Raw genomic sequence first — 227,216 nt, forward strand, 5'->3', positions numbered from 1 at the left:
TCGATGAACTCACTGCCCGGGTGGATCACCGCGCCGCCCCTACCGACACTGACGCCCTGGAGTAGTCCGCGGCACGCAGAGTTAGCACGGATGAACCGGTTCCCGCCGAACCGGTGTGGTCATCATCGCCGTCACCGCCCTGGCCATCGGTGCTTCGCCACAGTCCGTCGCTGATTCCTTCGGCAACGGCTCCTGGGACCTGACGGCGTTCATCTTGCCGCGGCCTGCTGGCCCGCGCCGTTGCCCGCCGCGGTGCTGAAGCTCCGCGTGCGCCACCTCGTAGGCTTTACGGTCCTGCAATTCGTATTCCACCTGCCCGTGGTGCTGCTGCTGGTCTGGCTCCTGGGGATGACGTTCGAGTTTCGTCCCGCCGGTCATTCCGGCAGGACAGTGAGGGCGCCTCTCGGCCTAACGGCGAAGCGCAGCCAGGGCTTCGGCCAGGGGCATGCGCAACGCCGGGCCGTGGCCGGGCAGCACCACTGAGGCGGGGACGCCGTCCAGGCGGCGCGTTGCGTCCAAAACCGTGGCCGGGTCCGAGTGGTACATGTGATGAAGCAACTGCGGGCCCGTCTTTCGGGTCAGCGGATGGCCGCTGACAAAGCAATCTCCGACGGCGATAGCTCCTGCCGCCGGAAGGAAGACTGCGGCGTTTCCCGGCGTGTGCCCCGGTACCAGGATGGCTTCGGGACGGCCGGGCAGGCCGAGGAGCGTCGCCGCGTCCCACGCCCGGGCCTGCGTTGCCGGCTTGGCCGTGAGGGCGCCTGCTTTGATGACGTGGAGCATCCAGCGGAAAACGCGCGGGCGCCATGCGCGGACCATGACCTGGCCGAACGTGACTTGGTGCTTTTCCTTGCCCTGGACGTGGGGCAGTTCTTCGGGGGCACACAGAACAGGTGTCCCGTACGTGGTTGAGAAGTGTGCCGAGGATCCTGTGTGGTCGACATGACCGTGGGTGATCAGCACGGCCCGGGCCTCGGCGGGCTTCAGTCCCAGGTGCCGGATGGATCCTAACACCAGGGGACGATCAGCGGGGTAGCCGCTGTCGATGAGCATAAAGCCCGTCGCGTCGCGGACCACGATCCAGTTCGAGGCTGGTCCCTCGACGAGGAACACGCCAGGTGCCTGCTCCGAAACATGAGAGGAGGGTGGCCAGTCAGCGGCTCTGGGGTGCACGTGACAAGCCTAGCCGCAGGTCCGTTCGCCGGGCTGGGCGCGCTTTGCGTTTTTTACACCAGCGGCCAGGGGTAGCGCATGCCGGTGGGGTCAACCGGCAGCACGCCGTTCAACCCGTGGTCGATGCCCCATACCCGTCCATCGTGCCCGCGCAGCACGTGCCCGCTCTTGCGGTCGGTGTTGTTGGTGATGAAGTCGAACAGGGCAATCCGGAACAGGGCGCCATGCGTCTCCGGCGAGTCCTCATAAAGTGTGAAGTAGTGCTCGCGGTAGTCGCAGGCAACGAACCATTGCAGCGAGCCGATTCCCAGCGGCGGGTCGTCCCGGATCACGGTTGGCGGCACGAAGCCCCACTGGAGGTGATCGCTCAGGAGGTAGGCGAGGCCAGCAGTTCCACCCGGCCTTCGCGGAGCAGCGTCAGTTCCCGCGTCGGCACCTGCGGATCCTGCTCACCACAGGGTCCCTGCCCAGGCTTACGGGGGGATCTGAAATTTTCCTCGATTCACGGCACCCGTGGGGATTACCTTGGAGGGGTGACTGATCGACCCGATATCTTCACTCTTGGCGAACTGCGTGCCGCCGGCCATGTCCAGAAGGACCTGCGCCATGAAATCCGCGACAATTTGCTCGCCGCGCTCGCTGCCGGCCGGGATCCATGGCCGGGGCTGTACGGTTTCAGCCGGACGGTCCTTCCCCAGCTGGAGCGCGCCCTGATTGCCGGCCACGACGTGGTCCTGCTGGGCGAGCGGGGGCAGGGCAAAACCCGGCTCCTGCGCACGCTGGCCGGGCTGCTGGACGAATGGTCCCCGATGATCGAGGACTCGGAACTGAACGAGCACCCGTACGAGCCCATCACGGAGCAGTCCCGGGCCCGCGCCCTCACCGAAGGTGACCGGTTGCGGGTGGCGTGGCGGCACCGCTCGGAGCGGTACGTGGAGAAGCTCGCGACGCCGGACACTTCCGTTGCGGACTTGGTCGGCGACGTGGACCCGATGCGGGTGGCGGAGGGCCGCCGCCTGGGCGACCCGGAGACCATCCACTACGGCCTGGTCCCGCGCTCCAACCGCGGGATCATTGCCATCAACGAGCTGCCGGACCTCGCCGAGCGGATCCAGGTGTCGATGCTGAACGTGATGGAGGAACGCGATATCCAGATCCGCGGCTACGTGCTGAGGCTGCCGCTGGACGTGCTCGTCGTCGCGTCCGCCAACCCGGAGGACTACACCAACCGCGGCCGGATCATCACGCCCCTGAAGGACCGGTTCGGGGCCGAGATCCGGACCCACTACCCGATTGAGCTGGACGACGAAGTGGCGGTCATCCGGCAGGAAGGGCAGCTGGTGGCGGACGTCCCGCCGGTCATCCTCGAGATCCTGGCCCGCTACACCCGTGCGCTCCGGCAGTCCCCGGCGATCAACCAGACCTCTGGCGTATCGGCGCGGTTCGGCATAGCGGGGGCCGAAACCGTGGCCGCAGCAGCCTTGCGCCGTGCCAGCGTACGCGGGGAGGGCGAAGCCGTGGCGCGGATCGTTGACCTGGGCACGGCGGTGGACGTCCTCACGGGCAAGATTGAGTTCGAGTCGGGCGAGGAAGGCCGTGAACAGGCTGTGCTTGACCACCTCCTGCGCACCGCCACCGCCGAAGCCGCGCGGGCGCACTATCAAGGGATCGACCTTGGTCCGCTGGTTGCCGCGTTGGACGGCCACACCACCGTCACCACCGGCGAGCACGTCACGGCGAAGGAGTTCCTCGAAAACCTGCCGTCCCTCAACGGATCGCGACTTTACGACCAGATCAGCGGCCGCCTCGGAGCAACCAACGATGGGCAACGCGCCGCCGCCATCGAACTCGCGTTGGAGGGCCTTTACCTCGCCCGCCGGATCTCCAAGGAATCCGACGACGAGGAAACGATTTACGGCTAGCAACAGCAGCGCGGGCAGCGCAGCTGGAAGCAGCAGGGCGGGCAAAAAACCAGGAGGCGCCGTGGGCATTCACAACCACTCAGCCCGGTACGGCCGGTACATGGGCGGACCTGATCCGCTCGCGCCGCCCGTTGACCTCGCAGAGGCACTGGACGCCGTCGCCGATGACGTGATGGCCGGCTACTCGCCCCGCCACGCGCTGCAGGAGTTCCTGCGGCGCGGCGGCCGGAACCGCGAAGGCCTGGACGATCTCGCCCGCCGCGTCCAGCAGCGCCGCAGGGAACTGCTGGGCCAGCACCGGCTGGACGGCACCCTCAGCGAGGTGAAGCAGCTGCTCGAGACGGCAGTGCTGGAGGAACGCAAGCAGCTCGCCCGGGACGCCATGATGGACAACGACGACCGCGCCTTCCGGGAGATGCAGCTGCAGAACCTGCCGCAGTCCACGGCGGCCGCCGTCAATGAGCTCGCCTCCTACGACTGGCAGTCCAGCACCGCGCGGGAGGCGTACGAGCGGATCAAGGACCTGCTGGGCCGTGAGGTCCTGGACCAGCGGTTCGCCGGGATGAAGCAGGCACTCGAAAACGCGACGGACGAGGACAAGGCAGCCGTGGCCGGGATGCTGCGGGACCTCAACGAGTTGCTGGACAAGCACCGGCGCGGTGAAGACACCGATGCGGACTTCCAGGAGTTCATGGCACGGCACGGCGGCTTTTTTCCAGAGAACCCGCAGTCGGTCGAGGAGCTGATTGACGCCCTCGCCAAACGGGCGGCCGCCGCCCAGCGGCTTCTGCAGTCCATGTCCCCAGAGCAGCGAGATGAGCTGATGCGGCTGTCCGCCCAGGCGTTCGGCTCGCCCGAGCTGATGGGCCAGCTTGATCAGCTCGACTCCAGCCTGCGGGCCCTGCGCCCCGGCGAGGACTGGACCGGCTCTGAACGGTTTGAGGGCCAGGAAGGCCTGGGCCTGGGCGACGGCACCGGCGTGCTCCAGGACATCGCAGAATTGGACGGGCTGGCCGAACAGCTGTCCCAGTCCTACAACGGATCAAACCTCGGCGACCTGGACCTGGATGCCCTCGCCCGCCAGCTGGGGCAGGACGCAGCCGTGACCGCCCGGACGCTCGCTGAGATCGAACGGGCCATGCAGGACGGCGGCTACCTCCGGCGCGGAGCCGACGGGGACCTGCGGTTGTCTCCGCAGGCGATGCGGCGGCTCGGCAAGTCCTTGCTGCGGGACACCGCAAAGCAGGTGTCCGGCCGGCAGGGGAGGCGCGACACCCGGGTGGCCGGAGCCGCCGGAGAGCAGACCGGTTCCAGCCGCCGGTGGGAATTCGGGGACGCCGAGCCGTGGGACGTCACGCGGACCCTGACCAACGCGATCAGCCGCACCGTGGCCGACGGCGGGAACCCCGCCCGCGGACTCAAGCTCACGGCGGCCGACATCGAGGTCAGCGAAACAGAGGCGCGCACGCAGGCCGCCGTCGTCCTGCTCGTCGACGTGTCATTCTCGATGGCCGCCGAGGGGCGGTGGGTGCCGATGAAGCGCACTGCCCTGGCCCTGCACCACCTCGTCTCCACGCGCTTCCGCGGGGACCGGCTGGAACTGATCACGTTCGGCCTCTACGCACAGTCGATGGATATCGGTGAGCTGACAGCACTGCCTGTCCGGCGGGAGCAGGGAACCAACCTGCATCACGGATTGCTGCTGGCTGGCCGTTTCTTCCGCCGGCACCCGTCCATGCAGCCCGTCCTCCTGGTGGTGACCGACGGCGAACCTACCGCGCATCTGCTGCCCGAGGGCGAGCCGTGGTTCTGCTGGCCGTCGGACCCGGAAACCATCCGCATTACCGTCGCCGAGCTGGACCGGCTCCGGCGGGCGGGCACACAGGCGACGTTCTTCCGGCTCGGTGACGACCCAAGCCTCGAGCGGTTCGTCCAGCGCATGGTCCGGCGGGTCGGCGGCAGGGTGATCGCGCCCGACGTCGGGGGGCTCGGGGCCGCCGTCGTCGGGGAGTACCTGCGCGCTCATTTCCGCGGGCGGGCTTTTGGCGACGCCGACTGGGCGTCCTAGGTTAACTGGTCGTCCTAAAGCAATTGACCTGTGGCGTTGGTCAGCAGCGTGCCCTCACGAGGGCGTGTGCGTCGGCAAGGTGAGGATTTCGGCTCCGTCGTTGGTGATGGCGATCGTGTGTTCACTGTGCGCTGTCCGGCAGCCTGTCGCGCTTCGGAGCGTCCACCCGTCGGGATCGGTGATGAGTTCAGCGGTGTCCGCCATGACCCAGGGCTCCAGTGCCAACAGCAGCCCGGGGCGCAGTGTGTACCCGCGGCCGGGCCGTCCTGAGTTCGGGACGTGCGGGTCCTGGTGCATGGTTGATCCGATGCCATGGCCGCCGAACTGGGTGTTGATCGGGTAGCCTGCTTCGCTGAGGACAGTGCCGATGGCATGGGAAATGTCACCGATGCGGGCTCCGGGGCCGGCAGCGGCTATTCCTGCATATAGCGCACGCTCGGTCGCGTTAATCATCGCGATGCTCTCGAGCGGCTTCGAGCCGCCCACGATGAAGCTGATGGCAGAGTCTGCAGCGACTCCGCCTTTAGCGACGGCGAGGTCGAGTGTCAGCAGGTCGCCGTCGGCAAGTGTGTAGTCGTGTGGCAGCCCGTGCAGCACGGCGTCATTGACGCCCGTACAGATGTAGTGACCGAACGGACCACGCCCAAAGGACGGGGCGTAGTCCACGTAACAGGACACTGCACCGGCTTCGACGATCATGGTCTTGGTCCACCGATTGATGTCCAGGAGGTTGGTGCCAACCGTGCTCCGGCTTTTCAGCGCCTGCAAAATGTCGGCGACCAGGGCACCTGCGTCCTTGGCCCTGGCCAGTTCTGCGGAGTTAAGGATCTCGATCATGCGGCGCCTTTCCCACGCACTAACAACTGTCCCGGCCATTATCCTCAATTCCGCGGTTCCTCCGTGGACTGTCAGGGGAGCGGCTCCTCGGCCGGTCCCTTGTCCGGGTGCTCCGTTGACGCGTTGGCCGTGTCCGCAGGGGAGCCTTGGCGCCGGCTGGCCACCAGGAAGGGCACCGCCAGGAGTTGGACCGCACCGGCAATGGCCAGCGACGCGGGATAGCCATACAGGTCCGCGCTTCTGCCGAGCACCGGCTGCACCACTACGCCGCCGCTCGATCCCATCAGCGAATCAAAGCTGAGCACCGTAGCCCGCTCCTTCGAAGGGATCATGTCGTTCACATATGCCTGCCGCACTGGAGTTGCAGCGGAATCGATGACTGCCCATAAAGTCAGCAGTACCAAAGCCACCCAGAACACCCGGGTAAATCCGAGCACCACCAGAAGCACTGCGCTGATACTGCCGCTGAGGATCAAGACGGAAGTGCGCTTGCGGAACAGGCTCCGGACGTAGGGCGCAAGCCAACCACCCACCACCTCTGCGCCCGCCACAATGGCAGCCGCGAGCCCGGCGACGGAATAGGCGCGGGGGTCGCCAAAGAGCTCCAGCAGAAACGGCTGCAGGGCATAAAAAACATAGATCCCGACGCCGGCGCTGAAGGGGGCGGCCAGCATCACGTACCGTACGGGCGGGATTTTCAGGCCGTTCTCGATCGAGGCGGACAGAACCACCCGCGTTGCGTGCAAGGGGTGCGTTGATCGTTCGGGCTTAAAGCCGACGTCGTGCATCAAGCGAAAGGCGACCGCGAACATGGCCAGCAGCACACCCACCCGCACCAGGAACGGCACACCAAGGTCCGTGGCCTGGGCGATCACGCCACCGGCCACCGAGCCGGCCAGCATCGCGACGCCGGCGACCATCTGCCCACGCCCAAACACCGCCTCCAGCCCGCCGTCATACCCCGAGTAGCGCAGTGCATCAACAAGCCAGGCTTCAACCGCGCCGGAGAAGAAGGTGAAACCGAGGCCGAGCAGCACCGACACCACGGCCCACAGCGGGAACGGGGCCGAGAACTGCCACAGCAGGTAGTAGAGGTAAGTGGACCCCGCCAGCGTTACGGTGCCGAGCAGGAACGACACCCGGCGGCCCCAGCCGTCGGCGATGACACCGGTGGGAACCTCGAAAATCACCATCCCCACCGTGAAGAAGGCGTTGGCGGCGAAGGCCTCGAAATTGCTGAGGCCCGCGTCCAGCAGGAACAGCGTATTAACGCCCCAAATGAACGACGCCGCAAGGGTATTGCCCAGCGTCAACGTCAGGTAGATGCGCTGGATCCTTCGGGCCGCGGCATTTATCGGTTCGCTGGCCCGGCCCCTCCATGCAAGGAACACGAGGCCATTCTCGCCCCGGACACGCTCCTTGTGCCAGAGGCGACGCGCCGCTCCCGCCCCCTGGCGGCGACATTCCATGTCAGGATCAGGGTATGCCTGACCGCCTGATGCTGCTGGATACCGCCTCCCTCTACTTCCGTGCCTTTTACGGCCTTCCCGATTCCATCCGCCGCACCGACGGGACGCCCGTCAACGCTGTCCGGGGACTCCTGGACATGATCGCCCGGCTGACGACGGACTACGGGGCCACGCACCTCATCGCGTGCTGGGATGACGACTGGCGGCCGCAATGGCGCGTGGACCTTGTTCCCACCTACAAGACCCACCGCGTGGCGGAGGCCATCACGGACGCCCCCGACATAGAGGTGGTGCCGGACGCCCTTGAGGCGCAGCTTCCCATGATCCGGCGCGTACTCGGCCTGGCTGGAATCGCCGTCGTCGGTGCTTCAGACCACGAGGCCGACGACGTCGTGGGCACCTATGCCAGCCACGCCGACCTCCCTGTGGACGTTGTCACCGGCGACCGCGACCTTTTCCAGGTCTGCGATGACGCCCGCCAGGTGCGGGTGGTTTACACGGCGCGCGGCATGAAAAACTTGGAGGTCATGACCGAAGCCGTGGTGGTGGGGAAGTACAAGGTGCTGCCTCAGCAGTACGCGGATTACGCCACCCTTCGCGGCGACGCGTCGGACGGCCTGCCGGGTGTGGCAGGGATCGGGGAAAAGACAGCAGCATCCTTGCTCCTGAAGTACGGCACCCTCGAAAACCTCCTCGAAGCTGCAGCGGACCCGCATGGCGGCCTGTCGTCCCCCGTCCGGGCCAAGCTGGAAGCCGCCGCCGATTACCTTGTGGCCGCGCCCGCCGTCGTACGCCTTGTGCGGGACCTCGACCTGCCTTCCCTGGCGGAAGCGGGTGCCCAACTGCACCCCGTCACCGGGGAGGCCCGCGCCGAACTCGAAACCCTGGCCACCGAATGGAACCTCGGCGGATCGGTCAGGCGGCTTCTCGACGCTTTGGACCGCACCCAGCCGGGCTGAGCCCTGGCGGCACACAAGCAGTCGCGCGCCCCGGGCCTGCGGCGAAACTGCCCATTTCTTGAGCAAAAGTGACATGTTCGGCCGCATTCCTGCCGATAGGGTGGCTTAAGTGGTTCAAGCAGCCGGGCCGCCCCAATGGGGGATTGGAGTGTCATGGCTGATGGTCCGGACAGGCGCAGCAGCGCCAACGAGGACGCGAAGCAAGACGGTACCGACGACTCAGGCGGTGCGGAGGATGCGGAACAGCAGGCGGATACCCCTGCTGCCGCCCCTGACGAAGAACCCCGCCGTTTGCGCCTCTACGGCTACGACCCCGACCTGTGGCCGGAGCTGGGTTGATGGTTCCTTCCGCACGGGGGGATTCCCGGCCGGCGCCCCCAGCAGACAAGCCAACCACGGCGTGGCTAAGCTTGGTGTGTCCGGACGATCAGCCTGCTGACGAAAGCGCGGTGAGTGCAATGCCGAAGACCGGAAAGAACCACCATGCCCGCAAGGACGAGCTTCCCTCAACCCTGCAGCGCTCGGACCGGAAAGCCCAGGACACGTTCGCCAAAACCTACGATTCCGCCATGGAGTCCTACGACAATGACGAAAGCCGGGCCGCCCGGGCCGCCTTCGCGTCCCTGAAGCACAGCTACGAAAAGGTGGGGGACCACTGGGAGCCCAAGGAGAAGCGCGGGCCTTCCGATGAACGGGCGGAAAAGGGACCCGACGCAGCCGCGCCCACCGCCGGCGGTGTAGACGCAAACGCCTCGAAGAAACACCTGCTGGAGCGTGCCCGCGATCTGGATATCGCCGGCCGCTCAAAAATGGACAAGGACGAACTCGTCAAAGCGCTGCAAAAGGCGAACGGCGCCGCCACCCGCAAGGCACGCGAAAAATAGACAACAACCAGGCAAAGACGCCAGGAGGTTCCGATGTCGGTCAAAGGTACCAAGGACGCAACAGGCACTGCAGGACGGGGCGGACCGGACGGGCGCCCCGGCAGCGGCTCTGCCGGGATGTCGCCGCGGGACCCTGCCATGGTCAGGAATGTGGCACTCGTCGGCCGCTCCGGTGCCGGCAAGACCACCCTCGTGGAGGCACTGCTTGAGGCCAACGGGATGATCACCCGGAAGGGCTCGGTGGTAGATGGCACCACCGTCAGCGATTCCGATCCCGCAGCCATTCACCAGCAACGCTCCGTGGCTTTGTCAGTAGTCCCGCTGCCGGTAGCAGGAATGAAGGTCAACCTCCTCGATACTCCCGGTTACCCTGACTTTATCGGCGAGCTCCGCGCAGGCCTTCGCGCCGCCGATGCCGTCCTTTTTGCTGTCTCCGCCGTTGACGGCGTGGATGCGGGCACCACTGCCATCTGGCAGGAGTGCCAGTATCTGGGAATGCCCCGCGCGGTGGTCATCACCCGGCTCGACCATCCCCGGGCTGATTACGACGGCGTCCTGGCGGCCTGCCGCGCGGCGTTCGGCGACACAGTACTTCCGTTGTACGTCCCGGCCAGGACCGACGGGGACGTCACCGGTCTCCTCGGCCTGCTGTCCGGGACCGTCTTTGAGTATTTGCCGGACACCCCCGGTGCCACGCCACGTCCCGGGGAGCCACGCGAGATCGCGGCAGCGGACGCTGCGCGCGCCGAGCTGATCGAGGGGATCATCGCGGAAAGCGAGGACGAAACGCTGATGGAGCGTTACCTTGGGGGCGAGGACATCGACGCCGGCGTCCTCATTGCAGACCTGGAAACCGCAGTCGCCCGCGGCTCCTTCTTCCCGGCCGTGCCAGCCTCGGCGCTTACCGGGCTGGGCACGGCGGAACTGCTGGAGCTGCTTACCAAGGCGTTTCCCTCGCCGCCGGAGCGCACCCTGCCGCGGGCGACCGACCTCAACGAAGCGCCCGTCCGTGCCCTTGACTGCAACCCGGAGGGGCCGCTCGCTGCCGAAGTGGTCCGCACTACCGTGGACCCCTTCCTGGGCCGCGTCTGCCTGGTTCGGGTGTTCTCCGGAACCCTGCGTGGGGACACCCCGGTACACGTGAGCGGACACGGGTTGGCGGACCGCGGTCACCAGGACCACGACACCGATGAGCGCCTCACACACCTCTACTCGCCGCTCGGAGCCACGCTTCGGCCTGTGCCCTTTTGTATTGCCGGCGACATCGCCGCGGTAGCCAAATTGGGCAGCGCCGAGACCGGAGACACTATCTCGGCCAAGGACCAGCCATTGCTGCTGGCCACCTGGGAGATGCCGGAGCCGCTGATGCCGGTGGCCATCGAAGCCGATTCCCACGGCGACGAGGATGCGCTTGCCCGCAGCCTGGGCAAGGTAGCGGCCGGCGATCCCACACTACGGGTGGAACGGAATGCCGAAACCCACCAGCTGATCCTCTGGTGCATGGGAGAGGCCCACGCCGAAGTGGTGCTGGACCGGCTCAGGGACCAGGGCGTCAAGCTGCACACCGTCGACGTCGTGACGCCGCTGCGGGAAACCTTTTCAACCCGCGCCGCCGGGCACGGGCGCCACGTCAAACAATCCGGCGGCCACGGCCAGTATGCCGTCTGCGACATCGAAGTGGAGCCCCTGCCCCGGGGCACCGGCTTCGAATTCATCGACAAAACAGTGGGCGGAGTGATCCCCGGAACGTACATTTCTTCTGTGGAGAAGGGCGTGCGTGCGCAGATGCAGAAGGGCGTTGCTTCCGGGTTCCCGGTGGTGGACGTGCGCGTGACTGTAGTGGGCGGCAAGGCACACAGCGTCGACTCCTCGGACGCGGCCTTCCAGGCCGCCGGTGCCCTTGCCTTGCGGGAAGCGGCAGCGGCGGGCAAAATCCAGCTGCTCGAGCCTGTCTCGTCGGTGGCGATCAGCGTCCCGGACGAGCACGTGGGGACGGTCATGAGCGACCTTTCGGGGCGCCGCGGCCGGCTGACAGGCACCACCTCCTCCGGCGGGGACCGGACCGAAATCACCGCGGAAGTGCCGGACCAGGAACTCCTGAAGTACGCGGTGGAACTTCGCGCCCTGACAGCGGGCACCGGAACGTTCAGCCGCCAGTACGTCCGGCATGATCCCGTCCCCGGCAACATGGCCGCTGCCGGGGCCGGCAGGTGATCCTGGCGCTCCAGCGTGGTTAGGGCGCGTGCTGCTCCACACTCCTGGGAGTGATGTTGCGGGGAGCGATGGTGAGCGAAGCGACACGCTCCAGCCGCGGGTGGAAGTTGTCACCGCCTTCCACCACACCTTTCTGCCACCAGAGGTTCAGGCCTTGGGGTGTGACTTCCAGGCATGCCAGGTTGTTGTCGAACCAGGGGCCCTTAATGCCTTTCCACCGGAAGGGCGGGTCCGGAACCTTTACGGCGCGCGCCGCCAAAGCACCCAGGGAAGCCGAGAGCCCGTAGGACGAAAGGCCCGTGACAAACCGCATCAGCCGCGGCAGCGGGTTACGGATGGGAGAGCAAACCGTTTGGACAATCCGGCTTCCCGCTGCCCGCTGCACTTCCGAGACGTAGGAAAAATGTACGTCCCCGGACAGGAACATCACCGTGTCCGGAGCGCTCCCGCGTTGGCCGTCGGCCACCTCGGCGGCCATGGCGGCCACACGCTGAAAGCTCGTCTGAAACGCGGCCCAGTGTTCAAGATCCAAAGCCTGGCGCAATTTCTCTGCTGCCTTGGCGGGGAGCGTTCCCCAGATGCCCTCGGCAATGGCTTCGTTCCAGGACTCTACATAATGCAATCCCATGGGCAGGAGGAACGGCAGCGACGTGGCAATGAGCAGGTGGCGGAAACCGCCCCGCATGCAGCCGTCAAGCCAGGCCATTTCCGAGTCGTCCAGCAGCGCTCGCCGGTCAGGAGCGAGATTACGCGCTGCACGTGAGTCCAGCACAATCAGCCTGGTGTCACCAAAGTCCCGGCAGAGGCTCCACCGGTAGGACTCCGGGTTGGCATCGGCACGTTCCATAAGTTGGTCCAGCTCGGCACTTACGTCCAGCTCGTCGCCGCCGGTATGCCGGACCACCCGCTGCCACAGTGCGTCCTCCGCACGCTCCTGCGGGGAAAGGTTCCCCAGGTGCTGGTAGACCCAGTATGAAGCCAGCCCCGAAACTACCCGCTCCTGCCACCACGGGGTGGCCGCCATTTCCTGCTTCCACGTTTGGGAGGAGTTCCAGTCATCCCGGATGTCGTGGTCATCGAAGATCATGGTGCTGGGCAGTGTAGACAACAGCCACCGGTTCGTGGGATCGGACCACGCGAGATTGTAAAGGTGGGCGTACTCCTCGTAGTCCTTAAGTTCCTTCCCTGGCGGCTCGTCGATGTCCCGCCGGGAGCGGATGAACTCCTGCATCTGCTTGCTGGTTGAGTCCGCGTACACCTGGTCACCGAGGAAGGCCACCAGATCGGGCCAGGCCGTGCCGTCGTCGGATGCCATCCGCAGCGCATAGGCGCGCAGGGAGTCCACGCCGTGGCTCCGGTTCCCGGAGGCATCATGCGGGACGCTGGTGCGGCAGGAGCCGAAGGCCAGCCGAAGGGGCCTGCCGGGTGCCAGAGTTGAAATTTTCGACCGCGGAAGGTCGGATTCGGGATCAGGCCACACCTGGGTGCCGTCAACTTCGAGACTGTAGGGGGTGACGGTACCCGGCTCCAGCCCGGTCACCTCCACCAGTGCGTAGTGATGGCCGTGAACACCGAAAGTACGGGCAGCCCAGCGCTTCCCGCCGGCGTTGACCGTGACGTGCGCAGCGCTGCGCGTCTCCACCCAGATGCTCGCCGAGTTTTCATCCACGTACCGCATCATCGGGCCGAGCACCAGGGGCGATGTCATGAATAAGTTGTACCCGCTCCAGGGCGTGGGCGCCATGGTCAGGAGCTGAGGGTGCCCCTGACAATGCTGACACTGGAGTGCGCCGGATTGCCGTCGAGCGGTTCATCGGAGATGTCGACGATGGGGTAGCCGGAGAGATCCAGTCCTGCCGGCACGTCAAAGCGGCCGGACGACGAATTCATGATCCCGAGGCTGACAAGCCGGGAAAGGTCCGGGGCAATGAGCCAGACCTCCTGGTAACCCCGGGCCTCCGCCTTGTCCAGCTCCACGTCAATGGTCCGCGAACCGTCGCTGGTTTCCGTCACGGTGGCTGATCCCGTGGCGGAGAACTGGCCCAGCGGTTCCAGGCGGGCAGCGGCGAGCGGAACCGGGGCCACCGTCTGGTTGACGGCGACAACAACCCCGGCAGTGATCACGACGGCCGCCGCTGCTGCTGCCAGCCACGTGGCCGGCCGCCGGAGCCAGGTTACGTTGCTGCGGGTTTTGACGGGCTCCGGTTCCGCACCGTGCGTTTCCCCGGCCCGGGCGGGGCCAAGCGGGTCCGCCGAAACGGCTTCGGAAAGTCCCAGCGTCCGGTGGATTCCCTCCCACACGTTCACGCCCGGACTCTCCAGGGGGCCGGCATCGGGGGGAGTCCGGAGGGCGTTGACGGCCCGGCGGAGTGCGGCGTACTCGGCTGCGCATTCCTGGCAGGAACGGAGGTGGTCGGTGCTGCCGGCGTCCACCGGCTCGTCCAGTGCGAGAAGGCTCAGGACTTCGGGGTCAAGGTGCTGCATGATCCACCTCCAATCTGTGTCTCAGGTGGCTAAGGCTGCGGCGGATGTGACTCTTGACCGTACCAAGGGGAAGGTCCAGTCGCCGTGAAATCTGGTCATGGGTCAGGTCGTCGTAAAAGGCGAGGCGCATGATGGAGCCCTGGGGTTCGCCGAGCCGGTCAAGCTCCCCGTCCAGCAGTAACCGGTCGGCCAGGACTTCGGCGGACGCGGAGGCTGCTGCCTCCTCGGCCCCGGGCTGAAGTTCAGCGGCCGCGAGCACTTTGCGGTTTTCCCGGGCGGACGCGCTCAAGGCATCGGTGACGGCGTTCCGCGTGATGCCCACAATCCACGCCGGCAGTTCCGCCTTGCGCGGGTCGAACGTTGACCGTGACCTCCAGACGCGGATAAAGACTTCCTGTGTGACGTCATCGGCTGCGCTGCGGTTCCTTAGTGCCCGGAGTGCCAGGGTGTACACCAGGGGAGAGAACCGGCGGTAGGCTTCGGCGAGCGCAGTTTCGTCGCCGGCGGAGAAGGAGTGGTCAAGCTGCGGATTCCAGCCGCCAAGGGCCGACTGCCGGGACGTGGCCCTGCCTTCGCGCTGCTCATCGCCGGAAGGCGCCTGGCCAGAAGGTGCCAAACCGGCCTCCTTCCCCTCCTCGGCGTTGAGTGTCAGGGCTGCGTAGCGGCTCATTCCAGTTCCGCAGTGACAATGACATTGTCACTGTAGTCCTGTTTCCCGTCCAGCCAACGGCCTCCGCAGGTCACGAGCTTGAGCTGGTGCGGCCCGTCACGGCGGAAGAGGGAACCGCCGTCGAACTGGTCCTTGGCCATCAACTCAACGGAGCGCACGCGGTAGTTCAGTGCCGGTGCGCCCTGACGCTCTATCGTGACGCGCGTGCCCGCGGCGAGGCCCTTCAACTGGGAGAGGGGAGCCAGGTCCGAGGTGGTGTCCACATGGCCCGCCACGACGGCTGTCCCTGCCGCTGCACCGGGTGCTGGCCCATGCCGGTACCAGCCGGCCTGGTCGAAGGCCTCGGGAATCTCCATGGCACCGTCCGGAGAGACGCTGACGTCAACGATGTCCATGCTGATGGTGGTGCCCTCGACGGTGAGGAAACGTGGTGCAGGTTCCCGGGGAGCGGCCGGAACGGGGGTGGCCTGGCGGACTGGCACGTCGGGCAGGGCGGCGGGTGCGCCTGAGGGCGCAGATGAAGCTGCAGGGGAGGCGGCGGCCCCGGACGTTGCGGCGGGTGAGGCAGCTCCCGGCGATGGTGGCGCCGGCGTGCCGCAGCCTGACAGCAGGGCCACCGCGGCAAGGACAACGGCGGCTGTGGCCGTGCCTGCCTTGGCGGCCACCCGCCTGGTTGCCGGGTCCGCAAATTCGGGGGAACCTTGGGACGGTTGCTGCGCCGTCGTGCTTCTCATGGGTCAATCTCCTCATTCGAGTCGGCTGGAGCTCCGCGGCCGCTTCGCTCTTTGACACGTGGGGTGGGCGTGGCGAGCCCGGCCGACCGGAGGGAATGCCGGTCGGCCGGGATGTCAGAGCCGGGGGCTGGTCACCCTGGGGGTGCGCTTAGCCCGCCCTGCGCAGGGACACCGAGCGATAAGCCGCCACCGCGCCCAGCAGAAGTGCGATGCCTGCAGCTCCGAAGCCGGCGACAACCATGGCCTGGCCCGCTGCACCCTCGTCAGCGGCACCCGAACGTCCGCCCGGAACAGCTCCCGGGGCTGAGTGCAGGCCCTCGATGGTCTGCACGGCGAGCTGCAGGTTCTGGTCAGTCAGGCTGCCCCAGGCGTACACGATGGTGTGCGTGCCTTCGGCAACCGTCACGTCAGCGGGGCCGATCACGGGCTGGGTAGTTCCGGCCGCTGCCACAGCTGCCGGTACAGTGCCGGGATCCAGGGTCAGCGTCTGCTCGTTCGGATTGGCCAGGTTGGAGATGACGGCGGAACCGGCGGCCAGGACGTCGACGGCGGGAGCGGCGGCGGTATGCCGTACGGTCAGTTTTCCCTTTCCTGGTTCAATCTGCGAGACGTCGTTGGTGAAGAGGTTTGCGGTGGGCTTGCCGGCTGCGTCAAGGTTGGCCACCGCCGTGTAGTTGCCGTTGGCGGCGAGGGTCACGTTGACGGGGCCGATGACGGCAGCCGTTGCGTCTGCTGCATCGGCGGCGGTGATGGCAAGGGCATAGTCTCCGGCCGGAAGTGCCAGCGGGCCGGCGAGGGTGCCCGGAGCGAAGTCGTCCAAGGTCCTTTCACCGTTGACCCAGACGTCCACTGTCAGACCCGGGACGCCATGCAGGACTGACAGGTGGGCGTCTCCCTCCGCGGCCTGGGCCGGGCCGGCGAAAGCCAGTGCTGCCGCGATTGCCACTGCTCCTGATGTGAAAATGCTGGTGCGCATGATTACTCCTTCTACGGCCCGCTGGGCGGGCGGTTTTTGCTTACACCCCTACTACCGGCAGTGAAGGTCATCTGGATGCACATGCATGGAAAGTTTCCAAAAAGATTTTGGCCCGGCTGCGGAAAGGCACACCTGCCCCATTACGGCGGATGTACCGGCATGACCCTCCGTTTCGGTCCGAGTCGGTACATTTCACAGCGGTTGAATACGAGGAGGGGCCGATGGTTTGGTGAGGTAACGATCCAACGAGAGGGCCATCCATGACAGCCACATCAGATCTTGCTCCCCGCCGGCTTCGCGACATTTTCGGAACCTTCGCCACCGGTTTGACGGTGATCACCAGCGCCACCGGGAAGGGGGCGGCGGGGTTTACCTGCCAGTCGTTCGCATCGTTGTCCCTCGAACCTGCACTCGTGACCTTCAGCCCGGCCAGAACGTCCAGCACATGGCCCGCGCTGCGGCAGGCGGGGTCCTTTGCTATCAACGTCCTCCCGGCAGGGCACCAGCATCTCGCGGCGCAGTTCGCCAGATCGGGAACGGAAAAGTTTGCCGGCGTCGCCTACTCAGCCTCGCCGCTGGGCAACCCCGTCCTTGACGATGCCCTTGCCTGGTTCGACTGCGAACTCCATGCGGAGTACGACGGCGGTGACCACACCATAGTGGTGGCCGCCGTGAGGCATTTGAGTGCGAAGCAGGACGCCGGGCCGCTGCTGTTTTTCAAGGGCAAGTATGCCGGGATTGCTCCGGCTGGCCGCCTCCTGGAGGCGGCCAGCTGAGCCTGCGGCCCTGCGGGTGGCGCCGCGGTGCAGCGCCATTCACCAGGGGATCAGTATGAAATGAAGGCCACGAGTTCGCCGACGCGATCCTCAGGGTAGTTGCGGGCGATGTCCGCCTGGCTCACAACCCCCACCAGGTCGTGTCCGTCAATCACGGGCAGCCTGCGCACCTGATGGTCCTGCATGGTCCGGATGGCTTCTTCGATCGAATCGTCAGCGCCGATGGTGACGGGCTTGCCTTCGCCGAATTCGCCGGCCGTAGCCGTACTCGGGTCCCCGCCCGCAGCTACGCATTTAACGACGATGTCACGGTCAGTGAGCATGCCCTTGAGGCGGTTGTCCTCGCCGCAGATCGGCAGTGAGCCTACGTCGAGCTCCTTCATTTTCCGTGCTGCTGCCTCGAGCGTCTCATTCTCGCCCACACACTCCACGCCCCCGGTCATGATCTCCCGCGCTGTAGCCATGATGGTCTCCTTCATCAAAGATGCCGTGCCGTGTCTGCGGCCTGTTCGGATAGCCCTTCGGGGAGTCGCTCGTGGTTCAAAGGACCGAAGAACCAACCGATTGAAAAATGCTAAGCCTGCTGATTATCGGTGTCCATAGCAGTGCAGCGGCAACTCCCGGCGGGATTCGCAGGAGGCGGAGTTCTTGCCAGGCCGCGAGTAGGTAGTAAGCTTGCTGATCAATACTAGTAAGCTTGCTGATTAATTGAGGACAGGAGTAGGGCCATGGGCACAGTCATTGCTGCCGCCTCGGCGCTGGCAATTACCATTGCCGGAGCAGCCGCGGCTCTAAGTGCCCCTTTTGCTGCCGGAAACGGGGGCCAGTATCTTGCGGGCCATGTGCTGCTGGGGCTGGGCCTCGGCCATTCAATCGCCATCCTGCTGCGGATCGCAGCCAGGCGGCTTATGGCCGGCCGTTCCGCGGGCAGAGAGAAAGTGGGCGCCGTACAGGCACCTGCATCCATGGCCACTATCACCGTGCTGCCTGCCAGGCAGCCGGCAATGGCACCGCTGGGGGACAGGCATGCGGCCTGAACGCCAGCCGCTGCATCAGGGCAACGACGGCAGGGCGCGCCCGAAGCGCCTTCGCGCCTGGCGGGCGGCCGCGGCGCTGGTGGCAGTGGCTGGCCTTGCCGCGGCCCTGTTTGCCGCCACGCCACATTTGCTGCCTAAGGATTCGGACGAAGGCACGCTCCGGGGACTGCAAGTGAGGGTGCTGACCATAAGCCAGGCTGCAGCTGAAAATCGGCTGGATGGCGCCCTGGCTGCGCTGGACGCGCTGGAGAAGGATCTGAACGACGCCGCCGGCCAGGGCCAGATCTCGTTGTCCAGATACCGCGGAATTGAGGCAGCCGTGGAGTCGGTCCGTGCGGACATCACCGGCCGGATCGCAGCGGTGTCGGCTGCCGTGGCTCCAACGCCGCGCACCGCTGATACCTCCGCGGCTCCCGAACCCGCCCAGGCGCAGCAGCCAGTCCAGGTTGAACCCCGGCAGCCCGTCGTCGTTCAGGCCCCGGCGCCCGCTCTTGCCCCCGTCCAGGCGGAACCGGTCGTGCCCAAACCTGCGAAGGAAGCCAAGGGCAAGGGAAAAGGGCAGGGAAAGCCCTAGGCGAACTTCCGGGCACAATGGACGGATGACTTTCCCTGGCAGGCAGCAGCCAACCGCCGGCCGACCCTTCGACATGGATGCTATAGGCGCAGGCCTTGCCTTCGCCAACTCGGCGCGCGCGCTGGCGGAAGTCCTCGCCGGCGATGGCAGCGGCGACGGCCCGCGCGCGGCGGTGGTGCAGGCTCCGCCCGGAACCGGTAAAACCACCCTTGTTCCGCCACAGCTCGCGAACCTGCCTGCGCTCGGTACCGGCCGCGTGGTCGTCACCCAGCCGCGCCGGGTCGCTGCCCGTGCGGCCGCGCGCCGGCTCTCGGCCCTGGACGGCAGCCGGTTGGGCAGCCGGGTGGGCTACACAGTGCGCGGAGAGCGGCAGGCCAGTTCCGAAACGCTCGTCGAGTTCGTGACGCCCGGCATCCTGCTGCGCCGCCTGCTGACCGACCCCGGCCTCGACGGGGTGGCAGCGGTGGTTTTGGACGAGGTCCACGAACGCGGGCTTGAGACCGACCTGCTCGTCGGCATGCTCGCCGAAGTGAGGCAGTTGCGCGGGGACCTCACGGTCGTCGCCATGTCCGCAACCCTGGACGCACCCCGGTTCGCTGCATTGCTTGCGACCAGCGACGACGGAACCCCCGCTCCCGTAGTGGACTGTCCCTCGGTGCTCCACCCCCTGAAGACGGAGTGGCGGCCTGCTGCGGGACCGCGCCTGGACGGCAGGGGAGTTACATCCGCCTACCTCGACTACCTTGCCGCGACAGCCGCGGAGGAACTCATGCAGGCGTTAAGCGCAGACAGCTCCATCGATGCCCTGGTCTTCGTCCCCGGCGCGCGGGAGGTCTCCCGCGTGGCGGAGGGGCTTCGCAGCCGGCTGGGGCCGGACGTCGACGTCCTGGAGCTCCATGGCCAGGTGGGCCCGGCTGAACAGGACCGTGCAGTTTCGGGCCGCGTCCCCGGCGGCAGGGCCAGGATCATCGTTTCAACCGATCTTGCTGAGTCCTCCCTTACTGTCCCAGGGGTCCGGCTGGTCATCGATTCCGGCCTGACCCGGGAACCGCGGCGCGACGCCGGCAGGGGCATGAGCGGCCTCGTCACCGTCTCCTGCTCCCGTGCCTCTGCAGACCAGCGCGCCGGGCGCGCAGCCCGGCAGGGTCCAGGGCGGGTGGTCCGCTGCTACGACCAGCAGGCGTTTGGTGCTGCCCCGGCGCATGTAACGCCGGAAATCAAAGTGGCGGATCTGACCGGGGCCGCCCTGCTCCTGTCATCGTGGGGCTCCCCGCGCGGAGAGGGACTTCCGCTGCCCGACCAGCCGCCGCAGCAGGCCATGGACGACGCCATGGAGGTCCTGCGCGAACTTGGCGCCGTGGCAGATGACGGTCAGGCCACCGGCACGGGAAGGCTCCTGGTGACCATTCCGGCTGACCCCCGGCTGGCCCGGGCCCTGCTTGACGGGGCGGCATTCGCGGGTCACGTGCCCGCTGCCGAAGCAGTGGCGCTGGTAGCGGGGGATCACCGCGCTCCCGGGGCTGACCTGACCCGCCTGCTGTCCCGGTTGCGGAACGAAACAGGTCCGGAAGCCCGCCGCTGGGCGGAGGAATCCCGCCGCCTGGCAGCCCTTGCGAAGCAGGCCGCGTTGCCTGCTGCGCCCGAACCGCCTGCGGAGGTTACCGGCTCGGCAGTGGTGGGTGCCGTCGTCGCACTGGCCTTCCCTGACCGGGTGGCACGCAGGGTGGACGGCGACAACCCAAACCGCTACCTTCTGTCCTCGGGGACCCGCGCCGGGCTGCCCGCCGGCAGCCCAATGTCCGGCCAAGAGTGGCTGGCGGTGGCGGAAGTTACCCGCGCCGATGGGAGGGACGCTGCCGGAACGGGCGCGGTTATCCGCTCAGCGGCTCCGCTCGCACCCGAACTGGCTGAGGCTGCCGCGTCGCATCTCCTGGCGGATGCCGTCGAGGCACAATTCACGGCGGGCCGCGTTTCCGCCCGGAGGGTGCGCCGGCTCGGGGCGATCGTCCTGGCGTCCACACCGGTCCGCCCGTCACCCGCCGAGGGACGAGTGGCGGTAGCGGAAGCCATCCACCAAGCAGGCCTTGGCGTCGTTGGCTGGTCGACGGCGGCCGACGCTTTGCGCCGCCGTCTCGCTTTCCTGCACCGCGGGCTGGGTGCGCCCTGGCCGGACGTCTCAGACCATGCGCTGCTGCTGCGGCTGGAGGACTGGCTGGGACCGGAGCTGGAGGCCCTCGCCGGCGGAGCGGCCGCACGCGGCATCGACCTCGGCGACCCGTTGCGCCGGTTGCTGCCCTGGCCCGAGGCCGCCAGGCTCGATGACCTCGTCCCGGAGTGGCTCGAGGTGCCAAGCGGATCGCGGATCCGGATTGAGTACCCTGATGTTGCAGACGACACTGCCCGGCCCGTGGTGGCCGTCAAGCTGCAGGAGTGCTTCGGATGGGCCGAGACGCCGCGGCTGCTCGGCGGCCGGGTACCGGTCCTCTTCCACCTGCTGTCACCGGCCCGGCGTCCGCTTGCGGTCACGGACGATCTGGCATCGTTCTGGTCCGGCCCTTATTCACAGGTCCGGGCCGAAATGCGGGGCCGCTACCCCAAGCATCCCTGGCCCGAGGATCCCTGGACGGCTCCGCCAACCGCACACGTCAAGCGGAGGAAATAGCGGAACAAGGGGAGGACTTCAGCAGCAGGAAAGGCAGCGTGAGATGTCCGATACACAGTTGAAACCTCGCGTCGATGGACTGAAACATCCAGTGGCTAGGCTCGTTTTCACCTGGACGACGTTGTCCACACCTCGACCCTAAGGACGTGCAGATGTTTCTCCTCACCAGCCTCAACCTCTTGCTCGACGGCCGGCGGAATGATGACGGCCGATCCCACAGCGGTGGCGACGGACAGTCCGATTCCTCCCAAGGACAGTTGAGCTCCGCCGCCTGGGAAGGCTGGTGGCAGGACGACGCCGCCTAGCGGCCGTCCAGCAGCCTGATCCTGCCGCTCTCCACCTACGCCGCGGCCGGTCTCAGGAGTGGTCGCGGATAAAGGCAGCCACCGGCGCGGCGAGGGAACCACCCACCTCGCCAGCAGAGCGCTTCAGGCCGGCGACACCAAAAGAGTGGTCGCCACCCTCCATCCACTGAAGAACAGCGTTGGTCCCGACCCGTGACACCACGTCCGTCAGGATCTCCGCTGTGGCGAAAGTATCCCGGCTGCCCTGCAGGAACAACATGGGCGTCGTGAGCCCGTACAGGTGCTGGTCCCGCAGCTTGTCCGGTTTGCCCGGCGGATGCAGGGGATAGCCCAGGTACACCAGCCCGGCGGCTTCCATCCCCTCGGCCACCGCCATGGATGCCATCCGCCCGCCAAAGGACTTGCCTGCTGCCCAGAGCGGGCCGGCATCGTTATGGGCTGTTGCCTGCTCCGCCGCCGCGGCCATGGCAGCACGCCACGTGGCGATGGCAACGGGCGGCCGATCGGGGAATTTCCGGCCTGCTTCCCGGTAGGGAAAGTTGAACCGCAGCGTGGCTGTTCGCAGCGCATTAAGCGCAGCCGTGAACCCGCGGAGGAACGGGTGCTCCATACCGGCACCGGCTCCGTGGGCCACCACCACGGTTGCGGACGGATTATCAGGGCGGGCGTACGCGGCGGTGACACTAACGCCGCCCACGGCGAGGGTCAGGGGCACTTCTGAGACGGGCATGCCTCCATCATGCCGGACCCGGAACCCCAAAATCGGTCCGCGGTCCGTGGCCGGGGTGTACGTTGTCCCCATGGCGAGTGAACAGACCACCATCACAGTTCCAGGCCCCCGCGGCGAGCGCGAGATGCGCATTTCCAGTCCAAGCAGGGTGCTCTGGCCCGATCTGGGAATCACAAAACTCGACCTCGCCCGCTATTTCGCCGACGTAGGCGAGGCGTTTATCAGCGCGAACGGCGACAGGCCGCTGGCGCTGCAGAGGTACAAGGACAACGTTGACGGGGAGATGTTCTTTTCCAAAAACCCGCCCAAAGGGGCCCCCGAGTTCATCCGGACCATGAAGGTGGTCTTTCCGAGCGCGCGTTCCCATCCGATGCTGGTCCTGGACGAGCCCGCCGCCGCCATCTGGGCAGTCCAGATGAACACCATCGTGTTCCATCCCTGGCCCTCGAGGACCGCGAACACCGACAACCCGGACCAGTTGCGCATCGACCTGGATCCGCAGCCGGGCACTGACTTCGATGATGCCGTCCCGGCAGCGCTGGTGCTGAAGGAGGTCCTGGCCGAGGCCGGGCTCACCTGCTTCATCAAGACCTCAGGCAACAGGGGACTGCATGTATACGCGCCCATCGAGCCCACCCGCGAGTTCCTTGATGTGCGGCATGCCGTGATTGCGGCCGCCCGGGAAGTGGAGCGGAGGATGCCGGAGAAAGTCACTACCGCATGGTGGAAGGAAGAACGGGGAAAGAAGATCTTCTTGGACTTCAACCAGGCCAACCGCGACCGCACTATCGCCGGCGCCTACAGCCCCCGGGCGCTGCCCCACGCCTCGGTGTCCTGCCCCATCAGTTGGGATGAGCTGGAGACTGCGGATCCGAAGAACTTCACCGTCCTCACCGTCCCGGACCGGCTCAAAACCGTGGGGGACCCCTGGGCGGGCATGCACAGCAACCCTGGAACCATCGACACCCTTTTGGAGTGGTGGGACCGGGACCTCAAGGACGGCCTCGAGGAGATGCCGTTCCCGCCGGACTACCCCAAGATGCCGGGCGAGCCGCCGCGGGTGCAGCCCAGCCGCGCCCGGAAGCAGGATTAGCGGACCAGCGGCAGGATTAGCGGACTATTCGAAGCGGGACGGGTCACCCGTCCCGCTTCGGACCACCTCGGCCACTCCGCTGGAAAAGTCCACCACCGTGGTGGGCTCGGAGCCACAGTCGCCGGCGTCGATGACGGCATCCACCTGGTGGTCCAGCCGCTCCTTGATTTCCCAGCCCTGGGTCAGCGGGTCCTCCTCATCCGGCATCAGCAGGGTGCTTGATAGCAGCGGCTCGCCGAGCTCGGCCAGCAGCGCCTGCACCACACGGTTGTCCGGGATCCTGACGCCCACAGTTTTTTTCTTGGGGTGCAGCAGGCGCCGCGGAACCTCTTTGGTGGCCGGCAGGATAAAGGTGTAGCTCCCCGGAGTCACGGACTTGATGCTGCGGAAGACGTCGTTTCCAATGTTCACGAACTGCCCCAGTTGGGCGAAATCCCGGCAGACCAGCGTGAAGTGGTGCTTGTCGTCCAGCCGACGGATCGCCCTGATCCGGTCCAGCGCGTCCTTGTTCCCCAACTGTGCCCCCAGCGCATAGCAGGAGTCGGTCGGGTAGGCGATCAGCCCGCCGTCGTGCACTATACGCACTGCCTGGGTAATGGCACGGGGCTGGGGATCCTGCGGATGAACGTCAAAGTATCTGGCCATGCACCCGAGCCTACGTTCCCCGCTCCGCCGCCGCACGCATTGGCGGCCGGGGAGTACCAAAGCAGCCAATGGGGGCAGCTGCCCCTATCACGAGGGCAGTCACTTGGGGCAGGATGTTGTCTGGTTCCATCCCTTTCAGTACAACTCAAGGAGATCCAGCCATGCCCACCACCCTTAACCCGTACCTTGGCTTCCGTGACAACGCCCGCGAAGCCATGAACTTCTACCAGTCGGTTTTCGGCGGTGACCTGGCGCTCAGCACCTTCGGGGAGTTCCAGGCCAGCGAAGACCCGGCGGAAGCGGAAAAAATAATGCATGGCATGCTGACAACCACCCAGGGCCTGGTGCTGATGGGAGCGGACACGCCCAACGGCATGGAGCTCAGCGGAGGGTCGTCCATCTCCATCTCGCTCAGCGGGGATGACGAATCGGAGCTTCGAGGCTATTACGAAAAGCTCAGCGGCAACGGCGGCACCGTCACAGTCCCCATGGAGCAGGCACCATGGGGAGACGTCTTTGGGATGTGCACGGACCGTTTCGGTGTGGCCTGGCTGGTCAACGTCAACAACCCGGAGGCAGCAGGCCAGACAGCCGGCTAACCGCTGCTCGGTGCTTCCTTGAGAAGGGGCGCCACGCAGTGCGACGATGTATGCGTGGAGTCCCTCTTCGAGATCCTTGACGATAAATGGTGGCTCGTTTTCCCCGCATTGGCCTTTGCCGGTCACTGGGCGAACTCGTGGCGCAAGGCCAGTGACCGCCGGCACCAGCGGAAGGTGGAGCTGTACAAGCTCAAGAACCAGGCACGTGAGGTTGAGCATGCCTCTGTCGCGGAGGTGGAGTCACTGATAGCCGCCCATGATGCCACCAACAAGCGCTGGCTGGACTATGAACTTGACGTGGGCAAGCTGATCGACTTCCCGCTCATGACAGACGTCCGGGAACCCCTCACGGTGGCGTTCCTTCGGGCAAAAAGGGAGGCCGATGGACTGCGGCCGGCATCGGCGGCGGACGTAACGTCGCACTCCCGCCTCGAGGCGTACCGCAAGGCCGTCGACGGTTTCAGTGTGGCGCTGGATGTCGCCGAACGCGAAGCCAGGCGCATCAGGGACAGCAAGTTCACCGGGCCCGAGCGGGAACGGCTTGCCACCGCCAGGCAGTTGCTGAAAATCGCGGAAAACCAGGCGGCCACGCCGGCAGAACGCCAGGCAGCCTACAAGCGTGCCCGCCGGGAACTGGACGGCCTCATCGTCCTCCCCGACGTGACGGTGGCGGCCCTCGAGGACAAGATCGCACCCATGCTGGACCGCGGTGCCCGGCCCTCTGACTCCCACCACGGCTGATCATCCGGGAGACGCTGTGGCCGTCCGCACGCTATACCTGGACGTCGACGGCGTTATTTGTCCTTTCGGTCCCGAAGGGCGCAGCGGTTGGGGAACCTTTTGGAGGCGTGCCGACGCAGGGCTGTTGCCGGTGGCGTTCGCGCCTGAACTCGTGAGGGGCTTGAACAGCCTGGCGGCAATGCCGGAGGTGCGGTGCGTCTGGCTCACCAGTTGGGAGGAACTGGCGCCGCGATACCTTTGTCCGGCCATCGGACTGGACGGCGGCCGCTGGCCCTTCCTGACATCCGAAGGTTCCGGAAGCGGACCCGAATGGTGGAAGCTTCGAGCCATCCAGGCCGATGTGGAAGAGACTGGACCGGCCGCCGTTGCCTGGGCGGACGACCAGCTCGCATTCGAGGCGGAGGCCCAGGCCTGGGCGGAGGTCGTGGGCCGGCGTTTGCTCACCGTGTCGCCGAACCCCAGGCGCGGAATCTCGCCCGCCGAGCTGGACGCTGTCGCGGCATTCCTCAGGGCACCGATGTTTTGACCTCCTGCCAAGGGCGCGTACGATCGATAAGGTTTCACGCCGGTTGAGTTAACAGCGCAGGTCATTCCAAGCGAACAGCTGGTGAATTATGCTGTGCAAGGCAGCCGGGGAAAGAAACTGCTGAACGTCGACTCTGCAGATTGGGCAACAGGTGGATATCACCTTCATGGTGGCGCTGGTCATCGCACTGGCACTATTTTTCGACTTCACGAACGGCTTCCATGACACGGCGAATGCTATGGCCACGCCCATCGCAACCGGTGCCATCAAGCCGAAGACAGCGGTGACCCTCGCTGCCATCTTGAACCTGGTGGGTGCCTTCCTGTCCACGGAAGTGGCCAAAACGGTCTCCGGCGGCATCATCCGTGAAGGATCCGACGGTGTACAGATCACCCCGGAGATCATCTTCGCGGGCCTCATGGGAGCAATTCTGTGGAACATGATCACTTGGTTGAAGGGGCTGCCCTCGAGTTCCTCGCACGCCTTATTTGGTGGTCTGATCGGTGCGGCCATCGCCGGCATCGGCTTCAATTCCATCAACCTTGAGGGCCTGCTCCAGAAGGTCATCCTGCCCGCAATCTTCGCGCCGCTGATTGCCGGCATCGTCGCCTACATCTGTACGCGCCTTGCCTACGCTTTGACGTCCCGCCATGACCCTGAAACCGGCAGCAAGCTCACCCAGAAACGCGGCGGCTTCCGTACCGGGCAGATCTTCACCTCCAGCCTGGTGGCACTGGCCCACGGCACCAATGACGCCCAGAAAACAATGGGCATCATCACGCTTGTCCTGATTGCCGCCGGCACCCAGGCGCCGGGATCGGGCCCGCAGTTCTGGGTGATCGCAGCCTGCGCCTTTGCTATTGCCATCGGAACCTACGCCGGCGGCTGGCGAATCATCCGCACCATGGGTTCCGGGCTCACGGAAGTAAAGCCCGCCCAGGGCTTCGCCGCCGAGACCAGCACCGCGTCGGCCATCCTCGCGTCCTCCCACCTCGGTTTTGCGCTCAGCACAACGCAGGTGGCTTCCGGTTCCGTCATTGGCTCCGGCATGGGCCGCAGGGGAACCAGTGTCCGCTGGAGCATGGTGGGCAGGATCGCCTTGGGCTGGCTCTTCACTCTTCCCGCGGCCGGCATAATGGGCGCGCTGACCGCGTTGCTGGTCAAGACCGGCGTAGTGGGCGTCCTGATAGCGGCCATCGCCGGCACGGCAGCGGTTTTGTTTATGTTCTTCTACTCACGTAAGTCGGCCGTGGGCCATCACAACGCCATCGAGGTGGAAGAGGCCGGCCAGACCGTGCGCTTCGCCAAAAAGAAGGCCCTGGCCCGAGCGCGCGCCAAGGCCAAGGCCCGTGAAAAGGGCAGCGCCCAAGCCATCACCAAGGCTGACGCCAGCACCAACGTTGGGGCCAGCACCAGCGCTGACGCCAGCACCAACGTTGGGGCCAGCACCAGCGCTGACGCCAGCACCAACGTTGGGGCCAGCACCAGCGCCGAGGCCAATACCGATGCCGAAGCCAATACGACGAAGGATGCCCAACGATGAAGTGGTTGGAACTGGTGACCGTGGCCGGTGCCACCTTGGCGGCGGCAGTGACAGTGGTGGTTCTCTACTCGCTGGGCGTTCGCCTGACGGCCATTGCCGGCGACGCACAGCAGGCTTCACCCGGCGTGAAACGGTCCCTTGCTTACGTCTGCTTCGGCCTGTGCGGACTCGCCGTGCTCTTCGGCCTGTACCTGATCATTCCGTACTTCTCCAGCTAGCAACACACGCTGGCAGCACCATAGCTTCAGCGGCCAGGCCGTTGGCCAGACCGCGGCGGATCACTAGGCTGGAGCCATGTCACGGATCCAGTACTTCGTAGCCGCGTCCCTTGACGGTTTCATTGCCACGTCTACAGATGATCTTGGCTGGCTCCTGCAGTTCGACGGCTTCGAGGGCGGCAAGGAGAGCTACGAAACGTTCATGGCGGGCGTTGGCTGCATCGTTATGGGCGGCGGGACGTATGCCTGGCTGATGGAGCACGAGCCAGGGAAGTGGCCCTATCCGGACACTCCCTGCTACGTCTTCACGCGGCATGAGTACCAGGCACCTCCCGGGGCGGACCTCACGTTCGTGCGCGGGAGCATCGACGAGTTCATTGCCGACTTCAAGGCTGACGCGGGAGGCAAGAACGTTTGGGTGGTTGGCGGGGGAGACCTCGCCGCCCAGTTCGCCGACGCCGGGCTGCTGGATGAGCTGATCCTCTCCGTCATTCCTGTGGTCCTTGGAGACGGCAAACGGCTGCTCCCGTTGACGGGTCCGACGCCGCCACTCGAGTTGACTGCCTCGCGCGCCATGGGCAGAGGCATAGTCGAGCTGCGGTACGTGTTGAACGGTAGCGCAGACACGAAACCCGGCAACTGAGCCCGCCGAAACCCGATGCTTGAGACGCCCCATCACGTCCCGTGGGTTTTTGGGAGACGCCCCATCACGTCCCGTGGGTTTTTAGGAGACGCCCCATCACGTCCCGTGGGTTTTTGGGAAACGCGTCATCAGGCCCAGCCGTGAAGTTGCGGGAGGTGATGGCGCGTTCCAAAATTTCTGCCGAAGGTGATGGTGCGTCTGACGGTGGCTGTTCCGCACTTCAGCTCTTCGAAGGCGAGGCGTTATCCCTGATCATGTTGGTGATGCGGGCGGTGGACAGCCGTCGTCCCTGTTCATCCGTCATAACGATCTCGTGCGTGGCCAGGGTCCCGCCGAGGTGGATCGCAGTGCAGGTTCCCGTTACCGTGCCCGCCGAGATGGAGCGGTGATGTGCGGCGCTGACCTCGATGCCCACTGCGTGGCGTCCTGGCCCTGCATGCATGCCCGAGGCGAATGATCCGAGTGTTTCGGCCAGCACCACGTGGGCGCCGCCATGCAGGATTCCAGCCACCTGGGTGTTTCCGGCCACTGGCATGATGGCTACCGTCCGCTCGGGGCTCATCTCAAGGAAACGGATCCCCATCTTCACCACCAACGCGCCAATCCCGAATTGACCCAGCCAGGCGTGCAGGTGCTCCGGGACGCCGGCGGCAGTGAGCTCGTCGGCGAAGGGGCCCGGCGTGAAATTGTCCATCATGGCAACTAGGCTGGCACCTGTGAGTGAAACAACCAAACCGGCCCCTTTCCCGTCCAATGTCCTGCAGGAGGACAACGCCCCGCAGGTCTCAACCGTCCTTGAAGACGCTGCTGTTCAGGACACGGTTCCGGCTCAGGCGGGTGGATCGGTTTCGGCGACTGCCGCCCCCGTAGTTCCCATGACTGGCCAGCCGCGGCTGCTGGTGCTGGACGGGCACTCGATGGCATTCCGCGCCTTCTTCGCCCTGCCTGCGGACAAGTTCTCCACCGCGAACGGCCAGCACACCAACGCCATCCACGGCTTCACCTCCATGCTGATTAACCTCATCAAGGAACAGCAGCCCACCCACATCGCCGTGGCTTTCGACGTCTCTGATGAGTCCACCCACCGGAAGACCGAGTACAGCGAATACAAGGGGGGCCGGAACGAAACCCCACGGGAGATGAACAACCAGATCGACCTCATCGGCCAAGTGATGGAAGCCTGGGGCATCAAGACCATCAAGATGCCGGGCTACGAGGCCGATGACATTCTTGCCACCCTTGCCGCAATGGGTGAAAAGGCCGGCTTCGAGGTCCTGCTGGTTTCCGGCGACCGGGACGCATTCCAGCTGATCACGGACAACGTTTTTGTGCTCTACCCGAAGAAGGGTGTCAGCGATATCCCGCGGATGGATGCCGCCGCCATCGAGGCCAAGTATTTCGTCAGCCCCGCACGGTATTCGGACCTCGCCGCGCTGGTGGGGGAGACGGCCGATAATCTCCCGGGAGTGCCGGGCGTAGGCCCCAAAACGGCTGCCAAGTGGATCAACCTCTATGGCGGCCTTGAAGGCGTACTTGAACACGTGGATTCCATTGGTGGCAAGGTGGGTGACGCGCTGCGGGAGAACGTCGAAGCCGTCAAGCGCAACCGCCGGTTGAACCAGCTCCACACGGACCTGGAACTTCCCGTCACGCTGGATGAGCTGTACGAGCCCCGCCCGGACCAGGCAGCCCTCGAGGACCTGTTCGACCAACTCGAATTCAAGGCCATCCGCGGCCGGCTTTTCGCCCTCTACGGCGACGACGACGCTCCCGCCCCGGAGCGTGGAAGCATCGAAACCCCAGACTTCATCACACCCTCCGGTGCTGCTGAGCTCGCCGAATTCCTGGACGCAGGCGCGGGTCAGCGCTCCGCTGTGGCGGTTGACCTGGTACCGGGAAGGATCGGCGAGGATGCTGCCGGGCTGGCCATCGTCCGCGACGGCGCCGCCGCTTACATCGACCTCTCCGCCCAGGACGCCGAGGCGGAAAATGTCCTGGTGTCGTGGTTGCGTGACGCCGAAGCCCCGAAGGTGCTGCATGGGTTCAAGGCTGCACTGAAGGCCCTGACCTCCCGCGGATTGGAGCTTGGGGGCGTGGTGGACGATACGTCCATCTCCGGCTACCTCATCCAGCCGGACCGCCGCACCTACGAACTCGCTGAACTTGCCCAGCACCACCTCAACGTCGGGATCCCCGCCGCCACCGCCAAAGCCGGCCAGCTGGAGCTTTCCTTCGACGGCGACGACGAGGCGGCCGCGGGCGCACTGGTGCAGGCCGCCGCCGTCGTCCTTGCATTGAGCCGCTTCTTCGAGGCGGAGCTGAAGGAGCGCCGCGCCGAGGAGCTGCTGTCCACCCTGGAACTTCCGGTCAGCCGTGTCCTGGCCGACATGGAACTCGCCGGCATCGGGATCGACATGGCCCGGATGGACGAACAGCTCGCGGACCTCGCCCGGGTTATTGACAACGCCCAGGAGCAGGCCTTCGCGGCGATCGGCCACGAGGTCAACCTCGGATCGCCCAAACAGCTGCAGACCGTGCTGTTTGAGGAGCTCCAGCTGCCCAAGACCAAAAAGATCAAGTCCGGCTACACCACCGACGCCGCGTCCCTGAAGAACCTCCTCGACAAAACCGGCCATGAGTTCCTGGTACAGCTGATGGCCCACCGGGAAGCTGCAAAGCTGCGGCAAATGCTGGAGTCACTGAAGAAGTCCGTCGCTGAGGACGGCCGGATCCACACCACTTACGCCCAGAACGTGGCGGCCACGGGCCGCATCTCCTCCAACAACCCCAACCTGCAGAACATCCCCATCCGCAGCGAGGAAGGCCGCCGCGTCCGCGGGATCTTTGTTGTCAGCGACGGCTACGAATGCCTGCTGTCCGCGGACTACTCCCAGATTGAAATGCGGATCATGGCGCACCTGTCCGGCGATGCCGGCCTCATCCAGGCCTACAAGGACGGCGAGGACCTGCACCGGTTTGTGGGCTCCAACATCTTCCACGTGCCCACCGAGGAGGTCACCAGCGCCATGCGCTCCAAGGTGAAGGCCATGTCCTACGGGCTGGCCTACGGCCTGACCTCCTTCGGCCTGTCCAAGCAGCTGGAAATCTCCGTGGACGAGGCCCGCACTCTGATGAAGGACTACTTCGACCGGTTTGGCGCCGTCCGCGACTACCTCCGCGGCGTGGTGGACCAGGCCCGGGTTGACGGCTACACGGCAACCATCGAGGGCCGCCGCAGGTACCTGCCGGACTTGACCAGCACCGACCGGCAGCTCCGGGAAAACGCGGAACGGATCGCCCTCAACAGCCCGATCCAGGGCTCGGCCGCAGACATCATCAAGCGCGCCATGCTCGGCGTCCATGCAGAACTCAAGTCACAGGGCCTGAAGTCGCGGATGCTCCTGCAGGTCCACGACGAACTGGTCCTGGAAGTTGCGGCGGGGGAGCGGGAAGCCGTGGAGAAACTTGTCACCGAACAGATGGGGGCCGCGGCGGACCTCAGCGTTCCGCTGGAGGTCCAGATCGGTGTGGGGCCCAGCTGGTACGACGCCGGGCACTAACGTGTCACTGCTGGCCAGGCGCCGGATTTATTGGTTAGGCTCGGACGGATGGCTGACCTGAGCGGAAACTATGAGATCCGGCGCTTTGGCGCGGTTTCCAGAAACAATGATGGCTATGCGGAAGCGGAGACCTGGGCCAGTGCCGTGGCCTTCGGGTTCCACGAGTCCACGCGCACGCCTGACCATGTGGCAAAGTCCCTCGCCACCTACGAAAGGGACGGCCGGGTCCTGACCGGTGTGTACCAAACGGGCGACGTGGCACCGGGTTCCCTTCCTGCTGAAGTGCCGGTGGCCACGTTCGCCACTTTCCGCAAGAGCCTTAACATCGGTTTCGGCCGCGCCCTTGAGAGTCAACTGGTCACGTCCGTGACAGTACGGACCTCGCACCGCCGCCGCGGGCTGCTGCGCCGGATGATGAGCGAAGACCTGCACCTCGCCAAAGAGGACGGCATCGCGATGGCTGCCCTCACCGCCTCGGAGGGAACCATCTACGGACGCTTCGGTTACGGCGTCGCCAGCTTCGAACGCTCCGTCAAGGTGGACACCACCGCGCGGTTCATTCTGGGGCACCAGCCCACGGGCAGTGTGGAAATTGCCGACCCCAAGGCCCTGCTGCAGCTGGCACCGGAGGTCTTTGAACGCGTCCACGAGCTCACCCCCGGGTCCCTCGGCCGGCAGGACTGGTATCGGCAACTCGCTTCCGGATCACTCGGCCGGGACGGCAAGGAGGACCCCGCCATCAAGGTGGCGCTCCATTACTCGGCGGACGGAGTTGTGGACGGGTATGTCTCCTACAAGTTCCTCGGCTGGGACACGGAACCCTACACCGTGGAAGTGGTGGACCTGATAGCCGCCGGCAACGACGCCTACCTGGAGCTCTGGCAGTTCCTCGGCGCCATCGACCTGGTGGAGCGCGTCTCCTGGGACGAAGCGCCGCTGGATGACCCTTTGACCTGGGCCCTCACGGACCCGCGCTGCATTGACTCCTCCGACAGCCGGGACATGCTGTGGCTCCGTATCCTCGATGCTTCCAAGGCGCTGGGGGCCAGGCACTATCCGGCCGACGGCCGGCTGGTCCTGGAGGTCCATGACTCGCTGGGCCTCACGGCTGGAACCTATGCGTTGCAAGTCCAAAGCGGCCAGGCCGCCGTCGAACGCCTGCCGGAAACCACGGAAGCGGACCTGGTGCTGGATGTTTCAGCCTTGTCCTCGATCTACCTGGGCGCCGTATGCCCCGTGACGCTGACGGCAGCAGGCAGGATTCGGGAAAACACGGCCGGCTCAGCCCTGAAGGCCAGGCAGATGTTCGCCGTTGAGCGGGCAACGCACTGCCTTACCCACTTCTGACTCCAGCCGCTGCTGCTTGCCTGCGTTTCCATGGGCCCCTGACACCCCCGGGCCAGCCGGGTACGCTGAATATGTCGTGAAGCCGACCGCGCACTTTTCTCCACGCCGTCGTTTACCCGATGGCTTGATCTTTGCGTTTGAGGAGGCAGCAATGCCTGATGAAGCGGATGAAAGTGTTATCGGCACACTGCGCGATCTCGAAGACATTGTCCGGGGAGAGGAACACGTGTATGTCCGGTACTCCCGGGGGCATGAGGCAGACGCTGGTTCCGGAAGCACCGACACCGAAAGCGGACTGACGCTACCGGGTCTCTCTGTCAACCCGTTGACACCGGAAGAGTGGTGGAGCAGGCCGCTGAGGGACTGGCTTGCCCGCCAGATTTGCCAGTACCTGCATCTTGGCAAAAGGCAGGACCGGCACGCCTGGATCCTTACCGGGAAGTGCGTGGGCCGGGGACCGGACTGCGAGCCGCTCCTTACCGATATTCACCCGCTTGGCCGCCTCACGAACGGGCTGCTGGAGGAAGCTGAACGGGTTTATGAAGAACGGTTTAACGCCCGGCAGGGTCCCTGACGCGGCTGGCAGGCCATACGTCCGGCGGCCCGAACGCCGCTTTGACCCGCGTTACGCGCAGCGACTAGACTGAACGGGCGTGTGTTACGTGTGCGCAGCTTTGGTTCGCATTTGAGCTCACGCAATCAGGATGACCCGGCAATCCGCCGCGCTCCGCCTCCAGGTCAGTACCCGGAAGTGGTGGTCGCCTGACCAACTAACTATCCACAACGGAGCCCCTACTACATGACCATCACCTCCACCGAGAAGCCCGGTACCCCCGTAGTCGCCATTAACGACATCGGTACCGCTGAGGACTTCCTCGCAGCAGTCGACGCGACCATCAAGTACTTCAACGACGGAGATCTCGTCGAAGGTACCGTCGTCAAGGTCGACCGCGATGAAGTCCTGCTCGACATCGGTTACAAGACCGAAGGTGTCATCCCCTCCCGTGAGCTGTCCATCAAGCACGACGTTGATCCCGGAGACGTCGTCTCCGTTGGCGATCAGGTCGAAGCCCTGGTGCTCACCAAGGAAGACAAAGAAGGCCGCCTGATCCTCTCCAAGAAGCGCGCTCAGTACGAGCGTGCCTGGGGCGACATCGAGAAGGTCAAGGAAGAAGACGGTGTTGTCACCGGTACCGTCATCGAGGTTGTCAAGGGTGGTCTTATCCTCGACATCGGCCTGCGCGGCTTCCTGCCCGCATCCCTCGTCGAGATGCGCCGTGTGCGCGACCTGGCTCCGTACATCGGTCAGCAGATCGAAGCCAAGATCATCGAGCTGGACAAGAACCGCAACAACGTGGTCCTTTCCCGCCGTGCATGGCTCGAGCAGACCCAGTCCGAGGTCCGCTCCACGTTCCTCAACAAGCTGGAAAAGGGCCAGGTCCGTCCCGGCGTCGTTTCCTCCATCGTCAACTTCGGTGCATTCGTGGACCTGGGCGGCGTAGACGGCCTGGTTCACGTTTCCGAGCTGTCCTGGAAGCACATCGACCACCCGTCCGAGGTTGTCGAAGTTGGCCAGGAAGTCACCGTCGAGGTTCTCGAGGTTGACCTGGACCGCGAGCGCGTCTCCCTGTCGCTCAAGGCTACGCAGGAAGATCCGTGGCAGACCTTTGCCCGCACCCACGCCCTCGGCCAGGTTGTTCCGGGTAAGGTCACCAAGCTGGTTCCGTTCGGTGCGTTCGTTCGCGTCGAAGACGGCATCGAAGGCCTGGTCCACATCTCCGAGCTGGCCGTGCGCCACGTGGAACTGGCAGAGCAGGTTGTTTCCGTTGGCGACGAGCTGTTCGTCAAGGTCATCGACATCGACCTCGAGCGCCGCCGCATTTCGCTGTCCCTCAAGCAGGCCAACGAGGGCGTCGACGCCGACAGCACCGAATTCGATCCGGCTCTGTACGGCATGGCCGCAGAGTACGACGAAGAGGGCAACTACAAGTACCCCGAGGGCTTCGATCCCGAGTCCAACGAGTGGCTTGAAGGCTACGAGAACCAGCGCGCCGCCTGGGAGCAGCAGTACGCTGACGCCCAGACCCGTTGGGAAGCCCACAAGAAGCAGGTTGCCCAGCACGCTGCCGACGACGCTGCAGCTGCAACGTCCGGTGAGAGCGATTCCGGCACCACCAGCTACTCCTCGGAGCCGGCTGCTGAGTCCAACGCCGGTGCAGGAACTCTTGCATCCGACGAGGCCCTCGCCGCTCTGCGCGAGAAGCTGACCGGCAACTAATTGCCATCGGCCCGGACTTTCCGGGCCAACCCAACAGACCCCCTGCCCACAAGGCAGGGGGTCTGTTGGGTTAACGCGTGATGGGCCGCGGCTTTATGGGCAGCCAGGCACTTAGAGTACGACGACGGCGCTGACCGTCCCGTCGTCGTCGGGCGTAAGTACGGCGCCGGCTGAGGCGAGGAGACGTTGGGCGCCGACGTTCCCGGTCAGGGTGCGGGCGGTGACGCGGGCGACGCCCGCTTTGCGGGCTTCGCCCAGGACCAGGCGGAATGCGACGGTTCCGATCCCGCGGGACCGAAAGCTCCTGCCCAGCCAAATACCCGTCTCGGCAACAGTTATGCCGTTGGACTCAGCACTAGCGGATCCAGTACCGCCAGACTCGATGCGGCGGAGGCGGATGGACCCGGCCAGGCTGCCATCGGCGAGAATGCCCCACGCCTTCTCCCCGGCATCCCCGTCGAGGCCCTGGGCGGCGGCGTGGTGATAGCTAAAGAACCACGCCGTACGTTCCAGGTTCCATCCCGGGCCGCCCAGTGGAGGAGCGACCTCGTCGGGGGAGGCGTCGCGCTTGGCCAGCGCCAGGAGCTGCTCCAGCACTGATTCATCCACGTCCACGAGGGACACGTCAGGGAAGCGGGACATCCACCCAGTCCGTTCCTTCGGGTTTGAGGGCAGCGCTGCCCGAGGTGAACAGCTGCAGTCGGTCTGCAGCATCTGCGATCGCCCCGGCCTCGTCCGGAACAGCCACGCGCAGAACCGTGTGCTGTTCTCCGTAGCTTGTTTCCGCCATCACGAAACCCGCAGCCCTCAGGTCGTTCTCCAGCCGCCCGGCAGCAGCGTGGGGCACCTCCGCCGAGCAGATCCGCAACCGGCTGCGGCGCACCAGCGGCACAAGTGAAAGCGCCGAGGACACGGACTCCGAGTAAGCGCGCACCAGCCCGCCCGCCCCCAGCAGGATTCCGCCGAAGTAGCGGACGACGACGGCGCTCACGTCGCTGAGGTCAGCCGCCCCGGGTGTCGTTTCCCTTTTGCTCAAGGCCTCGAGCATGGGGACGCCGGCGGTTCCCGAGGGCTCGCCGTCGTCGCTTGAGCGCTGGATGTCCCGATCAGGGCCGAGGATGAACGCCGAGCAGTGGTGCCGGGCGTCGTGGAACTCGCGGCGGAGCCCCGCCACAAGGTCGCGTGCAGCCTCCTCGCTGTCGGCCCGGCGCAGCACCGTGATGAACCTGGAGCGCTTGATCTCGATCTCGTGGCGGAAGTCCGGGCCTGTTGCCAGGGTGGTGTAGCTGGTGGCCTGGCTCGCTTGCTCTTGCACCCGGCCAAGTCTAGTTGTGGTGCGTGGGCCCACGCCGTGAGGGTTCCTTGGGCGAGCGCAGCGAGGGCAGGGTAGCGGTGGGTGGGCCCACGCCGTGAGGGTTCCCTGGGCGAGCGCAGCGAGGGCAGGGTAGCGGTGGGGATTAGTGTGGTGGGGTGCTGAAAATTGGTTTGACGGGCGGTATCGCCTCAGGAAAGTCGGCAGTGGCCTCCCGGCTCAAGGAACGCGGGGCTGTGCTGGTGGACGCAGATGCCCTGGCACGGGAGGCGGTGGAACCCGGTACGGAAGGCCTGCAGCGGATCGTTGCCGGGTTCGGCGACGACGTCCTGGGCGCCGACGGCCGGCTGGACCGGCCCAAACTCGGGGCCCTGGTCTTCGGGGACCCTGAACACCTCGCCGTGTTGAATGGAATCGTCCACCCACTGGTCCGGTCCCGCGCCGCGGCCATTGTGGCGGAAGCCGCGGAGGACGCCGTGGTGGTGCAGGACATCCCGCTGCTGGTGGAGACGGGCCAGGGCAGTGACTTCCACCTGGTCCTGGTGGTGGACGCGCCGGATGAAATGAGGCTGCAGCGGATGCTGGAGCTCCGGGGGATGACCGCTGAGGCCGCCCGCTCCCGGATGGCGGCGCAGGCAACACGGGAGGAACGCCTCGCCGCGGCTGACATCGTCATCGACAACTCGGGCACCCTGGAGCAGTTGGTGGCAGAAGTTGACCGGCTCTGGGATGACCGCCTGGCGCCCTTTGCCCGAAACCTCTCAACAGGAGAAAGGGCGGCCAGAGCCGGGGGACCGGTGCTCGTGCCGGCGCGGCGTGAGTGGGCGGGCGATGCCCAGCGGCTTATGAACCGGATTGTCAAAGCCCTTCCGGCCGGGCAGCAGGAGAGGGTGGCAGTCGACCACATTGGCTCCACGTCAGTTCCGGGGCTGGACGCCAAAGACGTCATCGACCTTCAGCTCACCGTCCCGGACCTCGAAGTTGCCGATTCCCTTGCACCCGTCCTGGCCGCCAGCGGATTTCCCGCCATCCCAGGTATCACCGCCGACAATCCCAAGCCCAGCCACCCCGACCCCGAAGACTGGCGCAAACGCATCCATGCGAACGCGGATCCGGGCCGTCCAGTTAATCTGCATATCAGGGCCACCGGCTCACCGGGTTGGCGCTTCGCCCTCTGCTTCCGCGACTGGCTGCGGGCGGAACCGGCAGCGGTGGTTGAATACTTGGCGCTGAAGCGCAGACTCGCTGCCGCCCACGCAGGGGACACGTCCACCGCGGACTACGCGGCGGCCAAGGAAGAGTGGTTTACGGCCGTGGAAGAACCCCTTGAACGGTGGGTTAAGCAGTCGGGCTGGCAGCCGCCGTCGTCCATGCCCTGACTCGTTGTCGCGGCTGCCTCTCCTGACACAGGCTGGGTGTTCGCCCGTAACGGACTGACCCCCTCAGTGTCGGTGCCCCACTGTAAATTAGAACCATGAGCCTTGCGCAGGAAGTCAACCGTGTTGTAGCGCCCTTCGAGGTCATCAGCGAGTTCAAGCCGGCCGGTGACCAGCCCACAGCCATTGCTGAGCTGACGGAGCGCATCAGGAACGGCGAGAAGGACGTGGTCCTGCTCGGCGCCACCGGTACAGGCAAGAGCGCCACTACGGCATGGCTGATCGAACAGGTCCAGCGGCCCACCTTGGTGATGGTCCAGAACAAGACCCTCGCAGCGCAGTTGGCCAACGAATTCCGCGAGCTGCTGCCCAACAACGCGGTGGAGTATTTCGTCTCGTACTACGACTACTACCAGCCTGAGGCCTACGTAGCGCAGACGGACACGTTCATTGAGAAGGACTCCTCCATCAACGAGGAAGTGGAGAGGCTCCGCCACTCCGCCACCAACGCCCTGCTGACCCGCCGCGACGTCATTGTGGTGGCCACGGTGTCCTGTATCTATGGCCTCGGCACCCCGGAGGAATACATCGCCGGCATGGTGACCCTCCGCAAGGGGGCGGAGATGAACCGCGACGACCTGCTCCGGAAATTCGTCTCCATGCAATACGCGCGCAACGATATGGACTTCCACCGCGGCACCTTCCGGGTCCGCGGCGACACCGTGGAAATCATTCCCATGTACGAGGAACTGGCTATCCGGATCGAGTTTTTCGGGGACGAGATCGAGAACATCCACACGCTGCATCCGCTGACCGGTGAAGTGATCCGGGACGAAGAGGAGATGTACGTCTTCCCGGCCTCGCACTATGTGGCCGGGCCTGAGCGGATGGCCAGGGCAATCAAGCGGATCGAAGACGAACTCGCGGACCGGCTGCACGTCCTGGAAAGCCAGAACAAACTCGTCGAGGCGCAGCGGCTGCGGATGCGCACCACCTACGATCTCGAGATGATGCAGCAGATGGGCTTCTGCAACGGCATCGAGAACTACTCATCGCACATTGACGGCCGGGCCCCGGGGACCGCGCCGCACTGCCTCCTTGACTATTTTCCGGACGACTTCCTGCTGGTGGTGGACGAGTCCCACGTCACCATCCCCCAAATCGGTGCCATGTATGAAGGCGACATGTCCCGCAAACGGAACCTGGTGGACTTCGGCTTCCGCCTGCCGTCCGCCATGGATAATCGCCCGCTCAAGTGGGACGAATTCCTCCAACGCGTAGGCCAAACCGTCTACCTTTCCGCAACCCCGGGCAAATACGAGCTGGGCAAAGCGGACGGCACGGTCCAGCAGATCATCCGGCCCACCGGGCTGATCGACCCTGAGGTGGTGGTCAAGCCCACCAAGGGCCAGATCGATGACCTGCTGGGCGAAATCAAGACGCGCACAGAGAAAAATGAACGGGTCCTGGTCACTACGCTCACCAAGCGGATGGCGGAGGACCTTACTGACTACTTGCTGGGCCATGGCGTGAAGGTGGAGTACCTGCACTCGGACGTGGACACCCTGCGCCGCGTGGAGCTGCTCCGCGAGCTCCGGATGGGTACGTTCGACGTCCTGGTGGGCATCAACCTGCTCCGCGAAGGCCTGGACTTGCCCGAGGTCTCCCTGGTCAGCATTCTGGACGCTGACAAGGAAGGGTTCCTGCGGTCCTCCACGTCGCTGATCCAGACCATCGGCCGCGCCGCCCGCAACGTCTCCGGTCAGGTGCACATGTACGCCGACCGCATCACGGACTCCATGGCGCACGCCATCGACGAAACCAACCGTCGACGCGCCATCCAGGTCGCGTATAACGCGGAAAGGGGCATCGATCCGCAGCCGCTGCGGAAGAAGATCGCCGACATCACGGACCAGTTGGCCAAGGAAGACGCCGACACCCAGGAACTGCTCAGCAACAACCGGCTGGCCAAGGGCGGCAAGCGAAAGTCCGCGGCGAAGGGTGCCGCGCAGGTGCGTTCCGACGGCCTCGCCGCAGCACCGGCGGAGGACCTGGTGGGCCTGATCGAACAGCTGACCGAACAGATGCACGGGGCCGCCGCCGAGCTGCAGTTCGAGGTGGCAGCGCGGATCAGGGACGAGGTCAGTGAACTGAAGAAGGAACTGCGCCAGATGCAGGCGGCCGGTCACGCCTGAGCAGTGTGCCAAGGACACGTGACAGCAGCCGGGAGTGGCAATACTCCCGGCTGCTGTACAGTTAACGTCACGTAGGGGAGTATCCCAAGCGCTACGATCGTCAACACGCAGGGCATAGTTGCCCCGCCGGGCGTAGCGGGCCGCCACATCAGCACCAAGTGCACAGGCAGGCCGGAGAGACTTACACTGCATCTCTGTACCTGCGAAAGGCTGCCCTGTGCTCGAATTACCCGTGTGGTTCGAGGTCGGCTCGTTTGTCGTCCTCGGCCTGATCCTCCTGATCGACCTTCTCCTGGTGGTTCGCCGCCCCCACGAACCCTCCATGAAGGAGGCAGGCCTGTGGGTGGCGTTCTACGTCTCCCTCGCCCTGGTGTTTGCCGGCGCCATGTTCGCCTTCACCGGGCCTGAATACGGCGGGCAGTTCGTCGCCGGCTGGGTGACGGAATACAGCCTCAGCATAGACAACCTGTTTGTCTTCATCATCATCATGGCCAGGTTCTCCGTACCCCGGAAGTACCAGCAGGAAGTGCTGATGGTGGGCATCATCATTGCCCTGATCCTGCGCGGCATCTTCATCCTGCTCGGCGCCATCGTGATCGAGCAGTTCAGCTGGGTGTTCTACATCTTTGGAGCGTTCCTGCTGTGGACTGCTTGGAAGCAGGCACAGGATGAAGGCGAAGACGAGGAAGACCGCGAAAACCCGCTCATCGCGAAGATCCGCAAGGTCATCCCGATGTCGGAGAAGTTCGACGGCGGCAAGCTGCGCACTACCGTGAACGGCAAGAAGGTCTTCACCCCGATGCTGATTGTGTTCATCACCATCGGCCTCACCGACCTGCTCTTTGCAGTGGACTCCATCCCCGCCATCTTCGGACTCACCCAGAGCCCGTTCATCGTGTTCACCGCAAACCTGTTCGCCCTCATGGGCCTGCGCCAGCTGTACTTCCTGCTGGGCGGCCTCATGAACCGCCTCATTTACCTGAAGCACGCACTGTCGTTCATCCTCGCGTTTATCGGTGTCAAGCTGGTCCTGCACGCCATGCACGTGAATGAACTGCCGTTCATCAACGGCGGCCAGCACATCGAATGGGCTCCGGAGATCCCCACGTTCGTTTCCCTGGCCGTGATCGTCGGCACCATCATCATTGCGGTCGTCGCCAGCCTGTTGAGCTCCAAAGCGAAGGAAGCCCACCTGGATGCCCGTCTCGAAGAAGACATCCGCAAGAGCCACAGCGACGTCGACTAGAGCCTCTTCAGTCCCTGCCTGTCCAGCAATCCCGGCCGCGTTCGCGGCCGGGATTGCTGCTTTTAATCACCCCCTATAGCAGCGGGCTGCGGGGGACTATGCTCTCCCCATGGCCCCCACGCTGATGACAGAAGAAGGAGCGCGCCAGGTCCAACGGCGCACCGTGGTGCTGCTCAGCGCGGCTCAGGTTTTCGGCGGAATCGGGACCGGAGCCACGGTCTCCATCGGCTCCATCCTCGCGGTGGAATTGTCAGGATCGAGCGCATGGGCGGGGGCGGTAGCCACGGTCATGACCCTGGGCGCTGCGCTGGCCGCGCTGCCGCTTGCCTCGCTGGCCGACCGCCGGGGCCGCAGGATGGGCCAGGTGGCCGGACTGTCCGCCGCCCTCGCGGGCACCGTACTCATGATTCTGTCCGTGGTGTTCGGAGTCTTCATCCTGTTGGTGCTCGGCGCAGCCGGCATCGGTGTGGGCACGGCGGCAAGCCTCCAGGCACGCTTCGCCGCCGTGGACCTGGCAGACGGTGAACACCGCGGCAGGGCCTTGTCCACCGTCGTCTGGGCAGTGACCGTAGGAGCTGTCGCGGGGCCGAACCTCATCCAGCCCGGCACAGTTGTGGGACAGGCCGTGGGCCTGCCGCCAATTGCCGGGCCGTTCGTGATTTCCGGGGCCGGGCTCCTCATCGCCTGCGCGCTGGTGTTCGCCGGTCTCCGGCCGGACCCGCTCCTGCTTGCCCGCGACCTCGCGTCCACCGCGGCTGTGGTTTCCGGGTCAGGATCGCCGCAGCAGCCGGGACAGCAGCCTCCGCACCCGGGCACGGCCAGGCCGCCGGGATCGCTCAAGCGCGGCCTGCAGGCAATCCGCGCCTCGCGGATGGCACTGCTCGCAGTGGCTGCCGTCGTCGGGGCGCACGCCGTGATGGTGGGCGTTATGTCCATGACGCCTCTTCACCTGCAGCACCTCGTTGAAGGGCCGGCCGCTGCCCACGCCGGGCACACGGCGTCGGGCGATGTCCTGGTAATCATCGGGTTCACCATCTCCCTGCACATCGCGGGCATGTTCGCGCTGTCGCCGGTGATGGGCTGGCTGACGGACAAGGCGGGCAGGACCGAAACCATCATGATCGGTTTCATCCTGCTGATTACCGCTGTCGCAGTGGCCGGGTTCGGCCAGGACTCCACGGCGGCCGTTGCGGTGGGGCTGGTCCTGCTGGGCATGGGCTGGTCTGCGTCCACCATCTCGGGCTCCACGCTGCTGGCCGAAAGCGTGGGCCCGGATTCCCGCGTAGTGGTCCAGGGCGTTTCGGACATGCTGATGGGGATTGCGGGCGCGGTAGGCGGCGCGACATCCGGATTGGTCCTCAGCCAGGCCGGCTACCTGGGACTGAACATGGCGGGCGCCCTGGTGGGAGCGGTTGTCCTCGCGGCGGCCGCGGTCAGAGTCGTGGCGCGCCGCCGGGGGACGCTGGCGCCGTAGGCCAGCCGGCACTGCGGGCCACCTGTGAGCACAGCCCGCCTCGCTCCGATCGTCAGTGGCGGGCGCGTGCCATACCCAGCAGGCGGGTGAAGATCCCCTCGCCGTCGTCGGCGATTCCATCATGATGGAAGTCCGGGGTCTCCCAGACCTGCAGCCCGTGGACAGCCGAGGCCGTCTCCAGGGACAGGTTCCGGTCCACGTAGATATCGTCTGAGTAGACGGCGGCAGCTGCGGGAACAGTATTGACCGCCAGCCGGTGAACGTCGTAGAGCGGTTTCCAGTCCGGCTTTGCCGCCAGCAGCCCTGCCACCTCGCGCAGGGGCTGCAGGGCGGGGTCTTGGTCGAAGTACCACGGGTAGACCATTTCGCCGGTGAGCAGCAGCGGGTCCGCGTCCGGCTCGAACTCCGGATACTCACCCAGCACCCGCCAGGCAGACCAGTCGGTGGCTTCGCCCTGGCCGTAGATTGACTCGTGCATCAGGGCGTACAACGGGTTGGAGCGGCGGGACACGATCGTCTGCATCTGTTCGAGGAAGGAATCCGAAAGCCTGCTTCCCTGGGCCGTCTCCGTGAACGCGTCCTCCAGCAGGTAGTGCAGGCTGTCCACCCTGGTGTTGCCGCCCAGGAAGGCGCCCGCCATCTGAAAGCGTTCCACGGTGAGGGGGCCGCCGTCGGGCAGGAATTCCGGGGTGCTCCGCAGGTGGCGCGCAATCCGGTCCACCGTGGCGCGGTCCTCCGGGTACCAGCCGAAGTATTCCACGTTCCGTGCTGCCACGCGTTTGAAGGTGGCGCGGTATACGTCGTCAGCCGGGCCGGTGAGTGGAGGAAGGCCACCGGTGATAAACGCCTCCCTAAGCCCCTCTGCCGCGAAGGATAAATAGGTGAGCGCGCAGAAGCCGCCATAACTCTGGCCGTAAATGCTCCAGGGCGGGGACCCCAGCGCATCCCTGATCAATTCGGCGTCGGCCACGATTGAATCAGCGCGGAAATGCTCCAGGTAGGCCGCTTGCTCCTGCGCCGTTCCGCGCAGGGGAAGAGTGTTCCGGTCAATCGGCGCGGACAGTCCGGTGCCACGCTGGTCCAGCATCAGGATCCGGAAGTCCTTGGCGGCGGCCTTGCTCCAGCCGCCCAGCGAACCGAACCTGTTGCCGCGGCCGCCCGGACCGCCCTGCAGGAACAGCAGCCAGGGCAGCTTGGCGGCCTCTTCCCTGCTGTGGGAAGCCGACACGTATTCACGGGCAAAGACGGTGATCGTTTCGGCGTCCGGGGAAGGACTGAAGTGGTCCAAAGGCACCGTAAAAAAGTGTTCAGCCGTGCGCATGCCCCGGAATTCATGGCGGGCCCGGACCTCGTGCCGCACCTGGCCGCGTGCGGCGGCCACCTGCAGCTCAGCCATTGGCGGCGGCCGGCACGGCGCTGCCGAACTGTTCGAGGGCATCGCCGGTGAGGCGGAAGGTGGACCAGCCGTCCATGGGCCGGGCCCCCAGGCGACGGTAGAAATTGATGGACGGCTCGTTCCAGTCCAGCACGCTCCACTCCACCCTCGCGTAGCCGTTCTCCACAGCGATGCCGGCAAGGTGCTGCAGCAGGGCCTTGCCGTGTCCTTCGCCCCGCGCTTCGGGGCTGACGTAGAGGTCCTCCAGGTAGATCCCGTGGACACCTTCCCAAGTGGAGTAGTTCAGGAACCACAGGGCAAAGCCACGGACTTCGCCGTTGCCGTTCTCAGCCATGGCCGCGAAGACCCGCGGGTTGCTGCCGAAGAGAACCTGCTCCAGCATTTCCGGGGTGTTCCGGACTGCGTCCGGTTCCTTCTCGTAGTGCGCCAGTTCGTGGATCATGCGGAGGATCGCGGGGACGTCGTGCGGGGTTGCAGGGCGGATTAAGCTCATTGTTCGAGCTTACCGCCGGGACCGCGGCGCTGCAGTCAGCGCACCCCTAAGGCGGCCCACAAAGCATGGCGCCCGCCCAAGCCGGGACACCGCGGCGGTCAAAGCCGGTTCACGTCCGTCACCCGGAGCACTGCGGTTCCGGTTTCATCGGAGGCTTCCAGGTCCACCTCGGCGGAGATGCCCCAGTCATGATTCCGGGCGGGATCGTCAAAGATCTGCCGGACCTTCCAGACGCCGGGTTCCTCGGTGATAATGAGCAGGCCCGGGCCGCGGGCGTCCGGACCGGTGCCTATGTCGTTGTGCTCGTCGAAGTAGTCGTCCAGGACGTCTTCCCAGCGGTCGGCGTCCCAGCCTGCACCGCCGTCCAGTTCGCCCAGGGCCGCAGCGTCCTCGTCCGCGAACAGTTCCACCCGGCGGAACATCTCGTTGCGCACCATCACCCGGAAGGCGCGGATGTTCGACGTTAGCGACGGCGGGGGAGGCGGCGGTGCGTCGTGGGGGGTTGGTGCCGCGCCCGACGTCAACTCCTCCCACTCATCGAGCAGGCTGGAGTCGACCTGGCGGACCAGCTCACCCAGCCACGCAATAAGATCCTCAAGGTCTTCGCGCAGCATGTCCTGCGGCACCGTCTGCCGCAGCGCCTTGAAGGCATCCGCGAGGTACCGCAGCACGATGCCTTCGGAGCGGGCCAGACCGTAGAACTGGACAAACTCGCCGAAGTTCATCGCGCGCTCGTACATATCCCGCACCACGGACTTTGGCGCCAGTTCGAAATCGCCCACCCAGGGTGCCGCCTTGCGGTACACCTCAAACGCTTCGCCCAGGATCTCAGCCAGGGGCTGCGGGTACGTTACTTCCTCCAGCATCGCCATGCGCTGGTCGTACTCGATGCCGTCTGCCTTCATCGCCGCAATCGCCTCGCCGCGGGCTTTTTTCTGCTGGGCAGAGAGTATCTGGCGGGGCTTTTCCAGCGTCGCCTCGATCACGGACACCACGTCGAGGGCGTACGACGGCGACTCCGGGTCAAGGAGCTCCAGCGCAGCCAGCGCGAAGGGCGACAGCGGCTGGTTAAGCGCGAAGTTGGCCTGCAGGTGCACGGTGAGGCGGACGGTGCGGCCGTCCCGCCCCTGCTGTTCGGGCGGGATCCGCTCCACCACCTCGGCGGCCAGCAGTTCGCGGTAGATGCCCAGCGCCTTCTTCATGAGCTGCAACTGCGAGGACCGGGTCTCATGGTTTTCCGTCAGGAGTCGGCGGGCGGCAGCGAAGGGGTCGCCGGGCCTTTCCATCAGGTTCATCAGCATCGCATGGGTCACGGTGAAGCTGGAGTTCAGCGGCTCCGGCACTGATTCGACCAGGCGCTTGAAAGTGGGCTCGCCCCAGGACACAAAACCTTCCGGCGGCTTTTTCTTCACCACCTGGCGCAGCTTCTTTTGGTCGTCGCCGAACTTGGCGGTTGCCTTGGCCATCGCTTTCACGTTCTCGATGACATGTTCGGGGGCCTGGACCACTACTGTGCCGGCGGTGTCGTAGCCTGCACGCCCGGCACGGCCGGCAATCTGGTGGAACTCACGGGAGTTAAGCTGCCGGGTGCGGACGCCGTCGTACTTGCTCAAAGCCGTCAGCAGCACTGTGCGGATGGGCACGTTGATGCCCACCCCCAGGGTGTCGGTGCCGCAGATGACTTTCAGGAGGCCCGCCTGCGCCAGCTGCTCCACCAGCCTGCGGTACTTCGGAAGCATTCCGGCGTGGTGCACCCCGATTCCGTGGCGCACCAGGCGGTTGAGGGTTTTGCCGAAGCCGGCGGCAAAACGGAAGTTGGCGATCAGCTCTGCGATCCTGTCCTTCTCCTCGCGGGTGCAGACGTTGATGCTCATCAGGGTCTGCGCGCGGTCGATCGCCTCGATCTGGCTGAAATGCACCACATACACCGGCACCTGTTTGGTGGAGAGCAACTCCTCCAGCGTCTCGTGCACAGGGGTCTCGTGGTAGTAGTAATGCAGCGGAATGGGCCGCTCCGCCGAGCTCACCGTGGTGGTGGCACGTCCGGTCAGGCCGGTCAGGCCCGCTTCAAATTTGCTGACGTCGCCCAGCGTGGCGGACATCAGGAGGAACTGCGCCTGCGGGAGCTCCAGTAGGGGCACCTGCCAGGCCCAGCCGCGCTGCGGGTCCGAGTAGAAGTGGAACTCGTCCATGACCACAGAGCCGAGCTCCGCTGCTGCCCCTTCACGGAGCGCCGTATTGGCCAGGATCTCGGCAGTGCAGCAGATGATGGGCGCGTCCTGGTTGACTCCGGAATCGCCGGTGATCATTCCCACGTTCTCGGCGCCGAAAATCTCGCAGAGGGCAAAGAATTTTTCTGAAACCAGTGCCTTGATGGGCGCGGTGTAGTAACTGCGCCGGCCCTGCGCCATAGCCTGGAAGTGGGCGGCAATGGCCACCAGGGACTTCCCGGAACCGGTGGGCGTGGCCAGGATGACGTTGGCCCCGGTGGCCAGCTCCATGATCGCTTCGTCCTGGGCGGGGTACAGCTCCAGCCCCCGGCTTTCCGTCCATTCAAGGAACCGGGTGTACAGGGCGTCGGGATCGACGGCGGAAGCGGGCAGGTCCCGGGCGGACAGAAGGGGCAGCTGGTCAACGAGTTTCATTGATTTCCAGCTTAGTGCCCGGATGCGCCCGGATTTCCGCCGCCTTGGGGTTAGGCTTCGCCGTACTGCAGAACCAGAACGTGGAGGCAGATATGAAATGGGATCCGGCAAAGTACGTACAGTTCGGCGATTACCGCGACAGGCCGTTCTTCGACCTGACGGGCAGGGTCCACGCGGAGTCGCCCGGTCAGGTGGTGGATTTGGGCTGCGGGCCGGGAAACCTCACTGCCACCCTCGCAGAGCGGTGGCCTGCGGCCGACGTTGTGGGCCTTGATTCCTCGGCCGAGATGCTCGCCAAAGCCGAGGGTGTGGCTCAGGGAAACCCCTCCCTGCGGTTTCGCCAGACGGACATTGCCCAGTGGATGCCCTCCGCTCAGACCGGGGTGGTGGTGAGCAACGCCGCACTGCAGTGGGTCCCCGGCCACCAGGACATGATGCGCTCCTGGCTGGCTGCCCTCCGCCCCGGCTCGTGGTTTGCGATGCAGGTTCCGGGCAACTTCAATGCCCCGTCCCACGCGCTGATGCGCGGACTGGCAGGCTCCTCCCGGTGGGCGCCCAAACTGCAGGGAGTGCTGCGGGGCGGTGAGTCGGTGGGCGAGCCGGCCGACTACCTTCGGGTACTGCTCGACGCCGGTTTCACGGCAGACGCATGGGAGACCGTTTACCAGCAGGTGCTGCCCGGTCCGGATCCGGTTCTGGAGTGGGTGCGCGGCACGGCCCTGCGGCCCGTGCTGGCGGTTCTGCCCCCGGGTGAAGGCGCCGAGTTCGAGGCCGAATACGCAGCCGCGCTGAGGGAGGCCTACCCGTCGGGCCCGCACGGCACGGTGTTCCCCTTCCGCCGGATCTTCGCGGTGGGGCGCAAGAACGAATAGGAAAAGTCTATTCGTTGGAGGTTCTCTACTGACGCGTATGGAATGTGACAGCAATGGCAAGTGATCTGGCTTACAATTGCGGAGTTGGCCGATGGGGGAGGCCCGCACCGCCGTTGGCGGCTTTCCTGAGCGCAGTGGAGGTATGGTGCTGATCTCATTGATGAGGCGGCTGTTGGCGGACCACACGCCTGCCGTGGCCGCCATTGTTCTCCTGCAGCTGGTTCAGGCCGCGGCGAACCTGCTGTTGCCAACAGTCAACGCAGCGATCATCGATGACGGCATCGTGGCGGGCCAAACCGCCGTGATCTCCCGCCTGGGAGTAGTGATGGCCGTGATCGCCGTTCTTCAGGCGGCGGCGGCCATCGCGGCGGGATACCTGGCGGCCGTCGTTGCCATGAGGATCGGGCAGCAGTTGCGGGGCGAGATCTTTGCACGGGTCCAGTCCCTGTCCTCCCAGGACGTTGCAGTGTTCGGGACCCAGAGCCTTACCACGCGTGCCACCAACGACACCCAGCAGGTCCAGGCGTTCGCTGTGCTGGTATTCACCATGCTGGTGGCGGGACCGGCCATGGGGGTTGGGGCCGTGGTCCTTGCCCTGCAGCAGGACGTGGCGCTCTCTGCGGTGGTGATCGTCATCGTTCCGCTGCTGCTGCTGATCATGTACCTCATTGTCCGGAGGCTGATCCCGCTCTACCGCGAAGGACAGGATCTGCTGGACCGCGGCGGTGGGATACTCCGCGAGCAGATCATTGGCGCCGGCGTGATCCGGTCCTTCGTCCGCCAGGACCATGAGGTCCGCCGCTTCGCGCGCGTGAACGACAGCCTGACCGCGAACAACCTCCAGTCTGCGCTGCTGGTTGCCGGCATGCTCCCGCTGGTCATGCTGGTGGTCAATTTTTCCTCCGTAGCCGTGGTCTGGTTCGGCGGGCACCGGATCCAGGCCGGCCTGATGAACCTGGGAGCCCTGACAGCGTTCATCGCCTATATCCTGCAGATCCTGCTGGCCATCATGATGTCCATGTATGTGCTGATGACCGCCCCCCGCGCAGCGGTATGCGCGGAGCGGATCAGCGCAGTCCTGGACACGGAGCCCTCAGTACGGGAACCACTGCACCCGAAAACCCTGCACCCACAATCCCTGGAACATGCTGCCCCCGCGGCTGACGGCACATCGTCCACTCTCGCGCCTCCCGGGACCCTGGAGTTCAGCGAAGTGGGCTTTTCCTACCCGGGGGCAGAGCAGCCGGTGGTTGCCGGGGTCAGCTTCACCGCCCGGCCGGGCACCACGACGGCGATCGTTGGCTCTACCGGCAGCGGAAAGTCCACACTCCTCAACCTGATCCCCCGTCTCCTCGATTCCACGGCCGGGACCATCAGCCTGGGGGGCATGGACATTAAAGACGTATCCCTGGACAGCCTGCGCGCCTCCATGGCGATAGTTCCCCAACGGTCCCACCTCTTTACCGGCACCATCGCCAGCAACCTCCGCATGGCCGCGCCGGACGCAACGGATGATGAACTTTGGGAGGTCCTCGAAACCGCCCAGACCATGCGTTTTATGCAGGACCTGCCGCTGGGGCTCGCCACGCCGCTGGGCCAGGGCGGCACCAACCTCTCGGGCGGCCAGCGGCAGCGGCTGTGTATTGCCCGCGCACTGCTCCGCAAGACTTCCCTGTACCTGTTCGACGACAGCTTTTCCGCCCTTGACTATGACACCGACACCAGACTGCGGCAGGCACTGCAAACCACGTTGGCCGCTGCAACGGTCGTCATGGTGGCTGAGCGCATTTCCGCCGTTGAAGCCGCGGGACTGATCCTGGTGCTCGACGGCGGCCGCCTCGTCGCGCAGGGTACGCACCAGGAGTTGCTGGAGACATCGGGCACCTACCGGGAAATAGCGGACTCCCAGCTGGCACTGGACGGACGCCCATGAGTGAGGCAACCGCCGTCGATGAGACTCCGGTACGGTTCTGGCCGACGGCACGCCGGCTCCTTTCCCTGCTGCGGCCCTTTCGCCCGGGCATGCTGGGCGCAGTGGCCGCCACCTGCGCCTTCGCCGGGTTGAACGTCGTCGCTCCCAAGCTTCTCGGCGACGCCACCGACATCGTGGTGGAAGGCGTCATGCGCCGTACCCTGGACCAGGAAGGGCTCGCTGTCCTCCTCGCGGCAGTGGTTTTGATGTATGTAAGCGCTTCCCTTTTCAACTGGATCCAGGGGGCCCTTACCGCCCGCTCGGTCCAGGGCCTGATGTACGGCCTCCGGGAGTCGGTGGAGGAAAAGCTGCACAGGTTGCCAGTGCACTACTTTGGGGAACGGTCCAGGGGCGATGTCCTCAGCCGTGCCACCAACGACATCGACAACATCACCCAGGCCCTGAACCAGCTCCTGACGCAACTGATCATGTCCTTCCTGATGCTGTGCGGCTCACTGGCCATGATGCTGTGGATCTCGCCGCTGCTGGCTGCGATTGCGATTGCCACCGTTCCCCTTTCCACCCTTATTACCGTGCTGGTGGCCAGGAAATCCCAGGCACAGTTCGCCATCCAATGGACCGAAACGGGCCAACTAAACGCGCACGTGGAGGAGTTCGTCACCGGCCACGAGGTGATCAAGGCGTTCGGGCAGCAGTCGCAGGCTGCGGAAGTTTTCGCCCGAAGCAACGGGCGGCTGGCGCGTGCCGCCACCAGGGCACAGTACTCGGCCGGGGTTGTACAGCCGCTGATGGTCCTGATGTCCAACCTCAACTACATCGCCGTGGCAGTGGTGGGAGCCCTCCAGGTCATCGCCGGCGCCATGACCATCGGTGGCATCCAGGCATTTATCCAGTTCAGCAGGCTCTTTACCCAGCCTGTTGGCCAAATCGGCGGCATGCTCAACCTCATGCAGTCCTGCGTGGCTTCGGCAGCCCGTGTGTTCGACCTGCTCGACGCGGGGGAGGAGCCCGCAGATCCGCCGGCACCGGACGCCGTCGTCGCGCCGGGCGGACGCATCGTCTTCGACGACGTGACGTTCGGCTACGGAAACGCAGCGCCGGCGGTCCGGAACCTTGCCTTCACAGTGGAGCCGGGCCGGACGGTGGCGATTGTTGGGCACACCGGGGCCGGCAAGAGCACCGTGATCAACCTCATGCTGCGCTTCTGCGAGCCGGATTCAGGACGCATCACCATCGACGGGACGGACATCGCGGCAATTCCACGGGACCTCCTGCGTGCACAATTCGGCGTGGTGCTCCAGGACGCATGGCTCTTTGCGGGCACCATCCGCGAGAACATCGCTTACGGCAACCCCGAGGCGGCAGAGGCCGACATCCTGGCGGCGGCAGAGGCAAGCCATATGGACCGCTTTGTCAGGTCCCTGCCCCGGGGGTATGACACGGTGCTGGAGAACGGCGGGGACGGCCTGAGCCAGGGACAGCGGCAGCTCATCACCATCGCCAGGGCGCAGCTGGCCGGCCGGGCTGTGCTGATCCTCGATGAAGCAACCAGCTCAGTGGACTCAAGGACAGAGCTGCTGATCCGCCAGGCAATGCAGCGGTTGCGCCGGGGCAGGACGAGCTTTGTTATTGCCCACCGTTTGTCCACCGTGCGCGACGCTGATCTAATCGTGGTCATGGACCACGGACGCATCGTCGAGCAGGGCAGCCACCAGGACCTCCTGGCCGCTAACAGTTACTACACGCGGCTTTACAACGCGCAGTTCTTCCATAAGGCGGAACGGACCGGGGTGCTCGAGGCCGGCATTTGAAGACTGTGGCAGACTTCCCGGGATCGTGGAAGCCGAACGCGGCCAGTTCGGTGCCCCTGTTCGAGCAGCTGAGGCTCCAGGTCATTCATCTGGCCGACGGCGGGAAACTGCCGCCAGGGACACGGCTGCCCGCTGTCAGGGCGCTGGCCGAGCGGTTGGACGTCGCCCCGCACACGGTGGCGAGGGCGTATAAGGAGCTCGAGGCCGCCGGCGTCGTGGCCACACGCGGGAGGAACGGCACGGTGGTGTGCGCGCGTGACGAACGTCTCGGTGGACTTTCCGAGGCTGCCGCGGCCTATGCCGCCGCGGCAAAAGCCCAGGGAGCATCGTTCGCAGAGGCGGTGCAGCTGCTCGCGGCTGCGTACGACGGCGGCTGACGGCTCCCGCGTGAGTGTTCGAAGAAGTTTTCGATTAGCATTAGTAGGTGCCTAAAGCCGTAGCTGAAGAATCTGCCATCCAAACCGTTGAAGTCACCGTAGCGCCCTCCACCGCGCCGAAGCGCCCGGACCTTTCCCGCCTCGTCGTTAAGGGTGCCCGCGAGCACAACCTGCGAAATGTGGACCTCGACCTGCCGCGGGACGCCATGATCGTCTTCACCGGGTTGTCCGGCTCCGGAAAGTCCTCCCTCGCCTTCGACACCATCTTCGCCGAGGGCCAGCGCCGCTACGTCGAGTCGCTGTCCGCCTACGCCCGGCAGTTCCTCGGGCAGGTGGACAAGCCCGACGTCGACTTCATCGAGGGGCTTTCACCGGCCGTCTCCATCGACCAGAAGTCCACCAGCAAGAACCCCCGCTCAACTGTGGGAACCATTACCGAGATCTACGACTACATGCGTTTGCTTTGGGCGCGCGTGGGCCGGCCGCACTGCCCGGTGTGCGGCGAAGCCGTAACCAAGCAGACACCGCAGCAGATCGTTGACCAACTGCTCGAGCTGGACGAGGGCACACGTTTTCAGGTCCTGGCTCCGGTGGTCCGCGGCCGGAAGGGCGAGTTTGTTGACCTCTTCAAGGAACTGACCGCCAAGGGCTACTCCCGTGCGCGCGTGGACGGCAACCTCGTCCAGTTGAGCGACCCGCCGAAGCTGGGCAAGCAGTTCAAGCACACCATCGAAGTTGTGGTGGACCGCCTGGTGGTCAAGGAAGGGATCAGCCAGCGGCTGACCGACTCCATCGAAACCGCGCTTGGCCTCGCCGAGGGCAGGGTCCTCGCCGAATTCGTGGACCTGGACGCGGAGGATCCGCACCGGCTGCGGGCTTTCTCCGAGAACCTGGCGTGCCCGAACGAGCACCCGCTGGCCATCGACGAAATCGAGCCGCGCTCCTTCTCCTTCAACAATCCCTTCGGCGCCTGCGCGGCCTGCAGCGGCATCGGCACCAAGCTGGAGGTGGACGAAGAACTCATCGTTCCCAACCCGGAGCTGTCACTGTCCGAAGGTGCCATCGCTCCATGGTCACTGGGAACTGCCACCACCGAGTACTGGAACAGGCTCCTGGAAGGCTTGGCGAAGGAACTGGGCTTTTCCATGGAAACCCCGTGGGAGAAGCTGGGCAGCGATGTCCGTCAGACGGTGCTGCACGGCAAGGACCACAAGGTTGTGGTGCAGTACAAGAACCGGTTCGGCCGGGAACGGAAGTACAGCACCGGCTTCGAGGGTGCCATCCAGTACGTCCACCGCAAGCACGGCGAGACGGACTCCGACTGGGCCCGGGACCGCTACGAAGAGTACATGCGGCAAATACCCTGCCCTGCTTGCAACGGCGCCCGGCTCAACCCCGCCTCCCTGTCCGTGCTCATCAACGGCAAGTCCATTGCCGACGTCGCGGCCCTCCCCATGCGTGATTGCGCTGACTTCCTGAACAACCTGGTGCTCACCGGCCGTGAGGCGCAGATCGCGCACCAGGTCCTCAAAGAAATCCAGGCGCGCCTGACGTTCCTCCTGGACGTGGGCCTGGAATACCTGAACCTCGAGAGGCCGTCCGCCACGCTCTCCGGCGGGGAAGCCCAGCGCATCCGGCTCGCCACCCAGATCGGCTCCGGCCTGGTGGGCGTGCTCTACGTCCTGGATGAACCCTCCATCGGTCTGCACCAGCGCGACAACCGGCGCCTGATCGACACCTTGACCCGGCTCCGGGACATGGGCAACACGCTCATCGTGGTGGAGCATGATGAGGACACCATCCACGTCGCGGACTGGGTGGTGGACATCGGACCCGGCGCCGGCGAGCACGGCGGCCAGGTGGTCCACTCCGGCTCCTACAAGGAGCTCCTGGAAAACACCTCGTCACTGACGGGCGACTACCTCTCCGGGCGCAAAAAGATCGAGGTGCCCGGGAAGCGCCGGAAGTACGACAAGAAGCGTGAACTGAAGGTGGTCGGCGCGCGGGAGAACAACCTCCTCAACGTTGATGCCTCGTTCCCGCTGGGCCTCTTCACGGCCGTGACCGGCGTCAGCGGTTCCGGCAAGTCCACCCTGGTGAACGAAATCCTGTACAAGGTGCTGGCCAACAAGCTCAACGGCGCCAAGCAGGTGGCCGGCCGGCATAAGACCGTCCAGGGCCTGGAACACCTGGACAAGGTTGTGCACGTGGACCAGAGCCCCATTGGCCGCACGCCGCGCTCCAACCCGGCCACGTACACGGGCGTGTTCGACAACATCCGCAAGCTGTTCGCCGAGACCACTGAAGCGAAGGTCCGCGGCTACCTGCCGGGCCGGTTCTCCTTCAACGTCAAGGGCGGGCGCTGCGAAGCCTGCTCCGGCGACGGCACGCTGAAGATCGAAATGAACTTCCTGCCGGACGTCTATGTTCCGTGCGAGGTGTGCCACGGCGCCCGGTACAACCGCGAGACCCTGGAAGTGCATTACAAGGGCAAGACCATCGCGGACGTGCTCAACATGCCCATCGAGGAGGGCGCGGAGTTCTTCGCCGCCTTCTCTCCGATCGCGCGCCACCTGAATACCCTGGTGGACGTGGGCCTCGGCTATGTCCGTCTTGGCCAGCCTGCAACCACGCTGTCCGGCGGTGAGGCCCAGCGGGTCAAGCTGGCTGCGGAACTGCAGAAGCGATCAAACGGCCGCAGCGTGTATGTCCTCGATGAGCCCACCACGGGCCTCCACTTCGAGGACATCCGCAAGCTGCTGATGGTCCTGCAAGGCCTGGTGGACAAAGGCAACACCGTGATCACCATCGAACACAACCTGGACGTCATCAAGAGTGCCGACTGGATTGTGGACCTTGGTCCCGATGGCGGCTCAGGAGGTGGCCAGATCGTCGCGGCCGGCACGCCCGAACAGCTCGCCAAGTCCACCACAAGCCACACTGCTGCGTTCCTCGCCGAAATTCTGCCGTAAGGTCGAAGTATTCGCCGAAGTATGCCACTGCGCGTATGCGAGTTTCAGGCACGCGTGCTGTCGTGAGAAACTAACCCGGTGACTCAAACAACAGTGCCCGTGATCTTTGACCTGGACGGCACTCTTGTCGACCCGGCCGGTGGGATAACAGATGGAATAGCTTCGGCCCTTCGCGGGCTGGGGCTTCCGGTTCCCGGCCAGGACCTCCTCGAAGCGATGATCGGCCCCAAGCTGAGCGACTCTCTGCTCAACGTGGCCCAGGTTCCCGCGGAGCTGCTGGACAAGGTGATCCGCCGCTACCGGGAGTACTACGTGGCCACCGGAATCGGCCAGGGCCGGATCTACCCGGGCGTCCGGGAAGTCCTCGAGTCCTTCGTTGCCGCCGGCCGGCCCATCGCCGTGGCAACCCAGAAACCCCAGGGGCTGGCCCGCACGGTCCTGGCGCACCACGGAATCGATAGCCTGTTCCACGGCATCCACGGATCGGCAGATGACGAATCGGCCGTGGTCGGGGTACCGCTGGGTAAGACGGAGATCATCGCGGCCGCCTTAAGAGACCTGGGCACCCAACACGCTCTGATGGTGGGCGACCGGGCGCAGGATGTGTCGGGCGCCATCGCCAACGGCCTGGACTGCATCGGCGTGACCTGGGGCTTCGCCCCGAACGGGGAACTTGAAGACGCGGGAGCCGTGGCCGTCGTGGAAACTGCAGGGGAGCTGGTTGCCACCATCGACCGGCTGCAGGGGATCCACACTGCCGCGATGAGCGAGGTGACGAACGATGGCACTGTTTGATGCCGTCCGCTGGACCACGCGGAGCCTGATCTCGGGCTCATGCCGGCCCACCGTCGTCGGACTGGAAAACGTTCCCACCGCCGGTCCGTTTATCGTGGCACCCAACCATCTCTCCTTCTTTGACAGCGTCATCGTCCAGGCGCTGATGCCGCGTCCCGTGGCCTTCTTCGCCAAGGCCGAGTACTTCACCACCGGCGGCGTCAAAGGCAAAGCGATGAAAGCCTTCTTCGAATCCGTGGGGTCCATCCCCGTGGAACGTGGCGAGCAGGCCGCCAGCGTCCAGGCGCTCAGGACACTTCTGGACATCCTCGAATCAGGCAAGGGAATCGGGATCTACCCCGAAGGCACCCGTTCCCGGGACGGTATCCTCTACCGCGGGCGCACCGGCGTGGGCTGGCTGGCGCTGACCACCGGAGCTCCCGTCATCCCGGTGGGCCTGATTGGGACGGAAAACCTACAGCGCGCCGGCGAAAAGGGCGTCCGGCCGCAGCACTTCATCATGAAAGTGGGGGAGCCGCTGTACTTCGACAAGACGGGACCGGACCACTCGCTGCCGGCGCGCCGGCAAGTGACGGACCGCATCATGGACGCCATTGCCGAACTTAGCGGCCAGGAACGCTCCACCAGCTACAACCAAAGCAAGATCATCGAGTAGGAACCCGGCGGGTTGTCCACCTGTTGAGGCTGAGGGGAGCACGTTAACCCTCCACGTGTCAGATGCACCCGGCATGCCTCAGTAGAATGGATAAGTGGCAAATCCAGCAAGTTATCGGCCCCAAACGGGTGAGATTCCCACCAACCCGGGGGTGTACCGGTTCCGCGACCCCAACGGACGGGTCATCTACGTGGGCAAGGCTAAAAGCCTCCGCTCCCGGCTGAATTCCTACTTCGCGAACCCCGCCGGACTCCTGCCGAAAACCTATGCCATGGTCCACGCGGCCAGCAGCGTGGAATGGACGGTGGTGGGGAGCGAGCTGGAGTCGCTCCAGCTGGAATACACCTGGATCAAGGAATTCAAGCCCCGGTTCAACGTCGTCTTCCGCGACGATAAAACCTACCCCTACCTTGCCGTCACCCTGGGCGAAAAATATCCCCGCGTCCAGGTGATGCGCGGCGACAGGAGGAAGGGCACGCGCTACTTTGGGCCGTACACCGCGGGCGCCATCCGGGAGACCATGGATACCCTGCTCCGCGTCTTCCCGGTCCGCAGCTGCAGCGCCGGTGTTTTCAAGCGCGCCGAGGCAAGCGGCAGGCCATGCCTGCTCGGCTACATCGACAAATGCTCGGCACCGTGCGTGGGCCGGATCACCCCGGAAGACCATCGGGCCTTGGCAGACGATTTCTGTGCTTTTATGGGCGGCGAGGCCAAACGCTTCATCGGCAAGCTCGAAAAGCAGATGGCGGAAGCCGTAGCCGAGCTCAACTATGAGCGGGCGGCCCGGCTGCGCGACGACATCACGGCCCTCCGGAAAGTCTTCGAGCGCAACGCCGTGGTGCTCGCGGAAGACACCGACGCCGATATCTTCGCCCTTCACGAAGACGAACTGGAAGCTGCAGTGCAGGTGTTCCACGTCCGAGGCGGCCGGGTCCGCGGCCAGCGCGGCTGGGTGGTGGAGAAAGTAGAGGATTTCACCACCCCCGATCTGGTGGAGCACCTGCTGCAGCAGGTCTACGGCGAAGAGGGGCACAGCCACGGCCGGCTGCCCCGTGAAGTCCTGGTGCCGGTGGCACCCAGCAATGCGGCGGAGCTGACCGAGTGGCTGGGCGGAATGCGCGGCGCCAAGGTCGACATCCGGGTACCCCAGCGCGGAGACAAAGCCGCGCTGATGTCCACTGTGCGGGAGAACGCCGAGCAAGCGCTGAAGCTGCACAAGACCCGCCGGGCGGGTGACCTTACCGTGCGGTCGCTGGCGCTTCAGGAACTCCAGGAAGCGCTGGACCTTCCGGTGCCCCTGCTGCGCATCGAGTGCTATGACGTCTCCCATGTCCAGGGCACCAACGTGGTGGCATCGATGGTGGTGGTGGAAGACGGCCTGCCGAAGAAATCCGACTACCGGAAGTTCTCCATCACCGGCGCCGCGGCCACCGACGACACCGCAGCCATGCACGACGTCCTGACCAGGCGGTTCCGCTACTACCTGCAGGACAAGTCCGGACAGGTGGACGAATCCGTCCTCAGCGCGGGTGGGCAGCAACCGGGCCAGTTGGAGCAGGGGCTCCAGGAACCAGGCCAGGAACCAGACCAGGACGCCGCAATGCTGGACACCACCACGCCGGCACCCCGGGCCAGGTTCGCGTACCCGCCCAACCTCGTGGTGGTGGACGGCGGCAAGCCCCAGGTCAACGCTGCGGCCCGGGCGTTGGCCGGCCTGGGCATTGACGATGTGTATGTGGTGGGCCTGGCCAAACGCCTGGAGGAGGTCTGGCTGCCGGACAGTGACTTCCCCGTGATCCTGCCCCGGACATCCCAAGGGCTGTACCTGCTCCAGCGGATCCGTGACGAAGCCCACCGGTTTGCCATTTCCTTCCACCGGCAAAAGCGCGGGAAGGCCATGACCGTCTCCGCCTTGGATGGCGTACCGGGCCTCGGTGCCTCCAAGCGGAAGGCCCTCCTGGCGCACTTCGGATCGGTCAAGGGCGTCAAGGCCGCTTCGGTGGCGGAACTTTCCGAGGCCAAGGGGATCGGACCCGCCCTCGCGGGCGCCATCGTGAACCACTTCTCCGCTACCGGACCGGAGGCCGCCACCGTGCCGGCCATCAACATGACCACCGGCGAAGTCATCGAAACCTAGCGGACACCGCTGAAACTACGCGGAGTTCAAAGAATCTTAGCTAGGGTTGAGGGCGGGGTATCAGCCGATGCGGGCCACCCCGGGAGAACAACAGCAGAAACGGGGCGGACTTAATGGCAGACACAACAGCGGAATCCGGAGCAGGGCAGGACGGGATGCTCCCCGTCAAGCCGCTCGAAGCGGAACTGCTGGTAGTCACCGGGATGTCCGGAGCGGGGCGGAGCACAGCGGCTGATGCGCTCGAGGACCACGGCTGGTACGTCGTGGAAAACCTCCCGCCGCAGATGCTGGGCACCCTCGCGGAACTCGTCTCCCACGCACCCCAGTCCATCCCGCGGCTGGCGGTTGTCATCGATGTGCGCAGCAAGGGACTGTTCGCGGACATCCGCGCAGCCCTCGGCGCGCTGGCCGCGAGCGGCGTCACCTTCCGCGTCCTTTTCCTCGACGCCAGCGACGACGTCCTGGTCCGGCGCTTTGAGCAGGGGCGGCGGCCGCACCCCCTGCAGGGCGGGGGCCGCATCCTCGACGGCATCGCCGCTGAACGCGACCTGCTGCAGGAACTGCGCGACAGCTCCGACGTCGTCCTGGACACCTCGGGCTACAACGTCCACGGCCTCGCCACCGCCATCACCGAACTCTTCAGTGAAACCGGCCCCGTGGCGCTGCGCCTGAACGTCATGAGCTTTGGTTTCAAGTACGGCCTGCCCGTGGACTCAAACTACGTGGCGGACGTCCGGTTCATCCCCAATCCGCACTGGGTGCCGCAGCTGCGTCCGCACACGGGGCTGGACAAGGACGTCAGCGATTACGTGCTCGAAGCCGAGGGCGTGAAGAACTTCGTGGACCGCTACGTCATGGCACTGGAGCCGGTCCTGGACGGCTACCGCCGCGAAAACAAGCACTATGCCACCATCGCCGTGGGCTGCACGGGCGGTAAACACCGCTCGGTGGCGGTCGCCGTCGAACTTTCCAAGAAGCTGGCGCAGTACCCGCGGGTCACGGTGACCACCACGCACCGGGACCTGGGCCGCGAGTAATGTCGCTGTTCACCGGGGCGCTGCCGCTGGTTCCGCCTGCCGGCTCCGCGGCGGCAAGCCAGCAGGATAAGGGGCCGAACGTTGTTGCATTGGGCGGCGGCCACGGCCTCTCGGCGTCGCTCTCGGCACTCCGCCTGCTCACCTCGGAGCTCACTGCGATCGTCACGGTAGCGGACGACGGCGGTTCTTCCGGGCGTCTGCGGGACGAGTACGGCGTCCTCCCGCCGGGAGACCTGCGGATGGCCCTGTCAGCCTTGTGCGACGATACCGACTGGGGTCGCACCTGGCGTGACGTGATGCAGCACCGCTTCCGCCCCGGGAAGGGGCCTGGCGGCTCGCTGGACGACCACGCCACGGGTAACCTGCTGATCGTCACGCTGTGGGAGCTGCTGGGTGACGCAGTGGCAGGACTGCGGTGGGCCGGCGCCCTGCTCGGGGCACGCGGCCAGGTCCTGCCCATGTCCACGGAGCCGCTGACCATCGAAGGGGACGTCCGGGTCACCACTCCGGACGGCGCCTGGCAACTGGAGACCATCCGGGGACAGGCGCGTTGCGCAGTGGCTGGTTCGCTGGAGCAGGTGCGCCTCCTGCCCGAGGCGGCGCCGGCCTGCGCTGAAGCACTGACGGCCATAGAACTCGCGGACTGGGTCATCCTGGGTCCGGGCTCCTGGTACACCTCGGTGCTGCCGCACCTGTTGCTGCCCGAGATGCGGCAGGCACTGTGCCACACCCCCGCCAAGCGCTGCCTGACCATGAACCTGGCCACGGACACCAAGGAAACTTCCGGCATGACCGCTGCCGACCATCTGCATGTCCTGCGGCGCTACGCCCCTGAATTCAACGTCGACGTTGTGCTGGCTGACCCCGCCTCCGTTCCTGACCGGCAGGAGTTCGAGAAGGCCGCTGCGATGATCGGCGCCGAGGTGGTCTTGGGTAAAGTAGGGGCGTCGGGCCGCCGACCCGTCCATGACCCCCTGCGTCTGGCCACGGCGTACAACGACATTTTTGGGAACAGTTAGGAAGGTGCCATGGCACTGACAGCATCAGTCAAGGAAGAACTGTCCCGTCTGGACATCAAGAAGTCATCCGTCCGGAAAGCCGAAGTCTCCGCAATGCTCCGCTTTGCCGGCGGACTCCACATCATCTCGGGCCGGATCGTCATCGAGGCCGAAGTAGATTTGGCCTCCACCGCCCGCCGCCTACGGGCCGCCATCGCGGAAGTCTACGGCCACCAGAGCGAAATCATCGTGGTTTCCGCCGGGGGACTGCGGCGCGCCAGCCGTTACGTTGTCCGGGTGGTGCGCGACGGCGAGGCGCTGGCCCGCCAGACCGGCCTCCTGGATGGCCGCGGCCGCCCCGTGCGGGGGCTGCCGTCCGCCGTCGTCAACGGTTCTGCGGCAGACGCCGAGGCGGTGTGGCGCGGTGCCTTCCTGGCCCACGGCTCGCTCACCGAACCCGGTCGCTCATCCTCGCTGGAGGTGACCTGCCCGGGCCCGGAATCCGCGCTGGCACTGGTGGGCGCCGCCCGCCGCCTGGACATCCAGGCGAAGGCACGCGAAGTCCGGGGGGTGGACCGGGTGGTCATCCGCGACGGCGACACCATCGCCGCCCTCCTGACCCGCATGGGCGCCCATGACGCCCTGATGGTGTGGGAGGAACGCCGGATGCGCAAGGAAGTACGGGCCACCGCCAACCGGCTTGCCAACTTCGACGACGCCAACCTTCGCCGTTCAGCACAGGCCGCCGTGGCGGCCGGGGCCCGCGTGGACCGCGCTTTGGAGATATTGGGCGACGACGTCCCGGACCACCTGAAGTACGCCGGCGAGTTGCGGGTGGCGCACAAACAGGCCAGCTTGGACGAACTGGGCCGCCTTGCCGATCCGGTGATGACCAAAGACGCCATCGCCGGAAGGATCCGCCGCCTGCTGGCCATGGCGGACAAACGCGCACTGGACCTTGGCATCCCGGGGACGGATGCCAATGTGACGCCTGAAATGCTGGACGAGTGACAGCACCCTAGAATCGACAACGTGACGGTGATATCCAGCCCGGACCGCAGGCCATTACGGCCGGTTGCCCGCCGGCGGGGGATTTACCGCCACCGCAAACTTCCGGGCGCCGCCCGGATGCACAATCCGAGAGTTAGCAACCGGACCGAGTGTCCACGATATTGGAGGATTTTGTGACAGAGTACGTACTGCCCGAACTCAGCTACGATTACGCCGCCCTGGAGCCGCACATCTCAGCGCGCATCATGGAGCTGCACCACAGCAAGCACCACGCAACCTATGTGGCCGGCGCCAACAACGCCCTCGCACAGCTGGCCGAGGCGCGCGAGAAGGGCGACTTCGCCAACATCAACCGCCTGTCCAAGGACCTTGCGTTCCACACCGGCGGCCACGTCAACCACTCCGTGTTCTGGAACAACCTCTCCCCGGACGGCGGCGACAAGCCCGAAGGCGAGCTGGCAGCAGCCATCGACGACGCCTTCGGTTCCTTTGACGCCTTCCGTGCCCAGTTCTCCGCGGCCGCCCTCGGCCTGCAGGGTTCGGGCTGGGGTTTCCTGGCTTACGAGCCCATCGGCGGAAACCTGGTCATCGAGCAGCTGTACGACCAGCAGGGCAACACCGCGCTGGGCACCACCCCGCTGCTGATGCTGGACATGTGGGAGCACGCCTTCTACCTGGACTACGTCAACGTCAAGGCCGACTACGTCAAGGCATTCTGGAACATCGTGAACTGGGCCGACGTCGCCAAGCGCTTCGAGGCTGCACGCACCAACGCCACGGGACTCATCACCCTCCGGTAGTGAGCCGCGCTTCACACCCCTGTAACAAAGTTCACATTTTGGGAGTAAACCAGCCGGAATGTGGACCGTCCGCCCCCGCACTTGCGGGGGCGGACCCAGTTAAACGTAAGATAGGTCACGGAAGGCGGTTAGCCTTCAGCAATGAGGCTGGTCGCCCTCCGTCTGTAAATCATCTCTGCCCAATGGCGTGCGGGATCTGTTAGTTGGCTTGATAGCCCGCTCAACTAGTTGTGCTTTTCAAAGCACCAAGGAGACTGTAAAAGTGACGACCCGTATTGGTATCAACGGCTTTGGCCGTATTGGCCGCAACTACTTCCGCGCAGCACTCGCACAGGGCGCGGACCTGGAGATCGTTGCAGTCAACGACCTCACCAGCCCGGAGGCCCTCGCCCACCTGTTCAAGTACGACTCCGTCGGCGGCCGCTTGAAGGAAACCATCGAAGTCAAGGACGGCAACATCGTCGTCAACGGCAACGTCGTCAAGGTCCTGGCCGAGCGCGATCCCGCCAACCTCCCGTGGGGCGAGCTGGGGGTGGACATCGTCATCGAATCCACTGGCTTCTTCACCAAGGCCGCCGATGCGCAGAAGCACATCGACGCCGGCGCCAAGAAGGTCCTCATCTCCGCACCTGCTTCGGACGAGGACATCACCATCGTGATGGGCGTTAACCACAAGCTGTACGACAACGCCACGCACCACATCATCTCGAATGCGTCCTGCACCACCAACTGCCTCGGCCCGCTGGCCAAGGTTGTCAACGACGAGTTCGGCATCGAGCGTGGCCTCATGACCACGGTTCACGCCTACACCGCGGACCAGAACCTGCAGGACGGCCCGCACAAGGACTTGCGCCGCGCCCGCGCCGCTGCCGTCAACATGGTTCCCACGTCCACCGGTGCAGCAAAGGCCATCGGCCTGGTCCTGCCCGAGCTCAAGGGCAAGCTGGACGGCTACGCCATCCGCGTCCCCGTCCCCACCGGCTCCGCCACCGACCTCACCGTCACCGTCTCCCGTGAGACCACCGTGGAGGAAGTCAACGCTGTGCTCAAGCGCGCAGCGGAGTCCGAGGACCTCCAGGGCTTCCTGACCTACACGGACGAGCCGATTGTCTCCTCCGACATCGTTGGCGATCCCGCATCCTCGATCTTCGACTCCGGCCTCACCAAGGTGATCGGCAACCAGGTCAAGGTTGTTTCCTGGTACGACAACGAATGGGGCTACTCCAACCGCCTCGTTGACCTCACGGAGCTTGTGGCAGCCAAGCTGGGCTAGGGTTAGACACATGACATCTCACACCCTCAACGAACTGATCGCTGAAGGTGTCCGCGGGCGGTACATTCTGGTTCGAAGTGACCTGAATGTGCCGCTCGACGGCTCTACAGTGACTGACGACGGCCGCATCAGGGCCTCACTGCCAGTGCTGGGAAAGCTCACGGACGCCGGTGCCCGCGTGCTGGTAACAGCCCACCTCGGACGCCCCAAGGGCGCCCCTGAGGACAAGTACTCCCTCCGCCCCGCAGTCAACCGCCTGGCTGAACTTGCGGACTTCAAGGTCACCCTGGCCCGGGACACGGCAGGCAGTTCCGCCAAGGAAGCTGCAGCCTCCCTCCAGGACGGCGAAGTGCTGGTTCTGGAGAACGTGCGCTTCGATGCCCGCGAAACCAGCAAGGACGACGCCGAGCGCGGCGCCTTCGCTGACGAGCTGGTGGCACTGACCGGGGACAACGGCGCGTACGTGGACGACGCCTTCGGTGCGGTGCACCGCAAGCACGCCAGCGTCTACGACGTCGCCACCCGGCTGCCCTCCTACCTGGGCGACCTCGTGCACACTGAGGTGGAGGTGCTCCGCAAACTCACCGCGGACACGCAGCGCCCCTACGTGGTGGTGCTCGGCGGCTCGAAAGTCTCGGACAAGCTGGCAGTCATCGACAACCTGCTCGGCAAGGCGGACACCATCCTGGTAGGCGGCGGCATGCTGTTTACCTTCCTCGCCGCAGCGGGCCACAAGGTGGCCTCCAGCCTGCTCGAGGAGGACCAGATCCCCGTGGTCCAGGACTACCTGAAGCGCGCCGCAGATGCCGGCACGGAATTCGTGGTGCCCACCGACGTCGTCGTGGCCGGGAAGTTCGCCGCAGACGCCGCCCACGAAACCGTGGCAGCAGACGCCATCGAGGACAGCAGTTTCGGAGCCGAGGGCATCGGCCTGGACATCGGTCCGGACTCTGCGGCTGCCTTTGCCGACAGGATCAAGGGTGCCAAGACCGTTTTCTGGAACGGACCGATGGGGGTCTTCGAATTCGAGGCCTTTGCCGCCGGTACCCGCGCCATCGCACAGTCGCTGACCGAAACCGGCGCGTTTACCGTGGTTGGAGGCGGGGATTCCGCCGCCGCCGTCCGCACGCTTGGTTTCGCTGACGGCCAGTTCGGCCACATTTCCACCGGTGGCGGTGCCAGCCTGGAATACCTCGAAGGCAAGGAACTCCCGGGGCTCAGCGTCCTGGACCGTTAGAGACAGCCGCCGGTAGCAGCACTTTCCGGCAGCAGTACCTGGCTCTTCAACCCTCCGGCCGGCAGGTTGCCCCGCGGCAGCCTGCCGGCCGAACACTTATCAAGACTTTTGGAGAATACGTGACAACTTCAACGAATGGCGCTTTCGACCGCAAGCCCTTTATTGCGGGCAACTGGAAAATGAATATGGATCACGTGCAGGGCATCACCCTCCTGCAGAAACTCGCGTGGACCCTCTCCGACGCCAAGCACGACTACAGCCGGGTTGAGGTTGCCGTCTTCCCGCCGTTCACCGATCTTCGCGGAGTGCAGACCCTGGTCCAGGGTGACGACCTGGATGTTGCCTACGGCGGCCAGGACCTCTCGCAGTTCGACTCCGGCGCCTACACGGGCGACATCTCCGGCCAGTTCCTGAACAAGCTGGGCTGCAAGTACGTCCTGGTGGGCCACAGTGAACGCCGGACCATCCACAACGAGTCCGACGACGTGCTCAATGCCAAAGTACAGGCCGCGTTCAAGCACAACCTGGTTCCCGTGCTGTGCGTCGGTGAAGGCCTGGAAATCCGCCAGGCAGGCACCCACGTGGACCACACGCTGGCCCAGCTCCGCGCTGGTGTTGCAGGCCTTACCCCCGAGCAGGCAGGCGAGCTTGTGGTGGCCTACGAGCCCGTGTGGGCCATTGGCACCGGCGAAGTAGCGGGGCCGGGAGATGCACAGGAAATGTGCGCCGCAATCCGCGCCGAGCTTGAGACCCTCTTTGGAACCGACGTAGCGTCGAAGACACGCCTGCTGTACGGGGGATCGGTCAAGGCCAACAATGCCGCCGCTATCCTGAAGGAACTCGACGTGGACGGCCTGCTGGTGGGCGGTGCAAGCCTTGATCCGGCCGAGTTTGCTAATATTGTCAGGTTCGAGAGTCATTTGGTGACGGACTAGTCCGTCCCGCCGCGCACACTCCCGCAATTCCAACTTTCTGAAAGGCCGTCGTGGACGTTCTTCATGTCATTCTGCAGATCCTCCTTGGCATCACCAGCCTCCTGCTGACGTTGCTCATCCTCCTCCATAAGGGACGGGGCGGCGGACTGTCCGACATGTTCGGTGGCGGCATGAGTTCCGGGTTGAGCTCTTCGGGCGTGGCCGAACGCAACCTCAACAGGTTCACCGTCATCCTCGGTGTCACCTGGGGCATCGTCATCATCGCCCTCGGGCTGATTATGCGGTTCAGCGGTGGCGGAGACTCCTGACACACAGCTAAAAGGATTCGCGCGGGCACTGCCGCCGCGCGGATCTTCGAACTAAACTGTGGCTGTCGGTTTCCGGCAGCCACAGTTCTGTTTAAAAGGCAGGAGCACCGATGGTCCACCCAACATCAGGTTTCCGGGGCACGCGGGCGGGTGTAACGGCAGGAACAGGGCCCAGTCTCCAGGCCGACGAGGACCAGGTAAAAACCCTCCCGCGCATCCGGGTGTCGTACTGGTGCGGGAAGGGGCACGAAACACAACTGGTTTTCCTCAAGCTTCCTGAGGACCAGCTGCCGGCGGTGTGGGATTGCCGCCGGTGCGGCGCTGGGGCAGCCAAGGACGGCATGGCCGCCGCCGGGGCGGACGCCAGGGCAGACGGCTACAAGAGCCACCTGGAATACGTTAAAGAGCGGCGCTCCAGCCAGGACGCCGAAGACCTCCTGGCTGGAGCGTTGGAAAGACTACGCGCCCGCGGCGTCCTTGCGGACGAGCTGCTGCGGAACGCGTGACGCCGCGTTTTCATCGATGAGCCAAAGCGTCCGCGAAGTTCCCCGCGGACCCGCGGCGGGCACCTGCACAGGGTTGGCGCCGGCAAGTGCCAGCCCCACCGCCCCGGCCTTGTCCTCGCCCGCAACAACCATCCATACTTCGGCAGCCGTGTTAATGGTCGGCAGCGTCAGGGAGACGCGCAGCGGAGGCGGTTTCGGCGAGTTCCGCACACCCACCACCGTCCGTTCCTTTTCACGGATGCCGGCCTGCTCCGGAAACAGCGACGCCACGTGCGCGTCCGGTCCTACGCCCAGCAGGACAACGTCCAGGCGGGGGAGTGCGCCCGGCTGTTCCGGCCGGTCATCGGACATATCGGCAGCGTGTTCGGAGGCGGCAGCGTCCCGAAGCTGGCGCGCATAATCCTCGGCAGCCTCTTCGGGAGTACCGAACTGGTCCGAGGACCCGGGTTCGTGGATCCGCTCGGGATCCACCGGAATATGCGAAAGCAACGCGTTGAACGCCTGTTTCGTGTTCCGGTCGGCGTCGTCCGAGGAGACAAACCGCTCGTCGCCCCACCAAAAGTTGACCTTGGACCAGTCGACGGCGGGCGCCGCCGGAGAGTCAGCAACAGCCTTCAGTGTGCCGATACCCACCGTGCCGCCGGTCAGGACCACGGTAGCCTCACCGTACTTGTCCTGGACATCGACAAGCTTGGTGATCAGGCGGGCCGCAATGGCCGCCATCAGCACGGAGGAATCAGGATGAATGCTTACTCTTGGCTCAACGCTCACTGGGTCGGACACTCCTTAGATTGGTACGCGGCAGTCCCATAGTAATCACTTCCCCGAACACTTCGTCCGGGTCAAGGCGGCGCAGCTCCTCCGCGAGGCAGTCGCGGAGACTCCGGCGGGGAAGGGAGATCCGTTGGGCCGGCTGTCCCGGCTGGGTCAGTTCGGCCACGGACAGTCCGGGGCGGAAGAGCTGGACGTCGCCTCCCGGGCGGGTGAGGCGGACTCGGCGGATGCCGGTCCCGGCGGGGTCGGCCACAATCGTCACCGGTGCGTCCAGCGTGAGGGTGAGCCAAGCCGCGAGGAGGATAGTGCTGGGAGAGTCCGAGGCACCTTCAACCGCGACGGCGGTCACCGGCGAGGAGTCCACCTGGTCCAGGACTGCGGCGAGCTGGATCCGCCAGTTGGTCAGGCGGGTCCAAGCCAGGTCGGTGTCCCCGGCCCGGTAGGTGGCATTGATGTTCTCCAGCGCCGCCTGCGGGTCCGGTTCGTTCGCGGAATCCGTGATGCGTCGGTGCGCTATCCGGCCAATGGAGGTTTCGCAGGCGCTTTCCGGGGCACCGTGCGGCCACCAGGCCACGATCGGTGCGTCCGGCAGCAGCAGCGCAGCCACGAGGGATTCGCTTTCATGCGCAAGCTGGCCGTAGCCGCGCAGCACAATCACCTCGGACGCGCCCGCGTCACCGCCGACGCGGATCTGGGCGTCCAGCTTGTCCTCGGCGTCGGCTCCGGCGTCTGCCAGGACGATGATGCGGCAGGGGTGTTCCCGGCTTGCATCGTTGGCAGCCTCGATGGCCTCTTCCTCGAGCCCTGACTTAGTGACCACCACGAGGGTGAGCACCCGGCCCAGGGCGATCACCCCGCCCTGCTCGCGCAGGGCCATCAACTTCTTGGAAACGTTGGAGGTGGTGGTGTCCGGCAGGTCTACAATCATGGCCTTCTCCAGGTTCGTCCGTCTCGGGCCAGCAGCTCATCGGCTGAGGCCGGGCCCCAACTTCCCGGGGCGTAGGGTTCGGGCTGTTCGTCCAGGGTTCCCCAGTAGTCCTCGAACGGGTCAAGGATCTTCCAGGACAGCTCCACTTCCTCGTGCCGCGGGAACAGCGGCGGCTCGCCCAGGAGCACGTCCAGGATCAGCCGCTCGTACGCCTCCGGGGACGATTCGGTGAAGGAGTGCCCGTACCCGAAGTCCATGGTCACGTCGCGGACTTCCATCTGCGTGCCGGGGACCTTGGACCCGAAGCGGATGGTCACGCCCTCGTCGGGCTGGACCCGGATCACCACGGCGTTCTGGCCGAAGTCATCCTCGCCGTGGTCGCGGAACAGCAGGTTCGGCGCACGCTTGAACACCACCGCGATCTCGGTCACGCGCCGGCCCAGGCGCTTGCCGGCCCGCAGGTAGAACGGCACACCGGACCAGCGGCGGGTGTGGATATCCACCCGGACCGCGGCGAAGGTTTCGGTGGTGGAATCGGCAGGGATGCCCTCTTCCTCCAGGTAGCCCTGGACCTGTTCCCCGCCCTGCCAGCCGCCGGTGAACTGCCCCCGCGCTGAGTGCGTGGACAGGTCATCGGGAAGCTTGACGGCGGCGAGGACCTTTTCCTTCTCAGCGCGCAAATCATCGGCGTTGAAGGAGATGGGTTCCTCCATCGCCGTCAGCGCCAGCAGCTGGAGCAGGTGGTTCTGGATCACGTCGCGGGCTGCGCCCACGCCGTCGTAGTAACCTGCCCGGCCGCCGGTGCCGATGTCCTCGGCCATGGTGATCTGGACGTGGTCCACGTAGTTGGCGTTCCACAACGGCTCGAACAACTGGTTCGCGAACCGCAGCGCCAGGATGTTCTGGACCGTCTCCTTGCCCAGGTAGTGGTCGATCCGGAACACCGCGTCAGCCGGGAACACGGACTCCACGATATCGTTCAGCTGCCGGGCGGATTGGAGGTCGTGCCCAAAGGGCTTCTCGATCACCACGCGGCGCCACTTGTCGCCTTCAGCCTGGGCCAGGCCGTGCTTGGAGAGCTGCCGGCAGACCTGTTCGAACGCCTTGGGCGGGATCGACAGGTAGAACGCGTGGTTTCCCCGGGTGCCGCGGACGTCGTCGAGCTCCTTGATGGTTTCACCAAGCCGCTCGAAGGCGCCGTCGTCGTCGAACGCGCCCTGGACAAAGCGGATGCCCTCAGCGAGCTGGTTCCACACCGCCTCGTCAAAAGGCGTGCGCGCGTAGGCCTGCACGGAGGCCTTCACCTCGGCGGCAAAATCCTCGTCCGTCCAAGGTCGACGGCCAAAGCCCACCAGCGCAAAGCTGGGAGGCAGCAGCCCACGGTTGGCGAGATCGTACACGGCCGGCATGAGTTTCTTGCGGGCCAAGTCACCGGTTACTCCGAAGAGCACCAGCGATGACGGACCGGCAATCCGGTTCAGGCGGCGGTCACGCGGGTCGCGGAGCGGATTCCGCAACGGTTTCCCGGGACGCGTCCCGGACGTCCTGCCGTATTCAGTTTCTGGCATGGTGCTTCTGTGCCTTAGCTTTCGGTAACGGAGGCTGACCTGGCGGACAGCGCAGCAATGATGTCCTGCAACTGTGCCACACCGGCTGCCCGGTCGGTCAGGTGCAGGCGAAGCACCGGGCGGCCGTGCTCGCTCAGGACCTGGGCGTCACCGGCGGCCTGCGCCGAGATCAGCTTCCCGAAGGTGAAGGGACGGTCGGGGATGGCAAGATCCTCGGCCGCCTCAGCAGTGACCTGGAGGAACACGCCGATGGCGGGGCCGCCCTTGTGGAACTGCCCGGTGGAGTGCAGGAACCGGGGACCCCAGCCGAAGGTGACGGGACGGCCGGAAACCGCTGCCAGGTCATCGCGGATGCCCTCGAGCTGCGCGAACGCGAGCCGGTCGAAGTAGGCCTGGACGCTGAGGTAGCTGTCCGGCTGGAGGGTTTCCAGTAAGGCACGCACTGCCTCTTCGGCCGTGGACGCACCGGCGAGCCAGCCGCCGCCGCGGACCTCGATGGCGCCGTCAACAAAGGCTGCGGGAGTCGGCTCCGGCTGTGCGTCCAGCAGGCCGCGGGCAGCAATCTTGGCGGCCTCGACATCCGGCTGGTCAAACGGGTTGATGCCCAGCAGGCGTCCAGCCACGGCCGTTGCGAACTCCCAGACCATCATCTGGGTGGCCAACCCGGCGGCGATGGCAACTTCGTTTTCACCGAGTTCGACGTCGGCGTCCGCGGCTACCAGCCGGACCACCAGGACGTCGGCGGCCTCTGACGTGACCTCCGGCGAGTTCGGGCCGGCCACCACGGGCAGTACCCCGGTGCCCAGCTTGCCCGTGGACTCGGCGATGAGCTGCTCAGCCCAGTCGGCGAAGCCCACGATGCCGGAACCGTCCTCGGCGATGACTATCTTGTTGCGCAGGGGGCTGGTGCCGCCCAGGGCGGTTCCGAGGGACAGTCCAATGTTCTCGGGAGCGTCCTCGTTGAGGATCTCTGCTGCTTCCTCGGCTTCATCCAGGAAGGCCTGGATGTCCACGCCGGCCAGGCCCGAGGGGACCAGGCCGAAGGCGGTGAGGGCGGAGAAGCGGCCGCCGACGTTGGGGTCGGCGTTGAAGACCGCACGGTAGCCGGCCTCACGGGAGGCCTTGTCCAGCGGGGAGCCGGGATCGGTGACGATGATGATGCGGCTGGCGGCATCGATGCCGGCGTCATTGAACGCCTTCTCGAAGACTCTCCGCTGGGAATCCGTCTCAACGGTGGAACCGGACTTGGAGGAGACCACGATGGCCGTCTCCGCCAGCCGGTCCGCCAGGGCAGCACGGACCTGGTCCGGGTCCGTGCTGTCCAGCACAGTCAGCTCGACGCCGGCGGTGCCGGCAATGACCTCGGGGGCCAGCGAGGATCCGCCCATGCCGCAGAGCGCGATGCGGGTAACGCCTTCGGCGCGGAGGGCATCGCGGAGTTCCAGGATCTCCTGCACCAGCGGCTGGGAAACGGTGGCCGCCTCAACCCAGCCGAGCCGGATGGCCGACTCTGCTTCGGCCTCGGTTCCCCACAGGGTATGGTCCTTGGCGAAGATCCGGGTGGCGATGCGGTCCTCCACCAGGGTGGGGAGGTGCTGTTCCAGTGCCTGCTGCGCGGCACCTGTGGCTTCGTAGCTGAGTGTGCTCATTGTTGGTTAGGAAGCCTTCCGTGCAGACGCGAGGGCGCCCTCGACGTCGCCGAGCAGTTCCTTCCAGCTGGCCACGAACTTGTCCAGGCCTTCGGATTCAAGGATTGCTACAACTTCGTTGTACGAGATGCCGAGCTTCTCGAGCGCGTCCAGGGTGTTGTTGGCCTCGGTGTAGGTGCCGGTGACGGTGTCGCCGGTAACCGTGCCGTGGTCGAAGGTGGCATCCAGCGTCTTTTCGGGCATGGTGTTCACGACGCCGGGTGCGACGAGTTCCGTGACGTAGAGGGTGTCCGGGTAGGCCGGATCCTTGACGCCGGTGGAGGCCCACAGGGGACGCTGGGGGAGTGCGCCGGCTTCGGCCAGCAGGGCCCAGCGCTCGGTGGCGAACAGTTCTTCGTAGACCTGGTAGGCCAGGCGGGCGTTGGCCAGGCCGGCCTTGCCCTTGAGTGCCTTGGCCTCCTCGGTGCCCAGGGCGTCGAGGCGCTTGTCGATCTCAGAGTCCACGCGGGAGACGAAGAAGGAAGCCACGGAGTGGATCTTCGAGAGGTCGTGGCCGTTTTCCTTCGCCTGCTCCAGGCCGGCCTGGAAGGCGTTGATGACGGCGCGGTAGCGCTCGAGGGAGAAGATCAGGGTGACGTTGACGCTGATGCCCTCGGCCAGGGTGGCGGTGATGGCCTCGAGGCCCTCGAGCGTGGCCGGGATCTTGATAAGGACGTTGTCCTTGCTGACCCTCTTGTACAGGTGCTTGGCTTCGGCAATGGTACCGGCGGTGTCCCAAGCCAGGCGGGGGTCAACCTCGATTGACACGCGGCCGTCCACGCCCTTGGTGGCTGCCGCCACAGGAGCGAAGAGGTCGCAGGCATCGGCGACGTCGGTGGTGGTGATTTCGAAGATGGTGTCCTCGACGCTGGCGCCGGCCGCTGCCTGCTTTGCGATCGTGGCGTCGTAGTCGGTGCCTGCCGTGATGGCGGCGTGGAAGATGGACGGGTTGGTGGTCACGCCAACCACGTTCTTCTCTTCGATGAGCTTGGCGAGGGTGCCGGTTTCCAGGCGTCCACGGGAAAGGTCATCGAGCCAGATGGAAACACCGGCGTCGGAGAGCTGCTGGGTGGGAGTAGTCATTGTTCTGTATCTCCTAAGAAATCTGGTTTAGGCCTGGAGGCCTGCGAGGGAGTCCTTGGCGGCCGCGGCAACTGCTTCCGCGGTGATGCCGAACTCCTGGAAGAGGCGCTTGTAGTCGGCGGAAGCGCCGTAGTGCTCAAGGCTGATGGAACGGCCGGCGTCGCCGACGAATTCCTTCCAGCCCAGAGACAGTCCTGCCTCGACGGAGACGCGGGCCCTGACGGCGGCAGGCAGCACGGACTCGCGGTAGGCGGCGTCCTGCTTGTTGAACCACTCAACGCAGGGCATCGAGACAACGCGGGCTGCGATGCCTTCGGCCTGCAGGGCTTCGCGGGCCTGGACGGCCAGCTGGACCTCGGAACCGGTGCCGATGAGGATGACGTCGGCCGGGACGGTGACGCCGTCCTTGGCGGCTTCGGCCAGGACGTAGGCACCCTTGGCGACGCCGGCCACCGAACCGAACGTGTCGCCGTCGGCTACGCCTTCGCCGCGCTCCCAGGTGGGGATGTTCTGGCGGGTCAGCACAATGCCGGCCGGGTTGCTGTGGTTTTCCAGCATCGTCTTCCAGGCAACGGCTACTTCGTTGGCATCACCGGGGCGGACAACGTCCAGGCCCACGATGGCGCGCAGGGTGGCCAGCTGCTCCACCGGCTGGTGGGTGGGGCCGTCCTCGCCCAGGCCGATGGAGTCGTGTGTCCAGACGTACAGCGACGGGACGCCCATCAGCGCGCCGAGGCGGATGGCCGGGCGCTGGTAGTCGCTGAAGATCAGGAACGTGCCGGAGAACGCACGCGTGCGGCCGTGCAGGCTGATGCCGTTCACGATCGACGCGGCAGCGTGCTCGCGGATACCGAAGTGCAGGACCCGGCCGTACGGGTTGCCCTTCCACGCGTCGGTCTGCTTGGACGCCGGAACGAACGACGGCGAGCCCTCGATGGTGGTGTTGTTGGACTCGGCGAGGTCCGCGGAACCGCCCCACAGTTCGGGCAGGACCGGGCCGAGGGCGTTGAGGACCTTGCCTGACGCTGCACGAGTGGAGACGTCCTTGCCGGCGGGGAAGACCGGAAGGGCGGCGTCAACATCGTTCGGCAGTTCCTTGGCCTCGATGCGCTGCAGCAGGGCTGCGCCTTCGGGGTTGGCCGCCTGCCAGGCGTTGAAGGACTCTTCCCACTCCTTGCGGGCGGCAGCACCGCGGTCCACCACGGCGCGGGCGTGGGCCAGGACGTCCTGGTCAACGTCGAAGGACTTGGCCGGGTCAAAGCCCAGCACCTCCTTCAGGGCTGCGACTTCCTCGGCACCGAGTGCTGAACCGTGGATCTTGCCGGTGTTCTGCTTCTTGGGGGCCGGGTAGCCGATGATGGTGCGCAGCGATACGATGGACGGTTTGGAGGTCTCAGCCTTGGCGGCGAGGAGTGCGGAGTAGAGCTCCTGGACGTCTTCCTTGTATTCGCCGGTTTTGGTCCAGTCCACACGCTGGACGTGCCAGCCGTACGCTTCGTAGCGCTTCAGGACATCCTCGGTGAAGGCGATGTCGGTATCGTCCTCGATGGAGATGTGGTTCTCATCGTAGACAACAACGAGGTTGCCCAGTTCCTGGTGGCCGGCCAGCGAGGAAGCCTCGGCCGTGACGCCTTCCTGGAGGTCGCCGTCGGAGGCAATGACCCAGATGGTGTGGTCGAAGGGCGACTCGCCGGCCGGGGCGTCGGCGTCGAAGAGGCCGCGCATCCGGCGCTGGGAGTACGCGAAGCCGACGGACGACGCAAGGCCCTGGCCCAGCGGGCCGGTGGTGATTTCCACGCCGGCGGTGTGCTTGTACTCGGGGTGGCCCGGGGTCAGTGAACCCCAGGTGCGCAGCGCTTCCAGGTCCTTCAGCTCCAGGCCGTAGCCGGAGAGGAACAGCTGGATGTAAAGGGTGAGCGAAGTGTGGCCCGGCGACAGGACGAAACGGTCACGGCCCAGCCAATCAGGGTTGCGCGGATCGTGGCGCATCAGCTTCTGGAATAGAAGGTATGCGGCAGGCGCCAGGCTCATCGCCGTCCCGGGGTGGCCGTTGCCCACCTTCTCCACTGCATCTGCAGCGAGCACGCGGATGGTATCCACCGCGCGCTCGTCCAGGCTGGTCCAAGACAGTTCTTGCTCTTCCAAATGTGGCACGAAAACCGGGCCCCTCTCTGTGCTGATGGCGGGCGGCACACCGGATCCGTCCAAAGGCACGCCGTAAGGCGCCCGCTGCGGTGTGTACCAGCCGTTCACCATCGAAACGTTGATCTTTCCACTCAGCCACTGGCCAGTCCGGGAATGCGTTTTCCACTGCTTCCCTGCTGCGTGCTGATCTGGTGACAGCTTAGCTCCATTCCACTTCTTGGGCTGCTCAAATCTCACGTTGTGGACGCAATTTCGGCTTATGTGAATCCGTCTGAAGTGAGGCTGAGTTAATCTGCTCGAATCGGAGCGCGAGCGATCACCAGCACCAAAAGGCGGGCCGTTGGGAAGGGGTCGGCACGGTATGATATTTGGAGGCCGATGCCGGGTAACGGACCTTTTCAGCGTCCCGAACTCCCGGCCATGGCGCGGATCACTAATTCCGGTTCCGCCGCCGCCCGCAGGGGCGGGCCGCATGACACAGCTGGACAGCCAGACAGAACTGCCAACAGAACGGGTGACTGCCACCGTGAGCACAACAGATATGCCGCTGAACGCATCCCGGGCTTCAAAAGCCGGGATTGCCCGTAAGGCCAAGGCGTATCTCGCCCTCACCAAGCCCCGCGTCATTGAGCTGCTGCTGGTAAGCACGCTGCCCACCATGATTTATGCGGAGCGCGGGTTCCCGTCCATCGGGCTGATCCTGGCAACCCTCGTGGGCGGTGCCTTCGCCGCGGGCAGCGCCGGCGCTTTCAACTGCTACATCGACCGCGACATCGACAAGCTGATGCACCGCACCGAAAACCGGCCGCTGGTGACCGGTGAAGTCACGCCGCGTGAAGCGCTGATCTTCTCCTGGCTTTTGGGCGCGGCCGCCATCGCCATCCTCTGGTTCGGTGCCAATCCGTTGTCCGCATGGCTGGGGTTGGGCGCCATCTTCTTCTACGTGGTGATCTACACGATCATCCTCAAGCGGCGGACCGCGCAGAACATTGTCTGGGGCGGCGCGGCAGGCTGCTTCCCGGTGCTGATCGCCTGGGCTGCTGTCACCAATTCCGTGGAGTGGCCCGCCGTCATCCTCTTTATGGTGATCTTCCTTTGGACCCCGCCCCATTACTGGCCGCTGTCCATGCGCTACGGCGAGGACTACCGCAACGCCAAGGTCCCCATGCTGGGAGCCATCGCCGGCGCCAAGGTGGTTTCAGTTCAGGTGGTTTTGTACGCGTGGGCCATGGTGGCCTGCTCCCTGTTGATGGTTCCGGCCGGCGGTGCGGGCTGGGTTTATACGGTGACTGCCGTGCTGGCGGGGGCATGGTTCCTGTACGAGTCGCACTCCCTTTACAGCCGGGCCCACCGCGAGGACATCACCGACAAGCGGGCCATGAAGGTCTTCCACGGCTCCATCAGCTACCTCACCCTGCTCTTTATTGCCCTCGCGGTTGATCCGTTCATCGGGCCGGCGGTCATGGCGGGGTAGCTTCGCCGCCTTTCGGACTCCAAGCCTCTCCCGGCCTCTGCCGGGGGAGGCTTGTCGGTTAAACGAAGCCCGAAGGGAGAGCCACCGCGCGCAGACAGTTGACATCTCATATGACACATATGTCACGTTGATCACTTATCCTGTCACCGTGTAAGGCGGTCTGGTTACTGTGGGGTGGATCCTGCCCGCGAGCAAAGGAAACCCATGGCACAGGCAAATGATCCTTCCACCGTTCCAGCACCCAGCCACAGTCCGCCCCCTGGTTCCCGCCGCGGATACCCGTACGGGCTCCAGCGTCCCGCCTTCCTTGGCCATCCCGGCGCTGATATTCCGGCTTCACTCGTTGTGTTCCTCGTCGCCCTGCCCCTGTCGCTGGGTATCGCGGCGGCGTCCGGCGCGCCCATCATGGCCGGCCTGATCGCCGCGGCCGTGGGCGGCATCGTGGCAGGCAGCCTGGGCGGGTCGCCGCTCCAGGTGAGCGGACCTGCCGCAGGTCTTACCGTCGTCGTCGCCGGGCTGGTGCAGGAGTTCGGTTGGCAGGTCACCTGCGCGATTACCGCTGCGGCTGGTGTCGTCCAGCTGCTGCTTGGCATCAGCCGCGTGGGGCGGGCCGCGCTTGCCGTATCACCCGTCGTGGTGAAGGCAATGCTGGCAGGCATCGGCATCACCATCATCCTCCAGCAGATCCAGGTCCTGCTGGGCGGCCAGCCGGCCGGCTCGGCCCTCGAGAACCTGATCACCCTTCCGGGAGCCATTACCAACGTCGAACTTCACTCCGCACTGCTCGGGCTGACCGTCGTCGTGATCCTCCTCGGGTGGAAGCACCTTCCGGCTGCGGTGCGCCGTGTTCCCGGGCCGCTGGCCGCCGTCGCCGCGGGCACTGCACTTTCTGTTGCCTTCGCCCCGGGAGTTGAGCGCATCTCCTTCACCGGGTCAATTTTCGACGCCGTCGCGTTGCCGCAGCTGCCTGAGGGCAACTGGCGCGCCGTCGCGTTCGCCGTCATTTCGATGGCGCTGATCGCCAGCATCGAGTCGTTGCTGTCCGCCGTGGCTGTGGACAAGATGCAGAGCGGCCCCCGCACCAACCTGAACCGCGAGCTGGTGGGCCAGGGCGCGGCCAATATTGTTTCCGGCTCGCTGGGCGGACTGCCCGTTACCGGCGTCATTGTCCGCAGTGCCACCAACGTGGAGGCCGGCGCGGCCACCCGGATGTCAGCGGTCCTGCACGGCGTCTGGGTCCTGGCCTTCTCCGCCCTCTTTGCCGGACTGATCCAGCTGATCCCCCTGTCCGTCCTCGCTGGCTTGCTGGTGGTGATCGGCGCGCGCCTGATCAAGGTGGCCGATATCCGGACCAGCCTCCGCACGGGCGACCTTCTGATCTACGTTGTGACCCTCCTCTGCGTGGTGTTCCTGAACCTGCTCGAAGGCGTCATGATCGGCCTGGCGCTTGCCGCGGCCAGTGTGCTGTGGCGGGTGCTGCGCGCTGCCGTCCACTCCCACCGGCCCGTCTCGCCGTCGGACCCCTGGCGCGTCACCATCGCCGGATCCTGCAGCTTTTTCGCCCTGCCGCGGCTCAATCGTGTCCTGCATGCCGTTCCGGCAGAAACGGCCGTGACGGTGGAGGTGAACGCGGACTACCTGGACCACGCCTTCCGCGAGGCCCTGCTCGCCTGGCAGCAGCAGTATGAGGCAGCAGGCGGAACGGTGCGCCTCGAGGAACACGGAAATACGCTCTTGCAGGATGCGGCCCACCAACCGCCCAAACGCCAGGACGCAAGGGAGCTTCCGCTGCCGCCGAGGACCTCATGGCAGTCGGCACAGGAAGCGCACCTCCGGGACGCGCAGCGGCCGGGGGACGACGCCGGGGACCAGGCGCTGGACCCGGCAGGAAAGGGTTCCCCGCCGCTGCGGTCGCTGCTGAGCGGCATTGACAAGTACCACCGTCGCTTCGCCGACCAGGTACGTCCCCTGGTCCAGGACCTGGCAAACGGCCAGAACCCGGACACCCTGTTCGTAGCCTGCGTGGACTCGCGCGTGAACCCAAACCTGATCACCAGCAGCGGCCCGGGTGACCTGTTGACCTTGCGGAACATCGGCAACGTGGTGTGCCACGATGGCCAGGACGCCTCGATCGACTCCGCCCTGTCCTTTGCGGTGAACGGGCTGAATGTTGATTCGATCGTCATCTGCGGGCACTCCAACTGCGGTGCCATGAAAGCGCTGATCGATGACGCCAACGGCAAGGGAAACCCGTCGCTTGGTGCCGGATTCGACGCCTGGCTGAACCATGCACGGCCAAGCTATCGCGAGCTGCTGACGGAACATCCCGTGGCGTCGGCGGCCGCAGCCGCCGGGTACGGCCGGCAGGACCAGTTGGCAATGGTCAACGTGGCCGTACAGCTGGGCAAACTCGAAAGCCATCCGGTGGTGGGCCCGGCACTCGCCAACGGCAGCGTGCAGGCAACCGGCCTTTTCTACGACATCGCCACGGCCCGGGTGTTGTTGGTGGAACCGGCCGGCATCCAGTTCCTAGGCCCCGAACAAACCGTACTCAGGTCCTTCCCCGCAGGCTGAGCTGCAGCCCGATCCGCAGGCAACTGCCGCCAAACACACAAGCGCCCCGGTTCGTCACGAACCGGGGCGCTTGGCGTTTGGAGTATCGGTAGGGCTATTCCACCGGGCTGGACCGGGCGATGTCCCAGGCGTTGGTTGCCGCCACCATCAGCAGCGCGGCGCCGAGCATGTGGGCCGCTACCAGCAGTGCCGGAATGCCGTTGTAATACTGCGTGAAGCCGATCACGGCCTGAAGGAGCGTGACGGCGAGGAGTCCCAGGATGGCGGCGCGGAAGGGCCCCTTGATCCGGCGTAGGAACACCAGTGCGAGTGCCACCACCGTGCCGGCCGTCACCAGGTACGCCGGGACGGCGTGGATGTGGGAGAACAGGTCCCAGTCCAGGCCGTTCCGGGGGGCATCGGCATCACCTGCATGGGGTCCGGCCCCGGTCACCACCACGCCCAGCATCACGGCGAGGGTGGAGGAGAGCGCGACGGCGGCCGTCACCGGACGCATGACGCCCGGCAGGGCAGCGTGGGAGGCAGTGCGGAACCGGCCGGTCCGGCCGAAGGCGCGGTTCACCAGCAGCGTGGCGAACACTACCAGCGCCATGGAGACCAGGAAGTGCAGTCCCACCACCCACGGGTTGAGGTTGGTCAGGACCGTAATGCCGCCGATCACTGCCTGCGCGGGGATGCTGGCGAGAAGACCCAATGCCAGCAGGAAAAGGTCCTTGCGCTCTTTGCGGAGGTTCCACAGGTACACCAGCATCAGGGCTGCGACGGCGGCAAGGGCGAAGGTAAGGAGCCGGTTGCCGAATTCGATGAAACCGTGGATGCCCATTTCCGGGGTGTTCACCAGCGAAGTGTCCGTGCAGCGCGGCCAGGTAGGGCAACCCAGGCCGGATGCGGTCAGCCGCACCGCCCCGCCGGTGACCACCAGGAGGGTCTGGCCGATCAGGGAGGCAACCGCGAGGCGGCGTACCCGGACGTCAACGGAACGGGGCAGCCGGGACGACAAGCGGTTAACGAACTGGGGGAGGCGTGCGGCCGTGCTCACGGATATCTCAATTCCACTTAAACCAACGGATGGCTGCTGCCCCGGCAAAGACGGTCCAAAGCAGCAGGATGAGGGCGGCGCCGCCATTCAGCGTGCCGGCAAGGAAAGCCTCGCGGAGGGATTCACCGAGTGCTCCGGAGGGCAGGAACTGCACCAACTCCTGGGCGGCGGCAGGCAGGCGTTCCGCCGGCAGCACGATTCCGCCAAGGGCGCCCAGCAGGATCCAGAGCAGGTTGGTGATGGCCAGTGTGGCTTCGGGCCGGACGGTGCCGGCCACCAGGAGGCCCAGGGCGGTGAAGGCGGCGGCGCCCAGCGCAAGGAGGAGGAGGCCGGGAATCCAGCCGGCTGCCAGCGGCCGCCAACCCAGGGAGAGGGCTACTGCACTGACGACGGCCACCTGCAGGCAGAGTACGGCCAGGACCGACAGCGCTTTGCCGGCGACCAAGCCGCCGCGGCCAAGGGGAGTGGTGGAGAGGAAGCGGAGTACGCCATAACGCCGGTCGAACCCGGTGGCGATGCCCTGGCCGGTGAACGCTGTGGACATGGCGCACAGGGCGAGGATCCCGGGAACGGCGACGTCGATGCGGGTGCCGCCCATTCCGTCCAGGAACGGCGTCACTGTCAGGCCGACAAGCGCCAGGAGAGGCAGGACTACTGCCAGGATCAGCTGCTCGCCGTTTCGGAGCATGGCCAGGGCCTCATACTTGCCCTGAAGCAGGACGCGCCGCAGCAGCGACGCCGGCTCTTGCGTGCCCGACACTCCACCCAAAGCGGCGACTGGAGTGCGCCCTGGGGTGGCGCCTGCAGCGCCGGACGCTGGCCCGTTCATCGGATGTCCTTTCCCGAGATATCCAGAAAGACGTCTTCAAGGCTACGCGCCTGCAGGCTCATGGAAGCAGGCATGATGTTGTGTGTTTCCCACCAGCTGGCCAGTGCTGCGAGGTGGGCGGGCGTCAGGCTGCCCGTAATGCAGTAACTGCCGGCGCGGGTCTCGGCAATTGCGATGCTGTCCGGCAGGACGCCGTCGAAATCCAACCCTGCAGCAGCCTCGAATTCGAGCGTCCGGATGTGGTCAGCCCCCGCTTCCATTGCGGGGTTGTGCCGGAGCAGTTCCTGGACAGTTCCCTCGGCGACGTTCCGGCCGCCGTCGATGATGTAAACGTAGTCGGCCAGCCGCTGGGCGTCGTCCATCAGGTGCGTGGTGAGGATGATGCCCATCCCGGCATCGCGCAGTTCGCGGATCAGGTCGAACACCAGTTGGCGGGACTGCGGGTCCAGGCCGGCGCTGGGCTCGTCAAGGAACAGGACTTCGGGCCGGCCGATCAAAGCGGCGGCAAGGGCGAGCCGTTGCTTTTGTCCTCCGGACAGCCGGCGGACGGTGGTCCGGCTGAACGCGCCGATGCCCAGCCGCTCAATCAGGTCTTCCACAGGCCAGGGCTGTGCGTAGAGTCCGGCAATATGCCGCAGCAAGGGTACGGGCCTGGACGACGGCGGCAGCCCGCCGTCCTGAAGCATTACACCCACGCGTGAGCGCAGCTCCGCCCCTGCTGCTGCCGGGTCCTGGCCCAAGAGAGAGATGGTGCCGCCGCTTCGCTTTTGAAGGCCCTGGGCACATTCAAGTGTGGTGGTTTTCCCGGCGCCGTTGGCGCCCAGCAGGGCGGTGACCTGCCCGCGTTCGGCGACGAGGGAAACGCCGCTCACCACCCGGAGCATTTTTCCGTCCAGGCTGGCAAGCGGACCTACATCCTTAACTAGCCCGCTGATGGACAGAACCGGGGATTGGGGGGATCGCACCCCAGTATTCTACGGGATGTAGTATTTTTCGATGTCCCTCGACTGGCCTGGTAGGTCAGCCTGCCCTTACTGGAGCGGGGGACTAAATTAGGACATGATTGTGTTGTGTATTCCATGAGCAATGCTACTGCTGTGCCTTTTGCCGGGCACGGAGCCTTCCAGGCTCCCGCAGACCGTGGTCCTGTGGCCGCCGGTCCGGTGGCTGACGCCGATGAGCGCACCCGGGACCGTGTCCTCGCGGCCGTCCTGGAACACGGGCCTGTCAGCGCCGCTGAACTCGGCGACCTGCTGGGATTCACGCCGGCGGCCGTACGGCGGCACCTGGACCATTTATCCCGTGCCGGCGTTATTGAAGTCAAGCGCGTGGCGAAGTCCGGCGCCGGGGCAGGCCGTCCCGCACGTCGCTACGTCCTCAGCTCCCAGGGCCAGTCCAGCCTTGGCAACGACTACCTGGACATCGCCGCCCTCGCGCTCCAGCAGCTGCAAAAAGTGGCTGGCCCGGACGCCGTGCGGGCCTTCGCCGTCGCACGCTTCTCTGAAATCGAACGCCGGTACGCGCCGGAAATCGACGCGGCGGGTCCGAATATCACCGATCGCGCCAAAGCCTTGGCGGACGCCCTCAGCCGCGACAACTTCGTAGCCTCCGCAGCTTCCATCGAGGCCAAGCCACCACTGCCGGCGGCCCTGTCCAGCGTGCAGCTCTGCCAGGGGCACTGCCCCATCCAGCAGCTCGCCGCCCGGTTTCCCGTGTTTTGCGACGTAGAGACCGAAGTGTTCTCGAGGCTGGTAGGCGTGGACGTCCGCCGCCTCTCCACACTGGCCCGCGGCGGACACGTCTGCACTACCCACATACCCACAGGCAGGCTGTCTGCCCAGGAGCCCGCGAGGCCCCCGGCAGCCCCCGCCAGCCTGAATGAAGTAACCAACCATCAGCAAGAAAGGCCGTGATGACGGACCAACTATCAGAGAAAGCGGTAGCCGAAAACACTGTGATCTCGGAGATTCTCGAAAAGAATCCCGAGCTCCACGGCATCGGAACCTACGAGTACGGCTGGTCCGACAAGAACGACGTCGGCGCCAACGCCCGCCGCGGCATTAATGACGAAGTGGTCCGTGACATCTCGGACAAAAAGAGCGAACCCGAGTGGATGCTCGACCTTCGGCTCAAGGGCCTGAAGTACTTCGACCGCAAGCCCATGCCCACCTGGGGTGCAGACCTCTCCGGCATTGACTTCGACAACATCAAGTACTTCGTCCGGTCCACCGAGAAGCAGGCCGCCACGTGGGAAGACCTGCCCGAGGACATCCGGAACACGTATGAGAAGCTGGGCATCCCGGAAGCTGAGCGCAGCCGCCTGGTTTCCGGCGTGGCCGCACAGTACGAGTCCGAGGTTGTCTACCACCAGATCCGTGAGGACCTCGAGGCCCAGGGCGTCATCTTCCTGGATACCGATACCGCGCTGCGCGAGCACCCGGAGATCTTCCAGGAATACTTCGGCACCGTCATTCCGGTGGGCGACAACAAGTTCGCTTCCCTGAACACGGCCGTCTGGTCCGGCGGCTCCTTCGTGTACGTCCCGAAGGGCGTCCACGTGGACATCCCGCTGCAGGCATACTTCCGTATCAACACCGAGAACATGGGCCAGTTCGAGCGGACCCTGATCATCGCGGACGAGGACTCCTACGTCCACTACATCGAAGGCTGCACGGCGCCGATCTACACCTCGGACTCGCTGCACTCTGCCGTGGTGGAAATCATCGTGAAAAAGGGCGCCCGGGTCCGTTACACCACCATCCAGAACTGGTCCACCAACGTGTACAACCTGGTGACCAAGCGCGCCATCTGCGAAGAAGGCGCCACCATGGAGTGGGTCGATGGCAACATCGGCTCCAAGGTCACCATGAAATACCCGGCCGTTTACCTCGTGGGCGAGCACGCCAAGGGCGAAACCTTGTCCATCGCTTTCGCCGGCGAAGGCCAGCACCAGGACACCGGCTCCAAGATGGTCCACATCGCGCCGAACACCAAGAGCTCCATCATCTCCAAATCGGTGGCCCGCGGCGGCGGCCGTGCCGCTTACCGCGGCCTGGTGCAGGTCCGCGAAGGCGCCAAGCACTCCGCCAACACCGTCCGCTGCGACGCGCTCCTGGTTGACACCATCAGCCGCTCGGACACCTACCCGTACATCGACATCCGCGAGGACGACGTTGTGATGGGCCACGAGGCAACTGTTTCGCGGGTCAGCGAAGAGCAGCTCTTCTACCTGATGTCCCGCGGCATGCGCGAAGACGAAGCCATGGCGATGATCGTCCGCGGCTTCATCGAGCCCATCGCCCGCGAGCTCCCCATGGAGTACGCACTTGAGCTGAACCGCCTGATTGAACTGCAGATGGAAGGGTCCGTCGGATAACGATGACTGAAATCACTACTGAAAAGGCACGCATCGGCGCGCCCTCAGCCCAGCCGTTCATCGACGGCTTCACGGAAGAAGGCGAGAGCCTCTCGCCGATCAACGCCGGCTCCAAGGCACCGCTTGCGGGTGCTTCGGCCAAGAGCCACTCCCACGGCGGCGGCGTCGGCATCCCGGACAGCTCACGCGCCGGCCGGCTGACCTCCTACAAGCTTGCCGACTTCAAGCCGCTCACCGGCATGGAGGAAGACTGGCGCTTTACCCCGCTGAAACGCCTCCGCGGCCTGCACTCCGAGGTCCTCTCCGGCGCGGCACCCACCGTGGTGGTCACCGGTCCCGAGCAGATCACCGTGGAAAGCGTCAACCGCGACGACCAACGGATTGGTACCGCCGGTATCCCCGAGGACCGCGTGTCAGCCAACGCCTGGGAAAACTTCGCCGGGGCCACCGTCGTCACCATCCCGGCTGAGTTCGAAGCCCTGACGGAGATCTCCGTCGACATCGAAGGCACGTCCCTCGAGGCAGCCGCCCAGCACCTCGTGATCGTGGCGGAAAAGTTCTCCAAGGCAGTTGTGGTCCTGAACCACAGGGGATCCGCCGTTGTATCGGAAAACGTTGAGATCATCGTGGAAGACGGTGCCAGCCTGACGGTTGTCTCCCTTCAGGAATGGAACGACGACGCCGTCCACGCCTCCTCCCAGCAGGCAAAGATCGGCCGCGACGCCAAGCTCAAGCACGTGATGGTCAGCCTCGGCGGCGACCTGGTCCGCGTCACGCCGTCGGCACGCTTCACCGCCCCCGGCGGCGAGGCCGAGCTGTTCGGCCTGTACTTCGCCGACGCCGGCCAGCACCTGGAGCAGCGACTGTTTGTGGACCACGCAGTGCCCAACTGCAAGTCCAACGTGCTCTACAAGGGCGCACTGCAGGGCCGCAACGCCCACGCTGTCTGGGTTGGTGACGTCCTGATCCGCAAGGAAGCAGAGGGCACCGACACCTACGAGGCCAACCGCAACCTGCTGTTGACCGATGGCGCCCGCGCCGATTCCGTGCCCAACCTCGAAATCGAGACCGGGCTGATCGAGGGTGCCGGCCACGCCAGCGCCACCGGCCGGATGGATGACGAGCACCTGTTCTACCTGATGGCCCGCGGCATCCCGGAGGATGTTGCCCGCCGGCTGGTGGTCCGCGGCTTCCTGAACGAGATCATCCAGCAGATCAAGGTCCCCTCCATCGAGGAGCGCCTGACCGAGGCTGTTGAGCATGAACTCGCACTGACGGACAACTAGAGGTAACGGGGCACGGGCTTAAAGATGACTGACCAGCCAAAGGGCGAGCTTGTCTGCAAGGTGGATGAAATCCAGCTGAAGCAGGCACTGCGGATCCTGATCGACGACTACCCTGTGGCGATCGTCAAGGATTCCATGGGGGAGATCCACGCAATCGGTGACACCTGCTCGCACGCGGACATTTCCCTGTCCGAGGGCGAAGTTGAGGGCTGCGCCATCGAGTGCTGGGGCCACGGCTCCCAGTTCGACCTGCGCAGCGGGGAACCGCTGCAGCTGCCGGCCTACGATCCCGTTCCGGTGTTCGCCGTCGAGATCCGGGGTGACGAGGTCTATGTGGATTTCACCAACATCCTCAACGGCGCCGAAGCCCCCAACTTCAGCTAGCACCACAGAATTACGAACCAACTTCCAGACAGAGACCGCACCGAAGCCGCCAGGCCCGGTGCAGAGGAGAACAAGACACATGTCTACTCTTGAGATCAAGGACCTGCACGTCAGCATTGAGACGGAGCAGGGCACCAAGGAAATCCTGAAGGGCGTCAGCCTGACCATCCGGACCGGCGAAACCCACGCCATCATGGGCCCCAACGGCTCCGGCAAGTCCACGCTGGCCTCCACCATCGCAGGCCACCCGCGCTACAACGTGACCAGCGGCTCCATCACCCTGGACGGCGAAGACGTCCTGGAGATGAGCGTTGACGAGCGCGCCCGCGCCGGCGTTTTCCTGGCCATGCAGTACCCGGTGGAGGTCCCCGGCGTCAGCATGACCAACTTCCTGCGCACCGCCAAGACCGCCATCGACGGCGAAGCCCCCAAGCTGCGCACCTGGACCAAGGACGTCAAGGCTGCCATGGAGCAGCTCCGCATCGACGCCGACTTCGCACAGCGCAACGTGAACGAAGGCTTCTCCGGCGGCGAGAAGAAGCGGGTGGAAATCCTGCAGCTGGAACTCTTCAAGCCCAAGTTCGCGATTCTGGACGAGACCGACTCCGGCCTGGACGTTGACGCGCTGAAGGTTGTGTCCGAGGGCGTCAACCGTGCCCACGCCGAGGGCAAGATGGGCACGCTGCTCATTACCCACTACACGCGGATCCTGCGCTACATCAAGCCTGACTTCGTACACGTGTTCGTGGACGGCCAGGTTGTTGAGGAAGGTGGCCCCGAGCTGGCCGACCGCCTGGAAGAAGAAGGCTACGACCGCTACGCGAAGGGCGCCGGCGCCGCCGCTGCACCCGTCGCCGCACAGGCCTAGTAAGGACTTTCGCCATGACCGAAATCGACGCGTCCCGCACGAGCCTCGAGGACATCGAAGAGGCGCTGAAGGATGTCATCGATCCTGAGCTCGGCGTCAACATTGTGGACCTCGGCCTGCTCTACGGCCTGAAGTACTCCGATGACGACGGCGCGCTGCTGATCGACATGACCCTGACCACCGCCGCCTGCCCGCTCACCGATGTCCTCGAGGAGCAGGTGGGCCAGGCCCTGGACGGCGTTGTTGACGACTGGCGCCTGAACTGGGTCTGGATGCCGCCTTGGGGTCCGGAACGGATCACCGACGACGGCAAGGACCAGATGCGGGCCCTCGGCTTCAACATCTAAGAAGCTTAAGTACGACGCCGGCCGGTTACCTTTCCCAGGAAAGGTGACCGGCCGTCGTCGTTGCCGCTCCCTCCCGCCTCAAAGGCTAGGTGCGGAGAAGGTGTCGCACTTGTTGATGTCGCCGGTGTTGTAGCCCTGGTAGAACCACCGCTGGCGCTGCTCGCTGGAGCCGTGGGTCCAGGCCTCGGGGGAGACCCGGCCGGTGGCTGCCTTCTGGATCCGGTCATCACCCACCGCAGAAGCTGCGGACAGTGCGTCGTTCAGGTCCTGCTGCGTGAGTGCCTCCAGGAACGGCTGGCCTGCCGGCCCGGGCTGGGTGGATGCGTGCCTTGCCCACAGTCCCGCGTAGCAGTCGGCCTGAAGTTCAACACGCACGGCACCGGACTGAGGGCCCTGCGGATCCTGCTGTGCCCGGTCAAGGTTCCCCAGCACGTTCTGGATGTGATGCCCGAACTCGTGGGCCACCACGTACTCCTGGGCAAGCGGCCCGCCCGAGGAACCGAAGCGGTCCACAAGTTCCTGGAAGAAGCCGGGATCAAAGTATGCGGTGGTGTCGGCCGGGCAGTAGAAAGGTCCCACTGCGCTGGAAGCTGCGCCGCAGCCTGTGCTGACGCCCTGCTCGAAGATAACTGTTTCCGGTTGCGGGTACTCCACGTTGTACTGCTGCAGATAGGCAGGCCAGAAAGCATTCAGGCTGTTCACGGTGCCGGTGATGCGGCAGTCCACCCGGGCGTCGGCGTCAGCACCGGTTTTGCAGGCGGGTGCAGTGCCCTGCGTTTGCGGCTCCTGTCCGGCTCCGGCCAACCCCTCCAAAAGCTGCGGATTCACGCCCAGGAGCGTGGCGATGAGCAGGATGAGCCCGCCGCCGATGCCGCCGCCCACCTTCACGCCGCGGCCCATCCCGCGCCGGTCCTGGACCTGCGACGGATCCAGCGGCACATTGTCATTGAAACTCATGAAGTCACATTACCCATGGACCTGAATCTCAAGCGGTGCCGGCCGGTAAAGTTGATCCGGTGCCCTTCCTCAACCGAATCCAGCGCTGGGCCGAAGAACGGCCGCACGACACCGCCGTCGTGGTCGCCGGTAACCGCCTCTGCTGGGCGGAGCTGCGCGACTCCGCAGCCTGCCTGGTCCCCAACACCAAAGCCATCACCTCGCTCTGCGAGGCCAACTCGGTGAATTTCGCCGTCAGGTTCGCCGCGGCGGTGGCTGGCGGGCGCCAGTGTGCCGTCCTTGATCCCACCTGGCCGGTTCCGCTGCAGGACGACATTGTCCGGCGGGCCGAGTCATTCGCGCAGCCCGCGCCGGTGTCCCCGGACGACGACTTGGCCGACGGCTTACCCGAGGCCACCTTCCTCATCGGCCTTACATCCGGCACCACCTCCGTCCCGAAGGCCTTCACGCGGTCCCGGCGGTCCTGGCAGGAATCCTTTGACGCTTCAATACAGTTCTTTGGGCTCCGACCGGACGATGTGACGCTGGCGCCTGGACCGCTGGCCGCAAGCCTGAACCTCTACGCGCTTGCTGAGTGCCTCTACGCGGGCTCCGAATTCCAGACCCTCGAAACGTTCGACGTCGGCGATGTCCATGCGGCCATCACGCACGACCGCGTCACACGCCTCGTGCTGGTGCCCACCATGTTGAGGATGCTGAGCGAGCGTGGAATGACGGGATGCGTGGACGCCTCCGGCGTGCGCACCATCATCTGCGCCGGCTCGAAGCTGGACGCGCGCACCCTTGAAGCTGCACGCCGCTGGGCCCCCAACGCCACCATATTCGAGTACTACGGCGCCTCGGAGCTGAGCTTTGTTTCCGGGACCGGCCTGCCTCCTGGTGAAGCCGCGGCGGCGGGCGGGACTGGCATCGGCCGGCCCTTTCCCGGCGTGGAGGTAAGGATCCTGGACGATGTGGGGGAACCCCTCCCTGACGGGGCCGCAGGGAATATCTGCGTGCAGAGTGCGATGGTCAGCAACGGCTATCTTTGGGGCGATGACGGCCAGGCCCTGAGGTCTTTCGACGGCTGGTTCACCGTGGGGGACCAGGGCTACCTTGAGGCGGGGGAGCTGCACATCCTGGGGCGCCGTGCGGACATGATCCTCACTGCCGGGAAAAACGTCTACCCGCACGAGGTTGAACTGGCACTGGCCGCCGTGCCCGGCGTCGCCGCTGCCGTCGCAGCCGGAATGCCGGACGACCTTCGGGGCCAGCGGGTAGTGGCCGGCATTGTTCCGTCCGCCGGTGCTGTTACTGCCACCCAATTGAAGTCGGGACTGGAGAACATTTTGGCCCGGGACAAATGGCCGCTTCAGTTCTTCGCCATCACCGAAGTGCCCACGACGGACCGCGGCAAGGTCAGCCGGAACTTACTGCTGGACTGGATCAGCTTGGGAGACCACAGGATCCGGAACCTTGGCGCCTGAGCTCCTTCCGCCGGACCGCCAGCCTGTCATCGTCGCGGCCCGCCGTACTCCTGTATGCCGCAGCAACGGCGCTTTGCGGAAGCTCCGGGCCCATCAGCTTCTGGCGCCGGTGCTCCGGGAGCTCGTGGCGGGCCCTGGGCTGGGGCCGGGTTCTGTCACCGACGTGGTGATCGGCAATGCCGTGGGCGGGGGCGGAAACGTGGCGCGGCTTGCACTGCTGGAGGCCGGCTTTCCGGTGAGCGTGCCCGGCCTCACCGTTGACCGGCAGTGCGGCTCGGGCCTGGACGCGATAGTCCTGGCCGCCGGGCTGGTTGCCGCCGGCGGCAACCCTTTGTATTTGGCCGGGGGAGTGGAAAGCACAAGCACTGCACCGCTGCGCGCGCACCGGAATGATGACGGCGGTCCGGAGTTTTATGCGCGGGCACAGTTTGCGCCGGACAGGTTTGGCGACCCGGATATGGGTGTGGCGGCCGAAACGGTGGCGCGGAAGTTTGGGGTCGGCAGGGACCGGCAGGATGCGTTCGCCCTGCGCAGCCACGGCTTGGCTCTTGCCGCCGCAGAGGCCGGGCGTTTCGACGACGAACTGGTTCCGCTGGAGACCGGCGCCGGGACTGTAGGCGCGGACGACGGGCCGCGGCGCGGTCTGACTGCTGCCGTGATGGCACGGTTCCCGCCCGCGTTCGTGGCCGGGGGAACTGTCACCGCGGGAAACTCCTGCTTTGACGCGGATGCCGCCTCCGCCGTCGTGATCACGTCACTCCAGCGGGCACGGGACCTGGGGATCCCGGACGGCATGCTGGTGCTGGGCACGGGGACGGCGGGGGTGGAGCCGGAACTACTCGGTGTTGGAGCCGCCTCCGCAGCGAGACACGTGCTTGCTGCCGCGGGCATGGCAGCGGACGAGCTGGACCTGGTGGAATTCAATGAGGCGTTTGCGTCGCAGACCCTCGCCTGCCTTGACGAGCTGGGGATTGACGCGGAGTTGGTGAATCCCGACGGCGGGGCGCTGGCTTTGGGCCACGCGTACGGCGCATCGGGTGCCGTCCTGGTGACCCGCCTGCTGGCGCAGGCGCGGAGGAGCGGAACGACGGGGAGCCGGGCCCTGGCCATGATCAGTATCGCCGGGGGCATGGGTACCGCAGCCTTGCTGCAGTACGAGCGGCTCTAAGTTTCCCGAGGCCTTAGTCTTCCGCTTCGCCCAGACCGCGGGCGGCGAGCGCCTCGCCCGTCTGCCGGGCAAAGGCCACGGAGGTGATGAACACCGGCAGGATCAGTGCCCGGGGATTGCGCTCCAGCCCCCGGGCCTTTGCTGAGTCCCGGACATCAGCGAAGGTGCCGGCGATGTAGGGGATGCTCCGGAGCATAATGCCGATGGTGAGGGCGAACCGCTCGGGATCCGCGCCGAACCTTTTGAACGGACCTGCCGCGTTGGCCACTCCGTCCAGGAGCCGCTGCACCGGCGTGGTGGCGGTGAGCAGCGACGCTGCAACCACGCAGACGAGGATGTTCAGGACGATCCGGGCCGCCGTGGGTGCACCCAGCTGCCACCACTGGAAGAGCCCGATCACCATCAGGACTGCCGCGAGCGGGCGGACGGCGGTCCAGAGCCGTTTCAGGCCGGCGCCGGTCACCAGGAAAAGGCCGACGAGCCCTGCAAGTACCGCGGCGGAGATGCGCCAGTCCTGAATGATGAAGGAGGCCAAACCGCAGCCGAAGACGAGGAGGAACTTCAGCGGCAGAGGCGATCGGTGAACCGGTGAGTTGCCCGCCACGTAGTTGGCCAGGAGGAAACCGTGGCCCCTCATCGGGTGCCTGGCTCTGAGGCGTGAAGGCCGCCCATGCACAAGGCGCGGTACGCTGCCACAGCCTCCGCCGGGCCGCCGTCGAACACGACTTTCCCCTTCTCGATGACCAGCACCCGGTCCATCTCCAGGGCGAGGTCAAGGTCGTGGGTGGACATGATGATCTGCTGGCCCAGCCCGGACAGGGTCCTGCGAAGGAGTTCCCGGTTGCGCAGGTCCAGGAGGGTGGACGGCTCATCCAGCACCAGCACGGCGGGCTCCACCGCGAGCACAGCGGCCAGTGCCACAAGCTGCCGTTCGCCGCCGGACAGTTCGTAGATGCTTTGGTCGGCCAGGTGCAGAAGCCCCAGCCGCTTCAAAGCGGTTTCGGCCGCGTTGCGCCGGTCCGTGCCGTTCTTGATGGAGCGGCGGAGCGAGAGCTCCACGTCCTCCCGGCCCGTGGGCATCACCAGCTGGGACAGGGGATCGGTGAAGACAAAGCCGACGTTCCGGCGGACGTTCCGGACGGCCCGGACTGTGTCGTCGCCGCCGACCGAGACCCTGCCGGCGGTGGGCTGCACGAGGCCATTGACCAGGCGCAACAATGTGGACTTCCCGGAGCCATTGGCGCCGATGACGCCGACGCGCCTCTCTTCGAGCTTCAGCTTGACCGCGTCCAGGAGGACTTTCGGTTCTGCGCTGTGATCCGTTTCTACTGCGACTGTTACCTGGTCGAAGGTGATGGCGGGCATGGCGGGTGGTCCTAAGCCTTGGCGGGCTGCGTGGCGCTCCGCCGCACGCGGCGCACCAGGATGTCCGGGAAGGCGCGGTGAAGGGCGACGGCGATGACTGCTGCCAGGATGTTCTTGACCACGTCTCCCGGGTAGAAGACGACGTCGCTCAGGAAGGCCTGTCCAAGGGTGGCCTTGGTGTTCATGACGATGCCTGCGATGCCCAGTGAGTGCACAAACACCACACTGGTAACCGTTGCGGACAGGAAGAACCACAGGGCACGGGTTTTGGTTGTCCGGCGGATCACTACAGTGGCCAGCCAGCCCACGATGCCTGCGGCGATGGGGAAGGCGATGATGTAGCCGGCGGAGGGGCCGGCAAGGATGCCCAGGCCGCTGCGGCCCTGGCTGAAGATGGGCAGGCCGGCCAGGCCCAGCAGGACGTAGAGTCCGACGGCGGCGAAGCCCCTTCCAGGCCCCAGCACCAGTCCGGTGAGCATCACGGCGAGGGTCTGGAAGGTGATGGGCACGCCGAAGCCGTTCACCGCCAGCCCGGGCACAAGGGCGGCGCCGGCCACGAGGGCGGCGAAGACTGCGATCAGTCCAAGATCGGTGGCGTTCCAGCGGCGGCGCCCGGTGCTGAGGGTGTTTTTGACGGCGGTGTCGGTGTTGCTCATGGCGGTCCTGTCGGTGTTGTACAAGCGGAATCTGTTGTACTGCCGACGTTACTGGGACGGAACACCAGCTATTTTGTAGGGGCCCTACTAAAGCCGGGGTACGGTGCTGACGGCTGGCGACAAAAGCAGCCGGCGGATTGTCAGCCCACGAACGTGACCTCGTCGCCCATGCCGTCAATGAGCTGATCAAAGAGTTGCCCCCGCGGCGGATGCCGCCCTACAGCCAAAACGGAACGTAGCAGGGAGAAGGACGTGAAACCTCACAGGAGGACAACGTTCTGTAAGAAACCCGGCTACATGTTCAGCCCGTCAGCCGAGACCTGATGCAACCAATTGGGCTGTCCTGGCGACCCTCGGCGGGGACGACCAGATCACAGTCATCCCGCACATTGACACCTAGGTCCTTGCATAAATCCGAAGCCATTCCTGGGTTACAGCGACAACACAAACCTGCACAACCTGCTTTGGAGTCTCGGAATTAACAGCTACTACGGCGGTTCGACACAGGTTCATCTCGGAGCCGGACCGCATCCCGATGAAGTGCACCTGATCTCGTTACGTGCAGCACTCTTGGACGGCGGCGTGATCGAGCTGACGGAACCAGGTGAGTCAGAGGATTTTGGTGTTCCCTGGGAAGACCCCCGCGCGCTCAACGAGTTCGGGGTGCGAGAGCCAAGCGACCCATGGATCTGGGTGGGACCGGAAGCGGTCGTCGAAGGCAGGACATGGGGCGGCCGCATAGAAGTCCTCGGTCAGATCGCCCTCGCTGATCGGAAGCTGCTCGAGACCAGCGAAGAGACGCCCTTCCCGGAGGATGTGAAGCGATGGGTGCGTGGGTCGTCGCAGGCGTTCTCGTCGCCCGTCCACCAGTCAGCGCCCCCCATTGTCCGGTCCCAAGCCCGCACGAGCGCCAACGACTACGGGCCGCTCAACGCGTAAACCATCCTCGAACAGATGGCGGAATACAACCCTGAGGCTGTGGTTTGCGTTGGCGTGCCATTTGGCCATACCCGGCCCCAATGGATCGCTCCTGCACGCGAGGTGCAGGAGCGTTGGGCTGCTTATTGCAGGGTGCGGGTTAGCGTTGACGTCTCGCCGGACTCGACCGACAGCAGGGTGTTACTTCGGGCAGCGCAGGTTCGGGTTGTAGGCTGCGAACATGCCGTCTGGGTTGTCCCTCCATATCCACGCGTGGAGCGCGTAGGAGCCGGGGAACGGCCCGTCCTCGAAGGCGAGGCCGGCAATAGAAGGCCGCTTGGCCGCGGTCGAGATAAACTCAGCGGCTACCAGTTTGTACCGTCCGTACTTATTGGGCATGTACACAAGAACCTCAGGCTTTCGGGCCTGGGTCTTGTCGTCGATCAGTTCCTGCTTTGCGTAGTGAAAGCCCATTGCTCCCACGCCGCGCTTTTCGATGCATTCAGTGATCTTCTTGTAGCCGTCCGCCTTCGCGTTCTCGAGCCAGCGATAGTCGTCGGTAACGTGGCGCAGAATCCTGACCAGCCGGCGCTGATCGTCATTGTTCCGCCAGTCGTCGCTGCGGTCCGAGCCCCCGTGCCCGGATCCTCCATGGGCGACCGCAGTCCCGGGAGCAAGTCCCATGGCAAACACGGCAGCGGTGGCCATCGACAGCAGCCCTGTCTTGGTGCGATTCATCGTTATCTTCTACCCCTCTGAGACCATATTGTCCGTCTAAGGGATGCAAAGCGTGGGAAGTAGTTCCTCCACCTTCGCCAAGATGCCGGCAGAGTTCCCCGGGAGCTGCCGGTGCAGGAGCCGCCCCGACGGTCAATCGTCCATCGACTTGAGCGGCGTTTCCAGTATGCTCCTACTCCAAAACGCGGCGCTACGCTACGGGCCGGTAGTAGGGGCTCTAAAAGAGCAAAAGAGCCCTAGGGGATGACACTGGCTTTCAAAAAACCAGCGTCCTTATCATCGCCGTCCTTCTCTTCGATGGTGATGCAGCCGGCTCCGTCCGATCCCAGTATTCCTGCGAGCTGGACTTTACTTCTGCAGGGGCCGACGGCCCGGTGCGAATTACCACCACCGCTTTGGAGCAGTTTGGTTGGCAACTCCTGCTGCGCGGAAGGCGAGGCCTGTTGCCCAGTAGTCTCGCTGGCTGGTGTCGCCGCACATGAGGCCAGGGAGAGGGCAATCACCGCGGCAGCGCCAAGCCTAAACCGCTGCTTCATATCTGGTCCCCAATCAGAAGGCTGTTCGTTGCCCCCGCGTAAAGCCAGTGCCAGGAATGTGAAAGTAGCTGCCTTGGTGCTTACGATTTCGTGGCGACCGGTACCAAAACTGTGGGGCGGGTGACAGGCGGGCAATAAATGACCAAAAGCGGATGGGTGGACGTGCCCCATGCAAGAATCTACTGGGAAGCAACCGGCAGCTCTGCCGGCATTCCAGTCCTTTACCTTCACGGCGGCCCTGGTGGTTCCCTTAGCCAAGGCGGGTACTGTAAACGCCACGACCACAACCGCTTCCGCATCATCGGCCTGGACCAGCGCGGTTGCGGCAAGAGCACGCCCGCCGCACAGGACGACCTTAATCACCTGCCGGAAAACACCACGCAAGCCTTATTCAGAGACATTGAAGCCGTAAGAGAACACCTGGGCATAAAACAGTGGATCGTCACCGGCGTTTCCTGGGGTAGCACGCTTGCCCTCGCGTATGCCCTGGAACATCCCAGCAGGGTCCTCGGCATCGCAATGGTCGCGGTGACAACAAGTAGCCGGAAAGAGATCCAGTGGATCACGGAAGACGTCGGACGCATCTTTCCCGAAGCTTGGTATGACTTCGCGGAGGCGGCCAACGCGATCCCCGGTGAACGCGTGGTGGAAGCGTACGCTCGTCGGCTGGCGGGCCGGGACCGCGAAGACGCCCGACTTGCGGCGCTGTCCTGGGACCGCTGGGAATCCACCCACATATCCCTGGACCCCAACTGGCGGCCCGGCCTGCTGTTCGAAGACGAGCGAGCGCGCATGGCGTTCGCCCTACTCGTCACGCACTACTGGGCCAATGACGGATTCCTTGTCGATGGGCAGGAGATCATCCCGCGGGTCCACGAGCTCAACGGCATCCCCGGTTACCTCATTCACGGCCGGCGGGACATTAGTGGTCCTGTCGCTACGGCATGGCAGTTGCACCGGCGTTGGGCGTCAAGCCAGCTCGTCGTCATCGAGGACGAAGGGCATGGCGGGCCTGCGTCCATGGCGGCACTAACGCAGGCAGTCGAAGACATCGCTGCGGCGTTCTGAGTGCGCTGGTCATCCGGATGCGCGATCACCATCGACGCAGAGGATCAGTTCTGGGCGAGCGGCAGCACCAGCAGGTAGCCGGTTGGCAATTGGCTGCTCCAGCGCCGCGGCTCGCGGACCACAAACTGCGTTGCCAACTGCTCGGGAGTGAGCAGGCTGTTGGGCGCGGGTGACGGACCCCACTGGCCGCTGCCGTGGGGGTGCAGCGGATCGTGGACGCGGACGCCTGTGACCGAGAACTCCGGGAACTTGCCGGGATCGCCGAGCGACTCGAACCCGCTCATCACCCACGCGTGGCGACCTCTCCACATGACCAGCCCGACCGGACGGCCCGTGGCGGCGATCGCGCGCGCCGCGGTCTGCAGGGCGTCCTGGTAGTCGGCGATGCTGACGACGGAGTATGGCCCCATCCCTACCTCTGTCAGGGTCTCCGCCCAACCGTAGGGGTTGGCACCGTTAAACGAGTTGGACGAACGTGCCCGGGCCATCTCCCAGAGTTCGCCCTGTTGAGCGGAATCGTTCCACGTGCCGCCGCCTGTGTCGTCCAGGAGGTTGTGGGCGATCTGGATGCTCGCCGCAACACACCAGTCAAAGGTGTACTGCGGCACGAAGTCGCCCTCCTGGTAGAGGTTGAAGGCGAACGGCTGCGGCACCGGCGTCGGGGTATGAACCGGGGGCAGCGGGGGAACCGAAGCAGGGGCCCCTTGCGGAGCGAGGGCGGCGTCGCCCGTGGCTGGCGGGGCCGCGGAAGTCTGGGCCTGACGGTCAGTGTCGGCGCCGTCGAGGCCGATCGCGGTCGTGCAGCCCGCGAGGAAGGTCGCCAGGGCGACGAGCCAGGCAAGAAGACGGGTACGGGCACCGATCATGATCGGTCCAGTCTAACTGGCGGGAGGTTCTGACCATAGAGTTTCCGGTGCGATGCGGCTGCCGCCCGGGAAGGAGGTAGGCGGATAAATTACGCCCGCCGGTGCGTAGCTGGACTGGTCCGCGCCCTTGAACTTCAGAACGCGTAGCGGATGCGGCAGTATGGGGCTATTTCCTCAATAAGCGCGGTCAGCTGCCGCACATAGCGCCCCTTGGTTCCTGAACGGTAGCGGACATTGGTGAAGCCGTTGGACGAGACCTTCGATTCCTGCAGGTCCGGGCGCCACAGCATCTTCTCGGCCTGCGGGTGCCATCCCAGATTGACCTCGTGGAGCCGCTCGTTGTGGGTGAGGAAGATGACTTCCGCCGCCAGCTGGGCCTTTGCGGCGGGTGTCAGGGTGGCATCGAGTTCGCGCAGCAGCTCCTCCCAGTCCCTGAGCCAGGTGTCCGTGATGATGACGGGGGAGAAGTTCACGTGCACCTCATACCCGGCATCAACGAAGTCGTTGATAGCGGCCATGCGTTCAGCAACCGGTGAGGTCCGAACGTCGACCGATTTCGCCACATCCGCGGGCATCAGCGAAAACCGGACCCTGGTGTGGCCGCCATGGTCCCAGCCGAGCATTGCCGGGTTCACGTACTTGGTGGCGAAGGACAGCTTGGCTGCAGGCAAGCCGCGGAAAAGAGTGACGAGGTCCTCCACGTTGTCGCTGATCAGCGCGTCGACGGAGCAGTCGCTATTTTCACCGATGTCATAGACCCAACTTTCCGGGTCGCACTGGTTGGGCTCCAGCTTCATGCCCTGACGTATGACGTGCCGCTCGAGTACCCGGGCAATCTGATCGATGTTCGCAAACACGGTTACCGGGTTGCTGTACCCCTTGTGCCGGGGCACGTAGCAGTAGGCGCACGCCATCGCGCAGCCGTTCGCGGTTGAGGGCGCAATGAAGTCCGCGGACCGGCCGTTGGGCTTGACGGTCAGGGCTTTCTTGACGCCGAGCACCAGCGATTCAGTCTTGATGCGGGACCAGCGCGGCACGTTCGTCTCATCACCGTGCACCTCGGGGATGTTCCAGTGGTTGTCGACCAGCACGACGTCGGCGTCCGGCCAGCGCCCGACGATTTCCTTGCCCCTGGGAAGCTCCAGGGCCGCGGGCTGCGCATAAATCCGCCGGATCTGCAGAAGCCGGTTGAATTCCATTAGATTATTGTTCCAAGCCGGCGAAGCTGCCGCGGGCGTTTAAGCCGACGGCATCAAGCGGATCGGTAGCTTCCCGTTGGGGCCGCTAAGGGTGAGGTCGCCGTCAGGCTGCGCCTTCAGTTCCAGTTGGGCGGCTACTCGGCGGATGGCCGCTTCCGTTGCTGCTTCGTTGCAGCCCGCCTTTCCTTGGCGGCAAGGCGGCGACGGTTCGAGCCGCGCGTGGGTTTAGTCGCCCGCCGGGCGGGCGTATCCGGGGCAAGCCCGCCTCCCACAAGGTGCGCAAGTTTAGTCAGCGCGATCTCGCGATTGCGCAGTTGGGAGCGTTGCTCGGACGCCGCAACGGTAACAACCCCGGAGATGAGACGTGGTCCGAGACGCCGGAGCAGGACGGTCCGTTGGTTGTCCGACAGTACCAGTGAGTCCCTGACGTTCCACGAGAGTTGGACGCGGCTGTCCGAGGTGTTGACGTGTTGACCGCCTGGCCCGGACGAACGCGAAAACCGCCAGTCGAGCTCCGACGCGGGAATCGTTAGAGCGGGCGACACCTCCAGATCCATGCAACCAGCGTTGCACACCGTCGGGCGTTTACAAGGCGATTACTTCACGGCGGCGCTCGCCGAAACCCCGGTGGCAGACCAAGGAAGCGTCCACTACCACCACGTAACCCTCGTTGTTGTGGAGTCAAGAATGCTCATAACCGCGCCTCGTTCGTCATCAGGGGCGGCAGCGCCAGCCTGTAGGTCCGGTCCTGCTGCTCGTCTGAGTAGTCCAGCTCAAGCTCCGGGGAATTACGCGGCGCCAGGTAACTGATCAGTAGGTGCTCCGAGGTGTGCGGTGCTATCGGGCCCGGATTGCGGTCGGAGTCCCGGGGAGTGACTGTCACAGCCGTTGACCCCAGCTTTAGCCGGAGCTGGCCAGGGCTGAAAAGCACCGGCACCGCCCCGGCATTTTGAAGTTGCACTTCGAGCAGTACGACGTCGGCCCAGGTGAGGTTCAGGGGTTCCGGCCTCGCCGGGTCTCCCAACGATCCGTCGTCGTGACCATGATCGTCGAGGCTGGGCTTTTCCGTAGTGCTGACGCGCCGGATCTGTATGCCGCCTCCGATGCCCCCGCCCGTGTTCATATGCGAAGCTGCTGCCGCCAATGTTTTGTAGGCCGGTTTGCCCTGCGCGTCGAGCCGGGCAAGGCGTCCGGCCCGGACAATCGCCAGTGATCCAAAAGCCGTCGCCACGCTCGTAGTGATGTTTTGCGGACTTCGCCCGGCAACTCCGTAGGTCCCGCCGGCCAACAGCAGGAAGGCACCTCCACTCAGCACCAATCCGAATTGGCGGCGGCTTAGGCGTCGGTCAGTGAAATCGCCTGGTTGAGAATTCATGTCGTCTCCCATGTAATTGCGGATTGATACCAGCCTGCCGGCCGCCACCCGTTGGTAACCTTGGGCAGCCAGGAGGATGTCTCGATGTGGACCAGCAATATGGCTGCTACGGCACACAGGATGATGCCGCCCGTTTCAGGAGCAGCAGCCGGCGACGGTCCCCAGGGTTGGCCGAAGGAGGTGTACCAGGGCACTTCCAGTTCCGGCGACTGCTCCGGCAGCGCCAACCATGCCATCCCCGTGCTCTCAGCGACATGGTGCCCCTCCCGCCGCCCTGCTGGCCCTGATCCCGACTGCACAACATCGCGGCCTTATGTCGTGCAAGTCTTGCGTGGTTCGCTTGGGAAATCCTTGGCGCGGCCCTCAACCACCACGAGGTTCTTCCAAGCCCATGCTCCCAAGGCAGCCCAGTCGTTGCCGGCGTCCCCGGCCATGTCTGTTTGCAGGGCTCGATCCAGGCCCAGGCGCTGGCGCAGTAGGCGCCCTGACTGCCACCCTGAGTCATGGACACTGCTCACCCCTCTCCTGAGCCGGGCGGGCAGCACCGCAATGTGCTGCCCGGCCGTGTTCACGCCATCGCCCGCAGAATCGCTTCCGCCGCAAACATCCCGGGGATCTCCACCGCGGTGGCCACTCCGGACAGGGTCCTGTATGCGGGCGCTGTGGGATACGCCGATGTGGCACAACGTCGTCATGCCCGGCCGCAGGACCAGTACCTGTGGTTTTCCATGACAAAAATCGCTACCGCGACCGCCGCGATGAAGCTGCATGCCGACGGTCACCTCGACCTCGACGCTCCCATCGGCACCTACCTGCCCGGCTACCGGCCGCACCCGCGGCAGGGCCACCCCACCACACGGCAGTTGCTTACGCACACGGCCGGATTGGGGAACCCGCTGCCCGTGCGCTGGGTCCGTCCCGAAAATCGAGCGGCAGACCCGGATCTGGTAGCCCGCATCGTCCACAAGCACGGCACTCCGCGCAGGAGGGTCGGCGGCCGGGCGGCATACTCCAACGTCGGCTACCTGCTGGCAGGCGCGGTCCTGCAGGCCGCCACTGGCCACCGGGTTGAGGAATGCGTCCAGGACCTGGTGCTCAACCCGTTGCACATGACTGCGACGGGATACTCCTATGACCCCGCCGCGCCCCGGGCGGTGGGGTACGTGCGTATGGCACGCGGGCTCCGGCCGGCACTCACTTGGATCCTGCCCGAAGGAGTCGTTGGAACGCAGGTGGGGGCCTACACCAGCCTTAACCCGTTCCTGGTCAACGGTGCCGCGTACGGTGGCCTCGTCGGCACGGCAGCTGACGCCTCCCGGCTGGCTGCGGCGCACGCCGCCGCCGCTACGGACCAGCACCCAGTCCTGGGGCAGGCTGACATCGAGGCGATGCGGACCATCACCGCCGAAGGCAAGCGTTTCCACCACGGCATGGGGTGGTTCCGTAAGCCCGCAGATGCCCAGCGGAGCCCTGCGTTCGTCGAGCACTATGGGACCGGAGGGGGCTTCTGGAACGCCATGCGCATCTACCCGGATGACCGGCTCGCCATGGTCGCGATGCCAACACCACGGCCGCCTGGGATGTCGATCGCCTCTTTACCCAGCTCAAGAGCCTGCCCTGGGCCTAGGTCCGTCATGGATGAAAATGGCTGACGCAAGCGCTTTTACGCGCCCGGCCCCGCAAAGCGCAGTGCCGCGGTTCTGCAGAGAAGGCACGGACGGTAGACTTGGGTGGGCCGTTCTCCGGCCATTGCCGCCCACGCCCACCACAGACGCTCTGGGCTGCGGCTTATCCCTGCTGTGAAAGGCTTTACCTGCTGTGATTACTGTCCAGGATCTTGAACTGCGCGCCGGCGCCCGGCTCCTGATGGACCAGGTGAGCTTCCGCATCGACAAGGGAGACAAGATCGGCCTGGTGGGCCGCAACGGTGCCGGGAAGACGACGCTTACGCGGGTTCTCGCCGGGGAGGGGCTCCCTGCCGCCGGCAAAGTCAGCCGCACTGGCGAGATCGGCTACCTGCCCCAGGATCCCCGCACCCCGGACATGGAGCAGCTCGCACGGGACCGCATCCTGTCCGTCCGCGGCCTGGACATCGCCGTCGGCAAGCTCCGCCTGGCCCACGAAGAGATGGCCAGCGAGGACGCAGCGGTCCAGCGCAAGGCGATGAACCGCTATGACCGGCTCGAGTCCGAGTTCCTGGCTGCCGGCGGTTACGCCGCCGAAGCGGAGGCCGCGGCAATCTGCTCCAACCTTGCCCTGCCGGACCGCCTGCTGAACCAGCCTCTCAAAACCCTCTCGGGTGGCCAGCGGCGCCGTGTGGAATTGGCCCGGATTCTCTACTCGGACGCCGAGACCATGCTCCTCGACGAGCCCACCAACCACCTCGACGCCGACTCCATCGCCTGGCTCCGTGACTTCCTGAAAAACCACCAGGGCGGGCTCATCGTGATCAGCCACGACACCGAGCTGCTCGAGGCCACCGTCAACAAGGTCTTCCTGCTGGACGCCAACCGTGCGCAGATCGACTTTTACAACATGGACTGGAAGCGCTACCTCACGCAGCGCGAAACCGACGAGCGTGCCCGCAAGCGCGAACGCGCCAACGCTGAGAAGAAGGCCCAGGTCCTGTTCGACCAGGCAAACAAGATGCGCGCCAAGGCAACCAAGGCCGTCGCCGCACAGAACATGGCCAAGCGCGCCGAGCGCCTGCTGAGCGGTCTTGAAGCTGTCCGCGAGCAGGACCGTGTGGCAGCCCTGCGATTCCCGGACCCCTCGCCGTGCGGCCGGACCCCGCTTACGGCCGAAGGCCTCAGCAAGTCCTATGGTTCGCTGGAGATCTTCACCGACGTGGACCTCGCCATTGACCGCGGGTCCAAGGTGGTTATCCTCGGCCTCAACGGCGCCGGAAAGACCACGCTGTTGCGGATGCTGGCGGGCGTGGACAAGCCCGATACCGGTGACGTGATCGCCGGGCACGGCCTGAAGGTGGGCTACTACGCCCAGGAACATGAAACTCTCGACGTCGACCGCAGCGTCCTGGAGAACATGCGCTCCGCCGCTCCCGACATGAAGGACGCCGAGGTGCGCGGCATCCTGGGCTCCTTCCTGTTCTCCGGCGACGACGTCGACAAGCCCGCCGGTGTGCTCTCCGGCGGCGAGAAGACCCGCCTTGCCCTGGCCACCATTGTGGCCTCCAGCGCCAACGTTCTGCTTTTGGACGAGCCGACCAACAACCTGGACCCCGCCAGCCGCGCCGAAATCCTGGGCGCCCTCAAAAATTACAGCGGCGCCGTCGTCCTGGTCAGCCACGATGAGGGGGCAGTCGAAGCCCTCAACCCCGAGCGCGTCGTCCTGCTGCCAGACGGTGTCGAAGACCACTGGAACGAAGACTACCTGGACCTCATCACGCTGGCTTAGCCTCCGCTCGGTGGTCGCCCTTCGCGCCCCCGGCCGCGTAATTTGCCGCTTGCTGGCTCGTTCCTCGCCTCTGACGCAAGCTACACAAATCACCCGGCCACTGGCGCTAAGCGGTCAGGTCACCTTTTGGCGAACTATCTGCCGTCAGTACCCTTGGGCGTCCAGGAGGGCGTCTTCCTCTTCTTCCGCCGTCGCCTTCTTCCGCTTCCGGGGGGCGGGGGGACGACGGCGTGCTGCCGCAGCGGCGGAGTGAAGTACGCCCTCTGATGATTCCTCGTCGTCGTCCTCGGCGTCTATCTCGGCGTTGCGGGCCTGCTGGCGGGCGGCGTACCCGAAGCCCACAAACATCAGCACGCCAAAGGCGAACCACTGGAGTGAGTAGGACAGGTGGGTGCCCTCCTCGGTGGACGGCTTCGGGAAGGGCAGGGGCATCTCCGAGGCGGGGGGCGTCTCGGAAGCGAGCTGCCCATACGCCCCGCTGAGCAGGGGATACCCTAGCTGCGCAGAGTAGGCGGCGAGGTCAATGGAGGCCAGCTGGCCTTCCGGCGCGCCGCGCTGCAGTTCAGGCTCGGGATGCTTCAAGCGGACGATTGCGGTTACCTCACCTGCAGGAGGTTCCGGCACTGAATCCGGGCTGCCGGGATTCTTGTTGCCGATGGGCAGCCACCCCCGGTCAACCACCACTGTTTCGCCCGTGGCGAGGCGGAACGGGACCACCACTTCGTAACCCGGCTGGCCGTTCAAGGGCCGGTTCCGGACGACGCGCTGCTCCTCGGCGCGGTACGACCCTTTCAGCTCCACCTGGGTCCACTCCATGGCGGGGTCCAGCTGGTTAAACTGTTCCCTGGCATCAGCGAAGGGAATTGGCGTGGCGGAGTAGTTGGTGACAACACGATTAATTTCCGCCAGGGTCTCTGCCCGACGGTCCATCTGCCAGCGGCCCAGGAAGACGCACGCGGAGGCGAAGATGGCGGCCAGCAGGAGATACCCCAGCCACTTGCTGGAAAAGAGGAAACGGTACATTCAGCTGTCCTGCTCCACGGAGGAGCCAAGTAAGGGGACAGCCTCAAGTGCGACTGTTTCCTTCCAGAGTCCCCGCGTCTGCAGGTAGTCCTCCAGCCAGTCCCGGTGCTCACCGCACGCCAGCCATATTTTGCGGCGCTCGGGGGCGTGGATCTTGGGATTGTTCCACAGGAGTTGCCAGGAAGCCTGGGACCGGCAGGCCTTCCGGGAGCAAACCGCAGCAGCTTCCACCGCTGTGGGACCTGTACCTGCGGCGAAGTCAAAAATACTCATGATGCCCTCCGCTCCTGACCGGATGATGTTTCGTCATCGTCAATAATCAACTCACCCTGCAGGACCTCGCTGCCATGCTCATCGTCCGCCGACGGAGCGGGAGGGCTTTCAATTTCTGCCAGAGGAGCAGAATCCAGCAGCAGGTCGCTGTGGCCCTCCGCCGTATCGTTGCCATTGGCTATGACAACTGCGATCCAGGGCAGGAACACAGCTCCGGCGACCATAACGATCTTAAGCCAGCCGTCCACCACGAAGATCAGGATCAGGCAGACCATGCGGATTCCCATGGCCAGCGCGTATTTAACCATGCGCTGGTGCATGTCCTCGGAATGGGCTCCCGCCGCATCCGTGATGCTGTGGACTTCCGAATCGCCGGAGAACCGCTCGGGTTCACCGGGCGAAGTTTGTCCCGCATGGTTTTCAAGGGTCACGGCGAATATCACGCTCCAAAGGCTTGCGTTAATTCTCTCACCAACGGCAGTGGCACCCAAACCAGGCCCTGGGTGGACGCTAAGATCGAAGTCAGCCAAATCACCCCCTGACACCGCGGTTCAGTGCCGCAGAAATCCGGAGCCTTTTTCATGACTGAAGCAGCCACCGCCCCCCGCAGCGTCCTGATCACCGGCGGCAACCGCGGCATCGGCCTGGCCATCGCCGAAGCGTTCCTTGCCAACGGGGACAAGGTTGCCGTGACCTACCGCAGCGAGTCGCGGCTGCCGGAGGGAATCCTGGGGGTCAAGGCAGACGTCACGGATGAGGCGTCCGTGGACGCCGCCTTCAAGGAAGTGGAAGCGGCCCACGGTCCGGTGGAGGTCCTGGTGGCGAACGCCGGCATCACCAAGGACACCCTGCTGCTGCGCATGAGCGAAGACGACTTCACGTCCGTCATCGACACCAACCTGACTGGCGCGTTCCGGGTCATCAAGCGCGCCTCCAAGGGCATGATCCGCCTGCGCAAAGGGCGCGTTGTCCTGATCTCTTCCGTGTCCGGGCTGTATGGCGCCCCGGGCCAAATCAACTACTCGGCTTCGAAGGCGGGCCTGGTGGGCATTGCGCGTTCCCTGACCCGTGAGCTGGGTTCACGCGGCATCACCGCGAATGTGGTGGCCCCCGGCTTCATCAATACCGACATGACCGCCGAACTTCCTGAGGCCACCCAGAAGGACTACCTGTCGAGCATTCCGGCAGGCCGTTTTGCGGAGGCCACCGAGGTTGCCAACGTGGTCCGCTGGATCTCCAGCGAGGAAGCCGCCTACATCTCGGGTGCTGTCATCCCCGTTGACGGTGGCCTGGGCATGGGCCACTGACCCGGTAGTGGTGCAACAGCGCCATCACCCGGCGGCCGCGAACGCCTCCGCCAGCCACGCTGCCACCTCACCGTCAACCTCGTCCACGCCGTTCAGTTCAAGGTGGTGCATCCAGATTCCGGGGGCCGGAGTGACGATTTCCTTGAAACGGCCAGACTCCAGGCGCCGCGGCAGGGCGATGGACAGCACCGCCGGAACGTTTGACTTCAGGTATCGGCGCGGGTTCCATACGTAGGCGAACCCGCGCCGGTTCCGAAAAGCCACCTGGCTGCTGGTGGTTCGCACCGTGGCCTGATGCGCTATGACGTGCTGTACAGCCGCGCAGATCTGCAGTCCTTCCGGAGAGCCGCTGAACACCTGCTCCGGAGTGGACGCGACACCGGACGCACCCGCGTGCTTTTCCATAGGCGGAGCTTACGCCGGGTCACTCGTGTGGGAGGCGTTTGACCGGTCCTGGCCCTCAGGCGCGATCCGACCAACTAGCCGTGGCCACCTTCTTTGTTGGGGTCACACAAGTAGATCGGCATCGGCCGCTGGCATGATGGACTGCAGACCATTTGCGATTTAGACGTTTCAAACAAAAGGGAGCTCGTATGGGACTGCTGGACAACAAGACCGCCATTGTCACCGGATCATCGCGCGGCATCGGCGCTGACGTTGCCAAGAACCTCGCCGGCCAGGGTGCCGCCGTCGTGGTTAACTACCGCCAGAAGGCGCCGCGCGCCAACAAGGTAGTCCAGGGAATTGAAGCCGCGGGAGGACGCGCCGTAGCCGTGGGTGCGGACCTGACCACCCAGGAAGGCGTCCAGGCCCTGGCCTCCGCGGCCATGGAAAACTTCGGGACGCTGGACATCCTGGTGCTGAACGCCTCCGGCGGGATGGAAACCGGCATGGGCGAGGACTACGCGCTCAAACTGAACCGGGACGCCCAGGTGAACATGCTCAACGCGGCCGTGCCCCTGATGAAGGAAGGCTCCCGCGTGGTGTTCGTCACCAGCCACCAGGCCCACTTCATCAACACCGTGCCCACCATGGAGGCCTACGAGCCTGTGGCACGCAGCAAGCGTGCGGGGGAGGACGCACTGCGCGAACTCGTGCCCAGCCTGGCCGAAAAGGGCATCACCCTGGTGGTTGTGTCCGGCGACATGATTGAGGGCACCGTCACCGCAACGCTGCTGGACCGCTCCACCCCGGGTGCCATCGAGGCGCGCCGCGCTGAGGCCGGCAAGCTGTACTCCGTGGAAGAGTTCGCGGAGGTGGTGGCCAGCATGGTGACCGCCGACGTCGAGTCCGGCCACACCGAATACGCGGGCGGCGCAGACTACTTCGGCAAGGGCGCCGGCGAGCCCACCAGCTAGGCTTCACGCACCGCGAGATGACATGTCGCGGCAATGTTCCCAACGGACACTGCCGCGACGTGTCATCTCGCGGTTAAGCGGTAAGAAGGGATCATCAAACGCCCGCGACGTAACGGACGGCGTCGAGGTACGGCATGTTCACGGCGGCGTCTGCCACGGCCCGCACGGCCGGCTTGGCGTTGAACGCGACGCCGATCCCGGCAGCGCCGAGCATGTCCAGGTCGTTGGCGCCATCGCCCACGGCCACCGAGTGCTCAAGGGCGATGCCCTCGGCGGCGGTCCAAGCGCGCAGGTACTTCTCTTTCGCTGCCCGGTCCACCACTGCGCCGAGCACCTTGCCTGTCAACGCGCCGTCGACAATCTCCAGCTCATTCGCCTGCCAGTAGTGCACGCCCAGCTCGGCGGCAATCGGCTCAAGGATCTGGTTGAACCCGCCGGACACCAGAGCCACCACATGGCCCGCTGCCTTGAAAGCTGCCACGAGTTCGGCGGCCCCCTCGCTCAGCTTCACCTCTTCATAGACGGAATGGACGACGTCGGCCGGCAGCCCTGCGAGGACCTGAACCCGGGTGTGAAGGCTCTGGGTGAAGTCCAGCTCTCCACGCATGGCAGCCTCGGTAACGGCGTGCACCTCTTCCCGCTTGCCGGCGTAGGCGGCAAGGAGTTCGACGACCTCCTGCTGGATCAGGGTGGAATCCACGTCCAGGATCAGGAGCTTTCGTTCGGCCGCGCGGAGGCCGGCAGGTACCAGCGCTGTGTCGAGCCCGCTGATCCGCGCCTCGGCGACGGCCCGCCGGAGCACGGCGAGGCCTGCCGCGGTTGCGTCCGGAAGCTGAAGTTCGGCAACATGGACCTGGTACCGTTCGTCGCCGCCGTCGCTTTGGGAGAGCACTGAGGCGCCGTGCGCCGTGAGGATGGAACGCAGCTGCTCCAGCGCACTCGGGGTCACATTCTGGCCATAGCTGACGGCAGTCACGTTCGAAGTCATGCCTGCAATCTTAGTCCGCGGGGGAGGCGTCCCTTGAATTCATTGCGCAGGGCCGCCTACCCGCCTGGCTTCCGGGCAATGATCGTATAAGTGCAGGGCTGTGGCATTGGAGGTGGCACACGTCCAGGCCGGAGCAACCCGGTTATCACCCACGAACTGAGTCTATGCAGAGGCCGGCCATAGGGGCATCTGCGTAAGGCTTTGCAGGCTTGCGCCGCGAAGCGACACCGGTTATCAGTCGGCCTCTTTTTTGTCCTAGTGTCTACTCCTATGAGTGATGTTCTGGAATTGGCTTCCGTCAGCGTTGTCCGAGGTAAAAAGACCCTGCTGGACAAGGTTGACTGGGAAGTCAATGAAGGCGAACGCTGGGTAATCCTCGGCCCCAACGGCGCAGGCAAAACCACTCTCCTTCAGATTGCCGCCGCGCGCATGCATCCGAGCAGTGGCAAGGCCGGGATTTTGGACGAGATCCTGGGCCGCGTGGACGTCTTCGAACTCCGCCCCCGCATTGGCCTCTCCTCCGCCGCCCTGGCCACCCAGATCCCGGAACACGAAAACGTCCTCAACGTCGTAGTCACCGCCGCCTACGGCGTCACCGGCCGCTGGCGTGAGGGATACGAGCGCGACGACGAGCGGCGGGCTTTCCGCCTGCTCAACGACTGGGGGATGGGCCCGCTCCTGAACAGGACCTTCGCAACGTTGTCCGAAGGTGAGCGCAAGCGGGTCCAGATCGCCCGCGCCCTCATGACCGACCCTGAACTGCTGCTGCTGGATGAACCCGCCGCCGGCCTGGACCTCGGCGGCCGCGAGGAGCTCGTCCACAAGCTCGGCGAACTCGCCCGGGACGAGGCAGCACCGGCCATGGTCCTGGTCACCCACCACCTTGAGGAAGTCCCGCCGGGATTCACCCACGCCATGCTGCTGCGCGACGGCGGAGTGGTGGCCGCAGGTCCCATCACTGACGTGCTGACCGCCGAGCACCTCAGCACAACCTTCGGGCTGGACCTGGACGTGTCCGTCAACGCAGGCCGGTACACCGCCGTCGCCAGCCGCTAAGCGGCAGCGCAGCACCTTGGATCTTCTCAGCAGCATCCTTGTGTCCATCGCCGGCCTGTGGGCCGGCACCATCAACGCCGTTGTTGGCTCCGGGACACTGGTGACCTTCCCCGTGCTCATCGCGCTGGGGGTTACCCCGGTGGTGGCTTCCATGAGCAACGCCATGGGGCTCGTCTTTGGTACCGCGGCCGGAGCCTTCGGCTACCGGCGCGAACTGAAGGGCCGCGGCCGGCAGCTGATGCGGCTGCTTCCTGCCTCGCTACTGGGAGGCATCTCAGGCGCCTGGCTGCTCCTGCACCTGCCCGAAGAAGTTTTCCATTATGTTGCTCCCGTCCTTCTGGTGCTGGCCCTCCTGATGGTGGTGTTCCAGCCGCGCCTGCAGGCCTGGGTCCGCAACCGTGAGGAGAACCCCGAGCACGCCGTAAGGGACAAACGGCACGGTGTCCTCCTGGTGGTGCTGGTCTACCTGGCCGGTGTGTACGGCGGGTACTTCGTTGCCGCCCAGGGAATCCTGCTCGTGGGCATCCTCGGCGTCTTCCTCACCGGCACCATCCAGAACGCCAACGCCATGAAAAACATCCTGGTGCTCGGCGTGAACCTGGTGGCCGCGGTCTCCTACCTGCTGTTCGCGTTCGACCGGATCAACTGGCTTGTGGTGCTGCTGATCGCTGTCAGCTCGAGCATCGGCGGCATCGTGGGCTCCAAGGTGGGCCGGCGGCTGTCCCCGAAGGTCCTGCGCGCCGTGATCTTCGTCCTGGGGCTCGTGGCACTGGGATTCATGATCGCGAATCTGCTGAAATAATCACCCGGTGACAATCCACTATCTCGAAACCGCGGCCGACCCCCGGGTGTCCGACTACACCCAGCTCACGGACGTACACCTGCGGAAGCTCCGCGAACCGGCCGAGGGCATGTACATCGCCGAATCGTCCCGCGTGCTGCGCCGTGCGCTGGCCGCGGGCCACCAGCCCCGGTCCTTCTTCCTCGCGGAAAAGTGGCTGGACGACCTGCAGGACATCCTGGGCGCTTACCCGCAGGTCCCGGCCTTTATCGGCACCGCAGCCCTCCTGGAAGAGATCACCGGTTTCCATCTTCATCGGGGTGCCATGGCTGCCATGCAGCGTCCCGCGCCGGTACCGCTGCAGGAACTGCTGGCCGGTGCGGGAAGGCGATCAAGGATCGCCATCCTGGAGGATCTTACGGACCATACAAACGTAGGTGCGGTTTTTCGCAGCGCTGCAGCGATCGGCGTCGACGGCGTGCTGGTGACGCCGCAATGTGCTGACCCGCTCTACCGCCGCTCGATCCGCGTGTCGATGGGCGCGGTCTTCCAGGTGCCATGGACACGGATCGAATCGTGGCCGGCCAGTATCGAACAGCTGAAAGAGGCGGGCTACTTCGTGGCAGGCATGTCTCTGGGGGAGGGGGCCATCACTCTTGATGAGCTCGTGGCCCAGGATCATCAGAATCTGGTGCTGGTCTTCGGTACCGAAGGTGATGGGCTAAAGCCCGAGACTGATCGGTTGCTCGACGCGCGCGTAACAATTCCGATGATGAATGGCGTGGATTCGCTGAATGTTGCTGCGTCATCGGCGGTTGCGTTCTATGCAACGCGGTAGGCGGAACCGCCCCGACTGCGGTTCCTAAGTTAGGCCTTCAGAAGCGCCGGCCTCTCATCGTTGGCGGTAGTGCCCGAACCGAGGTAGCGCTCGATGCTGACGGGGCAGTGGCCAAGCCCGCCGCCCTGCCCCCGGCGGCGGAAGTTGATGACCTGGCCGGTTCTGCCGCACCCGCAGGTGCCGGTCTCGACGTCGCCCATGTCGTCGGTGAGGAGGAAACCGGGGTAGCTGGTGCTGAGGGCGTCCAGTACGGCGATGGTGCCGGTCTCCCCCGGGGCTATCTCCTTGCCGCTCTGGCCAGGGTCCCGGATGGAGATGTAGCACCACGGCGGAACGTGCTTGCGATGCAGGTGGCATTCGACAGCGAGCATGTTCGACTCGATCATCCCGTACATGTCGCGCACGTTCGCCGGGCGCACGCCGAGCAGGTCGTGGCACCGCTCCCGAAAGTCTTCATCAGGGATGGCCTCGGCTGTGTGCCGCTTCCAGCCGCCCAGAGTGATGATCATGCTGAACGGGTCCAAGCGCACATTGATATTCTCCCGCTCAAGGAACCGGAGGAGCCGGCCGATGAGGAACGGCGGACTGACGATGTGGCGAGTCATATGCCCCTCCCACCGGCGCAGGTGCTCCAGGGCCACCCCGGCGTCGAACGCCTGGTCGGCAACGAGATATGCGTGGTGGTCGAAGACGCTGTTCAGGATGTTCAAGTCCTTGAGCAGTCCCATCTCCGAGGCTTCGGGGTCCGACGGGTTCAAGAAAAGTCCCGCGCCTCCGGACAGGCTGAAGAACGCCCGGTAAGTCCCGGTCAGGGCGACCAGCGCCAGGGTCAATGTCTCGCTGTTGCGGGGGATGACGGACGGGACACCGCGGGTTCCGCTGGAGCGGGTTTCGGTCTCGACGTCGCCCAGGGAGCAGGTGAGCAGCACCTTGGCGTCGGGACGCTTGAACATGCCCACCGGCAACAGTGGCAGGGATTGCAGGTCGTTGATGTCGTTGATCGTGGCAGGGTCGACTCCCAAGGCGTCGCACTGGGCGCGGTAGAAGCCGTTTCCGGCCTGGTGGTAGATCGCTGCGTCCCGCAGGACGTCGGTGACCGACCGTGCCCAGTCCTCAGGGGGCTGGACGTAGGCCTTGGACACATTCCCCAGCATCTGCGGTAGGGAGAGCATTGTGTCACTCCTCGTTGAGTGCGAATCGATGAATGCGGTTTGCGCCGCAGGGTTAGCCGTACCGACGCAACTCGGAAAAGAAATCCTCAACCACCCGGAGCTGGCCATTGCTGGCAAGTTCGTTGTAGACGTACTTACCCACTGCCAGGTCGAGCACGCCCAGGCCGAACGGCGAGAACACAATAGGGCGGTCGTCCGCCAGCGAGACCCTGCCTTCCATGACGTCGGCCAAGGTGCCGTCCACGAAGTCCCGGTGGCCGACCATCTGCTCCACGAGGTGGGCCGATGTCCCGGCTTTCAAGCAGTGGTCCACGTCGTCGAGGATGTTGGTCGACGCCAGCAGGATCTCCGGCGCCAGGTCGCGCAGGGACACATGCAGCACCAGCGGGTTGTGGTCGAACCACGTCGTGTCATGCACGTGCGGCTGGCCAGCCACCGTGGCGAACACGACGAGGTCGCTGCTTCTGATCAGCTGCTCGGGACCGTCGTGCACGGTCACCCGGGCTTTGGTGCCGCCGCGTTCCAGATAGCCCTTGAATCCCTCCGCGCTCTCGCCCGAGAGGTCGAACACCCCGATCTCGTCGAAGGACCAGTCGGTCCCGTTCAGGAAGGTGTGGATGTACCGGGCAATGAGGCCAACGCCGAAGAACCCGACGCGTCGGGGACGCCCGCGCCCCCGGCTGAGCCAGTCGGCAGCTGCGGCGGCCGATGCAGCTGTCCTGGAGGCGCTGATAACGGAGCCCTCCATGCACGCAAAGGGGTAGCCCGTCACCTTGTCGTTGAGGATCAACACCGCTGAGGCGCGCGGAATCCCTGACGCCACATTGTCCGGGAAACTGGAGACCCATTTGATGCCGTCAACCTCTACCTGTCCGCCGATCGAGGCCGGCAGGGCGATGATGCGCGAGGTGGGCCGGTCCGGGAAGCGCAGGAAGTAGGACGGGGGGTTTACCGAGTCTCCGGCTCCATGCACCCGATAGGTCTGCTCAACCAGCTCGACGACCTGCTTCTCCCGCCCCTGGAGCACCTGTTGTACCTGGGCCCCTGCAATGACCGCGAAAGGCGGAACCGTCTTCGGCTCTACGGCCGTTGCGACTGGGGAAGTGGCAAATTCTGTCATCGTGCACCGTCCTGGGCGTGGGTATCGAGATCGAATACGTTGCGCGGCTCGGCCATGCCGACGAGAATCTCCCGAGGCCCCTCATAGGCCTCGCGGCTGTGCGCCATGCGGACGTTGTCAACCAGCATGAGGTCCCCCGTCTCCCAGGGCGTTCGAAGAGTGTGGGCCTCGTAGACCCCGTTCAGGAGGGCAATGATTTCCTCGCCGATCGGCTCACCATTGCCAAAGCGGGTGTTGAAGGGCAGCCCATCGGGACCGTAGACGTCCACCAGGTACTCCCGCACCTCGGGCGCAATCGTCCATTCGCTCAGGAACGCCACCTGGTTGAACCAGCAGCGCTGGCCGGTCACCGGGTGCCGGACCACGGCCGGGCGCCGTTGCCGGGTGCGCAGCTCCCCGTCGCTCTGCCACTCAAACTCGATTTCGTGCGCTCGGCAGTAGCTCTCGACGTCGGCGCGGTTCGAAACCCCGAACGCCTCCTCATAGGTGGCACCGATGTCTTCGTTGTAGCTGCGGGCGAGCAGCCACCCCTCGTTTTCGAACCGTCGGACGATGTCCGGGGGTATGGCATCGAGCACGGCGTGGGCGTTCGCCAGACCGGTCACCCCACCGACGCTGGGTGCCCGGAGACAGGCGAAGAGCATCAATCCGGGGAACTCAAGCGCGTAGCTGAGCTCATGGTGCATGCACATGGGCTGGTTCGCCGGCCAAGTGAGGGATGAGTACACGCCGTCCAGGTAGGGCTGCCTGGTGGCGAACGCCTCCCGGTCCGGCATGAGGCCACCAGAAACCAGCCGTTGGAAGGCATCGGCCACTTCGGCTGGATCCCGGAGGCCCAGACCGCGGACCAGGACGGCGCCGTGCTCATCCACGGCCGCACGCAGCGCCTCACGGTTCTGTTCGGCCCACCGCACGGGGTCGTGGCCATTCTCGACGGTGAGCATCGGCGCCTGGCCAGCTTGGCGTTCCAGGTCGAACTGGGTCCTGGGCGTAGGAGACGACATCAGAGGTCCTTTCGTTTCATGGGTAGCTGGTGGGAGTGCCCAACCGGTCCTCCCACTCGGGCCATGGGGTCGGGCTCCGAGACGGCTTCCGCCGGCCGCGGGGCGGGAGGAACGGCAACGTCCGCCAGGGACGAGGCTTCGAGCAGGTCCGCCAGGTCTGCCAGGATGGGCGTCTGCATGATGTCCTTGATCGACACTGCGCGCTTGAGCAGGACGGCGAGCTTCACCGCGGACAACGAAGTCCCGCCCAGCGCAAAGAACGAGTCCTGCCCGCCGATCCGGCCCACCGGCAGACCGAGCACCGTCGCCCATGCCTCGGCGAGCCGCTGCTCGGTCGCGGAGAGGGCTTCCCGGGCGATTCCGGCCTCGGGGACGACCTCCAGTGCCATGCGGGTCAAGGCCTTCCGGTCGATCTTTCCGTTGCCGGTCAGGGGCAGCCTCTCCTGCCACCTGTACGCCGACGGAACCATGTAGCCAGGTACCCGCGCGGCCAACTCGCTGCGGATTTCGTCAACCTCGAGCGGCAGATTGCCGGAGTAGAACGCCACGAGGAACTTGGACTGCCCGGCGCCCTCGCCTACGACGACGGCGCCGTCGCGGACGCCGGGAACTCGCAGCAGCGCGTTCTCGATGTCACCGATCTCGATGCGGAACCCGGAGATTTTGACTTGGTTGTCCCGCCGGCCCAGGTACTCCAGCTTGCCGTCGGGAGACCAGCGGCCGTAGTCGCCAGCCCGGTAGAGCCGCCCGCCGTCCACATAGGGATCGGTGGAGTAGGCCTGTGCAGTGCGCTCCGGGTCGTTGATGTAGCCGCGGCCCACGCACACCCCGGAGAAGGCGATCTCACCCGGCGCTCCGAGCGGCACAAGCCGCTGCCGCTCGTCGAGGATGTGGATCCGGACGTTCGGGATTGGCGGGCCCAGAGGCACGGAGCCGCCCGCGGGTGCTGCACTCATCACTTCGTGGTTCGTGTCGTCGGAGGTTTCCGTCAGCCCGTAGGCGTTGACCAGCTTGACGTTCGGCATCACGTCGAACCAGCGGCGGACCAGTTCACGCTTTAGAGCCTCCCCTGTCGCCGAGACGCAGCGGAGGTGCGGTAAGGCGCGAGGCGTGCCGCCCAGGTAGGCCACCACGGCGTCCAGATACGACGGGACGACTTGGAAGACCGCCACCGCGCCCCGTTCCACCGTGTCGATGAACCGCTCGACGTCGAGGATACGGTCCTGCCCGACGATGAGTGTGCGGCCGCCGACGAGCAGCGCCGAGACCAGTTGCCACAGCGAGATATCGAAGCATTGGGGGGCGGTCTGGGCGACGACGTCCCCAGAGCGAATCCCCAGGTCCTCGATCTTGGCGTACAGGTGGTTCACCATGCCGTCGTGCTCGCACATCGCGCCTTTCGGCTCGCCTGTGGATCCGGAGGTGAAATAGACGTAAGCGAGCTGATCGGGACGAATCTCCATGCCGAGGTCGCCGGCGGGGTGCCCCTCGGCCTCGATGTCCTCGAATAGAAGCTTGGTCACCGCAGGCATTCCTTCCAGTGCCTCATCGAGGGTGGTGGTGCTGCCGCCTTCGGTGAGCACTACCCGGACCCCGGCCCGCGTGAGCGTTCTGGCGATTCGGTCGGCCGGGAAGTGCGGCTCGATGGGCAGGTATGCGCCCCCGGCTTTGAGGATGCCGATCACGGCGGCCATCCACTCCAGATCCCGTTCGGCGACGACGGCCACGATGTCCTCCGCGCGCAGCCCGCGCGCGAGCAGGGCACGGGCAATCCGGTTGGCGCGGGCGTTCAGCTCCGAGTACGTCCACTCCCGCGCGTCCTGAAGGGCCGCGATACGTTCGGGATGCCGGCTGACCCGCTCCTCGAACAGCTCGTGGAAACGGCGTTGCGGCCGGGGCCGCTCGGGCCCGGCGAGTTGCTCAAGCTGGAAGCGCTGCTCCTCCTGGCCGACCAGTTCGGTGTCCAAGGGATCCGCCCCCGGGTCCGCTATCAAGCCACGGAGTGCGGTGAGATAGTAGCCGGCGATGCGGCGGGCTGCATCTGCGTCGAGAACATCCCCCCGGTACTTCAGGCGAAGCACCTCGCCGGTGGCCGTGTTCCCGACCGACATATCGAGCACAATGCCATCCGGCAGCTCGGAATCGTCGTCCCGAAGGCCGCCGAACACCACCTCGTAGCCCGGGGCGGCCCACTCGTGACTAGCATGCCCGGGGCCGGACTGCTCCCCACGGGCCCGCATTTGGCGGCCGTTCGCATCGGAGACGAGGGCTCGCCAGGACCGGTGGGTCAGATCCAGGTTGCGCTGCCAAGTCCCGAACGCATCCCGGCAACCGGTGGTGATCTCCGTCTCGCCGGTCAGGGCCTGGAGCACTCTCGCGTGTGCCGCCAGCCAGATCGACCCGGGAGCCACCTGCAGGCTCTGGGCCAGCGTCCTCACGGCCCTGCCCACGTCCTCAGGAACCGGCAGCTCGACCCGCGCCTGGCCCGGTTGGGGATCCTGTCTCCACCTGGGGATCGTGGGTGCGGCATCGGGGAGGGAGTGCCCGCCGGGGGCCGAATCGAACGAGTGGCCGGCCGTGCGGCAGCTGATCGCGGGGCTGGAGGTCATGAAAGAGGCCTTTCCAGGACGTCGGGCGATGTGGTGGCGGCGCGGGCCTCGTCCGCCGGGTTACCGGCCCACAGGGATCCGCGAGTGAGAGTGGCCCCCTTCATAACGAAGGAGTCGGCGGCGACGACCGCACCGTCTTCGACGGTCACGCCGTAGTGGATGAACGCGGAGACGCCGAGGGTGACGTCGTCGCCAACAACGATGTGGTCCGACTTGAACATGCCGTCCTCTTGGGAATGGGATTGGAGGGTGGTGCCGGCGTTCAAGGCGCAACGGGAGCCGACCGTGACCAAGGTCCGCTCGATGATGCCGCAGCCGTCGTCGAAGACCCGGCTTCCGATCCGTACGCCGAGCAGACGCCAGACCAGGGGCTTGAACGGGGTCCCGTTGAGGAGGCTTGCGTATCGGCTCTGCAGCGACATCTTCCAATACCGCTCGTGCCACCAGAAGTAGGGGTTGTAGATGGAGCAAAGCTGGGGCTGAAGCGGTTTCAGGCCCCTCGCGAGACGCTCGATCCCGATGGGGACCAACAAACCAACCACGAGCAACACGACGAAGGCCGCGCTGAGGGCAAGGAAACTGAACTGGTCGGACAATTCGAGGGCGGCGAACATGATGATCATGGCCAGCGAGATGTTGAGCCACCGCACCAGCATCAAGAGGGCCATCGAGCGCAGGTTGTGTCTGTTCTTGGCTGCCAGGTCCCGACGGAAGTGCGCACGGTTCGAATGTTCCTCGGGGAGGGCGTCCCGGAGGACCGTGCGTGGGATCTCGAACGGCGGTGACCCGAGCAGACCTACGTCGTGGCGCATCGGTCCGTCGAGGGGGACCAGCACCTTGGTGGCGAGCAGGCAGTTGTCCCCGGTCCTGGCCCCGGCAGGGTAGAGCACGGCGTTGCCAAGGAAGTTGTGTGCGCCGATCGCCGCCCGACTGACTTTGAACGACGTCGCCGAGAAATCGGTGTTCATGAAGGACACCGCGTCGGCGATCATCGTGCCGGTGCCTATCGTCGAAAGGAACGGGTTGTCGTGTTTAAACACCGTGCCCAGGTTTGAACCGGTCTGCTCGACCTGCGGCTGCTTGTACCCGATGGCCCGCACGTAGTTCACGACGTACGAGCTGTCGCCAAACAATCCCGTCAGCATGGGCTTGTTGGTCATTCTCGACACCGCCCGTTCCGCCGCGTGCCGCAGACCGAACAGCGGATACACCGTGTCCGGCTTGATGGCGAGTTGAACCACCCGCGGGACGGTGGTGACGATGAGCAACGACACGACCGTGCCACCGAATACAGCAAGACCGGCATAGGTGATGGCGTCGGCGTAGAAGACCCAGTCGGTGAACGCGAACGCCTGCGTCTCCAGGAGTGCCGCGACGCTGGGATTGGCCAGGACAACCAGCATGACCGCCTGACTCAGCAGAATACGGCCCAGGCCAACCATGCTGATCAGCTGGGAGGTCGCAAACCATCCCCGGCGCCAGGCCGAGTAAGGCCTGGCCTCGACTCCGCCATAGTCCACGTCAGTGCGCCTGCCGGGCGACCCGTGCCACCGCTCGCCGGCGGGCACGGACTGGCCGGTGTACAGGGTGGACCGGTGGCCCAACTGCGACCCGTCCCCCATAGTCGTGTTGATGTCCAAAACGCTCCCCTCGCCCACGATTACGTCCCGGCCCAGCGTCAGCGCGCCCAACTGGATGACGCCGCCGTGGGCGCGGTAGCCGTTCAAGATTGCGTCCTTGCGGACGACCGTCCCTTCCCCGATCGTGAGGAGGTCGGTGCAGACCGGCAGGCGGTTGGTCATAATCGTCACGTTGCGGCCCACTTTGGCGCCCATGGCCCGCAGGTAGAAGGTGGTCAGCGGCGACCCCCTCAGTAATACCAGCGGGGAGGTTCGCATCAAGGTCTTTACCAGCCAGAACCGGAAATAGGCCAAGCTCCACAGGCGGATTTCCCCGGGACGGAAACGCCCAAGAATGATCCACTTTGCCGCCACGGGAAGGATGCACATCAGCACGAACACTGCCGCGGCATACGCGGTGGACCGGAGGTATATCTCCCAGAATCCTGTCCCGTGGGTCAACCAGTGGTGGTTGCCCGACCCAGCGTCCGGGAACACCCACTGGTACCAAACGACCGTGAGCAGTCCGGCGACCACGCAGTAGCCGAGATAGACAAGCACTTGCAGGGCGCCGCAGGTGAAGTACTCCCAAGTCCGGGCGTCCATGGGCGGCGGCGTTTCCGGCACCGAAGCCACGGCCGGTGAGTGCTCCTGCAACCGGTCCTGCTGCAAGGGAACCTGCAGGGCCGCGGCGAGGGCGGAAACGCTCGGGTTACGGTAAACGTCCTTCATCGATACCGCCGGCAGGTCCGTCTGCTTACGCATGCGGGCGCAGAACCGCGCCATGACCAGCGAGTCCGCGCCCAGGTCCTGGAAGAAGTCGGCATCCACCGGGACCTGCTGGATACCGAGTACGCCGGACAGCACCTCCGCCAACCGGTCCTGCACCTGCACCGTCGCCTCTTCCACCGGTGCCAGGGCCGCGGCCAGAGCCGAGATCGTTGGGTTCTGGTAGATGTCCTTGATGGACACCGCTGGCAGGTCCGTCTGCTTGCGCATCCGTGCGCAGAACCGTGCCATGACCAGCGAGTCCGCGCCCAGGTCGTGGAAGAAGTTGGCGTCCACCGGCACGTGCTCGACGTCCAGCACGCCGGACAGCACCTCCGCCAACCGGTCCTGCACCTGCACCTGCGCCGTCGCCTCTTCCGCCGGTGCCAGGGCCGCGGCCAGCGCCGAGATCGTTGGGTGCTGGTAAATGTCCTTGATCGACACCGACGGCAGGTCCGGCTGCTTGCGCACGCGGGCGCAGAACTGCGCCATGACCAGCGAGTCCGCGCCTAAATCGTAGAAGAAGTTGGCATCCACGGGGACGTCGTCCTTCTTCACCACCGATGCGAGGAGGTCCGCCAGTCGGCGCTCCAAGGCAACGCCCGCACCCTCGGCTGGCGTAGTTGGAGAGCCGTTCCCGGTCGGAGCCGCGGGTGCCGCGCTAATCGTCGGAATAATCGGAATCGTGGGACCTGGCGACGTTGACAGCGTGTCCACGGGCTTATTCACTACGAGAAGCTCCTCACTGAGACAGTGGCCACGGCCGGCGACGGGGCGGCTGCGGGAAGTTGTGGCCCCGACACCGGGTCGGACTGTAGACCGAGGTCTCCCGTCTGACCTGCGCTGGCGAGTGCTTCGGCCCCGAAGTGGTCGAGCACCCAGTCGGGCTGGTAGATGGTGTCCAGGTAGGGGCGGCCCAGATCGGGCGAGATGGTCACCGCGGTGGCGTCCTGGGCGTGGTGATCGGCAAGCCAGGTCATGGCGCCGTGGACCACGGTCCCGGTGGACCCGCCGAGCAGCAACCCGCCTGCGGCCAGGCGATGGCAGGCGCGTACCGTGTCCAGCTCCTCGACGAATACCACGTCATCGAGCAAGGACTCGTCGAGTTGGGGCGGCCGCACGCTCATGCCGAGGCCGGGGATCAGGCGGGGCGCCGGCTGGCATCCGAAGGAGACTGATCCGACGGCATCCACCGCGACGATTTGGACGTCGGGGCGGTGCTCACGGAAGTACCGCGCACAACCCATTAGGGTGCCTGTGGTGCCGGCTCCGACGAAGAGCACGTCGAGGTCGGGGAATTCGGCAGCGATTTCGGGGGCGGTCCAGCGGTAGTGCGCACCCCAGTTGCCGGGGTTGACGTACTGGTTGAGCCAGACGTACCGCTCGTCGGACGCGCACAGTTCCCGGACGTGGTTGAGCCGAGCCCCAAGGAACCCGTCGACGGGATCCGGTTCGGTGACCAGATCAACCTGTGCCCCGAGCGCCTCCATCAGCTGCTGGGTCGTCGGATTGCAGCGTGGATCGACCACGCACACAAAGCGGTATCCCTTGCTGGCCGCGATCATGCTGAGCGCGACGCCGAGGTTGCCCGACGAGGACTCCACAAGCGTGGAGCCGGGCCCGATCAACCCCTCCCGCTCGGCGCGCTCGACCATCTCCCGCGCGGGCTTGAGTTTGATTGAGCCGGCGAAATTGAACCCCTCAACCTTCAGATAGAGGCGGCAGCCCAGCACCCCTTCCAGATCGACGAACAGGTTCTGCTCGTTGAAAAGGTAAGGATCCTTAATAATCGACATGGTTCTCCCTCGTTCCCTGCCATGAGCTTGGTCAGGGTTCGGGGAATGTTCCTGCCAGCGTGTATATGAAAGGGTGGCGGACATCTGCGTCCGGACCGGTATGCTTTTCAAGATGAGCCGCGCAGAGCGGCACGAACGGAACACTGCGGCCGCCGCTATTTCCCCCAGCAGCGAATACCTGGCTTCCCCACCGCGGATACTCCGAGATGCAGTTAAAGCTTCAAACCTGTGGTTCGACAGTAGACACGTTGCGTGGCCAACCACAACCACTTCGAGTACCTGTATCCCAGGCCGTGAGTACCTGCTTTCTCGCACTCGCACCCCCCGAGCGGCAGGCGCCGGCATCAGCGCAGAGACGTTTGCCGCCGTCGACCTCGCCGTCAAGTTCCCATGCGCAACGGCGTGGATTCGGCGGGGCGCGCTGTTCGCGGGCGCCCGAAGTTTCCGCTATTATTGATAGCTGGCCGCCCTGCGTCTTACGGGCACGGATGCGGCCATCCCATTCATACCTGGCAGCTGGCAAAATCCAGTTGTGCGAACAAAGGTCCCATTATGAAGTCTGAGATCCACCCGAAGTACGAAGCTGTTGTTTTCAACGACCTGGCTTCCGGCACGAAGTTCCTGACCAAGTCCACCGTGTCTTCCAAGAAGACCATCGAGTGGGAAGACGGAAACACCTACCCGGTTATCGACGTCGAAATCTCCTCCGAGTCCCACCCGTTCTACACGGGCAAGCAGCGCATCATGGACTCTGCAGGCCGCGTCGAGCGCTTCAACGCTCGCTTCAAGGGCTTCGGCGGCAAGAAGTAATTCACTTCCCCCAAGCTTCAACGGAAAGCCCGCACCGGCAACGGTGCGGGCTTTTCGCGTTAACGGCAGGCCTCGTTTCAGGGCATGGTTCAACTGGGGCAGGATGGGAGATATGAATGCCGCGCCCGTCCCAGCTGCTGATTCCGTCTCCCGCCGGCATGGCGAGTATAAAGTGCCCGGCGGCAAACTCGTGGTGGTGGACCTGGACGTTCTGGACGGCCGGCTCGCCCATGTTTCAGTCAGCGGGGACTTCTTCCTGGAACCCGACGAGGCGCTCCTGGATATCAACCGGGGCCTGACAGGCTTGCCGGACACGACGACGGCGTCCGAGCTTTCCGCCGTCGTCACCGCTTCGTTGCCGGAAGGCGCAGCCCTGTTCGGCTTCTCTGCCGACGCCGTGGCCATCGCGGTCCGGCGAGCCCTGGCGAAAGCCACGTCCTGGGCGGACCACCACTGGAACCTCATTGCGCCCACGGTCCTGCCCACTGAGATCAACGTCGCCCTGGACGAGGTCCTCACTGAGGAAGTGGGCGCCGGCCGCCGCAATCCCACGCTGAGGTTTTGGGACTGGCAGGAGCCGTCAACGGTGATTGGCAGCTTTCAGTCCTACCGCAACGAAGTGGACCCAGCCGGCGTGGCGAGGCACGGCATCAACGTTGTGCGCCGCATCAGCGGCGGGGGAGCGATGTTTATGGAGGCGGGCAACTGCATCACGTACTCGCTTTACCTGCCCCAGACCTTGGTGGACGGGCTCAGCTTTGCCGACTCCTACCCTTTCCTGGACGCCTGGGTTATGGCGGCGTTGGAGAAACTGGGCATCACGGCCTTCTATGTGCCGTTGAACGACATCGCCACGGACCAGGGCAAGATCGGTGGCGCGGCGCAGAAGCGCCTCGCAAACGGCGGCATGCTGCACCACGTCACCATGAGCTATGACATCGACGCCGATAAAATGGTGGAGGTCCTCCGCATCGGCAAGGAAAAGCTCTCGGACAAGGGAACCCGCAGCGCAAAGAAGCGGGTGGACCCCCTACGCCGCCAGACCGGCCTGGCGCGGGCCGAGATCATCGCGGCCATGATGGAAGTCTTCAGCGAGCGGTACGGCGCTACCCCGTCGGAGCTGTCCGAGACAGAACTGGCCACCGCCCGCGAGCGCGTGGCCACCAAGTTCGGCACCGCTGAATGGCTCCACCGGGTTCCTTAGCCGGACACAGTGATTCCGGGCCTCCCACCCAATCGAATGCTCCCTAAGTACCTTTTGAGCGGCGATAAGGGCAGTTACAGAGCAACGGACGGGGTTTCGACGACGGCGGCCTGCGCCGTGAGTGCCCGCAACAGGTGGCTGCGCTGCTCGATGATGATCCTGCGCAGGGCGCGGGGGGCCTCTGCGTTTTCGGTAAGCCATCCGTCCGTCAGGTGAATGACCGGATGGTTGGCAGGTTCCGTCCCCTCCGCGAGGTCCTGCGCCACTGGGTACAGGCCCCGTACGATCCGGCTTGCGATCTCGATGCTCCGCCCATCCCAGACCGCCCGCAGGCACTCAAAGTACGGCTCCACGTAAGGTTCCAGCAGCTCCGCCGGGGCCGTCATGAACCCGGTGATGGTGGCGGTGAGCAGCTGGTTGGAGAGTTTGTTTCCCTGCACCGCCGCGTTCCATGCCGCCGCTTTGACGTCCGGATCAGGCCGGGAAGCCAGCGCCGTGGCGTGGCCGGCGCGTCCGGAGGCCGTGGTGTCGCGCCCCAGTTCGGCGTCGAGTTCCGCCGCCGTCGCCCGACCGTTCGCTGCCAGGGCGTGCCAGAGGTGCCAGCGCAGCTCGGCATCCACTGCCAGGCCTGTCACCGGAGCGGTTCCGTCCAGCAGGCCCTTGAGCCGGGGCAGCATGGCGTCATCGTGCCTGCTGAGGGTGGCAAGCGTACGGGCCCAGGCCAGCTGCTGGTCCGAACCCGGCCTGGCACGGTCCAGTTCTGCGGCGGCGGCTGCCAGGAACGAGGCCCGCACGGCTTTCCTGTCCAGGGCAGGTGTGTAGCGTTCGACGGCGGTGCTGGCGTTGTCGAGGATGTTCAACAGAACGCCGACTCCCGTTTCGGCGGGAGCGAAGGCAACCACCGATTCGACGTACCGCGCTGCCGGGCTCTCACCGTCCCGGGCCGAGTTCCAGAGCGCTGTCCAGCACAGGGCGCGGGCCATTGGATCAACGATACGGTCCAGGGAGGCCAGGACCGTGGCCTCGGATGCCGGGTCGAGCCGGACTTTGGCGTAGGTAAGGTCGTCGTCGTTCACGAGCAGGAGCGCTGGCCGCGGCCGGCCCATCAGTTCCGGGAGCTCTGTGCGGGCACCAGCCACATCGGTTTCGATACTTCCGCTCCGCACCAGGGCGCCGTCGGCGTCAAAATCATAGGAACCCACACGCAGGCGGTGCGGCCGCAGTTCTTCACGTCCGGAGACGGGGTCCGCAGCCTCCTGGACAATGACTACCCGGCCCAGCACGCCGTCGTCGTCCCCTGAATCCGCGGCAACTAGGGTGGCCGTCTCCAGCGACAGCGTGGAGATGCCGGACGTCTGCAGCCACTGCTGCGCCCACCCCGCCAAATCCCGTCCGGAGGAGGCGCTGAGGGCCGCCAGCAGGTCGGCCAGGGACGTGTTTCCGTAGGCGTGCTTGCGGAAGTACTCGCGGGACCCGGCGATAAACGCCTCGAACCCCACGTAGGCCACAAGCTGCTTCAGCACCGAGGCGCCCTTGGCGTAGGTGATGCCGTCAAAGTTCTGCTTGGCGGCTTCCAGGTCCGGGATGTCCGCCACGATGGGATGGGTGGTGGGCAGCTGGTCCTGGACGTAGGCCCAGGCCTTGCGTTTGTTGGCGAAGTTCACCCAGGCGGTGTCCCAATCGGTGGCCTGGTCCACGCCCAGGGTGCCCATGTAGTCCGCGAAGGATTCCTTCAGCCACAGGTCATCCCACCACTGCATGGTCACCAGGTCCCCGAACCACATGTGCGCCATCTCGTGCATCAGGGTGTTGGCCCGGGCCTGGTACTGCGCGTCCGTGGCGCGTGAGGTGAAGACGTAGCTTTCCGTGAACGTCACCAGGCCTGGATTCTCCATGGCACCGAGGTTGTATTCGGGTACGAATGCCTGGTCGTACTTGCCCCAGGGGTAGGGGTAGTCGAAGAGCCGGTTGAAGAAGTGCAAACCGTTTTTGGTGAGCCGGAAGAGTTCGCCGGTGTCGAAGGAGTCCGCCATGGATGCCCGGCAGTACAGGGCGAGCGGCACGTCGAGGGAGGTGCCGTCGTCGAGGGTCGCCTGCCAGCGGTCCTCTGCTTTGAAGTAGGGCCCGGCCAGCAGGGTGGTGATGTACGTGGACATGGGTTTGGTTTCGGCGAACTCCCAGCGTGCCGTGGCGGGGTCATTGGAAAGGACGGTCCGTCTGACTTCCGCGCCGTTGGAGGCCACGTGCCATCCGGCGGGTGCCGTTACCTGGAAGGTATAGGCGGCTTTGAGGTCGGGCTGTTCGAAATTAGCGAAGACCCGGCGGGCGTCAGCGGGCTCGTACTGGGTGTAGAGGTAGCACTGCCCGTCGGCGGGATCCACGAACCGGTGCATACCCTCGCCGGAGCGGCTGTACAGCGCTGTTCCGGTGACAGCCACCTGGTTTTCGGCCTGCAGGTGGTCCAGCCTGATCCTGGCGCCCTCCACCACGTCCTCCACGCGGAGTTCGCGGCCGTTCAGGATCACGCTGTACACGTCGCCGATGAAATCCAGGAACGTGGAGGCCCCAGGCTCCGAAGCAGTGAATGAGATGATGCTGAGGCTCGGATAGCCTGCCACATCCGGATCAGCGGCCTGGCGCACGTCCAGCGAAACGTTGTAGCTGGTGGTGCTGATCAGGGCTGAACGTTCGGCGGCTTCGTTGCGCTGCAGATTCTCATTTGACACTCAGCTATCTAATCACGGGGCTGTTTCTTAACAATCACCCGGCGATCAGCACGGCGGCCGCCAGTCCCAGCAGGGCAATCAGGAGCCAGGAGGCCAGCGCTGCCAGGAGCGCACGCCCGCCCGTGTGAAGGAGCAGCCGGATCCGAACAGCGGAGCCCAAACCGAACAGTGCGGCGCCCAGCAGAATGTCCTGCAGCGCTGCGCCCGCTTCCAGCCATCCTGCCGGAAGCCAGCCGGTGGAGCGGAGGCCCACCATGGCGACGAAGCCCAGGACAAACAGGGGCACCACCGGCGGCAGCTTCGCGTGCCCGGCGCCCATGCGCGGGGAGGGTTTCGCTGTCAGGCGCTGGTGGGCGCCCGCGATCGCCGCGACGGGTGCCAGCAGCAGCACCCGCGTGAGCTTGACGACGACGGCGATGCCGAGTGCCGCGGTCCCGGCGGTTTGCGCCGTGGCCACCACCTGGCCGACGTCGTGCACCGAGGCGCCAATCCATGCGCCAAAAACCGGCGCGCTGAGCTGCAGGGGATGCACCAGGAGCGGCATGAGCCCGATCGCCAGGGTCCCACAGAGCGTCACCAGCGCCACCGGCAGGACGGTGTCCACGTGCCTGATGCGGCGGACGGCGGCCATCGCACCGATGGCGGAAGCGCCGCAGATCGAAAACCCTGTAGCCACCAGGAGCGACGTCACCGGCGGAAGCCTGAACAGCCGGGAGATCAGGTAGGTTCCGCCGAAGCTCGCGGCCACCACCGCCGCGATCAGCACCAGGGCAAGCCAGCCCAGTCCCAAAATGTCCATAACACTCACCTTCAGGCCCAGCAGGACAATGCCGCCGCGCATCAGGTGCTTTCCCGCGAAGTCCAGCCCCGGGCGGGCCCTGCCGGCAGTCCAGACTCCCGTCACCGGCAGGTTGGCCGCCAGGACGCCCAGGACCACGGCCAAAGTCATGGCCGGGAGCACGGGAACGAGCCAGTGGACCAGGAAGGCGCCGGCGAGTGCAACAGCTGCCGTGGCCAGGCCCGGAAGCAGCCGGTCAGTGCCTCCGGGAATGCCCGGACCGGGGGAGGGGAAGCTTCTGCGGACTGGCACTCACCTACTGTGCCGGAAATGACACGGGATGCACGAACCGGACCACCTCCACCAACACGCCACAATGGATGGCAGTAATGAATTCGAAACAAAAAGATGGTTGGCTATTGAACATGTCAGACCTATTCCAGGATTACTCCGTGGCCGCCGGCCGCACCGGAGCCTACGACGAGATGTTCGCCCCCGGGCAGCAGGCCCGGGGCTCTTATGAACAGGTGGCGGACGCCCTTCGCAAGCTCTCCCTTGCCGATGTGAGCGCCCGTGCCGACTCGATGGCGCGCACGTTCCTGGACCGTGGTGTCACCTTCGACTTCGCCGGCGAGGAGCGCCCCTTCCCGCTCGATATCGTTCCCCGGGTCATTCCCGCAGCGGAATGGGACGTGCTGGAACGCGGGGTCGCCCAGCGCGTACACGCGCTTGAGGCCTTCCTCAATGACGTCTACGACAAGATGAACGTGGTGTCCGACGGCGTGATCCCCCGGCAGCTGGTGACCACCAGCGCGCACTTCCACCGCCAGGTTCACGGTTTTGAGCCAGCCGGCGGCGTCCGGGTGCACATCTCGGGCATCGACGTCGTCCGGGATGCAGCAGGAACTTTCCGTGTCCTCGAGGACAACGTGCGCGTACCGTCCGGCGTGAGCTACGTCCTGGAGAACCGGCGCGCCATGGCCAAAGGCCTGCCCGAAGCGTTTGGCCAGCAGCTCATCCGCCCGGTGGAGGAGTACCCCCGCCGGCTCCTCTCGGCCCTTCGCAAAACCGCGCCCGCCGGCGTGGACGACCCCACCGTCGTAGTCCTGACGCCCGGTGTGTTCAACAGCGCCTACTTCGAGCACACCCTGCTCGCCGGCCTGATGGGTGTGGAACTCGTGGAGGGCCGCGACCTCATCTGCCGCGGAAACCGCGTCTACATGCGCACCACCGCCGGCGAGCAGCGGGTAGACGTCATCTACAAACGGATCGACGACGACTTCCTGGACCCCCTGCAGTTCCGGGCCGACTCCATGCTCGGCTGCCCGGGACTCGTCAACGCCGCCCGCGCAGGCGGCGTGACCATCGCCAACGCAGTGGGCAACGGCGTTGCGGATGACAAACTGGTCTACAGTTACGTCCCTGACCTCATCCGCTACTACCTCAATGAGGAACCCATCATCGCGAACGTGGACACCTTCCGTCTTGAGGAGAAGGAAGCCCGCGAGTACACCCTGGACAACCTGTCAGAGCTTGTGGTCAAGCCGGTGGACGGCTCCGGCGGCAAGGGCCTGGTTATCGGCCCGGACGCCTCCAAGGACGAACTCGACGCCCTCCGCCAGCGGGTCATCGCCGACCCCCGCGGCTGGATCGCACAGCCGGTGCTGCAGCTCTCCACCGTGCCCACGCTGGGCGGGGACAAGTTCGGCCCCCGCCACGTGGACCTGCGGCCCTTCGCAGTGAACGACGGCGACAACGTCTGGGTGCTGCCCGGCGGCCTCACCCGCGTGGCACTCAAGGAAGGCTCGCTGATCGTGAACTCCAGCCAGGGCGGCGGATCCAAGGACACCTGGGTTCTTGCCGATTCGCCCCAGGTGCCGGTGGAAACCCTGCCCCGGCCGTCCATTTCGGTACGCGAACGGGTGTCCGTGTGGCCCGTGGAGAGCAACTGGCGCGACCGCCAGTCGGAGCAGCAGCAGTGAACCGGGTGCTGATTCAACGAGTGACTTTTTTTCCAGTGTCGGGCCCGCAGGAGGTAGCCGCGAATGCTTAGCCGTATTGCCGAGTCCCTTTTCTGGATCGGCCGTTATGTGGAGCGGGCCGATGGCACGGCGCGCATCCTCGATGTGCACCTGGAGCGGTTGAACCACCTGCCCATGGACGAACGAAAAAGCGTAGCTCAGGAACTCCTGGCGGTTATGGGAGCCCGCCCGCAGAGCGAGGACTTCGGCCTGCCGGAACTGCTCCATGCCCTGGCATACGACAAAACCAGCGCCACCTCCATCGCCGGCTCCCTGGGAGCGGCACGTGAAAACGCCCGCCGCGCCCGCGAAACGGTGTCCTCCGGCCTGTGGGAGAGTCTCAACACCACCTACTACGGGCTGAGCCAGCACCGCAAGGACGTGGTGGGCACCTACCGGTTCTGCAACTGGACGCTGGAACGCACAGCCATGGTGAGCGGCCTGGCGGACACCACGGTGAGCCATGACGAAAGCTGGCTGTTCCTTGTGCTGGGACGCTCCCTGGAGCGCGCCGACATGACTGCCCGTATGCTGTCCACCCGCGACGTCCTGTCCGCAGGCATGTCCTGGGTCAACATGCTCAGGTGCGCCGGCGCCTACGAATCCTTCCTGCGCACCCGCCGGGCCGCCTTCGGCGACCAGCACGCCGCCGAGTTCCTGCTCCTGGACCGGCTGTTCCCGCGGTCCATTGTGTACGCGCTGCGAGATGCCGACGAGTGCCTCGCAAAACTGGATCCCTCCGCCCAGCGCGTGGGCTTCATCAACGACGCCCGCCGGATCGTGGGCCAGGCCCGCACGTTCCTTGAGTTCCACCGCACGGACGACCTGATGTCCGAGCTGCCCGAACACATGGAACGCGTGCAGAAGGCAGTGTCCCAGGCTTCCGATGCCATTTCCCGTAAGTACTTCAATCAGGCGGATGAACTGGCCTGGGTGGGAGAAGTTTCATGACCCGGCTGAGCATCGTTCACAAGACCGCGTACAAGTACAACAAGCGGGTCACGCTGTCCTACAACGAGGCGCGGATGACACCCCTGACGGATTCCCAGCAGGTGGTGCTGGAATCGGTGGTCAAGGTCTCGCCGTCGCAGGCCGCAGTGAGCACCTACCGCGACTACTGGGGGACCAGGGTCACGGCCTTCGACATGCAGATGCCGCACGAGCACCTCGAAGTGCTCTCCAACATCACGGTAGAAGTGCACCGCGCGGAGAAGATCCCCTCCGAGTCGGACATCGTGGGCTGGGACGTCCTCGCCGCACCCGAGACACTCAACACGTTCAGCGACTGGCTTCCCCAGTCCAGGCTGAGCGGTCCCGGCGACGAGGTCCTGGGCATCATCCCCGGCGTGGTGGCGGACAAAAACCCGCATGACGCAGCCATGGCCGTTTTCGAATGGATGCGCGGCGAGATGACCTACATGTCCGGTTCCACGGCCGTCACCACCAACGCCGAGGAGGCCTGGGGCCAGCGCCAGGGCGTCTGCCAGGACCTCGCGCACCTTGCCATCGGTGCACTGCGGAGCTGCGGCATTCCTGCCCGGTACGTCTCAGGTTATTTGCACCCCCGTTCCAGCGCGGGCATTGGGGAGACGGTGGCCGGGCAGTCGCACGCCTGGCTGGAGTTCTGGGACGGCGACTGGCGGAGCTGGGATCCCACCAACCACAAGCCGGCCGGTGACTTCCACGTCACCGTGGCCCGGGGGAGGGACTACCGTGACGTGTCCCCGCTCAAAGGCATCCTGTCCGGTGGCGGCGGGTCCGCATTGAACGTCAGCGTGGAGATCACCCAACTGGCCTGACCGTACGCAGGGCGCCTGAACCGGTGCCCTGCGGACCTGCTTGATGTGGCGCCCGCGCCTACTCGGGCGATGCCTTTGCGGCGCCGCTGAGCTGGGTCCACCAGGTGACGGGCTCGGTTACCCTGAAACGCCGGCCGGTAATGCTGTCCGGAGTGATGCGCACGAACGCGTCCTTCTTCCCGGCCTGCCAGGGAAACAGGTACAGCTGCATGGTCTCCATAATGTGCTCATTCCCGGTGATGACGTCGGCAGCACCCTTAACCACAACGCTCCAGGCGAGCCCGGTGTCCGGATCCACGCCGTCGGCCTCCAACGCCACGGCGGCTCCTTCCGACGCTGCGGCCAGCTTTGTGCCTTCGCCGGAGCGGAAAATCAGCGTCCCTCCGTCCACCGTGTAGTTGATGGGGAAGATGTCGGGCCGTCCGTCCGCCAGGACCGCAAGCCTGCCCACGGACACCGTCCGCAACATGGCCCAGCACTCGTGGTGTTCCAGATTCTGTACGTCGGGGGAGGTCTCGCGGCTCATGCCGCCGAGCTTACGCCTACCAGGGGCTTGGCTTGTAGTCCTTGAGGAACACCCCGTACTGGTCCTCGCCGTGCTCGCCCATCACGATGGGGTCGTAGACCCGCGCGGCCCCGTCCACCAGGTCCAGGGGTGCGTGGAAGCCTTCCTCCATAAGCCGGACCTTGGTGAAGTGGGGACGTTCGTCGGTGATCCAGCCCGTGTCCACGGCGGTCATCAGGATGCCGTCGGTGTCCAGCATTTCCTGGGCGCTGGTGCGGGTCATCATGTTCAGCGCCGCTTTGGCCATGTTGGTGTGCGGGTGGCCGGGGCCCTTGTAGGCGCGTGAGAACTGGCCCTCCATGGCGGAGACGTTGACGATGTACTTCCGGGCCGCAGTGGACTGTTTCATGGCCGGGCGGAGCCGGCTGACCAGCAGGAACGGGGCCGTGACGTTGCAGAGCTGGACCTCAAGCATTTCCAGCGGGTCCACCTCGTCCACTACCTGCGTCCAGCTGTTGATGGTGGCCAGGTCCGGAACCAGCCCGCCGGCGTCGATCGCCGTTCCCGAGGCGATGCGCTCCAGGGAAGCGGAACCGGTGGAGAGCGCCAGTGAGGTGATGGCGTCACCGGCGAGGACCGGATGCTCGGTGACGCTGCTGGCCAGGGTCAGCGGGTGTTTGTCGTGGGCGTGGCCGAAGGTCACAAGCTCGGGGCCACCGTTGGCCTGCTCGAGGGCGGCGGGAAGCGGTTCGTCCTCCGCGTCCACCAGTGGCTTGTAGGCGTTGCCGGACCGGCGCACCGTCTGGGCTGCGTTGTTGATGATGATGTCCAGCGGGCCGGCCTCGTTGAGCGAGTCCGTCAGGGCCATCACCTGGGCGGGGTCGCGCAGGTCGATGCCCACGATGCGGAGCCGGTGAAGCCACTCGCCGCTGTCCTCCATGGCGGCAAAGCGGCGGGCGGCGTCCTTGGGGAACCGTGTGGTGATGGTGGTGTGAGCGCCGTCGCGGAGCAGCCGGAGCGCTATGTACATGCCGATCTTGGCGCGTCCGCCGGTGAGCAGGGCGCGCCGGCCCGTCAGGTCGGTGCGGGCGTCGCGCTTGCCGTGGTTGAATGCAGCGCACTCGGGGCAGAGCTGGTGGTAGAAGGCGTCCACCTGGGTGTAGTGCTGCTTGCAGATGTAGCAGGGGCGGGACCGGATGAGGTGGCCGGCCACCTTGCCAGTGGCGGAGGGAGCCAGCTTGTTTCCGCGGGTTTCGTCGTCGATCCGGTCCGGGGCTGCGGTGGCCGTCTGGGCGAGCACTGCCCGGTCGGCCTCGGAGATCAGGTCCCGCTTGGTGACGCGGCGGTGCCGCTTGACAGCCTTGAACATCTTGCCGGTGGCACGGCGCACCGAAACGTAGTCCGGATGCTCCTCGTCGTAGGCGTGGATCGTGTTGAGGACCTTGAGGCAGGCTTGGATTTCCTCAGGCGTCAGATCGGGGGAGCTCATTAGGCCAATTTTACAGGCTGGGATTGCCTGCCGGCCCCACCATCAACAGGGCCGGCAGCGGGGGAGCGCCCGGCAGGAGCGCTCCCTGCAAGCAATCAGGAAATGCTCGCGCCGGGCGCCATTTCCGCCGCTGCCGCGGCGTGCGTCTTGGCAACCTTGTCAACGGACTCGCGGACGTCAGGGTACTGCGCGGCTGCGGCCTTGACGGCGTTCGGCACAAGGTGCAGGTTGGCGGCCGCGAGCTTGCGCTCTTCTTCGCCGGGCTCGGGGACTTCCTGGCCCTTGGACAGCACAGTAATCCCGGAATCGGTGACTTTGAAGCCGCGGGCGCGGTCCAGGTCCGGGTCCAGCCCAATCGCGGCTCCCGCCGGCACCTTGACGTTCTTGTCGATGATGGCCCGATTGATGACGGCGCCCTCGCCGATCTGCACTTTGTCCATCAGGACGGAATCGATGACCCGGCTGCTGGTGGCCACGTAGACATCGTTGGAGAGGACGGAGCCTTCCACCACACCACCGGAGATCACCACACCGCTGGACACGATGGAGTCCAAGGCGGTGCCCACCGTGTTGTTCTGGCCCCGGACGAACTTGGCCGGCGGGGAGATGCTTTGCCGGGTATAGATGGGCCATTCGGAGTTGTACAGGTTGAAGACCGGCAGCGGGGAGATGAGGTCCATGTGGGCGTCGTAGAAGGAGTCGATGGTGCCGACGTCGCGCCAGTATGTGCGGTCCCGCTCGGTGGAGCCGGGGATGTCGTTGAGGGTGAAGTCGTAGACGTCCGCTTCGCCCTGGTTGACGAAGTAGGGGATGATGTCGCCGCCCATGTCGTGCTTGGTGTCGAGCCGCTCGGCGTCCACGTGCAGCGCCGCAACCAAAGCGTCGGCGTCGAAGACGTAGTTTCCCATGGAGGCAAGGAACTGCGAGGGGTCGGCCGCGAGCCCGGGGGTGGTGGCGGGCTTTTCCACGAAGGCGGCGATCTTCTGGGGATTGTCCTGGTCCACTTCGATCACGCCGAACTGGTCGGCCATGTTCAGCGGCTGCCGCACTGCGGCCACCGTTGCCTTGGCGCCGCTGTGGACGTGCTGGGCCACCATCTGGGCGAAGTCCATGCGGTAGACGTGGTCCGCGCCAACAACCACCACGATGTCCGGGTTGGCGTCGTGGATAAGGTTCAGGGACTGGTAGATCGCGTTGGCGCTGCCGAGGAACCAGCTCTTGCCCACACGCTGCTGCGCCGGGACCGAGGCTACGTAATTGCCCAGCTGGGTGGACATCCGCCAGGTTTCGGAGATGTGGCGGTCAAGGCTGTGGGACTTGTACTGGGTGAGTACGACGATCTGAAGGTAGCGGGAATTCACCAGGTTGGACAGGGCAAAGTCGATCAGACGGTAGCTTCCCGCAAAGGGCACCGCGGGCTTCGCCCGGTCTGCCGTCAGCGGCATAAGCCTGTTTCCCTCGCCGCCCGCGAGGACTATGGCCAGGACTCTTTTGTTCAACGGCATAATTGGTCGCTCCTGTACGCCTTCGTAACTCCCCAAGACAGTCCGGCATGCCCGGACTCCTTCACACTAGAACAGTTAAGCGTGAAGGACTACCTTGGTGCTTGTGCGAATAGACATTGTGACTAAAGAGTTCCCGCCCGAGATCTACGGCGGCGCCGGGGTCCACGTGGCCGAATTGAGCAGGGTGCTTAGTAAGCACGTTGACCTGCAGGTTCGTGCTTTTGGTGCTCCCCGCGACGCCGACTATCATGGCGCCGGGGTGACCTCCTACTCGGTGCCGGAGGACCTGGGGTCAGCCAACGCCGCTGTCCAGACGCTCGGGGTAGACCTGCGGATCGTCCCCGACGTCGAGGGCGCGGACCTGGTCCATTCGCATACCTGGTACGCCAACATGGCCGGCCACCTCGCGTCGCTGCTCCACGGGATTCCGCATGTTCTCAGCGCCCACAGCCTCGAACCGCTCCGTCCCTGGAAGGCAGAGCAGCTCGGCGGGGGCTACGCCCTGTCCTCCTGGGTGGAGAAGACCGCCTACGAGGCCGCCGCGGCCATCATCGCCGTGTCGGAGGGCATGCGGCAGGACATCCTGCGCAGCTATCCCGAGGTGGACCCGGCAAAGGTGCGGGTGGTCCACAACGGCATCGATGTCGAGCTGTGGAACCGCGACGAGAACAGCGACGCCGTCCGAGCGCTGGGTATTGATCCGGACCAGCCCAGTGTCGTCTTTGTGGGGAGAAACACCCGTCAGAAGGGGGTTCCCTACCTTCTGCGGGCTGCCGCCAAGCTGCCCGCCGATGTCCAGCTGGTCCTCTGCCTGGGCGCCGCCGACACTCCGGAGCTGGCCGCCGAGACTGCCCGCCTGATCGAGGAGCTTCAGCGGGAGCGCACCGGCGTTGTCCTCATTGAACGCATGCTGCCCCGTAACGAGCTCATCCAGGTGCTCAGCCACGCCACAGCCTTCGCCTGCCCCTCCATCTACGAACCGCTAGGCATCGTGAACCTCGAAGCAATGGCCTGCGGCGCAGCCGTTGTGGCCAGCGCCACCGGCGGTATTCCGGAGGTGGTGGAGCACGGCCGGACCGGACTCCTCGTGGACCTGGAGCAGGTGACGGACGGCACCGGGACGCCCCTTGACCCGGAAAAGTTCGTCACCGAATTCGCCGCCGCCCTCACCGAGGTGGTCTCGGACCCGGAACGGGCCCGCGCCATGGGTCAGGCCGGCCGGCTGCGCGCCGAACAGCACTTTTCCTGGGAATCCATCACCGAAACCACCCTGGAGGTGTACCGCTCGGTGCTGCCGGCGCAGGGCTGACCGGCTTCTCGAAAGGAACGACGACGGCGCCGCCCCCTCGCAAGGGGAGCGGCGCCGTCGTCGTTCCTGCCCTCAGGTGACGGTCAGTTGCGCTTCCCTGCGGCGGCGCGGGCGAGCAGCATCTTCTCGTCCACAGGTGCGTGGCCGCTGGCGCGCTGGCTTCTAAGGTAGGCCCGCGCCTCGTCCTGCCGCTCTTTTTCGGCGCCGGTGGAGATTTTCGCCCGTACGTGCTGTTCGCTGTAACCGAAGGCGTCCACAAGGTCCACGGCATGCGGGCGGAGCTTCATGAGCAGCCGGTTGATGTACTCGCCCACCGTGCGGCCCCGCTGCATGGAAAGGCGGCCGTTCATGAGGTACCAGGACAGGTTCTTTTCGATCAGGGAAAGTCCGAACAGGTCCCGCAGCCAGGTCAGCACGATCTTGGTGCCGGGGTCGGCGACGTCGCGGAGCGCGTCCGTGAACGCCTCCCACTGAAGCAGCTCGGCGTGCGCCTGGGCGGCGTCGATAAGTTCATTCTGGTGCCGGTTGAACAGGGCCGCCCCCTTCTCCTGCGACAGCCGGCCCGTTCCCTTGAGCGCTGTTGCAGCCTCCGCCACCATGGTCTGCACCCGGTCGGTGAGGAGCGCACGCTGGCCCTCTTCGTCGCGGAGGGCGATCGCTGCCTTCTGAACGGACCCGGTGTCAGCCATAAACTGGGCCACCTGGCGCAGGCCTGTGCGGTGAATGGCCGTTCCGGTCGCCTGGCCCACGACGTAACGCGCCAGCACCCCGAAGTCGACGCTCCGGAATTCCTTGGCGTAGTCAGCCAGGAGCCGTTTGGCGACGAGCTGCAGCAGCACCGTGTTATCGCCTTCAAAGGTGGCGTAGACGTCAAGGTCGGCCCGCAGTGACGCGAAGCGGTTCTCGATCAGGAACCCGGCACCGCCGCAGGCTTCGCGGCATTCCTGCAGGGTGTCCAGTGCGTGCCAGGTGCTCAGCGGCTTCAGGGCGGCGGCGAGGGTTTCGAGGTCCTGGCGGTCTTCGTCAGTATCGTGGGCACCGGAGAACACGTCGTCGAACTTTTCCAGCAGCTGCTCGTGGGCAAAACTGGCAGCGTAAGTGGTGGCCAGCCGTGTGAACAGGCGCTTCTGGTGGCGCTGGTAGTCGAGGAGCACTTCCTCTTCGGTGTGGGAGGAGGCGTTGAACTGGCGGCGTTCGGTGGCGTACTGGATGGCCGCCTTCAAAGCCACCTTGGATGCCGCCACGGCCGCGCCGTCGAGGGACACACGGCCCTGCACCAGGGTACCCAGCATCGTGAAGAAACGGCGGCCCGGGCTGGCGATGGGGGAGTTGTACTGTCCGTCGGCGTCCACGTCGCCGTAGCGGTTGAGCAGGTTGGTCCGCGGGATCCGGACGTGGGTGAAGTGCAGCCTGCCGTTGTCGATGCCGTTGAGGCCACCCTTGATGCCGTCATCCTCGCCGCCGATGCCGGGCAGGAATTCCTTCGTCGTCGGGTCCCTCAGGTCCACGTAGAACGCGTGTACTCCGTGATTGACGCTCCGGGTAACCAGCTGGGCGAACACCACCGCGCCAAGGCCGTCCGTGGCGGCGTTACCGATGTAGTCCTTCCAGGCCGCCCGGAACGGCGTGTGCACTACGAATTCATCGGACGAGGGGTCATAGGTGGCGGTGGTGGCGATGCTGGCCACGTCTGAGCCGTGGCCGGTCTCAGTCATCGCGAAGCAGCCCGGGATTTCCAGGTTCATGATGCCGGGAAGCCACTTGGCGTGGTGTTCGTCGGTGCCCAGGTGCATCACGGCGGAGCCGAAGAGCCCCCATTGGACACCCGCCTTGATCTGCAACGAAGGGTCCGCCACCACCAGCTCCTCAAAGCCGGCGATGTTCCCGCCGTGGTCATCGGAGCCGCCCAGCGACTCGGGGAATGCCCGGTGCACTGCCTCGTTCTCCACCAGGTATTTCAACTGCCCGAACACCCGGGCACGGTGTTCAGTGTGCGTCAGGCCTTCAATCTTGTGCAGCTCCGGCTGGGCAGCGAGGCTCCTGGCCCGAAGCCGGGCAGTGGCCCACTTGCCGAGGAGCTGTTCACCCAAGGCGTCGACGTCGACGGCAGGCTGTGCGGACGTTGTTGCGGAGCCGGCGGCGGCCGCTGTGGCGGGGCGTTGCCGGCTTCCGGCGGGACGGTCCACTAGTTCAGTCATGTCAATGTCCTTCGTTGGTGCTGACAGGTCGGTTGGGGGTGCTGGGGCTAAGAAAGGGGATCAGGCGTCGGCGGCTGAGAGCCTGGGCAATTCGGGCGCGATCCCGACGCACAGCCACGCCGTGATCTGCCGTGCCATCGCCTCCTGCCCGGGTTTCGCTGCGGAGTCCGGTGTACTGAGCCACTGTTCACCCGCATTCCGCACCAGTCCGATTGCCGCCTTGGGCCAGTAGCCGATGACGGCCTCCTTGCCATCGCCCAGGTGGGAACGCATAGGAATGGCAATCATGTCGGCGATGGCCTCAAAGAAGTGTCCCAGGGCAGCGGATCCGGCGGCCGCATCCTGGGTGTCCGGCTCAGCGGCGGCATGCCGTGTCACAAAGGTGTAGACGTTGGGGCTCGTACTGGCCATTTGCAGGTAGGCGGTAACCATGGCCAGCAAGCCTTCGCGCGGGGTGACGGCGCTCTGCGCGGCCTCCTGGATCCGCCGCTGCATTTGACTGAGGACAACTTCGCCCACCGCCTGCTGGAGCCCGGCCTTGTCCCCGAAGTAGCGGTAGAAAACAGACTTGGATGTTCCTGCTGCGGCAGCAATGTCCTCCATGGAGGCGTCGCTTCCCAGGGTGTGTACCGCCCGGCGCGCTGACTTGATCAGCTCCCTGCGCCGTTCCTCCCGGTGGCTCTGCCAGCGTGACGAGCGCCCGTCTCCGGGCGCAGCAGCAGCGACGGGGACAGAACGCGGTTGCTGGATGTTCACGATACCCAGCGTATCAGGTACGCTGGGTATCGGTAACCGAACGTGACCCGAGGAGATACCCATGTCCATTGACGGACAGCCAACCACCGGACCTGACGCAGCCGGAATCCGCGCCGCAGCCTCCGCCTCCGTGCACCGCAGGGCAGTTGTTGTCGGAGGCAACCGAATCCCGTTTGCGCGATCGGGCGGGGCCTATGCCAAGTCGTCGAACCAGGACATGCTGACAGCTGCCCTGGACGGGTTGATCGCGCGTTTTGGCCTGCAGGACGAACGCATCGGGGAAGTGGCGGCCGGCGCGGTGCTTAAGCACTCACGGGATTTCAACCTCACCCGTGAGGCCGTCCTCGGTTCTGCCCTCTCCCCGGAGACCCCCGCCTACGATCTTCAGCAGGCGTGCGCCACAGGACTGGAAACTGTGGTGGGACTGACCAACAAGATCAAGCTGGGCCAGATCGAATCGGCTATCGCCGGCGGAGTGGATTCTGCCTCGGACGCACCCGTGGTGGTCAGCGAGGGCCTCCGCGAGGTAATCCTCGACCTCAACCGGGCAAAGAGCCTTCCACAGCGGCTCCAGATCCTCAGCCGTCTGCGGCCCAAGGACCTGGCACCGTTGGCGCCCGGAACGTCCGAACCCCGGACGGGACTTTCCATGGGGGAGCACCAGGCGCTGACCACAGCACAATGGAAGATCTCGCGCGAGGCGCAGGATGACGTCGCCCTGAGCAGCCACCGGAACCTCGCCGCCGCCTACGACTCCGGATTCTTTGACGACCTGCTCACCCCTTACCGCGGACTGACGCGGGACGGCAACCTGCGGCCGGATACCTCCCTGGACAAGCTGGCCACCCTGAAACCCGTCTTCGGGAAGAACCTGGGTGCCGATGCCACCATGACTGCCGGGAACTCGACGCCGCTGACCGACGGCGCCTCCACAGTCCTGCTCTCCTCTGAAGAGTGGGCCGATGCCCGCGACCTGCCCAAGCTCGCCGCCGTAGTGGACGCCGAAGCAGCAGCGGTGGATTTTGTACACGGCAAGGACGGCCTGCTGATGGCGCCGGTGTTCGCCGTGCCCAGGCTGCTCTCCCGTCACGGGCTCACCCTGGACGACTTTGATTATTTCGAGATCCACGAAGCCTTCGCGGCCACTGTCCTCAGCATGCTGGCCGCCTGGGAGGACGAGGAATTCGGGCGGACGCGGCTCGGTTTGCAGGGTGCCCTTGGCAAAGTCGACCGGTCAAAGCTGAACGTCAACGGGTCCTCGCTTGCCGCCGGCCATCCGTTCGCCGCCACCGGCGGCCGCATTGTTGCTTCACTCGCCAAGATGCTGCATGAAAAGGCCGCCGCCGAGGGACGTCCCGCCCGGGGCCTCGTCTCGGTATGCGCAGCCGGCGGCCTGGGCGTCGTCGCAATTCTCGAATCGCTGTAGGGGTACGGATGACAGACAAATACGCACAACTGGTAAACCAGGGCCTGGGCAGGAACGTGGCCAGGAAGCTCGGCCTGCCCCAGCCCGCAGTCCTGCGCCGGTACGAGCCCGGCACCCCGTTGATCAACGGACCCGTCTTGGTCCAGGGCGGCACCGCCGGTGCCGACAGCCTGGCTGCCGAACTGTTGTCCTGGGATCTTGACGTCCGGCGGCACGCCGTTCCGCGGGAGAAGCTCGGCGCCATCATCCTGGTGCTGGACGAAGTGGCACAGCCTGAAGACCTGGGGAAGCCGATCCTCTCCGCGGCAGCCTCCCTCCGGGACCTGGCTCCGGGCGGCCGCATCATTACTGTGTCCCGGCCGGCCTCGGACGCAACCGCCCCGGCGGCAGCTGCCGCACGCCAGGGGGTGGACGGGTTCCTGCGTTCCCTGGCCAAGGAACTGCGGGCAGGTGCCACCGGAAACGGCATTCTCCTGGCACCGAACGTGCAGACGACGAGTCCGGGCACAATGGCGGCAGTCCGGTTCCTTCTTTCCGGCCGCTCGGCTTTTGTAGATGGCCAGTTCCTCACGGTCTCCACGGCGGGCGAAAGTGCCCAGGACCTGGAGAAGCCCTTGAAGGGGAGGATCGCCGTCGTCACCGGAGCGGCCCGCGGTATCGGTGCGGCAATTGCCAGGACGCTGCACCGGGACGGCGCCACCCTGGTACTGGTGGACATCCCGGCATCAGGCGAGCAATTGGCAGCGGTGGCCAATGAGGTGCGGGGGACGGCGCTGCAGCTGGATATCAGCAGGAGCGACGCCGGGCAACGGATCCTTGAGCACGCGGTCCAGCGGCACGGGCGGCTGGACATCATGGTCCACAACGCCGGTATCACCAGGGACAAGCTCTTGGCCAACATGGACGAAGCCCGCTGGAATTCGGTGATCAACATCAACATCGCAGCCCAGCTCCGGATCAACGAGGCACTCCTGGCTTCCGAACACTTCCGCACTTCTCCACGGATCATCTCCGTTGCCTCCACCAGCGGCATCGCAGGAAACCGGGGGCAGACAAACTACGCAGCCTCGAAGGGGGGAGTGATGGGCATGGTCCGTGCCACCGCCCCGCTGCTCGCTGCCCACGGGGGAAGCATTAACGCAGTGGCGCCGGGCTTCATCGAAACCGAGATGACCGCGCGGGTGCCCTTGGTCCTGCGGGAGATGGGCCGCCGCCTGAACTCGCTGCAGCAGGGCGGGCAGCCAACCGACGTTGCCGAAACCATCGCCTTCCTCGCCAGCGACGCCGCCGGCGGTATCAACGGTGAAGTGCTGCGGGTCTGCGGACAGTATGTGATGGGGGCATGATGCCCACACAACCGGTGATCCTTGGGGAAATGCCCTCGCTGTCGAAGCTGTACGTGAATGCGGCAGCCCAGGCGGCCCGGCGGCGGTTGCTTGGAACCCATGACGGCTCCGTTCTTCCAGTCGAGAGCCACGAGGTCCGCGGGGTAGCGGTGGACGTTGGGAACCTCACTGCGTACCAACACCTCATCGGCGAAACTGCCAGCGATGTCCTGCCCGCCGGCTTCATTCATGCCTTGGCGTTCCCCCTCGCCATGAGCGTCATGAACCGGGACGACTTTCCGCTCCCGCTGCTGGGCATGATCCACCTGCAGAACAGGGTGGAACAAAGGTCGCCGGTGCTTTTCACTGACGCCCTCGACATCACGGCGCACGTCGAGAACCTGCGCGGCCACCGCGCAGGGACCCAAGTGGACCTTGTGACCGAGGTGCGCCTGGCAGGGACGGCAAACATTTCCTGGCTTGGGACATCAACCTACCTTGCCAAGGGTGTGTTCCTGCCCGGCATCGATAAACCCTCAACCGCATCGGCGCGGACCGGCTTCGCGGCCCCTGACCCCACCGGGCTCTGGCAGTTGGGCGTCGATACAGGCAGGGCCTACGCGGCCGTGTCGGGTGACTTCAACCCCATCCACCTCAGTGTGCTGTCAGCCAAAGCGCTCGGGATGAGACGCTCGATCGCCCACGGCATGTACCTTGCCGCCAGGGCGCTCGCCGACGTCGGTGCTGTCCGCGGTGATTCCTTCTCATGGGACGTGGACTTCGAGGCGCCGGTCTTCCTTCCCTGCCGGGTTGCGCTGGATATCAGTACCGTTCAGGGCGCGGCCGGGACCTGGGAACGTTCCGCCTTCGCCGCATGGAATCCACGCTCCGGCCGCCGGCATTTCAGCGGCTCAGTCAGCGCCCTCTAGGCCCTCGTACTTACGACGGCGGTCCCTCGGCACCTGGGCGGACAGCACGGAGGATCCGGTGAAGGCTGAGGAGGATGGATTCGGACGCCGGGACAGCTCCCTCTTCCGGCTCCCGGGCGGCGGTGGCCGCCATTGCGGCTTCCACCGCCGCTGCAGCGGCCGCCAAAAGTTTGTCTTGCTCCTGCGTGCGTGTGCCGGCGTCGCCGACTGAACAGAGCATTCTTCCGGTTGCGGTGATGGCATCGGCAAGCGGTTCATTGTCCTGCAGCGGAACGGTGTACGGCGCATCGCTTTCCCAAATAACGTCGGAGAGCACGTCCGTCATGTCCTGGATGTGGAATGTCACGCGCTCGAGCTGACGAAGGTTGCGATAGTCGAGGTCCATGTCCCGTGGGTGGAACCTGCGCCGGGGATTGGCGCGCCGGCTGGCGTCCGCTTCCTTCACGAGGTGCCGGACTGAGCGCGCGGCTGATGCCAGCTCCTCAGAGCGGCGCGACCAATCCTCATGCTCGGGCGGCCACTCTTCCTTCAATGCTGCGCCCATGTCCGTCAGTTGCCCGCCGAGGGCAAGACGGAGGTCGCCAAGGCTGGCCGCCGCCGCCTTCAGGTGCAGCGGGGGAAAGACCAGGAAGTTTACCGCGATGCCAACACCAACGCCGAAGCCCATCTGCACCAGGTAGCCATAGGAAAAGTCGTCGGCGTTGTTGCCTCCCACCAGGAGGACCAGCAGGGCCGCCGTTGGAATCCAATCACTGCCGGAGCCGAAGCCGGGCAACCCGCCCAGCAGCACGCCTATGCCCATGAACAACGCCACCGTCAGGGGCGAGGGATCCGCAATGTTCACCAGGATGACGGCGAGGCTTATTCCCACGGTGAGCCCGGCCAGTGCCTGGAGGCCTTGCCGCACCGAGCCGGCCACATTGTGGTACATCGCCACCAGCGCTCCCAGCGGAGCGTAGTAGGGGTAGTTGGCTGCCGCCCCCGGCATCAGCGGAGCGATGAGGAAGGCCAGACCCGCGGCCAGGGCGGCCTTGGCCGCCAGCTGCAGGCGCTGTGCAGCAAACGCCGCAGACAGTCCTTCCACTGCCTGCTTCAGATAACGGGTCCCCCTGGCCCACCTGACTGCCGGACGTGCTTGAGAATTGCCCATCCGATCCACCCTAGGGCGCCTGTGCCGCAGGGGACAAAGCCGCTGGTCAGGAGGGTAGGCACGGCGCCCGGCCAGGACGTTTCAGGACAGAGCTGCGGCTGAACGGCGCACTGCCGAGGCCAGTTGGTGGGCTTTCCCCGGCGTTCGTCCTTCCTCAGCCCGCCGGGGAATGTAACCAAACCCCAAACCGTAGGCAGGGTCCGCGAACCCGAGGGCGGCATTAGCGCCTTCGTGGCCGAAAGCACGGTGGCTGCCGAAGTTCCGGGAGGGATGCGGCTTCATGAACACCACGGCAAAAGCGTTGTCCAGACCCGAGGACCGGTCCAGGCCCCACACCTGTTCCTGGGACATCAGCTCCACGGTTGCAGGACTCAGAAAAGCTTTTGCGCCGTCGACTCCGGTGGTGGCCGCTGCGTAAAGCCGTGCCAGGCCCTCGGCGGATCCCACCCCGCCTGCCGCCGACATGCCGGCCCCCCGCACCGCGCGGATGTTAGGGAGCTCCATGATGGTGCTGACCGCCGCGTTGCTGTTCAGGCCGTCCAGGCTGAGCGGATCGAGCCAGGGCTGTTGCGGATCCCTGGTGTACAGGACATTCCTGTAGCGGGACTCCAACCCCTCTGGCAGGCCCAGGAAAAAGTCGATGTCCTGTGCAGCCCGGATCCGCCGGTCGTAGATACCCTGAAGTGATTCTCCTGCCGTACGGCGGCACAGCTCCTCCATGAGGATCCCGATGGTCAGGGCGTGGTAGCCAAACTGCCGTCCGGGATGCCAGGCCGGCCGTGCCGCGGCGAGGCGGGCGGCAGCACCCGGAGTGGTGAACTCGTCCAGGGCGAAACCGCCCTCCACTCCGGGAAGCCCGGCCTGATGGGATAAAGCCTCCCGCACCAGCAGCCGGTCCTTGCCATGAACGGCGAACTCCGGCCAGTAGTGGGCAACAGTGGCGTCGAGGTCAAGCAGTCCGTCCTGGACCAGGAGCGCCACCACCATGGCGGCCACACCCTTGGAGCAGGAGTAGGCGCCGGTGATTGTCTCCGCGTCCATATCCGGTCCACCGGTGAGTCCCACCACCTGCTTCCCGTGCTGGTACGCGGCGAGCCGCACACTGTAGGCAGGGTCCGCAACCAGGAACGATTCGAAGAGCTCCAGTACGTTTTCGTAGCCGGGTGCTATGTGGCATTGAGATATCTGCATCCGGCCAGTTTAGTCAGAAAGCGCTTTCCTTCACTGCGCTCCGTGTCCGGGGGCAACTTCTTCCCCTGGCTTTACCGGCTCCGGCGGTGTCCCGTCACCAAAGGGCCGGCCGCCGAGGGACTCACGCCCGTGGGCCTCCAGCCAGCCGCCCAGCGCAGGGCCGGCCGGGACGATGCCGGTGGGGTTGATATCCTCGTGCACGATGTAATAGTGCTGCTTGATCTGCACAAAGTCGATGGTGTCGCCGAACCCGGGGGTCTGGAACAGGTCGCGTGCATAGCCCCAGAGCGCAGGCATCTCGCTTAGTTTCTGTCGGTTGCATTTGAAGTGGCCGTGGTAGACGGCATCGAACCGTGCCAGCGTGGTGAACAGACGCACGTCGGCCTCCGTGATGGTGTCGCCCACCAGGTACCGCTGCCCGGAGAGCCGCTCTTCCAGCCAGTCCATCGCGGACCAGAGCCGGGCGTAGGCGGTGTCGTAGGCTCCCTGCGAGCCAGCGAAGCCGCAGCGGTACACCCCGTTGTTGACTTCAGTAAAAACCCGCTTGTTGACCTCGTCGATCTCCTCCCGAAGGTGCTCGGGGTATAGCCGGGGCGCGCCGGGGCGGTGGAACTTTGTCCACTCCGTTGAGAAGTCAAGCGTGATCTGTGGAAAGTTGTTGGTGACAACGGCACCGGTGGCGGCCTCCACAATCGCGGGTACGGTGATGCCCCGCGGATAGCCGGGGAAGCGCTTGAAGTAGGCGTCCTGAAGGCGCTCGATCCGCAGGACCGGATCAACGCCGTCGGGGTCCAAATCAAAAGTCCAGGACCGCGCGTCATGCGTGGGGCCGGGCTGCCCCAGGGAAATGGCGTCCTCGAGTCCCAGGAGGCGGCGGACGATAACCGTCCGGTTGGCCCAGGGGCATGCCCGGGCAGCGATAAGGCGGTAGCGTCCCGGGTCCGCGGGCCATCCTGGCTCCCCGTTGAGGCCCGGCCTGCCGTCAGAGGTAATCCGGTCCTCAATGTAGTTGGTGTCGCGGTTGAACTCCGCTCCGCCCGTTACATACGCGCCGCGGGTGCTGTGTTCGGACGTACTGCCGCTTGCTGCCTGCTGGGTGCTTTCCGTGTCCTGGCTCATGGCTCCACCCTATGCGCCCGGCGGCAGGATCGCTGAGATAGGTTGCCACGCGACCAGCCAGGACCCCGCAACAAGGACCGTGAACAGGACAATCCAGACCCCGGATGGAATGGACGTCGCACGGTACAGCAGGTAGGCGTCCGAGCTCGCAAGCCGGTCCCTCCGCCGCAGGTGCACGTGAGTGAGCTTGATGAGGTCCCGGACAGCGCCCACCAGCAGTACCAGGCCCAGGATGACGGACACGTGGCCCACGAACCCGTCCGGCACCAGGAAGATGAGGGCTATGTTGCCGCCGATCGCGGCGGTGGTGATGAGGAAACCCGCAGGGTTGCGGAGGAACAGCATCGTGGCGGCCAGGGCGACGGTGCTGACCGCAAGGGCTGCCGGCCCCCACCCGTTGAAGCCACACCACACAAACGCGGCGCCGACGACGGCAGGCACGGGATAGCCCCAAAAGCAGGACCACACTGTGGCAAGTTTGCTCCGGCTGTACGTGGTGGTGGTGCCTGAGTGGTCGAGACGTAGCCGTATGCCGGAGAGCCGTTGGCCGCTCGTGACGGCCGCGAAGGCATGTCCCAGTTCGTGTGTGGCAGTGGCAATTAGGCCAACGTATCTCCAGGACCGGCGGGGGATCGACAAAGCAGTCACTATGCAGACCGCCAGCACCAGCTCAGTGAACGTAACGACGGGAACATGCGTGCGGCTGAAGGCACTGAGGAACGTGTTCCAGGGGTTGTCGGGGAAGTTCATTTGGTGGTGTCCGGAAGTGAGTGGTCATTTTCAGCCATAAGCCCCTACGGTACTAGGGATGGGTGGACGCTGCCCGGCGCCTTGTGCCGTCCCATCCAAATGCAACAGGAAACACAGGAACAGAGGAAACGTGTCATCTTTGAAGGAACGGCTGCACGCCGACGTCGTCATCCATATGAAGGACCGCAACAAGACTGCGCTGACCACCGTCCGGAACGTCCTGGGCGAGATTGAGACCCGCGAGAAATCGGGTAAGACGCCCGTGCAGCTCGATGACGCGCAGGTGACATCACTACTTCAGAAGGAAGCCGCGAAGCGCCGGGAAACGGCCGGTATCTACGCAGAAGCGGGACAGCCGGACCGTGCGGCGGCGGAAATTGCCGAGGCGAAAGTGATTGAGTCTTACCTGCCAAAGCCCCTGACCCTGGCGGAGGTGGAGGCAATTGTCCAGGACGTCATCGACGGGCTCCGGGCCGAGGGCCGCGAGCTGACGGCAAGGCAGATGGGCGAAGTGATGAAGCCGGTGACGGCCAAGGTTGCAGGGCGCTTCGACGGCAAGGAAGTCAGCCAGCTGGTGCGGCAGAAGCTTACTTAAAGCGGAAAGGCACGTCCACCAAATGGCGGGCGTGCCTTTTGCTCAGTTGAGGGAGCGGCTGCATGCGCCGTCCCGCCTGACCGCCTGATTAGCCTTCGCACTCTGTGCAGTAGGTGTGGCCGTCTTTCTGGCGCGCAATCTGCGAGCGGTGGCGGACCAGGAAGCAGGAGTAGCAGGTGAATTCGTCCTCTGCCTGCGGGATGACCTGCACCACGAGCTCCTCAGCGACAAACTCGCCGCCGGGTACGCCCGCGCCGTCGAGGCCGTCAGCTTCGTCCAACTCCAGGACAACACTGCGTGCGTCGGGAGCGTTAGCTGACTGGAGCTGCTCGAGAGAGTTGTCCTGCGATTCCTTGACGTCGGAACGCAGTTCATCGTAATCGGTTGCCAATTTAGGTGCTTCTCTTTTCTTTGATTCGTCTGTCGCGTATGAAACGTACAGCATCATCCGGGTATTCCCCAATAGCAGGATTATATTGACTGCCGGTTGGGTAGAGGTTTAAAGGAAGCGGCCTCAAGGTTCATCACCCGATTGTGGCTGCACGGGCAGGGGAGGTCGCGGCGAACGCTGCGGTCTTTCGCACTATTCGAAGGGGTACATGTGGAGCAGCTCACTGCAGAGTTCGGGGGCGCCGGCCGTACCGGCACGGGCGTTGGACCGGTTCTGGAGAAGTTTGACTCAGTATCAAGGATAGCCGTCCTGCGCGGCGGAGGCCTCGGCGACCTGATTTTCGCCATTCCCGCCATTGCCGCCCTGAAGGCGGCATACCCGGAGGCTTCCATCACACTGCTTGGCACACCGGCACACAAGGCGTTGATCGCGGCTACGAAGAGCCCCGTGGACGAGGTACAGGTCCTGCCTTTTGCGGAAGGTGTCCGGCCCGGAGCCGAGAACGAGGATGAGCTGGACCGGTTTTTCGCGGAAATGCGCGCCCGCCGCTTTGACCTGGCGGTCCAGGTTCACGGCGGCGGGCGGTATTCCAATCCCTTCCTGCTCCGGCTGGGAGCCCGGCATACGGTGGGGACGCGTACGCCCGACGCAGCGAGCCTGGAACGGACGGTGCCTTACCTCTATTACCAGCACGAACCCCTGCGGGCGCTCGAGGTGGCGGGGTTCGCCGGTGCCTTCCCTGTCGATCTCGAGGCGCGCCTGGCGCCGGCAGAGGAACTGCCCGCCAGTGCCCAAACGGCCGACGACGACGGCCAGCCGTTGGTGGTGATGCATCCCGGCGCTACCGATCCGCGGCGCCGTTGGCCGGCTGAGCGGTTCGCTGAGCTTGCCGTGGCATGCGCCGGGGACGGTTTTCAGGTGGTGATAGTGGGCGACGGGAGCGAGAAGCAAATTGCTGAACGGATCGTTGAACTGGCCGCCTTGGGCCGGGTCCGTTCCGTGGCTGGCGAACTGGACATGGCCGGTTTGGTGGCGTTGCTGGCCAGTGCGGCGGTGGTAGTCGGAAATGACAGCGGCCCGCGGCATCTCGCCCAGGCGCTGGGGGTACCCACCGTGGGAATCTTTTGGGCCGGCAACGTTATCAACGCCGGCGCCCTTGGCCGGAGCCTTCACCGGATCCGCGCTTCCTGGGTGACCGCCTGTCCGAGCTGTGGCATAGACGTCACCCAGGTGGGCTGGACGGCCCCCCGCTGCCCCCACGACGACTCAGTGGTGGCCGGCATCGAAGCGCGGGACGTGCACGAGGACGTCCGCAGCCTGGCGGCCACCGAGCTGACCAGGCAGCGCGCATGAGCGCTCCGGGCAGCGCGGCAGTACGGGAAGCCACAGAGCCGCACGACGGAAAACCTGAGCTTCTGGTACTTCGGGCATTGAAGCTGGGGGACCTGCTGGTCGCAGTGCCGGCCCTGAAGGCGCTCCGACGCACATTCCCGGAACACAGGCTGCGGTACGCCGCGCAGGGCTGGCTTTCGGAGGCACTGGGGCTCGTGGGCGGTTATGAACTTCTACCCACGCACGGTTTGGACGAGCCCCTGGCCCTGGATCCCGGCGTCGTGGATGTGGCAGTAAACCTTCACGGCAGCGGACCGGAAAGCCAGGGCCGGATCGAGGCGTTGCAGGCCCGGCAGACCATAGGCCACCGGAGCGAGTACCGGGACGGGCCGCCGTGGCGTGGTGAACTGCACGAGAGGGAACGCTGGGCAAAGCTCTTGGAATGGCACGGCATCGAAGCTGACCCTTTGGACATCCAGCTGAACACTCCGCACATGCCCAGCCCCGTTCCTGGTGCAACCGTTTTGCATGTGGGTGCCGCTTACGGCAGCCGCCTTTGGCCTGCCGAACGGTTTGCAGCAGTTGCCTCTGCCCTCGACCAGGCCGGGCACAACGTCATTTTCACCGGCGGAAGCGGCGAAAGGGGCCGCGCCCTGGATGTGTGCCGCCGATCGGGGCTTGCAGAGGAAGCAGTTCTGGCGGGACGGCTCGGTCTGGGGGAGTTTGCTGCGACCATTGCGGCGGCCCGCCTGGTGATCTCCGCGGACACCGGAGCTGCGCATCTGGCCTCCGCGTACGGCGCGCCGTCGGTGGTGTTGTTCGGGCCGGCTCCGCCGGAGATCTGGGGTCCGCCCCCGGGTCCGCACGTTGTCCTGACCCGCGCTGAGCTGCGGCGGGGGGACACTTTTGCGGCGCAGCCGGACCCGGCGCTGCTGGCAGTCACGGTGCAGGATGTCCTTGCTGCAGTGCGGGGGCTGGGCGTGTTCTAGGGCAGGGTTCAAGGAGGGCGCCGCCGGCGTAATTGGGGGCTCTTCCCGGGGCCGTGAAGTCCTAAGATAAGTCATGGGCGCTGAGATGGAAATTACCTTGGTGTTGACGATGGCGTTCCTCTGGATCGCCGGCTCCCTTGCTGTCTTGTCAGGCATTGACCGGCCGGAGAGAAAGGCCCGGCGTCAGGAGCGAAGGGCTACCCGCGGCGGTAGTCGCCGGGTCCAATACCGGCCGGCCACTGCGGACCCCCGCCTTGCAAGGCGAAACAAGCATCCCCGGATCCGGAGCCTGCGCCCGCACTGACGCGGGCGCAGGACCACCTAAGTAGCTTGTTCCGGCGGGCAGCGGAATCCTACGGGGCAGCCCCGCCAACAACAACCGAGTGCGGGCAGGGCCGCCCGCCCCGGACGAGGGTAGCAATAGCCTGCGCTATTTTCCGTCCGCCCTGGGTTGAGGGCTCGATCGGGTTCGCGTAGTCCCCGTCTTCACTGCAGATGAGCCGCAGGTCGATCAGCGCCGTGCCGTTGGCAAAGGCTGCCCGTGTGATGGAATCGTTAAAGAGGCTCAATGCCGCCTTGACGACCTTTTGGCTCGGCTCTGATGGGGGAGTGTCGTAGATGGTGCAGACCGCCGTCGGCAGTCCGTGTGCCAGGACTGCCTGAAGCATGGTCCGGTAGTCGGCGTCGAAGCTGTCCCTTCCGGCGTCAAGCAAAAGCAGGGCTTCGGCAACTGAGCCCGGACGCTCCTGCAGCAACGGCGCATAGGCCAGGGCGTCATTTCCGCCAACGCTCACCACCAGATGGGTGGCATCTGCAGGCAGGCCGCGGAGCTGGCGGGCTACGCCGGCGATCACGTCCCCGTCGATGGCCAGGAGTGAGCTTGTCCAGCCCCGGAGCTCCTGCCGCAGTTGGCTGATGACGTCGGGGCCGCCGTCCACGTAGGCGGCATTGTCGAAGATGGAATCGCCCAGCAGGACCACGTGGCCCGGGCTTTGAGGGCTCACTCTGAAAAATGCCTCCATGAGGACATACTGCCCCCTGGCGCCGAATCCTGCGAGATGCGGAAGTCGCCCGGCAAGCTAACCGGCATGTGTGGCGCCGGAAACGCGCGCTCCTGGTGCCAGATCAAGAATTTCCAAAGGTCTCTGTATGAGGCTGGTGCATCAGCAGATGTTGAGGTCCGCAACAGGGCAGTTGCATGTCATGGGGGAGGAAACGGCAGTGGCAGAAACTTTTCCGCCAGCGGATCCAGGAATTGAAGTCGATGCGGCGCGTTCGGTCATGGTGGTGTTCACCGCGAGATACAGGTACCTCCATGCCGATTTCACCGCCCGGCTGCAATCCGTATCCTCGCACCTTGCCCGGGAGGTGCTTGACTTCAATCCGGACGTGTCAGGTTGTGTAGTTCTGTCTACCTGTAACCGGTTCGAAATTTACTGCGAGATTCCGGCCGCCACTGACATGCCGACGGCATGCTCGGAAGTACTGCGTACCGTGAGCCACTGCTCCGGCCTTCCACTGACAGACCTGCAGGCACTGTTCGAATACCACTACGGTCCCGCAGTGGCGGAGCATCTCTTTGCTGTCGGATGCGGTCTTGCTTCCCTCGTTGTGGGCGAACGCCACATCTCTGGCCAGGTTCGTCGTGCCCTGGCCGAAGCGCAGGCTGCAGGCACGGCAACGGGACGGCTCAGCCGGCTATTTCAAAGAGCTTCCCGCACTGCAAAGGAGGTGGGAGCTCAGACACGACTCAGCACCGCCGGTAGATCAGTAGCTTCAGTGGCCTTGGAACTGGCCGTCTCCCGGTTGACGCCGGCGAAGCTCTCAGACCTGTCTGTGGTTCTTATCGGCAGCGGGTCCTACGCCGCGTGCGTCATGGAGCTGCTGGGCAGGGGACAGGGACCTGCCGTTGCGGTTTACTCTCCCTCTGGCAGGGCGGAGGCATTCGCAGCCGCCCGCGCGGCAACGGCCCTCACTCCCGAAGAGCTGCCGGGAGCCGTTAGCGCGGCTGATATTGTTATCGGCTGCAGCGGCACTGGAACGCGCATTGGCACATCGGTTATGGGATTGAGGCAGAACGCATCCGGCCGGCTTGTGGCCTTGGATCTTGCTCCCAATCGCGACTTCGACCCTGACGTTGCTGACCTGCGGGGCGTTGAGTTGATAACCCTGGAAACCGTGCGCCAAGCGGCTCCCCCAGCGGACGCAGAGGAACTGCAGCTCGCTTGGGCTCTGGTTCGGCAGGCAGCACGCCGCTTTGAGGAACAGGAGTCTGTCCGCGCGGTTGACACTGCCATCGTCGCCCTGCGCAACCACCTCAATGACGTCCTGGACCGGGAGATGGAACGGGTAAGACGACAGAACGGGGACGGCCCCCGAACGGAGGAAACGGCCTCGGCCCTGCGGAGGGTTGTGCGCAAGCTGCTCCACGGGCCCACGATCCGGGCCAGGGAACTCGCTGCGGCGGGTCGTCAGGACGAGTACACGGCAGCCCTGGGAGCCCTGTTCGGCATCAGCGTGGAGGTTCCCGGCAGGGCCGAACTTCTCCGTGAATACGTCTGAAACGGCTGCGCATACCCGAAAGATGACTCCCAACTGAAAGACACGGGACGAAGATCCGTGCCGCGGGGCACCGGCCGCCCTGTTCCCCTCCACCGACCGGCACATCCATCCGCCGCAAACCAAGCAAGGGTTCGGCTGACTCGCTCGGTAACACCGAATATCACCATCCTCATGCTGTCTCGTTGCACCTAGTCGTGGTGCCCACATATGCGTAAGATCCACACTGTCCCTACCCGGATAAACCGCGCTGTGGCATTGCTGGGGTGCAATGGCCAGGAATGACAAGCGGTCAGCGAGAGCAACGATGCGCCTGATCGCAGAATCAGGAGCGTGTGATGAAAACTGTTCGAAATCTCGCAGTCGGAGCTGCTGTGGCCGCCGCCTTGGCAGGCGGCGGCATGTATCTCGCCATGGCCGTTCCGGACGGCGCATCGACCTCTACGGCGTTGTCTTCCTCCGATCGCAAAGGGGCTCACCAGGCCAACGGCATCACCGAGGAGCTTTTGACAGGTGAGACTGCCGCCCGTGTCGAAGCGGCAGCGAAGGCCGCGAATCCGGGAGCGACGGTGATGCGCGTCGAAACTGACGCTGACGGTGCTGCCTACGAGGCACATATCAGGAAAGCCGACGGAACCCCTGTGACGGTGAAGTTTGACGCCTCGTTCAACATCACAGGCACTGAAGCAGGCAAGAGACGCTAAGAACCGGCTGTGTCCTGCAGGTACAGACACAAAAAAGCCCCGGAAAATCAATGATTTTCCGGGGCTTCCGTTTGTGCGCGGAGGGGGACTTGAACCCCCACCCCCTTTCGAGGACTAGCACCTCAAGCTAGCGCGTCTGCCATTCCGCCACCCGCGCAGGTGGTATTTCGGGAACCGTTTCCGCCTTTCAGCGTTTCGCGTTTCTCCGAAGCAGCGAGAAAAACTCTAACACGAACTTTCCCGAAACATGGAATCGGGCCAAGTGGGTAGGCTGAGGGCAGCAATCCAGCGCTGCAAAATCCAACATCCCCCACTGAGGAGCCCTCAATGCCCGATGTCCTGCCCGAGGATGAAGTTATCCGTATCTGCCAGGAACTCATCCGGATAGATACCTCGAACTTCGGTGACGGGTCCGGGCCGGGGGAGCGGGCCGCGGCTGAATACGCCGCAGGGCTCATCGAGGAAGTCGGCATGGAGGCTGAAATTTTCGAGTCGGCTCCCGGGCGGGCCAACGTGGTCACGCGGATGGCAGGCGAAGATCCTTCCGCCAGCGCCCTGGTGGTGCACGGCCACCTTGACGTGGTTCCGGCCCTCCGCGACCAGTGGTCCGTGGACCCGTTCGGAGCAGAACTGAAAGACGGGCTCATCTGGGGCCGCGGCGCCGTCGACATGAAAGACATGGACGCCATGATCCTCGCCGTCCTGCGGGGCTTTGCCCGCACCGGCAAAAAGCCCAAGCGGGACATCATTTTCGCCTTCTTCGCAGATGAGGAGGCCGGCGGCGCTTACGGTGCCCGCTACGCCGTGGACAAGCGCCCGGAGCTCTTTGAAGGCGCAACCGAGGCCATCTCGGAGGTGGGCGGCTTCTCTGCAACCATCGGCGGGCAGCGCACCTACCTGCTCCAGACCGCCGAGAAGGGCATCTCCTGGCTCCGCCTGGTAGCCCACGGCAGGGCCGGCCACGGTTCCCAGATCAACACCGACAACGCGGTGACCCGCCTCGCGGCCGCCGTGACGCGCATCGGCGAATACAAGTGGCCCATAGAACTGACGCCCACCACCAGGCAGTTCCTGGATGGTGTGACGGAACTCACCGGCGTAGAGTTCGACGCCGACAATCCCGATCTCCTGCTGAACCAGCTGGGCACCGTGGCCCGGTTCGTCGGCGCAACCCTGCAGAACACCACCAATCCCACGCTCGTAAAGGGCGGCTACAAGCACAACGTCATCCCGGAGTCGGCGGAGGCGCTCATCGACTGCCGTACGTTGCCCGGGCAGGAGGAGCACGTCCTGGAAACCGTCAAGGAACTGGCGGGAGCCGGGGTGGACGTCAGTTATGTGCACAATGACGTGTCCCTTGAGGTTCCCTTTGCCGGCAACCTGGTGGATTCCATGATCGACGCCCTGCACTCCGAGGACCCCGGCGCGAAGGTGCTGCCCTACACGCTCTCGGGCGGCACGGACAACAAGTCCCTCAGCAGGCTCGGCATCACCGGATACGGTTTTGCACCGCTGATGTTGCCGGACGAGCTGGACTTCACGGGTATGTTCCACGGGGTGGACGAGCGCGTCCCTGCCGACTCGCTCAAATTCGGCGCCAGGGTGCTCAACACCCTGCTCACCAACTACTAGGCAGGCTGCAGTGACCCCGGAAGAAGTCCTGCCGGACGCCCTCCTGGAACGGATCCGCGGCCGCGCCGCCGGATACGACAGGGACAACGCGTTCTTCCACGAGGACCTGCAGGAACTTATCGAGGCAGGCTACCTGAAGCTTTTTGTCCCCGCGTCCGACGGCGGGAAGGGACTTGGGCTTGAAGCGGCGGCGCAGTGCCAGCGGAGGCTGGCAACGGCGGCGCCCGCCACGGCATTGGCGGTCAACATGCACCTGGTGTGGACCGGCGTCGCGCAGGTCCTTCAGGCAAGAGGCGACGATTCCCTGGGGTTCGTCCTCAAGGAAGCCGGCCACGGCGAAGTCTTTGCATTCGGCAACTCGGAGGCAGGGAACGATTCGGTCCTCTTCGACTCCCGCACCGTGGCGGAGCCGCAGCCCGGCGGCTACACCTTCACGGGCACGAAAATTTTCACCAGCCTGTCGCCGGCGTGGACCAGGCTGGGGATCTTCGGCAAGGATTCTTCGGCCAAGGACGGCGATGGCGAACTCGTCCACGGCTTCATCACACGGGAAACACCCGGCTACCGCGTACTGGACGACTGGGACACGCTGGGCATGCGCGCCAGCCAGTCCAACACCACCGTTCTGGAGGGCGTATTCGTTCCCGAAAGCTGGATCTTCCGCAAGCTCCCCGTAGGGCCCAACCGCGATCCTCTGATTTTCGCTATTTTCGCCTGCTTCGAGACGCTGCTGGCCGCCGTCTATACCGGTGTGGGGGAGCGGGCGCTGGCAGTCGGGGTGGAAACCGTAAAGCGCCGGACGTCCTTCAAAAACGGCGGACGGAGCTACGCGCAGGACCCGGACATCCGCTGGAAGGTTGCCGAAGCCGCGATGGCCATGGACAACCTGTATCCGCAGCTGGCCTCCGTAGCCGCCGACGTCGACACCCTCGCCGATCACGGCCCGCAGTGGTTTCCCAAACTCGTGGGCCTGAAGGTCAACGCCACAGAGACCGCACGCCGCGTTGTTGACCTCGCGATCCGCGTCAGCGGCGGATCAAGCTATTTCCGCGGTTCCGAGCTGGAACGGCTCTACCGGGATGTTCTGGCCGGCATGTTCCATCCGTCCGACGACGAATCAGCCCACAACACGGTGGCCACCGCCTGGCTCGGGCCACTTGAGGATTAGACGGTTGCTGGACCTGGCTGTTCTAGACGGTCCGCTGGACCTGGCTGTTCTAGACGGTCCGCTGGACCTGCATCACGCGGCGGCGGAGCCAGAACCGCCTGCCGCCGCCGACGTACAGCTTGCTGCGCTGCAGCTCCCACTTGCCGTATTCGGAGTGTTCCACCAGGCGGCGCCTGGCCTCGTGCAGTGAATCGACAGGGCTGACCGTCAGTACAAGGTACTCGTACTGCTTGGCATAATCCCGTTCCCGCTGGACCGAGCTGGTGAGAAATTGTTCCTTCATTTGCTCTCCATTTTCGTCCTTTTCCGGCTAACGTGAAGGCATGAGCATCGATCCGCGTGTCGCGCTTCAGTCCTTGACCACCGCTTTGGAAGAACACCTTATAGCAGCATCCAACCGCCGCGGAGATGGGGACCCCTCCGTGGAGGCGGCATTCTTCGCAGTCGCCGATGCTTTTGAAGTCTACGAGGACGCACTCTACGAGGCCTACAACGAGGTCACGCCGCTCCAGGTGTTTGATGACGAGGACGACGAGGAAGAAGAAAGCGACGTGGACGACGAGGACCTTGAAATCGTCGAGGACCGGAACGTCTGATACAAGGGCACCGCGGAGTGTGTGGCCAGCAAAAGCCCTAGTTAAGGGCTGATGCATCCTCCAGGGCGCAAGCTATCTCAGGCGGCAGCGGGGTCAGCTGGGCATCCAGGATTTCCTTGAGCTGCGCAGGCGTGCGTGGACCCACTATCGCCGTCGCCACACCGTGCTGCGACAGCAGCCAGCTCAGGGCCACGTCCTGCGGCGACCGGCCCAGTCCCTTGGCCGCCATGCACACAGCCTCCACCGTCCTGGACGCCTTCCCGTCAAGGTATGGTTCCACGTAGCCGGCTTCCGCCGCAGAAGCTCCGCGCGAACCGGTGGGGATACTGCCGCGGTACTTTCCGGTCAGCACCCCCCGGCCCAACGGTGCCCACGCCATGAGGCCCAGACCTGCATCCTCAACTGCCGGAATAAGTTCCGCTTCCGGCCGCCGCTGCAGGAACGAGTACTCGGCCTGGGCGGCCACGACAGGGAACCCTGCGATGGCGGCGGCCTTGGCCGTCTGCCAGCCGTTGAAATTCGACACACCGGCGTACCGGGCCCTGCCGGTACGCACGGCATACTCCAATGCGGACAGCGTTTCATCCAGGGGCACGTTGCCGTCCCAGGCCTGAGCGAACCAGATGTCAACATAGTCCGTGCCCAACCTGGCCAGGCTGCCCTCAAGGCCGGTGAGCATCGCGTTCCGTGACGTGTCCACACCGCGGCGGCCATCCGGCGTCGTCAGTCCTGCTTTGGTGGAGATGGAGATCTCAGTGCGGGCAACCACATCGCCCAGCATGGATCCAATCATTGCCTCCGACCGTCCATCGACATAGGACGCAGCCGTATCCACGTGCCGGCCGCCCGCATTCAGAAAGGTGCGAAGCAGCTCCGAAGCGTCCTGTTCGTCGGTCTCGCCGGCCCATGACATGGTGCCAAGGGAGAGGGCGGAAACTCGCAATCCACTGTTGCCGACGTAACGCTGCTGCATAGCAGCAAGCTTACGGGCAGAACGGGCCCTGCCCATGCCGTAGGGTCTTAGCGTGAACTGGTTTGAGGCGGCCCTGCTGGGCCTTGTGCAGGGACTGACCGAATTTCTACCGATCTCATCAAGCGCCCATCTGCGGATTGTGGGGCAGTTCCTGCCCAATGCCGCCGACCCAGGTGCAGCTTTCACCGCCATCACCCAGCTGGGTACTGAAACAGCGGTAGTGATCTATTTCTGGCGCGATATCGTCCGGATCGTTAAAGCGTGGGCCGGTTCCCTTGCCGGGAAAGTCTCCCGGCAGGATCCTGACGCCAGGATGGGCTGGCTGGTGATCCTGGGCAGCCTGCCCATTGTTGTCCTGGGCCTGCTGTTCCAGGACCAGATCGAGTCAGTTCTCCGCAGCATGTGGATCGTCGCCACCATGCTGATCGTGTTCGGTCTGATCCTGGCCGTCGCGGACGCAGTGGGCAAGCAGGAACGGGACCTGACCAAACTGACGTACAAGCACGGCATCCTCTACGGCTTCGCCCAGGCCATGGCGCTCATCCCCGGTGTGTCTAGGTCCGGCGGCACCATCACCGCAGGCCTCCTGATGGGCTACACCCGCGAAGCGGCCGCACGGTACTCGTTCCTGCTGGCCATCCCCGCGGTGTTCGGCAGCGGGCTCTTCCAGCTGTACAAAACTGTGTCCAACGAGGGCATCAGCGGCCCCTACGGACTGCCGGAAACAGCACTCGCCACAGTGATCGCCCTCGTGGTGGGCTACATCATCATCGGCTGGTTCCTGAAGTTCGTCTCCACCCGCAGCTACCGCCTGTTCGTCTGGTACCGAATCCTCCTGGGCCTGGCCCTGTACCTCCTTCTCGGTTTCAATGTCATCAGTGCCTAGCACTAGGCTTGGCGTGTGAAATCCTGGATCTCCCGCCCTGTTCCCGACGTGCCCGGCAGCATGCCAGCCATCCGGTTGTTTGATACCGCCGTAGGCCGGGAGGTGGCCCTGGAAACAGACGGCCGGCCCTCCATGTACGTTTGCGGCATCACGCCGTACGACGCCACCCACATGGGCCACGCTGCAAGCTACGTGGCGTTCGACCTCCTCAACCGGGTTTGGCGGGACGCCGGCCATGACGTGTCCTACGTGCAGAACGTCACCGATGTGGACGACCCGCTGCTGGAGCGCGCCACGGCCACCGGGGTGGACTGGCAGGACCTGGCCGCAGGCCAGATCGAGCTCTTCCAGACGGACATGGAAGCACTTAACGTCCTCGCACCCGACCACTACGTGGGCGCCGTCGAATCCATCTCCCTGATCGTGCCTGAGGTGGAACGGCTCGTCAGCCTGGGGCTGGCGTACAAGGTGCAGGGCATCAACGGCGAGCCGGACGGAGATGTTTATTACGACGTCGAGGCGGCCGGCAAGCAGTCAGCATTGCCGGACGCGTGGGCCCTGGGATCGATTTCCGGCCTTTCGGAAAGCGAGATGCTGGAACTCTTCGCCGAACGCGGCGGTGATCCGGGCCGGTCCGGGAAGCGCCAGGCGCTGGACCCGCTGCTGTGGCGGGTGGAGCGGGAAGGCGAGCCCAGCTGGCCCGGCGGGAGCCTCGGAGCCGGCAGGCCAGGCTGGCACATCGAGTGCACCGTCATCGCGCAGAAATACCTGCCCTCGCCCTTCACCGTGCAGGGCGGCGGCTCGGACCTGATTTTCCCGCACCACGAGATGGGTGCCGGCCACGCGTTCTCACTCGCCGGGGTCCCGTTGGCCAAGCACTACGCCCACGCCGGAATGGTGGGCCTGGACGGCGAAAAGATGAGCAAGTCCAAGGGCAACCTGGTGCTCGTATCAAAACTGCGCGCAGCGGGGGAGGACCCGGCAGCCATCCGCCTCGCCATCCTTGCCCACCACTACCGTTCGGACTGGTCCTGGACGGAAGAAGGATTTGAGGCCGCCAAAGCGGACCTGGCAGCATGGCGCAGGGCGCTCGGGAACGCTCCCGCCGGATCCGCCCCGGCCCTCATCACTGAGATGCGCGCCGCACTGGCTGCCGATCTTGACGCTCCCGCCGCGGTTGCCGCTGTTTCCCGCTGGGCACGTCAAGCCAACTCCGCCGCTGGCCCCGTGAGCGGCGAGGACCAGGCACTGGTGCGGGACGCCGTCGACGCCCTTCTCGGCATCCGCCTCTGATGAAGCCTGTGTGGGCGGCTCCTGCATGACAGCCTCCTGCGGTGGCCGCAGGGCCGGCCTGCTCAGGGCCGGTCCTGCCCCCGGCGCTTGAGGTAACGCTCAAACTCACGGGCAATGGACTCGCCCGTTGCCTCCGGAAGATCCGCGGTGTCCTTTGCCTCTTCAAGCTGCCGGACATAGGCGGCAATTTCCGGGTCCTCGGTGGCCAGTTCGTCCACGCCCCGCTCCCACGCGTCGGCTTCCTCAGCCAGTTCATGGGTGTCCAGCGGAACCTGGAGCAGTTCCTCTATCCGGTGGAGAAGGGCCAGTTGCGCTTTGGGCGATGGCGCCTGGGCCACGTAGTGCGGGACGGCCGCCCAGAGCGAAACCGTGGGAATGCCTGCCAGGAGCGAGACCTCGGAGAGCACTCCAACGATTCCCACCGGGCCTTCGTACTGTGAAGCTTCCAGGTTCATGCGTTCCCTCAACGGTGCATCATCCGAGGACGTGCTCACGGGAATGGGCCGGCTATGCGGAACGTCTGCCAGCAGGGCGCCTACCAGGACCACGTAGTCAACGTTCAGCGCCTCCGCGTGCACCAGGAGTTCCGCGGTGTAGGCCCGCCATTTATAGGATGGCTCAGTGCCCTGCACAAAAATGACGTCCACGTTCGAACCCGGCGCGCTGGCTTTGTAGATCCGGGTGGAGGGCCACTTGATCTTGCGTTCGCCCGCGGCGTTCCGGCGGACAGTTGGGCGGGTGAACTGAAAATCGTAATACTCGTCGGCGTCTATGGAGGCCACCTTCTTGCCGCCCCACAGCTTGTTGAGGTACCGCAGCGAGTCGCTTGCTGCCTCGCCGGCGTCGTTCCAGCCTTCAAAGGCGGCCAGCATCACTGTGACGCGCTGCCCGTCAGCCACAGGCTGCAGGAAGCGCTCACGGGCGGGTCCGGCACCCGGTTCGGTGGTGTCTCCCTCGAAGCTATTCATTTCTTCACCCTACGTCCAAGGAGCGGGGTCTTGCATGGAATGAAGCGCCGAAAAGTGTGCCTTACTCTCGCCAAACGGTGGCAAACCGGGCCGTATTCGCCGAGGGCGTAGCCACAGTCACCGTCCAGAGTGTCCCCGTAGACTGGAGGAATGCGACTGCCAGCCTCCAGTTCCCCGCTCAAAGCCGTCCTCTGGGATATGGACGGCACCATCGTGGATACAGAGCCCTATTGGATAGCCGCTGAACAGGCGCTGGTGGAATCACATGGTGGAACCTGGTCGCATGAACAGGCCATGCAGCTGGTAGGACAGTCCTTGACGTTCTCTGCAGGCCTCCTCCAGCAGGCCGGCGTCGATCTCGGGATCCGCCAGATCATTGACACCCTCACCGCTGAAGTGGTGGCCAGCGTCAGGAAGAGTGTGCCGTGGCGCCCGGGCGCCCGGGAACTCCTGGAAAACCTCCACCTTGCGGGCGTCAGATGCGCCCTTGTCACCATGTCGGAGGGGCCGCTCGCCCGGGAAGTGGTGGCCAGCCTGCCGCGGCCGTACTTCGAGGTGGTGGTCACCGGGGACACGGTGGCGCAGGGAAAGCCGCACCCCGAGGCGTACCTGAAAGCGGTGGACCTGCTCCGGGAAGAGGACCCTGACCTGGAGATCCACCATTGCGCAGCGCTGGAAGATTCGGCACCGGGCGTCGCGGCGGCAGTGGCATCCGGGGTGGCCACCGTTGCCATTCCCCACATCGTTCCGCTGCCGGAGGACGGACGGTACACGTTGTGGGAATCCCTGGCGGGACGCTCGCTGGCCGACCTTGAGGACCTGGTTCTGGCCCGCTCTGCGGCGCCGTCCGCTGCAACACCGGCCGGAGTTCCGGTGATTGCACATGACTGATACAGCGGCTCCGGTCCGCCGCGAAGGCATCCCGCTGGGCAGGATCGCCGGCGTTCCAGTTGTCCTGGCCTATTCGTGGTTCCTCATCGCCGCCTTCACCGTGATTGTTTACGGACCGGTACTTGACCGGAGCAACCCCGCCCTTGGTGCCAGCGCCTACGTCGTCGCGTTCGCCTACGCTGTCCTGCTGCTCATCTCGGTCCTGGTCCATGAACTGGCCCACGCCCTGACAGCCAGGATCTACGGCTGGCCAACCCAGAAAATCGTGCTCAACCTTTGGGGCGGGCATACCCAGTTTGAAAGCTTCACTGCCACCCCTGGGCGGTCCGTCCTGGTGGCCCTCGCCGGCCCGGCCGCCAATTTTGTCCTCGCCGCGGGCGCCTGGCTGTTGCTGAACGGCGCCGCCCTCAGCAGCGTCGCCGAAATCCTCACGAACATCTTTATGTGGGCAAACTTCCTCATTGCCGTCTTCAACGTTCTGCCGGGGCTGCCGCTGGACGGGGGCAGGCTGGTGGAATCCGTCGTCTGGAAGGCCACCGGCAGCCAAGCCAAAGGGACCGTGGCAGCAGGATGGGGCGGACGCCTGATTGTCATAGCCCTTGGCTACTGGTTCGTCCTGCGGCCGCTGCTGGCCGGTGATTCGCCCGAGTTCAGCCTGCTCATGATCACCATCCTGGTGGGCGGATTCCTGTGGATGGGTGCTTCGGCTTCCATCCAGCAGGGAACGCTGCGCGGGCGGCTTCACCTGGTCAGTGCCACGGCCCTGTCGACGCCGGCCGTTGGGCTGCCTGCCACGGCGTCGGTCCAGGACGCCCTCCGGCTTGGTGCGCCGGACACCACTGCGGTGGTGGTCTGCGGATCTGACGGACGCCCCGAGGCCGTGGTTGATCCTTCCGCGCTGGCATCGGTTCCCGCTGCCGCTGCCGCGACAACTCCCATTACTGCTGTGTCCTACGCCCTTGCGGCCGGCGCTTACGTGCCGGAATGGTCGAAAGGACAGGAACTTCTCCATTTCCTCTCCCAGCTGGAAGGGCGGGACTATGCCGTGGTGGACCACAACGGCCGGGTGACCGGGCTGCTGTCCCAGGACGCAGTGCTGTCCGCCATTACGGGCAGGCGCCAGCAACCCGGTAGGCAACCGCAGGGCCGGAACCGGTAGAGTTACCTGCCGGTCGTGCATTGCCGCCGCAGAAGCCACAATGTCTTCAAGGACATCGACGCGGGGGCGCAACAGTTTTACAGGAGCGAGGAAAATCATGAGCAGCGAAACTGCCGTCAACGAAGCCACAGCAGCAGCACAATCCGGTGTTGCCGCCAGCGGCTCGCAGCCGGTGGGAGCTGCCCGTCGCCGGGGACCCTTCCGGGAAGGCGAACGCGTCCAGTTGACCGATGAGCGGGGACGCATGAACACGGTCACCCTCGAAAGCGGCGGCGCCTTCCATACCCACCGCGGCTTCCTGAACCACGATGACATCATCGGCAAGGCCGACGGCTCGGTAGTGGTCAACAACGTTGGCCAGCAGTACCAGACCCTGCGTCCCCTCCTCTCGGATTTCGTCCTCTCCATGCCCCGCGGAGCTGCGGTGGTCTACCCCAAGGACGCCGGCCAGATCGTCACCATGGCCGACATTTTCCCCGGCGCCCGGGTAGTGGAGGCCGGAGTTGGCTCCGGTGCCCTCTCCATCTCTTTGCTGCGCGCGGTGGGCGACAACGGCTACCTGCACTCCTTTGAACGGCGTGAAGAGTTTGCGGACATCGCCCGCGGTAACGTCGAGACGATCTTTGGCGGCCCGCACCCTGCGTGGCAGATCTCCCTGGGGGACTTCCAGGAGGAAGTTGTGCGCAGCGAGGCTCCCGGCTCGGTGGACCGCGTGGTCCTGGACATGCTCGCGCCCTGGGAGTGCCTCGACGCCGTGGCCACAGTCCTGGCGCCGGGCGGCGTGTGGATCAACTACGTGGCAACCGTCACCCAGCTCTCCCGGACGGCGGAGGCCATCCGCGCCGACGGCCGGTTCACGGAGCCCGACGCCTGGGAGTCCATGGTCCGCGGCTGGCACCTCGAGGGCCTCGCCGTCCGCCCCGACCACCGCATGGTGGCCCATACCGGCTTCCTGCTGGTCACGCGCCGGCTGGCCGACGGCGTTACCGGCATCTCGGTCAAGCGGCGCCCCTCAAAGACGGACTTCAACGAAGAGGACGTCAACGCCTGGACGCCGGGCGCGGTAGGGGAGCGGCTGGTCTCCGACAAGAAGCTTCGGCGCGCCGCCCGCGATGCCATTGCGGGCACGAACGTCAAGGACACACCGGAGATCACGAACTAGTCCATATTTCGGGAGTCTCCCTCCCTACCTGCCATCTTGGGGCTAAGGTCTTAATACAAGTGCAGGAAGGGGCTGATACATCATGGAGACGCCAAACCAGGACTCCGGACGTACACCGGCAGAGCAGTCTGCCGCCAACGACCTCTCGGTTGCGGACCGCCAGGTCAACATCCTCAGGGACAAGCTCAGGCATATCGACCGCCAGCTGGCTGCGGCAACGCAGAACAATACCAAGCTGGTCACGATGCTTGAAGCCGCGAAGGCCGAGATTCTCCGGCTGAAGAACGCGTTGGACCAGGAAGGACAGCCTCCCTACAGCTTCGGCACCGTTCTCCAGCTGAACCCGCGCAGGCTGCCCTCGCCGGGCAGCAGCGGGCAGGCAGCCACTGAAGAATCAGTGGACATCTTCAACGCAGGCCGGAAGATGCGCGTGGGCGTCAGCCCGCTGGTGAACATCAACCAGTTGGCCGTGGGCCAGGAAGTGCTCCTGAACGAGGCGCTCCTGGTCGTTGCCGGACTCGGCTACGAGCGGGCAGGCGAGCTGGCCACGCTGAAGGAGTTGCTTGGCTCAGACCGCGTCCTCGTGGTGGGACGGGCCGATGAAGAGCGGGTGGTCCGGCTTTCGGGCGCTCTCCTGGCCGAGAAGCTCCGGGTGGGCGATGCCCTCTCCATCGACTCGCGCACCGGTTATGCGCTGGAGAAAGTGCCCCGGTCCGAGGTGGAAAACCTGGTCCTGGAAGAGGTCCCTGACATTACCTACGAGGACATCGGCGGACTGGGACCGCAGATCGAACAGATCCGCGACGCCGTCGAACTGCCGTTCCTGCACCCGGACCTCTACCGGGAACACGGCCTGAAGGCTCCGAAGGGCATCCTGCTCTACGGTCCTCCCGGCTGCGGTAAAACCCTCATTGCGAAGGCCGTCGCCAATTCGCTCGCTGCGCGCGCCGCCGAACGCTCCGGAAACGTGGACCTGAAAAGCTACTTCCTGAACATCAAGGGCCCTGAGCTCCTGGACAAGTATGTTGGCGAGACGGAGCGGCATATCCGGCTGATCTTCGCCCGCGCCCGCGAAAAAGCGTCGGACGGCAGCCCCGTAGTGGTGTTTTTCGATGAGATGGATTCGCTGTTCCGCACCCGTGGCACCGGCATTTCCTCCGACGTCGAAACGACCATCGTGCCCCAGCTGCTCAGCGAGATCGACGGCGTGGAGCGGCTGGACAACGTCATTGTGATCGGCGCGTCCAACCGCGAGGACATGATTGACCCGGCCATCCTTCGGCCGGGGCGGCTGGATGTCAAAGTAAAGATCCACCGCCCGGATGCCGAGGCTGCCGCGGACATCTTCAACAAGTACATCACTACGGACCTGCCATTCCATGAATCTGACCTTGCCGAGCATGACGGCGACGTCCAGGCCACGGTGGACGCAATGGTCCAGCGCACCGTGGAAGCCATGTACTCCACGGACAAGTCCAATGAATTCCTGGAAGTCACCTATGCCAACGGCGACACAGAGATGCTCTATTTCAAGGACTTCAACTCCGGTGCCGTGGTGCAGAACGTGGTGGACCGGGCAAAAAAGTACGCGATCAAGGACCTGCTGACCACTCACCAGAAGGGGCTCCGGATCGAGCACCTGCTGCGGGCCGTGGTGGACGAGTTCCGTGAGCATGAGGACATGCCCAACACCACCAACCCGGACGACTGGGCCCGGATCTCCGGCAAGAAGGGTGAGCGGATCACCTACATCCGCACCATCGTGCAGGGCAAGGCCGGCCAGGAGCCTGGAAAGTCGATCGAAACAATGCCGAGCACAGGGCAGTATCTATGACGGCTGCGCCGGAGCCGGCCGCCGGGGGCGCCCTCCCTGCGGGCGGGGCCATGCGGGTTATGGGAGCAGAAACCGAATACGGCATCCATGCCCCGTCCGCCCCGTCCGCGAACGCCACCATGATGAGCGCGAGGGTGGTCCAGGCGTATGCCCAGGTGACCCGCCAACGTGCGGCCGGCGGAGCGGAAACGCGGTGGGACTACACCGACGAGGAGCCCCTCCATGATGCAAGGGGCTGGACAGTGGACAGGGCAACCGCCCACCCCAGCCAACTGACCGACCAACCGCCGGTGCTGGACGCTGAAGCAGTGGCGCTGGCCTACGGCCGGGAGGAACTGGAGCTCGACGGGCAGGATGAGTCCGGCACCCTCCTGATGAACATGGTCCTGGGCAACGGTGCCAGGCTGTACGTTGACCACGCCCACCCCGAGTATTCGAGCCCCGAGGTGACGAACCCGCGTGATGCCGTCACGTGGGACGCCGCGGGTGACCTCGTTGCGCTGGCCACCGTACGGCGTTTGAGCGCGGATCCCGACCTGCCGCCGGTGAACCTCTACAAGAACAACACCGACAATAAATCAGTGTCCTACGGGTCCCACGAGAACTACCTCATGCCCCGCTCCGTTCCGTTCGGGGACATCGTCCGCGGTTTGACGCCCTTCTTCATCAGCCGGCAGATCCTCTGCGGGTCCGGCCGGGTGGGGATCGGCCAGGACGCTTCCACTCCCGGCTACCAGATCAGCCAGCGTGCCGATTTCTTTGAAGCCGAAGTGGGCCTCGAGACCACCATCCGCCGTCCCATCATTAACACCCGGGATGAGCCGCACTCCACCGCGGACAAATACCGCCGGCTGCACGTCATCATTGGCGATGCCAACCTCAGCCAGGTCTCCAACTACCTGAAGTTCGGGACCACGGCCATGGTCCTCAGCCTCATCGAGGCCGGGCTGGCGCCAAAGATTGAGGTTTACGAACCGGTGGCCGCCCTCCAAACCGTGAGTCACGATACGTCCCTCACCGCAACCATGAGGCTGCTGGACGGCCGGCGCGTCACGGCACTCGACCTCCAATGGATCTACCACGAGGCCGCGGCCAAGCTGGCGCAGGACACAGGTGTTGGTGATGCCATCGACGGTGACGGGCACACCCATGACGTCCTGGACCGGTGGGCCACTGTGCTCACGCAGCTGGACAGCGACAGGGCCGCTGCGGCCAGCTCCGTGGAGTGGCTGGCAAAGCTCTCGCTCCTGGATGGTTACCGTGAACGTGACGGCCTGGAGTGGAAAGATGCCCGGCTTGGGCTCATTGATCTGCAGTGGGCGGACATCAGGCCGGAAAAGGGCTTGTACTACCGGTTTCTTGCCAGGAACCGCATGGACAGGATTGTCGACGACGGCGCCATAGCGGCTGCCGTGGGCGAGCCGCCGCCGGACACCCGTGCGTTCTTCCGCGGAAAGTGCATCAGCAACTTCGGCAAGGACGTGGTGGGGGCCAGCTGGGACTCGGTAATCTTCGACGTCCCTGGCTACGGCAGGCTTCAGCGGGTGCCCACCCGGGAACCCCTTCGGGGAACCAGAGCCCTGACCGGAGCGTTGTTCCAGCGCTACCGGGAAGCGGGTCCATTCCTCGCGGAGCTCCTGGGACACAACACCGCTCCGCCTGCGGCGTAAACCGCGCCGGACGGCCTGCATCGTGGCAGGATGGGCATATCGGTGGATCCGCCGGATCCAACGGCAGGAAAGGGAGAGGTAACAATGGCAGGCCAGGAGCAGCAGCAGCCGCAATCGCGCGACAGCCAGGTCGACGAGGACATTCCCGAGGCCCCGCCCGCGCCGCCCGAAGCGCAGGCATCAGCATCAACCGAAGGCGTGGACGACCTCCTCGACGAGATCGACGGAGTGCTCGAATCCAACGCCGAGGAATTCGTGCGCGCATTCGTCCAAAAAGGCGGTCAGTAACCCGGACCCGGCGGGTGGCGGAAGCCGCGGACGGCCGGAATCTGTACCGACGTTGAAGAACTACGTTCAAGGAGTGCATGAGTGCAGGAATCAACCGCCCACCAGGTAGCCGCCAACGCCACCTCGTCCTTTACCGAACATCTGCAACGGGACCGGCCCGAACTCCTGCCATACAGCAGGGGACTTCAAGGCGCTGCGCCCGTGACCGCACCGCTGCAGGTGCCGCACGCCACCACCATCGTGGCCATGGGCTACGCCGGCGGTGTGCTGATGGCGGGGGACCGGCGGGCCACCATGGGCAACGTGATTGCCAGCAGGCACATTGAAAAAGTCTTTCCCGCTGACCGATACTCCGTCCTGGGCATCGCCGGCACTGCCGGAATAGCCATTGACCTCACCCGGCTGTTCCAGGTGGAACTGGAACACTACGAGAAGATTGAGGGCACCCTCCTTAGCCTGGAAGGCAAAGCCAACAGGCTCGGAGCGATGATCCGCGGCAACCTTCCCCTCGCCATGCAGGGACTCGCCGTGGTGCCGCTCTTCGCCGGGTTCGACACCAGCGCCGGTGTTGGAAGGCTTTTCTCTTATGACGTCACCGGCGGCAGGTACGAGGAACACGAGCACCATACTGTCGGCTCCGGCTCCGTCTTTGCCCGGGGTGCCCTGAAGAAGCTGTGGCGGCCAAACCTGAGCGAGGCTGAAGCAGTCTCCGTCGCCGTCGAAGCCCTCTACGACGCGGCCGACGACGATTCCGCCACCGGAGGCCCGGATACCGTCCGCCAGCTGTGGCCCGTCATCTACACCGTGGACCGGTCCGGCGCGCGGCGGGTAGCTGAGAACGTGCTCGCTGCCGCCGCCGGAAATATCATCGAAGCCCGCACCAATGCCGGACGGGAGGCCTAAGATGACACAGCAGTTTTACGTATCGCCCGAACAGCTGATGAAGGACCGTGCGGATTTCGCACGGAAAGGGATAGCCCGCGGCAGGTCGGTTGCCGTCATCAGCTGTGCGGATGGCATTGCGCTGGTGGCCGAGAACCCATCACCGTCCCTCCATAAAATTGGCGAGATTTACGACAAAATAGCGTTCGCCGCCGTCGGGAAATATAACGAATTTGAAAGCCTTCGGCAGGCCGGCGTGAGGTACGCGGACGTTCGGGGCTACTCCTACGACCGCGAGGATGTCACAGCCCGCGGCCTGGCCAGCGTTTATGCACAAAGCCTCGGCGCCGTCTTCACCGCCGAACAGAAGCCGTTTGAGGTTGAACTTGCAGTAGCCGAGGTGGGCCCCACGCAGGCCGAGGACCATCTCTACCGCCTCACTTTTGACGGTTCCATCGCCGACGAACACCAGTTTGTTGTGATGGGCGGTCAGGCAGACAAGGTGTCCGCAGCAATCGAGGAGGGCTGGCGCAGTTCACTGAGCTTTGCCGACGCCCTGCGGCTTGCCTTGTCAGCACTGGTTCCGGCGGCTGAAACGGGCGAACAGCCGAAGGCACTGCCCGCGAAGGCAGTGGAAGTTGCCGTCCTGGACAGGTCGTCGGAGAACTCGCGCGGTTCCCGTCGCGCCTTCCGCCGGCTTGACGACGCGGATATCACTGCACTGCTGGCCTAGGAGGAAACATGGACAAGAGAATCTTTGGCATTGAAACGGAATTCGGGATCTCCTATTCCAGCCCTGACTCAAGGCCTCTTGCCCCGGAGGAGGTGGCCCGGTACCTCTTCCGCAAGGTGGTCAGCTGGGGCCGTTCATCCAACGTATTCCTCACGAACGGCTCCCGGCTGTACCTCGACGTAGGGTCCCATCCCGAGTACGCCACGGCGGAGTGTGACGACCTCGCCCAGTTGATCGCCCACGACCGGGCCGGGGAGCTCATCCTTGACGACCTCGTGGACGAGGCTCAGGCCCGCCTCGCCGCCGAGGGCTTCAACGGCACCGTGTACCTGTTCAAGAACAACACGGACTCAGCCGGGAACTCCTACGGCAGCCACGAGAACTACCTCATTCCCCGCCGAGGTGAATTTTCCCGGCTGGCCGAGATCCTGATCCCCTTCCTGGTCACCCGGCAACTCATTGCCGGTGCCGGGAAAATCCTGAAGACCCCGCACGGGGCCACCTTCGCCTTTTCCCAGCGGGCAGACCACATCTGGGAAGGCGTTTCCTCAGCCACCACCCGGTCCCGGCCCATTATCAATACCCGTGATGAACCGCACGCTGATGCCGAGTTCTATCGGCGCCTCCACGTCATCGTCGGCGATTCGAACATGTCTGAAGCCACTGCCCTGATGAAGGTGGGCACGGTTGACCTGGTGCTGAGAATGATCGAGGCCGGGGTCATCATGCGCGACATGCGGATGGAAAACCCTATCCGCAGCATCCGCGAAATTTCCCACGACCTCAGTGGCCGGGCGCTGGTCCGCCTGGCCAACGGGCGCCAGCTGACAGCACTGGAGATCCAGCAGGAGTACCTCACCAAGGTGACCGCCTTCGTCAAGGAGCACGGGGCCCACAACCCCCATGTCCCGGTGATCCTCGACCTCTGGGAGCGGACCCTGAAGGCCATCGAAAGCGGTGACACCCGCACCATCGACACGGAGATCGACTGGGCCATCAAGAAGAAGCTGATGGACAACTACCGCGAACGCCACGGGCTCGGTTTGGACGCCCCGCGGATAGCCCAGCTCGACCTGACGTACCACGACATCTCCCGCAGCCGCGGCCTCTACTACATCCTGCAGTCCCGCGGTGCCGTGCGGCGCATCGTGGACGACACGGTCATCAAGGACGCCGTCGACGCGCCGCCGCAAACCACCCGTGCGAAACTTCGCGGTGACTTCGTCCGGCGGGCGCAGGAGTTGGGCCGGGACTACACCGTGGATTGGGTACACCTGAAATTGAACGACCGGGCGCACCAGACGATCCTGTGCAAGGATCCGTTCCGCAGCGTGGATGATCGCGTGGATGCCCTTCTCGACTCTATGGGCTGACACCCAGCTTCAGGGGCTATTCTGGATAGAGCCCTTTCGAGGGCCTGCCGCGGTGCCGTCCGCCGAGTTGCGGATCACCGCCTCCACCTTGCCCCGACGAAAGTTCTCTTACGTGCGCCGACTACTAGCACTCCTTCTTCCCGCCCTGCTGCTGCTCACCGCCTGCGGCGGGTCGACCGCAGAGCCGGAACCCACCAGCAAGTCTGCTGGTGAGACTGCAAAGTTCGACTCCCTCAAACTGACCGACAACGGGGACAAAAAAGCTCCCGGCGTGGAATTCACCAAGCCGCTTGAAGTCGCTGAACCCACCATCAAGGTGGTCACCGAGGGCGACGGCGACAAGGTCAAGGCCAACCAGGTTGCCAACATTTCCCTCCTTGCCCTGAACGGCACGGACGGATCCACGCTGCAGGATACGTTCCCTGAAGAACCACAGCCCTTGCCGCTGGACGAGGAGCTAAAGACCGGCAGCCCGTTCGTTTACGACGCGTTCGTGGGTGCAAAGATAGGATCAACCCTGGCTGTCGCTGTGCCCGGACAGGCAACCGCTGCCGCCCCCAGCCCCTCCGGCGGTGCCAGCGCAAGCCCGTCAGCCGCAGCCCAGCCCACGCAACTGCTCATCATCAAGGTGCTTTCCGCATCCGACGTAACCCCTGCGCTGGAGAAGCCCGAAGGTGAGACGGTAACCCCGCCGGCCGGCTTGCCCACCGTCACCGAGAAGGACGGCATCCCCGAGATCAATGTGGAAGGTGTTGCCGCTCCCACCGCGCTGGTATCCCAGGACCTCATCAAAGGCAACGGCGCCACCGTCAAGGAGTCCGACACCCTGACAGTGAACTACGTTGGCGTAACCCTGGTGGGCGGAAAGAAATTTGACTCGAGCTTCGACCGGGGCGAACCCGCAAGCTTCCCGCTCACCGGCGTCATCAAGGGCTGGACCCAGGGCCTTGCCGGCAAAACCGTGGGCTCGCGCGTCCTGCTGGTTATCCCCAAGGACCTGGCCTACGGCGACGCCGGCCAGGGCGAGGCCAAGGGCGATCTTGTCTTCGTAGTGGACATCCTCGGAGCCAAGTAGCAACAATGGCAACAGGCCCGGCCCCCGCCGCGGCATCGAACTGCAGCACACCATCTGCCAGACACCAAGGAGCAACCATGTCTTTTGGACAGCGGGATTTTGACCGCCAGAAGCCCGAGATCGATTTTCCCGAGGGCGAGGTCCCCACGGAACTGGTCATCACCGACCTCATCGAAGGCGACGGCCGGGAGGCCCAAGCCGGAGACACCGTTTCCACCCACTACGTGGGCGTAGCCTGGTCCACCGGCGAAGAATTCGATGCCTCCTGGGGCCGCGGCGCGCCGCTTGATTTCCGCGTGGGAGTCGGCCAGGTCATCCAGGGCTGGGACCAGGGCCTCCTGGGCATGAAGGTAGGCGGCCGCCGCCGCCTCGAAATCCCCTCCGAGCTTGCCTACGGTTCCCGTGGCGCCGGTGGAGCCATCGCTCCCAACGAAGCCCTGATCTTCGTGGTTGACCTCGTGGGCGTTCGCTGACCCCAGCGCACCAAGCCGCCGGGAGCGCGGCAGCAACAGGACCATCACATCCTGTTGCTGCCGCGCTTCCTGCGTTCCGGCACGGAGTTTAGTAACGTAACGAGGGTGTCCGCATCCCGTACTGAACGCCTCCTGAACCTGCTGATCGCCCTGCTCAACACGAGGTACGGCCTGCGCCGCAGTGAACTGCGGGAAACGATCTATCGCGACACCCCCGGCAATGAGGCATCCTTCGGCCGCATGTTCGAACGGGACAAAAGCGATCTGCGCAAGTTCGGGTTTGACGTCGAAACGCTGACGGACCTGGGCTGGAGCGAAGACGATCCTGCCACCACCCGCTATCGGATCGGCAAGGAATCCAATCGCCTGCCGGACGTCCAGCTCGGACCGGATGAGTGGACAGTTCTTCTCCTGGCCTCCCAGCTCTGGGAGCGGGCAGCGCTGGGCACAGCCGCCCAGAGCGCCCTGCGAAAGCTCCAGGCGTCCGGCGCGATGGCGGACGTCCAACTACCCGCGGGGGTCCAGCCCAGGATCAAACCCGCAGGCCAGGCCTTCGACGACCTCGTTGCGGCGATGCATGCCAAGCACCCCGTCGCGTTCACCTACCTTGCAGGCAGCACTGGAACCGAGGAGCAACGGACTGTAGAGCCCTGGGGCCTGGGCAGCCGCTTCGGGCACTGGTATCTCGCGGGCTATGACCGGACCCGGAAGGCACCCCGCCACTTCCGGCTCTCCCGCTTCACCAGCGCGGTGACCACCCTCGAACGGGAACAATTCACGCCCCCGCGCGACTTCAACATCCGGCAGGAACTGGACCGCCTGCCCGAACTGCCGCTGCGCACCGCCGTCGTGGACGTCCGGAAGGGGCGCCTGCTGGCACTGCGCGGCCGCGGTGTTGTCCAGGACGCGGCCCGGAAGGTGGCCCGGGACAGCCCCGCCGGTGATCAACCCGAAGCCGGCTACGAGCGAATCAGCCTGCAGTACCGGGACCCGGAGGTCCTGGCCGAAGAGCTGGCTTCCTACGGCCCTGACGCCCAGGCCGTGGCTCCCGCTGAGCTTGCCGACGCCGTCCGGCGCAGGCTTCGTGCCGCAGCCCAGTTCAGCGCCGCCGCAGTTCCCCAGTTCCGGTTCGCCGCCGTACCTGCCCGTCCCGTCCGCGCGCGCACCTCAGAGGACCAGCTCAAGCGGATGCTCCAGCTGGTGCCCTTCCTGGTGCACAATCAGGGCCTGCACATTCAGGACGTTGCTGAACACTTCGGCATCAGCAGAAAGGAACTCGAGGATGACCTGCAGATCCTCATTTGTTCAGGCCTGCCGGAGGGATACCCCGATGACTTGCTGGACATCCAGTGGGAGGACGAGCACGTCTACATCACCCAGGACCTCGACCTGACCAAACCCGTACGCTTCACCGTGGAAGAGGCCTGCGCCCTCCTGACCGGGCTGGAGACGCTGAACGGCCTGCCGGAGGTAGCTGAGGGTAGTGCCCTGGAATCGGTGACGCTCAAGCTCCTGGCGGCCGCCGGCGAGGAGGGGTTGCGTGCAGCCTCCCTTGCCGGGCCGGTGGTGGCACCCGCCGATGCCACCACGCACGCCACCGTCAGGCAGGCCATCGCATCCGGGTCCCAGCTGCGCCTGAGGTACCTGGCTCCCCAGCGGGACAGCGTATCCGAACGGGACGTGGACCCGCTGCGCCTCTACTCGCTGGACAATATTTGGTACTTCGAGGCCTACTGCCATTCCGTGGAAGGGCTGAGGAACTTCCGCCTGGACCGCGTTCAGGACATTTACCCGAATGGACGGCCCGTTCCAGCAGGGACCACGCCGACCGAGGGGGTTCCGGCAAAGCTGTTCACGGCCAAGGACGACGATACGATCGTCACCGTCCAGCTCACCCGGCAAGGGAGGGGGCTGGCGGACGATTACTACGCGGAACGCACCGCAGAGCTCGACGACGGCGGGCTGGTGGCCGAGATACGGTTCGGCAACACTGCGTGGCTTCCAATGTTCGTGGCCCAGCACGGCGGTTCCGCGCGCATCCTGGCACCCGTGGAGCTGGCCGACGCGGCGCGCACGTGGCTGGCGGCGTCGCTGGCCAGGTACGGCGGCTAGACTTCTCAGCATGCCTTGGTGGTTTTGGATCCTGATATGGGTGGCGCTCGTTGCGCTGTCACTGCTCCTCTATGTCATTTTGGGCATCGGGCTGTTCCGCCAGTTCATGGCCACCCTCAAGGATCTGGGGGCAGCAGGGGAAAAGCTGGGGCAATTGGGCCCCATGGAACAGACGGCCATGGACCCGGATCCGGCGAAGCCGCACCCGGGTTCCGCAGTTTTTGCCTCGCCGACTGTCATGCGACATGATTACGAGGCATCCAAGTCGTCCCGACGGGAAGAACGCCGGCTCAAACGGGTTCAGCGCAAGACGGACCGGGGCCAGCCGCAGGCGCTCGGCGATCTGGACTTCACTTAGAAGTAAAATGTACTTAGACGAAAGGATTTCCCGTGGGAAGACTCTTTGATGGCCCCTGGCCCATCGTAATTATCATCGTTGTTGCTTTGCTTCTTTTTGCCGCGCCCAAACTTCCGGCGATGGCACGCAGCCTTGGACAGTCCATGCGAATCATCAAATCCGAAGTCAAGGAAATGAAGAACGACGGCAAGACCGAGTCCACGGACGCCTCAGGTCCGGTGGAAGGCACCATCGTCAACCACCCCCAGGCGAAGCCCGGCGAGCCGACAGACGGCACTGACGTTCCGCCGTCGAACCGCGCCTGACCCCCAGTGGCACTGTCGCGGGCCCGTAAAGCCAACCCCGAGGGGCGGATGGCTCTTTGGGACCACCTCAAGGAGCTGAAGAACCGGCTGATCAAGTCGGCTATCGGCGTCGTCATTGGCGGCATTGGAGGCTGGATACTTTACAACCCCCTGCTGACTGCGCTTAAGGAACCGGTCGACCGGATTGCCCAGCAGACCGGCGGCGTATCGTCGGTCAACTTTTCGAACATTGGCTCGGCATTCGACTTCCAACTCCAGATGTCACTCATTATCGGGCTCGTCATTTCCAGCCCAATCTGGATCTACCAACTGTGGGCGTTCATCACTCCCGGGCTTACTAGCCAGGAACGCCGTTACACCCTGGGTTACATGGCAGTGGCGGTCCCGCTGTTCCTCAGCGGGATATGGGCCGGCTGGCTTGTTGTCCCCCAAGTTGTCCGCGCCCTCACGCAGTTCACCCCGGCCGGGTTTTCCAACATCATTGACGCCCGCGATTACATCGACTTCGTCACGCGGATGGTCCTGGTGTTGGGCATTGCCTTCCTGGTTCCCGTGGTGCTGGTGGGCATCAACATGGCCGGTGTTATCTCCGGCCAAACCATCCTCAAGGCATGGCGCATCACCGTGTTCCTGGTGTTTGTCCTCGCGGCCATCGCTGCCCCCGGTGCTGACGCCATCTCCATGTTTATGCTGGCCGGCCCGCTGCTGGTGCTGTTCTTTGCGGCCATCGGGGTCTGCCTCATGAATGACAAACGCAGGGCGCGCCGTTCTGCCAAGCGGATGGCCGAGACTGAGGCCACAGCTGACGTCGCCACCCCGGGCAGTGAGCTGAAGAACCTCTAAGAGCCCATTAGGCTTGGGGTATGTCCTCCAACGACGGTTCGTTCCAGCCCAGGCCATTCTCTACCGGTCCGAGCGATCATGAAGAGCTTTCACCGGCAGAGAAGTACCGTATCAGCGCCGAGCAGCGGGCAGAGGCAGCCACCTACCTCGGAGCCTTCTCCCGCACCCTCGATTTTGAACTCGATGACTTCCAGCGTCAGGCCTGCCGTTCCCTGCAGGAGGGCAAGGGAGTGCTGGTGGCGGCGCCTACCGGTGCGGGCAAAACCATTGTTGGGGAATTCGCCATCTACCTGGCCCTCGAGCGGGGCCTGAAGGCTTTTTACACCACCCCTATCAAGGCGCTGAGCAACCAGAAGTTCACCGAGCTCAGCGACAAGTACGGGGCGGACAGCGTGGGCCTGCTGACCGGTGACACCAGCATCAACGGTGATGCTCCCGTGGTGGTGATGACCACTGAAGTCCTGCGCAACATGCTGTACGCCGATTCGGCTACCCTGGGCGACCTGGGCTACGTGGTGATGGACGAGGTGCACTACCTTGCCGACCGCTTCCGCGGTGCCGTCTGGGAAGAAGTCATCATCCACCTCCCCAGCGAAGTGCAGGTGGCCTCGCTCAGTGCCACCGTCTCCAACGCCGAGGAGTTCGGCGCCTGGCTTGATACGGTCCGCGGCGATACGGACGTCATCGTGTCCGAACACCGGCCCGTGCCGCTATGGCAGCACGTCATGGTGGGCCGCCAGATCATGGACCTTTTTGCCGGGGAAACCACCTTCGACGAAATCGCTCCGCCCATTGATGCGGAGCCCGGGGACATACCGGCCAAGGACGGCAAGAAGGGCAGCCCCACAGGACGCGGATTCGACGTCAACCCGGACCTGCTCACCGTTGCCCGCAGTGAAAGCATGCAGAGCTTCCGCGCCAGGTCCGCCCCTGGCCGCGGCCAGCGCGGCAGGCGGGGAAATGACCGGCCAGGCAGGGGCGGTGACGAACGGGGGGTCCGCCCGGCCAGCCGGCCGCAGGTCATCGCAAGCCTTGACCGCATGGACCTCCTGCCTGCCATCACGTTTATCTTCTCCCGGGCCGGTTGTGACGCTGCCGTTGCACAGTGCGTCGGTTCCGGGCTGTGGCTCACCACCGAAAAAGAGCAGCGGATCATCGCAGAGCGCGTCGACGAGGCCGGCCATGACATCCCGCCGGACGACCTGGACGTGCTGGGCTTCTGGACCTGGCGGGACGGCCTGCTTCGCGGTTTCGCTGCGCACCACGCCGGCATGCTGCCAACCTTTAAGGAAGTGGTGGAGAAGCTCTTCGCGGACGGCCTGGTCAAGGCCGTTTTCGCCACCGAGACCCTTGCCTTGGGCGTCAACATGCCAGCCCGCTCCGTTGTGCTTGAAAAGCTGGACAAATTCAACGGTGAAGCGCACGTGGACATCACTGCAGGGGAGTACACCCAGCTGACCGGCCGGGCCGGCCGGCGGGGCATCGACATCGAAGGCCACGCCGTGGTGCTCTGGCAGCCCGGTACGGACCCAACAGCTGTGGCCGGCCTGGCATCACGGCGCACCTACCCCTTGAACTCGAGCTTTCGGCCCACCTACAACATGAGCATCAACCTCCTGGCCCAATTCGGCCGGGTGAGGGCCCGCGAGATCCTGGAATCCTCCTTCGCGCAGTTCCAGGCGGACCGCTCGGTAGTGGGCCTGGCCAAACAGGTCCGCAGCCGCGAGGAATCGCTGGCCGGCTACGCGAAATCGATGACCTGCCACCTCGGGGACTTTACCGAGTACGCCCGGTTGCGCCGGGAACTGTCGGACGCCGAGAACGTCACTTCCCGGACGAAGTCACGTGCCCGGAAGTCGCTGAGCGACGATTCGCTGGCGCGCCTGCTTCCGGGAGACGTAGTGAATGTCCCGGGCGGGCGGGCCCCCGGACCCGCCATTGTCCTGAGCTCAGACCACAGCAGCCGGGAACCGCGCCCCGCCGTGCTGACATTGGACAACCAGTTGCGCCGCATCGGGACCGATGACCTCGAAGGTCCCATTGCGCCGGTAACGCGCATCCGCATCCCCAAGTCGTTTAATGCCAAGGTCCCCAAGTCACGGCGCGACCTCGCATCCTCTGCCCGCAACGCACTGCGGGAGAACCGCCCACCGGCCCCGGGCAATAACCGCAACAACGATTTTGGCCTCGCCACGGCCCTGCCAAACCAGGAAAAGCGCATCGCGGACCTTCGGCGTGCCCTCCGTGCCCACCCGTGCCACGGGTGCAGCGAACGGGAGGATCACGCACGCTGGTCAGAGCGCTGGTGGAAGCTGCGGCGGGAGACGGATGGCCTGGTGCGGCAGATCCAGGGCCGCACCAACACCATCGCCAAAACTTTCGACCGGGTCTGTGATGTCCTGTCCTCCTACGGCTACCTGGAACCGTCCCCTGACGGCAGGCTGAACATCAGCCCGGACGGGCAGAGGCTGAGGCGGATCTACGGCGAAAAGGACCTGCTGATTTCCCAGTCCCTCCGGCTCGGCGCCTTCGATGACCTTGACGCCGTGGAAGTCGCAGCCCTTGCCAGCGTCCTGGTGTACCAGGCCAAGCGCGAGGACCGCGGCATGCGGCCGAGGATGCCCAGTGTCTCGCTGGAGACCTCGGTGGACATCGTTATCCGGGAATGGTCCGCGCTTGAGGATACGGAAGAGGAAAACAAGCTTCCGCTGACCGGCGAGCCTGAACTGGGTCTGGTATGGCCAATTTACAAGTGGGCGCGTGGCCGGCACCTGCAGGACGTCCTGAACGGTACGGACCTCGCAGCGGGGGACTTTGTCCGGTGGGTGAAGCAGGTGGTTGACCTGCTGGACCAACTGGCCAAGATTCCCGGCCTGGATCCCCGCCTCGCGCGCCTTTGCTCCGACGCCATATCGCTGATCCGCCGCGGCGTCGTGGCCTATTCTTCCGTCCTCTAACCCACCGCCTGCTGCTGCCGGCCACCTATCTCCAGGAGCTTTGCTTACTTATGCCCCGCCCCGAAGACCAGTCCGGATCCAGCTCGAAGACCAGCCCCGTGCTTTACCGCAACGGCTCCGTTTACACAGCCGCTGACCCCTTTGCCACTGCCATGCTTGTGGACGGTGGGACGGTAGCGTGGGTGGGATCGGAACAGGCAGCGTCTTCCATCGCGGACAGCTCCATGGAGATCATAGATCTCCACGGTGCCCTGGTTGCCCCCGGGTTCGTGGACTCACACATGCACCTGACGGAAACAGGAATGGCCTTGGATTCCCTGGCCCTGCAGGACCTGACCTCGGCAAGGGAACTCTTGGACGCCGTGGCCGCCGCGCCCGGCGACGGCCCGGTACTGGGCCACGGCTGGGATGACACCACCTGGGCGGACGCCACCCTGCCCAGTGGCGAGGAACTGGAACGGGCCGCAGGGGGCCGCCCTGTCTACCTGTCCCGCGTTGACGTCCACTCAGCCCTCGTCTCGTCGTCCCTGGCAGCCTCGGCCGGCCTCCGCGGCCTTGATGGTTTCGACGGCGGCGCAAGGGTTCGGCGGGCAGCGCACGCAGCGGCCCGGCAGGCAACGCGCCGGCTCCCGGCCGAAGTGCTCCGGCGGCACCAGGGCCGCGCGCTGGCCGAAGCTGCCGCCAACGGCTATGTGGCGGTGGCGGAGATCAGCGCGCCGCACATTGGGGGTGTGGAAGATCTTCGGCTGGCGGCAAACTGGAACAACAATGGAGAGGGAGTTCCCGTTCCAGAAGTACTGCCCTATTGGGGTGAACTGGCGTCATCGGAAGAACAGGCCCGCGGCATTCTTGACCAGCTGGGCGTCGGCGTCCGGGGCCTGGCAGGTGACCTGAACATTGATGGGTCCATAGGATCACGGACGGCGGCCTTGAGGTCCGGTTACAGCGACGCGCCGGAGGAGTCCGGCAGCCTGTACCTGAGTGTCGAAGAGGCTGCAGCCCATCTTGCGGCCTGTTCCCTCATGGGGATCCAAGGCGGTTTCCACGTTATTGGCGACGCGGGGCTGGATGCCGCACTGAACGCCTTGGAGCTGGCGGCCGCCGAGGTGGGTGAGCAGAGGATCCGGGCTGCGGGCCACCGCTTTGAGCACGTGGAGATGGTGGACGCGGCAGCTGTTGCAACGCTTGCCCGCTACTCGGTGACCGTCAGTGCTCAGCCGGCGTTTGACGCAGCCTGGGGTGGTCCGGGCGGACTGTACGGGAAGCGGCTGGGGGAGCGGAGCAGGGCCATGAATCCGTTTGCCAGCCTGTACTCTGCGGGGGTTCCGGTCTGCTTCGGCAGTGACAGCCCCGTGACCCCGCTGCGCCCCTGGTCCAGCGTCAGGGCTTGCCTGCAGCATCACAATGAGGATGAGCGGATTTCAGCGCGCGCGGCTTTCCTGGGACACACCCGGGCCGGGTGGCGGGCTGCCAGGTATCACAACCCCATGGCGGGCCAGCTTGTTCCAGGCGCTCCGGCCAGCTTCGCCGTGTGGGAGGCCGAGGAGCTGATGGTGCAGGTGGCCGACGGAAGGGTCCAGTCGTGGAGCACCGATCCCAGGGCCCGGACACCGTTGCTGCCAGCGCTGGACACCGGGTTGGAGCCGGTTTGCCTGCAGACGGTAAGGGATGGCTTCGAGCTGCACGCCAACCCTGCCCTGCGTTCCTGACCCCTGCGGCGTCCGCCCTATAATGGGTAGCTGCGCCTGCCAGCGATCTCGCTCAACAGCGGGTGCACCGACCGTTCCCTCCAGGAAGGCCCTCTGTGCGCGTCCTTACCATCATTCCTACCTACAACGAGCTGGAATCGCTGCCTATCACGCTGCAGCGGCTCCGCGCAGCCGTCCCCGCCTCCGATGTGCTGGTAGTGGATGACAACAGCCCCGACGGCACGGGCCGGCTCGCTGATGGAATCGCTGCGGAGGACTCCCAGGTGCACGTCCTGCACCGGAAGGGCAAGGAAGGCTTGGGCGCCGCCTACATCGCTGGCTTCAGGTGGGGCCTCGAAGCCGGCTATGACGTCCTGGTGGAGATGGACGCGGACGGCTCCCACCAGCCCGAACAGCTTCCCCAGCTCCTCGAGGCCATCGACCAGGGCGCCGACCTTGCCATGGGATCCCGCTGGGTCCCCGGCGGAAGCGTCGTCAACTGGCCGCTGTACCGGCAGGCCATCTCGCGGGTGGGAAGCACCTATGCCCGCATCATGCTGGGCCTGAAGATCAAGGACGTTACCGGCGGTTACCGGGCGTTCCGCAGGACCACCCTGGAAAAACTCAACCTGGACCAGGTGGACTCCGTTGGCTATGGCTTCCAGGTGGACCTCGCCTGGCGGGTGTCCCGCATGGGTCTGCGCATCGAGGAGCGGCCCATCACCTTCGTGGAGCGCGAACTCGGCGCCTCCAAGATGAGCGGGAACATCGTGGTGGAAGCCATGATCAATGTCACCAAATGGGGCCTCCGGGCCCGGTGGAACAGCCTCACCCGCAAGAGCTCGCTTGAACAGCCGTAAGCGCTCCCGCGTCTGCCGCTAAAATCGATAAAGCGGCAAAAGCAAGGGCCGTCTCCCACAGAGTGGGGGACGGCCCTTGTTGCAATCTTGAGGGTGCTACGCGGAGCGACGCTCTCCGCGGCGTTCGCGCAGGATGGTCAGCCGATCCTCAAGGATCTGCTCCAGCTCTGGAAGCGAGCGGCGTTCCAGCAGCATGTCCCAGTGCGTGCGAACGGCTTTGTCATTGCTGGTGTCCGGACGTTCACCGTCGACCAGGAGCGCTTCCTTGCCGGTCTTGGAAACCCAAACGGGGGGAATCTCCGCCTCGGAGGAGAAGGTAACAAAGACCTGCTCGCCGTCCTCGCACCGGTACTCGACGCGCTGGCGCGGAGCCGGCTCGACTCCGGACTCGGTCTCCATGCTCTGCGCACCAAGGCGCATACCCCGCAGGCTGCGATCGCTCATGTTTTCTCCCTCTGGTCGGTTCGCGGAGTAAGACCCCGCGCTAGCCGGTGGCTAAGAAGCACCTCCGGACTACTGTGTGCTCTGTGCTGCATCTTAAGATTCAACGCATTGCGAAGCTCGGTTGTTCCAGCGGATCTGCTCCTGCCGGACAAATACCCAATTATACCGGTGTCATGCCATCCCGGCCAAAATCGAGGGGACCCGCAGCAGCTGCGGATCCCCTCGATGTGCCGTTCGCGGCCTTGTTCCTAAGGCTCGGAGGTCTTGGCTCCCACTTCATCGAACAATCCAGCCGCTGCAGGATCAGGATTCGTCCCGCCGAGCGCGTTGCCGATCCCCTTCAGGGCCTCGCCCACTTCGCTTGGAATGATCCACAGCTTGTTGGAGGAACCCTCCGCGAGTTTTGGAAGGGTCTGCAGGTATTGGTATGCCAGCAGTTTCTGGTCCGGGTTGCCCTTGTGGATGGCATCAAAGACCTTCTGGATGGCCTGCGCCTCGCCGTCGGCTCGCAGGATGGCGGCTTTGGCGTCGCCTTCCGCCGCCAGGATGGACGCCTGCCGCTGGCCTTCCGCGGTGAGGATGGCTGACTGCTTGGTCCCTTCGGCAGTAAGGATGGCGGCACGGCGGTCCCGCTCCGCGCGCATCTGCTTCTCCATGGAGTCCTGGATGGAGTGGGGCGGATCGATTGCCTTGAGCTCCACGCGGGAAACACGGATGCCCCAGCGGCCGGTGGCCTCGTCCAGGACGCCGCGCAGCTGGCCGTTGATTTGGTCGCGGGATGTGAGTGCTTCTTCGAGGTTCAGGCCGCCCACCACGTTGCGCAGGGTGGTGGTGGTCAGCTGTTCGACCGCCTGGATGTAGTTGGCGATTTCGTAGGTGGCGGCCCTCGGGTCCGTGACCTGGAAGTAGACAACGGTGTCGATGGAGACCACAAGGTTGTCCTCGGTGATCACCGGCTGCGGAGGGAACGAGACCACCTGCTCGCGGAGATCCAGCAACGGCAGGAGCCGGTCCACGAACGGGATCAGGATGGTCAGCCCTGGGTTAAGTGTCCGTTGGTACTTGCCCAGCCGTTCCACCACGCCTGCGCGGGCCTGCGGAATGATTCGCACCGACCGGACCAGAACGATAATCACAAACACGATCAGGACCACCAGCACAATCGCCAATGCAGTTCCTCCTGCGTTATCCATACATCTCCTTGTTCCCCATTTGTTCAGGCTGTATCAGGACTGGCTTGCTGCTTCCGGCGGCGCTGTTACCACCGCGGTGGCCCCATCGATGGCGGAAACCACTACTTTTTGGCCGGCTGGAAGGACGCCCCCGGAAGAACGGGCTGTCCAAATGTCGCCGCCGATCTTGACCAGGCCGCCGTCGGACGTCACCGGCTCCATCACCACGGCCTGTTCACCGATGAGCCGGTCCACGTTGGTGCGCTGCTCAGACGGTCCGTTCTTCAGGTGGGCCAGGGCCACGGGCCGGACAAAAGCAATCATGAGCAGGGACACCACACAAAAGACCACGATTTGCAGCCAGAGGTCGGCGCCCGCGAAGTCGGCTACCAGTGCGGCCAGCGTTCCGCCGCCGAGCATGATGAAAAACAGGTCAAGCGTAATCATCTCGATCACTGCAAACGCCAGGAAGGCCGTGAGCCACAACGCCCACCAGTTTTCTCCGAGCCATTCGAACAACGTGCTCCCCCTTCGCTACGGGGAGCCAGACGCGCGCACCCGCCAGTAACTGTCCTTCAATCCTAGTGCGGGTCCGTCCGCTGTGGGCGGGCTCTCACCACTCGTGCAGGGAAAGTGGCCAAGTCGTTACGTCGCAGCGGGTTTCCTTGGCCGGAAGACCGTCAGCCGGAAATTCGCTTCAGCCGTAACCGGTTCAGGCCGGCCTTCCAGCCGTTCGGTAAGGTCCTTCCGATCAAGGTGGTGGCCGGCCGGCCCCATGAAGGCGAGATCGGCGGCCTGCCTGCGGGTCAGAGCCAGGGGTATGTCCACATCGGTGCTTGTTTCGGCGTCGAAGTGGCTGCCCATCACTTCGGTCAGCCGGGTTTCCTTGCCTTCCTCGATGCCGAGCATCCCGGTAATAGCGGCGATGGCAACGAGGTGGCCGCTCCGGGGCGTGACCACCACCAGCCGTCCGGCAGGACGCAGGACGCGGGCAAACTCTTCAACATTTCGCGGTGCAAAAATGACCGTAATGGCATCGACAGAATTGTCTGCCAGTGGCAAAGACTGCCAGACGTCCGAGACCAGGTTCACAGCCTCGGGGTTGAGCCGCGCAGCACGGCGCAGGGCGAATTTGGAGATGTCCAGGCCCAGGGCAGCGACCTTGCGGCGGTTCTGTCCGGCAGCAGTGTCGAGCACCACCCTCAGATAGTGCCCGGTTCCCGTTCCTGCGTCCAGGACGGCGCCGCGTTCGTCAGGCAGGCAGGGTACGACGGCGGCTGCCACCGCAGCTGCCAGCTGCCGGTAGTGTCCGGCTTCGAGGAAGTCGGAGCGTGACTGGACCATGTCAGCGGTGTCGGCCTCGAAAGCAGTGCCCTTTCCGACCAGCAGGTTGAAGTAGCCCTGGCGCGCGGCGTCGTAACTATGGCCGGAAGGACAGACCAGCCTGTTCTGGCCCGAAGGGGCTGCGGCCAGAAGCTCCAGCGGATGCCGGCACACCGGACAGAGCAGCGGAAGGTCGGTGGTGGCGGGCATGGGAACCATCCTATGGCTCCCGCATCCGATTCTTTCCGGGCAGGAATCCGGTGCCGGCAGGTCAGCGGACGCTGACGCCGGCAGGGCCGGCGTCGAAACCGAGCCCCTGCTGGGCCTTGCTGATGCCAGGCTCGGCCCAATGGGCGGCGTATTCGGCGTTGCTGCTGAGGGACCGGAGCTGGGCGCGGTCCACGTACAGCACACCGTTCAGGTGGTCGGTTTCATGCTGCACAATCCTGGCCTGCCAGCCGGAAAACTGCCGCTTCACGGCCGTCCCGTCCGGACTGTGGAACTCAAGAAGCACATTTTCGTGCCGGGCCACCACGGCCTGAAGCCCGTTGAGTGAGAGGCAGCCCTCGTAGAAGGACGCCACGCCAGGGTCCAGCGGTGTGTACCGGGGGTTCAGGACGGCAAGGAAGTCCAGCGGGCTCCGGTGACGGAGGGCAGCAGCCTCAGGATCGACGTCGTACTGGTCTTCCATGACGGCCAGCTGCAGCGGGATACCGAGTTGGGGCGCTGCCAGCCCCACACCCGGAGCCTCGTGCATCACCTGGCGCATCAGGGTTATGAGGCGCTCGAGCTGGTCATCCGACAACTGCCCGTCGAAGGCGGCAGCGCGCTGCCTGAGCGCGGGATGGCCTGCCTGCACGATGGGCGGGAGAGCGCCGGCAATGAGGATCCGCTCCACGGTGTCGCGGATTTGCTCTGCGGTGTGTGCGGTCTCAGGCGGGCTTTGGCTCATGGGAAAAGCCTAGCGGCCGGCCGGCCGCCCGGTTCGGCTGGGCTAGTATCTATGCCGTGCCTGAAGACTCCTCCCTGCAGACCCCGCCGCTGGACCGTGTCCTTAAGTTCCTTCGCGTCCTCGAATCCGGCGGGGGAGCGGCAGCCGTCAGGCCACTCCTTGCCGACTCGTTCGTCCTGGTGGAAGCCCCGCACCTGCTGGCGCCCGAAGGCTCCACGCGCACGCTGGCTGATGTCCTGGCCGGCGCGGACCAAAGCTCGGAAGTGGTGGCGGACCAGAAGTTTGTGGTTCGGCGTACCACCTGTGAGGGCGGACGCGTGGCGGTGGAAGCAGACTGGTCCGCGACGGTTTTGCTGGATCTGCCGTACTGGGACCGGGGGGAAGTTATCCGGGCCAGGACGTCGTCAGTATTTGAAGTTAACAACGGGCTGATTGTCAGCCAGGACAGTTACGACTGCTACTTCAGGTAAGCGGACGCCTCCACATCGGCTGCCTGTCCAGCCCGTGCATGGTGAAGCGCCTTGCAACCCAACGGTTGACCGCCGGCGTGGCCGCAGCGGCGCTCATACCCAGGTTTCGGAGGTTCAACAACGGCCGGGGCAGGGGCCGTCCCAGCAACATGTTAATTTCAGACTGCCGTTTGGCCACTGCCGCCGCACGCTGCCGCCGTGCCTGGAACTCCTTGAATTGCACGTCCAACCGGTCCGTTTCCGCGCCTGCCAGGGATGCCTGGATGAGGGGGGAGAGGGCCTGGGCATCCAGCCAGCCCAGGTTCATGCCCTGTCCGCCAATGGGACTGATCTCATGCGCAGCATCGCCGAGCAGGAACACCCGCCCGGCTACCATGCTCCGGGCCACGGTGGAGCGGACGCTGAAGGCGCTCACCATGGTGTTGGTGCCGGCGTCCAGTAGGATCCCCGTCCGGCGCCGGACCAGTTGTGCCAGCTCCTCCTGCCCGGCGGTACCGGCAGGGCTTCCCAGCCTTACCACCCACCGCCGTACTCCGCCCGGCAAGGGAAAGGACTCAACAATTCCACCCGCCTCAAGGAACAGCACCGCCCGTTCTCCATACGTACCGGCGTCCCGGAAGTCGCCCATAAGGTAGTGGTCCGGATAGCTGGTGTGGCGCACGGGCACCCGCAGGAGGTCGCGCATGGGCGACCGCGCGCCGTCGGCCGCCACCACGAGGGACGCCGTCCAGGTGGCCGTTCCTCCCTGGGCGTCGCCGGCAGGTTCCCCGACGGCGGTGACTGATCCGCCGTCGTCCGTTATCTCCCTGACCCGCATACCCCTGACCAGGGCGCCGCTGTCCAGTTGGCGGACGCGTTCCTCCAGGAGCTGTTCGGTCCTGAACTGGGGCAGGGCCAGCACAAACGGATACACGTTCGAAACCCCGGCAAAGGGCATGATGCCTACGGTCTTTCCGCCGCTGACCGCCATACCCTCCCGGATTTGAACACCGTCCCGAACAGCGGAGGCCGCAATCTGCACTCCCTGCAGCGCCTCGAGCGCAGGTGGATGGATGCCGATGGCCCGTGAGTGCAGGTTCCTGGCCCGCCGCTGTTCAAGAACCCTGACGCTGACGCCGTCCTGCAGCAGCAGGGCGGCCAGGTACAGGCCCACCGGACCCCCACCAATAATCAGAACATCCGTTGCCGCTGCCACGTCACATCCTGCGGAGGGTCAGCACTTGGTGGAACGTGGTGGTGGCTTCGACGTGCCAGCCCGGGGGAGCGAGGGCGGTCAATTCGGGCAGGGTGTAGCTCCTGCGGATGGATGTCAGGCCGTCCGCCCTGATGTAGGAATGGGGGAACGGCAGGGCTGCCGCTGAGAAGAGGGCATACGCGGCGGGGCTGCGCCTTAGGTCGTTGTGCAGCGCTTGCCTGGTGGACAGGGCGGCCGAATCGGCCAGCAGCTGCTGGAGTTCGGCCGCCGAAAGGTGGTGCAGGACGTGGTTTGAAATGACGAAATCAAAGCGCCTGCCCTCCCGGACGAGGTCTGCACTGTGCGCCTGCCGGAACTCGACACCAGGCATGGGCGGACGTCCGCGCGCATAGGCAGCCGCCCGCGGATCAGGGTCGATGCCGGTAATCCGCAGCGGAAGTCCGTCACGGCGGGCCCAGCGCGCCAGCAGATAGGCCAGGTCGCCTCCGCCGGAGCCGATGTCCAGCAGTGTGGCCGGACCCGGTTTCGCGGCCAGGGACGGACGCAGCTCCCGGACATACAGCCTCCGCCATCCGGACAGAGCGCGGTTGACCACCGCGAACTGGCGGTAGGTGTTCTGCAGGCGCCGGGCGTCGCAGTCCGGAGCGTCCATCAGCTCCACGGCATCGACGGCGCGCTGCCGCATCAGCAGGTCCAGGGGGCTCAGGGTACGGATACTTCTGCGGCGGCGTGTCCCGGCATCTGGTCCACCAGTGCCGTGACGGGAGCCTGCCGAAGCTTGGTGAACAGTGCAGTCTCCACCGTGAGTCCCGGGCCGAAGGCCATTGAGCAGATTCGTTCGTCCCCGTCCTCCGCGTCCTGCTCCAATATGTGTTTGAGGACAAAAAGTACTGTGGCGCTGCTCATGTTTCCGTAGTTGCGCAGCGTCTCACGCGCGGGAACCAGTTGCTCGTCAGTTAGGCCCAGCCGGGACTGGACTTTGTCCAGGATGCTCCGGCCGCCCGGGTGGATGGCCCAGTGCCGGATGGACCTGTAGGGGAGTGCCTCCAGCTCCGGGTCCCGGGCAAGGAGAGGCTTAAGGGCGCCCACAATATGATCATCAATAATGTGCGGCACATAGTTGCCCAGAACCATCTCAAACCCGTGGTCGCCGATGTTCCACGCCATTGAGTCCTCGCCGACCGGTGTGAGCACGGTTTCGAAGTGGTCGAGCTGGAGCAGGCTCTTTTCCTCCGAACCGCTGCGTGCAGTGACGACGGCGGCGGCCGCACCGTCGGCGAAAAGGGCTGAGCCCATGATGGTATCAGGATCGTTTGAGGTGCGGACGTGCAGGGAGCACAGCTCGGCGCACACCACGAGGACCACCGCCTGGGGGTCGGCCTCGCAGAACAGTTTCGCGGCCCTGAGTGCGGGAAAAGCTGCATAGCAGCCCATGAAACCGAGGTGGTAGCGCTGGACGGCCGGATCCAGGCCCAGCTCACGGACGATCTTGTAGTCAGGGCCGGGGTTGAAAAAGCCGGTGCAGGAAACTGTGATGAGATGAGTTATGTCAAGTAAATCGAGTTCCGGAGCTGCGTTGACCGCCGCACGGGCGGCGTCCACGAAGAGCTTAGTTGCCTCGCGGCCGAAGATGTCGTTGCGGACCTTGGTGCTGGGGTTCAGGAGCAGGCTGGTGTCGGGATCGAAGAATTGCGGATCGTCGGAGCGGTGATCCCTGGTGAGTTCCTCGACGGCGGTGAACCGGGTGTCGATGGCGGCCGAGTCAAAGCAGGTGCTGACCAGCCGCGAGCCAAGCCTCGACAATCCGGGTTGGGCCGCAAACACGTCTCGGGCTTCTGTTTGGATCAGCATCGTTTTTGGAACTGCAGTTTCAAGTGATCGCACATAGACCGTCATTGACTCATTCTTAACGAGCGCCCGGAATAAGACAATGACCTGCGGATTCAGCATGTCGCCGAAGGCTGCGAGTGTACAGATTTCCTTGTGTGCCCCGCGCCAGTTTCCCTGCCCCTCCCGGGTCTGCTTATAAACGCCGATAATCTACATTATGTAAAGCTACGGTCAGAAGGGGGCCGGCGGAGCGCGCCACCAGACACTACCCTTCGGCTCGGAGCAAGCGGCTTGAGCAGCCGCACTCGAGCCGGACTGGATCCGAACACCTTCAATAACCGCTTCGACATACCCCGGCCGACAACGCTCTGATCGCGATCGTGGTCCCTGTCGGAGGAGTTGCGTAAACCGCGTCGCATGTAATGAGCTGAATCGACTTCACCTTGAAGGTCATAGTGGGAGGATCCCTAGGATTCTCTATTTCCCGTGGATAGTCTGGGACAGGACGCCACCCTACGCGAGGGTCAGTGAGAACGTGATCGAAGCAGTTGCTGCGGTAATCGGCCGGAACAATGTCACCATATTGGGCCGGGATGATGGGCCTGTGGTGATGTTTGCCCACGGTTTTGGCTGCGATCAGGCTATGTGGCGGAAGCTGCTGCCCTATTTCGTTGATGATTACCGGCTGGTGCTTTTTGATCATGTTGGTGCAGGGCACTCCGACATCAGCGCCTATGACTGGGAGAAGTACGGGGCCCTGGATGGGTACGCCTCAGACCTGCTGGAGATTTGCGCCGCCCTTGAACTTGAGGACGTCATCCTGGTGGGCCACAGTGTCAGCACGATGATCGCCGTGATCGCCGCAGTGCAGGACCCCAACCGTTTCTCCCAACTGGTCCTGCTTGCTCCTTCACCCCGTCATACGGATGACCCGTACGACGGCTACGTGGGCGGGTTTTCCCGGGAAGACATCGAGGGCCTGCTGGCATCTCTGGACAGCAACTATTTTGCGTGGGCAGCGGCCTTGGCGCCCATGGTTATGGGCAACCCGCAGGAGCCGGAATTAGCGGAGGACCTGCGTGTCAGCTTCTGCCGGACAGATCCGTCCATCGCACGGCACTTCGCCGGGGTAACTTTCTTTTCCGACACCCGCCCTGAACTGAAAAAGCTGCGCACCAGCTGCCTGATTCTGCAGTGCTCCGAGGATCGGCTTGCCCCGCGGGAAGTGGGCGCCTACCTGCACAAGAATCTGAAACACAGCACCTTGGTGCAGCTTCAGGCCACCGGGCACTGTCCCCATGTCAGCGCTCCGGAGGAAACGGCCCGGGCGATTCTGCACTACCTTGACACCCGCTCGTGACAGGCGACGCCGGCCCCTCCCCCGCTCGACTTTGAAGCCTTCTTATATCAAGCACCCTGCGGGTGCCTATGTCTGGGAGGCATTGCCCTGTGGTTCGGCGGTCCGGGCCGCCAGTGCCGGAGTCATCGGTGTGTGGGCAAGGATCCCGTCCGGCACGGCAGGACGATCATTGCCCGGCGCTGTGCATCGGCTTCTCCGTGGTTTCCCTGGAATGCCGTCCTCGCCGACCCCCTTCGCGTACGCTTTGCCGCCTGCACCGGTTTAAGATGCGTTGCCCCGGGCAGGGGAAGGAAAGGCTCTGGCGGGGCCCTGGTTACTGGTGCTCGGCGGCGGTTAGACAGCTGGGCGGGTCCATATCCAGCCCGTGCGCCTACCTACTGTGGCGGGATTCGGACTCACGTAACTGTCGCACCAGCGGACCCTTTAGAGTCTTTGCCTATGAACACAACGGCCAGTAACGTCCCGGTTCGACCCGTCCAGCGGGTTGTCATTGTCCACGGGTACGAGGCTTCGCCTGATGCGAACTGGTTCCCATGGCTTCAAAACGCCCTCGATGCTGAAGGCATAGCCGTCACAGTCGTCCCCCTCCCCACACCGGACGATCCTGACAAGGCAGCGTGGGAGGACGCGGTCAGCACGGCACTCGGAGTGCCCAATGCGGCAACGGCGATCGTGGCGCATTCCCTCGGTGTGGTCGCTGTCCTACGAGTACTCGCGGCATTGCCGGAGCCATGGGAACTGGGCGGTCTTGTGTTGGTAGCCGGCTTCACTGAGCCGCTGGAGGCATTGCCGGAACTCGATGGTTTCCTCGCCGCTGACGTTGACGTTGAACGGGTAGTGACGAACATTAGGGATCGAACAGTGATCCGCTCCGACACGGATCCTTTTGTGCCGCCGGCAGCATCCGATGGCCTCGCGACGCGCTTGGACGCAGGGTTGCAGGTTCATCCGGGAGCAGGACACTTCATGACAGAAGACGGCGTCACAAGCCTGCCGGCTCTGCTTGACCTGATCCTGTCCAGATAGTGCTGCTCGCCGCACGGAGCACGCCCGAAAGGGAAAGGCCTGGACTTCTCCATGGCAGCTACGGTGTGCGGTCTTACGGCGCGCTGAGGCGGAAGACGTGGCCGGTCGGAAGCTGGAAATGGATGGCAGGACCAGCTGAACCAGTTCCGTGCCCACTGGTTCATCGAGCAGGTCGTTGATCGGCGCCGGGGGCGCTCTCACTCCGTCCTATGCTGTCAGAGCAAATCCCGGTCGTGCTCTTCTGACGGCTGTTAGGGGTTCCAAGATGGCCGGCGCCGGAGATCGCACACGCCAGCAGAGCCGCACGTTAGGCCGGCGGGCCCCTGCGAACTCCGGCTTGGCGTTGCAAAGTGGGCTATTACAAGCAAGTACCCAACCTAGAACAGGCCGGACACAACCGCGTGGGTAAGTTGATGGATGACCTCAGTTCGTGCGGGTATGTCGCCCAGACCCGCACCCAGGGTGTACACCACAAAAACGTACGCGTGACCGTTCTGAACCAGGATGCTCGCGTCATGCAGGTTCCCGTTAAGCAGCCCGTACTTATGGAACACAGTTATGCCGGGCGGGACAGCGGCGGGAATCAGCGTCTCGTAGTTGGTGTGCTGCATGTAGGAGAGCAACTGGGCGGCATGAGTCCCGCTGATCAGTTTTCCGTTGTAGAGGAGTGCCAGTATCCTGGCCGTTTCTGCCGGGGAAAGGGTGTTGTAAGTCCTGTCGTAGGCAATCCCGATTGAGGCTGCATAATCATGGATCCGCTGGTATCCGATAGCTTGGACGATCAGCGCCCAGGAATCGTTGTTGCTTTGCTTGATCATTTGCTGGATCTGAAACTCCGCCGTCCCTTGCCCAAGCGGGGCTGTCAGGGATAGTTCGCCAATTTCGGCAAGGTGGTAGTAGGCTGCCGCGGCCAGTATCTTTCCTGTGCTGGCTGCCACAAATTTGTCCCGGACCCCGTACTGGTAAACAGCGCCGTCTGCGGTGTCGATCAGGGCCACCCCGAGTTGGTATTGGGTATTTGCCCCGATGATGCCGTTAATCTGGCCTTCGAGTTCGACGACACCTTTCTCGCGGACCGGAACGATGGGGGCGGCTTGCGCACGAATTTTTGGCGCAGGCGGCGAAGTGGGTGGGGTTGCCTTTTCCGTCGCCGCCGGGGCCAGTGAAGGAACTGTCCGGTTCGGGGCAGCCGGGGCGGTGGGGAACGGTGCGGGCGCCGGTGCGCAACTGGTGGTTGTAGTTATGACCACGACGGCGAGACAGGCAAGGAAGCGCGCGGGACGTCTGGCGTGCCAGCTTAGCCGGCGGCGGCCGGTCCCGGCGGGGTCCGCGGCGCGGAGTGGGTTCATCGCTGCGTCATCCACTGCCTGCCTGCTTCCGTCCATTTGAGGTGCACCCTCTTTGCCCCCACTTTGGGACACGGACGCTCGAAAAACCTTTAACCGGGCGGTGTCGCTCCTAGGGAAATCGTCGGATGGGTTGGTCGATTTGACGAGGATCTCGGGAGTAGCACCATCGGCACAATGTTTTTTGGGAGCAGGAATGGATGAGCACCTTGGTCAGACGCGCTCGGCCGTGTTCTTCTGGGTCGTGTGCCTCCTGGTCCTGGCTGAGACACACCTTGTCTCGGTTATGTTCCGAGGGGTCCCGGGTGACGTCCCGAGGGCAGCCGATTCCAGGGCATGCCTTAGCTTCGATGCACCTTGCGCCGGACCGCAAGCGCACGAACCGACACGGACAAGGTCAGCGCCGCGGCCCGATTCCTGCCCCCACCACTGCGCCGATACCGAGTCCCACGGCGAAGCCGATGAATGGGCTATCGAAGACTGCCAGGCCCAAGGTGATCCCGACGGCAGCGCCCAGAAGGGAGCAGATCCAAAGAGGTTTATTCATTCGACCTGATGCTGCAGCAGGACTCTCCCGGGTACTGCGCCGGCAGTTTCCAAACAGATGCCTCGAGCCGGAGCTCAGCCATCGTAGGCCTTCTGCAGCTCCGCGATGTCCAGCTTGCGCATTCCAAGCATGGCCTGCATCGCACGCTGCGAACCCTGCGGATCGGGACCGGAAATCAAAGAACCCAGAACAGACGGGACGATCTGCCAGGAAACCCCGAAGCGGTCCTTGAGCCAGCCGCACATGCTTTCATTGCCGCCGTCGGTCAGTGCCGTCCAGTAGCGGTCCACAGCGTCCTGGTCCCCGCAATCGACCACAAAGGAAACGGCCTCGGTGAAACCCGGACCCCGCGCACCATTCAGCGCCCTGAATCCACGCCCTTCCAATTCGAACTCGACGGCGATCGCCTGGCCTGCAGTACCCGGTCCGCCTTCGCCGAAGCGCGAAACGTTAAGTATCTTCGAATCATCAAACACTGAGGTGTAGAACTCTGCGGCCTCTTCCGCCTGGTTCTCGAACCAGAGGCAAGTCCCGATGGTGCGTGGCATGGCTGCTCCCTTCCCGCTTGAGCCTAGTGCTGCGGCCTTGGCTGGACAACGGTGGTGAGGCGCAGGGTTTTCAGGCGCAGGGTTTTCAGCCGCCGGGCCCTTGGGACGCCGGTTGTCCTGCAGCCAGCTGGCTGACGAGCCCCAGCGTGTTGCCCTCGCTGTCCCGGACGAATGCCATCCACTCATCCGTACCTGCCGGACCCAGCCGGCCGTCCGTATGGCTGTAGATCACATGTGGCGCATCCACCACCTCCACTCCCCTGGCTGCCAGTTCCTCCACGGACGCCCTGACATCGGGAACCTGGAGGTACAGAAGAGCCCGCGGGGCCCCTAGTTCCAGCAGCAGCCGCACGCCCTCGAGGTCGAAGAAGACAAGGCCGGGCGGATCGAACACCGCTGTGGGTTGCACAGCCAGCAGTTCGGCGTAAAAGCCAGCCGCCCGCGGAAGATCTTCCGCATACTGGGCAACCTGAATCAACCGCATAACTCCGCCTTCCTTTTCCCGGTTTCTCCATCCTGCTCAAACGTGGAGGGACGGACAAGGGGCCCCGGGCGCAACAGCCAATTGCTAGGCTCGAAGCCATGACGCCTCCGATTCAGCGGCCCCTCCCCTCCTCCACCGCGCGGCAGACAGCAGCCGCAGCCATAGCCGACGCTGTGCTGATTCTGGTGTTCGCCGCCGTCGGCCGTGATGCCCACCAGCGCGGCGACGTGGTTGCCGGTGTCCTGCTGACCGCATGGCCCTTCCTCGCCGGGGCAGCCCTTGGATGGCTGGCTGCACGGGCATGGCGCAACCCGCTGTCCGTTCGCCGGGCCGGGCTGGCAGTATGGCTTGGAGCCCTGGTGGGCGGAATGGCGCTCCGGCTGGTGACCGGCCAGACGGTGGTGCTGCCCTTTATCATCGTGGCGTTGCTGAGCCTGGGGCTCCTGGTGGTCGGGTGGCGGCTGGCGTGGGCCGGGGCCAAGCGGCTGAGGAGCGCCTGAAAAACGCAACTTGGGGTGGCTCGTGGGCCCGCCGGCAGCGCGCCCGGATGTAATAGGCTGGCAGCACCGAAAAGCTTGCCGGGCTCTGCTACGGCGCAACAGATCCGGAAGGATTTATCGTGATCACCGCATTCGTTTTGATCAAGACTGACGCTGCCCGCATTCCTGAAACGGCCGAGCAGATCTCAGCGATCGAGGGCATCAGTGAGGTGTATTCCGTTACCGGCGAGTGGGACCTGATCGCGGTGGCAAGGGTGCCCAGGCACGAGGACCTGGCGGACGTTATTGCCGACCGCTTGTCCAAAGTGCCTGCAGTCGTCCACACCACAACGCACATCGCATTCCGCGCCTACTCGCAGCACGATCTGGACGCCGCCTTTGCCTTGGGCTTCGAGCAGTAGCCAGGAATCACCTGCGGGTCAGCGAAACCCATTTTTCCAGGACCGCCGCTGCGGCGCCCGTCCCAATCGATTCGGCTGCGCGGCTGAACGCTTTCTGCATCCGCTCGAGGAACGGACCGTCGGCACTGGTGTCGAAGGCCACGAGGCCGGCTGCCGCATTAAGGAGAACGGCGTCGCGGGCCGCACCTTCCTTGCCCGCGAGGACTTCGCGGACTACTGCTGCGTTGGCCTGCGCGTCACCGCCGCGGAGCTGCTCCACGGTTGCCGGTTTGATCCCGAGGTCCGCCGGCGAGAAGGTCAGCTCAGACACATTGCCGTCGCGGATTTCCCACACGGTTGAGGGGCCTGTGGTGGTCAGCTCATCGAGCCCGTCATTTCCGCGGAACACCAGGCCCCGGCTCCCGCGCCGGGCCAGGACGCCCGCCACCAGCGGCGCCATCCTGGCGTTGGCAACCCCCACCGCGGAGGCCTGGACATTGGCCGGGTTGGTCAGCGGGCCCAGGAAGTTGAAGGCAGTGGGGATGGCCAGTTCCTTCCGTGGCACGGCCGTGTGGCGGAAGGACGGATGGAAGACCTGGGCGAAGCAGAACGTGATTCCTGCCTCCTCCGCATTGTGCGCCACCTGTTCGATGGACAGGTCGAGGCGGACGCCCAGGGCCTCCAGCACGTCCGCCGAACCGGACGACGACGACGCCGCCCGGTTGCCGTGCTTAACAACCTTTGCGCCTGCTCCGGCAGCCACCAGTGCCGCCATGGTGGAGATGTTGACAGTGTTCAGCTGGTCACCGCCGGTTCCGACGATATCCAGCTTCTCACCTGAAATTGAGACCGGATTGGCGTGGGCGAGCATGGCATCCACCAGGCCGGAAAGTTCCTCCACCGTTTCACCCTTGGCGCGCAGGGCAACCAGGAAACCCGCAATCTGGGCGGGCGTCGCTTCCCCGGACATGATGGTGTCCATGGCCCAGGCGGTACTGTCCGCCGTGAGGTCATTGCCGTTGATCAATGCCGAGATCAGCCGCGGCCACGTGTTGCCCGCCGACGCTGCAGATGCCTGTGAAGTCACCTGCTGATGCTATCGAGGGATGGCCGGGACTGACCAATGTGAACGGGCGGGGGAACTTTCCGGAGCGATTTCGCGTCTTTGTAGAAAAAGTCCCCCCAAAAGGCGGTTTGCGTTGGGCAGCACGGACTTTTACAGACATAATGTCTATGTGACATCTGCGACCCATGCCCCCAGTTCCCCGGCGCACCCCACGCTGAACCGCCCCAATATGGTTTCCGTTGGAACCGTAGTGTGGCTGTCCAGCGAGTTGATGTTCTTCGCCGGTCTCTTTGCCATGTACTTCACGCTGCGCTCAACGAGCGGCGAGATGTGGGCGGCTGAGACAGCCAAGCTCAACTTCCCCTTTGCGCTCGCCAACACGATCGTCCTCGTGGCCAGTTCCTTTACTTGCCAGATGGGCGTCTTCGCCGCCGAGCGGCTGCAGCCGCGCCGTACCGGCGGGGCCTTCCAGTTCGCCCGCTGGGGTATGAACGAATGGTTCACCCTGACGTTCCTGATGGGCGCGTTCTTCGTCGCCGGCCAGGCCACGGAATACGCGATGCTGGTTTCCGAGCACGTCTCGCTCTCCTCCAACGCCTACGGTTCAGCCTTCTACATGACCACCGGGTTCCACGGCCTCCACGTGATCGGCGGCCTGGTGGCCTTCCTCCTGATCATGGGCCGTTCCTTTGCCGCGAAGAAGTTCGGGCACTTTGAAGCAACGTCAGCGATTGTCACCTCGTACTACTGGCACTTCGTCGATGTCGTGTGGATTGGCCTCTTCCTGGTCATCTACGTACTCAAGTAGCCAGCTTTGATTCTTTTTCTACAAGAGGCAGAATTTCAGGTAGCGGCTCCAGGAGCCGGCGCAGGATCGAATAAAGGAACCACCACGTGAAGGCACTCTCGCAAAAGCGGCGTCACCCACTGGCAGCAATCGCGCTGCTTCTGATGGGGCTCCTCATCACTGGTGGGCTGTACGCCGTGGCCACCACCGTCAACGAGGCCAAGGCTTCCACCACCACCTTCAGCGCAAATGACGCAGAGGAAGGCGGCAAGCTGTTCGCCGCCAACTGCGCCACCTGCCACGGCATGGGTGGCAGCGGTTCGTCTGATGGCCCGTCCCTCGTCGGCGTGGGCGCCGCAGCTGTTGATTTCCAGGTGGGAACTGGCCGGATGCCTATGCAGATGAACGGCCCCCAGGCGCTGGAGAAGCCTGTTCAGTTCAACGATGAGCAGACCCACCAGCTTGCAGCCTATGTTGCGTCCCTGGGTGCGGGCCCGGCAATCCCTGAAGAAAGCCTGCTCGACGAGGGCGGCAACTCAGCAGCCGGTGGCGAACTGTTCCGCACCAACTGCGCCATGTGCCACAACGCTGCTGCCGCCGGCGGCGCCCTGACCCGCGGCAAGTTTGCACCCGCACTGGAAGACACCTCGGGCAAGCACATCTACGAGGCCATGGTCACCGGGCCGCAGAACATGCCGGTCTTCAGCGACTCCAACATCACGCCTGAAGGCAAGCGCGACATCATCACCTTCCTGAAGCAGATCGAAACCAGCGGCTCCCCCGGCGGCGCTGAACTGGGCTCGCTCGGCCCCGTGGCTGAAGGCCTGTTCGTCTGGATCGCAGGCCTCGGCGTCATCATCGCGTTCACCATCTGGCTGACCTCGCGGACGTCCTAGGACCTTCGCGAACCACCGTACAAACTTCTGCTGATCTGTCAGCAGTTTGATATTAGAAACTAACCCGGCACCCGCCGGGACGAGAGAAGGATGAGGCGAATTATGGGCAACCATAGTGACGGCAGTCCGAACCACTCGGGCACCGTAGCTACGGCTGGTCAGAATGAGGTGGAGAAGTTCCAGGACCCTGGAATTCCTCCACACCGTTTGCGCCTGGCTGACACGGACCCGAAGGCCGCAAAGCGGGCAGAACGGCAGGTCGCCTTACTTTTTGGCATCTCTGTTGTTGGAACCCTGATCTTCCTGGTGGCGTACTTCGCCATTGATCTGGGCGCCGCAGAATCAACCATTACCAACATCCGGCTCCAGAACATGCTGCTGGGCCTTGGTACTGCGTTCGCAATGCTCGGCATCGGTACCGGCATCGTGCACTGGGCCAAGGCCCTGATGCCGGACCATGAAGTTTCCGAAGAGCGCCACGCCATCCGCTACGAAGAGGACCGCCAGGCGGCAGTCCGGATCGTAGATGACATCGTGGAAGAGACGGGCATCAAGCGCCGTCCGCTGATCCGGAACACCCTTTTGGGGGCAGTTGCGCTTGCGCCGCTGCCGGCAGTCGCCATTTTCGGCGACCTCGGACCGCGCCCGGACAACAAGCTGGCGCACACCCTGTGGGCACCCGCGGAAGGCAAGCTCAAGCGCCTCGCCCGTGACCCTGACGGAACGCCCATCAAGGCTTCCGATGTCACCATCGGTTCGGCCTTCCATGTCATTCCGGAAGGCCTCAACGAACTTCAGGAAGGCAAGCTCAACGAGAAGGCCAAGGCCGTTGTGCTGCTCATGCGCCTCGATCCGGAATCGCTGAACCCCTCTGCGGGCCGCGAGGACTGGGGCTACAACGGCATCGTTGCCTACTCAAAGATCTGCACCCACGTTGGTTGCCCCGTTGCTCTCTATGAGCAGCAGACGCACCACCTGCTGTGCCCGTGCCACCAGTCCACCTTTGACCTCACGCAAGAGTGCAAGGTGATCTTTGGCCCCGCCAGCCGTCCTCTCCCCCAGCTGCCCATCGCAGTTGATGACGAGGGATACCTGGTCGCCACCAGCGACTTCAAAGAACCTGTAGGACCAAGTTACTGGGAGCGTGATATGCATGAGCGCAGCATCAACAGCTGAGCCCGCTTTCGCCGCCAAAACCAAGACAGGCCGGTTCACCGACTTCGTCGATGCTCGTGTTGGCGGTTCCGGAATCCTCCGCGAATTCGGCCGCAAGGTGTTCCCGGACCACTGGTCCTTTATGTTCGGCGAAGTGGCACTGTACTCCTTTGTCATCCTGCTGCTCTCCGGCACTTTCCTGACGTTCTTCTTCGATCCGTCCATGGCGGAGACGCACTACGACGGCTCCTACGTTCCCCTCAAGGGCGTTGAAATGTCGGTGGCGTACAGCTCGTCACTGGACATCTCCTTCGACATCCGCGGCGGCCTCTTCATGCGCCAGGTCCACCACTGGGCAGCGCTGCTGTTCGTGGCTTCCATCGCCGTGCACATGCTGAGGGTCTTCTTCACCGGAGCCTTCCGCAAGCCCCGCGAAATGAACTGGGTTGTGGGCGGTGTTCTGCTGATCCTGGCGATGGCGGCCGGTTTCACCGGCTACTCGCTCCCCGACGACCTGCTCTCCGGCAACGGCCTGCGCATCATCGACGGCGTGATCAAGTCCATCCCGATTGTTGGCACCTACATCTCGTTCTTCCTCTTCGGTGGGGAATTCCCGGGTACTGCCATCATCGGCCGCCTGTACATGCTGCACATCCTGCTGGTGCCGGCACTGATCCTGCTGATGATCGTCCTGCACCTCTTTATGGTGGTCGTGCACAAGCACACCCAGTACCCTGGCCCGGGCCGCAATGACAACAACGTGGTCGGCTACCCGCTGGGTCCCGTCTACGCTGCCAAGGCCGGTGGATTCTTCTTCATCGTCTTCGGCGTGCTGGCACTGATGGCTGGTTTCTTCACGATCAACCCGATTTGGAACTACGGTCCCTACGACCCCTCCCCCGTGTCGGCCGGTACCCAGCCTGACTGGTACATCGGTTTCGTCGACGGCGCACTGCGCCTGATGCCGGGAACTCTAGGTAACTGGCAGGTAGAGCAGGACTGGTTCGGTTACGTGTTCAGTTTCAACGTCCTGCTGCCCGCCCTTGTGCCTGCCGGCATCCTGTTCACGGTGATGTTTATGTACCCCTGGATTGAGCGGTGGATCACCAAGGATGACCGCGAACACCACGTCCTGGACCGTCCCCGCAACGCCCCGACCCGCACCGCAATCGGCATGGCAGGTTTCGTCTGGTACTGCGTGATGTGGGCAGCGGCAGGTTCGGACCTCATCGCCACGCACTTCGGTGTCTCCCTGAACGACGTCACCTACTGGTTGCGCACCCTGTTCTTCATCGGTCCGATCATCGCCTTCATCGTCACCAAGCGCGTAGCCCTGGCTCTTCAGCGCAAGGACCGGGAAATCGCCCTCCACGGCCGCGAGACCGGACGTATTGTCCGCCTCCCGCACGGCGAGTTCATCGAGGTGCACGCACCGCTGGACGAATACAAGCGCTACAAGCTGGTGGGCTTCGAGTCACCCAACGTTCTTCCGGCAGTGCCGAACGAACACGGCGTAGTGACCCGCAAGGAGAAGCGCCGGGCATTCCTCTCCAAGTGGTTCTTCGAGGACCGTGTTGCCCCGGCTACCCCTGCTGAGCTGGAAGCCGCCCATGGCCACGGCCACGCGGCAGTGGAAGCTCCCGAGGCAGCGAAGAGCCTGAGCCACTAGGCACCAAGGCTTCGTTCAAACATTGAAGGCCCGGTCCAAGAGGACCGGGCCTTTCGTGTTCCCGCGCCCACCGGCGGCAGGGGTTGTTGTGCCGCCGGCAAAGCACCGGAAACACCGCAGAGCCGTGCCGGCTCAGTGGTTACGGGTCCGCCGTGCCCCCGGGCGCTGCAACGGGACCCACAGCTTGTACCGGTCGGCCCGGTAATAGGAAACGGAATAGTCCACCATTGTCCGTGCAACAAAAGCGTGGCGCTGGATCTTGAGCAACGGTGAGCCGACCTCGACGTTGAGCAGCCGTGCCGTGGATGGTGATGCCGCGGTGGCCTCGATCATGTCCTCACCCCACTCCATTACCAGGCCATACTGTTCGCTCAGCACGTTGTACAGCGAGGTTGGCGGCTCCCCGTCCAATAGGCCAGGAACACGGTGGGCAGGAATGAAGTTCTCATCCACGCTCATGGGTTCACCGTCCGCCAGGAGCAGGCGCCGAAAGCGGACCAGAGGGGTTCCCTCGTCCAGTTGGAGCTCGCGGGCAAGGAAAGCGCTGGCGCCGATCTGTTCGAAGCTGAGTACCTTGGCCGCGGGAACCATGCCGCGGCGCTGCATCTCCTCGCTGTATGAGGTCAGCTTCACCTGCAGGTCCAGCTTGGGCCTGCGCACGAAAGTGCCAAGGCCCACTACGCGTTCAATGACTTCTTCACCCACCAGCGCGTCGATTGCCTGCCGCACGGTCATCCGGGCAAGGCCAAAACGCTCCGCGAGGTCGCGCTCAGATGGCAGCGCGGTACCCGGCCGGCACGATTCGGAGATGTATGCGCGGAGGATCTCGCGGAGCTGGACATAGATCGCGGTCCCGCTTGTACGGTCGATTTCGCCGGCTATCCCCCCGGCGCTAGCTGCCACGGTAGGTCTCCCCTGGGTTCAAGTTCACCTTGCCATTTTAGGACAGGTCTAGACCACCGGATGCCAGACGCCCGGTTCATTCGGGAAACGGGCAATCGGCCCGCTATATTGGACAGGAAATTTTTATTACCCGACGGATGGGGCCGTCATAAACAAGGAGTCCCGTTGCCAACATACAAGGCCGTGGTCAGAGCCCCGATCGGACTGCACGCACGCCCGGCGGCCGTATTCGTCAGGGCTGTGACTGATACCGGGCTCCCTGTAACCATCACCAAGCCCGGCACCGGGGGCGTGGATGCACGGTCACTTCTTCAAGTGATGACGGCCGACTTTCACCATGGGTGCGAAGTGGAGCTGGGCATCGATGATTCGGTGCTCAGCGGCGCTCTGAGTGAGGCAAGAGCAGAAGATACCCTCCGGTCGCTTGGCGAGCTGCTTGAGTCGCAGGGGGCCGGCTAGGCGCCCTGCACAGGGCCATTGTTTCAGTGGCTCGTACCCGCCGGCCTGGCCACAGCTCCGGCACGAGGCAGCAACAACATCAAGAACGACGGCGGGCCCCACCTTTTGGTGGGGCCCGCCGTCGTTCTTCTTGTTGTGCCTAGTGGGCGTGGTCGCCGCGGCTGTACTCGTAGACCCAGCCCACGAGTGCCACAACGGCCAGGCCGGCCGCGATGTAAACGATCCAGAAGCCTACTGCCAGGCCCAGGAATCCCGTGGCGCAAGCCAGGCCCAGAACCAGCGGCCACCAGCTCCAGGGGCTGAAATGTCCCTGTTCGCCGGCACCCTCATGGATTTCGGCGTCGTTGCGGTCCTCTGGACGCATGCCGACCCGCTTGCCGGTGAAGCCCAGGTATCCGCCGATCATTCCGGCAAGGCCGCCGACGAGGAGGATGCCAAGGATACCGACCCATTCACCCCAGTCGGTGAGGAACCCGTAAATCACCGAGACCGGTACAAAGAAGAAGACTCCGGAACCAAAGATCCATGACTCAATTTTCACTGTGCAGTGTCCTTCTGGTCGGCGTTACCGAGCGTGGAGGCTGCGGGAGCCGGTGACTCGACAGTGTGGATCTGTCGAAGCTCGGGGTGGTGCAGGTCCAGCGCTGGCCGCTCGGAACGGATCCGGGGCAGCGAGGTGAAGTTGTGCCGCGGCGGCGGGCAGGATGTGGCCCACTCCAGCGAGGCACCGAAGCCCCACGGGTCGTCGACCTGCACCCTTTCGGCGCTGCGCCAGGTGATATAGACGTTCCAGAAGAACGGAATCAGGGACGCGCCGAGGACAAACGAGGCAACCGTGGAGAACTGGTTCATCCAGGTGAAGTTGTCCTCCACCAGGTAGTCCGCGTAACGGCGGGGCATGCCCTCAACGCCCAGCCAGTGCTGGATCAGGAAGGTGCCGTGGAAGCCGAGGAACAGGAGCCAGAAGTGGATCTTGCCGAGGCGCTCGTTGAGCATCTTGCCGGTCCACTTGGGCCACCAGAAGTAGAACCCGGCGAACATCGCGAACACCACGGTGCCGAACACGACGTAGTGGAAGTGTGCCACCACGAAGTAGGAGTCCGAGACGTGGAAGTCCAGCGGCGGGGAGGCCAGGATGATGCCGGTGAGGCCGCCGAAGAGGAACGTGATCAGGAACCCGATGCTCCACAGCATGGGGGTCTCGAACGTCAGCGAGCCCCGCCACATGGTGCCGATCCAGTTGAAGAACTTCACGCCCGTGGGCACTGCGATGAGCATGGTCATGAATGCGAAGAACGGCAGCAGCACCGCTCCGGTGACGTACATGTGGTGGGCCCATACCGTTACGGACAGGGCAGCAATGGCGATCGTTGCGTAGACCAGGCCCTTGTAGCCGAAGATCGGCTTGCGGCTGAACACCGGGAAGATTTCGGAGACGATGCCGAAGAACGGCAGCGCGATGATGTAGACCTCGGGGTGGCCGAAGAACCAGAACAGGTGCTGCCAGAGGACTGCGCCGCCGTTTTCGGGGTCAAAGATGTGTGCACCGAAGCGGCGGTCAGCACCAAGGGCAAACAGCGCGGCGGCGAGCGGCGGGAACGCCATGAGCACCAGGATGGCGGTGACCAGGGTATTCCAGGTGAAGATCGGCATCCGCCACATTGTCATGCCGGGGGCACGCATGCAGATGATGGTGGTGATGAAGTTGACCGCGCCGAGGATGGTGCCGAAGCCGGACAGCGCCAGACCGAACACCCACAGGTCGCCACCGATGCCGGGGCTGAAGGTGGTGTTGGACAACGGCGCGTAGGCGAACCAGCCGAAGGATGCAGCACCCTGCGGGGTGATGAAGCCGGACACCGCAATGGTGGAGCCGAAGAGGAAGAACCAGAAAGCCAGCGCGTTCAGGCGGGGGAACGCGACGTCCGGCGCGCCGATCTGCAGCGGCATGATCACGTTTGCAAACCCGGCGAAAAGCGGGGTGGCGAACATCAGGAGCATTACGGTGCCGTGCATCGTGAACAGCTGGTTGTACTGCTCTTTGGTCTGCAGGATCTGCATGCCGGGTTCGAAGAGTTCGGCGCGGATCAGCAGCGCCATCACGCCACCGAGGCAGAAGAAGACAAACGAGGCAATCAGGTACATGTACCCGATGGTCTTGTGGTCTGTGGAGGTGATCCAGTTGACGACGATGCGTCCCTTGGATCGCGGAACCACGGGAGCTGTGACAACTCCGGTGGGTGCGGATTGAGTGTACGTAGCCACGTCGCTCCCCTTACTTAATTTCGTTCAGGTTCGGGTTGCGGTCGTATTCCACACCGAGGAGGCCTGTGTTGCCGGCTGCCTTGAGCTCTTCCATGTGTGCCTGGAATTCAGCTTCCGACACCACCTTGACACGGAAAAGCATTTCGGAGTGGTACTCGCCGCAAAGTTCGGCGCACTTGCCGTCGTAGGTGCCCTCTGCAGTGGGGGTGAACCGGATGTAGTTGGTCTTGCCCGGGATCATGTCGCGCTTCTGAAGGAAGGCGGGAACCCAGAAGGAATGGATCACGTCACGAGAGTTGAGCTCGAGGTCAACGGACTTGTTGACGGGCAAGTACAGCGTGGGGAGCTGTTCCTTGTCGATGGTGTTGCCGGTGAGGTGCGCCTGAACGCCTGCCTCGTGGACGTCTTCTTCAATGACGCTGCCGGACTTGTAGTTGAAGTCCCACGCCCACTGCTTGCCGCGGACGTCTACAACGACGTCAGCGGGCTGCGACCGGTCATCAATGGCCTGCTGGTCACGGTCCGTGAAGTAGAAGAACACCAGCACCATAAACAGCGGAATGGTCAGGTAGAAGACTTCCAGGGGGAGGTTGAAGCTGGTCTGCCGCGGAAACCCGACGGTGCCCTTACGGCGCCGGTAGGCCACGAGGCACCAGACAATCAGGCCCCAGGTAATAATGCCTACAGCAAGGGCGGCAATCCATGAGTTGACCCAGAGGTCCATGATGCGGTCGCTGTTGCTGGTGGTGCCACGTTCAGTGGGCAGCCACCCCTTCTCTACCTCTGGCGAACATCCGGTCAAAACCAACGCGCCGGCAATTGCCAAGCTTGAGATCGTGGTGATCGTTTTGCGTCGGCTGCCGGTTCGGTTCTGCGAACTCACAGACGGCCCTTCCTACTTGTTGCTGTTGTCCGGGCAGCCATCGGCGCCGCGGGCACACTAAAAGTTTTACTACTCGGTGTAGAGCTTACCGCTCCCCCGGGCGTTTCGCCCACATGTCGGCGCCGTGCCTCCATCCGTTTTGAACGGCAGGAGGCGCGGCGCCGGCATCGGGCGAAATAACCGGCTTAGTGGAAGGAGTCTCCACAGGCGCAGGAGCCGCCGGCGTTCGGGTTGTCGATGGTGAAGCCCTGCTTAGCGATGGTGTCCTCAAAGTCGATGCTGGCACCGCTGAGGTACGGAACGCTCATCTTGTCCACAACAACTTCGACGCCGTCATAGTCGCGGACAGCGTCTCCGTCCAGGAGCCTCTCATCGAAGTAGAGCTGGTAGATCAGTCCTGAGCAGCCGCCAGGCTGCACAGCAACCCGGAGCCGCAGATCCGTGCGGCCTTCCTGCTCCAGAAGGCTGCGGACCTTGCCGGCTGCGACGTCGGTCAGGTTGACCTCGTGGACGGGCAGCTCTTCACTGGCCGCGCTGGTGGTCTGGGTGCTGTTCTCGTTGGTTGCGGTGCTCATTGGCCTACCTTCTTAGGACGGTCTGGCGGCTCCGCGGAAGCGGTGCCTGCCCCTACGGATTCGGTATGGGCTATAGCTACATGCTACGCGGGGCGCACCAGTAGCTCTAACTCCTGACGTAACCACGGAAAGCCCTCCCTTGTTCCCGGGGAGCCCTCGTCCAGCCGTCGCTTCAGGGTTGCCCGGGAAGACGGGCGCCGTCCCTAGAGTCCGTCGTTCAGGCGTGACAGCAACAATGCTTCCGCAAGGATCGCCTTCCGGAAATCACCAAGGTGCAGTGACTCGTTGGCGCTGTGCGCCCGGGAGTCCGGGTCCTCGACTCCCGTCACGAGGATCTGAACGTCCGGGTACAGCTCGGTCAGGTCGGCAATAAACGGAATGGAACCGCCGATGCCTGTCTCCACTGCCTCGACGCCCCATGCTTCCCCCAAGGCCCACATCGCCAGCCCGGCAGCGGCCGAAGAAGTGTCCGTCTGGAACGGGTTGCCGCTCTCCCCCGGGGTGAAGGTTACTTTGGCACCGAAGGGAGCGTGCGCCTCCACATGACTGCGAACGGCCTCCATCGCCTCTTCGGGGACCTGTCCCGGCGCAAGCCGCAGGCTGAACTTGGCCCGCGCCCTCGGCAGCAGGGTGTTTGAGGCCACGTCAACCGCAGGTGCGTCAAAACCGATGATGGACAGCGCCGGCTTGGTCCAGAGCCGCGAGGCGATGCTGCCTGAGCCGGCGAGGCGGACGCCGTCGAGCACTGACGCGTCCGCACGGTAGTCGGCCTCCGGGAACTCCACCGCCGCATTGTCGAAGGCGACGAGCCCCTGGATGGCGACATTGCCGTCGTCGTCATGGAGGGTGGCGATCAGTCGGGACAGCAGGGTGGGAGCGTCCAGCACAGGTCCCCCAAACATCCCCGAATGGACCGCGTGCTCCAGGACCTGGACTTCGATGGTCCCGTCCACCAGCCCGCGGAGGCTTGTTGTCAGGGCCGGAACGCCCACTTTCCAGTTGCTTGAATCAGCGACGACGATGACATCAGCCCGAAGCAGTTCCCGGTGTGCCTCCAGGAAAGGCCGGAAGGTTGGAGAACCGGCTTCCTCCTCGCCCTCGAAAAAGAACGTCACGCCGAGGCCGAGGCCGGCCCCGAGAACTTCGGAGGCCGCCGCGTACGCAGCGATGTGGGCCATGATGCCGGCTTTGTCATCTGCTGCCCCGCGGCCGTAGAGCCGCCCGTCCTTCTCAACAGCGGTGAAGGGTGCCGTCTCCCACAGGCCTTCGTCACCAGCAGGCTGGACGTCGTGGTGCGCATACAACAGGATGGTGGGCTTGCCTTCTGCAGCTGGCCGGCGGGCGACGACGGCGGGGCCGCCGGGAGTGCCGTCCGGCTTGTCGCAGCCCAGGATCTGCACTTCCTCCAGGCCCGTGGCGCGGAGGAGCTCTGCCACGGCTTCGGCGCTGCGTTCGAGCGGCGACCGGTCGAAGCTGGGCCAGGCGATGCCCGGAATCGCAACCAGTTCCTTAAGGCGGACCAGCGTGGCATCAAAGGAGCGGTCGATTGCTGCCCGGAGGTCTTCCGTGCCTGGGTTGAGGTTGAAGCCCGAAGGTGTGCGGCCATCGAGGTTGTCGGGGGTAGCCGTTGCAGATGAAGTCATGGAAAAAACATTACCCTCGTCACATTCAACGGCCTGGCAGCCCTGACGCCGGGCAGGAAGGCCGCGCCTTCCCGCAAGGTATTCTGGTCAGGTGTTCGGACGTAAAAAGGAAGCGCCCTCGGCGCAGGAAATAATAGACCAGCAGGCTGCCGAAGCTGCAGCCCGGCAGAACGGCATAGCAGGCAAGGGAGCCCCCACTCCAACGCGCAAGGCCCAGGAGGCTGCGCGCAAGCGCCCCTTGGTACCGGAGGACCGCAAAGCCTCAAAGGCTGCCGAGCGCCAGGTTATCCAGGACCAGCGGCTCAAGATGCGCCAGGCCCTGGACACCGGCGACGAAAAGTTCCTGCCGCTGCGCGACAAGGGCCCCCAGAAGCGGTTCACCCGTGACTATGTGGACGCCCGGTTCAGCCTCGGGGAATACCTGATGTTCGGCGCCCTGGTATTTGTCCTCGTATCCCTGGTGGTGCCGGCGTCCAGCGACCTGATGATTTATGTTCTGGGCGGTTTCTGGGTGATGTTCCTGGCCGTCTTTCTTGACGTGTTCATCCTGTCCCGCAAGCTCCGCAAGCGGTTGACCGAAAAGTTCGGCGAGGTGGAGCGCGGGACCGTCTGGTACGGCTCCATGCGTTCCCTGCAGTTCCGCAAGCTGCGGCTGCCCAAGCCACAGGTCAAGCGCGGACAGTACCCCGCCTGACTTTCCTCCTGCGTCCCCCTTCAACAGACAACGAAACCCCGGCGGACTTTCCGCCGGGGTTTCGTTGTAGCTGGAAGGGTACGGGCTGACCTGCCCCTGGTAGGGCCCAGCCGTTTTGGCCTGTCCGCGCCTAGGGACGCCGGTTCTTCGCCAACTGCCGGTTGATGCGGGATGCCCAGAACGGCCCCTCGTACAGGAAGGCGGTGTAGCCCTGAACCAGCGTTGCCCCGGCGTCGAGCCTGTCCTGGACATCCTGCGCAGTTTCCACGCCGCCTACGGCCACCAAGGTCAGGGAATCGCCCGTGACTTTCTTGAGCCGCCGCAGCACTTCAAGGGACCGCTGCTTCAGCGGTGCACCGGAAAGTCCGCCGGAACCGCACTTTTCCACCTGTTCGGCCGGGGAGGCCAGCCCCGTCCTCGCGATGGTGGTGTTGGTGGCAATGATGCCGTCAAGCTTCAGGTCCAGCGCAAGGCGGGCGACGTCGTCGATGTCCTCATCGCTCAGGTCCGGGGCGATTTTCACCAGCAGGGGGACATGGCGCCCCGCTGCCCGGTCCGCCTCATCACCCACCGCCGTGAGCAGCGGCCGCAGGCTTTCCACATCCTGCAGGAGCCGCAGGCCCGGGGTGTTGGGCGAACTGACGTTGACCACCAGGTAATCAGCGGCGGGCGCGAGGCTGCGGGCACTGACCAGGTAGTCCTCCACCGCATCTGCCAGTTCCACAACTTTGGTCTTGCCAATGTTGACGCCGATGACAGGGCGCACCGAAGGGTGCCTGCGCTGAAGTCCGGCGCGGGCTGCCTTGAGGCGGGGGGCAACGGCGGTGGCGCCGTCGTTATTGAATCCCATCCTGTTGATCACTGCCCGGTCCTGTACCAGGCGGAAGAGGCGCGGCTTTGCGTTGCCGGGCTGGGCCTGCCCGGTGATGGTGCCCACCTCTACGTGCCCGAACCCGAGTTGGCTCAGCGCCTCTATGCCGTGGCCCTCCTTGTCGAAGCCGGCTGCGAGACCGAAGGGCGAGGGAAAGGTCAGGCCGAAGGCCGTTGTCTCGAGTGACGGTGCGGGCGCCGTCAGTTTTTCCAGTGCCCTCCCGGCTCCGGAACGATGCGCCAGCCGGATGGCCTTGAAGCCGATCTTATGGGCGCGCTCGGCGTCCATCCATGAAAAGGCCAGCCTGAAGAATGTGGGATAAACGCGCATGCCTCCAGTCTTCCGTCTCGGCAGGCGCAGACCAAAATGGCACAGCCTGTTCTGATAGCGGACTAGCATAAAGTCATGGAATGGCAGCGGGACATCCTGGGCGAGGAATTCGAGTCCCATGCCTTCACCGCTGCCGGAGTTGACGGCGTGGAGCGGACAGCAACCCTGGTCCGCTTTCGTGCTGCCGCAGGTGCTGTCCCCGCCCCGCCCGGGTACCGCAGCGCGGTCCTTTTCCTGCACGGCTGGAGTGATTATTTCTTCAATGTGGACCTTGCGCGCTTCTGGTCCTCGGCCGGCTACGACTTTTATGCGCTGGATATGCATAACCACGGCCGGAGCCTGCGGCCGCAGTCTCCGGGCGGTTACGTCTCGAACCTCTCCGACTATGACGCAGAAATTGACATGGCGTGCCGCCTGATCCGCCAGGAGGGTGTTACCCGGCCACTGACTTTGATGGGGCATTCAACGGGAGGGCTGGTGGCGGCGCTCTGGACCAGCGGGCATCCGGGGGCTGTGTCGCAGCTCATCCTCAACAGCCCGTGGCTGGAAATGCATGGAAGCGCGCTGGTGCGGCGGGCGGCCTCAAGCATGGTGGGGCCGGTTGCCCGCTTCCGGCCGGAGGCTGTGCTGAGGCTTCCGGAGCGGGGTTTCTACTGGCGCACCATCAGCAATTCTGCGGACGGGGAATGGGCGCTGGATGACCGGTACCGTCCACCCATGGCGTTTCCGGTGCGCGCCGGTTGGCTCAGTGCGGTACTCGCGGGCCACAACAGGGTGGCACGCGGACTCAACATCGAGGTTCCCATCCTGGTGATGCTGTCCAGGGGAAGCGCGAACGGGCTCTTCTGGTCCGAAGAGATGCGCCGTACCGACGCCGTGCTTGATGTCAACGTTATTGCTGCCCGCGCCCTCACCCTCGGCCGGACAGTGACGGTGGAACGGATCGAGGGTGCGTTGCACGATGTGTTCCTCTCTCCGGCCGCCGTGCGCGCCGATGCCTATGCAAGGCTGGCGCGCTGGCTTCGCGCGTACGGGGACCTGCCGGACGGAGATACACCGCAACAGCCCTGACCGGGTTATGTTGCTGAGCGGGTTACTGCGCCGGGCCCGCCCCGTCAACAGGCTTCGCCGCGTCCACGGCGCCGCCGTAGCGGCGGTCCCGCTGTGCGTACTCTTCCACTGCTGCCCACAGCGTCCGGCGGTCGACATCCGGCCACAGGGTGTCCATAAACACGAACTCGGCGTAGGCGGACTGCCAAAGCAGGAAGTTGGACAGCCGTTGCTCCCCCGAGCTGCGCAGGAACAGGTCAACGTCCGGAAGGTCCGGCTCGTCAAGGTACTTCTGAATGGTCCGCTCCGTGATGGCACCGGGTTTGAGCCTGCCGGCTGCGACCTCGGCGGCAATGGCGGACACAGCGTCCGTAATCTCCGCCCGTCCCCCGTAATTAACACACATGGTTAACGTGCAGGTGCTGTTGCCGGCGGTAAACTCTTCAGCCTCTTCGAGTTCCCGGATCACCGAACCCCAAAGCCTCGGCCGCCGGCCGGACCACCGGACGCGCACGCCCCATTCGTCGAGCTGGTTCCGCTGCCTTCGCAGCACTTCCTTGTTGAATCCCATGAGGAAGCGCACTTCCTCCGGGGACCGGCGCCAGTTCTCCGTGGAAAAGGCGTAGACACTGACGTACTCGATGCCCAGCTCAATGGCCCCCGCCATGACATCCAGCAGGGCTGGCTCCCCGGCCTTATGGCCTTCTATCCTCGGCAAGCCGCGCTGGTTGGCCCACCGGCCGTTGCCGTCCATCACCACGGCAACATGCCGGGGAATGAATTCCGCCGGGATCGAAGGGGCCACCGCGCCGGAGGGGTGCGGGTAAGGGGCAACCACGGGGTGGCTGCGCTGTCGGGGTGCGTTGTTCTTTTTTCCCAGGGCCACTGTCAGCTGCGCTCCACATGTTTGAGGGACTTCAATACTCGTTCAAGATGCCACTGCAGGTAGGCAGCCACCAAGCCGGCGGCCTCCTTGCGGTGCACAGGCAGGGACCCGTCGGCCGTGGCCCAGTCTCCCGTCAGCAGCGCCGCGAGCAGGACCACTGTCTCCGGCGCCGGCGCCGGTGACCCCGGCGGCCTGCATCCGCCGCAAACCATGCCTCCCACCGGGGCGGAAAAAGCGCTGTGCGGGCCCGGCAGCCCACAGCGGGCGCAGTCCGTGAAGCTGGGCGCCCACCCGCCGGTGGCGAGTGCCCGCAGCAGGTAGGAATCCAGGATGAGCCCGGCGGCATGTTCGTTCCGGCTCAGGGACGCAAGGGCGCCGACCAACAGGTTGTACTGGGCGGTTCCGGACTCGCCGTCAACATCAGTGAGCTTCTCCGCGGTCTCAGTCATGGCGGCAGCTACGGTGTAGCGGCCATAGTCTGCGGCAATGTCTCCGCCGTAAGCCCCCTTGGCCACGGCCTGGGTCACGATGTCCAGCGTCTTTCCGGACACAAGCTGCAGGTCCGCCACCATAAAAGGCTCTAGGCGGGCACCGAACCGGCTGCTGGTGCGCCGGACTCCTTTGGCAACAGCCCGGACCTGGCCGTGATGCTTGGTCAGCAGGGTGATGATGCGGTCCGCCTCACCGAGCTTGTGGGTACGGAGCACGACGGCGTCGTCCCGGTACGCGCGGGAAGCGAAAGAGTGTTGGGCCACGCCTTTATCTTCCCATCCTTTGCGGGCACCGTCCTGGCGGCGGTTGGGGGGTCCCGTCGTTGTGCCGCCGGGAGATCCCGGCGGCACACCGACGGTGCGTCAGGCCTGGGCGTCCCGGATAGCTCGGTTCACGGCGGAAATAACAGCCTTCAAAGACGACATGCTGGTGTTGGCGTCAATCCCCACGCCCCACAGCACGCGCTCCCCCACTGCGCACTCCACGTAGGCGGCTGCCATCGCGTTGCCGCCCTCGGAAAGGGCGTGCTCGCTGTAGTCCAGCACGCGCACATCCACGCCGTCCTCGCGGAGAATGCTCAGCAGCGCGGCGATGGGGCCGTTGCCCGTGCCGGTGCGACGGACCTGGACGCCGTCCACGGTGAGGGACGCGTCAAGCGTCATGCCGCCGTCGTCATCCGTCTCGGTGCTGACGGAGCCCAGGGAATAACGGCCCCACTGTCCGTCCGTCTTGCCGGACGGCAGGTATTCGTCCTGGAAGACCTGCCACAGCTGCGCTCCGCTTACTTCGCCGCCCACCGTGTCGGTACGCTTCTGGATGACGCCGGAAAATTCGATCTGGGCGCGGCGCGGCAGGTCCAGGCTGTGCTCGTTCTTGAGCAGGTAGGCAACGCCGCCCTTGCCGGACTGCGAGTTGACCCGGATAACAGCCTCGTAGCTGCGGCCCAGGTCCTTGGGATCGACCGGCAGGTACGGGACCTGCCAGGTGAAGTCGGAAACGTCCTTGCCGGCCGCGGCGGCATCCCGTTCCAGGGCCTCGAAGCCCTTCTTGATGGCGTCCTGGTGGGACCCGGAGAATGCCGTGAAAACGAGGTCACCGCCGTAGGGTGAACGCTCGGCGACGGGCAGCTGGTTGCAATACTCCACTGTCCGGCGGATATCGTCGATGTTGGAGAAGTCGATCATGGGGTCGATGCCCTGCACAAAGAGGTTCAGGCCCAGGGTGACCAGGTCCACGTTGCCGGTCCGCTCTCCGTTGCCGAAGAGGCAGCCCTCAATCCGGTCGGCACCGGCCATGTAGCCCAGTTCGGCCGCCGCGACGCCCGTCCCTCGGTCATTGTGGGGGTGCAGGGACAGGATGATGCCTTCGCGCGGGTGCAGGTGGCGGCTCATCCACTCGATCGAGTCAGCGTAAACGTTCGGAGTGGCCATTTCCACGGTGGCAGGCAGGTTGATGATCACCTGGCGGTCCGCGGAAGCCTCAAAAACGTCGGCGACGGCGTTGCAGACCCGCACTGCGTATTCGAGCTCCGTGCCGGTAAAGGATTCCGGCGAGTACTCGTAGGTCACGTGCGTGTCCACGAGGGTCTCTTCGTACTTTTTGCACAGCCGCGCACCCTGGAGCGCGATGTCCAGGATTCCGTCCTCATCCTGGTTGAAGACCACGCGGCGCTGCAGCACGGAGGTGGAGTTGTAGAGGTGGACGATGGCCTGCTTGGCACCCACCAGGGACTCGTAGGTCCGCTCGATCAGGTGCTCGCGGGCCTGGGTCAGGACCTGGATGGTGACGTCGTCCGGAATGTGGTTGCCCTCGATGAGCTGGCGGACAAAGTCGAAGTCCGTCTGGGAAGCGGACGGAAAACCTACCTCGATCTCTTTGTAGCCCATGCGGACGAGCAGATCGAACATCTTCATCTTGCGGGCCGGGCTCATGGGGTCGATCAACGCCTGGTTGCCGTCGCGCAGGTCCACTGCGCACCAGCGGGGAGCCTTGGTGATCAGCTTGTCCGGCCAGGTGCGGTCCGGCAGCTCAACTGTGATCTGGTCCTGGAACGGCGTGTAGCGGTGGGCGGGCATTCCGGAGGACTTCTGTGCGTTTCGCATTACTATCGGGGCCTTTTCTGTGGTTCTTCCTTGAAAGGGTGGCCGGGCAACACAAACTCCGCAGCGAGGGTGGGCCTTGCGCTAGATCGCGTCTGAGGCCTCGCCGCGGCAGCTAAGAAGAAGAAGCTCTGCACGCACCATTTGAGAGTAACACGGGTGCGTAAGATGAAAGGGCACTACCGTCCGTTACGTCCACCATGCAGACGCCGACCGGTATTTCGCCGGCCCAGGTCTGCATAAAAAGGAGCTTCAGTGCCCACTTCGGGGATCGACCTGTCCACCTTTGATAACACCGTCCGGCCGCAGGATGACCTCTACCAGCACGTGAACGGCGCGTGGCTCAAGGCTACCGAAATACCCGATGACCGGCCCCTTGAAGGCACCTTCACGGCCCTGCGCGATGGTTCTGAAATCGCCGTGCGCGACATCATCGAGGAAGCAGCGGCGAAGGGCCCGGCCGCCAGCGGCATCGAGCAGAAAGTCGGCGACCTCTACAACAGCTTCATGGACGAAGCTGCCGTTGAAGCCAAGGGCATGGAACCAATCCGCCAGCGGCTCGCGGACGTCTTTGCCACCACCTCGGTGACGGACCTGGTTGCCCTGGCAGGCAGGCTGTTCCGGGCCGATGTTGGCGGACTTTTCTACATCTATCCCGCTCCTGATGCCGGCAACCCGGACCGGGTCCTTCTTTACACCGGCCAGGGCGGCCTGGGACTCCCCGATGAGTCCTACTACCGGGAAGAAAAGTTCGCACCGATGGTCGCCGCCTACGGCGAACACGTCAAGACGATGCTGAATCTGGCGGGCGTTCCGGATGCGGACGCTGCTGCCGGGCGGGTGGTAGCGCTTGAGACCAAGCTGGCGTCCCACCACTGGGACAACGTCACGCTTCGGGACCCGCAAAAGACCTACAACCTTAAATCCGCGGACGAGGCCTCCGCCCTGTTCCCGCTGCTTCCAACCTGGTTCGACGCCGCGGGTATTGATAAGGAGAAGCGGCAGGAGATCGTGGTGAGCACTCCCCCGTTCTTCGATGGCGCTGCCGGCCTTCTCGGGTCCGAGCCACTGGCCCACTGGCAGGAATGGCTGGCCATGCGGGTTGTCAGCGCCGCAGCCCCATACCTCTCCTCGGCATTCGTTGACGCCAACTTCGCGTTCTACGGGACCACCATCAGCGGCACCCCTCGGAACAAGGACCGCTGGAAGCGTGGCGTGGGTGTGGTGGAAGGCGGCCTCGGGGAAGCGGTGGGACAGATTTATGTTGCCCGGCACTTCCCCGAAACACACAAGGCCCGCATGCAGACGCTCGTCGCCAACTTGATTGAGGCCTACCGCCAAAGCATCACCGGTGTCGGCTGGATGGGCGAGGAGACCAAGGCCGAGGCGCTTCGGAAGCTGGAGGGGTTCCGGGCGAAAATCGGTTACCCGGAGAAGTGGATTGACTACTCCGCCGTGCAGATCGACCCCGCCGATCTGCTGGGCAATGTGGAAAGGGCACACAATGCCGACGTCGACCGGCACCTTGATGAGGTGGGCAAGCCGGTGGACCGCAACAAGTGGCTGATGACCCCGCAGACCGTCAACGCCTACTACCACCCCATGATGAACGAAATTGTTTTCCCGGCGGCGATCCTCCAGCCCCCGTTCTTCACCGCGGACGCGGACGACGCCGTTAACTATGGCGGCATCGGGGCAGTCATCGGGCACGAAATCGGCCACGGCTTTGATGACCAGGGATCACAGTTCGACGGCGGCGGGGCGCTGCGGAACTGGTGGACCGATGAGGACCGGCAGGCCTTCGAACAGCTCACCGCCAGGCTGGTGGCGCAATACGATGCACTTTCCCCCTACGCTGCGCCGGAGCATAACGTCAATGGACGTCTTACGCTTGGTGAAAACATCGGCGACCTCGCCGGCCTGGCCATCGCCTACAAGGCCTACCTGATCAGCCTTGACGGCAAGGAGCCGGAAGTCCTGGACGGCCTTACAGGACAGCAGCGCTTCTTCGCATCCTGGGCAGCAGGCTGGCGGCAGGTGATCCGCAGCGAAGAAGCCATCCGCAGGCTGGCAACGGACCCGCACTCGCCCAACGAATTCCGGACCAATGCCATCGCGAAGAACCTGGACGCCTTCCACGAGGCTTTTGAGGTCACTGACCAGGACGGCATGTGGATGCCACCCCAGGAGCGCGTCAGCATCTGGTGACAACCAAAACTGGGGCCCACCGTTGAAAATCACACGGCGGGCCCCAGGTTTTTTTGTCGCTCAGATGCGGTGCCTGCTAGCTGACCACGATGAGGGCCGGGTTGGCCTGCTGGCAGCGGGAGTCCCCGGCAGTCTGGTTAACGATGTCTTTCGGCAGCGCCACTGAGCCGCCGTAGGTGGCACCGGAGGTGAAGTCGGTGCCCAGGTAAACCTGGACGCCCGACACTGCTGGAGCCGGCAGGATCTGCGCCGCCGGGATTTTAAGCATTGCGGCAACGTCAACAGCCACGTCCTCGAAGCCAACGCCATAGTAGACAGCGGACTGTTCCACGGCGGTCGCTTCAAACTGTCCGGTCTGGGTGAACCCACCGCCAATCAGGGCCTGCACGATTTCCTGTTGGCGCCCTGGCACACCGCTGCCGTTGGCAACCGTGACAGGCTGGAGCGCCTTGTCGTAGGGCGGCAGCGGAGGAGCGGTTTCCGTGGGAGCCGCCGTGGGCGGGGCCTTGGTTTCGGTGGGTGCAGGTTTGGCTGGAGCGGTGGGGTCGGTCAGGTCAATGTCCTGCCGCATCGCAGAAAACAGCTGGGAGCCTGCCGGTTCGGCGACCTGCAGCCTGTTCGGGTCAACAACGGCGGGCGTGGTGGGTACCGCTACGAACGCGACCTTGCTGATGTCGATGTCCTTGAGCCGGTTACCGATGGTGAGCAGGCTGGGCACTGAAGCCAGTCCCTCGTCGACGGTCAGGTTCTGAGTGACTACGTCCGCGATTGTCAGCATTTTGCGGGGGTCGGACAGCGTGCCTTCATCCTTGATTTTTCGGGTCAGGGACGACAGGAACCCCTGCTGGGCCTTGATGCGGCCCAAGTCGCTGCCGTCGACAAATGCGTGGCGGGTCCGCAGGAAGGCGAGGGCCATCTCACCCTCGACCGCAGACGTGCCTTTGGGAAGCCGGAGCCCGGAATCCGGGTCGTGCACGGCATCACTGATGCACACTTCCACGCCGCCCACCGCCTTGGACAGTTCCTTCACCGCGTTGAAGTCCGCCATCATAAAGTGGTCCACTTCCAGGCCGGTCAGCTTGTTGACGGTGTCCACGGCGCAGCCGATGCCGGCCTCGTTCATTGCTTCGTTGATCATCACACCGCTCCGGGCAGGAAAGGTCCGCTCGGTTTCCCCGTCCGTGCACTCGGGAATGTCCACCAGCAGATCGCGCGGGAAACTGATGACGCTCACGCGTTTATTGTCTTCGGAGATGTCCATCAGCATCATGACGTCAGACTTCCCGTAACCCTTGGAATCATCGGCCGAACCGTAGGCCGCGTTTTTGCCGTCGCGGGTGTCCGAGCCCAGGATCAGGATCTGCATCCGCCCGGTCGCTTCGCTCACAGGTTCATTATTGCCCCCGCCTGCATTCAATGGAGCCTTGGTGATGTTGTTCTGGAGACGCAAAAACCAGAATCCGGCGAACGCGAGGGCACCGACGAGGGCCACCGACAGCACGCCCGTGGTAATTTTCAGCCAGAGCGGCATCCCGCGCACAGGGCCAAAGTGGCGGGCGGCTCCAACGGTGCCATCATCCGCGTGCCGGGACACCGGTCCCCCTGCTGACAGGTCAGCTCCGATTTCACGCTTGTCGCGGCCTCGCCCCACGTGGTGAACCTTCCTCTAGATTCTGAATCCGGTCCATCTTAATGGTCCAGGCTGGGAAATCCCCGGACGGCCCCGCGGCCGAACGTATTAAAGCGTCAGAAGCCCAGCTTGACCAGCTGTTTCGGGTCCCGCTGCCAGTCTTTGGCTACCTTCACGTGCAGGTCAAGGTAGATGCGGGTCCCCAGCAGCGCCTCAATTCCCTTGCGCGCGTTCGTGCCCACCTCGCGCAGCCGGCTGCCTCCTTTGCCGATGATGATGGCCTTTTGGGACGGGCGTTCGACATAGAGGTTCACGCGCACGTCCAGCAGCGGGCTGTCCTCCGGACGGTCCTCCCGGGGCACGATTTCTTCGACAACAACCGCAAGGGAATGCGGCAGTTCGTCCCGGACGCCCTCCAGCGCCGCTTCCCGGATCAGCTCGGCGACCATCACGGCTTCCGGCTCGTCGGTCAGCTCCCCGTCAGGGTACAGCGGGGGCGACGGCGGCATGTGGCTGATCAGTACGTCAGCTACGGTTTTGACCTGGAAGCCGTCAGCGGCGGATACCGGAACAATGTCCTTCCAGCCATCCTCCCCCAGCACTTCCTGCCCGAGCGCGGCGACCGCCAGCAGCTGCTCGGTGAGCGCCTGCCGGTCTACCAGGTCCGCTTTGGTGACGATGGCGATAACAGGCTGGCGGCCAACAGCTGCCAGCTGGGCGGCGATGTATTTGTCGCCGGGTCCGATCTTTTCGTTGGCGGGCAGGCAGAACCCGATGGCGTCCACCTCCGCGAGTGTGTCCGCCACAAGGTCGTTCAGGCGCTTTCCCAGGAGCGTGCGGGGACGGTGCAGGCCCGGTGTGTCCACAAGGATCAGCTGAGCGTCCTCGCGGTGCACGATCCCGCGGATGGTGTGGCGGGTGGTCTGCGGCTTCGCGGAGGTGATAGCCACTTTCTTGCCCACCAGCGCGTTTGTCAGGGTGGACTTGCCGGCATTGGGACGGCCCACCAGGACGGAAAACCCTGCCCGGAAGCCTCCGAAATCCTCGTCGGCTGCGGCCTTATTTTTCTTGCTCACGTGGAACTCCCTGCTGGGTTGCTTCCGCCTCCTGGAGGAGGTCTTCAAGGTCAGTGTCTACTTTTGGAACCTGCGCCGCAATGATGTGGCTGACCCGGTTCCGGCGGCCTTCGAGCCTTTCGGCGCGCAGCGACACACCGTCAACTTCCACGCTGCTGCCGACGATGGGCACACGGCCCAGCGCCTTCGCGAGCAGGCCGCCCACGGTGTCCACCTCGTCGTCGTCCAGCTCGATGTCAAAAAGCTCGCCGAGGTCATCGATGCTCATCCGGGCGCTCACGCGATAGGTGCCGTCGCCAAGCTCCACGGCCTCGGCGCTTTCGGTATCGTACTCGTCGACAATTTCGCCTACGATCTCCTCGATCAGGTCCTCTAGGGTGACAAGTCCGGCCGTACCGCCGTATTCGTCGATCACGATTGCCACGTGCGTGGATTCCTTCTGCAACTCACGCAGCAGATCGCTGACCTGCTTCGATTCGGGCACGTACCGCACTTCCCGGACCAGCGAATCCACCAGGGGCGGCTCCTCGCCGGGGGCCAGTTCATGCAGCACGGCGGCGACATCCTTGAGGTAGACGATGCCCAGGATGTGGTCCGTGTCTTCGCCAATGACAGGAATCCTGGAGTACCCCGAGCGCAGGAAGAGCGACATGGCACGGCGGAGGCTGGAGCCCGCTTCGATGCTGAGGATGTCTGTACGCGGCACCATCACGGCGCGGACCAGGGTGTCACCGAAATCGAAGACCGATTGGATCATCTCAGCCTCGGTGTCCTCGATCATGTCCGATTCGCTGGCCCGCTCTACGAGCTCACGGAATTCCTGCTCGCTGAAGAAAGCCTCGTCGCCGATTGGCGCGCCGGGGGCCGCGGCGCTGCCCAGGGCCACGAGCCACCCCGGGATGGGACCCAGCACCCAGGTCAGGAAACGGATCATCGGTGCCGTGAAGCGGACGACGGCGGCGGAGTGGAGCCTTCCAAGCTGGCGGGGAGAGACGCCCACGATGACGAATCCCAACAGGGCCATGATGCCGGTTGCAGCCAGCCCCGCAAGCCAGATGTTGTCGAGCAGGCTGTACAGCAGGACAGCGACGGCAACCGCCGAGGCCATCTCGAACCAGATGCGCCAGAACCGCAGCGCTCGGATATGGGCCACGGGTTGCGCCAGGATCCGGCGCATGGCGGTACCGCGGCTCTTCAGGAGTGCTTCCTCGGCGTCGTGCCGCGGAAGGAAGTTGAAGGCAGCCTCAGCTGCGGTCAGTACTGCCGCGACGCCCAGGAAAGCCAAGGCCATCACGACCAGGAGCAACGGGGTCACTGGGTGGTCTCGGCGGGCGCTTCTTTGCCTGTGAAGCCGGACAGGAGCTCGCGCTGGAGGCCGAACATCTCAGCCTTTTCCTCAGGCTCGGCATGGTCGTAGCCCAGCAGGTGAAGGATGCCGTGCGTCGTCAACAGCAGCATCTCGTCCTGCAGCGAGTGGCCGGCGTTCCTGGCCTGGGCGGTAGCAACCTGCGGGCACACTGCGATGTCCCCCAGCATGCCCTGGGGAGTGGGGCGGTCCGGGGTGCCCGGAGTCAGCTCGTCCATGGGTACGGACAGCACGTCAGTGGAGCCGGGCTCGTCCATCAGCTCGATGTGAAGCTTCTCCATCGCGGGCTCGTCCACAAGGAGAATGGACAATTCGGCCTGCGGATGGATATAGAGCTGCTCAAAGATGTATCTGGATAAAGCAACGAGCTCCGATTCGTCCACCTGCACGCCGGACTCGTTGTTCACCTCAATGCTCACGCGTGTTCCCCCCGTTTTTCCCGGCTTGCGGAATGCTTGACCCGGCTGCGCTGGACGTCGTCCCAGATGCTGTAGGCATTGACGATGTCGCCCACCAGGCGGTGCCGCACGACGTCGGCTGCGTCCAGGACGGAGAAGTTCACATCTTCTATGCCCTGCAGGATCTCCTCCACGATACGCAGCCCCGAGCGTGTGCCGAAGGGCAAGTCCACCTGTGTGACATCGCCGGTGACCACCATCTTGGATCCAAAGCCAAGCCGGGTGAGAAACATCTTCATCTGCTCGGGCGTGGTGTTCTGCGCCTCGTCCAAAATGATGAAGGCATCGTTGAGGGTGCGGCCGCGCATATAGGCCAGGGGCGCCACCTCAATGGTTCCCGCCGCCATAAGCCGCGGAATTGACTCCGGGTCCATCATGTCGTGCAGGGCATCGTACAGCGGACGCAGGTAGGGATCGATCTTGTCGCTCAACGTGCCGGGGAGGAAACCAAGCCGCTCCCCCGCTTCCACTGCCGGGCGGGTCAGGATGATCCGGCTGACCTCCTTTTGCTGCAGGGCCTGAACCGCTTTGGCCATTGCCAGGTAAGTCTTGCCCGTTCCGGCGGGCCCGATGCCGAAGATGACGGTGTTGTCGTCGATGGCGTCAACGTAGTTTTTCTGGTTCAGCGTTTTCGGCCGTATGGTCTTGCCGCGGCTGGACAGGATGTCGTGGGTCAGCACATCCACGGGGTTCTGCAAGGACTGGGTGCGCAGGAGTGCCACGAGCTGCTGCAGCACGGCCGGGCTGATGACCGTACCGCGGGCGACGAGTCCGCGGACCTCGTGAAGGAGCCGCATGATCCGCGGCACGTCTGCCGCCGGACCGCTGATGGAGAGCTCATTTCCCCTGACGTGGAAATTGACGGCAGGGAACTGTTCCTCGATGAACCGCAACGCCTCGTCGTGGCTGCCCAGAGACTGAACCATCTGGTCGGAATTGTCGAAGAGGACCACTTCGGTACGGACGCCGGGAAGTGTGTGGGGAAACTCCCCAGCTGTACCCTCGCCGGTGACAAGCCTGCGCTTTCCGTTAGCTGATTCAGTCATAGCGCCGGCCCGCAGGCCTGTGATCCCCTCGATGTTGAACAATAGCTGTTGGCTGGTCTGCGGCGGCTGTTTCCGTTGCTTCCAGCGGTACCTTCCATCCTACGCCAGCAGGCACTCCTGACCCCATACCGCACCAGGGCGTTGCCGGGCCCAGTCCTGACGGGCACAGCGGTTGTTCCCGTCATTAGGTATCAACTTCATATCGGCCTCATATCGTTCCAGTTGCAGTTGGACCGCTCGGCGCATCCCGGCACGTCTGCTCCCCGGGGCTGTGCAATGCTGGAAATCCAGCCTGCTGCTGGAACAACGGGGCCGACTGGGGATCGGCCTATCCCACCAGGAAAGGACAGGGCAATTAAGTTGCCGGAAACCGCAGCGCCCCGCCGCGCCCGAGGAGCCACCAGCTGCGCCCGTTCAGCGGTCCTTGCCGGTCTCCTGCTGGTGGTCCCTGCCCTGGCGGGCTGCATCGCGGAGCCTGGGCCCACCCCCACCGGCATTTTGTCCTCCAGCTCCGACGGCCCGGGAACCACGTCCGGCGCCCCTTCCACGAGCGCCCCATTGGAAACCACCCAGTCCTCCAACAAAGCGCCCGTCTACTGGATTGGCCGCAGCGACAGCAACGTCTTCCTTTACCGGGAATTTCGGGACGTTCCCGAGCAGGAAAATCCTGTGACGCGGGCCCTGCGCGCCATGATGTCCGAAAAGCCGCTGGATCCCGACTTCTTTACGCCATGGCAGAACCCCAGCCAGCTGGCCACCTCCATATCCGGCAAGGACGTCATCACGGTGGACCTGTCGGAGGATGCCTTCAACAGCAACCTCGACGCCGACATGGCGGCCCGGGCCGTCCAGCAGCTGGTCTACACGGCTACCGCGGCGGCTGCGAGTTCGGGGCTGATCGACTCCGGGCAGCAGATCCGCGTCCGGATCCTCGTGGACGGACACACCGAGTACGTCGCCTTCAACCACGTGCAGTTGGGCTCCCCCATGGCCCGCGCATCGGGACTCGTGGCCCCCGTATGGATTATCGACCCCCAGGAAAACGTTGAAGTGGCCGACGGCAGCGTCAAGATCACGGGGCGAAGCACCGTGCCGGGAGGCAAGCTCCGCTGGCAGATCCTGCAGTCCGGGGACGACGGGAGCAAGACTCCCTTCCTCACCGGTGAAACAACGGCAGCCGCGGATCCGGCCCAGGCGGGGGTATTCACCCTGGCCCTCACCCTGCCCGAGGGTGACTTCGAGTTGCGGGTGGCGCAGGCCTCAAACCCGGAGGGCCAGGAGGACGGCAGCGAAGACACCCGGAGCTTCAGGGTCCGTTAGCCCCCGCTCTTGCCGCTGCTCAGAGTACCGGCGCGGCCCAGCGGCCAAGGACGTCGCTAGCCAGAACCACGGCCGCAGGACCGGCTGTTGATGAGCGCAGCACATGGTGCCCCAGGAGGGCCGTCACGGCACCCTGGCCGCACAGCCTTGTCACTTCACGCTGGCTGATGCCGCCCTCGGGTCCGACGATCAAGAGCACTTCCTGTACTTCGCCGGAAGGCCCGGTTTCCAGCCACGTCTCCAGGACGGCCCGCAGCGGGCGAACGGCGTCCTCGTGAAGGACAACAGCAAGGCCGGCCGCCTCCACGGCGGTGGCGAGGCCGGCAGTGTCGACGGCGGCCCGCACCTCGGGGACCCAGGCACGGCGTGCCTGCTTGGCCGCGGCGGTGACAACGGACTGCCATTTTGCGTGCGCCCTGGCTGCCCGGTCACCTTTCCAGCGCACGATGGAACGTTCGGACTGCCATGGAATGACGGCGTCGATCCCCAGTTCGGTGGCCGTCTCGATCGCAAGCTCGTCCCGGTCCCCCTTAGCCAGGGCCTGGACCAGCACCAGCCTGGTGCGTGGTTGGTCCTCAACAACAACAGATGCGCATTCCACTTCGAGTCCGGAGGAGGAAGCGGCGGTAACCTTGCCGCTCATCCTGGTGCCGGCGCCGTCCACTATGTCCACCGCCTCGCCCGGAGCGAGCCGCTTAACCGTAACCGCGTGGCGCGCCTCGGGTCCCTCGAGGACAAAGATCCCTTCCGGCACCACCCGGTCCAAAGACCCGGGCGCGGTGAAAAAGACGGGGTTGCTCACCGCTACAGATTACCGAGCCGGTCCCGGAGCTTGGCGAACATGCCGCCGCTGGCAGCAAGCTTGCCCTCCGTGATCTGCTCGCCGCGGAGTTTGGCAAGCTGGCGCAACAGGTCTTCCTGCGCCGGATCGAGCCTCGCCGGCGTCTCGACCTGCAGATGGACCTTCAGGTCGCCGCGGCCGTACCCGCGCAGGTGGGTAACACCCAGGCCGCGCAGGGTAATGATTTCTCCGGACTGGGTGCCGGCCTTGACATCGATGTCCTGGGCGCCGTCGAAGGTCTCCAGGGTCACGTCGGTTCCCAGGGCAGCTGCCGTCATGGGGATGTTCAGGGTAGCGTGCAGGTCGTCACCTTCCCGGACGTAGGTGGCGTCGTTGTTGACGCGGATCTCCACGTAGAGGTCGCCGGCCGGGCCGCCGGCGGGACCGGCTTCGCCCTGGCCGGAAAGCTGGATGCGCGTCCCGGTGGCCACGCCTGCAGGAACCTTGATGGTCAGGGAACGACGGCTGCGGATCCTGCCCTGCCCGCTGCACTCGTTGCAGGGGTCCTTGATGACGGTTCCAAAACCTTCGCAGGTGCCGCACGGCGCGGCGGTCATCACCTGGCCGAGGATGGAACGCACGGCGCGCTGGACCTGGCCGCTGCCGCCGCAGATATCGCAGCGCTCAGGGTGGGTTCCGGGACGGCAGCACGAGCCCTCACAGGTGGGGCAAACCACTGCCGTGTCCACCTCGAGCTTCTTGTTGACCCCGAACACGGCGTCACGGAGCTCGATCCGGACGCTGATGAGCGCATCCTGCCCGCGCCGGACCCTCGATGCTGGGCCGGTGGTGCCACCGGCGCCGAAGAAGGTGTCAAAGATGTCCTGGAACGCGAAGCCCTGCCCGGCGTACGCTCCGCCGCCGAACCCGTTGTCCGTGCCGTTCTCGTTGCCTGTGGTGTCATAGACCCGCCGCTTCTGGGGGTCCGAGAGAACTTCGTAGGCGTGGGTCACTGCCTTGAAGCGGTCCGCAACATCCTCACCGGGATTGACGTCCGGGTGAAGGGTCCGGGCCAGCTTGCGGTAGGCCTTCTTGATCTCTTCCCCGGTGGCATCCGGTGCGACTCCAAGGACTTCGTAGTGGCTGCTCAAAGTTCGTATCTCTTCCTTGTTGTTCTGCCTGCAGTCGTACTGCATACACTGCTGTGCGCCTTTCGGCGCCGTACTGCGGTCAGGGTCCCAAAATCCGTGACAGGTAACGGGCCACAGCCCTGACCGCCGCCATGGTGGTGGGGTAGTCCATCCTGGTGGGACCCAGCACGCCAATCTTGGCGACGCTGTCGGGACCATAGCCCGTAGCTACGACGGAAGCCTCCGCCAGACCGTCGTAGGGGTTTTCGCGGCCAATGCTCACGGCCACTCCGCGATGGTCCTGGGCCATCTCGCTCAGCAGGCGCAGCATCACCACCTGCTCCTCGAGGGCCTCCAGCACCGGCCCGATGCTCAGCGGAAAGTCAACGTTTGAACGGGCCAGGTTGGCCGTGCCGGCCATTACCATGCGGTCCTCGCGGCTGCTGTGGGCCAAACCCTCAAGCCCATGCGCCAGCGCCTGGGCTGCCTGCCGCTGTCCGGGGGCGACGCCGGACACCACTCCCGTGAGGGACTGTCCAAGCTGGGCCAAGGGAGTTCCGGCGAGTGACCCGAGGAACCGGCCACGCAGCGCAGCGATGGCGTCATCCGCCAGGTCCTGCCCGACGTCGATGACCCGTTGTTCAACCTTGCCGCTGTTGGCAATCAGCACCACCAGCACCTTGCGCGGGGCAAGGAGAACAAATTCGATGTGACGGACCAGTGCCCGGTTGAGGTGCGGATACTGGACCACCGCCACCTGGTTTGTCAGTTGCGACAGGAGCCGGACGGTGCGCTCCAGGACGTCGTCAAGGTCATCCGCACCTTCCAGCAGTGACTGGATGGCCCGCCGCTCCGCTTGGGACAAGGGCTTTACCGCGGAAATCTGGTCGACGAAGAGCCGGTAGCCCTTGTCCGTGGGGATGCGGCCTGCACTGGTGTGCGGGGCGGTGATCAGTCCCTCGTCTTCAAGCGCGGCCATGTCATTGCGGATGGTTGCGCTGGAAACGCCGAGATGGTGCCTCTCCACCAGGGCCTTGGACCCCACGGGCTCCCGGGAGTGGACGTAGTCCTCCACGATTGCCCGCAGTACTTCCAGTTTCCGTGGCTCGCTCACACTCCACCTCCATCCAGGGTTCAGGGCAGCCGTTCCGCCCGCACCGTGTCTCTACAGGGGTTAGCACTCGACATGCCTAAGTGCTAACAGTCTATTATGACTCTCCCCGTTGTTAGCATTGGTACCGCTCCGGGCGGAAATTCGGGGCCGTGACCGAGCGTGAGGCGGAGTGATTCCATGCATTACCAGAACTGGGGAGCCCAGGACCTGTCCGCACCTTCACGGACGAAACTGCCCGAGGTACCCGTGGAGCGTGGCATGGTGCTGGAGGACGTCCAGTCCGGCTGGGTAGGCGCGGTGACCCGGGTGGAGAAATCGGGAGGCATGCATGTGGTGGCCCTGGAGGACCGCCGCGGCAAGTCACGGTCCTTCCGGCTGGGATTCGGATTCCTCCTCGAAGGCCAGGCAATCCGCCTGCTGCCGCCCGCCCCGCGGCCGGCGGCAGGCACGGGCACCGCCCCCGGCCGGACGGCGTCGGGCTCTGTCCGTGTGGCAGGGCAGAGAGCCCAGGTTGCCAAGGCGAGCCGCATCTGGGTGGAGGGAAAGCACGACGCCGAACTGGTCGAGAAGGTGTGGGGAGATGACCTCCGGGTGGAAGGTATCGTCGTCGAACCCCTCCACGGCATTGACGACCTCACTGCTGCTGTGGCCGATTTCAAACCCGGCCCGGGCCGGCGCCTGGGGGTACTCGTCGACCATCTGGTGCCCGACTCAAAGGAGTCCCGCATCGCCGAATCGGTGATGGCCTCTCCCGGGGCCGCGGGAAACGTGCTCATCGTGGGACACCCCTATGTTGACGTGTGGCAGGCGATCCGGCCGGCTGTCCTGGGTATCGAGAAATGGCCGGTAGTACCGCGCGGGCAGGACTGGAAGACCGGCATCCTCGCAGCCTTCGGCTGGCCGCACGAGACCAAAGAGGACATTGGCCTCGGCTGGCAGAAGCTTCTGGGCGCCGTCCGGAGTTACGCGGACCTGGAGGCGTCGCTGCTGGGCAGGGTGGAGGAAGTCATCGACTTCCTTACCGTCCCCTGAACACTTGGCGCGCCAGATTCACGCATGCGTGCCCCTATCCGGTGGATGAGGTCAGGCATAACCGCTGCACCCAGTATTCTTGGTATTGCGGTGTCCGCCGATCGCAGGACCGGCAGCAGACATGGCATTTCTTAGTCAGCACCAATGCACCTAGAAGGAACAGACTGTGGCAGAAAACGCACGTGATCACAGGGACACCCAGGGCGGCCAGGGCCGTTCGGAGTACCACGGTGTTCCAGCGAATGCGCTGCCCCTGACGGCCAGCGAAGACCGGCAGTGGGCCACCCTGGCCCACTTTGGCGGCATTTTGGGCTGCGTTCCTTCGCTGCTGATCTACTTGATCTTTCGAGACCGGGGCCCGTTTACCGCGCAGGAATCAAAGGAGGCACTGAATTTCAGCCTGCCGCCCACCGTCGCCGCCGTGGTTGCCAACATTTTGGTCTTCGTACCGGTGATCGGCAACATCTTTGCCGTTATCGCCACATTGATCTGGATCGGGCTGACCTGTTTCTCGGTGGCCGCCGGAATCCACGTCAACCGGGGCCAGCCGCACCGGTACCCGTACAACCTGCGCTGGATCAAGTAGCGCAGGCAGGCTCCGCTCTATTCCGTACAACCCGAACGGCGCGGCGTCCGGCATGATGGGTGAATGCGCAGCATCGAGTTGACGTTCGGGGAATCCACCGATTCTTCCATCAGGACGGACTGGGCCCGGCTCCGGGAAGCCGGCCTGCCGAGCCTCGCCACCCAC

213 protein-coding genes and 1 tRNA gene (2 of these 214 cut by a window edge) are annotated in these 227,216 nt (G+C 64.9%); 117 read left to right on the plus strand and 97 right to left on the minus strand.

The genetic code is table 11. The annotated features are described in order from the left end of the window. Positions 1–65, plus strand: partial view of a cyclodeaminase/cyclohydrolase family protein gene (locus M1E07_RS10105; protein ID WP_461190074.1) — the 3' end only. 604 nt of this gene lie to the left of the window's left edge; the window shows 65 of its 669 coding nt (coding positions 605–669); its start codon lies off the left edge, out of view; it ends in the stop codon at positions 63–65. Positions 66–81: 16 nt separating this feature from the next. On the opposite strand, the gene M1E07_RS10110 is transcribed toward M1E07_RS10105, so the two are convergent. The 3 genes from M1E07_RS10110 to M1E07_RS10120 all read right to left on the minus strand — a co-directional run bounded on the left by M1E07_RS10110 (position 82) and on the right by M1E07_RS10120 (position 1,517). Then, entirely contained in the window at positions 82–378 is a 297-nt protein-coding gene (locus M1E07_RS10110) for a hypothetical protein (protein ID WP_461190075.1), read from the minus strand. 30 nt (positions 379–408) lie between these two features. Then, the gene (locus M1E07_RS10115) at positions 409–1,113 is read right to left on the minus strand and encodes an MBL fold metallo-hydrolase (protein WP_461190076.1); all 705 of its coding nucleotides are present in this window, start codon (positions 1,111–1,113) and stop codon (positions 409–411) included. 113 nt (positions 1,114–1,226) lie between these two features. Continuing rightward, entirely contained in the window at positions 1,227–1,517 is a 291-nt protein-coding gene (locus M1E07_RS10120; RefSeq protein ID WP_461190077.1) for a hypothetical protein, read from the minus strand. A gap of 189 nt (positions 1,518–1,706) precedes the next feature. Here M1E07_RS10120 and M1E07_RS10125 point away from each other — a divergent pair, with 189 nt between their 5' ends. Together M1E07_RS10125 and M1E07_RS10130 are read left to right on the plus strand one after the other, a co-directional pair. After that, on the plus strand, positions 1,707–3,095 hold the full coding sequence (locus M1E07_RS10125; RefSeq protein ID WP_461190078.1) for a sigma 54-interacting transcriptional regulator: 1,389 nt from the start codon (positions 1,707–1,709) through the stop codon (positions 3,093–3,095). Positions 3,096–3,156: 61 nt separating this feature from the next. After that, positions 3,157–5,163 carry a vWA domain-containing protein gene (locus M1E07_RS10130; protein WP_461190079.1) on the plus strand — a complete coding sequence of 669 codons (2,007 nt, stop codon included), beginning with the start codon at positions 3,157–3,159 and terminating at the stop codon, positions 5,161–5,163. Between the two features lie 54 nt (positions 5,164–5,217). On the opposite strand, the gene map is transcribed toward M1E07_RS10130, so the two are convergent. Next, positions 5,218–6,000 (minus strand): type I methionyl aminopeptidase, encoded by a 783-nt coding sequence (map, locus tag M1E07_RS10135; RefSeq protein WP_461190080.1) that lies wholly within the window; start codon positions 5,998–6,000, stop codon positions 5,218–5,220. Between the two features lie 71 nt (positions 6,001–6,071). Beyond that, positions 6,072–7,355 carry an MFS transporter gene (locus M1E07_RS10140; RefSeq protein ID WP_461190371.1) on the minus strand — a complete coding sequence of 428 codons (1,284 nt, stop codon included), beginning with the start codon at positions 7,353–7,355 and terminating at the stop codon, positions 6,072–6,074. Between the two features lie 128 nt (positions 7,356–7,483). On the opposite strand from M1E07_RS10140, the gene M1E07_RS10145 reads away from it, so the two are divergent. The 4 genes from M1E07_RS10145 (at position 7,484) to M1E07_RS10160 (ending at position 11,526) form a co-directional block, all read left to right on the plus strand. Beyond that, on the plus strand, positions 7,484–8,428 hold the full coding sequence (locus tag M1E07_RS10145) for a 5'-3' exonuclease (RefSeq protein ID WP_461190081.1): 945 nt from the start codon (positions 7,484–7,486) through the stop codon (positions 8,426–8,428). A 153-nt stretch (positions 8,429–8,581) separates the two neighbouring features. Continuing rightward, positions 8,582–8,767 (plus strand): hypothetical protein, encoded by a 186-nt coding sequence (locus M1E07_RS10150; RefSeq protein ID WP_461190082.1) that lies wholly within the window; start codon positions 8,582–8,584, stop codon positions 8,765–8,767. Between the two features lie 119 nt (positions 8,768–8,886). After that, positions 8,887–9,312 (plus strand): ChaB family protein, encoded by a 426-nt coding sequence (locus M1E07_RS10155; protein WP_461190372.1) that lies wholly within the window; start codon positions 8,887–8,889, stop codon positions 9,310–9,312. 33 nt (positions 9,313–9,345) lie between these two features. Next, entirely contained in the window at positions 9,346–11,526 is a 2,181-nt protein-coding gene (locus tag M1E07_RS10160; RefSeq protein WP_461190083.1) for an elongation factor G-like protein EF-G2, read from the plus strand. Positions 11,527–11,545: 19 nt separating this feature from the next. Here the strand turns inward: M1E07_RS10160 and M1E07_RS10165 are convergent, their stop codons facing one another. The 5 genes from M1E07_RS10165 to M1E07_RS10185 all read right to left on the minus strand — a co-directional run bounded on the left by M1E07_RS10165 (position 11,546) and on the right by M1E07_RS10185 (position 16,390). Beyond that, complete coding sequence (locus M1E07_RS10165) at positions 11,546–13,234, minus strand: alkaline phosphatase D family protein (protein WP_461190084.1); 1,689 nt, start codon at positions 13,232–13,234, stop codon at positions 11,546–11,548. 38 nt (positions 13,235–13,272) lie between these two features. Next, entirely contained in the window at positions 13,273–14,010 is a 738-nt protein-coding gene (locus tag M1E07_RS10170) for an anti-sigma factor domain-containing protein (RefSeq protein WP_461190085.1), read from the minus strand. Further along, positions 13,997–14,680, minus strand: coding sequence for an RNA polymerase sigma factor (locus tag M1E07_RS10175; protein ID WP_461190086.1), 684 nt, complete (start codon positions 14,678–14,680; stop codon positions 13,997–13,999). The genes M1E07_RS10170 and M1E07_RS10175 overlap by 14 nt, the downstream gene beginning before the upstream one ends. Continuing rightward, positions 14,677–15,414 (minus strand): class F sortase, encoded by a 738-nt coding sequence (locus M1E07_RS10180; protein ID WP_461190087.1) that lies wholly within the window; start codon positions 15,412–15,414, stop codon positions 14,677–14,679. Before M1E07_RS10180 ends, M1E07_RS10175 begins: the two co-directional genes overlap by 4 nt. A 148-nt stretch (positions 15,415–15,562) precedes the next feature. After that, positions 15,563–16,390, minus strand: coding sequence for a DUF4397 domain-containing protein (locus M1E07_RS10185; protein WP_461190088.1), 828 nt, complete (start codon positions 16,388–16,390; stop codon positions 15,563–15,565). A gap of 260 nt (positions 16,391–16,650) precedes the next feature. Between M1E07_RS10185 and M1E07_RS10190 the strand changes: the two genes are divergently transcribed. Then, on the plus strand, positions 16,651–17,166 hold the full coding sequence (locus M1E07_RS10190) for a flavin reductase family protein (RefSeq protein WP_461190089.1): 516 nt from the start codon (positions 16,651–16,653) through the stop codon (positions 17,164–17,166). A gap of 50 nt (positions 17,167–17,216) precedes the next feature. Here the strand turns inward: M1E07_RS10190 and M1E07_RS10195 are convergent, their stop codons facing one another. After that, positions 17,217–17,630: a CBS domain-containing protein gene (locus M1E07_RS10195; protein ID WP_461190090.1), complete on the minus strand. Its 414-nt coding sequence runs from the start codon at positions 17,628–17,630 to the stop codon at positions 17,217–17,219. 264 nt (positions 17,631–17,894) lie between these two features. On the opposite strand from M1E07_RS10195, the gene M1E07_RS10200 reads away from it, so the two are divergent. The 4 genes from M1E07_RS10200 to M1E07_RS10215 all read left to right on the plus strand — a co-directional run bounded on the left by M1E07_RS10200 (position 17,895) and on the right by M1E07_RS10215 (position 21,744). Next, a complete protein-coding gene (locus tag M1E07_RS10200; RefSeq protein WP_461190091.1) occupies positions 17,895–18,203 on the plus strand; it encodes a hypothetical protein in 309 nt (102 codons plus the stop codon). Next, positions 18,193–18,777 carry a hypothetical protein gene (locus tag M1E07_RS10205; protein WP_461190092.1) on the plus strand — a complete coding sequence of 195 codons (585 nt, stop codon included), beginning with the start codon at positions 18,193–18,195 and terminating at the stop codon, positions 18,775–18,777. The genes M1E07_RS10200 and M1E07_RS10205 overlap by 11 nt, the downstream gene beginning before the upstream one ends. A gap of 25 nt (positions 18,778–18,802) precedes the next feature. Then, positions 18,803–21,439 (plus strand): ATP-dependent helicase HrpB, encoded by a 2,637-nt coding sequence (gene hrpB, locus M1E07_RS10210; RefSeq protein WP_461190093.1) that lies wholly within the window; start codon positions 18,803–18,805, stop codon positions 21,437–21,439. A 152-nt stretch (positions 21,440–21,591) separates the two neighbouring features. After that, positions 21,592–21,744 (plus strand): hypothetical protein, encoded by a 153-nt coding sequence (locus M1E07_RS10215; protein WP_461190094.1) that lies wholly within the window; start codon positions 21,592–21,594, stop codon positions 21,742–21,744. Between the two features lie 52 nt (positions 21,745–21,796). On the opposite strand, the gene M1E07_RS10220 is transcribed toward M1E07_RS10215, so the two are convergent. Next, positions 21,797–22,474 (minus strand): alpha/beta hydrolase family protein, encoded by a 678-nt coding sequence (locus tag M1E07_RS10220; protein WP_461190095.1) that lies wholly within the window; start codon positions 22,472–22,474, stop codon positions 21,797–21,799. 70 nt (positions 22,475–22,544) lie between these two features. Here M1E07_RS10220 and ligD point away from each other — a divergent pair, with 70 nt between their 5' ends. Then, positions 22,545–23,567, plus strand: a complete 1,023-nt coding sequence (gene ligD / locus M1E07_RS10225; RefSeq protein ID WP_461190096.1) for a non-homologous end-joining DNA ligase — start codon at positions 22,545–22,547, stop codon at positions 23,565–23,567. 24 nt (positions 23,568–23,591) lie between these two features. Here ligD and M1E07_RS10230 read toward each other — a convergent pair whose 3' ends face one another. Beyond that, positions 23,592–24,212 carry an L-threonylcarbamoyladenylate synthase gene (locus M1E07_RS10230; protein ID WP_461190097.1) on the minus strand — a complete coding sequence of 207 codons (621 nt, stop codon included), beginning with the start codon at positions 24,210–24,212 and terminating at the stop codon, positions 23,592–23,594. 161 nt (positions 24,213–24,373) lie between these two features. On the opposite strand from M1E07_RS10230, the gene M1E07_RS10235 reads away from it, so the two are divergent. From M1E07_RS10235 to M1E07_RS10260, 6 genes are all read left to right on the plus strand, one after another. Further along, on the plus strand, positions 24,374–24,811 hold the full coding sequence (locus tag M1E07_RS10235; protein WP_461190098.1) for a VOC family protein: 438 nt from the start codon (positions 24,374–24,376) through the stop codon (positions 24,809–24,811). Between the two features lie 54 nt (positions 24,812–24,865). Then, entirely contained in the window at positions 24,866–25,552 is a 687-nt protein-coding gene (locus tag M1E07_RS10240; protein ID WP_461190099.1) for a hypothetical protein, read from the plus strand. 16 nt (positions 25,553–25,568) lie between these two features. After that, on the plus strand, positions 25,569–26,078 hold the full coding sequence (locus tag M1E07_RS10245) for an HAD domain-containing protein (protein WP_461190100.1): 510 nt from the start codon (positions 25,569–25,571) through the stop codon (positions 26,076–26,078). A 151-nt stretch (positions 26,079–26,229) separates the two neighbouring features. Beyond that, complete coding sequence (locus tag M1E07_RS10250) at positions 26,230–27,621, plus strand: inorganic phosphate transporter (RefSeq protein ID WP_461190101.1); 1,392 nt, start codon at positions 26,230–26,232, stop codon at positions 27,619–27,621. Then, positions 27,618–27,839: a hypothetical protein gene (locus tag M1E07_RS10255; RefSeq protein ID WP_461190102.1), complete on the plus strand. Its 222-nt coding sequence runs from the start codon at positions 27,618–27,620 to the stop codon at positions 27,837–27,839. The genes M1E07_RS10250 and M1E07_RS10255 overlap by 4 nt, the downstream gene beginning before the upstream one ends. 76 nt (positions 27,840–27,915) lie before the next feature. Continuing rightward, positions 27,916–28,482: a dihydrofolate reductase family protein gene (locus M1E07_RS10260; protein WP_461190103.1), complete on the plus strand. Its 567-nt coding sequence runs from the start codon at positions 27,916–27,918 to the stop codon at positions 28,480–28,482. A 220-nt stretch (positions 28,483–28,702) separates the two neighbouring features. Here the strand turns inward: M1E07_RS10260 and M1E07_RS10265 are convergent, their stop codons facing one another. Continuing rightward, complete coding sequence (locus M1E07_RS10265; RefSeq protein WP_461190104.1) at positions 28,703–29,179, minus strand: hotdog fold thioesterase; 477 nt, start codon at positions 29,177–29,179, stop codon at positions 28,703–28,705. A 220-nt stretch (positions 29,180–29,399) separates the two neighbouring features. Here M1E07_RS10265 and polA point away from each other — a divergent pair, with 220 nt between their 5' ends. The 4 genes from polA to rpsA all read left to right on the plus strand — a co-directional run bounded on the left by polA (position 29,400) and on the right by rpsA (position 35,667). Beyond that, positions 29,400–32,042, plus strand: coding sequence for a DNA polymerase I (gene polA, locus M1E07_RS10270; protein ID WP_461190373.1), 2,643 nt, complete (start codon positions 29,400–29,402; stop codon positions 32,040–32,042). A gap of 48 nt (positions 32,043–32,090) precedes the next feature. Then, the gene (locus tag M1E07_RS10275; RefSeq protein WP_461190105.1) at positions 32,091–33,389 is read left to right on the plus strand and encodes a GNAT family N-acetyltransferase; all 1,299 of its coding nucleotides are present in this window, start codon (positions 32,091–32,093) and stop codon (positions 33,387–33,389) included. A 151-nt stretch (positions 33,390–33,540) separates the two neighbouring features. Continuing rightward, the gene (locus M1E07_RS10280; RefSeq protein ID WP_461190106.1) at positions 33,541–33,963 is read left to right on the plus strand and encodes a DUF6098 family protein; all 423 of its coding nucleotides are present in this window, start codon (positions 33,541–33,543) and stop codon (positions 33,961–33,963) included. A 225-nt stretch (positions 33,964–34,188) separates the two neighbouring features. Beyond that, complete coding sequence (gene rpsA / locus M1E07_RS10285; protein ID WP_139029088.1) at positions 34,189–35,667, plus strand: 30S ribosomal protein S1; 1,479 nt, start codon at positions 34,189–34,191, stop codon at positions 35,665–35,667. Between the two features lie 111 nt (positions 35,668–35,778). Here the strand turns inward: rpsA and M1E07_RS10290 are convergent, their stop codons facing one another. Further along, complete coding sequence (locus M1E07_RS10290) at positions 35,779–36,309, minus strand: GNAT family N-acetyltransferase (RefSeq protein WP_461190107.1); 531 nt, start codon at positions 36,307–36,309, stop codon at positions 35,779–35,781. After that, a complete protein-coding gene (locus M1E07_RS10295; RefSeq protein WP_461190108.1) occupies positions 36,293–36,982 on the minus strand; it encodes an IMPACT family protein in 690 nt (229 codons plus the stop codon). The genes M1E07_RS10290 and M1E07_RS10295 overlap by 17 nt, the downstream gene beginning before the upstream one ends. A 155-nt stretch (positions 36,983–37,137) precedes the next feature. Here M1E07_RS10295 and coaE point away from each other — a divergent pair, with 155 nt between their 5' ends. The 4 genes from coaE (at position 37,138) to M1E07_RS10315 (ending at position 43,270) form a co-directional block, all read left to right on the plus strand. Continuing rightward, positions 37,138–38,358 carry a dephospho-CoA kinase gene (gene coaE / locus M1E07_RS10300; protein ID WP_461190109.1) on the plus strand — a complete coding sequence of 407 codons (1,221 nt, stop codon included), beginning with the start codon at positions 37,138–37,140 and terminating at the stop codon, positions 38,356–38,358. Positions 38,359–38,453: 95 nt separating this feature from the next. After that, entirely contained in the window at positions 38,454–40,550 is a 2,097-nt protein-coding gene (gene uvrB / locus M1E07_RS10305) for an excinuclease ABC subunit UvrB (protein ID WP_461190110.1), read from the plus strand. Positions 40,551–40,767: 217 nt separating this feature from the next. Beyond that, positions 40,768–41,796 (plus strand): TerC family protein, encoded by a 1,029-nt coding sequence (locus M1E07_RS10310; protein WP_461190111.1) that lies wholly within the window; start codon positions 40,768–40,770, stop codon positions 41,794–41,796. A gap of 109 nt (positions 41,797–41,905) precedes the next feature. Beyond that, a complete protein-coding gene (locus tag M1E07_RS10315; RefSeq protein ID WP_461190112.1) occupies positions 41,906–43,270 on the plus strand; it encodes an MFS transporter in 1,365 nt (454 codons plus the stop codon). 52 nt (positions 43,271–43,322) lie between these two features. Here the strand turns inward: M1E07_RS10315 and M1E07_RS10320 are convergent, their stop codons facing one another. The 3 genes from M1E07_RS10320 to M1E07_RS10330 form a co-directional block, all read right to left on the minus strand. After that, a complete protein-coding gene (locus M1E07_RS10320) occupies positions 43,323–44,666 on the minus strand; it encodes an alpha/beta fold hydrolase (protein ID WP_461190113.1) in 1,344 nt (447 codons plus the stop codon). Continuing rightward, positions 44,659–45,159 carry a GNAT family N-acetyltransferase gene (locus M1E07_RS10325; protein WP_461190114.1) on the minus strand — a complete coding sequence of 167 codons (501 nt, stop codon included), beginning with the start codon at positions 45,157–45,159 and terminating at the stop codon, positions 44,659–44,661. Before M1E07_RS10325 ends, M1E07_RS10320 begins: the two co-directional genes overlap by 8 nt. A 98-nt stretch (positions 45,160–45,257) precedes the next feature. Beyond that, positions 45,258–47,804 carry a DEAD/DEAH box helicase gene (locus tag M1E07_RS10330; protein WP_461190115.1) on the minus strand — a complete coding sequence of 849 codons (2,547 nt, stop codon included), beginning with the start codon at positions 47,802–47,804 and terminating at the stop codon, positions 45,258–45,260. A 92-nt stretch (positions 47,805–47,896) separates the two neighbouring features. Here M1E07_RS10330 and M1E07_RS10335 point away from each other — a divergent pair, with 92 nt between their 5' ends. The 17 genes from M1E07_RS10335 (at position 47,897) to M1E07_RS10415 (ending at position 67,461) form a co-directional block, all read left to right on the plus strand. Further along, complete coding sequence (locus M1E07_RS10335; RefSeq protein WP_461190116.1) at positions 47,897–48,676, plus strand: trans-aconitate 2-methyltransferase; 780 nt, start codon at positions 47,897–47,899, stop codon at positions 48,674–48,676. A gap of 142 nt (positions 48,677–48,818) precedes the next feature. After that, entirely contained in the window at positions 48,819–50,609 is a 1,791-nt protein-coding gene (locus tag M1E07_RS10340) for an ABC transporter ATP-binding protein (protein ID WP_461190117.1), read from the plus strand. Continuing rightward, positions 50,606–52,420: an ABC transporter ATP-binding protein gene (locus M1E07_RS10345; protein WP_461190118.1), complete on the plus strand. Its 1,815-nt coding sequence runs from the start codon at positions 50,606–50,608 to the stop codon at positions 52,418–52,420. Before M1E07_RS10340 ends, M1E07_RS10345 begins: the two co-directional genes overlap by 4 nt. Further along, positions 52,417–52,797 carry a GntR family transcriptional regulator gene (locus M1E07_RS10350; protein ID WP_461190119.1) on the plus strand — a complete coding sequence of 127 codons (381 nt, stop codon included), beginning with the start codon at positions 52,417–52,419 and terminating at the stop codon, positions 52,795–52,797. The genes M1E07_RS10345 and M1E07_RS10350 overlap by 4 nt, the downstream gene beginning before the upstream one ends. A gap of 47 nt (positions 52,798–52,844) precedes the next feature. Beyond that, positions 52,845–55,769 (plus strand): excinuclease ABC subunit UvrA, encoded by a 2,925-nt coding sequence (gene uvrA / locus M1E07_RS10355; protein WP_461190120.1) that lies wholly within the window; start codon positions 52,845–52,847, stop codon positions 55,767–55,769. A gap of 78 nt (positions 55,770–55,847) precedes the next feature. Continuing rightward, positions 55,848–56,564, plus strand: a complete 717-nt coding sequence (locus M1E07_RS10360) for an HAD hydrolase-like protein (RefSeq protein ID WP_461190121.1) — start codon at positions 55,848–55,850, stop codon at positions 56,562–56,564. Continuing rightward, entirely contained in the window at positions 56,551–57,219 is a 669-nt protein-coding gene (locus M1E07_RS10365) for a lysophospholipid acyltransferase family protein (protein ID WP_461190122.1), read from the plus strand. The genes M1E07_RS10360 and M1E07_RS10365 overlap by 14 nt, the downstream gene beginning before the upstream one ends. A gap of 94 nt (positions 57,220–57,313) precedes the next feature. After that, positions 57,314–59,356 carry an excinuclease ABC subunit UvrC gene (gene uvrC / locus M1E07_RS10370; RefSeq protein ID WP_461190123.1) on the plus strand — a complete coding sequence of 681 codons (2,043 nt, stop codon included), beginning with the start codon at positions 57,314–57,316 and terminating at the stop codon, positions 59,354–59,356. Positions 59,357–59,469: 113 nt separating this feature from the next. Next, complete coding sequence (gene rapZ, locus M1E07_RS10375) at positions 59,470–60,393, plus strand: RNase adapter RapZ (RefSeq protein WP_104045553.1); 924 nt, start codon at positions 59,470–59,472, stop codon at positions 60,391–60,393. Then, positions 60,393–61,412 (plus strand): gluconeogenesis factor YvcK family protein, encoded by a 1,020-nt coding sequence (locus tag M1E07_RS10380; protein ID WP_461190124.1) that lies wholly within the window; start codon positions 60,393–60,395, stop codon positions 61,410–61,412. Before rapZ ends, M1E07_RS10380 begins: the two co-directional genes overlap by 1 nt. A gap of 9 nt (positions 61,413–61,421) precedes the next feature. After that, the gene (whiA, locus tag M1E07_RS10385) at positions 61,422–62,402 is read left to right on the plus strand and encodes a DNA-binding protein WhiA (protein ID WP_015937022.1); all 981 of its coding nucleotides are present in this window, start codon (positions 61,422–61,424) and stop codon (positions 62,400–62,402) included. A 173-nt stretch (positions 62,403–62,575) separates the two neighbouring features. After that, entirely contained in the window at positions 62,576–63,202 is a 627-nt protein-coding gene (locus M1E07_RS10390) for a superoxide dismutase (RefSeq protein WP_163163531.1), read from the plus strand. 262 nt (positions 63,203–63,464) lie between these two features. Beyond that, positions 63,465–64,475, plus strand: a complete 1,011-nt coding sequence (gene gap / locus M1E07_RS10395; RefSeq protein ID WP_307095167.1) for a type I glyceraldehyde-3-phosphate dehydrogenase — start codon at positions 63,465–63,467, stop codon at positions 64,473–64,475. Positions 64,476–64,485: 10 nt separating this feature from the next. After that, on the plus strand, positions 64,486–65,712 hold the full coding sequence (locus M1E07_RS10400) for a phosphoglycerate kinase (RefSeq protein WP_461190125.1): 1,227 nt from the start codon (positions 64,486–64,488) through the stop codon (positions 65,710–65,712). Positions 65,713–65,831: 119 nt separating this feature from the next. After that, on the plus strand, positions 65,832–66,647 hold the full coding sequence (gene tpiA / locus M1E07_RS10405; RefSeq protein WP_461190126.1) for a triose-phosphate isomerase: 816 nt from the start codon (positions 65,832–65,834) through the stop codon (positions 66,645–66,647). A gap of 50 nt (positions 66,648–66,697) precedes the next feature. Next, positions 66,698–66,955, plus strand: a complete 258-nt coding sequence (gene secG, locus M1E07_RS10410; protein WP_013600897.1) for a preprotein translocase subunit SecG — start codon at positions 66,698–66,700, stop codon at positions 66,953–66,955. Between the two features lie 110 nt (positions 66,956–67,065). Then, positions 67,066–67,461 carry an RNA polymerase-binding protein RbpA gene (locus tag M1E07_RS10415; RefSeq protein ID WP_461190127.1) on the plus strand — a complete coding sequence of 132 codons (396 nt, stop codon included), beginning with the start codon at positions 67,066–67,068 and terminating at the stop codon, positions 67,459–67,461. On the opposite strand, the gene pgl is transcribed toward M1E07_RS10415, so the two are convergent. The 6 genes from pgl to tkt are packed head-to-tail and all read right to left on the minus strand — an operon-like array spanning position 67,414 to position 75,647. After that, positions 67,414–68,232: a 6-phosphogluconolactonase gene (pgl, locus tag M1E07_RS10420; protein ID WP_461190128.1), complete on the minus strand. Its 819-nt coding sequence runs from the start codon at positions 68,230–68,232 to the stop codon at positions 67,414–67,416. The genes M1E07_RS10415 and pgl overlap by 48 nt on opposite strands. Next, on the minus strand, positions 68,222–69,163 hold the full coding sequence (locus M1E07_RS10425; protein WP_461190129.1) for a glucose-6-phosphate dehydrogenase assembly protein OpcA: 942 nt from the start codon (positions 69,161–69,163) through the stop codon (positions 68,222–68,224). The genes pgl and M1E07_RS10425 overlap by 11 nt, the downstream gene beginning before the upstream one ends. Beyond that, positions 69,160–70,731, minus strand: coding sequence for a glucose-6-phosphate dehydrogenase (gene zwf / locus M1E07_RS10430; RefSeq protein WP_461190130.1), 1,572 nt, complete (start codon positions 70,729–70,731; stop codon positions 69,160–69,162). The genes M1E07_RS10425 and zwf overlap by 4 nt, the downstream gene beginning before the upstream one ends. A 14-nt stretch (positions 70,732–70,745) precedes the next feature. Continuing rightward, on the minus strand, positions 70,746–72,380 hold the full coding sequence (locus M1E07_RS10435) for a glucose-6-phosphate isomerase (RefSeq protein WP_461190131.1): 1,635 nt from the start codon (positions 72,378–72,380) through the stop codon (positions 70,746–70,748). 6 nt (positions 72,381–72,386) lie between these two features. Further along, positions 72,387–73,502, minus strand: a complete 1,116-nt coding sequence (gene tal / locus M1E07_RS10440; RefSeq protein ID WP_461190132.1) for a transaldolase — start codon at positions 73,500–73,502, stop codon at positions 72,387–72,389. Positions 73,503–73,529: 27 nt separating this feature from the next. Next, a complete protein-coding gene (gene tkt, locus M1E07_RS10445; protein ID WP_461190374.1) occupies positions 73,530–75,647 on the minus strand; it encodes a transketolase in 2,118 nt (705 codons plus the stop codon). A 514-nt stretch (positions 75,648–76,161) separates the two neighbouring features. Here tkt and M1E07_RS10450 point away from each other — a divergent pair. Further along, positions 76,162–77,121, plus strand: a complete 960-nt coding sequence (locus tag M1E07_RS10450; protein ID WP_461190375.1) for a heme o synthase — start codon at positions 76,162–76,164, stop codon at positions 77,119–77,121. A 204-nt stretch (positions 77,122–77,325) separates the two neighbouring features. Next, positions 77,326–79,695 carry a SulP family inorganic anion transporter gene (locus tag M1E07_RS10455; RefSeq protein ID WP_461190133.1) on the plus strand — a complete coding sequence of 790 codons (2,370 nt, stop codon included), beginning with the start codon at positions 77,326–77,328 and terminating at the stop codon, positions 79,693–79,695. A 94-nt stretch (positions 79,696–79,789) separates the two neighbouring features. On the opposite strand, the gene M1E07_RS10460 is transcribed toward M1E07_RS10455, so the two are convergent. The 3 genes from M1E07_RS10460 to M1E07_RS10470 are packed head-to-tail and all read right to left on the minus strand — an operon-like array spanning position 79,790 to position 82,528. Then, a complete protein-coding gene (locus M1E07_RS10460; RefSeq protein ID WP_461190134.1) occupies positions 79,790–80,734 on the minus strand; it encodes a COX15/CtaA family protein in 945 nt (314 codons plus the stop codon). A gap of 7 nt (positions 80,735–80,741) precedes the next feature. Continuing rightward, complete coding sequence (locus tag M1E07_RS10465) at positions 80,742–81,563, minus strand: ABC transporter permease (RefSeq protein ID WP_461190135.1); 822 nt, start codon at positions 81,561–81,563, stop codon at positions 80,742–80,744. Beyond that, positions 81,560–82,528 carry an ABC transporter ATP-binding protein gene (locus M1E07_RS10470; protein WP_461190136.1) on the minus strand — a complete coding sequence of 323 codons (969 nt, stop codon included), beginning with the start codon at positions 82,526–82,528 and terminating at the stop codon, positions 81,560–81,562. Before M1E07_RS10470 ends, M1E07_RS10465 begins: the two co-directional genes overlap by 4 nt. Positions 82,529–82,642: 114 nt before the next feature. Between M1E07_RS10470 and M1E07_RS10475 the strand changes: the two genes are divergently transcribed. The 6 genes from M1E07_RS10475 to M1E07_RS10500 all read left to right on the plus strand — a co-directional run bounded on the left by M1E07_RS10475 (position 82,643) and on the right by M1E07_RS10500 (position 87,824). After that, the gene (locus tag M1E07_RS10475) at positions 82,643–83,476 is read left to right on the plus strand and encodes a helix-turn-helix transcriptional regulator (RefSeq protein WP_461190137.1); all 834 of its coding nucleotides are present in this window, start codon (positions 82,643–82,645) and stop codon (positions 83,474–83,476) included. Beyond that, positions 83,476–84,939, plus strand: coding sequence for a Fe-S cluster assembly protein SufB (sufB, locus tag M1E07_RS10480; RefSeq protein ID WP_461190138.1), 1,464 nt, complete (start codon positions 83,476–83,478; stop codon positions 84,937–84,939). The genes M1E07_RS10475 and sufB overlap by 1 nt, the downstream gene beginning before the upstream one ends. A gap of 2 nt (positions 84,940–84,941) precedes the next feature. Further along, entirely contained in the window at positions 84,942–86,225 is a 1,284-nt protein-coding gene (gene sufD / locus M1E07_RS10485; protein ID WP_461190139.1) for a Fe-S cluster assembly protein SufD, read from the plus strand. A gap of 24 nt (positions 86,226–86,249) precedes the next feature. Continuing rightward, positions 86,250–86,609, plus strand: coding sequence for a non-heme iron oxygenase ferredoxin subunit (locus M1E07_RS10490; RefSeq protein ID WP_163163562.1), 360 nt, complete (start codon positions 86,250–86,252; stop codon positions 86,607–86,609). 79 nt (positions 86,610–86,688) lie between these two features. Beyond that, positions 86,689–87,477: a Fe-S cluster assembly ATPase SufC gene (gene sufC / locus M1E07_RS10495; protein ID WP_163163564.1), complete on the plus strand. Its 789-nt coding sequence runs from the start codon at positions 86,689–86,691 to the stop codon at positions 87,475–87,477. Between the two features lie 14 nt (positions 87,478–87,491). After that, on the plus strand, positions 87,492–87,824 hold the full coding sequence (locus M1E07_RS10500; RefSeq protein ID WP_163163566.1) for a metal-sulfur cluster assembly factor: 333 nt from the start codon (positions 87,492–87,494) through the stop codon (positions 87,822–87,824). A gap of 78 nt (positions 87,825–87,902) precedes the next feature. On the opposite strand, the gene ypfJ is transcribed toward M1E07_RS10500, so the two are convergent. Further along, a complete protein-coding gene (gene ypfJ, locus M1E07_RS10505; protein WP_461190140.1) occupies positions 87,903–88,781 on the minus strand; it encodes a KPN_02809 family neutral zinc metallopeptidase in 879 nt (292 codons plus the stop codon). 59 nt (positions 88,782–88,840) lie between these two features. On the opposite strand from ypfJ, the gene M1E07_RS10510 reads away from it, so the two are divergent. Then, positions 88,841–90,247 (plus strand): class I adenylate-forming enzyme family protein, encoded by a 1,407-nt coding sequence (locus M1E07_RS10510; protein ID WP_461190376.1) that lies wholly within the window; start codon positions 88,841–88,843, stop codon positions 90,245–90,247. Then, on the plus strand, positions 90,237–91,415 hold the full coding sequence (locus M1E07_RS10515) for a thiolase family protein (protein ID WP_461190141.1): 1,179 nt from the start codon (positions 90,237–90,239) through the stop codon (positions 91,413–91,415). Before M1E07_RS10510 ends, M1E07_RS10515 begins: the two co-directional genes overlap by 11 nt. A gap of 13 nt (positions 91,416–91,428) precedes the next feature. Here the strand turns inward: M1E07_RS10515 and M1E07_RS10520 are convergent, their stop codons facing one another. Genes M1E07_RS10520 through M1E07_RS10530 form a run of 3 tightly spaced genes read right to left on the minus strand, consistent with a single transcriptional unit; the run spans position 91,429 to position 93,436 of the window. Then, entirely contained in the window at positions 91,429–92,052 is a 624-nt protein-coding gene (locus M1E07_RS10520) for an energy-coupling factor transporter transmembrane component T family protein (protein ID WP_461190142.1), read from the minus strand. Next, positions 92,049–92,780 (minus strand): energy-coupling factor ABC transporter ATP-binding protein, encoded by a 732-nt coding sequence (locus M1E07_RS10525; protein ID WP_461190143.1) that lies wholly within the window; start codon positions 92,778–92,780, stop codon positions 92,049–92,051. The genes M1E07_RS10520 and M1E07_RS10525 overlap by 4 nt, the downstream gene beginning before the upstream one ends. An 11-nt stretch (positions 92,781–92,791) precedes the next feature. After that, on the minus strand, positions 92,792–93,436 hold the full coding sequence (locus M1E07_RS10530; protein ID WP_461190144.1) for a biotin transporter BioY: 645 nt from the start codon (positions 93,434–93,436) through the stop codon (positions 92,792–92,794). Positions 93,437–94,099: 663 nt separating this feature from the next. On the opposite strand from M1E07_RS10530, the gene M1E07_RS10535 reads away from it, so the two are divergent. Next, the gene (locus M1E07_RS10535) at positions 94,100–94,375 is read left to right on the plus strand and encodes a hypothetical protein (RefSeq protein WP_461190145.1); all 276 of its coding nucleotides are present in this window, start codon (positions 94,100–94,102) and stop codon (positions 94,373–94,375) included. A 180-nt stretch (positions 94,376–94,555) separates the two neighbouring features. On the opposite strand, the gene M1E07_RS10540 is transcribed toward M1E07_RS10535, so the two are convergent. After that, on the minus strand, positions 94,556–95,092 hold the full coding sequence (locus tag M1E07_RS10540; RefSeq protein ID WP_461190146.1) for a hypothetical protein: 537 nt from the start codon (positions 95,090–95,092) through the stop codon (positions 94,556–94,558). Positions 95,093–95,766: 674 nt separating this feature from the next. Between M1E07_RS10540 and M1E07_RS10545 the strand changes: the two genes are divergently transcribed. Continuing rightward, entirely contained in the window at positions 95,767–96,696 is a 930-nt protein-coding gene (locus M1E07_RS10545) for an alpha/beta fold hydrolase (RefSeq protein ID WP_461190147.1), read from the plus strand. A 44-nt stretch (positions 96,697–96,740) separates the two neighbouring features. Here the strand turns inward: M1E07_RS10545 and M1E07_RS10550 are convergent, their stop codons facing one another. The 5 genes from M1E07_RS10550 to M1E07_RS10570 form a co-directional block, all read right to left on the minus strand. Then, a complete protein-coding gene (locus tag M1E07_RS10550; RefSeq protein WP_461190148.1) occupies positions 96,741–97,562 on the minus strand; it encodes a hypothetical protein in 822 nt (273 codons plus the stop codon). 134 nt (positions 97,563–97,696) lie between these two features. Continuing rightward, entirely contained in the window at positions 97,697–98,761 is a 1,065-nt protein-coding gene (locus M1E07_RS10555; RefSeq protein ID WP_461190149.1) for a spore photoproduct lyase family protein, read from the minus strand. A 134-nt stretch (positions 98,762–98,895) separates the two neighbouring features. Continuing rightward, a complete protein-coding gene (gene arfB, locus M1E07_RS10560) occupies positions 98,896–99,318 on the minus strand; it encodes an alternative ribosome rescue aminoacyl-tRNA hydrolase ArfB (RefSeq protein ID WP_461190150.1) in 423 nt (140 codons plus the stop codon). Between the two features lie 134 nt (positions 99,319–99,452). Beyond that, complete coding sequence (locus M1E07_RS10565) at positions 99,453–100,136, minus strand: hypothetical protein (RefSeq protein ID WP_461190151.1); 684 nt, start codon at positions 100,134–100,136, stop codon at positions 99,453–99,455. Beyond that, positions 100,133–100,372 carry a hypothetical protein gene (locus M1E07_RS10570; protein WP_461190152.1) on the minus strand — a complete coding sequence of 80 codons (240 nt, stop codon included), beginning with the start codon at positions 100,370–100,372 and terminating at the stop codon, positions 100,133–100,135. The genes M1E07_RS10565 and M1E07_RS10570 overlap by 4 nt, the downstream gene beginning before the upstream one ends. A 267-nt stretch (positions 100,373–100,639) precedes the next feature. Here M1E07_RS10570 and M1E07_RS10575 point away from each other — a divergent pair, with 267 nt between their 5' ends. Further along, positions 100,640–101,788, plus strand: a complete 1,149-nt coding sequence (locus M1E07_RS10575; protein WP_461190153.1) for a serine hydrolase domain-containing protein — start codon at positions 100,640–100,642, stop codon at positions 101,786–101,788. A gap of 166 nt (positions 101,789–101,954) precedes the next feature. After that, a complete protein-coding gene (locus M1E07_RS10580; protein ID WP_461190154.1) occupies positions 101,955–103,553 on the plus strand; it encodes an ABC-F family ATP-binding cassette domain-containing protein in 1,599 nt (532 codons plus the stop codon). Between the two features lie 144 nt (positions 103,554–103,697). On the opposite strand, the gene M1E07_RS10585 is transcribed toward M1E07_RS10580, so the two are convergent. The 3 genes from M1E07_RS10585 to M1E07_RS10595 are packed head-to-tail and all read right to left on the minus strand — an operon-like array spanning position 103,698 to position 105,280. After that, positions 103,698–104,576, minus strand: a complete 879-nt coding sequence (locus M1E07_RS10585) for an SURF1 family cytochrome oxidase biogenesis protein (protein ID WP_461190155.1) — start codon at positions 104,574–104,576, stop codon at positions 103,698–103,700. Then, positions 104,577–104,849 carry a hypothetical protein gene (locus tag M1E07_RS10590; protein ID WP_461190156.1) on the minus strand — a complete coding sequence of 91 codons (273 nt, stop codon included), beginning with the start codon at positions 104,847–104,849 and terminating at the stop codon, positions 104,577–104,579. Continuing rightward, positions 104,846–105,280, minus strand: coding sequence for a DUF3099 domain-containing protein (locus M1E07_RS10595; RefSeq protein WP_461190377.1), 435 nt, complete (start codon positions 105,278–105,280; stop codon positions 104,846–104,848). The genes M1E07_RS10590 and M1E07_RS10595 overlap by 4 nt, the downstream gene beginning before the upstream one ends. 150 nt (positions 105,281–105,430) lie before the next feature. Between M1E07_RS10595 and M1E07_RS10600 the strand changes: the two genes are divergently transcribed. Continuing rightward, complete coding sequence (locus tag M1E07_RS10600) at positions 105,431–106,156, plus strand: beta-ketoacyl-ACP reductase (RefSeq protein WP_461190157.1); 726 nt, start codon at positions 105,431–105,433, stop codon at positions 106,154–106,156. A gap of 24 nt (positions 106,157–106,180) precedes the next feature. Here the strand turns inward: M1E07_RS10600 and M1E07_RS10605 are convergent, their stop codons facing one another. Continuing rightward, positions 106,181–106,561, minus strand: a complete 381-nt coding sequence (locus tag M1E07_RS10605) for a DUF5655 domain-containing protein (RefSeq protein ID WP_461190158.1) — start codon at positions 106,559–106,561, stop codon at positions 106,181–106,183. Positions 106,562–106,749: 188 nt separating this feature from the next. Between M1E07_RS10605 and M1E07_RS10610 the strand changes: the two genes are divergently transcribed. After that, a complete protein-coding gene (locus M1E07_RS10610) occupies positions 106,750–107,514 on the plus strand; it encodes an SDR family oxidoreductase (protein ID WP_461190159.1) in 765 nt (254 codons plus the stop codon). A gap of 94 nt (positions 107,515–107,608) precedes the next feature. Here the strand turns inward: M1E07_RS10610 and serB are convergent, their stop codons facing one another. Then, entirely contained in the window at positions 107,609–108,502 is an 894-nt protein-coding gene (gene serB, locus M1E07_RS10615) for a phosphoserine phosphatase SerB (protein ID WP_461190160.1), read from the minus strand. Positions 108,503–108,772: 270 nt separating this feature from the next. Between serB and M1E07_RS10620 the strand changes: the two genes are divergently transcribed. The 3 genes from M1E07_RS10620 to M1E07_RS10630 are packed head-to-tail and all read left to right on the plus strand — an operon-like array spanning position 108,773 to position 111,177. Next, complete coding sequence (locus tag M1E07_RS10620; protein WP_461190161.1) at positions 108,773–109,558, plus strand: ABC transporter ATP-binding protein; 786 nt, start codon at positions 108,773–108,775, stop codon at positions 109,556–109,558. A 16-nt stretch (positions 109,559–109,574) separates the two neighbouring features. Further along, positions 109,575–110,360 (plus strand): sulfite exporter TauE/SafE family protein, encoded by a 786-nt coding sequence (locus tag M1E07_RS10625; RefSeq protein ID WP_461190162.1) that lies wholly within the window; start codon positions 109,575–109,577, stop codon positions 110,358–110,360. A 7-nt stretch (positions 110,361–110,367) separates the two neighbouring features. Further along, on the plus strand, positions 110,368–111,177 hold the full coding sequence (locus M1E07_RS10630) for a TrmH family RNA methyltransferase (RefSeq protein ID WP_461190163.1): 810 nt from the start codon (positions 110,368–110,370) through the stop codon (positions 111,175–111,177). A gap of 29 nt (positions 111,178–111,206) precedes the next feature. Here M1E07_RS10630 and M1E07_RS10635 read toward each other — a convergent pair whose 3' ends face one another. Genes M1E07_RS10635 through sbnA form a run of 6 tightly spaced genes read right to left on the minus strand, consistent with a single transcriptional unit; the run spans position 111,207 to position 121,265 of the window. Then, positions 111,207–112,349: a LuxE/PaaK family acyltransferase gene (locus M1E07_RS10635; RefSeq protein ID WP_461190164.1), complete on the minus strand. Its 1,143-nt coding sequence runs from the start codon at positions 112,347–112,349 to the stop codon at positions 111,207–111,209. Positions 112,350–112,401: 52 nt separating this feature from the next. Continuing rightward, positions 112,402–113,469: a 2,3-diaminopropionate biosynthesis protein SbnB gene (gene sbnB, locus M1E07_RS10640; protein ID WP_461190165.1), complete on the minus strand. Its 1,068-nt coding sequence runs from the start codon at positions 113,467–113,469 to the stop codon at positions 112,402–112,404. Beyond that, positions 113,466–114,473 carry a TauD/TfdA family dioxygenase gene (locus M1E07_RS10645; protein ID WP_461190166.1) on the minus strand — a complete coding sequence of 336 codons (1,008 nt, stop codon included), beginning with the start codon at positions 114,471–114,473 and terminating at the stop codon, positions 113,466–113,468. The genes sbnB and M1E07_RS10645 overlap by 4 nt, the downstream gene beginning before the upstream one ends. Beyond that, positions 114,473–117,082, minus strand: a complete 2,610-nt coding sequence (locus M1E07_RS10650; protein WP_461190167.1) for a non-ribosomal peptide synthetase — start codon at positions 117,080–117,082, stop codon at positions 114,473–114,475. The genes M1E07_RS10645 and M1E07_RS10650 overlap by 1 nt, the downstream gene beginning before the upstream one ends. After that, positions 117,079–120,198 (minus strand): Pls/PosA family non-ribosomal peptide synthetase, encoded by a 3,120-nt coding sequence (locus M1E07_RS10655; protein ID WP_461190168.1) that lies wholly within the window; start codon positions 120,196–120,198, stop codon positions 117,079–117,081. The genes M1E07_RS10650 and M1E07_RS10655 overlap by 4 nt, the downstream gene beginning before the upstream one ends. Further along, positions 120,198–121,265 (minus strand): 2,3-diaminopropionate biosynthesis protein SbnA, encoded by a 1,068-nt coding sequence (sbnA, locus tag M1E07_RS10660; protein ID WP_461190169.1) that lies wholly within the window; start codon positions 121,263–121,265, stop codon positions 120,198–120,200. Before sbnA ends, M1E07_RS10655 begins: the two co-directional genes overlap by 1 nt. A 552-nt stretch (positions 121,266–121,817) precedes the next feature. Here sbnA and M1E07_RS10665 point away from each other — a divergent pair. Next, entirely contained in the window at positions 121,818–122,075 is a 258-nt protein-coding gene (locus M1E07_RS10665; protein WP_387552515.1) for a type B 50S ribosomal protein L31, read from the plus strand. 112 nt (positions 122,076–122,187) lie between these two features. Then, positions 122,188–123,279 (plus strand): lipoate--protein ligase family protein, encoded by a 1,092-nt coding sequence (locus M1E07_RS10670; protein WP_461190170.1) that lies wholly within the window; start codon positions 122,188–122,190, stop codon positions 123,277–123,279. A gap of 74 nt (positions 123,280–123,353) precedes the next feature. Here the strand turns inward: M1E07_RS10670 and pepN are convergent, their stop codons facing one another. Both pepN and M1E07_RS10680 read right to left on the minus strand, forming a co-directional pair. Continuing rightward, entirely contained in the window at positions 123,354–126,005 is a 2,652-nt protein-coding gene (gene pepN, locus M1E07_RS10675) for an aminopeptidase N (RefSeq protein WP_461190171.1), read from the minus strand. A gap of 34 nt (positions 126,006–126,039) precedes the next feature. Further along, the gene (locus M1E07_RS10680) at positions 126,040–127,095 is read right to left on the minus strand and encodes a YeiH family protein (RefSeq protein WP_461190172.1); all 1,056 of its coding nucleotides are present in this window, start codon (positions 127,093–127,095) and stop codon (positions 126,040–126,042) included. A 113-nt stretch (positions 127,096–127,208) separates the two neighbouring features. Here M1E07_RS10680 and M1E07_RS10685 point away from each other — a divergent pair, with 113 nt between their 5' ends. From M1E07_RS10685 to M1E07_RS10695, 3 genes are all read left to right on the plus strand, one after another. Continuing rightward, complete coding sequence (locus M1E07_RS10685) at positions 127,209–128,765, plus strand: circularly permuted type 2 ATP-grasp protein (RefSeq protein WP_461190173.1); 1,557 nt, start codon at positions 127,209–127,211, stop codon at positions 128,763–128,765. Positions 128,766–128,828: 63 nt separating this feature from the next. Next, positions 128,829–129,755 (plus strand): alpha-E domain-containing protein, encoded by a 927-nt coding sequence (locus M1E07_RS10690; protein WP_102975536.1) that lies wholly within the window; start codon positions 128,829–128,831, stop codon positions 129,753–129,755. Next, a complete protein-coding gene (locus M1E07_RS10695) occupies positions 129,752–130,603 on the plus strand; it encodes a transglutaminase family protein (protein WP_461190174.1) in 852 nt (283 codons plus the stop codon). The genes M1E07_RS10690 and M1E07_RS10695 overlap by 4 nt, the downstream gene beginning before the upstream one ends. A 58-nt stretch (positions 130,604–130,661) precedes the next feature. Here M1E07_RS10695 and M1E07_RS10700 read toward each other — a convergent pair whose 3' ends face one another. The 3 genes from M1E07_RS10700 to glgC form a co-directional block, all read right to left on the minus strand. Next, positions 130,662–131,129 (minus strand): pyridoxamine 5'-phosphate oxidase family protein, encoded by a 468-nt coding sequence (locus M1E07_RS10700; protein WP_461190175.1) that lies wholly within the window; start codon positions 131,127–131,129, stop codon positions 130,662–130,664. Between the two features lie 16 nt (positions 131,130–131,145). Beyond that, positions 131,146–132,597, minus strand: a complete 1,452-nt coding sequence (locus M1E07_RS10705) for an SDR family NAD(P)-dependent oxidoreductase (protein ID WP_461190176.1) — start codon at positions 132,595–132,597, stop codon at positions 131,146–131,148. 95 nt (positions 132,598–132,692) lie between these two features. After that, positions 132,693–134,102, minus strand: a complete 1,410-nt coding sequence (gene glgC, locus M1E07_RS10710) for a glucose-1-phosphate adenylyltransferase (RefSeq protein ID WP_461190177.1) — start codon at positions 134,100–134,102, stop codon at positions 132,693–132,695. 103 nt (positions 134,103–134,205) lie between these two features. Between glgC and glgA the strand changes: the two genes are divergently transcribed. Next, positions 134,206–135,411: a glycogen synthase gene (gene glgA, locus M1E07_RS10715; RefSeq protein ID WP_461190378.1), complete on the plus strand. Its 1,206-nt coding sequence runs from the start codon at positions 134,206–134,208 to the stop codon at positions 135,409–135,411. Positions 135,412–135,494: 83 nt separating this feature from the next. Here the strand turns inward: glgA and M1E07_RS10720 are convergent, their stop codons facing one another. Beyond that, positions 135,495–137,609: an acyl-CoA dehydrogenase family protein gene (locus M1E07_RS10720; RefSeq protein ID WP_461190178.1), complete on the minus strand. Its 2,115-nt coding sequence runs from the start codon at positions 137,607–137,609 to the stop codon at positions 135,495–135,497. Positions 137,610–137,669: 60 nt separating this feature from the next. Further along, positions 137,670–138,365, minus strand: a complete 696-nt coding sequence (locus M1E07_RS10725; RefSeq protein ID WP_461190179.1) for a TetR/AcrR family transcriptional regulator — start codon at positions 138,363–138,365, stop codon at positions 137,670–137,672. A 61-nt stretch (positions 138,366–138,426) separates the two neighbouring features. On the opposite strand from M1E07_RS10725, the gene M1E07_RS10730 reads away from it, so the two are divergent. Genes M1E07_RS10730 through M1E07_RS10740 form a run of 3 tightly spaced genes read left to right on the plus strand, consistent with a single transcriptional unit; the run spans position 138,427 to position 142,045 of the window. Then, on the plus strand, positions 138,427–139,791 hold the full coding sequence (locus M1E07_RS10730) for an acetyl-CoA C-acetyltransferase (RefSeq protein WP_461190180.1): 1,365 nt from the start codon (positions 138,427–138,429) through the stop codon (positions 139,789–139,791). Between the two features lie 8 nt (positions 139,792–139,799). Beyond that, entirely contained in the window at positions 139,800–141,137 is a 1,338-nt protein-coding gene (locus tag M1E07_RS10735) for a 3-oxoacyl-ACP reductase (protein WP_461190181.1), read from the plus strand. Further along, a complete protein-coding gene (locus M1E07_RS10740; protein ID WP_461190182.1) occupies positions 141,134–142,045 on the plus strand; it encodes a MaoC family dehydratase in 912 nt (303 codons plus the stop codon). Before M1E07_RS10735 ends, M1E07_RS10740 begins: the two co-directional genes overlap by 4 nt. 10 nt (positions 142,046–142,055) lie before the next feature. Here the strand turns inward: M1E07_RS10740 and M1E07_RS10745 are convergent, their stop codons facing one another. From M1E07_RS10745 to M1E07_RS10760, 4 genes are all read right to left on the minus strand, one after another. After that, a complete protein-coding gene (locus tag M1E07_RS10745) occupies positions 142,056–143,195 on the minus strand; it encodes an FUSC family protein (RefSeq protein WP_461190183.1) in 1,140 nt (379 codons plus the stop codon). A gap of 81 nt (positions 143,196–143,276) precedes the next feature. Beyond that, entirely contained in the window at positions 143,277–144,386 is a 1,110-nt protein-coding gene (locus M1E07_RS10750; protein WP_461190184.1) for a serine hydrolase domain-containing protein, read from the minus strand. Positions 144,387–144,416: 30 nt separating this feature from the next. After that, positions 144,417–145,505 (minus strand): glutathione S-transferase family protein, encoded by a 1,089-nt coding sequence (locus M1E07_RS10755; protein WP_461190185.1) that lies wholly within the window; start codon positions 145,503–145,505, stop codon positions 144,417–144,419. A gap of 9 nt (positions 145,506–145,514) precedes the next feature. After that, the gene (locus M1E07_RS10760) at positions 145,515–146,255 is read right to left on the minus strand and encodes a M50 family metallopeptidase (protein ID WP_461190186.1); all 741 of its coding nucleotides are present in this window, start codon (positions 146,253–146,255) and stop codon (positions 145,515–145,517) included. 130 nt (positions 146,256–146,385) lie between these two features. Between M1E07_RS10760 and M1E07_RS10765 the strand changes: the two genes are divergently transcribed. Beyond that, entirely contained in the window at positions 146,386–146,850 is a 465-nt protein-coding gene (locus tag M1E07_RS10765) for a GatB/YqeY domain-containing protein (protein WP_461190187.1), read from the plus strand. 88 nt (positions 146,851–146,938) lie between these two features. Here the strand turns inward: M1E07_RS10765 and M1E07_RS10770 are convergent, their stop codons facing one another. Continuing rightward, on the minus strand, positions 146,939–147,241 hold the full coding sequence (locus tag M1E07_RS10770) for a DUF4193 domain-containing protein (RefSeq protein ID WP_104043953.1): 303 nt from the start codon (positions 147,239–147,241) through the stop codon (positions 146,939–146,941). A 210-nt stretch (positions 147,242–147,451) separates the two neighbouring features. Between M1E07_RS10770 and M1E07_RS10775 the strand changes: the two genes are divergently transcribed. Together M1E07_RS10775 and M1E07_RS10780 are read left to right on the plus strand one after the other, a co-directional pair. Then, positions 147,452–148,594 carry a glycosyltransferase family 9 protein gene (locus M1E07_RS10775; RefSeq protein WP_461190188.1) on the plus strand — a complete coding sequence of 381 codons (1,143 nt, stop codon included), beginning with the start codon at positions 147,452–147,454 and terminating at the stop codon, positions 148,592–148,594. Continuing rightward, complete coding sequence (locus tag M1E07_RS10780) at positions 148,591–149,562, plus strand: glycosyltransferase family 9 protein (RefSeq protein WP_461190189.1); 972 nt, start codon at positions 148,591–148,593, stop codon at positions 149,560–149,562. The genes M1E07_RS10775 and M1E07_RS10780 overlap by 4 nt, the downstream gene beginning before the upstream one ends. A 353-nt stretch (positions 149,563–149,915) precedes the next feature. Here M1E07_RS10780 and M1E07_RS10785 read toward each other — a convergent pair whose 3' ends face one another. After that, positions 149,916–150,566: an SGNH/GDSL hydrolase family protein gene (locus M1E07_RS10785; protein WP_461190190.1), complete on the minus strand. Its 651-nt coding sequence runs from the start codon at positions 150,564–150,566 to the stop codon at positions 149,916–149,918. A gap of 217 nt (positions 150,567–150,783) precedes the next feature. On the opposite strand from M1E07_RS10785, the gene M1E07_RS10790 reads away from it, so the two are divergent. Continuing rightward, entirely contained in the window at positions 150,784–152,124 is a 1,341-nt protein-coding gene (locus tag M1E07_RS10790; protein ID WP_461190191.1) for a glutamyl-tRNA reductase, read from the plus strand. A 335-nt stretch (positions 152,125–152,459) separates the two neighbouring features. Next, complete coding sequence (locus M1E07_RS10795) at positions 152,460–152,825, plus strand: hypothetical protein (protein ID WP_461190192.1); 366 nt, start codon at positions 152,460–152,462, stop codon at positions 152,823–152,825. 74 nt (positions 152,826–152,899) lie between these two features. On the opposite strand, the gene M1E07_RS10800 is transcribed toward M1E07_RS10795, so the two are convergent. Beyond that, a tRNA-Leu gene (locus M1E07_RS10800) sits at positions 152,900–152,982 on the minus strand. Between the two features lie 170 nt (positions 152,983–153,152). On the opposite strand from M1E07_RS10800, the gene M1E07_RS10805 reads away from it, so the two are divergent. Both M1E07_RS10805 and M1E07_RS10810 read left to right on the plus strand, forming a co-directional pair. Next, on the plus strand, positions 153,153–154,457 hold the full coding sequence (locus M1E07_RS10805; RefSeq protein ID WP_461190193.1) for a M20/M25/M40 family metallo-hydrolase: 1,305 nt from the start codon (positions 153,153–153,155) through the stop codon (positions 154,455–154,457). 10 nt (positions 154,458–154,467) lie between these two features. Further along, positions 154,468–155,625: an acyl-CoA dehydrogenase family protein gene (locus tag M1E07_RS10810; protein WP_461190194.1), complete on the plus strand. Its 1,158-nt coding sequence runs from the start codon at positions 154,468–154,470 to the stop codon at positions 155,623–155,625. A 49-nt stretch (positions 155,626–155,674) separates the two neighbouring features. On the opposite strand, the gene M1E07_RS10815 is transcribed toward M1E07_RS10810, so the two are convergent. Further along, a complete protein-coding gene (locus M1E07_RS10815) occupies positions 155,675–155,908 on the minus strand; it encodes a DUF5703 family protein (RefSeq protein ID WP_104043961.1) in 234 nt (77 codons plus the stop codon). A 40-nt stretch (positions 155,909–155,948) separates the two neighbouring features. On the opposite strand from M1E07_RS10815, the gene M1E07_RS10820 reads away from it, so the two are divergent. Beyond that, positions 155,949–156,221, plus strand: coding sequence for a hypothetical protein (locus M1E07_RS10820; RefSeq protein WP_104043962.1), 273 nt, complete (start codon positions 155,949–155,951; stop codon positions 156,219–156,221). A gap of 37 nt (positions 156,222–156,258) precedes the next feature. Here M1E07_RS10820 and M1E07_RS10825 read toward each other — a convergent pair whose 3' ends face one another. After that, the gene (locus M1E07_RS10825; protein WP_461190195.1) at positions 156,259–157,194 is read right to left on the minus strand and encodes an aldo/keto reductase; all 936 of its coding nucleotides are present in this window, start codon (positions 157,192–157,194) and stop codon (positions 156,259–156,261) included. A 52-nt stretch (positions 157,195–157,246) separates the two neighbouring features. Here M1E07_RS10825 and M1E07_RS10830 point away from each other — a divergent pair, with 52 nt between their 5' ends. Next, the gene (locus M1E07_RS10830) at positions 157,247–158,080 is read left to right on the plus strand and encodes an undecaprenyl-diphosphate phosphatase (RefSeq protein ID WP_461190196.1); all 834 of its coding nucleotides are present in this window, start codon (positions 157,247–157,249) and stop codon (positions 158,078–158,080) included. A gap of 15 nt (positions 158,081–158,095) precedes the next feature. Further along, positions 158,096–159,373, plus strand: a complete 1,278-nt coding sequence (gene mshC / locus M1E07_RS10835) for a cysteine--1-D-myo-inosityl 2-amino-2-deoxy-alpha-D-glucopyranoside ligase (protein WP_461190197.1) — start codon at positions 158,096–158,098, stop codon at positions 159,371–159,373. 62 nt (positions 159,374–159,435) lie between these two features. Here the strand turns inward: mshC and M1E07_RS10840 are convergent, their stop codons facing one another. Beyond that, positions 159,436–160,341: a PAC2 family protein gene (locus M1E07_RS10840; RefSeq protein ID WP_461190198.1), complete on the minus strand. Its 906-nt coding sequence runs from the start codon at positions 160,339–160,341 to the stop codon at positions 159,436–159,438. Positions 160,342–160,491: 150 nt separating this feature from the next. Between M1E07_RS10840 and M1E07_RS10845 the strand changes: the two genes are divergently transcribed. From M1E07_RS10845 to M1E07_RS10930, 18 genes are all read left to right on the plus strand, one after another. Next, on the plus strand, positions 160,492–161,232 hold the full coding sequence (locus tag M1E07_RS10845) for an HAD family hydrolase (protein WP_461190199.1): 741 nt from the start codon (positions 160,492–160,494) through the stop codon (positions 161,230–161,232). Beyond that, on the plus strand, positions 161,225–162,391 hold the full coding sequence (locus M1E07_RS10850; RefSeq protein WP_461190200.1) for a site-2 protease family protein: 1,167 nt from the start codon (positions 161,225–161,227) through the stop codon (positions 162,389–162,391). Before M1E07_RS10845 ends, M1E07_RS10850 begins: the two co-directional genes overlap by 8 nt. Before the next feature lie 97 nt (positions 162,392–162,488). After that, positions 162,489–163,553, plus strand: coding sequence for a tRNA (adenine-N1)-methyltransferase (locus M1E07_RS10855; protein WP_461190201.1), 1,065 nt, complete (start codon positions 162,489–162,491; stop codon positions 163,551–163,553). An 82-nt stretch (positions 163,554–163,635) separates the two neighbouring features. Then, positions 163,636–165,387 (plus strand): proteasome ATPase, encoded by a 1,752-nt coding sequence (gene arc, locus M1E07_RS10860; RefSeq protein ID WP_461190202.1) that lies wholly within the window; start codon positions 163,636–163,638, stop codon positions 165,385–165,387. Further along, the gene (dop, locus tag M1E07_RS10865) at positions 165,384–167,057 is read left to right on the plus strand and encodes a depupylase/deamidase Dop (protein WP_461190203.1); all 1,674 of its coding nucleotides are present in this window, start codon (positions 165,384–165,386) and stop codon (positions 167,055–167,057) included. Before arc ends, dop begins: the two co-directional genes overlap by 4 nt. An 84-nt stretch (positions 167,058–167,141) precedes the next feature. Continuing rightward, the gene (locus tag M1E07_RS10870) at positions 167,142–167,345 is read left to right on the plus strand and encodes a ubiquitin-like protein Pup (RefSeq protein WP_015937113.1); all 204 of its coding nucleotides are present in this window, start codon (positions 167,142–167,144) and stop codon (positions 167,343–167,345) included. A gap of 81 nt (positions 167,346–167,426) precedes the next feature. Continuing rightward, positions 167,427–168,248 (plus strand): proteasome subunit beta, encoded by an 822-nt coding sequence (gene prcB, locus M1E07_RS10875; protein ID WP_461190204.1) that lies wholly within the window; start codon positions 167,427–167,429, stop codon positions 168,246–168,248. A gap of 1 nt (position 168,249) precedes the next feature. After that, entirely contained in the window at positions 168,250–168,960 is a 711-nt protein-coding gene (gene prcA / locus M1E07_RS10880) for a proteasome subunit alpha (protein WP_461190205.1), read from the plus strand. 8 nt (positions 168,961–168,968) lie between these two features. Beyond that, the gene (pafA, locus tag M1E07_RS10885; protein ID WP_461190206.1) at positions 168,969–170,333 is read left to right on the plus strand and encodes a Pup--protein ligase; all 1,365 of its coding nucleotides are present in this window, start codon (positions 168,969–168,971) and stop codon (positions 170,331–170,333) included. A gap of 112 nt (positions 170,334–170,445) precedes the next feature. After that, complete coding sequence (locus tag M1E07_RS10890) at positions 170,446–171,408, plus strand: FKBP-type peptidyl-prolyl cis-trans isomerase (RefSeq protein ID WP_461190207.1); 963 nt, start codon at positions 170,446–170,448, stop codon at positions 171,406–171,408. A gap of 77 nt (positions 171,409–171,485) precedes the next feature. Beyond that, positions 171,486–171,881, plus strand: coding sequence for an FKBP-type peptidyl-prolyl cis-trans isomerase (locus M1E07_RS10895; protein ID WP_461190208.1), 396 nt, complete (start codon positions 171,486–171,488; stop codon positions 171,879–171,881). A gap of 105 nt (positions 171,882–171,986) precedes the next feature. Further along, positions 171,987–173,993, plus strand: a complete 2,007-nt coding sequence (locus M1E07_RS10900; RefSeq protein ID WP_461190209.1) for a helix-turn-helix transcriptional regulator — start codon at positions 171,987–171,989, stop codon at positions 173,991–173,993. A gap of 10 nt (positions 173,994–174,003) precedes the next feature. Continuing rightward, positions 174,004–174,351: a hypothetical protein gene (locus tag M1E07_RS10905; RefSeq protein WP_461190210.1), complete on the plus strand. Its 348-nt coding sequence runs from the start codon at positions 174,004–174,006 to the stop codon at positions 174,349–174,351. Positions 174,352–174,383: 32 nt separating this feature from the next. Beyond that, entirely contained in the window at positions 174,384–174,656 is a 273-nt protein-coding gene (tatA, locus tag M1E07_RS10910; RefSeq protein ID WP_307095033.1) for a Sec-independent protein translocase subunit TatA, read from the plus strand. Between the two features lie 48 nt (positions 174,657–174,704). Next, positions 174,705–175,499 (plus strand): twin-arginine translocase subunit TatC, encoded by a 795-nt coding sequence (gene tatC, locus M1E07_RS10915; RefSeq protein WP_461190211.1) that lies wholly within the window; start codon positions 174,705–174,707, stop codon positions 175,497–175,499. A gap of 20 nt (positions 175,500–175,519) precedes the next feature. Next, positions 175,520–178,456: a DEAD/DEAH box helicase gene (locus M1E07_RS10920; RefSeq protein WP_461190212.1), complete on the plus strand. Its 2,937-nt coding sequence runs from the start codon at positions 175,520–175,522 to the stop codon at positions 178,454–178,456. Positions 178,457–178,506: 50 nt separating this feature from the next. Next, positions 178,507–180,165 carry an amidohydrolase gene (locus tag M1E07_RS10925; protein WP_461190213.1) on the plus strand — a complete coding sequence of 553 codons (1,659 nt, stop codon included), beginning with the start codon at positions 178,507–178,509 and terminating at the stop codon, positions 180,163–180,165. Between the two features lie 95 nt (positions 180,166–180,260). After that, positions 180,261–181,004, plus strand: coding sequence for a polyprenol monophosphomannose synthase (locus tag M1E07_RS10930; protein WP_461190214.1), 744 nt, complete (start codon positions 180,261–180,263; stop codon positions 181,002–181,004). 96 nt (positions 181,005–181,100) lie between these two features. On the opposite strand, the gene M1E07_RS10935 is transcribed toward M1E07_RS10930, so the two are convergent. The 5 genes from M1E07_RS10935 to M1E07_RS10955 form a co-directional block, all read right to left on the minus strand. Next, positions 181,101–181,448, minus strand: a complete 348-nt coding sequence (locus M1E07_RS10935) for an RNA polymerase-binding protein RbpA (RefSeq protein WP_013600997.1) — start codon at positions 181,446–181,448, stop codon at positions 181,101–181,103. A gap of 248 nt (positions 181,449–181,696) precedes the next feature. Further along, positions 181,697–182,641 (minus strand): SPFH domain-containing protein, encoded by a 945-nt coding sequence (locus M1E07_RS10940; RefSeq protein WP_163163758.1) that lies wholly within the window; start codon positions 182,639–182,641, stop codon positions 181,697–181,699. A 33-nt stretch (positions 182,642–182,674) separates the two neighbouring features. Next, on the minus strand, positions 182,675–183,139 hold the full coding sequence (locus M1E07_RS10945; RefSeq protein ID WP_461190215.1) for an NfeD family protein: 465 nt from the start codon (positions 183,137–183,139) through the stop codon (positions 182,675–182,677). A 126-nt stretch (positions 183,140–183,265) separates the two neighbouring features. Beyond that, positions 183,266–184,153 carry a methyltransferase domain-containing protein gene (locus M1E07_RS10950; protein WP_461190216.1) on the minus strand — a complete coding sequence of 296 codons (888 nt, stop codon included), beginning with the start codon at positions 184,151–184,153 and terminating at the stop codon, positions 183,266–183,268. A 61-nt stretch (positions 184,154–184,214) separates the two neighbouring features. Beyond that, entirely contained in the window at positions 184,215–184,895 is a 681-nt protein-coding gene (locus tag M1E07_RS10955) for a peptide deformylase (protein WP_461190217.1), read from the minus strand. Positions 184,896–184,951: 56 nt separating this feature from the next. On the opposite strand from M1E07_RS10955, the gene M1E07_RS10960 reads away from it, so the two are divergent. Continuing rightward, positions 184,952–185,365, plus strand: coding sequence for a nuclear transport factor 2 family protein (locus M1E07_RS10960; RefSeq protein WP_461190218.1), 414 nt, complete (start codon positions 184,952–184,954; stop codon positions 185,363–185,365). On the opposite strand, the gene M1E07_RS10965 is transcribed toward M1E07_RS10960, so the two are convergent. Genes M1E07_RS10965 through M1E07_RS10975 form a run of 3 tightly spaced genes read right to left on the minus strand, consistent with a single transcriptional unit; the run spans position 185,358 to position 188,456 of the window. Continuing rightward, the gene (locus tag M1E07_RS10965) at positions 185,358–186,560 is read right to left on the minus strand and encodes an FAD-dependent oxidoreductase (RefSeq protein WP_461190219.1); all 1,203 of its coding nucleotides are present in this window, start codon (positions 186,558–186,560) and stop codon (positions 185,358–185,360) included. The two genes, M1E07_RS10960 and M1E07_RS10965, sit on opposite strands and share 8 nt — an antisense overlap. A 1-nt stretch (position 186,561) precedes the next feature. Then, positions 186,562–187,245, minus strand: a complete 684-nt coding sequence (locus M1E07_RS10970; RefSeq protein ID WP_461190220.1) for a class I SAM-dependent methyltransferase — start codon at positions 187,243–187,245, stop codon at positions 186,562–186,564. A gap of 17 nt (positions 187,246–187,262) precedes the next feature. Then, positions 187,263–188,456 (minus strand): type III polyketide synthase, encoded by a 1,194-nt coding sequence (locus tag M1E07_RS10975; RefSeq protein WP_461190221.1) that lies wholly within the window; start codon positions 188,454–188,456, stop codon positions 187,263–187,265. Positions 188,457–188,925: 469 nt separating this feature from the next. Between M1E07_RS10975 and M1E07_RS10980 the strand changes: the two genes are divergently transcribed. Then, complete coding sequence (locus tag M1E07_RS10980; protein WP_461190222.1) at positions 188,926–189,750, plus strand: alpha/beta fold hydrolase; 825 nt, start codon at positions 188,926–188,928, stop codon at positions 189,748–189,750. 438 nt (positions 189,751–190,188) lie between these two features. After that, the gene (locus M1E07_RS10985) at positions 190,189–190,776 is read left to right on the plus strand and encodes an RBBP9/YdeN family alpha/beta hydrolase (protein ID WP_461190223.1); all 588 of its coding nucleotides are present in this window, start codon (positions 190,189–190,191) and stop codon (positions 190,774–190,776) included. A gap of 377 nt (positions 190,777–191,153) precedes the next feature. On the opposite strand, the gene M1E07_RS10990 is transcribed toward M1E07_RS10985, so the two are convergent. The 4 genes from M1E07_RS10990 to M1E07_RS11005 all read right to left on the minus strand — a co-directional run bounded on the left by M1E07_RS10990 (position 191,154) and on the right by M1E07_RS11005 (position 193,701). Further along, a complete protein-coding gene (locus M1E07_RS10990) occupies positions 191,154–192,140 on the minus strand; it encodes a serine hydrolase (RefSeq protein WP_461190224.1) in 987 nt (328 codons plus the stop codon). Between the two features lie 379 nt (positions 192,141–192,519). Beyond that, positions 192,520–192,669, minus strand: coding sequence for a hypothetical protein (locus tag M1E07_RS10995; protein ID WP_461190225.1), 150 nt, complete (start codon positions 192,667–192,669; stop codon positions 192,520–192,522). Between the two features lie 74 nt (positions 192,670–192,743). Next, complete coding sequence (locus M1E07_RS11000; RefSeq protein WP_461190226.1) at positions 192,744–193,217, minus strand: VOC family protein; 474 nt, start codon at positions 193,215–193,217, stop codon at positions 192,744–192,746. 85 nt (positions 193,218–193,302) lie between these two features. Further along, entirely contained in the window at positions 193,303–193,701 is a 399-nt protein-coding gene (locus tag M1E07_RS11005) for a VOC family protein (RefSeq protein ID WP_461190227.1), read from the minus strand. 98 nt (positions 193,702–193,799) lie between these two features. Between M1E07_RS11005 and M1E07_RS11010 the strand changes: the two genes are divergently transcribed. Both M1E07_RS11010 and M1E07_RS11015 read left to right on the plus strand, forming a co-directional pair. Next, the gene (locus M1E07_RS11010) at positions 193,800–194,201 is read left to right on the plus strand and encodes a DUF3054 domain-containing protein (RefSeq protein ID WP_461190228.1); all 402 of its coding nucleotides are present in this window, start codon (positions 193,800–193,802) and stop codon (positions 194,199–194,201) included. 119 nt (positions 194,202–194,320) lie between these two features. After that, positions 194,321–194,602 carry an Lrp/AsnC family transcriptional regulator gene (locus tag M1E07_RS11015; protein ID WP_461190229.1) on the plus strand — a complete coding sequence of 94 codons (282 nt, stop codon included), beginning with the start codon at positions 194,321–194,323 and terminating at the stop codon, positions 194,600–194,602. A gap of 7 nt (positions 194,603–194,609) precedes the next feature. On the opposite strand, the gene trpD is transcribed toward M1E07_RS11015, so the two are convergent. Further along, the gene (gene trpD, locus M1E07_RS11020; protein ID WP_461190230.1) at positions 194,610–195,668 is read right to left on the minus strand and encodes an anthranilate phosphoribosyltransferase; all 1,059 of its coding nucleotides are present in this window, start codon (positions 195,666–195,668) and stop codon (positions 194,610–194,612) included. A gap of 148 nt (positions 195,669–195,816) precedes the next feature. Here trpD and ctaE point away from each other — a divergent pair, with 148 nt between their 5' ends. The 4 genes from ctaE (at position 195,817) to qcrB (ending at position 200,154) form a co-directional block, all read left to right on the plus strand. Beyond that, the gene (gene ctaE / locus M1E07_RS11025; RefSeq protein WP_461190231.1) at positions 195,817–196,455 is read left to right on the plus strand and encodes an aa3-type cytochrome oxidase subunit III; all 639 of its coding nucleotides are present in this window, start codon (positions 195,817–195,819) and stop codon (positions 196,453–196,455) included. Between the two features lie 86 nt (positions 196,456–196,541). Continuing rightward, positions 196,542–197,330, plus strand: a complete 789-nt coding sequence (gene qcrC, locus M1E07_RS11030) for a cytochrome bc1 complex diheme cytochrome c subunit (protein WP_461190232.1) — start codon at positions 196,542–196,544, stop codon at positions 197,328–197,330. A 102-nt stretch (positions 197,331–197,432) separates the two neighbouring features. Beyond that, a complete protein-coding gene (qcrA, locus tag M1E07_RS11035; protein WP_461190233.1) occupies positions 197,433–198,506 on the plus strand; it encodes a cytochrome bc1 complex Rieske iron-sulfur subunit in 1,074 nt (357 codons plus the stop codon). Continuing rightward, positions 198,484–200,154 (plus strand): cytochrome bc1 complex cytochrome b subunit, encoded by a 1,671-nt coding sequence (gene qcrB / locus M1E07_RS11040; RefSeq protein WP_461190234.1) that lies wholly within the window; start codon positions 198,484–198,486, stop codon positions 200,152–200,154. The genes qcrA and qcrB overlap by 23 nt, the downstream gene beginning before the upstream one ends. A 132-nt stretch (positions 200,155–200,286) precedes the next feature. Here qcrB and M1E07_RS11045 read toward each other — a convergent pair whose 3' ends face one another. Continuing rightward, complete coding sequence (locus M1E07_RS11045) at positions 200,287–201,057, minus strand: GntR family transcriptional regulator (RefSeq protein ID WP_461190235.1); 771 nt, start codon at positions 201,055–201,057, stop codon at positions 200,287–200,289. A 165-nt stretch (positions 201,058–201,222) separates the two neighbouring features. On the opposite strand from M1E07_RS11045, the gene M1E07_RS11050 reads away from it, so the two are divergent. Beyond that, a complete protein-coding gene (locus tag M1E07_RS11050; RefSeq protein ID WP_461190236.1) occupies positions 201,223–201,516 on the plus strand; it encodes an HPr family phosphocarrier protein in 294 nt (97 codons plus the stop codon). A gap of 139 nt (positions 201,517–201,655) precedes the next feature. Here the strand turns inward: M1E07_RS11050 and M1E07_RS11055 are convergent, their stop codons facing one another. The 5 genes from M1E07_RS11055 to M1E07_RS11075 all read right to left on the minus strand — a co-directional run bounded on the left by M1E07_RS11055 (position 201,656) and on the right by M1E07_RS11075 (position 206,882). After that, positions 201,656–202,057 carry a cytochrome c oxidase subunit 4 gene (locus M1E07_RS11055; RefSeq protein WP_461190237.1) on the minus strand — a complete coding sequence of 134 codons (402 nt, stop codon included), beginning with the start codon at positions 202,055–202,057 and terminating at the stop codon, positions 201,656–201,658. After that, complete coding sequence (gene ctaD / locus M1E07_RS11060; RefSeq protein WP_461190238.1) at positions 202,054–203,781, minus strand: aa3-type cytochrome oxidase subunit I; 1,728 nt, start codon at positions 203,779–203,781, stop codon at positions 202,054–202,056. Before ctaD ends, M1E07_RS11055 begins: the two co-directional genes overlap by 4 nt. Before the next feature lie 10 nt (positions 203,782–203,791). Continuing rightward, complete coding sequence (ctaC, locus tag M1E07_RS11065) at positions 203,792–204,664, minus strand: aa3-type cytochrome oxidase subunit II (protein WP_461190239.1); 873 nt, start codon at positions 204,662–204,664, stop codon at positions 203,792–203,794. A 185-nt stretch (positions 204,665–204,849) separates the two neighbouring features. After that, positions 204,850–205,239 carry a HesB/IscA family protein gene (locus M1E07_RS11070; protein WP_104044002.1) on the minus strand — a complete coding sequence of 130 codons (390 nt, stop codon included), beginning with the start codon at positions 205,237–205,239 and terminating at the stop codon, positions 204,850–204,852. 203 nt (positions 205,240–205,442) lie between these two features. Continuing rightward, positions 205,443–206,882, minus strand: a complete 1,440-nt coding sequence (locus M1E07_RS11075) for a M20/M25/M40 family metallo-hydrolase (protein ID WP_461190240.1) — start codon at positions 206,880–206,882, stop codon at positions 205,443–205,445. A 91-nt stretch (positions 206,883–206,973) separates the two neighbouring features. Here M1E07_RS11075 and M1E07_RS11080 point away from each other — a divergent pair, with 91 nt between their 5' ends. Then, a complete protein-coding gene (locus M1E07_RS11080; protein WP_461190241.1) occupies positions 206,974–207,576 on the plus strand; it encodes a DUF3043 domain-containing protein in 603 nt (200 codons plus the stop codon). 130 nt (positions 207,577–207,706) lie between these two features. Here M1E07_RS11080 and M1E07_RS11085 read toward each other — a convergent pair whose 3' ends face one another. Continuing rightward, on the minus strand, positions 207,707–208,777 hold the full coding sequence (locus tag M1E07_RS11085; protein WP_461190242.1) for a quinone-dependent dihydroorotate dehydrogenase: 1,071 nt from the start codon (positions 208,775–208,777) through the stop codon (positions 207,707–207,709). Between the two features lie 75 nt (positions 208,778–208,852). On the opposite strand from M1E07_RS11085, the gene M1E07_RS11090 reads away from it, so the two are divergent. Continuing rightward, complete coding sequence (locus M1E07_RS11090; RefSeq protein ID WP_461190243.1) at positions 208,853–209,848, plus strand: alpha/beta hydrolase; 996 nt, start codon at positions 208,853–208,855, stop codon at positions 209,846–209,848. Between the two features lie 22 nt (positions 209,849–209,870). Here M1E07_RS11090 and M1E07_RS11095 read toward each other — a convergent pair whose 3' ends face one another. From M1E07_RS11095 to leuA, 3 genes are all read right to left on the minus strand, one after another. Beyond that, positions 209,871–210,713, minus strand: coding sequence for an isoprenyl transferase (locus M1E07_RS11095; protein ID WP_461190244.1), 843 nt, complete (start codon positions 210,711–210,713; stop codon positions 209,871–209,873). A gap of 2 nt (positions 210,714–210,715) precedes the next feature. After that, the gene (gene recO / locus M1E07_RS11100; protein ID WP_461190245.1) at positions 210,716–211,468 is read right to left on the minus strand and encodes a DNA repair protein RecO; all 753 of its coding nucleotides are present in this window, start codon (positions 211,466–211,468) and stop codon (positions 210,716–210,718) included. A 99-nt stretch (positions 211,469–211,567) separates the two neighbouring features. Continuing rightward, on the minus strand, positions 211,568–213,307 hold the full coding sequence (gene leuA, locus M1E07_RS11105; RefSeq protein ID WP_461190246.1) for a 2-isopropylmalate synthase: 1,740 nt from the start codon (positions 213,305–213,307) through the stop codon (positions 211,568–211,570). Between the two features lie 252 nt (positions 213,308–213,559). Between leuA and M1E07_RS11110 the strand changes: the two genes are divergently transcribed. Continuing rightward, entirely contained in the window at positions 213,560–215,512 is a 1,953-nt protein-coding gene (locus tag M1E07_RS11110) for a M13 family metallopeptidase (RefSeq protein WP_461190247.1), read from the plus strand. 76 nt (positions 215,513–215,588) lie between these two features. On the opposite strand, the gene M1E07_RS11115 is transcribed toward M1E07_RS11110, so the two are convergent. From M1E07_RS11115 to M1E07_RS11135, 5 genes are all read right to left on the minus strand, one after another. Then, on the minus strand, positions 215,589–217,043 hold the full coding sequence (locus M1E07_RS11115; RefSeq protein ID WP_461190379.1) for an LCP family protein: 1,455 nt from the start codon (positions 217,041–217,043) through the stop codon (positions 215,589–215,591). Positions 217,044–217,258: 215 nt separating this feature from the next. Then, positions 217,259–218,218, minus strand: a complete 960-nt coding sequence (gene era / locus M1E07_RS11120) for a GTPase Era (RefSeq protein ID WP_461190248.1) — start codon at positions 218,216–218,218, stop codon at positions 217,259–217,261. Beyond that, on the minus strand, positions 218,202–219,533 hold the full coding sequence (locus M1E07_RS11125) for a hemolysin family protein (RefSeq protein ID WP_461190249.1): 1,332 nt from the start codon (positions 219,531–219,533) through the stop codon (positions 218,202–218,204). Before M1E07_RS11125 ends, era begins: the two co-directional genes overlap by 17 nt. Continuing rightward, positions 219,530–220,003 (minus strand): rRNA maturation RNase YbeY, encoded by a 474-nt coding sequence (ybeY, locus tag M1E07_RS11130; RefSeq protein WP_461190250.1) that lies wholly within the window; start codon positions 220,001–220,003, stop codon positions 219,530–219,532. Before ybeY ends, M1E07_RS11125 begins: the two co-directional genes overlap by 4 nt. Continuing rightward, on the minus strand, positions 220,000–221,088 hold the full coding sequence (locus tag M1E07_RS11135) for a PhoH family protein (protein WP_461190251.1): 1,089 nt from the start codon (positions 221,086–221,088) through the stop codon (positions 220,000–220,002). The genes ybeY and M1E07_RS11135 overlap by 4 nt, the downstream gene beginning before the upstream one ends. Before the next feature lie 360 nt (positions 221,089–221,448). Here M1E07_RS11135 and M1E07_RS11140 point away from each other — a divergent pair, with 360 nt between their 5' ends. Further along, complete coding sequence (locus M1E07_RS11140) at positions 221,449–222,408, plus strand: GerMN domain-containing protein (RefSeq protein WP_461190252.1); 960 nt, start codon at positions 221,449–221,451, stop codon at positions 222,406–222,408. A 19-nt stretch (positions 222,409–222,427) separates the two neighbouring features. Here M1E07_RS11140 and M1E07_RS11145 read toward each other — a convergent pair whose 3' ends face one another. From M1E07_RS11145 to hrcA, 3 genes are all read right to left on the minus strand, one after another. Beyond that, positions 222,428–223,210 (minus strand): 16S rRNA (uracil(1498)-N(3))-methyltransferase, encoded by a 783-nt coding sequence (locus M1E07_RS11145; protein ID WP_461190253.1) that lies wholly within the window; start codon positions 223,208–223,210, stop codon positions 222,428–222,430. Positions 223,211–223,212: 2 nt separating this feature from the next. After that, positions 223,213–224,340 carry a molecular chaperone DnaJ gene (dnaJ, locus tag M1E07_RS11150; RefSeq protein ID WP_461190254.1) on the minus strand — a complete coding sequence of 376 codons (1,128 nt, stop codon included), beginning with the start codon at positions 224,338–224,340 and terminating at the stop codon, positions 223,213–223,215. A 79-nt stretch (positions 224,341–224,419) separates the two neighbouring features. After that, positions 224,420–225,433: a heat-inducible transcriptional repressor HrcA gene (gene hrcA / locus M1E07_RS11155; RefSeq protein WP_461190255.1), complete on the minus strand. Its 1,014-nt coding sequence runs from the start codon at positions 225,431–225,433 to the stop codon at positions 224,420–224,422. A gap of 177 nt (positions 225,434–225,610) precedes the next feature. Between hrcA and M1E07_RS11160 the strand changes: the two genes are divergently transcribed. The 3 genes from M1E07_RS11160 to M1E07_RS11170 form a co-directional block, all read left to right on the plus strand. Next, complete coding sequence (locus tag M1E07_RS11160; RefSeq protein WP_461190256.1) at positions 225,611–226,465, plus strand: DUF3097 domain-containing protein; 855 nt, start codon at positions 225,611–225,613, stop codon at positions 226,463–226,465. A gap of 166 nt (positions 226,466–226,631) precedes the next feature. Next, a complete protein-coding gene (locus M1E07_RS11165) occupies positions 226,632–227,051 on the plus strand; it encodes a DUF4870 domain-containing protein (RefSeq protein WP_461190257.1) in 420 nt (139 codons plus the stop codon). Positions 227,052–227,114: 63 nt separating this feature from the next. Then, positions 227,115–227,216, plus strand: partial view of a 2'-5' RNA ligase family protein gene (locus tag M1E07_RS11170; protein WP_461190258.1) — the 5' end (the start) only. It continues 411 nt past the right edge of the window; the window shows 102 of its 513 coding nt (coding positions 1–102); it begins with the start codon at positions 227,115–227,117; the stop codon falls past the right edge of the window.

It is taken from the genome of Arthrobacter sp. Z4-13, from assembly GCF_054792705.1.

What these genes read in the sequence shown, in the direction of transcription:
- M1E07_RS11135 (WP_461190251.1), bottom strand. Translation starts at nt 221,088, where the DNA reads ATGACTGAATCAGCTAACGGAAAGCGCAGGCTTGTCACCGGCGAGGGT.
- M1E07_RS10425 (WP_461190129.1), bottom strand. Translation starts at nt 69,163, where the DNA reads ATGATTGTAGACCTGCCGGACACCACCACCTCCAACGTTTCCAAGAAG.
- M1E07_RS10235 (WP_461190098.1), top strand. Translation starts at nt 24,374, where the DNA reads ATGCCCACCACCCTTAACCCGTACCTTGGCTTCCGTGACAACGCCCGC.
- tatC (WP_461190211.1), top strand. Translation starts at nt 174,705, where the DNA reads ATGGCTCTTTGGGACCACCTCAAGGAGCTGAAGAACCGGCTGATCAAG.
- M1E07_RS10755 (WP_461190185.1), bottom strand. Translation starts at nt 145,505, where the DNA reads ATGAGCCAGGACACGGAAAGCACCCAGCAGGCAGCAAGCGGCAGTACG.
- M1E07_RS10525 (WP_461190143.1), bottom strand. Translation starts at nt 92,780, where the DNA reads ATGCCCGCCATCACCTTCGACCAGGTAACAGTCGCAGTAGAAACGGAT.
- M1E07_RS10605 (WP_461190158.1), bottom strand. Translation starts at nt 106,561, where the DNA reads ATGGAAAAGCACGCGGGTGCGTCCGGTGTCGCGTCCACTCCGGAGCAG.
- map (WP_461190080.1), bottom strand. Translation starts at nt 6,000, where the DNA reads ATGATCGAGATCCTTAACTCCGCAGAACTGGCCAGGGCCAAGGACGCA.
- tal (WP_461190132.1), bottom strand. Translation starts at nt 73,502, where the DNA reads ATGACTACTCCCACCCAGCAGCTCTCCGACGCCGGTGTTTCCATCTGG.
- M1E07_RS10720 (WP_461190178.1), bottom strand. Translation starts at nt 137,609, where the DNA reads ATGACTGAACTAGTGGACCGTCCCGCCGGAAGCCGGCAACGCCCCGCC.
- M1E07_RS11090 (WP_461190243.1), top strand. Translation starts at nt 208,853, where the DNA reads ATGGAATGGCAGCGGGACATCCTGGGCGAGGAATTCGAGTCCCATGCC.
- M1E07_RS10970 (WP_461190220.1), bottom strand. Translation starts at nt 187,245, where the DNA reads ATGCGGCAGCGCGCCGTCGATGCCGTGGAGCTGATGGACGCTCCGGAC.
- M1E07_RS10455 (WP_461190133.1), top strand. Translation starts at nt 77,326, where the DNA reads ATGGCACAGGCAAATGATCCTTCCACCGTTCCAGCACCCAGCCACAGT.
- sbnA (WP_461190169.1), bottom strand. Translation starts at nt 121,265, where the DNA reads ATGTCGATTATTAAGGATCCTTACCTTTTCAACGAGCAGAACCTGTTC.
- M1E07_RS10150 (WP_461190082.1), top strand. Translation starts at nt 8,582, where the DNA reads ATGGCTGATGGTCCGGACAGGCGCAGCAGCGCCAACGAGGACGCGAAG.
- M1E07_RS10650 (WP_461190167.1), bottom strand. Translation starts at nt 117,082, where the DNA reads ATGACCTCCAGCCCCGCGATCAGCTGCCGCACGGCCGGCCACTCGTTC.
- M1E07_RS10570 (WP_461190152.1), bottom strand. Translation starts at nt 100,372, where the DNA reads ATGGCATGGTTGGCGCTGCCGGAGCAGTCGCCGGAACTGGAAGTGCCC.
- M1E07_RS10260 (WP_461190103.1), top strand. Translation starts at nt 27,916, where the DNA reads ATGTCACGGATCCAGTACTTCGTAGCCGCGTCCCTTGACGGTTTCATT.
- M1E07_RS10155 (WP_461190372.1), top strand. Translation starts at nt 8,887, where the DNA reads ATGCCGAAGACCGGAAAGAACCACCATGCCCGCAAGGACGAGCTTCCC.
- M1E07_RS10205 (WP_461190092.1), top strand. Translation starts at nt 18,193, where the DNA reads ATGCGGCCTGAACGCCAGCCGCTGCATCAGGGCAACGACGGCAGGGCG.
- hrpB (WP_461190093.1), top strand. Translation starts at nt 18,803, where the DNA reads ATGACTTTCCCTGGCAGGCAGCAGCCAACCGCCGGCCGACCCTTCGAC.
- M1E07_RS10290 (WP_461190107.1), bottom strand. Translation starts at nt 36,309, where the DNA reads ATGTCCCGCTTCCCTGACGTGTCCCTCGTGGACGTGGATGAATCAGTG.
- M1E07_RS10340 (WP_461190117.1), top strand. Translation starts at nt 48,819, where the DNA reads ATGGTGCTGATCTCATTGATGAGGCGGCTGTTGGCGGACCACACGCCT.
- qcrA (WP_461190233.1), top strand. Translation starts at nt 197,433, where the DNA reads ATGGGCAACCATAGTGACGGCAGTCCGAACCACTCGGGCACCGTAGCT.
- M1E07_RS10760 (WP_461190186.1), bottom strand. Translation starts at nt 146,255, where the DNA reads ATGAACTTCCCCGACAACCCCTGGAACACGTTCCTCAGTGCCTTCAGC.
- polA (WP_461190373.1), top strand. Translation starts at nt 29,400, where the DNA reads ATGGCATTCCGCGCCTTCTTCGCCCTGCCTGCGGACAAGTTCTCCACC.
- M1E07_RS10365 (WP_461190122.1), top strand. Translation starts at nt 56,551, where the DNA reads ATGGCACTGTTTGATGCCGTCCGCTGGACCACGCGGAGCCTGATCTCG.
- M1E07_RS10500 (WP_163163566.1), top strand. Translation starts at nt 87,492, where the DNA reads ATGACCGAAATCGACGCGTCCCGCACGAGCCTCGAGGACATCGAAGAG.
- ypfJ (WP_461190140.1), bottom strand. Translation starts at nt 88,781, where the DNA reads ATGAGTTTCAATGACAATGTGCCGCTGGATCCGTCGCAGGTCCAGGAC.
- M1E07_RS10145 (WP_461190081.1), top strand. Translation starts at nt 7,484, where the DNA reads ATGCCTGACCGCCTGATGCTGCTGGATACCGCCTCCCTCTACTTCCGT.
- M1E07_RS10475 (WP_461190137.1), top strand. Translation starts at nt 82,643, where the DNA reads ATGAGCAATGCTACTGCTGTGCCTTTTGCCGGGCACGGAGCCTTCCAG.
- pafA (WP_461190206.1), top strand. Translation starts at nt 168,969, where the DNA reads ATGGACAAGAGAATCTTTGGCATTGAAACGGAATTCGGGATCTCCTAT.
- M1E07_RS10735 (WP_461190181.1), top strand. Translation starts at nt 139,800, where the DNA reads ATGACAGACAAATACGCACAACTGGTAAACCAGGGCCTGGGCAGGAAC.
- sbnB (WP_461190165.1), bottom strand. Translation starts at nt 113,469, where the DNA reads ATGACAGAATTTGCCACTTCCCCAGTCGCAACGGCCGTAGAGCCGAAG.
- M1E07_RS10215 (WP_461190094.1), top strand. Translation starts at nt 21,592, where the DNA reads ATGTTTCTCCTCACCAGCCTCAACCTCTTGCTCGACGGCCGGCGGAAT.
- rapZ (WP_104045553.1), top strand. Translation starts at nt 59,470, where the DNA reads ATGGCAGACACAACAGCGGAATCCGGAGCAGGGCAGGACGGGATGCTC.
- M1E07_RS10690 (WP_102975536.1), top strand. Translation starts at nt 128,829, where the DNA reads ATGCTTAGCCGTATTGCCGAGTCCCTTTTCTGGATCGGCCGTTATGTG.
- M1E07_RS10545 (WP_461190147.1), top strand. Translation starts at nt 95,767, where the DNA reads ATGACCAAAAGCGGATGGGTGGACGTGCCCCATGCAAGAATCTACTGG.
- M1E07_RS10200 (WP_461190091.1), top strand. Translation starts at nt 17,895, where the DNA reads ATGGGCACAGTCATTGCTGCCGCCTCGGCGCTGGCAATTACCATTGCC.
- M1E07_RS10255 (WP_461190102.1), top strand. Translation starts at nt 27,618, where the DNA reads ATGAAGTGGTTGGAACTGGTGACCGTGGCCGGTGCCACCTTGGCGGCG.
- M1E07_RS10575 (WP_461190153.1), top strand. Translation starts at nt 100,640, where the DNA reads ATGGACACTGCTCACCCCTCTCCTGAGCCGGGCGGGCAGCACCGCAAT.
- M1E07_RS10180 (WP_461190087.1), bottom strand. Translation starts at nt 15,414, where the DNA reads ATGAGAAGCACGACGGCGCAGCAACCGTCCCAAGGTTCCCCCGAATTT.
- M1E07_RS10280 (WP_461190106.1), top strand. Translation starts at nt 33,541, where the DNA reads ATGCCTGATGAAGCGGATGAAAGTGTTATCGGCACACTGCGCGATCTC.
- M1E07_RS10685 (WP_461190173.1), top strand. Translation starts at nt 127,209, where the DNA reads ATGTCAGACCTATTCCAGGATTACTCCGTGGCCGCCGGCCGCACCGGA.
- M1E07_RS10895 (WP_461190208.1), top strand. Translation starts at nt 171,486, where the DNA reads ATGTCTTTTGGACAGCGGGATTTTGACCGCCAGAAGCCCGAGATCGAT.
- M1E07_RS10935 (WP_013600997.1), bottom strand. Translation starts at nt 181,448, where the DNA reads ATGAGCGATCGCAGCCTGCGGGGTATGCGCCTTGGTGCGCAGAGCATG.
- M1E07_RS10870 (WP_015937113.1), top strand. Translation starts at nt 167,142, where the DNA reads ATGGCAGGCCAGGAGCAGCAGCAGCCGCAATCGCGCGACAGCCAGGTC.
- whiA (WP_015937022.1), top strand. Translation starts at nt 61,422, where the DNA reads ATGGCACTGACAGCATCAGTCAAGGAAGAACTGTCCCGTCTGGACATC.
- M1E07_RS10750 (WP_461190184.1), bottom strand. Translation starts at nt 144,386, where the DNA reads ATGCAGATATCTCAATGCCACATAGCACCCGGCTACGAAAACGTACTG.
- M1E07_RS10820 (WP_104043962.1), top strand. Translation starts at nt 155,949, where the DNA reads ATGAGCATCGATCCGCGTGTCGCGCTTCAGTCCTTGACCACCGCTTTG.
- M1E07_RS10160 (WP_461190083.1), top strand. Translation starts at nt 9,346, where the DNA reads ATGTCGGTCAAAGGTACCAAGGACGCAACAGGCACTGCAGGACGGGGC.
- M1E07_RS10175 (WP_461190086.1), bottom strand. Translation starts at nt 14,680, where the DNA reads ATGAGCCGCTACGCAGCCCTGACACTCAACGCCGAGGAGGGGAAGGAG.
- M1E07_RS10780 (WP_461190189.1), top strand. Translation starts at nt 148,591, where the DNA reads ATGAGCGCTCCGGGCAGCGCGGCAGTACGGGAAGCCACAGAGCCGCAC.
- M1E07_RS10530 (WP_461190144.1), bottom strand. Translation starts at nt 93,436, where the DNA reads ATGAGCAACACCGACACCGCCGTCAAAAACACCCTCAGCACCGGGCGC.
- sufB (WP_461190138.1), top strand. Translation starts at nt 83,476, where the DNA reads ATGACGGACCAACTATCAGAGAAAGCGGTAGCCGAAAACACTGTGATC.
- M1E07_RS10815 (WP_104043961.1), bottom strand. Translation starts at nt 155,908, where the DNA reads ATGAAGGAACAATTTCTCACCAGCTCGGTCCAGCGGGAACGGGATTAT.
- M1E07_RS10220 (WP_461190095.1), bottom strand. Translation starts at nt 22,474, where the DNA reads ATGCCCGTCTCAGAAGTGCCCCTGACCCTCGCCGTGGGCGGCGTTAGT.
- M1E07_RS10490 (WP_163163562.1), top strand. Translation starts at nt 86,250, where the DNA reads ATGACTGACCAGCCAAAGGGCGAGCTTGTCTGCAAGGTGGATGAAATC.
- M1E07_RS10850 (WP_461190200.1), top strand. Translation starts at nt 161,225, where the DNA reads ATGACTGATACAGCGGCTCCGGTCCGCCGCGAAGGCATCCCGCTGGGC.
- M1E07_RS10185 (WP_461190088.1), bottom strand. Translation starts at nt 16,390, where the DNA reads ATGCGCACCAGCATTTTCACATCAGGAGCAGTGGCAATCGCGGCAGCA.
- M1E07_RS10550 (WP_461190148.1), bottom strand. Translation starts at nt 97,562, where the DNA reads ATGATCGGTGCCCGTACCCGTCTTCTTGCCTGGCTCGTCGCCCTGGCG.
- M1E07_RS10665 (WP_387552515.1), top strand. Translation starts at nt 121,818, where the DNA reads ATGAAGTCTGAGATCCACCCGAAGTACGAAGCTGTTGTTTTCAACGAC.
- M1E07_RS10335 (WP_461190116.1), top strand. Translation starts at nt 47,897, where the DNA reads ATGAAATGGGATCCGGCAAAGTACGTACAGTTCGGCGATTACCGCGAC.
- M1E07_RS10165 (WP_461190084.1), bottom strand. Translation starts at nt 13,234, where the DNA reads ATGACATCGCCCCTGGTGCTCGGCCCGATGATGCGGTACGTGGATGAA.
- glgC (WP_461190177.1), bottom strand. Translation starts at nt 134,102, where the DNA reads ATGCCGTTGAACAAAAGAGTCCTGGCCATAGTCCTCGCGGGCGGCGAG.
- M1E07_RS10465 (WP_461190135.1), bottom strand. Translation starts at nt 81,563, where the DNA reads ATGAACGGGCCAGCGTCCGGCGCTGCAGGCGCCACCCCAGGGCGCACT.
- M1E07_RS10110 (WP_461190075.1), bottom strand. Translation starts at nt 378, where the DNA reads ATGACCGGCGGGACGAAACTCGAACGTCATCCCCAGGAGCCAGACCAG.
- M1E07_RS11075 (WP_461190240.1), bottom strand. Translation starts at nt 206,882, where the DNA reads ATGACTTCATCTGCAACGGCTACCCCCGACAACCTCGATGGCCGCACA.
- M1E07_RS10540 (WP_461190146.1), bottom strand. Translation starts at nt 95,092, where the DNA reads ATGAATCGCACCAAGACAGGGCTGCTGTCGATGGCCACCGCTGCCGTG.
- M1E07_RS10400 (WP_461190125.1), top strand. Translation starts at nt 64,486, where the DNA reads ATGACATCTCACACCCTCAACGAACTGATCGCTGAAGGTGTCCGCGGG.
- sufD (WP_461190139.1), top strand. Translation starts at nt 84,942, where the DNA reads ATGACTGAAATCACTACTGAAAAGGCACGCATCGGCGCGCCCTCAGCC.
- M1E07_RS10985 (WP_461190223.1), top strand. Translation starts at nt 190,189, where the DNA reads ATGAACACAACGGCCAGTAACGTCCCGGTTCGACCCGTCCAGCGGGTT.
- ligD (WP_461190096.1), top strand. Translation starts at nt 22,545, where the DNA reads ATGGCGAGTGAACAGACCACCATCACAGTTCCAGGCCCCCGCGGCGAG.
- M1E07_RS11115 (WP_461190379.1), bottom strand. Translation starts at nt 217,043, where the DNA reads ATGCCGCTCTGGCTGAAAATTACCACGGGCGTGCTGTCGGTGGCCCTC.
- M1E07_RS10635 (WP_461190164.1), bottom strand. Translation starts at nt 112,349, where the DNA reads ATGCTCTCCCTACCGCAGATGCTGGGGAATGTGTCCAAGGCCTACGTC.
- M1E07_RS11160 (WP_461190256.1), top strand. Translation starts at nt 225,611, where the DNA reads ATGCATTACCAGAACTGGGGAGCCCAGGACCTGTCCGCACCTTCACGG.
- M1E07_RS10840 (WP_461190198.1), bottom strand. Translation starts at nt 160,341, where the DNA reads ATGAATAGCTTCGAGGGAGACACCACCGAACCGGGTGCCGGACCCGCC.
- M1E07_RS10700 (WP_461190175.1), bottom strand. Translation starts at nt 131,129, where the DNA reads ATGAGCCGCGAGACCTCCCCCGACGTACAGAATCTGGAACACCACGAG.
- M1E07_RS10600 (WP_461190157.1), top strand. Translation starts at nt 105,431, where the DNA reads ATGACTGAAGCAGCCACCGCCCCCCGCAGCGTCCTGATCACCGGCGGC.
- M1E07_RS10565 (WP_461190151.1), bottom strand. Translation starts at nt 100,136, where the DNA reads ATGAATTCTCAACCAGGCGATTTCACTGACCGACGCCTAAGCCGCCGC.
- M1E07_RS10995 (WP_461190225.1), bottom strand. Translation starts at nt 192,669, where the DNA reads ATGAATAAACCTCTTTGGATCTGCTCCCTTCTGGGCGCTGCCGTCGGG.
- M1E07_RS10795 (WP_461190192.1), top strand. Translation starts at nt 152,460, where the DNA reads ATGAAAACTGTTCGAAATCTCGCAGTCGGAGCTGCTGTGGCCGCCGCC.
- M1E07_RS10805 (WP_461190193.1), top strand. Translation starts at nt 153,153, where the DNA reads ATGCCCGATGTCCTGCCCGAGGATGAAGTTATCCGTATCTGCCAGGAA.
- M1E07_RS11000 (WP_461190226.1), bottom strand. Translation starts at nt 193,217, where the DNA reads ATGCCACGCACCATCGGGACTTGCCTCTGGTTCGAGAACCAGGCGGAA.
- M1E07_RS10265 (WP_461190104.1), bottom strand. Translation starts at nt 29,179, where the DNA reads ATGATGGACAATTTCACGCCGGGCCCCTTCGCCGACGAGCTCACTGCC.
- M1E07_RS10195 (WP_461190090.1), bottom strand. Translation starts at nt 17,630, where the DNA reads ATGGCTACAGCGCGGGAGATCATGACCGGGGGCGTGGAGTGTGTGGGC.
- M1E07_RS10955 (WP_461190217.1), bottom strand. Translation starts at nt 184,895, where the DNA reads ATGAGCCAAAGCCCGCCTGAGACCGCACACACCGCAGAGCAAATCCGC.
- leuA (WP_461190246.1), bottom strand. Translation starts at nt 213,307, where the DNA reads ATGCGAAACGCACAGAAGTCCTCCGGAATGCCCGCCCACCGCTACACG.
- M1E07_RS10645 (WP_461190166.1), bottom strand. Translation starts at nt 114,473, where the DNA reads ATGTCGTCTCCTACGCCCAGGACCCAGTTCGACCTGGAACGCCAAGCT.
- M1E07_RS10320 (WP_461190113.1), bottom strand. Translation starts at nt 44,666, where the DNA reads ATGGCTGAGCTGCAGGTGGCCGCCGCACGCGGCCAGGTGCGGCACGAG.
- M1E07_RS10975 (WP_461190221.1), bottom strand. Translation starts at nt 188,456, where the DNA reads ATGACGGTCTATGTGCGATCACTTGAAACTGCAGTTCCAAAAACGATG.
- sufC (WP_163163564.1), top strand. Translation starts at nt 86,689, where the DNA reads ATGTCTACTCTTGAGATCAAGGACCTGCACGTCAGCATTGAGACGGAG.
- M1E07_RS10520 (WP_461190142.1), bottom strand. Translation starts at nt 92,052, where the DNA reads ATGAGGGGCCACGGTTTCCTCCTGGCCAACTACGTGGCGGGCAACTCA.
- M1E07_RS10950 (WP_461190216.1), bottom strand. Translation starts at nt 184,153, where the DNA reads ATGCCCGCCACCACCGACCTTCCGCTGCTCTGTCCGGTGTGCCGGCAT.
- zwf (WP_461190130.1), bottom strand. Translation starts at nt 70,731, where the DNA reads ATGCCAGAAACTGAATACGGCAGGACGTCCGGGACGCGTCCCGGGAAA.
- M1E07_RS10230 (WP_461190097.1), bottom strand. Translation starts at nt 24,212, where the DNA reads ATGGCCAGATACTTTGACGTTCATCCGCAGGATCCCCAGCCCCGTGCC.
- M1E07_RS10610 (WP_461190159.1), top strand. Translation starts at nt 106,750, where the DNA reads ATGGGACTGCTGGACAACAAGACCGCCATTGTCACCGGATCATCGCGC.
- M1E07_RS11005 (WP_461190227.1), bottom strand. Translation starts at nt 193,701, where the DNA reads ATGCGGTTGATTCAGGTTGCCCAGTATGCGGAAGATCTTCCGCGGGCG.
- rpsA (WP_139029088.1), top strand. Translation starts at nt 34,189, where the DNA reads ATGACCATCACCTCCACCGAGAAGCCCGGTACCCCCGTAGTCGCCATT.
- M1E07_RS10620 (WP_461190161.1), top strand. Translation starts at nt 108,773, where the DNA reads ATGAGTGATGTTCTGGAATTGGCTTCCGTCAGCGTTGTCCGAGGTAAA.
- arfB (WP_461190150.1), bottom strand. Translation starts at nt 99,318, where the DNA reads ATGGATCTGGAGGTGTCGCCCGCTCTAACGATTCCCGCGTCGGAGCTC.
- M1E07_RS10325 (WP_461190114.1), bottom strand. Translation starts at nt 45,159, where the DNA reads ATGAGCTTAATCCGCCCTGCAACCCCGCACGACGTCCCCGCGATCCTC.
- dop (WP_461190203.1), top strand. Translation starts at nt 165,384, where the DNA reads ATGACGGCTGCGCCGGAGCCGGCCGCCGGGGGCGCCCTCCCTGCGGGC.
- M1E07_RS10330 (WP_461190115.1), bottom strand. Translation starts at nt 47,804, where the DNA reads ATGAAACTCGTTGACCAGCTGCCCCTTCTGTCCGCCCGGGACCTGCCC.
- serB (WP_461190160.1), bottom strand. Translation starts at nt 108,502, where the DNA reads ATGACTTCGAACGTGACTGCCGTCAGCTATGGCCAGAATGTGACCCCG.
- qcrB (WP_461190234.1), top strand. Translation starts at nt 198,484, where the DNA reads ATGAGCGCAGCATCAACAGCTGAGCCCGCTTTCGCCGCCAAAACCAAG.
- M1E07_RS10845 (WP_461190199.1), top strand. Translation starts at nt 160,492, where the DNA reads ATGCGACTGCCAGCCTCCAGTTCCCCGCTCAAAGCCGTCCTCTGGGAT.
- M1E07_RS10745 (WP_461190183.1), bottom strand. Translation starts at nt 143,195, where the DNA reads ATGGGCAATTCTCAAGCACGTCCGGCAGTCAGGTGGGCCAGGGGGACC.
- M1E07_RS10345 (WP_461190118.1), top strand. Translation starts at nt 50,606, where the DNA reads ATGAGTGAGGCAACCGCCGTCGATGAGACTCCGGTACGGTTCTGGCCG.
- M1E07_RS11070 (WP_104044002.1), bottom strand. Translation starts at nt 205,239, where the DNA reads ATGAGCACCGCAACCAACGAGAACAGCACCCAGACCACCAGCGCGGCC.
- M1E07_RS10740 (WP_461190182.1), top strand. Translation starts at nt 141,134, where the DNA reads ATGATGCCCACACAACCGGTGATCCTTGGGGAAATGCCCTCGCTGTCG.
- M1E07_RS10190 (WP_461190089.1), top strand. Translation starts at nt 16,651, where the DNA reads ATGACAGCCACATCAGATCTTGCTCCCCGCCGGCTTCGCGACATTTTC.
- M1E07_RS10695 (WP_461190174.1), top strand. Translation starts at nt 129,752, where the DNA reads ATGACCCGGCTGAGCATCGTTCACAAGACCGCGTACAAGTACAACAAG.
- uvrB (WP_461190110.1), top strand. Translation starts at nt 38,454, where the DNA reads ATGAGCCTTGCGCAGGAAGTCAACCGTGTTGTAGCGCCCTTCGAGGTC.
- M1E07_RS10905 (WP_461190210.1), top strand. Translation starts at nt 174,004, where the DNA reads ATGCCTTGGTGGTTTTGGATCCTGATATGGGTGGCGCTCGTTGCGCTG.
- M1E07_RS10730 (WP_461190180.1), top strand. Translation starts at nt 138,427, where the DNA reads ATGTCCATTGACGGACAGCCAACCACCGGACCTGACGCAGCCGGAATC.
- M1E07_RS10555 (WP_461190149.1), bottom strand. Translation starts at nt 98,761, where the DNA reads ATGGAATTCAACCGGCTTCTGCAGATCCGGCGGATTTATGCGCAGCCC.
- M1E07_RS11085 (WP_461190242.1), bottom strand. Translation starts at nt 208,777, where the DNA reads ATGCGCGTTTATCCCACATTCTTCAGGCTGGCCTTTTCATGGATGGAC.
- M1E07_RS10825 (WP_461190195.1), bottom strand. Translation starts at nt 157,194, where the DNA reads ATGCAGCAGCGTTACGTCGGCAACAGTGGATTGCGAGTTTCCGCCCTC.
- M1E07_RS11010 (WP_461190228.1), top strand. Translation starts at nt 193,800, where the DNA reads ATGACGCCTCCGATTCAGCGGCCCCTCCCCTCCTCCACCGCGCGGCAG.
- M1E07_RS10855 (WP_461190201.1), top strand. Translation starts at nt 162,489, where the DNA reads ATGAGCAGCGAAACTGCCGTCAACGAAGCCACAGCAGCAGCACAATCC.
- M1E07_RS10670 (WP_461190170.1), top strand. Translation starts at nt 122,188, where the DNA reads ATGAATGCCGCGCCCGTCCCAGCTGCTGATTCCGTCTCCCGCCGGCAT.
- M1E07_RS10415 (WP_461190127.1), top strand. Translation starts at nt 67,066, where the DNA reads ATGGTCCACCCAACATCAGGTTTCCGGGGCACGCGGGCGGGTGTAACG.
- M1E07_RS10275 (WP_461190105.1), top strand. Translation starts at nt 32,091, where the DNA reads ATGGCTGACCTGAGCGGAAACTATGAGATCCGGCGCTTTGGCGCGGTT.
- prcA (WP_461190205.1), top strand. Translation starts at nt 168,250, where the DNA reads ATGACACAGCAGTTTTACGTATCGCCCGAACAGCTGATGAAGGACCGT.
- M1E07_RS10170 (WP_461190085.1), bottom strand. Translation starts at nt 14,010, where the DNA reads ATGCAGCACCTTGACCCCGAAGTCCTGAGCCTTCTCGCACTGGACGAG.
- M1E07_RS10585 (WP_461190155.1), bottom strand. Translation starts at nt 104,576, where the DNA reads ATGTACCGTTTCCTCTTTTCCAGCAAGTGGCTGGGGTATCTCCTGCTG.
- M1E07_RS10925 (WP_461190213.1), top strand. Translation starts at nt 178,507, where the DNA reads ATGCCCCGCCCCGAAGACCAGTCCGGATCCAGCTCGAAGACCAGCCCC.
- arc (WP_461190202.1), top strand. Translation starts at nt 163,636, where the DNA reads ATGGAGACGCCAAACCAGGACTCCGGACGTACACCGGCAGAGCAGTCT.
- M1E07_RS10380 (WP_461190124.1), top strand. Translation starts at nt 60,393, where the DNA reads ATGTCGCTGTTCACCGGGGCGCTGCCGCTGGTTCCGCCTGCCGGCTCC.
- M1E07_RS10705 (WP_461190176.1), bottom strand. Translation starts at nt 132,597, where the DNA reads ATGAGCTCCCCCGATCTGACGCCTGAGGAAATCCAAGCCTGCCTCAAG.
- M1E07_RS10435 (WP_461190131.1), bottom strand. Translation starts at nt 72,380, where the DNA reads ATGAGCACACTCAGCTACGAAGCCACAGGTGCCGCGCAGCAGGCACTG.
- M1E07_RS10315 (WP_461190112.1), top strand. Translation starts at nt 41,906, where the DNA reads ATGGCCCCCACGCTGATGACAGAAGAAGGAGCGCGCCAGGTCCAACGG.
- M1E07_RS10940 (WP_163163758.1), bottom strand. Translation starts at nt 182,641, where the DNA reads ATGGATAACGCAGGAGGAACTGCATTGGCGATTGTGCTGGTGGTCCTG.
- M1E07_RS10920 (WP_461190212.1), top strand. Translation starts at nt 175,520, where the DNA reads ATGTCCTCCAACGACGGTTCGTTCCAGCCCAGGCCATTCTCTACCGGT.
- M1E07_RS10590 (WP_461190156.1), bottom strand. Translation starts at nt 104,849, where the DNA reads ATGAGTATTTTTGACTTCGCCGCAGGTACAGGTCCCACAGCGGTGGAA.